Origin of the sequence: Parabacteroides sp. HGS0025 (genome assembly GCF_000969845.1) — a bacterium.
Classification (GTDB): domain Bacteria; phylum Bacteroidota; class Bacteroidia; order Bacteroidales; family Tannerellaceae; genus Parabacteroides; species Parabacteroides gordonii.
Genome location: NZ_KQ033902.1, coordinates 3,847,426 through 4,078,111, shown reverse-complemented (window position 1 = coordinate 4,078,111; position 230,686 = coordinate 3,847,426). Strand labels below are relative to the sequence as shown.

Below are 230,686 nucleotides of genomic sequence, written 5' to 3'. Positions count from 1 at the left end.
ACTTTTGTTTGCATATTCAGGCGGTTCTCTCTACTTTTGCCCCTGCACACTAGTATAGCGATACATGGTTGTGCATCTTATTGATTACGAGAAGCGTTTAAAGATATTATCCTTATAGTGAAACTTCGACACTTTCATAGATAGTGGATAATAGACAACTGAACGCTCACGTACCTTTCCTTGTTATGTACACTCATGCTAGCCATGCGTATAGACAAGATAAAAGGGCGTGGGCTGTTGTTTATATCACTATCTAGGGCAGTCGAAGGCCTCACTATAAGATATATTCAACAGTTCCTACGCCTCTTTTATTTTTATAACCATCCACTCCGGGAACTGATGGAGCCTAAATATATATAGCCGATGAAGTAAGAAAGAAAAGACTACAACAAGGTTTAATTTCACTAGTATTAAAATCAAACAATTTGAAAACAATGAAGAAAAATATACTCACATTGTTTGCCGTAATTATAGGATTAACGGCAAATATAGGGTTGCTCCATGCAGAAACAGATAATTGGAGTACCCATGCGGAAGAAGTAACGCCAAGCGGCGATACATATACTATTACTTCCGCCGGACAACTAGCCTGGATAGCCAGCCAGGTGAATGGAGAGTCCGGTAATAGCTTCGAGGGAAAAACAATCATTTTGAATAATGATATTGATTTGGCCGCTCACGAATGGACACCGATAGGTAATTCTTTCGAAAAAGGTTTCAAAGGAACATTCGATGGAAATGGTAAAACTATATCCAATATGAAGATATCGATTACTTCAAATAATGAACAAGAAAAAGTTATCGGAGGATTATTCGGTTATATATTGAATGATGCAGTTGTTAAGAATGTAACTATTGCAGGTACATCTTCAATCGAACTTAGTGGTAATAAAGAGGCCTTTGCCGGAGGTATTGTCGCTTTAGCCCAGGGAATCACTCAGGAGAATAAGAAGGCTGCTTTTGCAGGAACAATTGAGAATTGCCATTCCGCTGCTTCCATTTCCGTTAGTATTTCACCAACAACGGCGAATGCTAAAGGTTCTGAAAATTCGGCAGTTGCCGGAGGTATTGCCGGGGAAGTGTACGCCGGAGGGAAAAAATCAAGTGACCCGGATTATCCTGGTGTTATTAATTGTTCTTCTTCCGGAAATATGACTTCTACCTGTACCACTACACAAACTACCAATGGAGTATTATCCGGTGGTATTCTCGGACGTGCAGAATCGGTAAAAGTACAGAATTGCTATTCTACCGGAAATATGACATCTACCGGAGGTCAAACACCTTATACGGGGGGTATTGTAGGACATGTTTCCTATGAAGTTCAGATATTGGATTGCTACTCTACGGGTACTATTACATCCTCTTCCAACCGCACTGAAGAGGCATGGGGTATAGCAGGAGGTATTAGTGGCACTATATCACAGAACTCTGTCGTTAAAAACTGTTATGCAACCGGTGATATTTCGGTTTCTTTACCCAACACAACCAACGCAGGTAGTGAAGTATGGGCAGGAGGAATTGTTGGATATGGCATAAATAAAGCAGGTTCAAAAATAGAGAATTGTGCCGCTTTGAATGGAACTATTTCTGTTTCAGGAAATAAATCTTTTTCTAAGAAAGCCGTGCACCGTATCTTCGGAAAGAATGAAGGACAAACAACTCTCTCAGGAAATTATGCTTATGTAGGAATAGAACTTTCCATAGACAGCCAATCTACTATCGTAACAGCCGAGGGTATAGACAAAGAAGACGGTACAATCCTGGTCAGTTTCGACCTGCCGACTCTTTTCGACTCAAATAAAGGATGGACGTTAAGCGAGACAACACTTCCGACATTGACTGATTGCGGAACGGCAGTACAAACCGGCAAACCGCAATCGGATTACTTTATACCGGCCAGCGAGTTGAAAACATTGCTTTCACGGGAAAGTGTGACTGCTATTTCATTGAAGGATGGTGTAACCTATGATTTCTCAGATGAATCTTTAAATATCAATAAAGCAGTTACAATAACCTCCAATGTTTACAATAAAGCAATCATCAAGGGAAATATCTGTATTGAAGCAGAGGATGTCGCTCTGAACAATCTGAAAATTGAGACTGTAAGCACCGGTACAAAATACTGGCAAAAGAACGCAGTAAGCGTAATCGGAAAAAAAGTAACGATCACGACCTGTGATTTCGTAGGAAGCATACAGGCCGGACATGCCGAAGAGTGGGTAGTTAACGGCATTGTCCTGTTTCCTACCGCAACAGCACCCGAATATAAGCTAACCGGTAATACTTTCACGATGTTCAAAGGGACAACATCGGATAAGAAATGGACTGCTACAGCTATTATCATGGCTGACGGGTATACATTAGATAAAAAAGAAAATGGTCAAGTTGTTCTACCTGCTGTTAGCAACTTTAACGAAACGGCTATTGCCAGCGCAAACACTTACACCGATTGCTTTGCCGATTATATCCATATGACGAACAGTAAATATGTATATAGCCATACCCAAAGTGCCGATGGTGTTGCCGATGCATGGCTTTCGATGGATAAAGGGACGATCGATGCTTCGGCAGTAACTAATGAAGCTGTCTTGACAGCGTTGAACGCTACTGAAAAACCGACTCTTACCGGCAAAGCGATTGCAATAAAATGTAGCGATGCCTGGTTGGTGACGAATGAAAGCCTGGCAGGAAACGACCTTCCGGTATTGGTTATCACAAAAGCTGAAGGTGGTGATTATAAAGCAGTGAAGAAGACGTACGCTCCGACAATCGACAACTCTAAGCTGACTGCTTCTACCATCGAAGCCGGACAGACGCTTTCCGCTTCTGTTCTGAGCGGAGGTAAAGCAACGGCAGATGGAAAAGAGATTGCCGGAACTTTTGCCTGGGAAGACCCGAAAACTGTTGCTGCCGAAGGTGAGCAAACTTATTCGGTGGTCTTTACTCCTAATGACTTGTCTGGTTATTCTCCGGCAAAGACTTCTTATACTTTCTCCGGTAAGAATGCAATTAAGCAATATTATACAGTTACTACCGGTAAATGTGAGAACGGTAGTGTGGAAATAAAAGAGGCGAATGCAGCCAACCGTTATCTGAAAGGTAGTACATTGACTCTCGTTTATCATCCGGATGTAAATTATAAAACGAAAGCCGGTGCTGAAACAACCCTGAATGTCACTGAAGACAAAGTGGTTACTACTACCTTTGAAGCGATTATGCATACGGTTACGATTGCAGCCGGTGCCAACGGTAGTGTATCAGTGAATGGGACAGCTTATACCGGAAGTTCGAATACTATTTCCGTACCACAAGGCTCCGAACTGGCCGTACAGGTGATACCGGCTACCGATTATATCGGTTCACTGACTTGCTCTGACAGCAAAGTGATAAGCAATGGCGTTGTTACGGTAGACAAACCTTTTACGATTACTGGATCATTTACGGAAAAGCCAGCAGATGAGTTTGTCGTATCGGTTCCTGCTGTTCAGAATGGTAAGATCCTGTTGTATGATAAGGATGGTAATGCGATCAATGCCGGTACATCGGTTGAAACAGGTACGGTAATCAGTGTGCTGGCTGTTCCTGATCTGGGATATAAGTTGACAAGCGATGGTATAAAGAATAATGGTACTTCAATTTCCGGTGGTAAAATAACAGTAACTGCTGCTGCTTCTATCACGGCTGCTTTCGAAAAACAAACATTTGTTGTGTCAACAGAAGAGAATACGAATGCGACTATCACGATCAGCGGTACAGGTTCTGATAGTTTGGATAAGGTTCCATATGGTACAACACTTACAGCCAGCGTTAAGCCTAATGATGGTTACAAGCTGCTTTCTTTAGTCGTTAACGGCAAGGAGATAGCTGACGGTGGAAGCTTTACTGTAACAGCTAAGACAGAAGTTAAAGCCGTTATGCGTCAATTAGCAACGATCGTTATCGATAAGACGTCGCAAACATTTGTTTACGATGGAAATAAGAAAGAATTCGTTGTAAAGACAATTCCGGCAGGTATCGGTGGATTTACTGTGACATATGATGCTGTTCCCCAGGATGCAGCCGGCTATAATAAAAAAGCATACAAGGTAACCATTACCCGTGATGCTGATGATGTATATGCCGCAGTGTCGCAGGAAATCGAAGGTGGACTTGTTATCCTGGCTGCCGATATGAAAGGGGTTGCTATACCAACGGCTAGTAGTGGTAATTTAGAGAGTAATCCAAATTCGGATTTAGGAAGTTATGCTTGGGAAAATGGAAGTGTAGGAAATGACGCTCCTATTCACAATGCTATCTTTACCCCGACAAGTAAAAACTTTAAGAAGTCAACATTCTCTATCCTTACCGGCAAAGGTACGAAGCCGGCAGAAGTAACTCTTGACTGGGGTGGTTTGCAAACCCGCAGTACAAGCCCGAATGTGAAATTCACCGTAAACGGCGGTTCTTTGGCTGTCTTGAATGGTAGCGCTGTGCTTTCTTCCGGTACAACCTTGTATGCAGGACAAAAGATCCGTTTGGTAGCTACCCCGGATGCCACACATGCTGCTAAAGTAACTTGGTCTGTCACCAATGGTACGCTTAGCGACCAAACAGATACGGAAGCAACACTGACATTGGCAGAGGGAAGCACTACTGTTTCTGCTACTTTTGCAGCAAAGTCTTCTCCGGCATTCCCCGGATTGGATGGTTTAGGCAATGTAATCTATGACGGAACTATTTATGGAACCGGAGTACCTGCAATTAAAAGCGGTACGGTAACAGATAACTGGTTAATCACCTTCAAACAAGACGGTGTTGCCACTTCTACTCCGATCAATGCCGGCACATACGGTATTTATGTAAGCCGTCCGGCAGATAATCTTTATAGTGCAGTGATCGATCAGAAGGCCGGTTCCTTCACAATTGCTCAAAAACAGGTTACAGCCAGTGTTACTGCTGCAACTTCAGTCTTGAAAGGACAGTCTTTGGCACAGTCCGTTCTTTCCGGTACGGCTGATGTAGACGGTTCGTTCGTATGGATCGACCCGACTGTTCTGATGACAGAAACAGGCAACCAGAAAGCTAAGTTCGTTCCAGCCAATGCCAATTATAAGGAAAGCGGAGAGTTGACTACGAAGGTAACAGTCAACGAAGCTACCGGCGTAACTTTGCGTACTTTGAATGTCAATATAACAAATCCGGAAAAGGGAACTGTTACTATGACGTTGAATGGTAGTGAGGTTGTGGCTGGAGCCAGTGTTACTAAAGGTGATAAACTGATTGTTACCTATGTTGCGACAGCTGCTAATTATAAGCCATCGGCAACCATTGGCGGAAGTGCTTACCAGAGCGGGGCAGAATATATAGTACCAGTAGAAGGTAATGTGGAAGTTGCAGTTTCCTTTACATGGAATAATCCGGGTACCGGCACTGATCCTGAGCCAGGTCCTTCAACAGTAGATGTAACAGGTATTACTCTGGAGCCGACCAGCAAAACATTGGCCGTAAATGAAACGTTAGCCCTGAAGGCAACTGTTGCTCCTGCTGATGCAACAGATACAGGAGTTAGTTGGAGTAGCAGTGCCCCGGATATTGTTTCCGTAGATACAAAAGGAAATGTAAAAGCTCTGAAAGCCGGAACTGCAACAATTACGGCAACAACCAATGACGGCGGTTTCACTGCTACCTGCAAAATTACCGTATCTGTTCCGACAGGGGTAGAAGATATCCTGAGCGGAACCCCGCGTATATGCACAGGATGGTTCTATCGTTCTGGAACCCGCGATGACTATACAGGTTCTTGTTTCCGATATGACCGGTCGTGTGATCTGGCAGGGTAAACTGTCTGAAAAGAAACAGATGGCTGTTTCGGCAGGCGTTTATATTGTCAGATTAAGTAATGCTAACGGAGTACAAACACAAAAGGTTATCGTTCAGTAACGGTTTTTCGCTCCTTCCGAAAGGAAGCTGACTAATACGAAAGGCTGTATCAAAAGGACTTTGGTTCCGGCTGATACAGCCTTTTTCTTGATATTTAGTTCTTTTGTGATGCGGTAATCTGTTAGCTGATCTTTTTTTTGTATCTGTATGCTTTATATCCGGATAGATATATTTTATGAGGAATGACGGTTGATTTTTGTATCTTTGTTGGGACAGATCAAACTGTTTTATATAAAACAATACAATATTATGGATATGATAAATTTTGACGGTCTATTGATTGGGATCGCTACTTTTCTGATAATCGGGTTGTTCCATCCGGTAGTTGTGAAGGCTGAATATTATTGGGGAACCAAATGTTGGTGGATTTTCCTTATTCTGGGGATTGCAGGAACGGTTGCCTCTTTACTGATCGAGAGCGTTTTTGTCTCGGCGATCTGCGGTGTATTTGCCTTTTCTTCGTTCTGGACGATCAAAGAAGTGTTTGAACAGGAAGAACGCGTGCTGAAAGGTTGGTTCCCGAAAAATCCGAAAAGACAATATCCGGAAAAATAATTGTATCTTTGTAGCCGTAATTAAATAGTACAGCTATGAAGAAGAAAAAGAAAGTCTCTCCGCTGGACGAGTACATCAAGGCCAACCGTAAAGGTAGCCGCGAAGCGGAAATCGAGAATCACGGACGTCCGGTAAGTCATAACCGGGTGCATGTATCGAAAAAAGTTTACAACCGTAAAAGAGATAAGGCAGATGCCCAGGGGCGTCTGCCTTATTTGATTCTTATGGCTTGCTGATCAAACCTTATTCTTCTTTCTGATAGAGCCCTTCGCGGGATAGCTGATGATCCAGGTTGGCAACGCCCAGGCCGACAATAGCCATGACGGTAGCGGCATGTTCCTGATATTCGGGGATACTCTTGGTGTAGAGGTCGCGTTCGGTATGCCAGATCTCGTCGTAACTGAAGTTATACCCTTTTATATCCTTTTCCATAAAGCCGATAGTCGGTACACCTTCGATAGCGAAAACGGAAGCATCCGTGCCACCCGGTGTTTTGGGTTGACGGCGGGGAGCGGATTCCTTCACTTCAAACGGATATTCAGGATTGACCTTTTGGATAGGGGCACAAATCTTAACGAAATCATCATACATTGCTTTCGGTACGCTGATACCCACCGGAGGTGTTGGGCCGCCGTCGCGGTTAAAGAGGTTGGCTATCTTATCCAGTTTCTTCGGATTACCTTTCACCCAGGCTGTTGCTCCGAGCAAACCAAATTCCTCACCGGCAAAGGCACAGAATAACATGGTACGCTTGGGCTTGGCTCCGGAGGTGGTGATCAGACGGGCAGCTTCCATAACGGGAGTAATGCCTGAGCCGTCATCGACTCCGCCGGTGCCGACATCGAAAGAGTCGAGGTGCCCGCTAAGCATAACGTATTCGCCGGGATATTTGCTTCCTTTGATAGAACCGATTACATTATAATATTTCACCGGGCCCATACGGAAATGGTTGCGTATATCGAATTCAAGCATGAAGGAACGGCGCTCTTTTACCATCTGTTTGATGGTGGCGTACTGGTGTTCATCCAGTTTGATGTCGGGTACGGTCGGTAATGTCTCGATTGTCATATCCGGATTGAATACGACGCTTTTGTCGTAGAGTGCACGCAGTGGGACAGGGGCGGACTGGATGAAACCCAGCACGCCGGCTTCGCACATTTCTTTATAGAACAGGGCCGGGATATCTTCTTTTAACGGTAGCAGGGGATTGTTTGTCTTGTTTTCCCAGTTACCCGTCATGATCTCACGGTTCTTTTGGGCTGTTTCGTTGTTTTCGGCAATGATGCCTTTACGAATAGAGTCGCCAGCAGCGGAGCGGTCGATCGGCCATCCTACATTCGTTCCGTTCACCAAGACCCAGGCACCTTTCAGCTGGCCTTTGATGCGGTCGAACTCATCTTGTGTGCGGGGTTCCAGTAGTACATGTCCCCGTTGCAGGCCTTTTGTGCCGGAAGTGTAGGAAGGGGTGACGAAGTGCAGTTCCATTCCCTGCTCCCCGAGTAGCTTACCAAACCACGGGCCGCGGTTGAAACCAACCGGAAGTGTTCCGGCTTCCTGCAATTCTACTTCCAGTCCCCATTCTTTGAACTTGGAGGCTACCCATTCCGTTGCGTTATCATACGCATCGGAGCCGATAGGACGGCCACCGAAACGGTTGGTCAGGATATCCAGATGGTTCATTACACGATTATCGGTACGTCCGGTCTCAATGATTTTGTTTACAGCGGCATCCTGTGCCGGCAGCGAGGATACGGCCATACAGGCCACAGCTGCAAAAAGAAGTATAGTCCTTTTCATACAAGTGTTTGTTTAAGTCTTGCAAATTAATGGATAAAAATAATGCGCACCAAATGAAAAGCAAGAAATAATAATATAATCGTTACAGTTTTGTAAAAGTATAATCAAAATAAATAAATACCTTTGCGACAAAATCGGGAGCGTGTGAAATCTATCTGCAATGCCATAGCAAAATATCTGCTGGTAGTTCTCTTTGTGAGCTACTATGTAGGGGGCACTGCGTTCACTCATACCCATTATTTCCCGACCTATTCGATTACCCACTCCCATCCGTTCCTGCCGGGTGCGGACGGATTGCCGCATCATTCACATAGTTCGTCTGCTTTCAATACGATACAGGAACTGGACGATCTGCTGGTGGAAGCGGCCGCCTTCTTCTTTGCATTGGCGACAGCCTGGGTACTTCTCTCCGTGTTTATTCAGGAACACCGGTATATAACCTCTGTACGTCTCGTACGCAATCTCAGTCTGCGTGCCCCGCCTTTGTATTAAATAATCTATTCGTAACGAAAACAGAATTATTTAATACAATATAACAACAATATGAAACAATTACTTATGCTATTGCTCCCGGCAATGGTATTATGTTCCTGCAACTCAAACAAGCAGGACGATGAGGTTGCTATTGCCGTAACTTTGCGGGGCGACACGATACAAATAGGGGATAAATCGTCGATCTTATCCCGGTTGAAAACAGACGTAGTGAAAAAGGAAGCTTACCGTCCGGAGTTTACCACCTCGGGGGTAGTCAGGGCTATTCCTTCCGATTATGCGGAGATCGCTTCTCCGTTTGCCGGGCGTATCTCCAAATCGTTCGTGCGGTTGGGACAGAAGGTGATGCCGGGGAGTCCGGTCTTTGAGATCAGTTCCCCTTCCTTCTTTGAGACGGGGAAAGGTTATTACCAGGCTAAGCAGGAGATGGAGCTGGCTTTGAAAAGCCTGAAACGCGAAAAAGACCTGTTGCAGAACAAAGTAGGTGTACAGAAAGAGCTGGAAGAAGCCGAAGTGAATTACGAACTGAAGAAGAAGGATTACGAGAACGCTGTCGCCGCCTTGAAAGTATTTCAGATCGATCCTGAGGAACTGGTACTGGGTCAGCCGTTGATTGTCCGTTCGCCGATAGCCGGGGAGATAGTGACCGACCGTATCGTGATCGGCCAGTATATCCGCGAGGATGCCGAGCCGGTAGCCGTTATCGCTAATCTCGACAAGGTGTGGGTCGCCGCCCATGTAAAGGAAAAGGATATGGGAATGATCCAGTCGCTGGATAGTGTGGAGATACGTCTGGTGGCTATGCCCGACCGGCCCCTTCCCGGAAAGATCTACCATATCAGCGAGATGCTGGACGAAGATACCCGTTCGGTGGAAGTGCTGATCGAATGCAATAATAGCGAGCACCTGATGAAACCGGCCATGTACGGAACCGTCCGGTTGTGCGACCGTAGCGCTGAAATGATCCGTATCCCGGACTCTGCGATCCTTCAGGAAGAAGAGAGTGCTTACGTGCTGGTGTCGTTGGGTAACAATGGCTACCGGAAACAAAAGGTATCGACTTCCGTCAGTGAAGGTGGTAAGACGGTAATCCTTTCCGGCCTTACTCCCGGCGATACGATCGTGACTACCGGAGCGTTTTATTTACTTGATGCCCGGTAAACGCTATGAAAAAGATAATTTATACTGCGATACATCGGCGGGGACTGATGTTCGTGCTATTCCTGTTTCTTGCCGTAGTAGGATACTATTCATGGACGAAACTGGCGATCGACGCTTATCCGGATATCGCCGATACCACCGTACAGGTCGTAACGCAAGTGCCCGGCCTGGCAGCAGAGGAGATCGAGCAACAGATAAGCATCCCTATCGAAAGGGCGATGAACGGTATGCCGGGACTGAACGTGATGCGAAGCAAAAATACTTTCGGCCTTTCGACAGTCGTATTGGTTTTCGATGACGGCATCGACGATTACTGGGCTCGCCAGCGGGTACAGGAACGTCTGGTGGACGTAGAATTGCCTTATGATGCCGTGCCGGGACTTAACCCGTTGACTTCGCCTACCGGTGAGATCTTCCGTTATGTACTGGAAAGCGACCAACTCGATATACGCGAACTGACCGACCTGCATAAGTGGGTCGTCATTCCCCGTCTGAAGCAGGTAACAGGCGTTGCCGATGTCAGCAACTTCGGCGGTATCACCACCCAATACCAGATAGAGGTGAACCCGCATAAGATGGAACAATATAACGTTACATTGGGCGATATCACCGAAAAGATCGAAAAGAACAATGTAAACGCCGGCGGCAGTATGTTGAGCCGTGGCGACCTGAGCTATGTGATTCGCGGTATCGGCCTTGTGAAAGACCTGAAGGATCTGGGGCGCATCGTTATCAAGACCGAGAACGGCATACCTGTCTACCTCGACGATCTGGGGACGCTGAAATACGGTAACCTGGAACGGAAAGGCGTATTAGGCTTCTTCGACGGTGTGCGCGACTATTCCGACGGTGTGGAAGGTATCGTGCAGATGCTGCGCGGGGAGAATCCTTCGCAGGTGCTCGAAGGGGTACACCGGGCGGTAGACGAACTGAATAACGAGACGTTACCCAAAGGAACCCATCTGCATGTCTTTATGGATCGTACCAATCTGGTGGATACCACTTTGCATACCGTTTCCCACACCCTGTTCGAAGGAATGGTGCTGGTCGTGCTGGTGCTGATCCTGTTCCTGGGCAACTGGCGCGGTGCATTGCTGGTGGCGCTCACCATCCCGTTATCCCTGTTGATTGCTTTTATCCTGATGCAGCTGACCGATATTCCGGCTAACCTGCTTTCGCTGGGAGCGATCGACTTCGGTATTCTGGTAGACGGGGCGATCGTGATGATGGAAACTGTCCTCAAGAAGCGAGAACGGCATCCGGACGAGTTGCTGACCGAAGAGTCTATCCTGCGGCGTACAACCGAAGTGGCTCGCCCGATCTTCTTCTCTACCTTGATTATTATCACTGCCTATCTTCCCTTGTTCGCTTTCGAGCATATCGAGAAGAAACTTTTTACCCCGATGGCTTATACCGTAGGTTATGCTTTGCTGGGTGCCCTGGCCGTTGCCTTGTTCCTGATTCCGGGGTTGGCTTTCTATGCCTACCGCAAGCCGCGCAAGATTTATCACAACCGCTGGCTGGAGAAGTTGGGGGATATCTACCATAAACAGATCATTGCTCTGTTGGACAAACCTAAGCGTGTGTTGATGCCGTTGCTTGTGATCCTGGTGGCTGCCGGTGTGCTGAGTTATACGGTAGGAAAAGACTTCCTGCCGCCGCTCGACGAGGGAGCGATCTGGATACAGGTGCAGTTGCCGCCGGGTATCTCCATAGAGAAGTCGAAGGAGATGGGAGCCGAGCTGCGTAAAGCAGTGAAACAGTTTGAAGAAGTCTCCTATGTAATGACCCAGGTCGGGCGTGACGATGAGGGAGCTGAAGCTTTCTCCCTTTCCCATATCGAATGCGGAGTTGGTTTGAAACCTTACGATACTTGGAAGTTCGGTAAGACAAAGGCCGACCTGATCGAGGAAATGTCGGAAAAGCTTTCGGCTATGCCGGGTTATACCGTCAGTTTCTCGCAGCCGATCATCGACATGGTAATGGATCAGATAGCCGGTGCACACAGCGACCTGGCCATAAAGGTATATGGCGATGATATCACCGATACCCGCCATATCGCCGATAAGGTGGTGAATGTGTTGCGTACGATCCCCGGAGCTGCCGATGTCGCTATCGACCAGGAACCGCCGCTTCCGCAGTTGCAGATCATCGCCGACCGCGACCGTATCGCGCAGTATGGCCTTAACTTCTCCGATGTAGCCGATATGATCGAGTTGGCAATCGGTGGGAAGGCGATCTCGCAGATATTCGTCGGAAGTAAAAGTTATGATGTGATCTGCCGTTTCGACGACGCCAGCCGTAACTCGCCCGAAAGTATCGGTAACCTGTTGCTTACGAATGGGGCAGGAGCAAAGATACCCCTCTCGCAGGTGGCAGAGGTGAAGATGACGACCGGAGCCAGTACCATCTCCCGCGAGATGAACAGGCGCCATCTGACCATCCATATCAACCTGCGCGGCGTAGACCTGACTGAGTTTCTGAATAAGGCCAACCGGCTGATCGATAAGGAAGTGAACTATAACCATGATACCGTTCACCTGCAATGGGCGGGACAGTTCGAGAACCAGCACCGTGCCTATAACCGTCTGGCGGCAGTGGTTCCCCTGGCGTTGGGTATTATGTTGCTGCTGTTGTTTGCCGCCTGTGGTAAATTCCGTCAGGCTGCCTTGATGATGTGTGTCGTTCCGTTGGCTCTTTTCGGTGGTATGCTGGCCTTGAATGTCCGGGGTATGACGCTGAATGTGTCTTCTGCCGTCGGCTTTATTGCTTTGATCGGTGTGGCGATCCAGAACGGGGTGATCATGATCTCGCATATTAATAACCTGCGCAGTCGTGACCGCGGTTTCAAGCAGTCTATCATAACAGGCGCGAAACACCGTTTCCGCCCGATCCTGATGACGGCAACGGTGGCCGTGCTCGGTTTGCTGCCGGCCTCTTTGAGTACGGGTATTGGTTCCGATGTACAGCGTCCGCTGGCAACCGTCATTGTGTATGGCTTGCTGTTTGCGACTGTTATTACCCTGTATGTGCTTCCTGCCTTGTATTATCTGGTGGAAAAGCATTACCTGGATGAAGAGGTGGTATCTCCTGAAGCAAAAGATTAGAAAGTATAGATAAAAAGAATAGAAGATATGCGACAATATATTACAATGTGCCTGCTTTGCGGATGCCTTTCCGCCGGGGCGCAACAAATGATTCCTTTATCCTATCGCAGTTATATGCAGAAAGTGACGGAAGGTAACCTGGAATATGCGGCCGAACGCCTGAATGTGGATGTTTCGGATGCCGAAGTGGTTGCTTCGAAAGTATTCAACGATCCTAATCTCTCTGTCTCTTATTTCAATAACGAGAACAACAACCTGCAGATGGGAGAAGGGGTGGAAGTAGAGTTGAGCAAGACCTTTTCTTTCGGGAAACGTGGGGCGAATATCGCCCTGGCGCGGAGTGAAAGCGAACTGTCGAAGGCGTTGCTAGCTGATTATTTCCGTAACCTGCGTGCGGATGCAACGATCTCTTATCTGGAAGCGTTGAAACAATATGAATTATATAAGGTAAAGCAGAATGCGTACGATAATATTCGCCAGCTTGCTGAGAGCGACAGTGTCCGTTTCGCGTTGGGAAAGATCATGGAGATCGATGCCATACAAAGCCGGTTGGAAGCCGGTATTTTGAAGAACGAGCTGTTGCAGGCGGAAACGGATCTGCATAATGCGTTTTCCAACCTGAACTTGCTGACCGGGGCGGTTGCACAGGATACTTTATATGTTCCGGAAGCTTCCCTGCATTTGTCACCCCGTGATTTTGTGCTTGCCGACCTGATTTCTACTGCTTCGGTCAACCGTGCCGACCTGGTGGCTGCGCTGAAGAATAAAGAGGTGGCATCCCGTGCTTTGAAGGTGGCACGTCGGGAACGGAATACGGATGTGGATCTTTCCATCGCTGTCAGTAAGAATGCCCGGGTACATAACGAAGAGGCTCCGGCTCCTCCTTTTACCGGGGTGACGGCGGGGATTGCTGTTCCCCTGAAGTTCTCGAACTTTAATAAGGGAGCCGTTCGTGCTGCCCGTTTCCGTGAGCAACAGGCGGAGACGCAATATCAGCAGGCTTTATTGCAGGTACAAAATGAAGTGATGCAGGCCTACCGCAGTTACCGGTCGCTAACCGAACAGGTCGGCCATTACGAGAAGGGGATGCTCCATGCCGCCCGCGAAGTGATCGATGGGAAAGTGTATAGCTATAACCGTGGCGAAGTTTCCCTGCTGGAAGTGCTGGATGCCCAACGAACGTATGATGATGTACAGGCTCAGTATATAGAAACGCTGTTTAATTACAGTACGGCTCTCGTGGAGTTGGAGAAAAGTGCTGGGGTTTGGGATGTGGAGATGTAGTAATAAAAGCACAGTCCATTGTTGTCATAATTATTTGCTTTAGTTCTTCTTATCTGGCAAAGATAAGATATTAATTCTGAATTATTTTTACATTTGTGGGCTAATAAGAGATACGCGTATGATATTTTACTTTTCAGGAACCGGCAACTCCCGTTGGGTGGCAGATACGCTGGGTATTGCTTTGGGAGAGCCCGTAGTTTCGATTGCGAAGGAGTTAAAAACAGGTAAAAAGGAATTTGTCTGCCCGCTCAGGGAAGACGAGAAAGTGCTGTTCGTTTACCCGGTTCACTCCTGGGGGCCGGCTGTTCCTGTTGCCCGCTTTATCTCTCGGTTGAAGCTGACCGGCTACGATCAGCAACCGGTCTACTCCGTCTCCACCTGCGGGGATGAATGTGGCTACACCGCAGATATAATGCGGAAAGCACTGGGGAAAAGAGGTATCACACTGACCGCCAGTTACTCCGTCATTATGCCTAACAACTATATCCTGCTGCCGGGTTTCGATGTGGACAGTAAAGAGGTGGAAGAGCAAAAACTGAAAGAAGCCCCTTCGGCGGTTGCCGCTATTTCCGAAGCTATCCGGGATGGTAAAAACGTTAATTTATACAAGAAAGGAAGCCTGCCCGGACTGAAAAGCTACTGTGTATATCCGCTTTTTACTAACTTTGCGATAGGGAAGAACTCCTTTCGGGTGACAGACGACTGTATCTCTTGTGGCCTGTGCGAACGGGTTTGTCCAACCGGCACGATCACGCTGTCCGATGGGAAGCCTGTCTGGTCGGATACCTGTGTGCAATGTGTTGCCTGCATTCACCGTTGCCCGGTACGCGCCATAGAGTATGGTAAGATAAGCCTGAAGAAAGGGAGATATCATCATCCCGGTATTAAATAAAAAAACAACGTCAAATGAAACAACTGTTAATGATGGTTATGGCCGTGTTCCTGTTGGCAAGCTGCCAGGAAACGCCTAAAGGTTATGTGATAAACGGAGTCGTAGAGAATATGCCGGATGGCAAGATCTACCTGAAATCATTCCGTAATAAAATGTTCTTCGATGTAGATACCGCCGAGATCAAGGAAGGTAAGTTTACATTTAAGGGGGAAGTGGATCAGCCTCTCCTGTATGGCCTGGCCACCGAGAATATGAATTATCCGGTGCAGCTCTTTGTTGAGAATACCACTATGGATGTAACGATCGGGAATGACGGTGAGACGATTATCGTGCAGAACTCTCCCGTGAATGCCGTTTTCCAGGAAAATCAGAACAAAGTATTTGAGAATGGTTTCGATATCGACAGCCTGATCAGCAAATATCCGGACTCTCCGGCTGCGGCTTTCTATCTGTATCGTTATTTCACCTACCAGTTACCGCTGGATCAGTTGAAAGCTACCCGCGCCAAGATATCTCCGGCTTTGGCCGGTTGTCCTTATGTAAAGGATCTGGATGGTATCATCGGCCAGTTGGAGAATGTACAGATCGGTAAGACGGCTCCTGATTTCTCTTTGCCGGACACTGCCGGAGTAGCGGTTGCCCTGGCTGATTTCCGTGGTAAATATGTGTTGCTCGACTTCTGGGCGTCCTGGTGTCCTCCCTGCCGCCGCGAGAATCCGAATGTCGTGAAGGCATTCCAGGACTATAAGGATAAGAATTTCACCATCTTGGGAATCTCCCTTGATAACAATAAGGATAAATGGCTGAAAGCAATTGCCGACGACCAGCTGACCTGGACACATGTATCCGACCTGAAGTATTGGGACTCTGAAATACCTGCATTGTACGGTGTTCGTGGTATCCCCGCCAATGTCCTGCTCGATCCTAATGGTGTAATCATCGCCAAGAATATCACCGGTGAAGAATTGCACGATACATTAAAAGAAGTCATTAAATAAGTATGAAGCGAAATCTGCTTATATCCTTTCTCTGTCTTCTCTGCCTGTGGGGTTCCGCGGCGGAGAAGACAGTTACTCTCCCCGCATTACCGTATTATCAGTAAAGATATTTTTGAAGAAGAATTACAACCTTTAATACAATCGTCTCCAATCAATTAAAACAAACCACTTCTTCAGGTTGTTCTACTAGAGAAGCATAAATTGATTAAAAAGGAGATGAAGATCGCAATTAGTGGTAATTCCGGTTTTATAGGACGGCATCTGACGGATTTCTTTTCCGGCAGGGGAGATATCGTTGTCCCTCTGAAGCATTCGATGTTTCGTCTCAGGACTAATGAGAAGCTGAAAGAGGCTCTTTCCGGATGTGATGTCGTGATCAATCTGGCCGGTACAACCATTAATCAACGTTGGACTGGCCGGGCTAAACGTAAAATAAAGAACAGCCGTGTGTATACGACACGGCGACTGGTGTCGATCATTAATGAGATGCCGGTCAAGCCGCAATTGTTTATATCCGCTTCCGCAGTAGGTATTTACCCGGATGAGGGTATCTATTCGGAAACAAGTACTTCCGAAGGCACCGGCTTCCTGGCCGACGTCTGTATCCATTGGGAAGAAGAAGCCCAGAAGCTATCGAGGGATGTGCGGTTGGTTATTGCCCGTTTCGGTGTGGTACTGTCGAAAGATGGGGGAGCTCTGCCGAAGATGTTGTTGCCGTTCCGTTTCTTTGTGGGTGGGAAGATCGCTTCCGGTAAACAAGGATTTTCGTGGATACATATAGATGATGTATTGTATGCTCTTCAGTTTATTATCGACCATGACGAGCTCTCCGGAGTTATCAATCTGGTCGCCCCTCAACCGTTGACGAACCGGGCTTTCGCAAAAGCGACTGCCGAGGTGATGCACCGTCCGGCCTGGTTGACTATTCCCGGAAAAATATTTCACTATCTCTATGGAGAAGGAGAGGAGTTGCTCACCAAAGGGCAACAGGCTTATCCAGCCCGCCTGCTCTCTGCCGGCTACGTGTTCCGTTATTCGGATATACGGCTGGCTTTGTATAGTTTCATGATGTAGTAAATACGCACTTAACAGTTCTCATAATATACAAAAAGGGGATTCTGTTCATTCAGAATCCCCTTTCTTTCTTATAATATTGCTTTACTTATTTGTAGCTAAAGCCGGCTTTCTTTTGTGCACTGCCGGCATTTCCGGCGGGGATCACAGTGAAGCCCCATTTGTATTCCTGATCGGCAGGCAATGTGTATTGGGCTTCCGGACGTGAATACCAGCTGTCGTAACCGGCCAGTCCCTGTTGTTTCAGGTCAACACATACTTCCACGAAGTTACGCGGAGTGATGTCGTTGATATGGGTCTGGCGAGGTTTGTCGTACGGGCCGATGTTCGGTCGGTTGTCGATTTCTTCCTGCGTAAAGTTGTTCCATTGGTACGGACGGTTGGTTGCTTTACCTGCATCGAAGTCTTCAACGGAGTTGCGCATTGCGTTGAATTCCATTTCGTCGTCGGCAACGATCAACAGGTTTTTGCCCTTACCACCCAGTGTGATCCAACGGGTATCGCAATGGTGGCCGTTTTCCTGCGGACGAACATAGGGGAAGTATTGATCTTCCGCTGTGCTTTTGTATTGTCCGATCATGTAACCGGCCTTACGATCCCAGTAGTTTTCCAGCGGGCCACGTCCGAAGTATTCCAACTGATCCATCGTAGCAGGCAGACGGAAACGTACGCCGATACGGGGAACAACCATCTTATCGCGTTCGCTCACTTTATCACGTCCCGGTGAGAATGTTGCAGTGGCAGTCGCTTCGGAGATACCGATCTTTACGCCATCCAGATGGGCAGGAGTGAAGTGGGTAGCCACGTTCATTACACCGTCAGGATAGATCTTGTAAGTAATCAGGAACTCATTACCGGCCGGTAATTTGTATTCTACATTGACGATCGCATTTCCTTCGACGATTTCGGCAGATGCCTTTGTTACGTTGAAGTTACGGCTTGACAGTTCCCATATTTCCAGACGTTTCGGGTTACCGCTACCGTAATCATTATCGTTAGGAGCACGCCAGAAATTCGGCTGGATACCGAAGCCTTCGTTGAAGTATTCCGTGCCGCCTACCTTATAGGAGCTGACAACACCAGATTTCTTATCAAACACGAAGTTTACTTTAGAAGAAGTAACCTTCACATTGTCACCTTCTTCAGATACAGTCAGTTTAGGACCACCGGCCTTATAAGCCACCTTGTCGGCAGTGATAGGTAACAGGAACTGATCCTTTGCCACCTCGAAACCGGCAGGAACAACCCCGTTCGGTCTGGTAGAAGAAACAACGAAATTAACCAGGTAATCTACACCGGCCTGCGGTTTTAATCCGGCGACCGGAACTGTTATTTCCTGTGAAGCCTGCGGTGCCATATCGAGAGATAGTTTGTTGCTGCTGATCACCTTGTTGTTTGCTTTAACAGTATAAGTGATCATATAATCTTTCAGATTGGTGAAGTAGAAACGGTTGGTGATTTTGAATACACCATTAGCAGCGTCTACTGCTTCAAAGCCGATATTTTGATGGCTGAACTTAACCTCTTCCATTGCCGGGTGCGGAGTGCGATCCGGGTTTACGATACCGTTGCAAAGGAAGTTACCGTCGCTAGGCATGTTTACACCGAAGTCGCCGCCATAAGCATAGAATTCTTTGCCGTCTTTATCTTTAACAAGAAGTCCCTGGTCTACCCAGTCCCAGATCCAGCCACCCTGAAGGTTCGGATATTTGTAGATCGCTTTCCACTGATCCCATAGGTTGCCGGTCGAGTTACCCATTGCGTGGGCATATTCGGAAGGAGCTACCGGACGGTCGCTACCTTTACTTCCGATCTCTTCCAACCATCCGGCACTCGGGTATTGCGGTACATACATATCTGTATTCCATTCCCAAAGGGCACGTTCGTAGTTGACCGGACGGTCCATCAATTCTTTGTCTTTATTCTTCACATACAGGTAAGTCTGGTAGAAGTTGTATCCGTTACCGGCTTCGTTACCCAGCGACCAGATGGTTACAGACGGGTAGTTCTTGTTGCGTTCATACATATTCATGGTACGATCCATGTGCGGGAGCAACCATTCCGGGTTGTTACCCAGTGAACCGCCTTTGCTCAGGCTGTAATACATACCGTGCGATTCGATGTTCGCTTCGTCGTATACATACAGTCCATATTCGTCGCACAGCTCGTAGAAGCGACGGTCTTGCGGATAGTGGCACAAACGAACGGAGTTGAGGTTGTTCTTCTTCATGATCTCGAAGTCCTTACGCATCAGTTCTTCCGTTACATAATGTCCGGTTAACGGATTATGTTCGTGGATGTTCACGCCTTTGAACTTGATCGGCTGTCCGTTGAACAGCAGGACTGTGTACGGCTTACCGTTACCGGCGATCTGGTCGATCGGCTTGATCTCGATGCGGCGGAAACCAACGTTATAAGGAATGACTTCTGTCACCTTGCCGTCTTCTTTTACTGTCATCAACAATTTGTAAAGATTGGGGTGTTCAGCGTTCCAAGTAGCTACATCGTTCAGGTCTTTCTCAAAAGAGGCTGTCTGGATGCTGTTGGCACCTACCCATAGCTTATTGTCGGCTGTTGCAACGGATTGACCTTTAGCATCCAGCAGTTCGTAAGATACGGTAATGTCTTTGGCTTCTTTTGTATGGTTCTTGATGTCGACAGCCAGTTTGAAGATACCGTTTTTATACGTATCGTCGAGTGTGGAGATCACGCGGAAGTCGTTCACGGCGATCTTCGGCTGCGACCACAGGAACACATCACGTTCGATACCGCTGAGGCGCCAGAAGTCCTGGCATTCCAGATAAGAACCGGTGCTCCATCTGAATATCTTCAGGGTAAGTACGTTTTTACCCGGTTGCAGATATTTGTTGATCAGGAATTCGGCCGGATTCTTGGAGTCTTCGCTGTAACCGACTTCCTGTCCGTTTACATAAACGTAAAGGCCCGATTTGGCTCCGGCGATATGCAGATATACATCGCGTCCGTCCCAGTTGGCCGGTACTTCGAAGTCGCGGCGGTAAACACCTACCGGGTTAGCTTCCGGCAATTGCGGAGGTTGCGGATTACGTGGTTTGAACTCATACCCGTGATTGGTATAGATGGCTGTGCCATGTCCCTGAACTTCCCAGTTACCCGGAACGGTAATATCATCCCAGGAAGAAGTGTTTATTGAAGGATCAGTAATATTGGCAGGAAGATCTTTATAGGAGTCTACGAAGAAGAACTTCCATGTACCGTTCAGCAGCGAATAGTACGGACTTTTTTCAAAGCGGGAAGAAAGAGCGGTAGAACGATCCCCGTACGTCATGAACGAGGAGCGTGGCAGCTCTTTGTTTACGGCAACGACTTGAATGTCTTGCCAATACGGCTTCGTTGTCTGGGTAGTAGGCGTACCGTCAGCCAGTACAGACCCCAGAAGGAAGCAACTGAATGCTCCTGCGAGCACAGCTTTTTTAATAGAGTGTTTCATCTGTATTTATTTAGATTGGTATAGTCTGAAGAAAGGGGAACTGATAATTAAGCACCTGGATAATTATCAGTTCCCCTGATGAGTATGAATGCTATTTATTTAGCAGCATAGAAAGAGTATCCTTCAACAACCTGACGGAATGCCAGAACACCGGCCTGATTCAGCTCGACATTCATTTCCTTGCCGTCGGGAAGGAACATGACAACTTCGTCGTTGTCTTTGAACTTCAGTAATTTGGTTGCTTCGCCGTCAGCTTCAACGCTCCAGCTCTTGTCTGTTTCGTCAAATACCAGGTCGATTGCTTTTTCTTCGCCCTCTTTCTGGATATGGTATCCGTCCTTCTTTGTTTCAACGGTGTAGATACCATCTTTTCCTTCTATTGTTTTAACACTTCCCGCATCAGCTACCGGATTGTTTCCACTCCAGAATTCAATGGAGTTGAGAACCAATACGTCGGCAAGTGCAGATATTTCATAAACCGGAACGATCCAGAATGCGATAAATACCAATTCGTTTACAAATTTACTGTCGATGTTTCTGTTCCAATCCAGGAGTTTGTTCGTTAAACCGAACGATCCGATACAGGAAGAGAACAATACACTGCTGGCTAATGTGGTTGCCACTAATAATGTTAATCCTTTTTTCTTCATGAATTATTGAAATTGATGTTAGTAGTTAGTTAATTGGGGACGAAGATAATAATTATTTTGTTTTCCAACTTACTGTTCCTCTATTATTTCGGCACCCGTCGATCAGTTCTTCTCTGTATTCTATCGGTTTAGTAATCAGTTCCGGAAGGTTGAATGTCTTCGTGAAATCGAGGTAGAAATCAGGATCTTTCTGCGGAAGGACAAAGGGTTTTCCTGCCATGCCTGTCCGGTTGTCAAAGCTTGCTATATAAGGGTGTGCCCATAATCCGTCCAGCCGTTTACTGCTGAAAACGAACCACTCGCCGGTAGATGACCAGGTGTGAAAGCTTTCTACATCGTTACTGTTTACTTCCTCCATATTACGTATATTGCCAGTCTCCAGGTTGAGCAGATATAATTCGCTTTCCGGGTGCCAGATGGAGAAGTTTCCGTAATCGGAACAGGTAAACATTAGAAACTTTCCGTCCGGTGAGATACGGGGGAAAGAGATACTTTTGCCTGTTTCGGAAGCATTGAAAACACATTCGGGGGGGCCGAAACTTTCATCTGTCGCATTGAAAGGAATCCTGTACAGGTCGTAACGGATACTATCCAACGGGGTCTTTTTATTTATGGCCTTGCTGCGGCAGTAATAAAGCATGTCTCCTGACGGGTTCCAGGCAGGGAAGGTTTCCATCCACTTTTTACCGTAGACGGCAGTGTCTGTGATCAGTGTATTTGTTTCCGTATCCAGTATCACCAGGTCTGACTCGGAGTCTGATACCTCTACCGCTTTAGGGCCGGTGGAGTGGAAGTATTGCTGTATCTCGTTGACGGAGAAAGCCAAGTATCTGCCTTCGGGATGCCATGCTGCATAAGCGCCGGAGTTGTTCATCCCCGGTGCTTTTACTTCTGTTCTGTCGATATTCCCTTGCCGGCGGATCAATGTGCCTCCCGCTTTTCCACGTATGTGTATCATCATTGTCTCCGGAGAGTTTTTACAGAAGGTGTGGCAGTTCAGGCACCCTTCTTCTATGGATTGGTTTTCGATAAGCGGTGTTTCTTTATAGGAAGTCAGATCACGTTGATAAATGCCCATTTGATTCCAGAGCTCATATCCTGGGTAAAGTAGCCGGTAAACAAGATACGGGTCGATAGCAGAACGGGCAATCACATTGGTAATATCCGGATGTTGCGTCCATTTGCCGTTTTGACTGATAGATATGCGGATAAAGAATGTATTACCGGCTGTATGCTTTAGCAACTCTTTCCATTGCCCGGCGGGGATCGTTACGGATGGCTGTTTGCTTCGGATCGTAATATAGGTATTTTCCTTATTGCCGATCTCCGTGTAGAATTCGTCCCCTTCTTCCAAGATCCTGAAATTGGGGGGAGCTATGTTGGAAGGGAAAGTGACTCCGGTATAGTCGGGGAAGAGGGCGACCGCCTTGTCGGTCTGTACTTCCGGGGTTATACGGGGCTGAGTACAGCTAACGGAGATAATGAGCCAACAGGCTAGTATGCCAATGTGCCAATGAAGAGGGAAATATTTCATTTTATAGGGGGATTACTTGGTGATTACTTTGTTTCCGTAAGGACTGAGAAAGTTGAGGTAATACCAGTAGGTGTTACCGAATTGCTTCTTCAGTGCCTGCCTGTCTTTTCTCTGGTAAAGGGCGTAATAGGCTTTAAACCTTTCTTCCGTGGCCGGGCTGATGTCGAAGCCTAGTTTGTTGAAGGTATCTTCGTCTACTCCCAGTCGATAGGTGTAAAGTGCCTCCTCGTATATCCGGGGAAGTGCCGGATAGGAGAAAGAGCGTATCCGTTTCAGGTTCTCTGCAAAACGGACTAGCTGATTACTCAATAACAGGTCGCTCATCAGGTATTCGAACGCCATCCGGTTGGTAGAGTCTTTATCGCATAAATAGCTAAGCTCCGGCCCTATATTCAGAATATTGGCAAAGCGGACTTTTTCGTCTTTATCGTAAGGGATGGCCTTTAAGCCGGGGAGTTCTCCGGAAGAAAGATGTTTTTCCAGTTCCTCTGCCTGTTTCCGGTAGAAAAGAGAGTGCTTTAGCTTCCGGATAAAGCGCATGGCTACTTTCGGGCGGCGGTTGACGATATTGTAACGGATCAGGTTGATCAGGTTCGGAGCTGTTTCGCCGAAGACGGTCATCGCTTCGAAGGCCCAGCGGTGTGCTTCGTTTATATAGCCGAGTTGTTCGTAGATATAATGTCCGTATTCGGTTTGTCGGCTATCGCTTTTCCAGGGCAGATAGAGTGATTGTACTCCCATCGTTTGCGGATAGTCGAACAGGTTGTCAGGCATTTTACCCGTATGGTAAAGGGCTATATTGTTGAGATATAAGATTAACTGGTTTTGTCCACGGTATCGTCGGCAGCAGTCTATTACCTGTTCCCATTGGCCGGCCTTAAGATGTATTTCAGCTTCGATGATCAGCCGTTCACGCATATTATACGAGAAGATGAAAAAGTAGAAAGTACCTCCGGCGTAGACCAGTAAGCTGAATAGGTTGGTAGCCAGACGGTATTTATTGTTTGTTATATATCCGGTTACAGATAAGGCGGATAACATCGGGATAAGAATGATAATGAGCGTAATGACCGGATAAATCCATCCGCATATCCAATATAATATGGCAGTAGCCGGTATGAATAATATAAGTTTCAGCCGGTTCGGTTTTACGGAACTGATAGCCCAATAAACCAGCAGGCAAAGATCTAACCCGACAATATAGGCAACCGGAAAATCGACAGACAGGTATTGGATCAGGAGCCAGAGGGAAGGAACCAAAGCCAATAGAAAGAGATCGTGTTTCCTGGTTAATCTGTGGCAGATCGTGACGTTAAGAAGATAAGGTAGAGAAAGCAGCAAAGCGAACCAACCCTTTCCTGTATGCGGCAGATAAAAGAACTGTATGCAGAAATCGGTCAGGTAACCGAGCAACTGTCCCGGTGCGGAAAGATGGCTGTTCAGATAAGCTTGGGTGAAAAGGAACAGATGATGCTGTTCGTGATAATAAGGTATATAAAACATCGGCCCCTCCAATAAAAGGAGACAACAGAGAAAAAGCATAAGACCAATTATATACCGGAAATACTTCATTTGTACGATAAATATTTAATGAAAGAAGAGAGTGTTACAATCATGTTATGCAACACTCTCTTTCATATGTATTATAGATCTAACTTAAGCAAGTGTTTACTTAGAAGTTGGATAACCCGGGTTCTGGCCTAATGCCGGATTCAGGTCGAGTTCTGTTTGCGGAACCGGGAACAAATAGTTATGATCTTCGTATTTGCTACCTGTCAGCTTGATATTTTCCCCTTGATAAAGGATACATACTTTTCCTTCATCTTTCGGATCTGCATTGGCTGCATCGTCTACCAATTTGTATTTCATACCCAGGAACGGGGCATTCAATACTTCTTTAGCAATACCCCAACGACGGATATCCCATTTACGTTTGCTGCCTTCCAAAGCGAACTCTACGCGCCACTCGTTGCGGATACGCTGGCGAAGAGCATCCTGAGTACCACAATAAGTCGGTTTGGTCGGATCTGAGTTTTGCAGATCCGGCATGCCTACACGACGACGTACCTGGTTAACAGCGTCGAAGGCAGAAGCATCCAGTGCGGCAATTTCGTTTTTGGCTTCTGCATAAGTCAATAATACTTCTGCATAGCGGATTACGTGCCAGTCTTTGCCCATGTTCCAGCCGTCCGATTGCGGGTCGATACTCGGATCGAGCCATTTCTGTTGATAATAGCCGGTTGCCGTTGCGTCATTATGCTGGGCTACACCCGTACTACCGCTTGATTTCATCGGAGCTGTCTTTACTGTTACGTTATACATCGTTTCGCCGTCATGCAATACGCAAACTTCCAGACGTGGGTCGCGATCCTTAAACGGATTCGTTTCGTCATATAAAGGAGATTCAGAGATAGGAGCACCATCGATACATTCGAATGCGTCCACCAGGCTCTGTGTTGGGTTGATACCACCCCAACCAAGTGTCGGGAAGGCTTCCCAGCCAATGATATAACATTCGTCATCTTTTTTACCGGCTATGTTCTGTCTCACCAGGATCGCTTCTTTGCAGGCTTCCTGTTCTTCCCAGAATAATTTGGCATATTGTCCGCTGTTTGCAGCATCGAACAGTTCATATTCGCCGGAGTCCATTACTGCTTTCGCTGCGTCGGCTGCTGTGTCGTAATGTTTGAAATAAAGGGCAGCACGTGCTTTCATAGCGTTGGCAGCTCCTTTGGTTGCACGTCCGTAGTCGCTGCTACCCCATTGTGCTGGAAGGTGAGCGATAGCATAATCGAAATCTTCCATTACTTTGGCATATACTTCTTCAACAGGAGTACGTGTTACATTACCCATGTCATGCAGGTCGAGTGTTCCTTCCACATACGGTACATCTCCGAATGTTTGTATCAGACCGAAGTAGATATATCCACGCATGAAACGGGCTTCACCTATCGTCGCTTCCTTATCTGCCTGATCGTAATTTTCGATCAGGTCGATTTTTTCCAGTAAGACATTACATGCGCGAATGGCTTTATACTCATCTGTCCAAGCCATATCTCCCGCATCGTAAATACCTTTCGATACATTACCGGCAGCCCATTTTATACCATGTACGGCATTATCGGAATCTATATCACCGTCGATATCTCCTGTCCATTTTCCCGGTAAGATCTGCCTGTATACATCAGCAACAAACATTTTGGCATCATTCGGCGTTTTCCAGTAGCTACCGTCGGATAGTTCATCCTGTGGTATTCTGTCCAGAAAATCGCTGCAAGAAGTAAAACCCAGAAGGCTTACTGCTGAAATAGCTATATATATAAAACTCTTTTTCATATTTTCTGATTGATAAACTGTTATTTAAAATCCAACTTTAAGACCCAATGAAATCTTTCTTACATTTGAGTAGAGACCACCACGCGAACTGGTTGGCGCCGATTCCGGGTCGAGGGTATCCATACCGGTAATCGTAAAGAGGTTTTCGCCGGTGATAAATACTTTTACACGTGTCAGGTTGATTTTACTCAGCAATGCCTTTGGGACATTATAACCAAGTGTCAGGTTTTTCAGACGTACATAAGATGCATCCTCCAACCAGTATGAAGAGAACTCATAGTTGATCTGGTCGGACATCGTAATACGCGGATAAGAAGCATCGTGATTGGTCGGAGTCCAACGATCCAGATGGCGTTCCAATACTTTACCACCATTGAAGAATGCATAAGCCGCTTCACCGTTCACATAGGCATCCACATCGAATGCACCCTGGAAGAATAAGGACAGATCGAAATTCTTATAATACAAATTGACTCCTAAACCGGCTGTCCAGCTCGGGAACTCTTTACCGATAACGGTACGGTCGTTAGCCAGGTCGATCTTTCCGTCACCATTCAGGTCTTTGTATTTGATATCACCCAGTTGCTCTGTTCCGGTACGTTTCGGAAGGCTCTTTAATTCCTCTTCCGTATTGAAATAACCGTCGGCTACATATCCGTAGTAAGAGCCGATAGGATGACCTTCCAGATACCAGAACTTGTCTCTTCCTTCACCCGGATCTTTACCTTCTGTACCCTTTAAGTCCGTCAGTTCGTTATGTACATATGCCAGGTTGAACATGATATCATATTTGAAATCTTTGTTTATCACATTGTTGTGGAAGATACTCAGGTCGAAACCTTTATTCTCCACCTTTCCGGCGTTCTGGCGTGGTGCGTCCATACCGAAGATACCCTGCACTGGCAAATATAGCAACATGTCGCTGGTTGTCTTCTTATAAGCTGCCAGTTCAAAGCCTAACTTGTTATTCAAGAATGAAGCTTCGATAGCACCTTCCCAACTGGTAACTGTAGCCCATTTCAGGTCTTTGTTGGCATAGCGGCTTTCATAAGTGGTAGCATACAAATTATTACCTAATACATATTCCTGATATGCATATGAAGGAATAGTCAGATATACTTCTTCATCTTTCAACTCTTCGTTACCTGTTTGTCCCCAACCGAGACGCAACTTAAGGTTGCTTAACCAGTCGATATTGGCATTCTTCATAAACTCTTCTTCCGTGATTCTCCAACCGGCAGAGAAAGCAGGGAACGCTCCCCAGCGATTGTCGGAAGCAAAGCGGGAAGAACCGTCGATACGTACGTTAGCTTCGAACAGATATTTGTCGGCAAAACCGTATTGGCCACGGGCGAAGTATGAACGGTGAGCTACTTCATATCTTGATTCCTTATTTGTTTGTGTAGAGGCATCAAGCGTACTTAATGATTCTTGTAATTCATTATTACCGCCTCCTTTACGTTGGGCTTCCAGTTTTTTATAGGTATGTTCGATTTGTTCGAAACCACCCAGTAAACCTAAATCATGTTTACCCCAGGTTTCGTTATAGTTGACCAATACCTGTGTAGTGTACCAGTTCCACCATGTTTGTTTTTCGTATGCTTCACGAAGACCGGTGGTCGCTTCATTTTTAAGCCCGTAATTAATTTGTGTCTTAAATCCTTCTTCGCTTTTTTCATCGTTGCGAACGGAGAATAAAGCTTTTGCCGTCAGGTTATGTAAGATATTAACCTGGGCATACACTGTTCCGTTCACCTGCTGATTCATGTCTCTTCTGAAGCCGTCGCGTCCCAATAATGCAACCGGGTTATCTTTTCCATGATACAGGAAAGTTCCTTCTTCATTGCGTATGCCTTCTATCGGAGTGGCACGGTTTGTAAACTGGGTCATTCCGGAAACACGATTCCAGCTATCCATCAAAGTACCTCTGTAACCGGATAAATTCAAGCCGGCAGAGAACCATTTATTAATTTGGGAATCGATGCTGGTACGTGCGTTAAAACGTTTGTAGTTGTTGGCATCTATTAGACCGTTCTGTTGAGTATAACCGATTGATGCACTATAACTTGTTTTTTCTGAACCTCCGCTGATTCCCAGGTGGTGCATCGTTTCGATGGCATTCTTGTTCATCGTTTCTTTATACCAATCTGTATTCGGGTGTCCGTAAGGATCCGATCCGTTACGATACAATTCGATATCTTGTTCTGTGAAACGAAGCGGGTTATTTGGGTTGTCATTCAATGTTGCTTCATTATACAACATTGCATAATCGGCGGAACCCAAAAATTTAGGACGCATAGTTGGAGTAGACCAACCTACGCTACCGGAATAGTTAACACTGGCTTTTTCTCCTTTTTTACCTTTCTTGGTTGTAATCAGGATAACACCGTTAGCAGCCTGTACACCATAGATGGCTGCTGAAGAGGCGTCTTTTAAAATATTTAGGCTTTCGATATCGGATGGATCGATCGTGTTCATACTACCCGGTACACCGTCTACGATAACCAGCGGGCTAGCTGCATTTACAGAGTTCTTACCACGAATAGTAATGGTACCTGTCTGTTCACCAGGTTTTCCGGTACTTTGGATGGCAGTAACACCAGGCATTTGTCCGGCCAGGGCAGCTGATACACTCGATACTGGGCGGGATTCTATGGTTTCTGCTTTTACTGAAGCAACCGAACCGGTCAGGTTCGCTTTCTTCTGTACACCATAACCTACTACTACTACTTCATCCAGCGCCTGTGAATCTTCCTTCAAAGTGATTTTTCCTTTGGAAGCTTCAGAAGCTTTAATTTCCAGAGTTTTAAATCCGATACTGCTGATTACCAGAATGTCGTTAGGGTTGGCTTCCAATGTGAATTTTCCATCCAGATCGGTAACCGTACCGTTTGTTGTTCCTTTAACAACGACATTGGCTCCAATCAGTGGTTCATTCATTCCACCGTCGAAAACTACTCCGCTTATGGCTTTTTTCTGTTGGGTAATAGATGCTTCTGCTGTAGTGGCATACAGAGAAGATGTGGTTACAGAAACAGGAAAAGCAAGTGCGATTAAAAGCAATGATAGTTGATTTTGCTTTAAAATAGACCTGTAATTCATGTGTTTTTTGATTGATAATTAATACTAGTACTGTTGCTAACATAGTTCTTGTAGAACTATGGTTAGTCAATAACACACAATCAGCAAAGCTTCAGAATGTTAGCCACTCATTGCTTCAGAAAGTAAAGAAGAGTATTACCATCTTTAAATAATTAATAATTAACAAAGCAGGCTGTAGGCTCCGTATTTAGTGATAACTTTTAATATATTTATGCATTGATAATAAAAAATATACTATATTTGCAGCGTTGTTTTAAAATAGTTCTACAAGAACTATGTCTTTATTGATCTCTCACTTATCTAATAAATACCCCCTGTTTGTTTCTACCTAATAAGTAACTTTTCTGTAAGATTATTATGTCTTATACTGAATAGGGTTTACACCCAGTGTAACCATAAAGTGTAAAAAAATGCAAAAGCGTAAGAAATGTCATTATGAAGAAAGTTTCAAATTAGAGGTTCTAACAGACTACTATGCCAGTGGCAGCAGTGTTCGTTCAATAACATTGAAGTATGGTCTAAGCTGTACCCGTGTGCTTTTATCCTGGCTGCAACGCTATCCTATTGATGGCAAAGAGTTATCTTTGTCAGAAGAAGTAATAAGCAAGCATATGGCAAAGATTGAAGACCGATCAAATCCCCGGTCCGAAAAGGCGTTAAATCAACGTATAGCAGAGCTTGAAAAGGCTCTGTGGTATGCCAATCTCCGGGCTCGCGGCTTGGAGCTCCTCATTGATGTAGCAGAGAAGAATGAGGGCATAAGCATCAGAAAAAAGCCTGGTGCCAAACAGTAACTCTCCTGCGTGAAGAGTATCAGCAAGAAAGTGTTGAAACTCTTTGCGGATTGTTTGGTAATAGTAGGCAAGCCTACTATCAGTACAAGAAAGAACATGCTGGCCAAGAGATCGTGGAGAACATGATTTGTTCGGCTGTAAAGGAATATCGAATGGAAGATCCCGGCATAGGTGCTTTTAAACTGTATCTAATCCTTTGTGATCTCTATGGGCGTGATCAAATGATGGGACGTGATTCTTTTTACAAGCTTCTACGGCGTAAAAATCTGATGCTCAAGCCTTCCAAAGGACGTCGGACAACAAACTCCAATCATCGGTATCGCAAGCATAAGAACCTGATAAAAGGCTTCACACCGGATGCGCGTAATCAATTGTGGGTAAGCGACATAACCTACATACCATTAAAAGATACGGTTTGCTATCTGCATCTGATAACTGATGCTTATTCTCATAAAATAATTGGTTGGTGCATGGCTCCCGGGCTTCATGCCGTTTATACGTTAAGTGCTTTAAATCAGGCTATAAAACAGGTTGGTAGTGAACCTCTGTCAGGACTGATTCATCATTCGGACAGAGGCGTCCAGTATTGCTGTGACTTATATGTGCAGACATTGACTGACCATCATATAGCTATCAGTATGACAGAGGATTACAAGCCAACAGACAATGCTGTAGCCGAGCGGGTTAATGGAATAATCAAACAGGAGTGGCTTTACAAGATGGGGGTGTTTGAGAAGCTGGAAGAGATAGAAAAGAAAATGTGTCAAATCATTGATTTCTATAATACCAAGCGTCCTCATATGAGTAACAATATGCTTACTCCCGAGAAAGCCCACCAGGGCACAGGGGTATTGAAAAAGTACTGGAAAAACAAAGTTTATACACCTAAAGAGGCTATGAATCAGGATTATGTATAACTTTGCAAGACCCGGAAAGAATAGGCGATGGTTTATGCCATTGTTATTCCTAAACAAGAGGAAGGGCATCGAGCCCTCCCACTTGTTCCCCCGGAAAGAAAGAGGCTCCGGATTGTCCATTGTTGACCGTGTAAACTTTTTTAGTAAGACACGGTTAGCTACTGTAAAGAGTATCAGTATGAATAAACTTATTTTGACAAGTTTTTTAGTATTGAAGTAATTAATTTGTAAACCTATTTCAGGTAAAGTCATTATAATATATGATATATTAGTTCCATATATTGTGATACTTCAGTGCCATATATTATAATAATAGAGTGTCACAATATATGAGAATGCAATATCATAATATATGGTATTATAACTACTTGCCGGATAGTTTTTTGTATATCTGTATTTGTTTTCTTAGCTTTGTGAGTATAATATAATATTAATGTATATGCAGCATATATCTTACCGTATATTCGTCTCATTTTGTATCCTGTTTTTTAGCCTGGCAATTTCAGCCCAAATGCCTGTCCGGCTAAACGAACGTTCCATCAGTCTGAATACTTCCACCGGGCAGATCAATGGAAAGATAATTGCACCGGGAGCTTCTACCTATCCGTTGGTGCTGATTATTGCCGGTTCGGGGCCTACCGATATGGATGGTAATTCAGCCCTTGCGGGGATGAAGAATAATTCGTTGAAATATCTGGCCGAAGAGTTGGGCAGGCGAGGGATCGGATCTCTTCGTTTTGATAAGCGGGGAATAGCTTCAAGTGCGGCTGCCGGAAAAGATGAATATTCCATGCGCTTCGAAGACCTTATAAAAGATGTACGCGAGTGGATCGATCTCTTATCCCGCGACCGTCGTTTGAGTGGCATTTATATAGCCGGTCATAGTGAAGGGGCATTGATCGGAATGGTTGCAAGCCAGAATAACCCGAAAGTAAAAGGATATATATCATTGGCAGGAGCAGGCCGCCCTTTGTCGGATATACTGGAAGAGCAGATGTCGGCACAACCTGAAGTGATACGGAAAATGATTGTATCCATCAATGACTCACTGAAGGCAGGGAAGTTAGTACCGAGTGTTCCGCTGGGGTTACAAGCTTTATTCCGTTCTTCCGTCCAACCGTATCTTATTTCCTGTTATAAATATAACCCGCAGGAAGAAATAAAGAAACTGACCGTTCCTGTCCTGCTATTGCAGGGAAAAACAGATATACAGATTTCCGTAAAAGATGCAGAACTGCTGAAGCAGTCATTGCCTTCGGCAGAATTACATCTGATAGACGGTATGAACCATGTATTAAAGGATTGCGACACGATGGACAGGCAGAAACAGATGGCTGTTTACACTAATCCAGACCTTCCTGTCAACGAGAACTTGCTCTTATTCATTGAAAAGTTTGTGAAGAAGCCCTGAACAATTGTATCTTTGTGCCCGTAAAATAGAAATAATTATGATTTCGGTTGAAGGACTAACAGTTGAATTTGGCGGTTTTACGCTTTTTGATGACGTTTCGTTTGTGGTAAACAAGAAAGATCGTATCGCACTGGTCGGTAAGAACGGGGCGGGAAAATCTACGATGTTGAAGATATTTGCTGGATTGCAATCTCCGACATCCGGTACAGTCAGTGTACCCAAAGAAACGACGATCGGCTACCTGCCGCAGCAAATGCAGCTGACTGATACACGTACCGTTAAGGAAGAGGCGGAACTGGCTTTCGGTCATATCCGGGAAATGGAGAAAGAGATCGAACGGTTGAACCTGCAACTGGCTGAACGTACCGATTATGAAACTGAATCTTACCAGAAGCTGATAGACAAAGTAACCCACCTTTCCGAACATTTCCAGATGATGGGAGGGAGCAATTACCATGCTGAACTGGAACGGACATTGATCGGATTGGGATTTACCCGTACTGATTTCGATCGTCCTACTTCCGAATTCAGCGGTGGCTGGCGTATGCGTATCGAGTTGGCAAAGTTATTGCTTCGCCGTCCCGATGTCTTGTTGCTCGATGAGCCGACCAACCATTTGGATATCGAGTCTATCCAATGGCTGGAGAATTTTATCGCAACCCGTGCTAATGCCGTAATACTGGTTTCCCACGACCGGGCTTTTATCGATAATACCACTTTCCGTACTATTGAAATCGAACTGGGACAGATATACGATTATAAAGTAAAATATTCCGATTACGTGGAACTCCGCAAAGAGCGTCGCGAACAACAACTCCGTGCTTTCGAGAACCAGCAGAAGAAACTGGCCGATACGGAAGCATTCATCGAACGTTTCCGTTATAAGGCAACTAAGTCTGTGCAGGTTCAGTCGCGTATCAAACAACTGGAAAAGGTAGAACGTATCGAAGTGGATGAGGTGGATACAGCCATGTTAAGCCTGAAGTTTCCCCCGGCTCCCCGTTCCGGTTCTTACCCGGTTATCGCAGAGGAAGTTTCCAAAAGCTATGGCGATCATCTGATCTTCGAACATGTGACGCTGACTATCAACCGTGGTGATAAAGTAGCCTTTGTCGGGAAGAACGGGGAAGGTAAGTCTACCCTTGTAAAATGTATTATGGATCAGATCGACTACGAGGGAAAACTACAGTTGGGCCACAATGTAAAGATCGGCTACTTTGCACAGAACCAGGCGCAGATGCTGGATGACAACCTTACGGTTTTTGACACCATCGACTATGTCGCTGAGGGAGATATACGAACAAAGATACGTGATATACTCGGTGCCTTTATGTTCGGAGGCGAGGCTTCCGACAAGAAGGTAAAAGTCCTGTCAGGTGGTGAAAGAAGCCGGTTGGCAATGATCCGCCTGCTGCTCGAGCCGGTCAACCTGTTGATTCTCGATGAGCCTACGAATCATTTGGATATGCGTTCGAAAGATGTACTGAAAGATGCTTTGAAAGAGTTCGACGGAACCGTGATCGTGGTTTCCCATGACCGTGAATTCCTGGATGGCCTGGTGGATAAAGTCTATGAATTCGGTAACCAGCGTGTCGTTGAACATCTGGGCGGTATTTATGAATTCCTGGAAAGAAAGAAAATGGATAGCTTGCGCGAACTGGAACGTGCTACGCAAGCTGCCTCTTCTTCCAACGATATGGATGCCCAGCCCACACAGAACAAACTTTCGTATGAAGCCCGGAAGGAACAAAGCAAGGCGATCAAGAAAGTTGAAAAGGCAGTGGCCGAAGCCGAGAAGAGAATAACGGAGCTTGAAAACGCAATTGCAGCTGTCGAAGCTAAACTGGCTACGCCCGAAGGAGCTTCCGATACTTCACTATACAACGATTATTCCTCTTTGAAAAAAGAGTTGTCAGATGTCATGGATACATGGACGGAACAGACGATAGAATTAGAAGAATTAAACGAAAAAGCGTCCCGGTAATCCGGAGACGCTTTTTTTGAAAGATATTGATTGGAGAAGGGTCTCAATTAAATAAAAGTATTTACTTTTGCTCTCTCACAGACTTTATCTGTTATACTATGAATCGTAGCTAATTGATAAATAACAAACGCCTAATTTATATAGACAAAATATTATGTTAACTCAAATTATTAACGGTCGTATCCTGACACCGCAGGGCTGGATGAAAGATGGTTCTGTGCTGATCAGTGATAACAAGATCCTGGAAGTAACGAACTGTGACCTGGCCATAGTTGGTGCGAACTTAATTGACGCCAAAGGAATGTACATCGTTCCGGGCGGAGTGGAAATCCATGTTCATGGCGGTGGTGGCCGTGACTTTATGGAAGGAACGGAAGAGGCATTCCGTGGAGCAGTGGCAGCTCACATGCAACACGGTACTACCAGTATTTTCCCCACCTTGTCATCTTCAACTATTCCTATGATCCGTGAAGCGGCAGCTACTACGGAAAAACTGATGGCTGAAAAGGATAGCCCTATCCTGGGATTACATCTGGAAGGTCATTATTTCAATATGAAGATGGCCGGCGGACAGATTCCGGAAAATATCAAGAACCCTGATCCGGAAGAGTATATCCCGTTGCTGGAAGAAACCAATTGTATCAAGCGCTGGGATGCTGCCCCCGAATTACCGGGAGCAATGCAGTTCGGTAAGTATATCACTTCAAAAGGTGTTCTGGCTGCTGTCGGTCATACACAGGCTGAGTATGAAGATATCCAGACGGCTTACGAGGCCGGTTATACGCATGCAACGCATTTCTATAACGCGATGCCCGGTTTCCACAAACGTCGTGAATATAAATATGAAGGAACTGTGGAAAGTATCTATCTGATCGATGATATGACGGTTGAAGTCGTAGCTGACGGTATCCATGTCCCTGCCACGATCCTTCGTTTGGTCTATAAGGTGAAAGGAGTTGAACGCACTTGTTTGATAACGGATGCACTGGCTTGTGCCGCAAGTGACAGTCAGGTTGCTTTCGACCCCCGTGTGATCATTGAGGACGGTGTATGTAAACTGGCAGACCGTTCGGCTTTGGCGGGAAGTGTCGCTACTATGGATCGCCTGATCCGTACGGTAGTGCAGAATGCGGAGATACCTTTGGAAGATGCTATCCGGATGGCTTCGGAAACACCTGCCCGTATTATGGGTGTTTACGATCGCAAAGGATCTTTACAGCGTGGTAAGGATGCCGATATCATGGTACTGGATAAAGATTTGAACGTACGTGCTGTTTGGGCGATGGGGAAATTGGTGGAAGGAACCAATAAACTGTTTTAACAGGATAGAACACAAATAAAATAGTAGAAGTTATGTTGACACAAATAATAAACGGACAGATCCTGACACCGCAAGGATGGTTGAAGGATGGTTCCGTCCTGATCAGTGATGGTAAAATACTGGAAGTAACCAACAGCGACCTGGCTGTGATCGGTGCGACTATAATCGATGCCAAAGGAATGTATATCGTCCCGGGCTTCGTGGCAATGAATATACACGGAGGGGGAGGATACGACTTCAAAGAATGTACGGAAGAAGCATTTCATGGAGCGGTAAATGCCCATATGAAATATGGCGCTACCTGTATTTTCCCTACATTGGCTCCGCTGCCTGTTTCTGAGATCCGGAAAGGTATTGCCGTTTGCGAAAGCGTGATGGCTGAAAAGAACAGCCCTGTTCTCGGATTGCAATTGGAAGGCCCTTATCTAAACCCTAAGATGGCAGGTAGTCTTTTGACGGACGCCCTGAAAGATCCTGAATCTTCGGAATACATGTCTTTACTGGATAGTACGACTTGCATTAAACGTTGGGATGCCAGCCCCGAATTACCGGGAGCTTTGGATTTTGCCCGTTATCTGCATTCCAAAGGTATTTTGGCGGCTGTATCACATACGGAAGCTGAATTCGATGATATTAAAGCAGCTTATGAAGCCGGTTTTACGCATGCCGCTCATTTCTATAATGCGATGCCGGGTTTCCACAAGCGTCGCGAATACAAATATGAAGGGACAGTGGAAAGTGTATTCCTTGTCGATAACATGACCGTTGAGGTTATTGCCGATGGCCGTCATTTGCCTTCAACGATCCTTCGTTTGGTTTATAAGTTGAAAGGGGTGGAGAACACTTGCCTGACTACCGATGCTTTGGCGTATGCGGCCAACGAAGGGAAGCCGGTTACCGACCCTCGTATTATCATCGAAGATGGCGTTTGTAAGTTGGCTGATCATTCATCATTGGTCGGTAGTATTGCCACAATGGATGTATTGGTTCGCACGATGGCACAGAAAGCCGGTGTACCTTTGGCCGATGCGATCCGCATGGCTTCCGAAACACCTGCTCGTCTGATGGGTGTGGACGATCGTAAAGGTTCTTTACAGCGTGGTAAGGATGCGGACATCGTTATCCTGGATCGTAAACTAAACGTCCGTTCGGTTTGGTCGATGGGGCATTTGGTGGAAGGAACGAATACATTGGCCTGATGACAGACAGTACCAACTTATAGGTAAATAGATATTTTTGATTGCTTCCGTTAATCTTTATTTGCCGAAGAATTGTTATATTTGTAGTTCAAGTAAAAAAGTTGTACTAAATCGTAATTAAACATGAAGACGAACCTTAGTTCTCAAATTACCCTGACGCGTATACCGCTCAGGTATTACCGTCCGGAAAACGCTTACGAGCAATCAGTTTTAACTCGTTTTGAAAAGATTCCGACAAACATCTACGAATCGGCAAATGAAGGTTCCTTCGCGATCGCAAAGGAATTGGCTTCACAAATACGTAAAAAACAGGATGCCGGAGAAATGTTTGTTCTGGCATTATCCGGAGGACGTTCTCCCCAGAGCGTCTTTAAAGAATTGATCCGCCTGCATAAGGAAGAACAATTGAGCTTCCGCAACGTGATCGTATTTAATGTATATGAATTCTATCCCCTGAGTGCATCGACTAATAGTAACCTGACATATCTGAAAGAATCGTTCCTCGATCATGTGGATATCGATCCGAAGAATATCTATTCACCGGATGGTTCCATGCCGAAGGATGCTATCTTTGAGTTCTGCAGAAACTATGAACAGCAAATCCAGGCAGTAGGAGGCATCGATTACATCTTACTGGGCGTTGGGCATGCAAGTAATATCGGTTTCAACGGCCCGGGTTCTTCTGTCAGTGTAGGTACCCGTCTGGTGTTGCTGGATAATGATGCCCGTAAGGAAGCCGCCAGAACATTCAAGTCTATCGAGAATGTCCCGGCCAGTGTGATCACAATGGGTATATCTACTATTCTGCGTGCAAAGAACGTTATATTGATGGCCTGGGGTGAAGATAAAGCCCGTATCGTAGCCAATACGATTGAAGGTAAGGTGAGCGAAGCTGTTCCTTCTACCTATTTGCAGAATCATATGAATGCAAAGGCTGTTATCGACCTGTCTGCTGCTTACGAACTGACAAGAATCAGCCATCCCTGGTTGGTTACCAACTGCGATTGGGATAACAAATTGATCCGTCGTGCTATCGTTTGGTTGTGCCAGTTGACTGGTAAACCGATCCTGAAGCTGACTAATAAAGATTACAGCGAACATGGTCTGGGCGAACTGTTGGCCCTGTATGGTTCGGCTTACAATGTAAACATCAAGATATTTAACGATATCCAGCATACAATCACCGGATGGCCGGGTGGTAAACCGAATGCCGACGACTCCAATCGTCCCGAACGTGCCACTCCGTATCCTAAGAAAGTGATCGTATTCAGTCCGCACCCGGATGACGATGTGATCTCTATGGGTGGAACGCTGCGCCGTTTGTGCGACCAACACCATGATGTGCATGTGGCTTATGAAACTTCCGGTAATATCGCTGTAGGTGACGACGAAGTGATCCGTTATTGCGAATATCTCCGTGACGTTTGCGATAAGTATTCTCCGAACGATGCTACGGTAAAAGACAAAGCGGAAGAAATCATTAAATATCTGCGTTTCGAAAAGGTAGAAAACGGGGAACCGGAAAAGAAAGACGTACTTTTCATGAAGGGAACGATCCGTCGTGAAGAAGCCCGTCACGGCTGCCGTTATTCAGGTGTGAAGGATGAAAATGTACATTTCCTGGATCTGCCGTTCTACGAAACCGGCCTTGTTAAGAAGAACGACCTGAGTGATGCCGATGTCGCTATCGTAAAGAAACTGTTGCAGGAAATCCAACCGGATCAGATGTTTGTTGCCGGTGACCTGGCTGACCCGCACGGAACACATAAAGTTTGTCTGGATGCTGTTCTGGCCGCTATTGACGAACTGAAAACAGAAGAATGGATGAAACATTGCCGTGTATGGATGTACCGTGGTGCATGGGCAGAATGGGAAATGGACCATATTGAAATGGCCGTTCCTATCAGTCCCGAAGAATTGCGCTTCAAACGTAACGCTATCCTGAAACACCAGTCACAGGCAGAAAGTGCTCCGTTCCTGGGAGATGACGAACGTTTGTTCTGGCAACGTGCAGAAGACCGTAACCGGGCTACTGCCGAACTGTATAAAGAATTGGGTCTGGCTTCTTATGAAGCGATCGAAGCATTTGTACAGTATATGATCCCGTTCGATAAATAAGAACATTATCCTATAAAATAGAAGAAGGTATCCTTTCGGGGATACCTTTTTTTATGCTCGTAACGGAGCTGTCTGTAAAAAGAAAGAAGATGTCCTTTGCAGGGCACCTTCTTTTATTATTCCTGAGTGGATACTTTATTAATAAGTAGTACCCTGGAAAATGTTTGATTGAGAATATGGAAGTAAAGTTCCATTCATTGTCAAGTCTCTTCCTGAGAAGTTAGGGTCAACTGTAACAGTTGCTCTGTTGCTACCGTTCATAAGAACCAGGTTCACAGTGGCAGAGATGAAAATACCCTGTACACTCATAGACAGGTAAACGTTACCGTCTTTATCCTGTTTACTTTGTATGTTGGAAGCGCTACCCTGTACGGTAACACCACCTAAACCGTTAGGACCTGGATACGGAGAGTTGGAAGCGATCTGAACCATTGCCTGTCCGTCATTCAAAGAGACGAAGTTAGTGTTAGAGTTCACATAGTAAACCATTCCGTTCATCGGTTGTACGGAGTTGGCTTCCAATACAAAAGACTGGTTGTTGATAGCTTGCAGAGCTGTGTTGAATTCCTGTTCATCCATGACAGCATCTTTTGCTTCTCTGGCTTCTCTCTTTTCCTTTCTTTCTAACTTTTTCTCTGCTTTTTCTGCGGCTTTACTCTGAGCCTGTGCATGTGTCATTCCCCCCATAACTAGAGTGAAAACGACGATAAAAGATACAATTCTTTTCATACGATTTAGTTTAAAACGTTTTCAAAATGTAATAAAAAAACAAGCAAAGGGTAAAAAGGTTTCTGGCAAATAAGCGAATACAGATACTATAACATTCTATCAGGGTTATTTGGTTAATCCTCATATTTATTATTGAAACTTTAATATTATAGCCATGTTGTGGGTGCGACAGGCTAGGTATTCAGCGAATTATCCAGTACATTTGCGGTAATATCAGATGATAAAAACGAGAAGATATGAAGATAGATGTTTGTTTTTCGCCGGCTCTGTATCCGGTATATCATAATCCGGAAGCGATTGTTGTGGTAGTGGATGTGTTTCGTGCGACAACGACGATGGCGGCTGCTTTTAAGAATGGCGTACGTAGTATCCGTCCGGTGGCAACAGTGGAAGAAGCGAAAGAATATAAGGAAAAGGGCTGGCTGGTAGGAGCCGAGCGAAATGTGAAACGTTGTGATTTTGCCGATTTCGGAAACTCACCCTTCGACTATACCCCGGAGATGGTGTCCGGCAAAGATGTTGTATTCACAACAACCAATGGAACGCGGGCTATCACGATCGCAAAGTCGGCTTACCGCGTAATCACAGGTGCTTTTGTTAATTTGCAGGCGGTGGCAGACTATTGTCTGTTTCATGGACGCGATGTCGTTGTGTTATGTTCCGGCTGGCAGGACAAGGTGAATATAGAAGATACCTTGTTCGGTGGCGCTTTGGTTGAGGTGCTTGTTAAAACCGGTAAATACGAACCGGCTACAGATGCCGCCGTCATAGCCCGCGATATGTGGACGAATAACAAAGAGAACCTGACCGCTTACCTCGATCCGACCGATCACATGGCCCGCCTGAAAGCAAATCATCTGGAAGATGCCGTCCCTTACTGCCTCACACCGGATAGTGCCATTGTGGTTCCGGAGCTGACGATAGAAGGGGAAACTTTGGTTTTGAAGAAGGTTATTACGATTTGATAATACAGAAATGATAAATACAAATGGCTACAACAAATAAAATACGTTTCGGAGTAATTGGAACGAACTTTATAACAGATTGGGTGATTGCCGGTGCACGGCAGGATGAACGTTTTGAACTGGTGGCTGTCTATTCACGGACACAGGAGACGGCGGATGCTTTCGCAGCCAAACATCAGATACCCCATACTTTTACTTCATTGGAGGAAATGGCGCAGAGCCCGTTGATCGATGTGGTATATATCGCGTCACCCAACTTCCTTCATGCTTCACAGAGTATTCTTTGTATGAAGCACGGCAAGCATGTACTGTGTGAGAAACCTTTTGCCTCTAATGCAAGGGAGGTAAAGGAAATGATTGCTGCCTCCCGTCAATATAATGTAACGCTGATGGAAGCGATGAAGCCGACGCTAACCCCGAATTTCCGGACTGTACGAGAGAATCTGCATAAGTTGGGAACCATACGCCGGTATTTTTCCTGCTATTGCCAGTATTCCTCACGTTATGACAAGTTCAGGGAAGGGGTCGTACTGAATGCTTTCAAGCCGGAGCTCTCGAATGGAGCGATGATGGATATAGGTATTTATACGTTGTACCCGATGGTGGTATTGTTCGGCCGTCCGCAAAGGGTGGAGGCTACGGGCGTCGTGCTTTCTTCGGGGGCTGACGGACAGGGTGCCGTCAATTTCGTGTATGAGGGGATGAATGCCACCATACTGTATTCCAAGATCGCTAACTCTTATCTGCCTACGGAGATACAAGGGGAGGAGGGGAATATCAATCTGGATCGTATCAATATAATAGGAAAGGTTACTTATACGCCCCGTGTCCCGGCGGGTGCGGGAAAGACTGCGGTTTCTGAACCGATGGATATAAGTGCGGTGACGGATAAGAATGAATATTATTATGAGGTGGCTGAGTTTATGGATCTGATTGAGAACGGTAAACGTGAGTCGGAGATCAATAGCCATGAGAATTCATTGATTACCCTGGAGATTATCGACGAGGTACGCCGCCAGTTGGGGGTTGTTTATCCGGCTGACAGGTAGCGGATGGATTTGATAGAGATAGGTGTTTCAGTTCTTGACAGAGGTGAATGTAGAGTCGTTGGTAGGGGCGGTTCGCGAACAGCCCTTACAGGCGCCGTCATAATGGAACAGGCAGGTTCGACCGTAGGGGCGGGGTCTGCCCGCCCTTCTCCACCGGTTGTTATATTATTGTCGCAAAGGGCGGGCAAACCCCGCCCCTACAAAGCCTGTCATTTGGGTTCACATTTTTCTATAATCAAACTTCCCTAATAAAATACTTCACCAGGAACTCCCAATTATCATGAATGATAGCCTTGCCGCGTTCAGGGCTATGCAGGCTTTTGGTCTGTGCGTCGGCCAGCATACCGCGTTCTTCGAGGGCTTTCAGCAGATCCAGGCTGCAATGTTTGACGATGAAGAAGCCTAATCCTTGTTCGGATGCTTTCTTTTCGTCGTAGAAGGGGTTCTGTTCGTCTTTGATGAATTCGATGCCGTCGACTAATAGTTGAAGACCTTCTTTAGCAGAAGCGTATACGGCAAACTTATCGAACTCGATGCAATCGGCCAGAGGGGTGTATTCGCTCTCTTCCAGCTTCAATTGCCCGGAAGCAAAGTCGATGAACTCCTGTTTGCTTTTCATGTAGAACAGCAACTTACCGTCAGCCATCTCCGTAAATTTCTTGTAAATAGCCCGGTTACTTTCTTCCCGTTCCTGGATGGCCGGGTCGACAAAGCTTTCGGCACTCTCTGCACTTTCTACGAAGAAAGCATGGTTCGGATGTGTTTCGGGCAGGATCAGCGACAACCATTTCGGGGAAGTGTAAGCCAGGAAAGCTGTCCGGTCGATATACGACATCGAGTTATGGATCGCCATAAGTGCCTCGGTGTTATTCCTGTTTTCCGGGCTTTGGCTCCAATACTCCTTCAACGTTTCACTAAGGTTGTATTTTGCATCGGTAGACAAGTAAGAGTCGTAATGGAACCAGTGCAACAGCGGAACATATTGCTCCGGTGTCTCGTAGGATGTTTCCGGGGCAAAGAGCAGCTGCATCTTCGTGTTTTCGGGGGCGGTAGTCCATTCCTTGCAGAAAAGCTGGTAGATGAGGCGGGCTGTCTCTTCGGTTGTGGGGTTGTCGGGGTTGACGAACGTGCCCTTTTTCGCTCCGTGATACTGCTGGAGATAATGCCAGAGGAGGAAGCGGACATCTTCGAGGTTGGCTTCATCGTCGTAATAATGGTCGCTGACGGTATAGAAAGGAACGTAGTTGCCGGTCAGTTTCTTATATTCAGTGATGAATGCACGCCAGATATTCAGTCCCGAGATAACATCCTCGAAGTAAGCAGCCATACGCATACTAACCTGCAGGGCATCCTCTTTTTCAAAAGAGTTTACCAGATCGGTATGTTCCAGAATATCATGTATCTGGTTAGCCATACGTGTATAATAAAGGTCGATAGGGCCGGATTGTTTATAGGGATGCAGTTGCAGCCAGTCTTTCGGAAAAATCTTAGTGTTCTTCATAAGTTGTTTATCTGTTTAGAATAATAAAGGCACAAATGTAGTAAAAATAAGTTTATGCGGAGTTGATTGTCTCTCTGTCATTACAATGTAATCGAACTGTCACACACTGTGACAAAATCTAAACAACCCTGACATATTCTCCCTGTACTTTTGCTCCCGAAACAATCAAAGATGTAATAAGTATTAAGAATGAGTACTATAAGAGTTAGGGAAATAAAGAAACTGCTGATCCTGCTGGCCGGCTGTTTGCTCTCATTAACGGCCGGGGCACAGACCGGTGTGATCTGCGGAACCGTGACCGATGCCAAATTCAAAGAACCGTTGATCGGTGCGACCGTATCTATCGAAGGGACATCCACCGGAGCCATCACGGACATAGACGGTAACTTCCGTATCGAAAAGGTGCAGCCGGGAAAATACACCCTGCAAGCCTCTTACGTATCTTATAAGACCGAAACGATCAAGGACGTGGCCGTCGTAGCCCACCAGGAAACTGTGTTGCGGATCGAACTTTCCGACGCCGACCTTCAGTTGCAGAACGTAGTAGTAGTAGCCCAACGCAAACTGGGGACGGAGACGGCGGTACTGAATACCGTCCGCAAGAGCCTGCCGGTAGTTAGCGGTATCTCCGCCCAGCAGATCAGCAAGACGCAGGACAGCGATGCCGCCGAGGTGCTTCGTCGCATCCCCGGTATCACGATCGTGGACGACCGCTTCATTGTTGTCCGTGGTCTGGCGCAACGCTATAATAACGTATGGCTGAACAACGCAACGACGCCTTCGAGCGAGACCGACAGCCGTGCCTTCTCCTTCGATGTGCTGCCTTCTTCCCTGATCGATAATATGATGGTCTATAAGAGTCCGTCGGCCGAGCTGCCCGCCGATTTCTCGGGTGGGTTCGTGCGGCTGCTGACGAAGAATGTGTCGGAGGGGAACACCTTCAATATCACTTATCAATTGGGCTTCAATACGAATTCCGCTTTCCGCGACTTCCAGCTCACCAAAGGGCATGCGGTGGACTACCTGGGCTTCGGTGCCGGTAAACGCGGCCTTCCCTCTAATACCCCCGCCCACCTGAACGATGTGAACACTTCCGATGCCGCCGCCTTTACCCGCCGGGTGAATACGGGGTGGGACATCAGCCGGTTTACCGCATTGCCGGAGCAGAAGCTGACTTTCACCATGAACCGCCTGTTCAACCTCGGCGGCTGGAAGATCGGCAATATCACCAACGTGAATTACAGCACCGGATACGATTACTACGAACTGAAGAATAACAACTACCTCTCGTATAATATGACGGACGACCAATCGTCTTACCGTTACAAATACGACGATGTGCAGTATAAGAACACCACCAAGCTCGGTGTCCTGTTCAACTGGTCTTTCCTGAAAGGCAATAACAAATATGAGTTCCGCAACTTCTTCAACCAGCGCGGAACCTCTTCCCTGTCGCAACGGCAGGGGACAGACTATTATTCCGAAGAGAATATCCGCAAATGGGAGTCGCTCTACACCGGGCGCACCACCTATGCGGGTCAGCTGGCGGGCGAACACCGCTGGCGGGAGGATGCCGACAAGCTGGACTGGACAGTCGGTTATGCCTATGCCGCTTACAAGGAACCCGACCGCAAGGTCGTGAAGTCGATGGAACGCAAGCAGGAGGAGGAGCTGAAGTATTATGTCTCCGACCCGACGCGCTACTACCAGGATCTGACGGATAACAGCTTCTCGGTCGGTACGAACTACGAGCATACGTTCACCGTCTCCGAACTCTTTAAGCCGGTACTGAATGCCGGGTTGTACGGCGAATACAAAGACCGTTCGTTCAACGCCCGCCGCTTCGTCTACAACCTGCTGGGGACTGGTTACAACCGCTTTGCCGAGTGGGATTACAGCTCGATCTTCACGGATGAGAATATCTCCGCCGACCGTATCTATATGAAAGAGAGCACGAACAAGAGCGACTCGTATACTTCCGACAACCTGCTGGGTGCCGCCTATGTGGCTGCCAAGCTGAACTACGGGGAGAAGCTGAACGCGAATGTCGGTGTCCGTATGGAATACTACCGGTTGAAGCTCGACGGCTACGAGTCGGACGGCATCAAGCCGGTGCACCTCGATCAGAGCTCCACCGAATTCTTCCCCTCGCTGAATGTGGCTTACAGCCTGACGGACAAGCAGCAGGTGAGGGTGGCTTACGGACGGTCGGTGAACCGCCCCGAGTTCCGCGAGGTAGTGCCCTACGTATATTACGACTTTACGCTCGATGCCAATATCACCGGAAATGTGGATCTGAAGAATGCCTATACCAACAGCGTGGATCTGCGTTACGAGTTCTACCCTTCGCCGGGCGAGACGGTTACGGTAGGCGGTTTCTATAAATACTTTGCAGACCCGATCGAGCAGACTTACAACGAAGCTGGTTCCGGCCTGCAATATACCTATCATAACGCCGACCATGCCAGGGCTTTCGGGATAGAGGTGGATATAAAGAAGCACCTCGACTTTATCGGCCTGAAGGATCTGAGCTTTGTCTTCAACGGCGCTTATATCCATAGCAAGGTCTATTTCCCGGAAGGGGCTTTCGAGCGCGACCGGGCCATGCAGGGGCAGTCGCCTTACCTGATCAATACCGGGTTGTTCTACCAGCATGACGACAAGGGGCTGTCGGCCTCGGTGCTCTACAACCGCATCGGCAAACGTATCGAGACGGTCGGCGTGCCGGCGCAGAACCCGAACGACGACATTCCCGACATCTACGAAATGCCCCGCAACTCGCTCGACCTGAGTTTCTCGAAGAGGCTGGGTAAATATGTGGAGGTGAAAGCCGGTATCAAAGACCTGCTGAATTCGAAGATCGAATACAAACAATTCCTGGAGCTGACAGACGGTGCCGGCGCGAAACGGGAAGTGGAACAGCTGGTGCGCAGCTACCGTCCGGGCGTGACTGTCAACCTGGGGGTATCCGTCAAGTTTTAATTAGTATCACTTATATACAAACTAAATTAGTTTTATTATGAACAAGTTTTTATTGAAAGGTGTGGCCGCCATGTTGTGCATGGCCACAATGTTTGGAAGCGTAGCATGTAGCGAGGATGATCCTGTGTCCGGAGGTGAAACACCGGAAACGAAAGATGTTATACTGGAGAATGAAATAACGTCTGATATGACTTTGAAGGCAACGGACAATAACCTGCTGAGAGGTTTCGTATACGTGACCGACGGTGTGACGCTGACGATCGAACCGGGTACGGTGATCAAAGGCGAGAAAGCCACCAAAGGTTCCCTGATCGTTGAACCGGGCGGTAAGATCATTGCCCAGGGTACGGCCGAGAAGCCCATCGTCTTTACTTCCGACCAGGCTGCCGGTTCGCGTGCGTATGGCGACTGGGGTGGCTTGATCCTGTGCGGTAATGCGCCGGTGAATGCCACTTCCAAACCGCAGATCGAAGGGGGGCCGCGTACCAGATACGGTGGCGATCAGCCGGAAGACAACTCGGGTATCGTGAAGTATGTACGTATCGAGTTCGCCGGATATCCGCTGGAACCGAACAAGGAGATCAACGGTCTGACTTGCGGTGGGGTAGGTAGCGGCACGACATTGGAATATATCCAGGTGGCTTTCTGTGGCGACGACTCTTTCGAATGGTTCGGCGGCACGGTGAATGCCAAGCACCTAATCGCTTACAAAGGCTGGGATGACGAGTTCGATACGGATTATGGTTATAGTGGTAAGTTACAGTTCCTGCTGGGCGTTCGCGACCCGAAGGTGGCCGATACATCCAAGTCTAACGGCTTCGAGTCGGACAATGATGCGAATGGTTCGGGCAATGAGCCGCTCACAAACCCTATCTTCTCCAACGTGACCCTGATCGGCCCGTTCTATGGCGAGTCGGCCGGCAAAGCGGAAAGCGATATCCTGTATAATACGGAAGATGCCGCCAACGGTGCGAAGGGTGGACAGTTCCAGGCTGCCATGCATATCCGTCGCAACTCGGCACTGAATGTCTACAACTCTGTCTTCACAGGCTGGCCGTATGGCTTGTATCTTCAGACTGCGAATGCGGGAGCTACGGTTAAGAACGTGATCTTCGCCGGAATGTGGGAGAACTTCAAGGATGATGCCAGCCAAAGTTACTTCGAAACAAACGGCCTGAACAACCAGGTATATGCTTCCAGCAAAGACCTGATCGCCACGAATGCCGATTACTCTTCCGTTGTAGTAGATAAGATCGCCGGTGCCGACTTCTCCGATGCCGCCCTGACCGATGCTTACTTCGACAAGGTATCTTACAAAGGCGCTTTCGACGGAACGAACGACTGGACAAAAGGTTGGGCTAACTGGGATCCGCAGAATACAGCTTATTAATCACTATGATAAGGAAACTATTAGTCGCTTCTACACTGATTGCCGGAAGTACCCTGGCTATCCGGGCACAGGATCTGGTACTCAGTGAAGGGCAATATTATACGGATGCCACGCAGACAACCCCTTACACCGGACGCTATACCGAGTTCTACGACGACGGTATGCTGAAGATGGAGTTGTTTCTGAAAGACGGCCGCCCCGAAGGTACGTATGTCATTTATTATCCGGACGGAAAAATAGCTGAGGTTCGTTCCTATTACCAGGGAGTCTTCCACGGCGAATGGCGTACCTACAATGAAGCGGGAAGCCTGGTCGGTCTGGCCTCTTACAAGGACGGACAGAAAGATGGCCCCTGGCGTATCTGGAATGATAAAGGCGTGCTCCGCTTCGAAATGTTCTACACCCGCGGCAAGAAAAGCGGCGTTTGGCGAACATGGGATGATGAAGGGGGGTTGCTGACGGAAGAAGAACAGAAATAAGAAGATAACAGACCTCGTAGGGGCGGATTTCAAATCCGCCCTTTGGGGTCATATATTTATTCTTCCCCTTCTTCAGGCCCGAAATCGAACTCGAAATCGAATCCGTCCCCTGCACCGGGTTCGGTAAACTGCTCCAGTTCGCGGCGGTCTTTCTTCGTGGGGCGACCCATACCGCGGGCACGATCCACAAAGCCGGAGATACGGTTCATTTCCAGGATCTCGTATTGATCCGGAGTCGTTACATTCTCCATATAATCGGGAACCAGCTTGGCTCCCATGCGGCGTTCCGTCAGGGCCAGCACTTTGAAGGAGAAGGTGATCGGCGGTTTACGCACCTGTATGACATCACCTACCTTTATCATGCGCGAAGCCTTCACATTCACGCCACCGATCATTACCCGGTTCTTCTTGCAGGCTTCTACCGCAATAGTCCGGGATTTAAAGATGCGGACAGCCCACATCCATTTATCTATTCGTACTTCATTCATACTATTACTTATTTGTTATTGAACTGGTTCATGGTGATCTGTACACCCGCCAGGCAAAAACTCTTGACAATCTCTTCCGCACGTTTCAGCTTTTCGGGCATGAGTTCCAGCTCTGCGGGAGGAAATTTACCCAATACATAGTCGATCTGTCCGCCACGGGGGAAGTCGCTTCCTATGCCGAAACGCAGGCGGCAGTATTCCTGTGTGCCGAGAATTTGCTGTATATTCTTTAATCCGTTATGACCCGCATCGCTCCCTTTGGGCTTCAAGCGTAAGGTACCGAAGGGGAGAGCCAGGTCGTCTACTACAACCAGGAGGTTCTCGACGGGGATGTTTTCTTTTTGCAACCAGTAGCGTACGGCATTGCCGCTCAGGTTCATAAATGTGTTCGGCTTGAGCAGTATCAGGTCACAGTTCTTCACCCGCATCCGGGCGATCGCGCCATAGCGTTCTTCCGTAAAAGGGACGCCGGCATCTTCGGCCAATGCATTTACCACACGGAAACCGATATTATGACGCGTTCCCCAATATTCAGGGCCGATATTACCAAGTCCGGTTATCAGATATTTCATAATTCTTTATTGTTATAATGATAAAGGGAAGAACATTCAGCTGAATATCCTTCCCTTTTATTTCTTTATCAAAGCCGGATCATCCTTTAAGGAATAACCGGAAACTTTAATTGACTAATTAGTTCGCCTTAGCCTGAGCACCACGAGCGGCACGAGTCAACTGAACGGCGCAAACAACAGCGTTCTTTGCATTCATCAGTTCCAGACCTTCGAAGTGTAAAGAGCCAACCTGCATAGATTTACCTAAGCCCAGGTGATCTACGTTGATAGTCAGTTTTTCAGGGATCTGAGTATAAATAGCTTTCACTTTCAGCTTTCTCATACGTAATGTCAGCTTACCACCGGCTTTAACACCTTCAGCGTGACCAGTCAGAACAACAGGAACTTCCATTGCAACCGGCTTGCTGTCAGAAACTTCCATGAAGTCCATGTGCATGATAGCGTCAGTTACAGGCTGGAACTGGATATCTTTAACGATAGCCATTGTCTTTTTGCCGTCGATGCTTAATTCTACTGCGAAGATTTCCGGAGTATAAACCAGCTTACGTACAGAGTCTACTGTTACAACGAAGTGAGTTACTTTTTCGCCACCGTATAATACAGCAGGGATTTCCTGATTTTTACGCAAAGCTTTCAAAGCTCTTTTCTGATCGGCAGAAGTAGAAGCTACTTCTCTACCTTTTCCTTCTAATTGGAATGTTTTCATTTTCTTAATTTAATTGTGTTACTCAAAATTAGTGCTTCCTAATTTCCCATCACACGTACGGGGGTTAAAAGCGGTGCAAAGGTAAAGTTTTTATCAATACGTTCCAACAGTCTCCTGAATATTTTTTATATCCAGCAGATTACGGGAGAGGAGCAATGCTTCCGTATCGTCCCAAAGCCGGCCTTGCAGGGGGTGCCGGCGGATACGTTCCGCCAGTTTTTTCTCTTTGCAGTTGGCATAACAGCACCCGGTCTTACCGCTTACATCTGCCGACCGGGCCAGGTAAATGGCAGTGGCGGCACCCTGTTCCGGACTTTTGATGAAGGGGCGGAACAGAATATCGGTCAGCGGATCGAACCAGGCCTGCATCGTGATCATATTGGTACTGACAATTCCGGGGTCGGCCGCATTGACGGTAATGCCCCGGTCTTTCACCCGTTCGGCCAGCTCGCGGGTGAAAAGCAGTAACGCCAGCTTCGTGTTCCCGTAGACCGCTATCCGGGAGAAACGCCCGTTCTTCCCCTTACTGAAAAAGTCGGCCTCTATCTTGCCGATGGCATAAGTGCAGGACACCGTATTGACGATACGCGTACCCTCATGCATCAGGGGGAGGAGTTGCCGGGTGAGCAGGTAAGGGCCTGCATAATTCACGCTGACAATGGTTTCGAGCCCGTCTTCCGTTCGGCGTACCGGGGTGGTGAGCACGCCGGCGTTGTTCATCAGCCGGCTCACCGGGCGCCCTTCGGCCAGCAGCCTGTCTGCAAATGCCTTGACGGAAGCCAGCGAGGCGAGGTTTATCTGCCGGATCTCGATCCGGTCGTTGCCTGTATCCTTTTTGATCCGGTCGCAAAGAGGGCGGGCTTTCTCCGGTTCCTTGCAGGCCATGATCACCGGATAGCCTTCGCGGGCCAGCGCTTCCGTGATCACCTGTCCCATGCCGCCGTCTGCTCCGGTTATAATGGCTAATCCCTTTTCCATTATTTATATTCCAATTTATCTATTTCTTTAATGATACTTTTCGGTAGGTTCTGCATATGCTTGTGGCAAGCCATTTCGAGCGAATACATGCGGGCGATGCAATAATTGCTGTGTCCGCAGTCGCAACGGGCCTGCTCGTCTTCCTTCATACGGTTGACGAATGCCGGATCGTTCAACAGGGCGCGTGCCATGCTGACGAACTCGAAGCCATGCCCCAGCACCTCGTCTATCTTTTCGCGTGAGACAAGTCCGCCGACATAGACCAGCGGCATTTTTAGGGCTGCCCTGAACTTCAACGCATCTTCCAGGAAATAAGCTTCCTTGAACGGTTCGGTCGGTATCATCAGGTGCCCGGCCATCCGTACTCCGAGAGGCAGCCATCCGAAAGGCATATAATGGGTCATGGTGCGGATCGGCATGGCGCCGCGCATCACGTACATCGGGGCACGGCTCACAAATCCGCCACTGAGTATCAGGGCATGTACGCCGCATTCGTTTTGCAGGGTACGGGCTACTTCCAGCGTCTCGTCTGTCTCCATGCCGCCTTTGAAGCCGTCGCGCATATTCATCTTGACCAGGACGGCCATATCCGATCCGGCCGCTTTCATCACCTCTTCCATGCACATCTTCATGAAACGCATCCGGTTTTCGAGGCTTCCGCCGTATTCATCTTTCCTGTGGTTGGTGTAAGGGGAGAGGAACTGGCTGATCAGGTAACCATGTCCGGCATGCACTTCCACGGCATCCATGCCCGCCTCACGTGCCAGGTGGATGGCCTGCCCGAAAGCTTTGGCCATAGCGGCGATCTCCGATTGGTGCATCCCCCGGACGAAAGTAGGCGAGTAGAGGTTGAAGCCAGTGGATGCCGAGATAGGGGTGCAGCCGCATATCTTCTTATGCGACATATTCCCGCAATGGCCGATCTGGATGGAGGCCGCAGCCCCTTCCCGGTGGATGGCATCGGTAATCTTTTTCAGTCCCGGAAGGATATCGGGACGCAGCCACAACTGACGTTCGAAAGACAGTCCGCTCTGTGTGACGGCGGCATAAGCCAGGGTCGTCATGCCGACCCCTCCGGCGGCTACGGAAGTGTGATAGTCATATAACATTTCCGACGGGGCGTTACCCGGGCACATGCTCTCGAAAGCGGCCGCCCTGATCGTCCGGTTGCGGAGTGTTAGCGGGCCGATCGTGGCCGGGGTGAATAGTATAGATTCTTTGTTCATAATATATAGCCTGTAAAATTGACCGTAAAGGTAAAAAAAAACCGCAATCCGCCGTATCTCCGGAAGGAGATAAGCGGCGGACTGCGGCAAAAAACAACATGAAAACAACCTTAAGAAGCTATCTGAAGCCTACCCTAATCCGAAGGGATAGCTTCAAACAGAGGATCAGCCCCTGCCGGGCCAGCCGGCACAGGACGCGGATAAGATCTGGTAATTTCAGGCTTTTCAGCATCATCCGGTGAAGGTTTAAAGTGAAACAAAAAGTTAAGTAAAGCCAGAATGAACTCGATAATTCGCTTGAATTTGGACATGGTGGTACTATTTAATGTAAGTGATTTTACGAAAGCATCTCGATAACCGCCTGTATTGTTGCGGCGATATCGACCAGGCTTCGGCGATACGTTTCGCGGTCGTCGCCGTTCAGTTCGCTGATGTAGGGACTGTAGGCAATCTCGCGGGCGTAGGCCGTCAGGTCGTGGCTCACCTGCCAGGCAGAGCGGTAGTTGTTGCGGATCAGGCGGGCGAAGTCGAGGAACGAATTCTCGCGCGTGTCGTACCGCCGGAAATCCAGCGAGTAACCGGTGGTGCGGACGGCCGTCTTTCCACCATGCCAGTACTCGTTGCTACAGCCGTAGGCTGTCAGGCCGAAGAAGTTACGGCCGGCGGTGGCCAGGTTGCTCGTGCCCCAGCCACTCTCGAAAGCCGCCTGCGAGAGGATGGCCAGCGGGTTCATGTTGAAAGCAGCTCCCGCCGACACGGCGGCCGGCAGGGAGTCTTTGACGAAGCGGATTTGTTGAGCTGTCATGATAATTAGTAATTGATAATTAATAATTACTCGATGACGGGGCGATCGTCTTCGCCGCCACCGGGCGTTTCTTCTTTGCCGGTAGAGCCGGAGCTGATGCGCTCGAAGCTCACCTTGTCCAGTATCTCCTTCAGTGCGACGCTGGGGCGGAACACGATGCGGGGCTTACGGATCAGGGTGGCCTTGAACTCCTCTGTAGTCGGCGTTCCCCCGCTGCCTGCATTGATCTGGAAATTTCCCAACTCGCCCGCCTGCACAACCTCGCCGCGCAAAAGGGCTTCCTTCAGCACAAACAGCAGGCCATCCATCACCACATGCACGTCGCCCGGCGAAGCCGTTGAATAAGCGGCGATAGAGGTGCACATCTGTTTGTAGCTCATCATCCCGTTACTGTTTACCGAAGCGAAATACTTTTGCGCACCTTCGGGTGCGTCTTTCGACAGGTCCTTACGCAGAACCAATTTATACCTTACTGACATAACATTAAAAGATTAAGGGTTAGTGATCTGTGATTAGTATGATACAAAGATACAACCCCCTTCGCCCTTCATCCGGCCCAATGTTGCCGAAGGCAGCCCAAGTGCGGCATTTGAGGGTATATGAGGGCATTCCGGAAACAAAACGTCCCGTAAAGAGGGGCTGAATCTCCTTACGGGACGAATAAAATATATATTTTATACCTTTTACAGCAGGGCGGCGTATTGGCGTATTTTGCTTAAGCGATCCATGAATGTCTGGTCGTTGCTTGCTTCCTGCATATTATATTTCAATTGCAGGCGCATCAATGAGTCGGCAGGAATATCGAGTGCAGCTTCAAACATCATGGCTGTGGTGGTGGTAAGCGGACGACGTCCGTTCAGCAAGTCGTTGAGCACCTTGTAAGAGATACCCATTTGTTCGGCCAATTTCCGTTGTGAAATTTTCCGGTATTCTATTTCATCCTTCAACACTTCTCCCGGATGGGTCGGGGTATATCCGAATTTTACAGTTGCCATATTCCTTTGTTTATTTATAATGGTTCGACAATTCAATAATGTTACATACGGTGACTACAACCTCGGAAACCACTTTTGTCGTTTTGAATTCTATACGGTATTGATCGTTTACCCTGACCGATTCCAAGCCGGCTTTATCTCCTTCCAGTGCCTTATATTGTAGGGCTTGGTATCTGAAAAGATCTTCTATTGCTGACACCGACTCCAATATATCGATTGTCTTACGGTATTTAGCGACAATCGGGGGCTGAAAGCGGTGTTTCTTATCAGAAGCTTTACCTTCAAGATATAGTTCTTCCAAATATTTCTTATCAAACTTGATTTCCATGTTTCGATTATAATCATCTACGCAAAGGTAATATAAATATTTGAGAGTCCACGATATTTGAGGACTTTTCTCTAGGGTATAGATTTTTGTATTGACGAAATAATTGTATAAAGCTTTAAATATCAACGCCTATATATTTGTTTTTCTCCCTCTTTTTCCTTACCTTGTAAGAGTTAACGAATAGCTGAAAAGTATGGAAGAAACGAGAAATTACACCCGCGTATGGGCCTTTTACGAGCTGGCCCTGTGCTACTTCCCCGAGTCGACGCCGAAGGTGGCTTCCGAGAAGCTCAGGCGGTGGATCAATGAGTCGGGCAACCTGAAAGACAAATTGCTCGCACTCGACTGGAAACCCGGCAAGAAACTCCTTACCCCTCGCCAGTCCACCTGCATTTTTGACCATCTGGGCGAGCCATGACCCGCCCGCGATTGATTACTTAATACACCATGAATTATGGATAATGAAAACGACCAATTATTTTCCTGCTACCGGAAGCTCTACAATCTCCGGGAAGACGGAAAAATGACACTAGTACAGCTGCGCGACGTGATTGCCGGCCCGAAACTGAAGTTGAAAACCCTCGAAATCCGCCGGCTCGATGCCGCAGGGGAAGTGGATAAGACAAGGAAAAAGAAACTGTCGCTCCCGACCTTTGCCGTCTCCTTCCTCTTTCCCGACGAGCGCTACAACGACCAGGCCGCCGAACCCACCGGCTATGTGCTGGTGGATATCGACCAACTGTCGGGGCCCGTGGCCGGCTACTTCGAGCAATGCAAGTCGCTACCCTTCCTCGCCCTGGCCTACGTTAGCGCCCGGGGAAAGGGTCTGCACCTGATCTGCCGGGCCGAGACCGACGCCGCCACACACGCCGACGTCTGCCGCGCCCTCTACGACCTGCTCGAAGCCACCTTCGGAGAACCCGTCGACCGCAACTGCACCGACCTGACCCGCACCAGCCTGCTCTGCTGGGATGCCGGTTGCTACTACAACCCCCGTCCCGAAGTGTTCCGCCTCGCGCAGCCACCGGTAGCCGGCAAACAGTCCCCAACCGCCACCGGCTATCAGCCGCCTTCCGAAGCCGACCGCCTTGCGCTCTACCTCGACCGGGTGGATGCACGCGTCAGCTGGCAGAAAGGACAGCGGCATATGCAACTCGTCAGCCTGGCCTACTCGCTCAACCGGGCGGGGTTCGACCGACTCTCGGTGGCGCAGGCCTGCATCAGCCGCTATGCGCAACGCGATTTCGACGACCGCGAGATCGGCCGTGTGATCGACTCGGTCTACACGAAGTCGCAGGCCGAACACGGCGTGAACCGCCGCGAATACACCCCGCCCGCGCGACCCCTTAGTGACACAAATGCCAATCGTGCCACTAGAGAGGCTCCTTCCGGCCGTAAAACCGACCCGGCAGAGGAACGTTTTGATACTGAAGAAGATAAAAGCCTGACCCCCTTCTTCGACTATGCCCTCTTAAGCCGGGCGCCACAGCTCTTGCAGGACATGCTTCGTCCCGACCTGACCGGACGCCAGCGCGACATCGCACTGGCCGGGGCGCTGGTGGCTTTATCTACAGTAACCCCGCACGTCACCGGCCAGTATCACGGCCATACCGACGCCCCGACGCTCTATCTCTACGTCGTGGCCTCGCCCGGTTTCGGTAAGGGTATTCTCCAGGAAGTGCGCAAAGCCCTGCTTGTCTGGCAGCAGTACATACGCGACAACTCGCGCCTGCGCGTACAAAAGTATGAAGAGGAGCTCGAAGCCTATAACCATCATAACACCGCGGCACGCAAGGCCGGCAAGATCCCCATCCTGTCCCGTCCCCTGGAGGTGAAACAGATGGAGCTCGACATCCCCGGCACCATCACCCAGGCCAAGCTCACCGAGCTGCTCAAAACCAACGAGCATTATCCCGGCCTGATGTGTGAAACCGAGATCGGTATCCTGGTAGATGCCACCGGACAGGAGTACGGCAAATACATCTACCTGCTCAACCAGATCGCACAACACGAAACGATCGGGCGCGGCTCCCTGCAAAACAGTGTCCTCTCCTGCGACTTCCCCCGGATGTCGCTCCTTACCAGCGGCACCTTCGGACAGTTCACCGACCTGATACGCGGCACCGACGACGGACTTTTCTCCCGCTTCCTGGCCTACACCATCGACGAGGCTCCCGAGTGGAAAGACCTGACCGATATCGACGACGATCCCCATACGGGTAGTTACTACCCCGCCTTGGGCGAACGTATCAAACTGACTGGTATCTTCCTCGACGAACATGAGACCTTTGTCTGCTACACCGATGCACAGCGCAAACGGCTGAACCGCCGCTTCAGTGCCATGTCGAAAAAAGTGCGCTGGTTCAAGGGCGACGACGAGCTCAGTGTGATTCACCGTCTGGGGAATATGCATTTCCGCATCTGTATGCTGCTTACCGCCCTGCGCAAGGCCGAGGCTGGGAGCGAGGTGGAGAAGGTACGTGTGCTGGATGTCGATTTCGATTTGGCGATGATGTTTGTCCTCACTTTCCAGAAACATATACAGGCATTGGCTTCGTTGTTGCCATCCGGAAAGATACGGGACGAGTTTGTCGATTCCGACGATTACGAACGGTTCTACCGGTGTCTGCCCGACAGCTTCCCGACGTCGGAAGCGATCGCCGTGGGCGACTCGGCAGGCGTGAAGGAGCGGACGGTGAAACGCTTGCTAAAACGTTGGAGCAATGATGGTTTGCTGGTACGTCTCTCACGTGGCAATTACCGCAAAGGCGACTGCCGGCTCGACGATTGACCTACGTTAGTGTCTATTGGCACAAGTGGCATTAGTGTCACTAATGACCCGGAAAAGCGCAAGTTTTTCTGTCAGAAAGTGCACGGTTTCATCCGAAAAAGCGTACGGTTTTAGGAAATGACTTGCTGGAAGTGTTATTTTTGAAGTTATATAGCTTTATTGCCTAGCAAAGTGAAATGACTAGATTAAATGATCGTTTTTTCTCGCCATGAATTTGCAACAAAAGTAATCAAACCTTTTTTTCTCTCCAAATCTTATCAACAGAAAGATTTTCAATACATTGAATATCCATTTTTCTGAAAATACAGCTTTATCATGTAACCTCTTGAAAGTGACTATAAAAAACGATCGTTTTTTATAGTCATACTTATTTTGTTAAAAATAAAAATGTGCTGATATACAGTGGTATACGTTGGTTAATTGCCAATGAGGTTCACTTACTTCCTCCTGAAATGGATAGGGAGTGTGTAATATTCGAATATCTAACAATAAATTATTAATAATTATGATGAAACATCTATTATCATTACTCATTCTTTGCACCATCCTTTTACCGGCCGGAGCAGCAGAGACAACGTACACGCGAACGTACGATATTAATGCCGGGTCTGTGACTATCGATGCTGCCGGTACTTACCTGATAACAGGTACAGGGGCAAAAACAACAAACACGATCAAGGTCAACGCATCAGGCCAAACAGTGAACATCACGATCCAAAGCATACATATTGAAGCTGACTTTTCTGTCGGTTCTCTTTTTGAGATTATAGAAGGAGCGGTAAACTTAACGTTGTCCGGAACTAATATTTTAAGAGTGACGGGGGATGGAGAGTACGGGAAAGAAAAAGCAGCCTTGCATATTTCCGAAAACCAGTCGCTCACTATAACGAAAGAAAGTGACGGGGCAAGCCTGACGGTGGATATGGGAAATGTCTGGGCGAGTGCCATAGGTGTAAACTATGAAGAGTTTACTTCTCTAAACTTTTATGGAGATCTAACTATAAATGGTGGGGCAATAACTGCTATAATTCCGGCATATGTTCCGGCAATAAGCGGTTCTAATATTACTATTAACGGAGGATATATTGTGGGGGATGTAAAAGAAAGTAACTTTGACGGGCGCGCTCTCCAGAGTTCTAATAAAATAAAAATAACGGGCGGAACTGTTATTGGTAAATATGGAGATTACCCGGGTTATATCGACGGGGGCGTTCCAACTATTATCATCGGTGGAAGCGTATGGGCAAGCATGGATAATGTGTACTCTAATTTTCAAGACGAATCAAACAACAAAGTGGTTATGAAAGAGGTTGAAGCCTCCTCTACCGGAGTCAAAGTGACAGGGCTGGATGGTGCTTCCGGTTACGCGACTGATGATATGTATGCTGATGAAAACGGTAAAGTGTACGTATGGCTGCCCGAAGGTAGCGAGGCCCCTACTATTACCACTAGCGTCGACCCGTCTTCATCCAATCTGACCGTTACGAAAAACGGTACAGTCTGGAACGACTATGCGCACGAATATACAATAATAAATAAAGAAACGTCGGCTGCTCTTTCGCGGATCATTGGCGGGAAAGTCTATTGCTATGACCTGGAAGATAAAACGTATACCTTCTTCGATGGTGTTCTGATTTCGCGAACGGATATAACTGTTAGCGGCGGCGCGGCAACCGTCGGTTATTTATCTGCCACGTTCGATACGCAGGGAGGATCGGCTGCTCCGGAGGAACAACTGTTCTTCCCGGGTGCGAAGGTGAACCGCCCTGTCGATCCGACAAGAGAGTTCTATGTTTTCAAAGACTGGACGACGGAAGCCGGAAAGGCGGAAAAAGTGTGGGATTTCAATACGGTTCCAACAGGGGGGACTTCCCTTTATGCTCTTTGGGTAGCCAACAAGATCGCACTTAAAGGTGATGTGAGCCGGGAAATAAAAGGTACCTATGGTGAGGCTGTTTCCGAATATAAACTTTCTACCCTGATAGACGACTCCGACAACTCGGGAGCGAAAACATATTCCGTAAAAGAGGGGAGTGTATTGCCTGCCGGTCTGACACTTTCCGGCGATAAGATAACAGGTACTCCCACAGCCGCCTGTACCGATAAAAAGGTGACTGTCACTATCACAGCCGTCAACGGCGAAACAGCCGATGTGGAACTGACATTCAATATAGCCCGGGTAACACCGACTCTCACGTTGAATGGTAAAACGGCTTATTATACCGGCGAATATATCCGTATCGAAGCTATTCCCGGCAACGTATTGAGTGCGGATCAAGAGGCTTTCCTGAAGGCTGTGCAATATACGTATGTATTACAGCCGGGTAATGCTCCTGCCCCAAAAGCGGAAACAGCCGATAAGTGTGTGATCGAGGTTGGCGAATATAAGGTCACTGCCGTTTACCCGGAAAGCGACAACTACAGCTCTGCTTCTTCCTCCGAAGCTACTCTGACAATCAATGCCTATACTCCCGATGCCGGAATAAAAACGACCGTGGAGGCGACGGAAGGGGATAACAGCTGGTATACCGGCGAAATTAAGTTCAATGCTCCGGCCGGCCATCAGGTTTGCTTGTTGGAAGCCGAACCGTTGGTTTCCGATCCGGTGGTGTCGGCTGCCGGCCTGTTGCGTTCCGGCAAAGCGGCTTTTGCATGGGACGACCATTTCACCTGGACAAACGATGGTGAGTTCTCTATCAGTTATCTGCTGAAAAGTACGGCGGCCGATGCTACTCAAGGAGCTGTTTGTACCGATCGCCAGGCTATCACCGTGAAGCTCGATAAATCGGCTCCTGTGATTAGTGCGCCGCAGGGGTCGGGAAAAACAATTTCGGTTACTGTCACTGATAATATCAGTGGTATTGCTTCTGTCGAATGCAAACTGGACAACCTGGTTCAAGTAATATCAGGGTTGAATGCCGGTGATAAGTCGTATGTCTTGAACCTCCAGTCGGAATATGGTAATCATACGCTTTATCTCAAGGTGACTGATCGGGCCGGTCTTGTTGCGGAGCAGACTGTAACAGTGAAGCTGGAAGAGTCTCAACCGGAAACGCCGTCTATTCCGGATACTCCTTCGACGACTTACACGGTTATATTGCCGCAGGTGGAAGGAGCAGTGACTGATCCGGTAGCCGGTAGTTACGAGATCGAATCGTGGAGTGATTTCCATTTCACCTTGACACTCGATGAGGAGTATAGCCAGTCAGTCCCGGTTGTCGCTACCGACCGTGGCGAGACGATTGAGCCGCGTAGTAGTGACGGTACATACATTATCAAGCAGGTACGCCAGCCGATTGCGATCACTATCACTGGTATTGTGAAGAATCCCGACCCGGTAGCCAACGGACAGGTGGCAGCGGATGCAACGCAGGTCTGGACTTCGGGCGCTGTTCTCCATATCCATCTGCCGTCGCCCGAAGCGGTAGCGATCTATACTTTTACAGGCCGCCTGTACAAAGCATACAGCACCCTTTCCGACGACACCGCGCTCTGGTTGCCGCAAGGTAATTACATTGTCGTGACTGGCGGGGAACGGTTTAAGGTGCAGGTAGGAAGGTAATGTGAGACATAGGCAGTAACAAGAAGGGGACGTATCAGTAATGATACGTCCCCTTCTGCTTTGAAATTTACATGAACAACATCAATATCAGCTGCGTCGATATCACCCGGATAAACATGGACAACGGGTAGACAGTGGCATACGAAACGGAGGGCTCGTCGCCTTCTACCGTTGTGTTGGCGTAGGTGAGGGCCATCGGGTTGGCCATACTGCCGCAGAGCATTCCCACGTTGTGCCCATAGTCGAGCTTGAAGAACCGGGCAGCTATGAACCCGACGATCAGTACCGGAACGATGGTCAGCAGGAAGCCCAGGCCGATCCATAGCAGACCTTCGGCACGGAAGACCGTTTCGAAGAAGTGGGCACCCGAGTCGATACCCAGTCCCGCCAGGTAAATGACGATACCCAGCTGGCGCAACATCAGGTTGGCGCTCATGGTGGTATAGGTGGTCAGGTGGAAACGGGGGCCGAAAGCACCCATCAGGATACCAACGATGATCGGGCCGCCGGCGATACCCAGTTTCACGGGAGTACTCATACCCGGCAGCATGATAGGCAGCGAACCCAGCAATACCCCCAGGGAGATACCGATGAATACGGCCAGCAGGTTCGGGTTGTCGAGACGCTTGATCTCGTCGCCTAGTATTTTTCCGACATTGTTCACGGCATTCTTTTCGCCGACGATAGTCAGGCGGTCGCCGATCTGCAGGCGCAGGTTAGGGTCGGCAATCAGGTCGATACCCGCACGGTTTACGCGGGTGATATTGATGCCGTAGAGGTTACGCAGGCGCAACGAGCCCAACTTGACGCCGTTCACCCGGTTGCGGGTCACGACGATGCGGCGGGAGACGAGTTGCGAGTCGATCGCGTTCCAGTCGATATCTTCCTTGTTCCAATCCACATTCTCCTGTTCCCCGAAAAGCGTCTTGATGGCTTCCACATCCGATTTGATGGAGATAATGAGCAAGTGGTCGTCCTGTTTCAGCAATGTATCCGAAGTAGGGATGCTCACCTTGCCGTTGTGCCATACGCGGGAGATAACGAAGTGTTTCTCCGTCAGCTTCATGATGTCTTTGATGCTCTTATTGTAGATGGCAGGGTTGCTGATATGGAACTCGGCCACGTTGGTCGTGGTGTCTTTTTGTTCTTTGCTATGGTTCTCGTTCTTGTCGGCAAAGAGCTTCTTCATGATGATAATGGCGAGTATCACCCCTACCACTCCCAGAGGATAGGCAACGGCACAAGCCAGCGCCATGTCGGTCACGATCTTTGTGCTGGTAGGGTCTACCTGCAAGAGAGCTTGCTGGGCGGCACCGAGGGCAGGGGTATTAGTTACCGCACCGCACAGGAGCCCGACCATATTAGGGAGTGAGACGCCCGTCGTCCAGTGTAATACAAGGGTGAGAATCAATCCCAGCAGAATGACCCCGAGCCCCATCATATTCATCGCCACCCCCCCTTTCTTCAGGGAGGAGAAGAATCCGGGGCCTACCTGTAGCCCCAGTGAATAGACGAACAGAATCAGGCCGAAGCTCTGGGCGAAGTAAAGCATATCTTTATTTACGACAATGCCGAAGTGCCCGGCCAGAATACCGGCAAAGAAGACAAAGGTGATACCCAGCGATATACCGAATATCTTCTGCCTTCCCAAGAATAGTCCCACGGCCGAAACCAATGAGATGATTATTACTGCCTGCAACATTGTCGGCTCTAAAAAAGCTTCCTGTAACCAATCCATACAAGTGTGTTTAATAAAGGTGCAAAGATAGGAGTTTAATTTTGATGTCTGTTATTTCTATTCTAGTTATCTTTGACTACTCAAAAGAGAACGTTGATTTATGTCATTAAAAGTTATACATACCGCCGACTGGCATCTCGGCCAAACCTTCTTCGGCTACGACCGGGAGGAGGAGCACGATGCTTTCCTGTCCTGGCTGACCGATACCCTGACCGAACAGCAGACGGATGTCCTGCTCATAGCGGGGGATGTGTTCGATGTGGCCAACCCGTCCGCTTCGGCGCAACGGCGTTTCTTTCATTTCCTGAAGGAAGCGAACCGGCGCAATCCGCATTTGCAGATCGTTGTCGTTGCCGGCAACCATGACTCGGCCGCCCGGCTGGAATCCCCGATCCCTTTGCTGGAAGAGCTGAATACCTCTATTGTCGGCCTGATCCGGCGGACGGAGACAGGGGAGATCGATTTCGACTCGCTTCTTATCCCTTTATATAATAAGGAAAGGGAGCGGGAGGCCTGGTGCCTGGCAGTCCCGTATCTCCGCCAGGGGGATTATCCGGCTTCGGAAGAGGGGCACGATACTTATATCGCCGGTATAAACCGTATGTACCGGCAGTTGTACGACTATGCCGATGCCAGGCGCAAGCCCGGTGAAGCCCTCCTGGCGATGGGGCATCTGCATGCCACCGGTGCCGAATTGTCGGACGACGACCGCAGCGAACGGATCATTATGGGCGGGCTCGAGTCTGTCTCTTCTGATACATTCGACGAGGGTCTGGCCTACACCGCGCTGGGGCATATCCATAAGGCGCAGCGCATCGGAGGGAGGGAGAACCTGCGTTATTCCGGCAGTCCGCTGCCGATGTCTTTCTCGGAGAAAAACTACCGTCATCAGGTTGTAGCCGTTACGCTGGAGAACGGGTGCCTGTCGGAGATCATTCCGGTGCCTGTCCCTTTACTGACGGACTTGCACCGGATACCGCAACAGCCTGCACTGTCGGAGGAGGTGATCGCACAGTTGGCGGAACTGCCTCTTGCCGGGACGGAAGGCTACGAAGACCCGAACCGCTGGCCTTACGTGGAAGTGCGTGTCCTGATGACCGAGCCTGATCCGGGCTTTCGCCACCGGGTGGAGGAGGTGCTGGCCGATAAGGCTGTCCGCCTGACTTCAATCGTCCCGTCTTATCCGAAACGGGAGGACGACGATACGGTACGTCCGCTTACCTACGGCGACCTGCAACGTATCGATCCGCTGGATATGCTGAAGCATGCCTTTACCAATAAGTATGGCGGCGAGTTGCCGGAAGATATTGAATCATTGTTTAAAGAAGTAATGAGGGAGGTTTCCTTATGAAGATATTAGCTATACGGGGGCGTAACCTGGCTTCGCTGGAAGGAGAGTTTGAAGCTGATTTTACGTCCGAGCCGTTATTATCTGCCGGGATCTTTGCGATCTCGGGCCCTACCGGTGCCGGTAAATCAACGATACTGGATGCGATGTGCCTGGCATTATTTGCCCGTACGCCGCGTACAGACCAGGCAAAAGAGAACAATGTGAAACTGCGGGATGTGAATGAGGAGGTGCTCCCCCAGAGCGACCCCCGCTTTTTGCTGCGCAGGGGGACGGCTTCGGGGTATGCCGAGGTGGATTTCCTGGCGTTGAACGGACACCGTTACCGCTCGCGTTGGTCGGTGGGACGTGCCCGCGATAAGGAGAACGGACGTTTACAGAGTCCCCGCGTTACATTACATAATATAGATAAAGAGGAAGAGGAGCAGGGAACGCGTTCCGAACTGCAAGCCCGTGTCGTCGAACTGATCGGCCTGACCTTCGAGCAGTTTACGCGTTCGGTCTTATTGGCGCAGAATGATTTTTCCACCTTTCTGAAAGCAGAACAGGGAGAGAAAGCTTCCCTGTTGGAGAAGCTGACGGGGACAGAGCTCTATTCTGCTATCTCGCGAACGATCTTTGAAAAGAATGCCGTAGCCAAAGAGGCCTACGATAAGATACAGGCCCGTATTCAGGGAATCGAACTGCTGACGGAGGAGGTGGAACAGGAGTTGCAGGCCCGCCTGAAGGAGTCCGAAGCTTCTCTGCTGGCGTTGGAAAAGGCGAAAGCCGAACAACAGACATTGCAGGAAGCTGTTAAATCGACCGAGCAGCAGATCGCTACCCGGCAGACCCAGCAGAAAGACGCTGCCGCTAAACTGGAAAAGGCGACCGAACTGCTGAATGCCGCCCGGAAGGATTACGAACAGGGATTGGTCGAGGAGCAACGTTCCGAATCGGAGTTCAGGGCTTTGCAACAGGAGTTACAGCAGGCTCGCGGACTGGATGTCCGTCTGGACGCTGCCGCCCGTTCCGTGGCCGATACCGAAACACGTCTGCGGGAGGCATTGGCACGGAAAAAGGAGGGCGAAGATAAGTTGAAAGCCGCCCAAACCCGTCAGCAACAAAGTACGGCGGAGATCGCGCGGTTAAGCGAATGGCGCGAACGTTATCGTAGTAAGGAGAGCATCGCCGAGCAGTTAACGGCTTTGCTGTTGCATCTCGATGCTGCTTCCGCTGCCCGTCAGGCTATCGAAAAGGCCGGTAAAACGATTGCGACGACAAAACAAACGGCCGAGCGTTTGGTAGCCCAGTTGGCTACTATCCGGCAGGCAGCGGAGACGAAGCGTGCACAGCTTCAAAAGACAGAGGAGATAATCGTCCGCTCGGAAAAGGAATTGAAGGCGCTGGATATTGCAGCGCTCGATAAGCAGATAGAGTCTGTCCGCCTGGAACGTGAAAACCTGTTGATCGAACAGGCACGGCAGGCGGCCAGCGGTGATGTGCTCGAACTGCGGAAGAAGTTGCAGGAAGGTTCTCCTTGTCCGGTATGCGGTAGTACGCACCATCCAGTGGTTACGCATCCGGCAGTGACTGAAGTACCGAAAGTCATCGCAGCACTGACCTTGCAACTCGAACAACTGAATGCCCGTAAAACAGCCTATGCCGGCAGTGAAAAGCAACTGAACCAATTGCGCCAGCAACTCCTGCAACTACATAAGGAACTGACCGAAGCCGATCATACCCGTACCGATTTGCAGGGACGTCAGAAGCTGGCGGAAACCCAGATCGCCCGGGAGGAGGCGATCCGTGCCGAAAGTCAGGAAACCCTTGCCAAATCATTGTCGGCCGCCAACCGTCTTTTCGGTAACGACGACTGGCAAAGAGGCTGGCAGCAAGACCCGGACTCTTTCCGCGATACGTTGACGACCTTCGCCCGTCAGTGGCACGACAATACGGAAAAACTTCAGCAGCTGCAACGGGAGCAAAGCGCCCAAAAAGCGGAATACGAATCATACGCCTCTTTCCTGCCTTCGCTTATCAAACAGGTGGAGGAGGTAACGTTGCTTCATGAGCAGAACCGTACGGCTCTGCTGGCTTTGCAGTCGGAACGTGCCCGGCTACTCGGTGGCAAGCCGGCCGATCAGGTGGAGTCAGCCTATACCCGTCGGAAAGAGGTGCTGAAAGAACGGATGAAGCGTTTGCAGACTGTCCAGACTGAACAGTCCGGTATTGCCGACCAACTACGGGGCATTGCCGGACAGATAGCGCAGGATCTGCAAAAGGCTTCCGACGATCTCGTCGTCCGGCAAAAAGCGTTGGCCGATTGGACTGAGGCTTGGAATACTGCTCACGACAATGAGCCGCTGGAACTCCTTCTTCCCCGTATTACCCAGGAAAAGAACGAATATGCTTTCCGCCTGCGTACCCAGGCCGAGAATAAACAGAAGATTGCCAGCCAGCAGGAGGAACTGAATGCCTGTCGCCTGGAAAATGAACGCTGGGCGAAGCTGAATGAGCTGGCGGGCTCAGCCGATGGTGCCAAGTTCCGCCGGATTGCCCAGGGATATACGCTGGACGTATTACTCAGCTATGCAAATGTGCAGTTGCGTGACCTGAGCCGCCGTTACCGGTTGGAGCGGGTGCCTGAAACACTGGCTTTGCAGGTGATCGACCGGGATATGTGCGACGAGATCCGTACGGTGCATAGCTTGTCGGGCGGTGAGTCTTTCCTTGTATCGCTGGCGCTGGCACTCGGTTTGTCGTCCCTTTCTTCCAACCGGATGAAGGTGGAGAGTCTTTTCATCGACGAGGGATTTGGTTCGTTGGATGCCGATACATTGCGTATAGCTATGGATGCTTTGGAAAGCCTGCGCACACAAGGACGTAAGATCGGAGTGATCTCGCATGTACAGGAAATGACGGAACGTATTCCGGTGCAGATACGGGTGAGCCGTGCGGGGAATGGAAGAAGTTTTCTGGAGGTTGTATGAATAAAGTAAAAACAAAAAGAGAATGTGACACTAGACCACATTCTCTTTTTGTTGTAATTGTATCTGACTGTCTTAATAGACTTATTGTAAATCGAGACCTAAGTCGAATGCTTCTGTTGCATCCCAATTAGAGCTGATGGATGTCAATAGCATACCAGCCATAGCCGCTTCAGCCGGAATGATCCCTGCCGTACTCAACATATTCCATATATTTAATAGGTCGGAAGAACCGTCACGCATTTTCATGATCGGATCAAATGTAGCCTTGTCAAGATAAAGATAAGTATGACCGTTCTCTGTCTTTACATTCATCGGTATTCCATTAATAGTCCAATTCTGCAATAAAGCGATTGTTTCATCGCTGATAGGAATTTCAATTCCAAGCATAGTGCCTAATAAACCTTTTAATGTTGCAGGATCACTTGACATGATTTGATTAATGATCCCTGACATACCTTCTGCATCACTGCCCATAACCTGTGTGATGATATTGCCAAGATCCAGTTTCGTATACAACTTTCCATCCTTATGAAACCAATAAGCGAGATGCTTGGGAGCATCCAACCAACCGGAAGTTGGGAAAAGTGCTTCTGCTGTTTCTTTTGCCGGAGACTGGAATATCCAACTGGGGTCAAAGGTGATGCCTTTTCCTTTCATATATTCTGCAGTAATCGTACCGTCAGTACCTAAAGTAACGGAGTTTAATACTTGCGGAAGAAGAATACCGAAAAGACCTCTGAACATTGCTCCGTAAGAAGTTCCGTAATCCGAAGAAGAAGTGACACAAACGTAATTAACATAACCTGCACCGGCAAGTACGGCACTCGGATTTGTATATCCGTTATATTCAAGTTCTCCTGTTGTATAATCTGCCAGATTATATGTTTTAGCCCAACCATTCGGGTCATTCATAACGACCGTTAGTTTCAGCGTCATTACTTCGTCTTTTACAGAGCCGGTATATTCTACGTTTGCATTGGTGGTAGTTGCTGTTCCGGAGAATTCGCTTTTTACCACTTTGATATCAGAGATTGTCGTTGCGTTTTCACCCGGGATAACGTTTGTTAGTGCAAGAGTCCCGTTAGTGCCGCTTGATGCGGAGAATGTTACTTTTTTCCCTGTCAGAGGAGTCTCACCGTATGAGAGTACCAGCTTTTCCCCTTCATAAGTACCTGCCACCTGTTCCCAGCTGTTGTCTATTTCTTCTTCTTTTTTTTCGTCATCATCGCCACAGGCTGTAAATAGACAGATAGAACAGATCAGTGTAAGTAGATACAGTAATTTTTTGCTCATAATAAAGTCATTTAATTAATAATAAGTTTATTCCTTTTAAAACCAGGACAAATTAACTGTTTTACTCCTTACCAGGCAATATCTATTTTAAAGAATGAGTGTTCTATATTTAAGAATGTTGCTTTTTATGTTGTTCTAACTATCTATTTGTTGTTCTGTTTTTATTATTCTTCCATAATGATGCGGAAGCCGACATTGAACGGACGTTGCCACGGATAATACGCTTTGCGGATGGCCGAGGTGGAATACTTCGGACGTTCGCGCCAGGAACCTCCACGTACTACCTTTTGTTCGGAAACTGCCTGATCCGCCTTTTCTTTCAGGGGATAGGGCTCGAAACCGGAGCGAGTCCATTCTGCCACATTGCCGTTCATATCATATAATCCCCACGGATTGGGTTGCATGGAGGCTACGTCTGCCGATATTAAATGATGATCGTTCACCCCTGATTCTTTCGGCAGGAAGTCCCAGAACTTGCGCATCGGATCGTCGGGACGCATTGGCCTGGGGTTCACTCCGGTAACGGCCAGGTCGACAGTGGTACTGTCTGCCAGGTTTTCGTACGCTCCGAAATCTACCTGGCGGTCACCAAACCAGAAGTCGTTTGCCGATCCGGCACGGGCCGCCCATTCCCACTGTGTTTCGGTAGGAAGGTTGACGGTGCATTGGTTCAGTTCTCCTAGCTTCTTACAAAATGCGTTCGCATCATCCCAGCTGACACGGATAACCGGTTGTTTCGGCAGGTTGGCGGCATAACCGGGGGTGGTATGGTCTTTCCAGGTCTGACCGATATAACGGCTGTCGTGTTCGGGGAACAAGGCACCGTATTGTTCGTTGGTGATCTCGGTGGTGCTCATCCAGAAACCTTTCTTAACCTGCGCTTTGAAAGCCGGGGTAGCGGAAGGTTCGCCGTTATCGCCCATTGCAAAAGTGCCGGCCGGGATCCAGACCATATCGAGAGTGATGCCGGGGGCTATAGTCAGTTGCCGGCGATCTTTGTTTGCTTCGGTTTGCTTCTGTACCGCTTCTTCCCGGTTGAAAGGGAAACCTTTTACTTTGACTGTTCTTGCTTTCTTCTTTTCTTTTATAGTATCAGAAGAAGCGGTGGCTCCTGTTGTTCCGTCTGTTTTATTGTTTTCCTTATTCTTCAGCCAGGCTGCATAGTCTTTGATCTCCTGTTGCCAGTCTACACGCACTCCACTGTATTTCTCGGATAATTCCATGCGGCGCTCTATCTGGTTTTGAGGGGCTTCCTTTTTCAGATCCAGTTGGGTGAAAGCGCCGAAGTAAGGAGCGTTCAGGTCAATCCAGGTATATAAGGTCTGCATGTCTGTTTCCGGAACCTTCACTCCGTGGTGGCCTGCTTGCAGGATGCGGATCAGCTCACTGTTATTTGCGTAATATTCGTAAGGCTGAAGAACATAAATATCCGCTTCCGGGCCCTGACGATACACGTAAGGGTGCAGGTTCAGGTAGCTCTGGTCGTAATGCCGTTCCAGTTTGGTCAGGACTCCCCGTTTGTAAGTGACCATCTGGTCTTTGCGGAAGTCCGGCTGCGCGATCGTTCCGTTATGGCAGGATACGCAGTTGCGGTCGAGTACCGGCTGTACTTCCAGGCGGAAGGTGAACGGGCGGATACCACCTTCGGGCACTTCCAGCTTGCGGGGCGTGATGGTGGAGGCTATAGTTCGTTTCGGCATGGCGATGGTATTCTGATCCTCATGGCAACCGGTACAAGATACGATCTCGCCGGGCATGCCGGTCAGCCAGCTTCGCATCCATTGGATAGCGGCACCGTTCTTATCCAACGGCTGGATAGAGATAGGGGTGTTGGCCGGTACTTTGAACATGGCCGATCCGTCTTCTTCTACGGGGACGGTTCCGAGGATGCGCTTGATGTCCCATCCGCTCTGGATGCCCTGGGCATCGTGGTCGGAAGGAGCGAGGATATAGGCATATTCGTAAGCGAAGATACGGAGGGCTTTAATCGTTCCGCGGGGAACACCTTGTGTGCCTTCGCCTTCATAGATATCTTGTATGAATACGGTCGCTTCCTTTTCTCCCGGTTTGATCTTGGAAGGGATGACAGGAGGCGTTTCCGTTTTCTTCAATGGGATAGGGGCGGTGAGGCCTTCGCCCTCTTGTTCGGTGATCAGGGTAAGGTTGTCGAATACGTCGACCAGGTAAATACCCCAGAGTGCATCCGGCCCCGGCTTGCAGGCAACCAGAAAGTATTTTTCATTCAGCGGATAAGGCTTCATGAATTGCGGCCATACCCCTTCCACCATCTCGTCTTTGATGATCGGAACGATGGGACGCTGGCTGAACGGTAATTCCTGTATCATCCCTTTTTCCTCTTTACGGTTCTTGGCCGGATCGAAGATGACCAACCGGCCGGAACGGGCTGTTCCGTGATGGCCGGAGATAATGCCGACAAAGCGGCTGTTGTGTTTGGATAACGGTTTCATATCGAACGTACTGTTCGGGAAGTAGGAACCGCTACCGTAAAGGGCTTTATTCTCTGTCCCGTCCGGATTCATGTGCATCACGATACGGGAGAAGTAATGCGTCAGGTCGGTATATTCCCAGCGGGTGTACATCAGGCGGCCGTTGGGAATAACGATCGGAGCCCAGTTACCGTCCTGGTCGAATGTCAGGCGGCGGATGTTTTTCGTTTCCGGATCGTAGGAGACAAGGTTAGCAACGACATCATCGCCGTGTACGCAAGGTACGCCGTTATAGCCGATATTGCAGGTAGCCACGACTTTGCCATCGGGCAGGTAGTTGGCGTCGCAGAATTCCAGATCTGGTTCGTCGACAACTACTTTTTGGTGAAGACCGGTTCCGTCGGTGTTTATTTCGTAGATCTGCCAGTGGCGGTTTTCATCGAGGGAGGAGAAAAGCAGGCGGTCGGCATCCCAGTGCAGTTGGATATCCGAGAGGGGGACATCTGCTTCCGGTTTATAGATGGTGCGGCTCTCGATAGATCCCCGCAGATTGGATAGCCGGCTGATCTCTGCATCATATCCGCTGCGCCGGCTGGAGAATAAGGAATTGTAGTTGGCATTGGAGGTGCCGAGTGCCGGCCCCATCGCTGTACGCGCCTGATTACCCAGACGGTAACGTGCCACCAGGATATTATCTATATCCAGTAGCGGGTTAGCCAGCAGGATCTCCCTTTTGAGGTCAAGTAATTTTTGTGCTTCGTCGATAGTCCGGCGGGTTGTATCTGTCGATAAATGCCGGCGAACCTGAGGTAATAATGTTTCCAACTCTTCCAGTTTTTGATAGAGTTCCGGTGTTTTGTCGCCCAGCGATGACTTCGTATCGTTCAGGTAGGCACGAATGGCCTCCGGGTTTACCCAATCGACTTGTTCCTGCAATCTGTTTATTTGTAATAGCCGGAGGGAGTCAGCTTCGCCGGCAGCCATACTTAAAACAGGAAAAGCAAATAAGAGAGAAAATAAATATGCTTTATATTTCATGTTCATGATACCGTTTTAAAGTTATTCTTATTACCAACAAATGTAGGAATTCAGCGGGACGGGGAGTAATAATATCGTATCAAATGCGATCATTATTATCTCTTACGAAGAAAAAAGGGACCATCCCGGTCCAGAGGATGATCCCTTTTCGTATAAAGCAGGTATTCGATAATTATTTATCTTCCCAACCTTTGTTTTGTACCAGATTCGGGTTCATTACCAGTTCTTCTTTCGGGATAGGCCAGTAGTAGCGGTAGTCATCCCAGGGTAATGTTCCTTTCACTGTATTGGTGTACGGGCTCTTCGGATAGCAGATAATGAAGCCCTGTTCGTCGACGAATACTGTTTTGTCCAATTCCACTTTGACTGCGATCTCCGGCTTTTCAGTATGTGAACCGTCATACAGATCTTGTACAGCCAGGAAGTTCATTCCACGCAAAGGAACGGTGAACAGTTTACCGGCTTTCCAACGCATCAGGTCTATATAACGATGATTCTCGATAGCCATTTCAACGCGGCGTTCGCGGCGGATTTCACGCAATAGCGGAGGAACCTGGTATTCCAGTTTGTCTGCATAAATCTTATCCAGACGGGGGTCGGCAGGTTCGCTACCCACCGTCAGGCGGGCAGACGGGTATTTGCTGAAATCGAAACCGGCACGTTCGCGCAATGCGTTGATCGTTTTGTCTACATCCGATTGAGACAGAGTCCCGTTCAGTTCGTATTTGGCTTCAGCATATATCAGCAGTAATTCACCATAGCGGAATTCGATAGCAGCCTGAATACCTTTTGTGGTACGGTCTTCTTCTATTTTGTCGCCCATCCAGTGTTTGATCACCCGGTAACCGGTTACGGTCGAACCGCTGCCGGTATAGTTCAACCCCGGATAAGTGATACCATTCGTTTCAATATCGAGAACACCTCCCTGGTAGATCGTTACATGTTCGCCCGGGCGGCAGACTGTTTGTGTCAGACGCGGGTCGCGGTTTTCCAGTTCAGTCCATTTGCCGTAACCCAGGAAGTTCGGGTTATTCGTGTAGTTGCCCTCACTGCCTCCGGTATAGATCGGACGTCCGTCGATACAAAGATATTCGTCGATCATTCCGCGTGTGGCACCCATCGACTGGCGGTTGGAGTTATTCTGGTTGAAATAACGTTGTGCCGCGTGTCCGACTTTATTTTCCAGATAGGTACGTCCTAAAATAACTTCAGGATTGGTCGACAGGTCGATCGCGGTGAACATCTTCCAGTACGCATTTTCTCCGGAGTTGTAAAGAGAGTATTTGCCAATTAAAGCTTCACTGGCCTTAACCGCTTCTTCCAGGAATTTATTGGCTGTACTTTGAAGGTTTAGCTCAGTATGGTATTTACGGAATGTACCTTCAAACAGACAGATACGGGCTTTCAGGAAGTTTGCCTGATCCTTGTTCAGACGGTCTTTTTCCTGGTTGGCTTTTTCCGGTAACCATTCCACTGCTTTGTTGATACACATCAGAACGGAGTCCATCACCTCTGCGCGTGGAGTACGGGCGGCATACAACTCTTCCGAGTCCACATTCAGGTCGCGGGTCAACCAAGGCACATCACCGAAGTAAAGCACTTTCAGATAATAATCCCAGGCTTTGAAGAAATAAGCTTCACCGGCATAGGCGTTTTTCTTTTCCGGGGTAAGTTCAGCTTTGTCGTAATGAGTAAGGAAGAAGTTTACTTTGCGCAGGTTCCACCAATACCAGCCGGTTTGCTCTGTAGCACCGGTCGGCACAATAAATTCGCCGGCCAGACCGGTGACTTCATTACCTGTTTTGATACAGTTGTCCGAATAATAGTCACCGTACATCAGCGGACTGCCGACAACGTTCAATACCGGAGTCTTGCCGTCTGACCAACCGCTTCCGTGACCGATAATATAAAGAGGATAAAGGCTGTTCAGCATAAGCTTCAGGTCGGTTTCTGTTTTCCAGAAACTTTCGTCCGTAATCTGGTCCTGCGGGTAACGTTCCATAAAGTCGTCGTTACAGCTCGGTAATAATACCGAAGCCATTCCGAGTGCCAATATATATTTCTTAAAATTGAATTTCATAACTGATTATCTTTAATTGTTGATTATGATAAATGTATTATTTAGAAACCTACTTGCAGACCGAATGCAACGGAACGCATCATCGGATAGTCGGATGAGATCTGATCCGGGTCGTACAGATTCGGAACTTTAGTTATTTCAAACAGATTGTAGCCAGACAGGCTAAAGCGTACAGTCGACAATTTTATTTTGTTTGTCCATTCTCTAGGCAACGTATAACCTACTGCCAGCGTTTTCAGACGAAGATAGGCGGCATTGAAAATATAACCGGTCTGTGCAACCTGATTCTGTCCGCGTCCTGCATACATCGGATATTTGGCATTAGTTCGTTCCGGTGTCCATGAGTTGTTGTACATCTCCCAGTTACCTGCCGTACCGGAGCCACCCCAGAATACGTTATCGTCAATCCAAACGTCTCTTTTACCGATTCCCTGGAAGAAGATATTTAGGTCGATGTTTTTCCAGGAAATATTACCAGTGATACCATACTGGAAACGCGGGGTTGTGTTACCGATGATCTTCCTGTCTCCCGGATCATCTACCGTATTTTCTCCCTTTGATATTTCATTATCACCGTTCAGGTCAGCATATCTGACATCTCCCGGATACCAGGTTGAGGCAGTAGTCGTTACTTTGTTCTGTGACGGGCCAATTAAGGTGTACTTACCACTCTCGTCGACAGTGAAATCGCTTTCCTGTAGAATTCCTACGGTTTCATATCCCCAGATTTCACCCATTTTCATGCCGTCATACAATGTATCCAGCAACTTGTTGGGATTCCCTGTGAACTTGACAACTTCAGATTGATAATCGGAAAGAACCAGTCCGACATCGTAACGGATGCCATTGCTCAGTTGGTCTCTCCATTTCAGACTCAATTCCCAACCGTTAGTTTTTAACTCCCCGGAGTTGCGTTTTGGAACAGATGAACCCAGTACGGCAGGAAGTTTGGTTCCGCTCATCAAAATATCGGTAGTCCGGCGGGTGTACCAGTCGAAGGAAGCATCCAAACGTCCGTGCAATGCGGTTACATCCAGACCGAAGTCTAATGTCTTGGCTGTTTCCCAGGTCAGGTCGTTCGGAACGATCGCTGTCGGGTTCATACCTTTGATCTGTTCGCCGTTCATTGACCAAGAGATCAGACTGGCTGCTCCGTAGCTGGCAATGTAGGCGTAGTTGGCCACATTCTGGTTACCTAAAGAACCCCATGAACCGCGCAGTTTCAGGTTATCCAGCCAACTGCGTGTACCCGTCATGAATTTCTCTTCCGAGATTCTCCAACCGGCGGAGAAAGAAGGGAAGAACTGGAAACGTGTATCCTTCGAAAAGCGGGAAGTACCGTCGTAACGACCGCTGAACTCAAACAGATAACGTCCGTCATAATCGTAGTTGGCACGAACGAAAGCACCGCGGATAGCCCAATGCTCAAAGTTATCGCCGGTGTATTGTGCACCGTTGGTCATACCCAGTGTCGGTAGGTCGTTGGTGATGACATCCTCCGCCTTTCCCCATGTTTTACGATACTGATACCATTCCTGATTGAAACCTGCTACGGCGGAAACATTATGTTTGCCGAATGCTTTATTGAAATTGGCGTAAGCGTTTATCGTATAATAATCGGAATGTGTCGTTTCTTCTCTTACACTGGAGGGAGAAGTATGCGTATTCACCGTACCCTGCCAGGAGTCTACCACATAGTTGCGTACCGGGATAAATTGTTTCTGGAAATAATCAGTCGGACGGTAAGACAACTCGGCTTTCACATTAAACTCCGGAGTGATCGTGATGGTTGGAGTAATATTGAATACGGCATTCGTATTTCGGGTTTCTTGCGTTGCCCCATAGGCCAGCCATCCCAGGATATTATCTGTATATGTATTAGGAATCGGATCGTTCGGGCCGGTCATAATCGGCATGTTCAGGTTACGTCCCGGTTCGTTTTTCATAGCTTTCCATACCGATCCTTTCTGAACGTTCATGAAAGGCTCATTATATTTACTCGTGTTGTATGAGATCTTGGAAGCAACATCCAGCCAGTCATTAATTTTTGAATTCAGGCTCATATTGATGTTGTAACGGTTCTGTATATCCGTATTGATCTTATACATACCTTCCTGACGCTGGTACCCCAAAGAGATGTAATAACGCGTTTTGGCAGAACCACCGCTGATAGAGAGGTTGTGGCGCTGAAGCGGTGTCCAGTCTTTCACTCCCACATCGTAAGGGTTCATGTTCGCTACCCATGTCATGGCAGAGGTACTACCTTCGTTGTAAATCCATGCATTTTCCGGTCTTGGATCTTCCATGTATTTTTTCTTGGCAGCCAACAAACTTTCCATCCAGGGAGTCACTGTACCACCGGTCATTAAAGCCTGCTTGTTGGAAGCCAGCTGATGGGTGTAAGAGTCCAGAATATCCGGTATGCGGGAAGGAGTGTTCCATTGCAGGTTCAGATTGTACGTAACGGTTGCCTTGGAGTCATTCTTACCGGATTTAGTCGTGATCAACATCACCCCGTAAGTAGCACGTGCACCGTAGATTGCGGAAGCGGAAGCATCTTTCAATACAGAGATATTTTCGATGTCGCTCGGGTTCATCATGTTTAGATAATCCGCATCGACCTGGATACCGTCTACCATGATCAGCGGACTTCCGGTTTTTACTTCCCATTCGTCCGTCTTGTCCTTTTTCAGACCGATGGATGTACCACCACGCACATTGAAAGTAGGTGCTGCATTCGGTGATGAGTTGGTAGCTGCTACATTCAAGTTAGGTACAACTCCCTGCAAAGCCTGGCCTACGTTGGCAACCGGCTTGTTTTCAAGTACCTCCGAACCGATGGAAGCGACGGCACCTGTCAGGTTCACTTTCTTTTGTGTACCGAAACCGACTACGACCACTTCGTCGAGTGCCTGTAAGTCTTCTCTCATAGCTACGTTGACCACCGTTTTCCCTTTTACAGGGACGGTTTGAGTTTGATACCCCATATAAGAGAATACCAACTCGCCGTTTGCGGGCACAGACTGAAGCCTGAAATTACCGTCCATGTCGGTAATACTACCGGTGGTTGTTCCTTTCACCTGGATTGTAACCCCGATCAAAGCGTCTCCTTTTTCGTCTTTAACATTACCGGACACGCTGATGTCCTGGGCAAATAATTGATGGGCAAAAAGGAAAAAGCCCATCAAAGTGGTTAAAACTTTGTTCTTCATATAGAATAATATTAATAAATGGTTAACTCTTATTAATTAACTCGAGACAAAATTGTCGGTATTATCCAATACGAAAGGTTAATTTTATATCAATGATGGTTAGTTTTGTGTCAGCTATCGGTATTTCCGTTAGAATTAACTTTTCGGTATTCTTTTGGCGAAAGACCGTATACCTGCTTAAAGCAAGAAGCGAAATAACCGCTACTGCTGAATGCCACTTTCTCCAGGATCTCGCTTACGTTTAAATCTGTTTCACGCAACATTTGGGCGGCAGCTTCCAGGCGCAGATTTTTGATCATTTCGGCGGGAGAGAGGGCGGTCAGTGTTTTCGCTTTCCTGTAGAAGTTAGCCCGGCTCATGCCTATTTCTTTACAGATCATGTCTACATCCAGGTCGGGATTGGAGAAATTAGCCTTGACAATAGCCGTGTATTGTTTCAGGAACTCTTCGTCAAGCGGGGATGTCTTTACACCTAACTCGTTGAGATCGATCTTTTTCTCATATTTCTTACGAATCTGCTTGCGGGAAGCCAGTAGGTTGCGTACCCGGGCTTGCAGTTGCACGATGTCGAACGGCTTGATGATATAGTCGTCTGCCCCGACGTTATAGCCTTCGGTTATCTGCGAGGGCATTGTCTTGGCTGTCAGGAGGATTACTGGTATATGAGACAATTTCTGGTTTTGTTTGACCTGTCGGCACAGTTCGAGCCCGTCCATTTCCGGCATCATGATATCGCTGATGATCAGGTCGGGCACTTTTATAGCGATTTGTTTGAGCGCTTCTTGCCCGTTCTCTGCTTTTTGTACTTTATATTCGTTTTCAAACTGTTTTTCCAGATACTCCAATACATCTTTATTATCTTCCACTATAAGTAATGTCTGCGAAATGATCGGAATTTCTTTCTTATCCGAAGGAAGGAACTCCTGTGTATTCACCAGTAAAGACGGTTCCGTATGTTTCACCGGATTGCTGACCGGTTTTTGGGGAAGCGGAAGCAAAACATGCATCCGTGTACCGGCCTGCGGCATGTTTTCAGCCCAGATTATTCCACCATGTTGTTCCACGATAAAACGGGCCAGACTCAATCCGATACCTGAACCTGCAATCTGGTGGTGTAAGTCCTGCGAAGACCGGTAGAATGGTTCGAAGATTTTTTCGATATCTTCCGAAGCTATACCCTCCCCATTATCAGATACTTGTATGTGTAAATAGTAGTCTTCCGAGAGGTCTCTGTTTTGCCAGAGTTTCACACGAACTATGTCATTTTCGTTGGAAAGAGCGGATAGTTTCATTTCGATTGTCCCCCCTTCGGATGTGAACTTAAAGGCATTCGAAAGCAGGTTAAACATCACTTTCTCAATCTCTTGCCTGTCGTAATAGACGCAGAAGTCTGTCGGTAAATCATTTTTCAGGGTAAATGAGATGTTCCTGTTCCTGGCTACCGGAGCGAATAACTCATATAATTCGTTAATGAATACAGTCAGATCGAATTTCTCCTTTTGAAGAACCATTTTTTGCGAGTCGTATTTTTGCACATCCATAAGATTATTAACGAGTAGAAGCAATCGTTGCGTGTTTTTACGCATCAGTTGCAACGTGTTTTTTACCTCCATAGAGAAGGAACTATGGCGCAACATATCTTCAAGAGGATTGGTGATAAGTGTTAAAGGAGTGCGTAGTTCGTGTGAGAAGTTGGTGAAAAGGCGCATTCTTTCCTCGTGTAATTCTTTCATTTTTTCCTGTTCCAACTGTTTGAAACGAATGCTGCTTTCCAGCTCATGACGTACTTTCTGATGATAAATAAACCGCCAGATGATGGTGCCAATAATGATGATATACAAGGTGTAAGCCCACCAGGTTTTGAATGGGGGAGGGCTTACGATGATGCTCATGGAGGCCTCTTGCGGATTCCACAGATTTTCGCTGTTGGCAACCTTTACTTTGAAATTGTAAGTACCCGGGGCCAAATTACTATAATAAGCGACCCTTCTTCCCCTCACATGGTTCCACTCTTTTTCTACTCCTTCCATCCGGTAGGCGTATTGGTTCTGCTTCGGAGAAATAAAGTCCGGAGCAGTATATCCGATGGCAATGTTGGTTTCATTGGCCTTTAACCGGAGTGGTTGCGTGTTCTTAAATTCTACCGGATTATTATTGATAGATAAGGTGGTCAGATAGACAGGCGGAATATATGTGTTTTTGTTCATTTGGGAAGGGTTGAAGCATAGTATTCCCTTATTTCCGGGAAAATAGAGAATGCCTTGTTTATCGGTCGTTCCTGCGTGAATTGTAGGTTCCAGCACCAGCTGGCTGTCGTTCCAGACAGGCGAAAAGCGGTCTTCGGCCGGATCGAAACAGTACAGGTCATTGCCGGATAGAACCCATAAAAGCTGGTTACGGTCGTACACCATCGTATAGATATAACCATCCGTGATCCCCTCTTTTCCGGTATACTGTTTGACCAGGTTCAACTCCTTATCGAAGCGGAATATGCTGTTCCCGTAGAATGAAACCCATATATTTTGCATGGAGTCGGTCTGTATGCCGCTCACTATTCCGGGTTTTATATTATCCGGCAAGTTGAGTTCCGGTGAAGAGACCGTCTTAAGTGTCTCCTTTTTCATATCATATTTGTAGATGCCCTGTCCGAGTGTCCCCATGACAAACACATCCGGCTCTACTTCCTTTATGGTGGTAACGAAATAAAACTTTTTGGTTGTCCCGTCCACTGGGAACTGGTTGATCTGTTTGCCATTCTCTATCATGACCAACCCTGTGCTGGAGTTTGTCGGTATCCATAACCTGCCCTTGCTGTCGTTTAGCAACGTATAGATATCGCCCCGCTGGAAATCGTAAAGCAGGCGGTAATCTTTCCGTTTGCGGGAGAACAGGTAGACAGCCCCCTGGTTGGTGGCACAAATGATGCTGTCTCCTTTTATCAGCAACGATTTGAATATGTTTGAGCTGTAATTGCTTTTGTAAGGTGACTTCTTGGGATAGAATTGCTGGCTTTGCGTTTGCGGGTTGTAGCAGAACAGTCCGGCTCCTTCCGTTGCGAACCAGATGTTACCTTCGTCATCCTCTTCCCCTTTTCCCAGCAGTCCGGTAAATTCGTTGGGGGTGATCTGGTAAAATTGCTTGCGGGCCGGACTGTAGTAATTCAGTCCTTTCCATGTTCCGGCCCATAAGGCTCCGGTGTTATCTTTCAGCAGGCTGTGCACGGAGTAATAGCTCAATGCCCCCGGTTCGTCGGGGTTGAATTTGTAGGGAGTTACTTCCAGCGTTTGCCCGTCTACCTTATTCAGTCCGGAGAAGGTACCGAGCAGCAAGGTTCCCGGTACCGGTTCGGCGATGGCCCGGACTACGTTGCTGCTTAGCTTTGAGTTGGCGGTATTCAGGTGGACGAACTTATTATTCTTTTTGTCCAGATAGCAGATACCGGAAGTTTCCGAAAGGATCCACAACCGTTTACTGCTGTCCGTAAACATTCTGCGGATGGCCCCTTTGACCAGCGAAGACGGATCATCCGGATCGTGTTGGAAATAGTGGACGACTTCCCTCTCTTTGTTCAGTACAGCCATCCCGGCCAATGTACTGGCGATATACAGATTGCCTTCGTCATCTTCCTGAATGCTTTTAATATTGGATGCGATGGGAGTCGACGATAACCAGTCTTTGTAAACGAGCGAGTCGCCCTGTTCGTCATACTGATACAGGAATTTCTCGCCGCCCATCAGGAAATCACCGTTGCGGCTTAACATGCAGCAGTGCATGAACCGTGTCTCTTTTACCCGATAGCGTTTGATGTTGCCCGTCTGTCGTGTGATCTTATGGATACCGTGATCCGTTATTACCCAAATGTTTTTGTTCCTGTCTTCTCCGATATCCAGAATATTGTTATCCGTCAGCGAACAGGAGTCGGTCGGGTTATTCTTGTAAACGGTAAATTCATATCCGTCGTACCGGTGTAGTCCGCCCCGGGTACCTAGCCATAGGAAGCCGTCGGTATCCTGGTAGATATGCGAGACAGAACCCTGCGACAACCCGTCTTCCACCCCTATCTGTGTAAAAAAGTATGGAGAGGTTTCCATACCAGCCAAATGTTGGAATACAAGGAAAAAGACAGGCAAAAATAATTTAGTGGTTATTCTTGTCATACTAATAGTTTGTTCGGTTTTTACTCTTGCTTAAGCAATAATTCAATAGTGATTTTCCGTAAAGATATAAGTTTTCTCTTAATAATCTATACTTTGTTAAAGTAAATAAAACGGAGACAGACCGGCCGGCCTTGAAACAAAAGTAGGAGGGAAACGAAACGGTTGCGCTGTTACTGATTGCAAAAGCACAATCATTGCTTCCGGTTTTCTGAATATTTATCTTGTTTAGGGTAATCATATGCGTACCTCTGGAAACAGTGATCGTATTTCCAGTTGTCTGTCCATTATCCGTCTGTGTAATGATAAAACTCCCACCACTACCAGACAGACTACCAGACCCACCGCCTGTTTGTGTATAACCGTTATTTGTAATGGTGATATTTCCTGTGGAAATGCTAAGGGTTATATTTTCAGTATGAAGCGAAGAGGAGAATAAAAGTGAGAGTAGAACGAGTAGAGTAGAAATTTTATGCATAAAGAGAGTTAATTTGCAGTTAGTTTTTAATGCTTACCCTATTCCGCTCGTAATTGAGTGTCGATTGCGACCGTAATTGGGTGCCGATTGCGACCGGAATAGTCCCCCGATTGCGATTGCAGCCGGGGGTGTTCCGGAAATGAGAGGAGTCTTGTTATTCTATAACGGGGCGGTCATCTTCGCCGCCGCCACTGGATTTGCCACCCATCCAAAGGGTGATGCTGCTACTGCGCGGTGCTTTCAAAACGGCTCCGGTGGAGTATTGTGTAGTCACCGTTAGCGTGTATTCGCCATCGGCAAGGCCGGAAGGGATCAAAAGCATCAGTTCCGACGGCTTGTTGGAAGCAATCATGTCGGCATCGAGCTTTGTAACGACACCTTCGCCGTTGGTCAGCGTTACGCCTACTGTCTCATTGTCGCCTATCACTTTCAGTGCGGCACCGCGAACCACGAGATTGCGTCCCGAAGTAGCCGTCCCGTCTTTAAGTCCGGTCTTGCGGTCTTCCGTTTCGAGGATGTACATTACGTTCGATTTCGTTCCTAGAATGCTGACCGATGTTTTAGCGATTTCTTCGCGTAAAGCCTTGTCTTGTGTGACAGCTACATAAATAGAGTTTTTTTCCTTGTTCCAAACGCCGCCTTCCACAATGCCGAGGAACTTCGCCACGGCGCGGAAGATTCCGGTGTTCACGCTATATCCGCTGAGGATAAGGCGGGCAACGACCCGATTGTAGAGCGAAACGGAATGCCGGAGCGTTTCGATACGCAGTCCGGTATCTTCCTTCAACATTTCGCTGATGATGTCGTCGAAGTCTGCACTACCTGCCGATTCTAGCTGTAAGATCTTGTCATTCAGATCATCGGTGGTCACCGTGTTGTCGACGAGCCACCCTTTTAATACGTTTTGCATAAGCTTGAATGGATTAAGTCCTATTAGGACTCTGTCCCTCACTTGCTTATCTCCGTTAAATAATGTGAATATCCTTCCTTTTAGAAGGATTAGGGGAGAGCGAATATTTCGATAGTTATCCGTTTTGGATGTTTCAGTTATTGACAGTTTTGAACTATCCCATATCAAAGTGACTTGGCTATTACAGGTTTATTTGCCGTCTGCTTCAGCTGACGGATCAGTAGATGGTCTATCTCTTTGGACTTTAGTCCCATTTTTAAATCTCTCTCTATTAAAGAGAAATGTGGCTAAAGCCAAAAGAGAGAAACAGCTTGCAAACCGTCAGCTGAAGCAGACGGCAAATAAACCTGTAACTAGGCTTGCCTTATTGATACAGATAGCCTATGGACAGATTGACTCAAATCTTTCTAGTTCCGAGCCTCATCTTCTTCCAGTTCTCATTTCAATGGATGTACAAACTTTTATAGCTAATTATTTTGTTCTATTTATTAGCCAACGTATAGATAAGCGATAGCCGATCGTCTTTCAATGCAATATGTACTACATGATCGTCGAACGTATATACCGTATTTAGCGTTTCCCCGTCTACATCTATCTCATCGCCGGAGGCATCGGCTTCCTGTTGCGAAGCCTGTTCCAGCAGGGTAGAAGCCCAGTAGCGGTGGGCGGGTAGCAGGCGTTCGTAGGAGGTGCATACATTTTCTTTCAGGTCGAAGCGGTAGGTGACGTCGAACAGGCGACCCAGCTCATCCTCCTCCTGACAGGTCATGGTAAAGAGGGAGGGCGTTTGCCGGCTGTCTTGAATGCGTTCTTTATGTTCTTCTACATATTGAAGGATGTCCTTGTCCGTTTTGTTCAGCCATGTCTGGCCGAAGCCCCCCTGGCTGCAAAGGAGCAGCAGGAGGGGTATCAGTAATTTATTCCACATAAAATTCAGCGTTTAACGGGGTTGATTTGGATGAGTTGCCGGCATACAACAGGAACTTGCCCGGTTCTACCACAAACTCATTCTTATCGTTATACATGCCGTAAGCACGGCGGTTGACCCGGAAGATGACGGTCTTTTCTTCGCCCGGATCGAGGGTGACGCGCTCGAAACCGCATAATTCCCTTTCGTAACGGGAGATGGAAGACGTTTCGTCTACCAGGTAGAGTTGTACGACTTCATCGCCTTTCACTGTTCCGGTGTTTTTCACCCGGCAGGTGACGGCCAGCGTGTCGCCGTCGGCAATACGGGTTTGCTCCGGTTGGAGGTCGCTCAGTTCGAAGGTGGTGTAGCTCAGTCCGTAGCCGAAAGGATAAAGTTCGCCGTCTACACGGGCAAAGCCTTTACCGTTGGCATTGGGTTTGAACGGGAAAGCCCAGGGGATCTGGCCGACCGACTTCGGGAAGGTGGTCGACAGCTTGCCGCCGGGGTTATAGTCGCCGAACAACACTTCGGCTACCGCCTGTCCGGAGAATTCGCCCGGATACCAGGCTTCGACGATGGCAGGCACGTTCGCATTCTCCCAGTTGAGGGTGGCGGGACGGCCGTTGAACAGTACCAGTACGACCGGTGTTCCGGTGGCTTGCACGGCGCGTACCAGCTCTTTCTGGCGGCCTGACAGGTCGAGGTTGACGCGGCTGCGCGATTCGCCGATCGTACGGAAGTCGTCGCCCACGTAGATGATGGCGACCTCCGCTTTCCGGGCTATTTCGACGGCTTTGTCGATTTCTTCCTGTTCCTTGTCGCTCATCTCGAAGAACATCACGTCGCTTTGGGGGAAGTTCTTGTCGCGGACGTTACAGCCTTTGGCATACATCAGGTTGACCTTTTCGCCGAGCAGGTTCTTCAAGCCTTGTAGACCGGTGATTACATTCGGGTTGTGCGAGCCGTAACGGGAGGTGAGCGATTTGTACTCGTCGGCCTGCGGGCCGATCACGGCAATGTTTTTGATCCCTTTCGAGAGCGGGAGTGTATTGTTTTCATTCTTCAGAAGGACGATCGATTCGCGGGCGGCGCGGAGCGATACTTCCCGGTTCCTGTCGCTGCTGACTACCCGGTCGGCCAGCTTGGTGTCTTTTACGTACGGTTGGTCGAAAAGTCCCAGCCAGAATTTGACGTAAAGCACTTCGCGGACACGCTGGTCGAGGGTGCTTTCCGTTACCAGCCCTTTCTTCAAGGCGTTTCTCAGCGTTTCGATAAAGACTTCCGACTCCTCAAAGAAGGTGCGGATATTCAGTCCGGCGTTGAGTTCGCTGGCGACGGCTTCTTCGGGAGTCGATACGATATGGTAGAAGTCGACGTTCTTACTGATCGACCAGCTGTCGGAAACTATATATCCTTTGAAGCCCCACTGGTTGCGCATCAGTTCCGTCATCAGGTAATGGCTGGCGCTGACGGGCGTACCGTTGTAGTCGTTGTGTGCACACATGGTTCCGAGTGCGCCTGCTTCCTGGAAGGCGATGCGGAAAGGTTCGAGGTGCAGCTCATGTACTTCCTGCGGGGTGGCGTGCGGATCGGTTCGCGACTCGCAATCGCGTCCACCGGCCGGAACGCCGTAGATGGCAAAGTGTTTCGGGGTGGAGACAACACGGTTGCTCTGGATGCCGAGCACCTGCTGGCGTCCCAGTTCGCCGACCAGGTACGGGTCTTCGCCATAGCTTTCTACCGTGCGACCCCAGCGCGGATCGCGTGCCACGTCGAGGATCGGGGAGTAGACGTTGGTGTATCCCAGTGCCCGGGCTTCTTCTCCTGTGATACGTCCGATCTCCCGGATCAGGTCTTTATCCCAGGTACAGCCCTGGCCGATCTGGGCGGGGAAGAAGGTCGATTTCTCGTGCTTCAGTCCGCGAATGCCTTCGTTGGTCAGGTCGGCGGGGATTCCCAGGCGGGTTTCTTCCACGAAGAAGGCTTGTACCTTGTTCATGGCTTCGGCGTGACGGGAGTAGGGGAAGTCGAGCGAGGTGCGTTTCCATTCCCCGTTCAGGTGTTCGTCTATATTTCCGATACCGTCTTTCCAGATACGGGTTTTCCATTCGGCGGTGGGCAGGGTGTCTTTCAGGACGGCGCCGTATCCGTAGATGGTGCCGAGCTGGCAGGTCTTTTCTTCCACGGTCATCTGCCGGAGCAGGTCGTCTATTCGTTTGTCGATGGGCTGGGAAGGATCTTCGTAGATGTCTTTCTTTCCATTCTTATTGAAGTCGATCCAACCTTTCTGATAAATCTTCTTCTGGCCTTTTTGAGCATGGGGCTGTGAAGCCTGTAAACTGCTGTTGTCTGCGTTCAGCAGAGGAAGAACCCCGAACGACAGGCACAGGATCAGCCGCTTGGCCGGTGTTTTATTTATATTCATGATCATTATATTATATGGTTATACAAATCTGTTTATTCGATGACGTACCAGTTATATCCTTTCGCCGGAATATCGATAGGGATGGTGACGGAGTAGTCGCGCTCTAACACGTATACCTTACTGTTCTGATCCTGCTCTTTGACGGTGACTTTGTCGGTCAGCCCGGTATAATAAAGAGGTATCCTGATCTCTTTCCGGATCGGGACGTCGAGCGGGTTGTAGACGGAGATAAATCCTTTTTGCTTCAAAGCCGGGTTGACGTGCATGATACCGTCCCAGTCCCGGCCGTCGGGACGGCGAAGGTGGATGATGTCGGAGTCGAGTATCCGGCGATACTTTTTATAGAAGGAAACCCATTTGTTGACCAGTTCTTTAGTGGCGTCGGTATCATACAGACGGGGACCGCGGTAGCAGGCTTGCACTCCGGCACCGAACAGGTTGCGCAGGCGGGTTTCGTAATGATCCAAGTGCTCGTTCAACGGTTCGATCGTGGCCGCTTCACCTCCTCCGTGATACTGGGTGAGAGGGACGAACATGAAGCCCATGCTGGGTGTTTTCTGCCAGGTTCCGTCGTAGATGTTCTGGCGTTCGATGATCTCCTGGTAGGCGCGGGGCAGCGACCAGTTGGTTTCGACATATCCCATCGGTGTTTTATTGGAGCCGCTCAGGAAATACCAGTCGGGCACATTCAGGTAGACTCCGTTGGCACGGCACCAGCGATAAAACCGGTTAATCTTTTTCCATTGCTGCCATTGCGAGTCGAGATACCCTTTATGGCCGCTGTGTGACGTGGAAGCACAAGGGTCGCCGGGGTATGAACCGTCGTTTTCAAAAACATTCATCCCTGTTGTGGTGAAGAAGTTTTGCAGTTTACGGAAGTAGGTATCTCCCCAATCGGAAGCGATACAAGGAGATACGCCGAAACGGCTACCTTCTTCGCGTGTGTTGGCCGGTTTCCCGGTTTTATGACTAATGGCGGCGTCTATGTCTTTGGCTCCACGGCTTGCCAGCAGAGAGTAACCACCGATGGCAATGCCTTTCCGGGTAGCGTAATCGCTCAGTTCTTTCATCCGTTGCAGGTAGGAGACGGAATCGTTCTCTATCTTGAAGCCGCTGCCGAATGTCATGATCACCATCTCGAAGCCGACGGCGGCGCATTGGTCGATGGCTTGTTTCACGGCTTCATTATCTGATTCGCGAACATGCATGAAGATCGGGTTCTCCTGTGTCCAGGGAGCCATCATACGCCAGAACTTGCATTCTGCCAGGCCACGCCGTTCCTGGTCGGTGGCGTCGCGCAGCATTTCAAAGGCGGTGCACGATTCGAAACTGTCGCCTGCCTCGATGTCGAGACCGGGGCCTAGCAGCGGAGTGACTTCCAAACGGGCCGGTTTGTATTGACCGTAATAGCGTATGCCGGTAAATTCATATTCCGGATGGTCGAACACCCAACGGACAGCCGGGTTATCTTTCATCGCTTCCATATCGCCTCCCATCGCGTAGTCAGTGACGACGAACAGCTGGGTGAAACGGTCGATATAGTCGCGGGGGGCATCTGTCTGCACGGGTTGCCGGCGGAAGTCTTTCGTGTAAGCGCCCGGTTCCTGTGCCATCATGCGTACTTCATGGGGTTCACCGTAATGCACTTTCGGGGCGGTTTCCACCAACGCCAGTATTTCGGATTTGAAAGAGTCGAGTGTGACGGTTTCCGTCCCTTTGTTATCGATTTCGATCCATTTGGTCAGGATAGGGGCACCGTCGTATAGTTCGTAGATGACGCGTACTTTCAGGTCTTTGCATTCCCGGGGAGCTGTTGCCGGAGCCTGGTAGTTGAAGGTGATCCGTTTGCCGGGGGCAGGCCAGGGGTACAGGTTGGATATCCACCGGCTATTCGGTTTCCAGGGGAAGCGTTCCTTGCTTTCGCTGACCTGGTAGTCAACCAGGGTAAAAGCGGAGTCGCAGGCCTGCATGTTGTTGATAAATTCATCTGTCAGGAAGTTGTTGACGGGCTGCCCGGTCAATCCTCCGACAGGATATTCTTTTCCGTTAATAACGAGCAAGGCTTCGGGACGGACTGCCCGCAGTTCGTTTTGTCCGGTCATCAGGTTGTCGAGGGCGATAGTGGCTGCGTTGGGAGCAAGCAGGAAGGTACGGCGCAGGAGGCCGTTGGTTAGTTCGAGACGTTTCCCTTCGTGTGTTGTCTGTACTTTCGATTTATACGAAGAGCCGTCGATCAGCCAGTCCTGGGCGGATGAGCTGAGGGTTGAGGAGATGTATAAGCTTATTATTAGGAGTAGGTATCTCATGATATGATGTTTTCTTGGTATGTGAAAGGAGAGAAAGAAGGGGCAAATACGTTGCCTGTAGATGCCCCTTACCATGTAGTATAATTAATAACCCGGATTCTGCGGGAAGTCAGCACCTGTGTTAGAGTCGATGATAGATTGCGGGATAGGCCACAAAATATGATCGTTGTCTATTTTGCTGCTGCGAGAGTTGTACTTTTTGGTACGTTCTACTAACTTGCCTGTACGAACCAATGTAAAGCGACGCAATTCTTCGCCAACCAATTCACGGATACGTTCATCCAGCAGGAAGTCTATCGTTGCCTGTGATGCTGTAATTTCCGGTGCACCGGCACGTTTACGTACAACGTTGATTGCTTCGGCTGCGCCTTGTGCATTACCTTGTTGTAAACGAGCTTCTGCCAACAACAGATAAGTTTCTGCCAGACGGAACTTCATACGGTCTTTGTTATTACCTGTGTAAGCAGGATCGTCGTCCGTTTTACCATAGTTGAACTTGGTGATAGTTGGGAAAACAGAGCATTTGGCCCATGTGTCTTCTGTTACCTCACATTTTTTACCAAACAGTTCCGGTGTTGCAGGATTGTTGTAATACCAGTCTCTCTTGATACTATATTTAGAGTTACGCATATCCGTAGGAGCGTAGAAGTCTTCACTTTCGATCCACCATTTGAACGGAACGATTTGAGCCAGACCACGGCCACCCAGAGAGTCGCACAATACAAAACCTGTTTCATTCCAGTATTTGGGAACCCATGCACGTTTAGTCCAGTCTTCGCTGTCGCCACCGCCACCAGGAGTGTTATATTCTAGCTGCATTGCCCAAATAGTTTCCATATTACCTGCTGTACGGTTCTGATTGTATTCAAGGAACATGTCAGAGAATACGTCGCCTGCTCCCGATTTATTTACACCGAAACGTTCTGTCATCAGGTGGAAATAACCACAATCAATTACTTGCTTGGCTGCAGCTTCAGCCTTATCATATTGTCCGGCCATTAAGTATACTTCGGATAACAGTTGGATTGCTGCCCACTTGGTCAACTTACCCACCTCGTTTACATTATCCGGGTTTTCCGGTAGATTATCAGCAGCAAATGTCAGGTCTTCGATCATGTGATTCAGCACTTCCGCTTTCGGTGTACGAGTGAAGTCTATGCGGAAGTCGCTTTCGATTTTATCTACATAAGGAACATCTCCATAGAGATAAACCAGGTAGCGGTAAGCATAGGCACGGAAGAAACGTGCTTCGGCTTGGAAACCGATTTTATCTGTCGGTGCATCCCAGTTTTCGTTCTTATCGGCATAGGTCAATAGTTCATTGACAGATGCGATCAGTCCGTAAGACCATTTCCAATAGTTTTCGACGAATGTCAGAGAAGGAGTGATAGCCAGTGTTTCGAAAGGAACCAGTGAGCCGTCGCCATGACCCGTATATACAATGTCTGTTGCTACCTGGAATGATTCGTAAGGACAAGCCTGTCCTAATGTTGTCGGTGATGTTCCCCAGGTATTGAATTCAGAACGTGCCCAGGCATACAATCCGTTTACACCAACCTGGAAGCCGTATGTGCTGGTATAGGTATTATCAGGAGCCAATTCCTTTTTCAGATCTTCATCCAGGAAATCGGAGCAGCCTGTCGTTGTGATCAGTAAAAATGCTGCGGCTGCAGCGGCTAATATATTTTTCATATTCTGTATTTGTTTATGAGATTAGAAAATAAGATTTAAGCCCAGCATAAAGGAACGTGCTGTCGGGTAACAGGAAACAATATTGGCATTGTAGTCTGTTCCGTCGAAGTTTAACGCATTCTTTACATTGCTGAATGTATACAGGTTGTTAACGCTCAGGTTAACGTTCAGAGCAGAGATTCCAACCGGGGTGAGGATTGCCTTCGGAATATTATAGCCTAATGTGATATTCTTGATACGTACATAATTCATCTTTTTGTAGAATGAATGTTTGTCGTAAGGAACATAACCCGGAGAGGTCATAGCGTTTGTCGGATTTTCCGGAGTCCAGTAATCCATGCCGCTGATGTAGTTGTATTTGGAGCTCCAACGGTCGAAGTTGTAATCGATCATTTCCTTCCATGCACCGAATACTCCGTTCAACAGGAATGAGAATGTGAAATCCTTATATGTAAATGTATTGCCTAATGACATGGTGAAGCTCGGTAATTTGGAACCGATGATTTTTTTATCTTTGGCTGTGATTGTACCGTCACCGTCAACATCTTCCAGTTTGGCATGTCCGGGTTTTGCGCCCTTCTGTATTTCTTTTCCGTCTGCGTTCAGGAAATTATCATCTTCCTGCCAGGTTCCTACTACATTATAGTCATAGTAAACCTTTACCGGTTCGCCGATAAACCATTTGTTTGTGATATCGTCTTTACCGTCTCCGCGAAGTTCGATGATCTTATCACGGTTCAGGGAGAAGTTATAGCTGGTGCTCCAACGGAAGTCTTTGTTTTCCATGTTTACAGAATTCAAGGCCAGTTCGATACCTGTGTTGCGTGTTTCACCTACGTTGTCCATGATAGAGTTGTAACCGTTCATGATAGGAACCGTACGGCTCATCAACAGGTCAGAAGTATTTGAGACATAGAAATCGACGCTACCTGACAGGCGGCTGTTGAAGAAGCTGAAGTCGACACCGGCATTGACTGTGCGGGTAGTTTCCCATTTCAGGTTAGGGTTACCGATCGAGTTGTATGACAAGATCACGCCGTTCACGGTTGTTCCTTTATCTCCCCAGATGTAGTTTGTCAGTTTCAAGCGGTCAAGTGTCTGGTAAGCCTTGATAGCCTGGTTACCGTTAGAACCCCATGACAAACGGATCTTTAACATATCCATCCAGCTGTTTGTGCTTTCCATGAACTCTTCGGAAGAGATATTCCATGCAGCGGCAAGAGACGGGAAGAATGCATATTTATTGTTTGTACCGAATGCAGAGTAACCGTCCGAACGACCTGTTGCAGTAAACAAATATCTGTTTGCATAATTGTAGTTCAAACGTAACATATAAGATAACATAGCTGTTTCAGTCAGTTCGGAAGTAACGGTTTTGTTTTCTTCCGCACCTGCCATGTTGTGATATTCAGAATCGTCATTTACGAAGCTGGTACCCTTTTGTTCGGATATTTCCTGCGATGTCTGCTGCATACTGAACAAACCGGTTGCATCGAATTTGTGCTTGCCCAACTGAAGTTCATACTTTAATACATTTTCCCATGTATAATCCCAGTCGTGTTGGTTCTTGATAGCGGCAGAACCGTTCTTCGCTTTACCTGTCACGGTGTTACGTCCGTAGTAAGAACCTTCGAATTTGCTGCGGTAGTTATAACCGAAGTTAGTACGGAAGCTCAATCCTTTTATCGGAAGCTTTGCATCTGCATAAGTAGAAATAAAGATGTTACGATCTGTTTTATCGCTTGTTGCTTCCAAGTCAGCCAGCGGGTTGGCATGCAAAGTCTGATCCATCGGATAGAAGTTCAATGAACCGTCGCTGTTGTACGGCTGACCGTAAGGAGATTGACAAAGAGCATCGGAGATACCGGCCTGTATGCCACCGTATTCTTTCTGAACGGCTTGTGTTGCCATACCGATCGTCAACCAGTTACCTAATTGCTGTGTAATATTCAAGGCGATATTTGTACGTTTCATACCGGTGTCTTTCACTACACCTTCCTGATTCAAACGAGAGATAGAAGCCATGTAAGTAGTCTTTTCCGTACCGCCGGATACACTGAGCTGGTGGCTGTTGGTCAAAGCAGTTCTGAAGATCTGATCCTGCCAGTCTGTTTCAATACCGTTTCTCCAGTTTTCAATTTCACTTACGTTCAGAATGTCTTCCGGATTTTTGATCACACCGTTATAGTTCATATAAGCCCATTGATCCTGTAGGAACTTTACGTATTCCGGGCCCTTCATTACATCGACACGGCGTTCCGGCTGAGAGAAACCTACCTGTCCTTTATAGCTGACTGTTGCTGTTCCCTTTTTCCCTTTTTTAGTCTGGATCAGGATAACACCGTTTGCACCACGTGAACCGTAGATAGCAGCAGAAGAAGCATCCTTTAATACAGACAGGTTTTCGATATTATCCGGATCGATGTCACCCAGTGAACCACTGTAAGGAATACCGTCCAGAACGATCAGCGGAGAGTTGTCGGCCGTCAGTGAGTTTTCACCACGAACGCGTAATACCTGGTCTTCCGAAGGGTTGGCTTTTTCCATTGTGATGTTCAAGCCCGGAACCTGGCCGGCCAGTTTATCCATCAGGTTGTTGGTCGAAACCATCTGAAGTTTTTCATTACCGACGGCAACGATACCGCCTGTCATGTCCGACTTTTTCTGTGAACCGTAACCGATAACGATTACTTCGTCCAGCTTTTCAGAGTCTTCGGATAAAACAATTTTAATCGGTGCGTTTCCGCTTACCTGCATTTCCTGTGATTGGTAACCAATGTAAGATACAACTAATGTAGAACCTTTGGGAGCCTCGAATGAGAAATTACCGTCTACATCTGTAATGGTTCCGATGGTAGTACCTTTTACAAGAATGTTTGCTCCGATGATCGGGTAATTGTCGGATCCGGAAATAACTGTTCCGGAGATTTTGATGTCTTGCGCATATACCTGTACAGATATAAACGCCATAAAGAAGAATAATAAAGAAAGAATCCTGTTCTTTCGTTCTGCTGCCTTTTTACAGGGAGGCAGGTTCCCGTCCAGTAGTCTGCTCATGCTTTTCATAATTTATTTGCGCATTAAACAATTTAAGTAATTAACCAGATGGCTATTTTGATTTTTTGTGTCAAAAGAATGAAATACGCGTTATGTGTGCGGACAAAATCGTCTCAAAAGGATGTATTATCGTCCCAATACGCTAAAAAACATGTAATTTCTATAAAATTATTCCGATAGCTTGTAGATTTCCACTGCTGCCATTAGGAGTGCCCCGGTGCCGTAAAGTTCCGTCATATCCCGGGTTACTTTTTTAGGATCGGCTCCGACCGGTTGTACCCAACCCAGCTTTCCGTCCGGTTCGACGGCGGAGACAAGCGCCTTCCATCCTTTTTCGATTACGGGGAGATATTTGTCTGCCGGGAGATAACCCTGGTTGACACCGTAGGCCAGTCCGTAGACGATAAATCCGGTGGCACTGGTTTCAGGAGAGGGATAGCTGTCGGGATCTAAAAGGCTGGCATGCCAGAAGCCGTCTTTGTTTTGAAGTCCGGCCAGGCGTTCGCTCAGTTCGCAGAACAGTTGTTGGTAGAAAGGGCGGTATTCGGTGTCGTTCTCCGGCAGTGTTTTCAGTATTTCTGCCAGTCCGCCGATCACCCAGCCGTTGCCTCGTCCCCAGAACACTTTCTTACCGTTCGCTTCCTTCTGGTTGAAATAGCGGCTGTCACGGAAGAAGAGGTGTTCTTCTTTATCATATAAGTGGTTATAGGTGGCTTTGAATTCGGCATCGGAGAAAATCATATACTTTTTATTTCCGGTGAGCGTGTACAGGCGGGTGTACACTCCCGGAGCCATAAAGAGCGCATCGCACCACGACCATCGTTCGTAGGAGAGCGGTTTGCTGTAATCTATATCCAGGCCGCCTTTGGAAGGGTTGTTGATAACCCAGTCGATACGTGCCAGGGTGGGAAGCAACATTTTCTCTTCCTTATATTTATTGTACATATCGATATAGGTCTGCGAGACACACACGTCGTCGGCATGGTACATACGGTCGGCTGCCTGCCAGTACTGGCGGTTGAACACTTTCTTCAGCCAGTTGAAGTATCCTTCCTCTCCGCTGAGTTCGGCCCAGTCGTACATCCCCAGGTAAAGCGCTCCGGCTATCCAGCCTTTGGGTTCCTTGACTGCATATGGGTTGTTGGGAAATTCCTTGACCTGCCAGTCTGCGACCTTACGGGCTACGGAAAGTACTTCTGCCCGGTCGAGGCCGGATGGTTTTTCGGCCGGTACAGGTGCGGCCCATGAAGAGATTGTTACGAAACCAAGCATCATTGCTGCGGCAATGTGTTTAAGCGGCATTAATTTAAAATCCATAAATCTGTTCTTTTATATTAGATTAATAAGCATAATCAAATGAATAAAAGAACAGACTCATGGAAAAACACGATCATCCCAAATGCGAGTACAAACGTCTCATTTCTCCTGATACTCTGTGGGCGACATGCCGTAAACCGCTTTAAAGCTGCGCGCGAAGTAAGACCTGCTGCTGAAACCGATGTGTTGGGCGATCTCGGAGACGTTCATATTCGACTCTTTCAGCAATTTAGCTCCTGCTTCCAGACGGATATTCTTGATCAGTTCGATGGGGGAGAGCCCGGTAACCGCTTTCACTTTCCGGTAGAAGTTCGCACGGCTCATGCCCAACGCCTGGTAGATGACCGAGACATCCAGCTCCTGGTTCGAGATATTTGCCTTCACGATATCTATATATTGCGTCAGGAAGTCGTTGTCTTCTTCCGGCTCCTCTACACCCAGGTTACGGAGGGTCAGTGATTCGCCGTAAATGATTTTCATCTTCTCCCGCAGCGAGAGCAGGTTTCTGATGCGTGCTTTCAGCAGAGATACCTGGAACGGTTTCACGATGTAATCGTCCGCTCCGGCTTCCAGCCCCTCTTCAATCTGCGACACCATCGACTTGGCTGTTAGCAAGATAACCGGTATATGGCAGAAATCCTGGCTTTCCTTGATCCGTTTGCATAGCTCGAGCCCGTTCATTTCCGGCATCATCACGTCGCTGATCACGATATTCGGGAAGGTTCCTTCCAGCTGTTCCAGCGCATCTTTGCCGTTGATGGCTTTCATGACGATGTAGTCGGGTTGTAGTTGCTGTTCCAGGTATTGCAGCACTTCCTGGTTATCGTCTACAAGCAGGACGGTTTGTTTGTTGCGGGCTTCCGTTTCTTCCACCAGGAGGGCAACCTTTTTGCTGATCTCGGACGAATGCGGGTTCACGGTTTCCTCTTCCTTCTTTATATCCTGCTTTTCTGTGTCCGGGAGAAGGATCAGGAAGTCGGTGCCTTTTTCTTCGGAGCTATCCGTCCAGATGCATCCCTGGTGTTGCAGGACGATAGAGCGGGTCAGGCTGAGGCCGATCCCCGTACCTGCCACCTGTTTGTGTATATCTTCCTCGGCCCGGTAGAAGGGTTCGAATATCTTTTCGGCTTCCTCTTTGTTCAGCCCTTTGCCCGTGTCGACGATCTCTATCAACAGATACGACGACTCGATCAGGGTCGAGGCTTGCTGTTCGGGGAACATCGGCAACATTTCGCACTGACTCTGGGAGATCCGTTTGATACGGATCGTGACACTGCCATTCGCCGGAGTGAATTTGAAGGCATTGGATAGCAGATTGAAAAAGACTTTCTCTATCTCCGCCTCATCATAGCACGTGAAGTAAAGCTCGGGCAATTCATTTTCCAAAGTGAACCGGATATCCCGGTTATGAGCCACGCTTTCGAACGAGTGGTACATTTCACGGATGAATGAGGAGAAGTTGAACCGCGTCTTTTGCAGGATCGATTTCCCGGCCTCATACCGCTGGATATCCATCAGGTTGTTGACCAGCAGTAACATCCGTCCGGTATTCTTTTTGATCATCTGCAAGGCCTCTTTCACTTCCGGTGAGAAGGTGACACGCTGGAGGAGATCATTCAGCGGGTTGATGATTAATGTAAGCGGTGTCCGCAGCTCATGGGAGAAGTTCGTGAACATGCGCATCCGTTCTTCATGCAATTCATTCATCTTATCCTGTTCCAGCTGTTTGTATTTCTCTTCCCGTTCCCGTTCATGCTTGCGGTGCTGTTGCTGCACGATGCGCATGATGATCAACGAAATGATAACCAGGTAGGTGAGGTATGCCCACCAGGTCTGGTAGAACGGAGGGTCGACGGTGATATGCAAGGTCGCTTCCTGCGGGTTCCAGACTCCGTCGTTATTGGAGGCCTTTACCCGGAAAATATATTTGCCGGGGCGGAGGTTACTGTAGTAGGCTTCCCGGCGGTTTCCGATCTGGTGCCAGCTCTGGTCGGCTCCTTCTAGCATGTATGCGTAGGAGTTCTCCTCGGAATGCACGTAATTAATGGCGGTATACCGTATCGTTATGCTGCCCTGGTCGGCGTCCAACGTGATTTTATCTTCGTATTCCGAAGGGTATAATATTGTATTCTGTTCATTCTTGTCGGACGAGTTCCCCGGGTTGTTTACTACTAAAGAAGTAATATAAATAGGTGGGGAATTTGGGTTCGTAGTCATCTTCTGCGGGTTTATCGACAAGATGCCCCGGTTGCCGGGAAAATAGAGCGTACCGTCCGACGAGATACAGTCGCCGGCATAAAGCGTGAACTCCTGGGTGGGTGAATCGACCGGTTTGACTTGATTAAACTTGTCGTAGAAGCGGTTTAACTTATATAACTCGTTTCCGGTGACAACCCATATATCCCCTTTCCGGTCGATTGAGATGGAAGTGATATAACTGGCGGATAAGCCGTCTTCTTTCTGGTAATTCTTCACCAGCTCGAGGTTCTTGTCCAACCGGAACAAGCCGCCTTTTGTGGTAGCGATCCAAAGCTCGTCCTCGTAATCCTTGAGGATATAGGCGATTGTTCCCAGCCGTTGGTTCTTATCTTTACTGCGAAGCCGTACGCTGATGTTCTGCATCGCCTGCTTATTCATGTCGTACAGATAGAGACTGTCGTTGTAACCGCCGAGCAGGAAGACGTTCGGTTCTATCTCGTTGATGGCGTTGATACCTTTCAACTGCTGCTGCTCGCCGTTGATGTCGAACATGTTTATATAATTCTTCCCATCTACCAGAACCGTTTGATACGGAGTAAAAGTCGGTATCCACAGGCGTTGCCTGCTATCCAGGTATAAGGTCATGATGTCATTATGCTTGAAATCATACAACAGCCTGAACTGCTTGCTTTTGATAGAGAACAGGTAGACGGAGCCGAAATGAGTGGAACAAAAGATGGAGTCCCCTTTAATCAGGATCGATTTGATAATATTGATCTCATAGTTCCCTTCATGCAACGGCTTGATCGGGTATAGTTGCTGTTTACCGTTTAGCGGGTCGTAGAACAGGAGGCCGCCTCCTTCGGTGGCAAACCACATCTTCCCGTTCTCATCTTCACCGCCTTTACCGATAATTCCGGTGAAGGCTTCCGGAGTGATGAAAGACACCGGCTTATAGAAAGGGCTGTGGTAATTGACTCCGGCGGAATAAGTGCCGACCCATAAGGTCTGATCCCGGTCGATCAGCATGCTGTGGATCGAATAATGGCTCAGGCTTCCCTCTTCGTCCATATTCATCTCGATGGGAGAGATATGCATGTCGGTTGTGTTGAGGATGTTCAGGCCTCTGAATGTCCCGATCAGGATGGAGTCTTTATTGAGGGGGAGCATTGTGCGTACCGAGTTGTTGTTTAACCCGGAGTTGCTGGTGTTGAGGCGTTTGAATGACTGCTTTTCTTTATTATACACACAAACGCCGTTTTCATCGGTACCGATGAAAGTATTATTGGCAGACGCCAATAATACAGTAATTGTACTAGTCGGAAGTGTTTCCCGGTTGCTGCTACTGTCAGCCGGGAAATGATGTTTCAGTTTCCAGTCGGACGAGAATATATAAAGCCCGCTTTCTTCCGTTCCGATGTAGATGTCTTCCTGCTCATCCTGCACGATTGCGTAGATGGGCGATTCCACCTCGGTGAGATAAGGCATGTATTCCACTGTCTTATCCGGAGAACATTTCAGCATGCTTCGTGTCGTGAATGCGTATAAGTGGCCGTCCGAATGCTTGAAGAAGCGGTGTACCGCATTCGTACTTATGTCGGGGTTGATGATCTGCGGATAGAACCGGGTGATCTTTTTGGTCTTGTAATCGATGCAGTTCATGCCGTTGGACGTCCCCACCCAGATATTCTTTTGGCTATCCTCGTTGATGGAACGGATGTAATTGTCGCTGATCGACGCCTGGTTGTTCACCTCGTTCTGATAGATCTTAAACTCGTAACCGTCATACCGGTTAGCCCCGTTTCGCGTCCCGAACCAAATATATCCCTCCGAGTCCTGGAAGATATTGAGAACGGAAACTTGCGAAAGACCGTCTTCCACTCCGAGATGCGAGAAAAAGAAAGGCCTTTCATTCCTGCCGGATACAGAAACGAAGAATAAGGATAGTGTAAGGAATAAAACCAGCCTGCCAATGAATCTCATACTCATTCCCCCTTCTCTTGCAGGCCGTATTGCGCATTGGAACGGTAGCCCAAACGAATGATTTTCCCTTCGGTTAGTAAAGTCCGGAGATCTTTCAACGCGATGTATTTCGAGCAACCGTTGATGGAGCGGCACGTAAAGCTGGAGATCGTCTTATTCTGTTTCAGGTAATTCAATATATTGGCTTTCCGCTTCTCTTCCGTGTATCCTTTCAGGCGGCTGGGCTCGTTTGCCCGTTCCAGCTTCATCTGTCGCAACTCATTTTTCAACTCCTTGGAGCAGCGAAAGACTACTTTGCTGAATTTCACCAGATGAGGGGTGATTTGCTTCTCACTGGATAAGGGCGGGCACTTCAATGAGGCGTTGAACGTTCCCAGTCCTTCCAGTTCGACGATAGCCCCGTATTTGAGATGGGAGGCGATGCGGTTCTTCAACGCTTCCAGCATTCCCTTCACATCCGAAGAGGAGAAAGCGCTGATTTCGGAGATCTCGTCGCAAAGCTCGTCGATGCGTATGGTATATTGGTTTACCTGGCGGGCATGGAGGTTGTCTCCCTTCCCCGGATTCTTAAATAGGTTATAAGTGGCTGACATAGGCTGTATTGTTTAAGTGGGATATCCCGGTTATATTCTTCATCATCCCGAGCTGATCTTCAACAGTAGCCGAACTAATCTTCAACGATAGACGAGGTAATCTTGCCTACCTCGGCACAAAATGTTTGTCCGACCCCTGTGGGACAGCTGTCTGACGGAGGTCGAACAGCTGTCTGACAAGGGTCGAACAGCTGTTCGACACCCGTCGGACAATCTTACTCTCGGCACCAAAGATACTTACTCTCGGCACATATTGTATCTCTGTCGGGCACCTTTTTTATTTTTTCTTTCCTTCCGCCGGTTGCATCCCGGATAGGTGCCGACTGGCATTTAACGGCTTGTTTCGCCTCTTATAGTTGTTTTTTACCGGTGAATAGAGACAATCCTGATCGGTATTGAGATGATTTTATTAATAGGGTAAGTAAGACTGGCGTATATTTGCAGCATAATAATTAACATATCATGAATAAACGAGTATTGAGTTTAACCTTATTATTTGCCTGCCTGAGTCTGGTTACCATGCGGGCGGAAGGCCGGAGCGTAGAGTCCTTCAACTCCGGTTGGTCATTTAAAAAGGCCCCGGCGGAAAAAGAACTGGCCGTTAATGCCCGTAAGTGGGACAGCGGTTGGTCGGAAGTTGAAATCCCTCATACCTGGAATGCAAAAGATATGCAGGTGCAGGCTGACAACTTTTACGAAGGGGCAGCCTATTATAAGAAACAATATTTCTTCCCGACCGAACTGAAGGGTAAGCGTGTCTTCCTGCGTTTCGAAGGAGTCGGCTCCTGCGCAGAAGTGTTTGTGAACGGGATGTTGGCGACCTCTCATAAAGGTGGCTACTCCGCCTTTGCCTGCGAGATCAGCCCGTTGCTGAAAGCGGGGGAGGAGAACGAAATCATCGTGAAGGCGGATAATAAATCGCGTCCGGATGTTATCCCTATCAATCATAACTTGTTTGGTGTATATGGTGGTATCTATCGTCCGGTATGGCTGATCGTTACCGAGCCTTATAATATATCTGTAACCGATTGTGCCTCTCCGGGTGTTTATGTGACCCAGAAGAATGTATCTAAGAAACAGGCCGATGTCAACGTGAAGGTGAAGCTGGATAACGGAACGTTGCAGCCTGCCCCTGTCACTTTGCAGAATACTATTTATAATCAGGAAGGGAAGCAGATCGCGACGCAAAGCCGGTCTTTCGAACTGAGCGCGCAGGGTGAGCAGGCTTATGAGTCTTCCTTCACGATCAAAAATCCTACCTTGTGGCAGGGACGCGAGAATCCTTATCTGTATAAGGTGGTCAGCCGCCTGATTAAAGACGGGAGAGTGATCGACGAAATGGTGCAGCCGCTGGGATTGCGCAAGTACGAGATCGTTGCCGGGAAAGGTTTCTATCTGAACGGGGAGAAATACCCGATGTATGGCGTTACCCGCCATCAGGATTGGTGGGGGCTGGGCAGTGCCTTGAAGAATGAGAACCATGATTTCGATTTGGCGACCATTATGGATGTCGGTGCAACTACCGTCCGTTTTGCCCATTACCAGCAGTCCGACTATCTGTACTCTCGTTGCGATAGCCTGGGATTGATCATCTGGGCGGAAATACCCTTTGTCAACCGTGTCAGCGGAGAGGAAGCGGAGAATTGCCGTAACCAGTTGCGCGAAATGATCCGCCAGAGCTTTAATCATCCTTCCATCTATGTATGGGGATTGCATAACGAAGTATATCAGCCGCACCAGTATACCAGAGAGCTGACACAGTCTTTGCACGACCTGGCCAAGACGGAAGATCCGGATCGTTATACCGTTTCGGTCAACGGCTACGGGCATATGGAGCATCCGGTGAATCTGGTTGCCGATATCCAGGGAATGAACCGTTACTTCGGCTGGTACGAAAAGAAGATACAGGACATTAAACCCTGGGTGGAGAATCTGGAGAAAGAATATCCTCACCAGAAACTTATGCTTACCGAATACGGTGCAGATGCTAACCTGAACCATCAGACGGAGTATCTGGGTGAAGCGCTGAACTGGACGAAGGAGTTCTATCCCGAGGCATTCCAGACCAAGACGCACGAATACCAGTGGAGCGTGATTGCGGCACATCCGTATATTATCGCCTCTTACCTTTGGAATACGTTCGATTTCTGTGCTCCGTTGTGGGTACGTGGAGGTGTTCCGGCCCGTAACATGAAAGGGCTGGTTACTTTCGACCGTAAGGTGAAGAAGGATTCTTATTTCTGGTATAAAGCCAACTGGAGCAAAGATCCGGTTCTTTTCCTGACGCAACGCCGTAACTGGGATCGTGAGAAGAAAGAGACATCCGTAACTGTCTATTCAAATATCGGAACGCCGAAGGTGTATCTGAACGGTAAGGAGCTGTCCGGCATCCGCGAAGGATATACTCCCGTACATTATATAATAGATCATGTTACCCTGGAGAACGGAAAGAATATAGTAAAGACTGTCGTGGTGAAAGACGGTAAGACTTACGAAGACGAGATAGAGTGGATGTATAGCGGTGAGAAGAAACGCGACTCAGACCAGTCGGTCAACAAGGAGGAACATGCGGGATTCTGATTTCTCCCGGAACTAAAGGATGAATAAAAAGCAGGTGTTGTAAGACTCGTTCTTGCAACACCTGTTCTGTTTTTACCAGCCGTTATAATGTATCTGTTTCTTGTTGTACTTATCTTTCGGCTTCTCGATGCCCGTAGGATAGCCGAGCGGGATCACCGTGAGCGGAAGGATATGCTCTGGTAGTTGTAAAGCATCCTGGATTATCTTCATTCGTTCGGGGTATGGATAAGCTGCCGTCCATACGGCACCCAGTCCCATCGATTCGGCGGCCAGCAATATGTTTTGGGCTGCGGCGGAGCAGTCCAGTTGCCAGGCGTTCTCCGACTTAACGGTATCTCCGCAAACGATAATAGCTTGCTTGGTTTCTTTCAGCATGCGTGCCAGTGGCAATCCATCTCCCATTTTATCCAGCAAATCCCGATCCGTGATAATAACGAATTCCCAGGGACGGCGGTCTCTGGAGGAGGGTGCAGCCATGCCGGCGCGAACCAGCGTTTCCAGTTTCTCTTTCTCTACCGGACGTTCCGTGTATTTACGTACACTTTTCCGGTTGAAGATTGTTTCCAATGTCTGGTTAGAGCCATCGCTTTCTTTGGTTTCCGTACCGTTGCAGGCAACCAGGGCTGATAATAATACAATAAAAGAATATTTCCATTTCATACTGCAAACATACAAATTGATCCGGACAAATATGATATCGAGTAATATTATTTCTATCTTTGTGAGGTCACGTTAATACTTAAGCATTATGTCAATCAATTCAATAAACAGACGCCGGGAAGACCTTATTAAACAGATCAGCCAAATAGAGGATGAGGAACTGCTGATTACACTCGAAGATCAGTTGTTCTCTTATCAGCAGGGGCAACGGATGCAGTTCTCATCTCCTGAAAGTTTAAAGATCCATTCGGTAGAGCATTTTCGTAGTCTGATCGATCAGGTTCTGGAGGATGATAGGAACGGGAGGATGATTGATGGAGATGAGTTTTTTGCAGAAATGGATAAAGAATTTGAGTTGGATCGATGAAAAGACTGAAATTAATAGTTTCTCCTCTGGCTAAAGGACAAACCCAAGAGTTGAAAACTTATTATAAAACAATGTATGGTTTGTCTGTAGCTCAAAAGGTTTATCTTTCGATTAAAGATAACCTTAAGACTATAACCTGTTATCCTGGTATAGGGTATATAGAGCCGACTGTTACGGATTATCCCCAGTGCTTTCGAACGTTTGTTCAGCATCCGAATCTTAAGATCGTTTACTGGATTGAAGATGGTGCAGTTAAAATCGCTATGTTCTTTGATACTCGTCAGGAACCCGAAAAATTACGTTATACCATCGAACACAGCTCCGACTGGGTATGTGAAGACATGGAGCCTTACGGCTAAATCTGTTTCTGACATTCAAAACAGTAATATATACTACCTCCCATATAGTTTTCCTTCCGGATCGCTTCTCCGCAGACCGGGCAAGGTTTGCCGCCTGTGTCTTTCGATAGGACAGGGATGTAGCGCCCTTTATTCCCGAACAGGTCTGTCTCGGTGTTACGGCCACCGGCCCGGTATATATCCTGCAAGGTACTCTTTACGCAATCAAACAACGTCTCTTTTTGTTTCTCTGTCAAGGCGTTGATACGTGTCTTGGGATGAATGCGGGCATGGAACAGGATGTCTTGCAAGACTCCGTTCCCTAATCCCGGGATTGTTTGCTCGGTGGCGAGGAACGCTTTGGCCGTTTTCTTCTGCTTCTCCTCACTGTTGATAAGGCTGAAAAAATAAGCCTTATCGAATGCTTCGGACAGAACCTGCGGTTTCGTACGGGCTCCTTCCCTGTAGGAACTGAAGTTGCATTCGAAGTTGTTCTCCGGAAAACACATGACTGCTCCGTACATGCGCACCGATCCCATGATGCAGCTTTCATCTTCAAAGGCGATAAGCAGCTGATGCTTCTCCGGTATCTTTTCCCCCGGAGCGTAATAGCGGATATTCATCCCGTCTCCGAAAAGAAGCCTTACGTCTTCTATATCGATCTCTATCAATCCCCCGTAGGCATGTGCTTCTCCGATAGTCTTATTCAGGAGCTTATCCGGATAGCCGGCCGGATCACCATAATACCAGGTAAACTTGTGCGGAGTATATCCCGCACTGACGAAAGTGATCTTTTTCCCTTTGATCGTCTGATTCATTTGTTCCGAGATATACAGGGCTTCCGGTGCTTCTATCATAATATAATGTATTTAGTTACTGGATAAAACGACTTGTTTGAAGCACAAATGTGGGAATAAAAAATGAAACGGGAAAAAGTATTATACCGAATAGGCCGGCATTTCGTAAATAGTTTTATATCTTTGGCTACGTTCAGTTAATGATATTCAATAACGGTAACAACAAGTGTTATTATTGGAACTCTACTTTAAACGATAGTCTTATATGGAAGAAAACAACAAACTCTATTCGCAGAATGCGATAGCTGTAGCGACCTTTTTCGGTGGCCCTTTTGCCGCCGGTATTCTGATACGGAAGAACTGTATAACCCTGGGGCATGAGCGGCAGGGATTTAACGCACTGGTAATCGGTATTATTACTACATTTCTCCTTTTCGGATGTATTTTCGTGATACCGGAGTCCGATTTGGATAAAGTTCCGAATGCCTTGTTCCCGACTATCTATACCGCTATCATTTATTATATCGTAGAAAAGTTGCAGGGAAAGGAACTGAAGGCTCATAAAGCGGGGAACGGAGCTTTCTATTCAAACTGGCGCGCTACCGGGATAGGGGCTGTTTGCTGTTTGATCTCTGTTGCCGTACTGATAGGTGGCCTTTGGCTCGGTGAAAAAGACTGGGATATGGATCAATATAATGCGAAGATGGAACAGTTCGACCGGAACGATGCTTTAGGTCTCCATGTCTATGATATACTGGATGATAAGCCGAAGAAGCAAGTAATAGAGTATATTGAAACGGTCAGCATACCTAAGTTACAGGAAAATATGGATTTATTGAAAACAGTGGTTGCGATAGAAGATATCCCTTCCGAATATGTAAAGTACTCCAACTTATTGCTGGACTATTGCCGGGTTCGTCTTGATATGTATAAGGTGACAGCAAAGATCGTAGAAGAGGAAACGGATGCGTACGACCAGGAGATAGAGCGGTTGGGGCAGCAGCTGGATGAAATCATAAAACAGATAAATGAATAAAAAAGGTTGGCAGATCCTTTCTGCCAACCTTTTTATATATAAGTTGAATTGTAAGCTTATTGCATACCTTCCGTTGTCATTTCCTTATTGATCTTCTTAACCAGTCCCTGAAGTACGGCACCCGGGCCTAATTCGATGAAATGATCGGCACCGTCGGCAATCATGTTCTGAACGCTCTGAGTCCAACGAACTGGAGCAGTCAGCTGGGCGATCAGGTTTGCCTTGATTGTATCGGGATCAGTTTCGCCTTTTGTGCTTACATTCTGGTAAACAGGGCAAGCAGGTTTGTGGATCGGAGTTGCTTCGATGGCAGCAGCCAGTTCGGCACGGGCCGGTTCCATCAACGGAGAGTGGAATGCACCACCAACCTTCAGCTTTAGTGCACGTTTAGCACCGGCAGCCAGCAACTTTTCGCAAGCCGCATCGATTCCAGGGATCGAACCGGAGATAACCAGCTGACCCGGGCAGTTATAGTTTGCACAAACAACAACTTCGTCAGTAATGCTTGCACAAATTTCTTCAACTGTTGCATCCGGCAAAGCCAGAACGGCAGCCATTGTAGAAGGAGTCGCTTCGCAGGCTTTCTGCATAGCCATAGCACGTTTGGAAACCAGTACCAGACCATCTTCAAAAGACAGTGCTCCTGCTGCAACGAGTGCAGAGAACTCACCCAGGGAATGACCTGCTGTCATATCCGGTTTGAACTGGTCGCCTAGAGTTTTAGCGAGAATAACCGAGTGTAAGAATATAGCAGGCTGCGTAACTTTCGTCTGTCTCAGATCTTCGTCTGTTCCTGCGAACATCAGGTCTGTGATGCGGAAACCAAGAATATCATTTGCTTTCTCAAACAACTCTTTTGCAAGGGGATTGTTATCGTAAAGGTCTTTTCCCATTCCGACAAACTGTGCACCCTGACCGGGAAATACATAAGCTTTCATCTTTCTAATCTTTTTCTAATTTCAGTTTTTTAAGACGGTGCAAAGGTAATAAAATTAGAATAATGGAGTGACTATTCGTTACAAATAGTATCTTTGCCCCTATTAAAAGGCGAATATTAACGACTAATTATTATAATATCATGAACGAATTACTATTCTTAGGAAACTTAGGTACTGGCGAAATTGTTATCATCGCCATTGTTGTGTTGTTACTTTTCGGTGGAAAGAAAATCCCTGAACTGATGAAAGGTATCGGTAAAGGTGTGAAGAACTTTAAAGACGGTGTAAAAGGATTAGAAGACGATATTAAGCTCGACGACAACGATAAGAAGTAAAAAATGGAAGAATTGGAACAAGATGAAATGTCCTTTTGGGATCACCTGGAAGAACTTCGTTGGACTTTATTCCGTTCTATTTTAGCACTCTTTGTCTTTGCTATCGGTAGTTTTGCCTTTATGCGTGATATTTTCGATCACGTTATCATGGCTCCCTGCTACGCCGATTTTGTTCTTTATAAATGGTTGTGTGAGTTAAATATATGGCTTATCAGTATAAGCTCCTGGTTCGATGTTCTGCCTGACTTTTGTAATGACGGCTTCCACGTAGATATAGTCAACATCAAGTTGGCTTCCCAGTTCTTTACTCACATGTCGACCTCATTCTGGCTGGCCCTCGTGCTTACTTTTCCCTACTTGATGTATGAGATCTGGAAGTTTGTAAGTCCGGCTTTATACGAGAATGAAAAGAAGAACATCCGGTGGGTATTCTTTTTCGGAACGATTATGTTTTTCCTGGGTTGCGCCGTAGGTTATTTTATGGTATTCCCGATGACACTTCGTTTCCTGGCAACGTATCAATTGAGTGCTAACATTACCGAACAGGTCTCTCTGGATTCGTATATGGATAACTTCCTTATGCTGATCTTTGTGATGGGAATTGTCTTCGAGATGCCGTTGGTATCCTGGCTGCTTTCAAAGCTGGGGCTGTTGCACAGAGGATTTTTCCACAAATACAGACGACACGCTATCGTCGGATTATTGGTTGCTGCGGCATTCATTACCCCAAGTAGCGATCCGTTTACATTGAGCGTTGTATTCTTCCCGTTATACGGATTGTACGAATTAAGTGCATTCTTTGTCAGAAAAGCTCCGGTAGAAGAGCCTGACGACGACGATGAAGAAGAAAATGAAGCTTAATAGGCCGTAGACATTAGAAATGAATTTATTCAGGCATGGATTTCGCAGATAAAACTGTGGGGTTCATGCCTGATTTATTATATAGCCTAAAATTTGCTTCTTATCTTAAATCATCCTATTTTTGTGAAAGTTAAATTCATTTCCTATGCTGAAAAAAGAAGATTATATACGTCAGTTGACAGCCTGTAAGCAACAGCTTATGCAGAAGTTCGGGTTACGTTCTATCCGTCTTTTCGGCTCTGTTGCACGGGGAGATAACCATGAGGGTAGTGATCTGGATGTTTGTGTGGAAACAGAAACTCCCAACCCTTTTCTACTGATGGATTTGAAAGAAGAACTGGAAAATATGTTTAAGCACTCTGTCGATATCGTTCGTTATCGTGAACGTATGAACCCTTATTTACGTCAACAGATAGAAAAAGAAGGTATCTATGTATAACAAAGAGTTAGTCACATCCATGCTGATTCAAATAGAAGAAGCTTTATTGCGATTGAAGCACCGAACGGTTGATATCCATTGTGCCAATGACTTTTTATTATCTCCTGAACGGGTTGAAAAGCTGGATGCTGTTTGTATGCTCTTTATTGCGATCGGTGAAAGTCTGAAAAGCCTGGATAAAGTGACGAATAAGGAGTTGTTGCCGCTTTATCCGGATATACCTTGGAAAAAGGTGATGGGTTTTCGGGATGTAATAGCACACCATTATTTCGATATAGATGCGGAAGAAGTGTGGTGGGTATTGGAAAATGAGCTGGATCCATTGATCGTAGTAATCAAAAAAATGAAAGAGGATATTTAAATTATATAGATTTGATACTGGATTTGTATGTTCTCTTTCGGATCATTCTTATCTTTGTAAACGTCTGAACAAAATTATAAACAAATGAGGCACATATCATTATTGGCGGTCTCCCTGCTGGCTCTGGTAGCCTGCACGCCTGAGGAACCAAAGGAGGCAGATTATACACAGTATGTTAACCCTATGATCGGTACCGATTTCACCGGAAATACCTATCCGGGAGCACAGGCTCCTTATGGTATGGTGCAGCTTAGTCCTGACAACGGATTGCCGGGGTGGGATCGTATCTCCGGGTATTTCTATCCCGATACGACGATTGCCGGTTTCAGCCATACCCATCTTTCCGGTACAGGGGCAGGAGATCTGTATGATATCTCCTTTATGCCTGTCACCCGTCCTTATAAAGAAGCTCCGGCTCCTCTGGGCATTTATTCTACCTTCTCGCATAATGAAGAAGCAGCTTCGGCCGGTTATTACCGCGTCTTGCTGCAGGACTATAATATTAATGTAGAGCTGACGGCTACCGAACGTTGCGGTATCCAGCGTTATACCTTCCCGAAAGCCGAAGCTTCGGTATTCCTGAACCTGAAGAAAGCGATGAATTGGGACTTTACCCTCGACTCCTATATTGAGGTGATCGACTCGGTGACTATCCGCGGATACCGTTTCTCGCAGGGATGGTCGCCTAACCAGCACGTTTATTTCCAGACACGTTTCTCCAAACCGTTTGTCGCCTATCATATGGATACGACTGCTATCGTGACAAAAGATAAGGGACAGATCGGAACCGCTTACATCGCCCGTTTCGATTTTAATACAGAGAAAGACGAAGAGATCCTGGTCAATACGGCTATCTCGGGTGTCAGCATGGAAGGCGCAGCGAAGAATCTCCAGGCGGAAGTTCCTTTGAATGATTTCGACAAGTACCATAAAGAAGCAGTTGCCCGTTGGAACAAAGAACTGTCCAAGATCGAGGTGAACGGAAATAATACGGATGACCTCGTGAAGTTCTATACCGCTATTTATCACACGATGATCGCCCCGACCATCTTCAGCGATGTGGACGGCTCTTATTACGGCCCCGACAATCAGATCCATAAGGCGGACGGATGGAATAACTATTCCACTTTCTCTTTGTGGGATACCTTCCGTGCAGCTCATCCGTTGTACACTTATACGGATCCGAAGCGTGTAAACGACATGATCCAGGGCTTCCTGAAATTCTACGAACAGAATGGCGCGCTTCCTTTGTGGAACCTTTACGGCCATGAAACCAATATGATGATCGGTTACCATGCTGTTCCGGTCATTGTGGATGCTTACCTGAAAGGTATCGCGACATTCAATCCGGAACTTGCTTTGCAGGCATGTGTCGCCACAGCCAACCGCGATGACTACCGGGGAATCGGAGAGTATAAGAAGTTAGGATATGTACCGGCTAACAGCGATCCGGCTAAATGGGAAAACTGGTCGTTGTCTAAAACAATGGAATATGCTTACGACGACTATTGTATTGCGCGTATGGCAGAGAAGATGGGCAAGAAAGAGATTGCGGATGAATTCTACAAACGCTCACAGAACTTCCGGAATGTGTACAACCCCGAAACAACCTTCATGCAGCCGCGTAATGAAAAAGGACAGTTCGTTACTCCGTTCAATGCAAAAGATTATACCGAAGATATCTGTGAAAGTAATGCCTGGCAGTATTTCTGGTATGTACCGCAGGATCTGGACGGCCTGATCGGACTGTTAGGCAGCAAGGAACGTTTCACGGAGAAACTGGACAGCATGTTCACCTATGCTCCGGATGCGAAAGAGGATCTGCCGATTTTCAGTACAGGTATGATCGGACAGTATGCACATGGCAACGAGCCCAGCCATCATGTGATCTATCTGTATAATAAGGTAGACCAACCCTGGAAGACGCAGAAATATGTAGCACAGGTATTACATGACCTGTATCTGAATGCTCCCGACGGTATCTGCGGTAACGAAGACTGCGGACAGATGTCAGCCTGGTTCGTGTTCAGTGCGATGGGCTTCTATCCGGTCGATCCGGTAAGCGGGCAGTACGAAATCGGTACGCCTCTGTTCCCCGAAGTAAAAATGCATCTGGCAGACGGTAAGGCATTTACTATCCTGGCTGCGGGTGTCAATGCAGAAAATATTTATATCCAGTCGGTTAAATTGAACGGCCAGCCGTATGATAAGAGCTATATTACCCACGAACAGATTATGAGCGGTGCAACGCTTGAGTTTGAAATGGGGAATCAACCGGGGCCGGTTTGGTATAAGAAATAACGTGGTTGTATCTAATTAAAACATATATGAACCAATTATGAAGTTTCACCTCATAATTGGTTCATTCTTGTATTTCATTTTCTATTACAGACTTAATTCTATTGCATTATGATAAGAAATTTAATCTTTACTGTAGCCTTGTCTTGTGGCTTTCTGGCGCAGGCGCAAGATCGTGAATATGTAATCGTTGTACATGGTGGGGCGGGCGATGTCGCTAAAGTGGAAAGCGATCCGGTGCGTTCGGCCCAGTATTATGCAGCTCTCGACTCTGCCCTGACGATCGGCGACCGTATTCTTGCCGCCGGTGGCGAAGGTCCCCAGGCTGTCATGGCTGTGATCAATTATTTTGAGAACAATCCGTTATTCAATGCCGGAAAGGGTGCCACCTGCACGGCCGACGGTACTTTCGAACTGGATGCCTCTATCATGGAAGGGAAAGACCTCTCTGCCGGAGCGGTTGCCGGGGTCAAGACGATAAAGAACCCGATCAATGCCGCTTATGCCGTCAAGACAAAGAGCCGCCATGTGATGCTGAGTGGCACAGGGGCGGACGATTTCGCTGCCGAACAGGGGTTGGAGTTGGTCGATGATAATATGTATTTCGCCACTCCCAAGACGATGGAGTGGATCGATAAGCTGAAGCAGGAAAGCCGGAAGAACGGGACAGTCGGTTGTGTTATCCTCGATAAACAGGGAAACCTGACGGCCGGAACCAGTACCGGCGGTACGTTTAAAAAGAAATGGGGACGTATCGGCGATTCTCCGGTGATCGGTGCCGGAACGTATGCCGATAATCAGAGTTGTGCCGTTTCCTGTACCGGTCATGGCGAATATTTCATCCGTCACGCCGTAGCCTTTAACCTGTGCGCCCGGTATAAATACCTGAAGGAACAGGTAGAACAGGCAGCCGGTTATATTATCCATACGGAACTGAATGTCAATGCTGGCGAAGGCGGTCTGATCGCTGTCGATAAGGATGGAAATATCGCCCTGCCTTTCAATACCACCGGTATGTTCCGGGGGTATCTGTATAAGGAAAAAGGCCGTTCCGGGATAGAAAAGAAGGTAGGGATCGGTCAAGCGATGATCCCCTTTGCCGAATAGGTCATTTCAGTTTGTACCCTTTTCGTACCATCCATGCTACGAGCCGATCCGGAAGCCAGCCTTTACAGCGTGCGAAGAGCACCTGTTCGATAGGGCCGGTTTTGGTACGGAACGGAGGGTGTCGCTTTTTTATCAGGCGGCTGATCGTAAGTGCCAGTTTATCCGGATGCGTACCTTTCCGTTCCATCTCTTCGATCGCGGCTATCGTTTGTGTGAAGGCCGCCCGGTAATCCGGGTGGGCGAGGGTGGCATCCGAAATGCATCGGTTGGCCGTGAAGTTGGTGCAGAAATCGCCCGGTTCGACCAGGCAGACGCGAATACCGAACGGACGTACTTCATATTGTAATGCTTCACTGAAACCTTCTACGGCAAATTTGGAGGCGGAGTAATAGCCCTGGAAAGGGACGGCGATCAGCCCGCCTATCGAGCTGATATTGATAATCGTGCCTTGACCGGCTTTCCGCATGACCGGCAATATGGCTTTGCATGTTTGTACGACTCCCAGGAAATTCGTATTCATTTGCCGGTCTATCTCTACGCCGGTAGCCAGTTCGAGTGCCCCGCTGATACCCAGGCCGGCATTGTTTATCAGGATATCGATATGTCCCTGTTCTGCCAGGATACGGTCGATACCTCGTTGGATAGACTCCGGACGGGTGACATCCATTTCCAGCATTTTTATCCCGTCTGTCTCTTCTATCGCCTTCCGGCTCGTTCCATATACGATATATCCTTCGTCGACTAAAGATGTTGCTGTGGTTTTCCCAAAACCGGAAGAGGCTCCGGTAATCAATATGACCTGTCCTCTCCCGGCTATTGTGTTTCTTTTCATTCGTTGATTTGTTATTGTTGGTTTCTGCGGAATGCCCCGCTGACGAAACTGAGTACTTCCGGAAGGGCGGTACGCCAATATAACCAGGTATGTCCGCCGCCACGTACACGGAACTCATGTTTCATCCCTTTTTCCTGCATGATCTTATGGGCCTGGAAATTGCCTTCCAGCAGGCCGTCTTTATCTCCGCAGTCGATATAATACCGGATGCGGGGCAGGTTGTCCTTATCCAGTTCGGATAGCATTTTCAATACGCTGTTCTGATGCCAGTAGTCGAGCCCGGGGCCGAACAGGCGGCTGAACAGATCTTTGTGAGATTGGGCCTGACGTTTTTCCATTACGCTGTCGTCGAAAACTGCAGCGCTGAGCGGTGCGCAGGCGGCGAACATTTCCGGGTGATGCAGCGAGTAAAGGAACGAACCGTAGCCACCCATCGAAAGCCCGGCAATGGCGCGGAACTCCTGACGGCTGCGGGCGCGGTAGGTCTTTTCGATATAGGGGATCAGTTCTTCAAAGAACATATCTTCGTAAGGGGCTTTGCCGTCGTATTGGTTGATGTACCAGGTATCCCAGGCATTGGGCATCACGATGATCATTTGTGAAGCGTCGCCGCTGCCGATCGCTTTGTCGGCAATTTCTTTTACTTCGCCGGTCTGTATCCACATGGTTTCATCGTCGGTGTAGCCGTGCAGCAGATAGAGTACCGGGTAATTACGTTGCGAGGTGTTGTAATCGGACGGCAGGTAGATCGAGTAGGACACCTCTTTACCTAGTTTCTTACTATCGAATTTCAGCGACTCGAAGACGGCGCTCTGAGCTATTCCGTTTAAATTAAACAGGATGCACAGAACAAGACTGAGGAATAATCTGTTTTTCATATACTGACAAGTATTAAATTAATAGTTCTTTGCTTGTAAACTGCTTATAATTACGGAAGGCAAAGTTAGAAAAAACGGGGAGCTATGCTTGATAAAACGTCAGAAAATGTTATTTTTGTTTACGAAACTTACTAATCAATAATTACATATGTCGCATTTACCCGATTTGATTTCCGATCTGGCTTTGATCCTTATATCCGCAGGTGTGATAACCTTATTATTTAAATGGCTGAAACAACCGCTCGTGCTGGGGTATATCGTGGCCGGGTTATTGGCCGGGCCCTATATCCATATCTTTCCGACGGTTGTCGATGTAGAAAATATTAATCTCTGGGCGGAGATGGGAGTCGTCTTCCTACTCTTTGCCCTCGGGCTCGAGTTTAGCTTTAAAAAGTTGATGAATGTAGGGTCTACCGCCTTTATCACAGCAATGACGGAGGTGATAACGATGCTGATCGTGGGGTATCTGATCGGGCATCTGCTGGGATGGTCTACGATGAATTCCATATTCCTGGGAGGGATGTTGTCGATGTCGTCGACTACTATTATCATAAAAGCGTTTGATGACTTGGGATTACGGAACCAGCGTTTTACGGGGATTGTATTCGGTACGTTGGTGGTGGAAGACCTGGTGGCTATTATCATGATGGTGTTGCTTTCGACGATGGCTGTCAGCCAGGAGTTTGCCGGAGAGGAGATGATCGGCAGTATCCTGAAGGTCGCCTTCTTCCTGATCCTCTGGTTCCTGGTGGGTATCTTCGTTATTCCGGCTTTGCTGAAAAAGGTCAGGAAGCTGATGAATGATGAGACGTTGCTGGTAATTGCCCTCGGCTTATGTCTGGGGATGGTGGTTGTGGCTACAAAGACCGGTTTCTCGGCAGCCCTGGGGGCTTTCATCATGGGGTCGATCCTGGCGGAGACGATCGAGGCGGAGCGTATCGAGCATATTATCAAGCCGGTGAAGGACTTGTTCGGCGCTATCTTCTTCGTGTCGGTGGGTATGCTGGTCGATCCGGCTGTCCTGGTTGAATATGCATGGCCTGTCATTCTTATCACGCTGGTTACGATTGTAGGGAAGGCGTTCTTTTCTTCTTTTGGTGTCCTGTTGTCGGGGCAACCGCTTAAAACGTCCATACAATCGGGGTTCAGTCTGGCACAGATCGGGGAGTTTGCCTTTATCATTGCAGCCTTGGGTGTGTCGCTCAAAGTGCTAGACGATTATGTGTACCCGATTATCGTGGCGGTGTCGGTGATAACGACGTTTACTACTCCTTACTTTATCCGTTTGTCGGGGCCGTTTGCAGAATGGCTCTATAAGATACTGCCGGATAAGGCGCGTGACTTCCTGGATCGCTATTCGTCGGGATCGAAAACGATCAACCATGAGAGCGACTGGCGGAAACTGCTGAAGATTTATGCCGGAAAGATATTGATCCATTCCGTTTTGCTGACGGCTATCCTGTTGTTGTCTACCCAGGTTATCCATCCGCTGCTAGTGGAGAAGTTCCCGGCGATGGAGATGTGGGGAAGCATTATCATGAGTGTGCTGACACTTCTCCTGATGACTCCTTTCTTGTCGGGGTTGGTAGCCAATAAGAATAATTCGCCTGAATTGTTTATGAGCTTGTGGAAGGATAACAAATATAATCATGGTAAATTGGTGGCGCTGGTTCTGTTCAGGGTCTTTGTCGCCATCCTGTTCGTTTCGATCGTGTTGATCAAGTATTATCATGTGCAGTATGGGGTCGGTGCGATTATAGCCGTGGGGGTTATGATCCTGATCATTTTGTTCCGCCGCGACCTGAACCAGTATTCCAGGCTGGAAGCCCATTTCCTGACTAACCTGAATCGCCGGGAGGAAGTCGACCGGAAGCGGAATCCGTTGAAAGCGAGCTTTAACAACCAATTGAGCGATAAGGATATCCATCTGGCGATCGTGCCGGTTTCGCCCTGTTCTCCCTATGCCGGGAAGGCGTTGGCGGAATTGCCTCTCAGGAAGGATTTCGGAGTGAGTATTGTAGAGATTATCCGGGACGATTATAAGATTTATATCCCCGGAGGTTCCGACCATATTTACCCGCAGGATAAGGTAGTCGTGGTGGGAACCGATGAGCAGCTGAAAGCTTTTCAGGCCAAGCTGGAAGATCAGGAAAACGGATCTGCATGTTCGGACGGGCAGCCTAAAGATGTTACGGTCAATTCGTTTGTCGTCGATGAGAGTTTCCCTTTCCTCGGACAGAGTATCATGCAGTCGAATGTCGGCCGCCGCTACAATTGCCTGATCGTCGCCCTCGAACGCAACGGCGACTCCCTGATGACCCCCGATAACGATACGGTCTTTGAATTGGATGATCTGGTCTGGGTTGTAGGCGACAAGGGTAAGATACAGGAGTTGATAAAAGGAGAGTGAGAGCGTTTTATGAAATTTTAGAGATCACTTAAAATTGGTTACATCAGCCTTTATTTCTCCAAATGTTCTAATTTTGTCGTGTTGAATTATAAAAACGAAAGAGATGAAAAAGTATACATTCTTATTGGTGATAATGGCTCTGGGGCTGTTATCCTGCGGAGATGATGATAAACCGGTTGTTCCTGAGTTAGACAAATTGACGCAAGTAATTTGTACCAAAGAGGCAGACGTAGTGTTTTTTGCATATATCAATTATACGAATGATGATAAGATTGCTTCTATCGATTTTGTTGATGGGAAAAACATTCCTTTTATATATGTAGACAAGAAGATCACGATGATGAATCCTGAAGAAGGAGTCGAACGCATTGAATATATTCTTGGCGGGTTGGTTGTCACTGACAAGTCTGTTATGAAGAAAAATGCTTTTGACGGAAAGATCTACACAAGCGATAACTATAAATATCAGTATAGTGGCTCGAGCCTGACCGGGGCTTCACGAACCATGACCTGGCCGAAAGAGGGAGAAGAAGGCTACGAATCGCAGACATTTGAAAAGGAGGAGACCTATGCATGGGAAAACAGCAATGTAGTCCTTTTCACCCAAGACAAGAAGAGAATTGAATATAAATACGGCACGGCTTTAACTCCGTCCAACTTCCCCTGGCGTGTAATACCATCTTTCAATCCGGTGGGTTTCGATGCTTTTTCCCCGATTAACCTACTCTATGGAAACCGGAGCAGGAACTTGCCTGAATCGGCTACTTACTATAGTCTTTCCGGAGAGGATGACACAACAGCTAAGTATACATATCATTTTACGACAACCGGCGATTATATAACCGGCATGACTATCCAGGAGCAGACCAACTCTACGGACAAAATAGCGAAGCAGACTACCTATGAGTACAAGTTTATCTATTCGAAGTAACAGATACATCATAATAAGATAATTGCATCCTCAATATCGGATGCGATTATCTGTCGCTATTGTACAATTATCTCTCAATTTGTTGTATTTGCAATAAATCTACAAGCTTTTGCGATAATATTAAAAATCGGGGTGTGCCTAATATTGTATTTTTGGTCGAGAAATAATCGATATATACCATGAATACAAAGTTACTCTTTTTAATATCCGTCATAGGGCTTGCCTTTGTCAGCTGCTCCGGAGAAGGGCAGCTGAAGAAACGGGTTTCCGGTCTGTTGCATGCCGAAATCATTACCCGGGGAAATACTGCATTAACACAGGATCCTCTTACCATCACATCTTTTATAGCCGAACGAAGTACCGGCAATATGCACGACTTCTATTCCGAAGGCGATTATTGGTGGCCGAACCCCATAAGTCCGGACAGCGCCTACATCCGGCGTGACGGAGAAACCAATCCCGATAACTTTGTTGCCCATCGCCATGCCATGATCCGTTTCAGTACGCTTGTCGGTGACCTGACATCTGCCTGGATTATTACCGGAGATAAGAAGTATGCAGTGCAGGCTCTGGAACATATCCATGCCTGGTTTATCGATCCCGAAACACGGATGAACCCCAATCTTCAATATGCGCAAGCTATAAAAGGGATAGCAACAGGGCGGGGGATAGGTATTATCGATACAATTCATTTACTGGAAGTCGTTCAATCGTTGATCCTGCTGGAAGATGCGAACTTACTCTCTGAAGAATACTTAACAGGGACGAAAAAATGGTTTGCAGACTATCTCCACTGGTTGACAAACCATCCTTACGGCCTGGATGAAATGAATGCTAAAAACAATCACGGGACTTGCTGGGTAATGCAGGTGGCCCAGTTTGCGAAGTATACAGGCAATAAGGAGCTGACGGACTTCTGCCGTGACCGTTATCAGACAGTCTTATTGCCCGGCCAGATGGATGCTGATGGCAGTTTTCCGCTGGAGTTAAACCGTACCAAGCCTTATGGCTATTCCTTGTTTAACCTCGACGCAATGGCGACAATTTGCCATATCCTTTCCGATGATACTCACAACCTATGGCAATATACAACCGGTGATGGACGGAATATGCAGAAAGGAGTAGCCTGGCTATTCCCTTATATAAAGGATAAGTCTGCCTGGCCTTTTGAAGAAGATGTAATGTATTGGGAGCAATGGCCTGTAGCACAACCCGCTTTACTATTCAGCGCTTATGATACACCGAACGAAGAATATGTATCGGTTTGGTCTGCACTGGAGCATTATCCGGAAAATGACGAAGTGATACGCAATCTTCCTATTCGCCATCCTCTTTTATGGTTGTAAAGACATAAGAAAAATAATTAGTTTACTTTATAGTTGATGAACATGAAATTCAAAACACCTCTCTTACTTTTATTAGCTGCTCTTGCGTCCTGTGGATCGGATAAGAGCGATTTAGTACGTGATAACTTTACATTTGCAGGAACACAACTGAAGCAGGCTTTTGTTGAAATGGATTTAGTCCGTTCTTCCGAACTGCCGGAAAAACAAGCATTACGTGATAAACTGAATCAGGGGCCATTGGCCAGCCCGCGAAATATAGAGTCTGACGGAACGCTGCACATGGTAGTCTCACGCGATTGGACAAGCGGATTCTTTCCCGGTGAACTTTGGTATATGTACGAATACACCGGAGATGATTTCTGGAAAGACAAAGCACGTCAGCAAACGGCACTGATTGAACGCGAAAAACTGAATGGCGGTACGCATGATATGGGTTTTAAAGTCTATTGTTCTTTTGGAAATGGTTACCGCCTGACCGGAGACGCTAACTACAAAGAAGTCCTACTGCAATCGGCCTATACACTGACTACCCGCTACAAAGAAAAAATAGGAGCTATCCGTTCCTGGGATCATAGCCGTGATAAATGGGAGTGCCCCGTTATCATCGACAACATGATGAATCTGGAGTTGCTTTTCTGGGCATTCAGAGCCAGCGGCGATTCTTTATTTTATAATGTAGCCGTTAACCACGCCCGTACAACTATGAAAAATCATTACCGTGACGATTATAGCTCTTATCATGTAGTGGATTATGACACTATAACCGGAGCTGTAATAAACAGGCATACCCATCAGGGATATGCACACGAATCAGCCTGGTCGCGCGGACAAGCATGGGGACTTTATGGCTATACGATGTGTTACCGGGAAACCGGCTTACCGGAGTTTCTTGAACAGGCCGGACATATCGCCGATTATATCTTTTCCAGTCCGGATTTACCGGAAGATTTAATTCCTTACTGGGACTTTAACGCGCCCGGAATACCGGACGAACCCCGCGATGCTTCCGCTGCAACCGTTACGGCTTCTGCCTTGTACGAATTAAGCATGTACGTCCCGGAGAAACAGAATGATTACGTATCGAAAGCAAATACAATACTGAATAACCTGTCGAAGAACTACCGTACGACAGCAGGCAAAGACAGAGGCTTTTTGTTGCTACACAGTACAGGATCGAAAATGCACAATGTAGAAGTCGACGTCCCTATTGTATATGCCGATTATTATTATCTGGAAGCCTTACTCCGGAAACAGAAACTGGAGAAAGAGGGCACAGCCATATTATGAATATATAAATATTAAATAGATAGCTGTTTAATAAACTAATATAAAACGAATAGATAATGAAAAACATTTTCTTCTCTTGCCTTTTCCTGCTCTGTTGCTTTTCGATTGCAGGGAAGGTTCCATCGAAACAAAAAATAAGATTAACAGACAATTGGGAATACCTGAAAGGGGATCTGGGCGGAATCTGGGAAGCAGTGCGCCCCTTCTCACCGGGAAATCCCGAAACGGTTCCTATCTGGCAGAAAGTTACGCTGCCGCATTGCTTCAATGCAGAAGATGCAGTCGACCCCGATCTCAATTATTACCAGGGGCCTGGATGGTACAAGACAGGGCTGTCGATCGATAATCCTTATCCTGACGGCCGCATTGTCCTTGATTTCGAAGGAGCAGGACAGAAGACGGACGTTTATGTCTACACCACTCTTGTCGGCCGGCATGTCGGCGGATATGATGAATGGAGCGTGGATATAACGGAAGCAGTAGATTCCTTCCTTAAAAATGATAAACTGGTAAAACGTTTCGGAGGAAAAGTTCCTTTATCCATCCGTTGCGATAACTCGCGCGACCTGGAAATGATACCATCCGACCTTTCGGACTTCAATCTTTACGGCGGCCTTTACCGTTATCTGAATCTGGTTTATCTACCGAAAGCTTCTTTCAAACAGATCCGTCTCGAACCGGAACTTTCTGCTGACAGGAAAGAAGGAATATTGAAGGTAAAAACAACTTTCTATAACCCCGAAGATATAAAGGAAGCAGATGTAACAGTCTCTGTCTATGACAATAACCGCAAACAAATATTCACACAGACGATAACCGGTATATTACCTTTAGGCGACCAGTTCCTGACCGAAGTAAAGGTAAAGAACCCGGCCTTATGGCATGTCGACAATCCCGCTTTATACACTTGCGAACTGATAATCAACGCCGCCGGACAATCTCTGTCCGCAGAAGAACATTTCGGCTTCCGCCAGGCGGAATTTAAAGAGAAAGGCCCTTTCTTCCTGAATGGCAAACGCCTTTTGCTTCGCGGAACGCACCGCCATGAAGACCATGCCGGAGTTGCTCAGGCAATGACCGAAGATATGATGCGCACTGAAATGCAAATGATGAAAGACATGGGTGTCAATTTCATCCGTCTCGGCCATTACCAGCAATCGGAAATCATCCTTCGGCTTTGTGACGAATTAGGGATCCTTGTCTGGGAAGAAATACCCTGGTGCCGTGGTGGTTTAGGGGGTGAGATATACAAAGAACAGGCACGCCGTATGCTGACCAATATGATCGGCCAGCATCACAATCACCCATCAGTAATCATCTGGGGACTTGGCAACGAAAACGACTGGCCTAACGATTTCAGTACCTTCGACAAAGGGGCTATCCGTGCCTTTATGAAGGAACTGCATGACTTGGCCCATCGACTGGATGATACCCGCATGACGGCTATCCGGCGCTGTGAGTTTTGCAGCGATATAGTAGATGTATATTCCCCATCCATTTGGGCAGGATGGTATCGCGGAGTCTTTACCGATTATAAAAACGTCTCGGAGCAGGAAATGCAAAAGGTAAAACGTTTCCTGCATGTAGAATGGGGGGGTGACAGCCATGCCCGCCGTCACTCGGAAAATGTATTCGCTAATCTGAAAGGACTGGAATCCGGCCAGGGAGCCGATGAACGCGCCGGCGACGCTTCCTTATACGGAGGAACCGCCCGTGCCTCGAAAGATGGCGACTGGTCGGAAAGCTATATCGTCCGCCTGATCGACTGGCATTTGAAGGAACAGGAAACAATGCCCTGGCTGACAGGCACTGCCTATTGGCCGTTCAAAGACTTCTCAACTCCCGTACGTCCCGAAAATCCGGTTCCCTATGTCAACCAGAAAGGCGTGATTGAACGTGATTTCACACCGAAGGAAAGCTATTATGTTTTCCAATCCTACTGGACGACAGCCCCGATGGTTCATATCTACGGCCATAGTTGGCCGGTGCGTTGGGGAAACAAAGGCGACCGGAAAGAGGTGCTGGTTTACTCCAACTGTGATGAAGTCGAACTATTCGTCAACGGCATCAGCCAGGGCGTAAAAAAACGCAATAGCCAGGATTATCCGGCAGCCGGACTGCGTTGGAACTGTGTCTATGAAGAAGGCCAGAATGAAATCCGTGCTGTCGCCAAAAAAGGAAAAACAGAAATAGCAGATACGATCATCCAGGAGTACCAATCTGAAAAGTGGGGTGAGGAAGCATCTATGTCGTTGTCGGTTGTTTCACGTGAAGGCGATACCGTTTTATTGGAAGCCCAACTTTTCGACAAAAATAATATTCGCTGCCTTGATTCAAAGAAGTATGTCGAGTTTGAAATTATAGGAAATGGTTCATTGATACAGAATCAGGGGACTTCAACCGGAAGTAGAAAGCTTCAAACCTACAACGGAAGGGCTCGCATTAAGGTAAATCTTAAAAAAGAGAAGAATATTGTCGCTGTCAAGTCGAGTGGACTGCCTACCACATTCCTTGAAGTCGAATAATTCCTTATTTTTCTACTATAATCCGTCTTTTTTTAGGATAAAAACAGTTGCAAATATCCTTCGTAGACGGATTATAGTAGAAAACAAAAGAGAAAACTACGGCCGTAGATCGTTTTTATAAGTAATAACTGCTTATTAATGATGTCGAATCAGTTTTACAAAGTCTTTAATCGATGCAAACAACTACATTCCGTAGTTTATGTTAATAAAAATACGTTATTGCATACAAAAACCACGATTATTCGCATTGATAATTGTTTTCTACTCCCATCGTACGTCTATTTTATCAATAAATAGCATATTTAATTTGCGAAATAGATATATTTGTCTATTTTTATCTCCCAGTTAATGACAAAATATAGCTTTAATCTAATAAAAATACTACTATGCAATCATTCTACGACCGTATTCAAGACATCGCAACATATTATAATATTAAACCTTCAGTAATATTAAGATGTAGCCATATTCCTTATAGCACCTATCACTCTCTGAGTTATCGCGGTGCATGCCCAAGTATTGAAACAGTACAAAAGATTATAAATTGTTATCCGGAAGTCAGCTTCGAATGGCTCGCTGTCGGTAAAGGAAATATGCTTATTCCAAAAAATACCACTCCGGATGATGAAGATAGTCCGAAAATCATCGCGTTGAAACGGAAAGTTGAAATACTTAGCGACCGTTTGATCGATAAAGAGCGATATATACTAAAGCTCGAATTAGAGCTTGCCACCTGCAAAGAAAACGAATAATACTCCTGATATGAGATATCTATTTACACTTGCTATTATATGCTTTTCCTTCATTTTACAGGCTGAAAAGACAAGATATCCCTATATCTTTAATTCAGATTTAAACGAAGGTATTTCACAGCTGTCTGTCATGGATATTTTCCAGGATTCAAAAGGCTATTTATGGTTTGCCACCAAGAACGGATTAAACCGTTTTAACGGGAAAGAATACATAATCTACCGCCGTGAAGATGGAAACGAACAGAGCTTATCCAATAACTCTATCACTTCGATAGCTGAAGACCGGAATGGAAACCTATGGATAGGAACAGGCAACGGATTAAACCGTATAGACCTGAACACGAACCGGATAAAACGTTACAGCGTCGAGATAAACGGAGCGATAACAAACAGTATTGCAGCGATATATACGGATCATTCCGGCCATCTCTGGATTGGAACCTGGAATGGCTTAAGCCGTTACAACAGTGATAACGACTCTTTTGAATCCTTTTCCCTGGACGGAGAACTGGATAACACAGCAGTGGCAACTATATTTGAAGACAGCACCGGTAAGTTCTGGATAGGGACAAGAAACAAAGGAGTCTTTCTATGTGACAACCAGATGAATCTTATCAGCCATTTTTCGACCGAAACGAAAAATATGCGCATAAACAATAACGATATCACCTCTATTTATGAAGATGCAAAGAAACAGATATGGATCGGCAGCAAATATGGACTTAACAAGGTAGACCTGCGCAATAATGAAATCCTAGCTTTTACGAGTGAAAACAGCAAGCTCGCCAATAACTCTGTCCGTTGCCTGATCGAATGGCAAAACAAACTTCTGATCGGTACTTTCGATGGTATATATTCTTTAGATCCGACGACCGAACGGATCGTGAAAATGGCCGGATACGATGACATAAATAAATCATTGAGCCATTATTCTGTCTATGCCTTTTGTGTAGACCGGGACGAAACATTATGGGTCGGTACGTTTGCCGGCGGTGTGAACTACCTGAACAAATTTACCAGCCGCTTTGTCTTCCATAAGCCGGAAGAGGAACTGAACATCAGAACCGGTATTTACGGCGCCATAACCTACGAATCCCCATCGAAACTCTGGATCGCAACAGAAGGATACGGATTGTTGAGCTATAATTATCAGACGGATGAGTCGCATTATTATCTGGTAGACCCTTCTTCCCGTTTTGCCTTTAACACAAACATTATCAAATCAGTTTTCTATGAAGACGGAACCGTCTGGTGTGGAACCACGAAAGGGGAAATTTACAAGTTCGACATCAAGACCGGTAAATTCTCCCTTTATCACAGATATCCGGTTGAGTACTCGATCTACTCCATCATCCGCGACCATAAAGGCATTTTGTGGGTAGGCGGCGCATCGACCGAATACGGATTGACTTGTTTCGTAGATGACAAGCTCGTTAAGCCATTAACCAACAATGTGGATGAACCGTTCTACATCTCGAATATCCGTTGTATGTTGGAGAATGAAGACGGCACGCTTTTATTGGGCAGTACCGTAGATGGATTGCTTCACCTCGACACGAATAAAAAGCAATTGACGAAATATACGAATGAAGCCTCTGTAGAAAAGTACAGGATCCCGAACAATTATATTTCAGCCATCACCCGCACGGAATCAGGAGACATATGGGTTTCAACTTACGGCGGCGGTCTCTTTCAGTTCGATCCCTCGCAAGGAATCCGGCGCGTCATGACGGCTAAAGAAGGCTTGCTGGATAATAACATCTGCTCCCTGGTAGAAAGCAGCGACCGGAAACTATGGATGAGTACTGTCAATGGATTAACGATGTTTGATCCTGCCGGCAACGAAGTGCGTAACTACCACCGCCACAACGGAATCGACATCCGCGAATTTACCTTACACAGCGGAATCGCTTTGCCGGATGGAAACCTCTGCTTTGCCGGAAGTAACGGGTTCGTGACACTCCAGGTAGAGGCGATGGATAAGAATGAAAATATCCCGGCAGTGGTGCTCGAACAACTATCCGTTAATAATCAGCCGGTAATGGTCGGCGACGAATCCGCCATTCTGGATAAAACGCTGGACGGCATGGAAACGATCCGGCTCCATTACAACGAAAATAACTTTTCAATCACCTATCAGGCTTTGAATTATATCTATTCGACCCAAAACCAATACGCTTATAAGCTCGAAGGATATGATACCGGCTGGAACTATGTTGGCGAACGCAATTCCGCATTTTATACCAACCTGAGCCCCGGCAAATATGTATTCCGTGTGAAAGCTTCTAATAATGACGATGTGTGGAACGAAACAGGACGTTCGCTCGTAATCATCGTGCAGCCGCCTTTGTGGAGAACCTGGTATGCTTACCTGTTCTATGTCATCGTTTTTGCCGCCATTATCTACGGAATCCTCTATTATGTGAGTATCAAACGCAACCTGGAAGCCGGTTTGAAATTAAAGCAACTGGAGAAACAGAAGCAGGAAGAATTTCACCAGGCAAAGATACGCTTGTTTACCAACTTCTCCCATGAATTACGTACGCCTTTGATGTTGATTATCACCCCGTTTGAGGAATTAGTCAAACGGATAGACATACCGGTGGAATTGCATGACAAACTGTCCATCATCTATAAGAATGCACAAAAACTGCTGCTGCTGGTCAATCAGTTGATGGATCTGCATAAAAATCAGGCGGGCAGCATGGATCTGAAGGTGAGCGAAGGGGACATTTGTGAATATATAAAGGAAATATATTATGCCTTTAACCAGATTGCTTTGACGAATGAGGTCAAATTCACCTTGAACTGTACCCCTAAAACGATCGATGCCTGGTTTGACAAGTCCCTTTTGGAGAAAGTAGTCTTCAATCTGCTATCGAATGCCTTCAAATATACCAGTCCCGGTGAATCGATTGTCATGGAAGTTTCGGAAGTCTCTCTAAAAGAGCTTGAACCGGAGCGGACAGAGGGATTATATACAGGTGAAAATATAAATTATGTCCGGCTGAAAGTAAAAGACTCCGGAAAAGGGATTGCAGAAGAGGAAGCGGATAAGATATTTACCCCGTTCTACCAGATCCCGGAGACGTCGGGTATCAATTTATCCGGGACAGGCATCGGTTTAAGCCTGGTCTATACGATCGTACAGCTCCATCGCGGAGTAATCTATGTGGATAATACCGTGTCTCAGGGAGCTTGCTTTGTTGTCATCCTTCCGATTTCCCGTGCGGCCTTTTCCGAGGAACAGATAGAAAGCCGGGAGATAGATAAGATCGCGGAAATAACGAATACCGAGGATATCTCCGTCTCCCTGCCGGTTGTAGATAAAGGAGACCAGCCGAAATATAAGATTCTGCTGGTCGAGGATGACAAGGATGTCCGCGATTATCTGCGGAAAAGCCTGGAAGCTGAATATACGGTAATCGAAGCCGCCGACGGGGTAAGAGCCTATGAAAAAGTAGTGCAGGACTTCCCGGATCTGGTACTCAGCGACATCATGATGCCGAAACGCGATGGGCTGGAACTCTGTACGATGATCAAGAATGACATACGGGTGGGGCATATTCCGGTTATTCTGATGACCGCCCGCTCGATGGTCGTCCATATCAAAGAAGGGTTCCAGGCGGGTGCAGACGATTATATCGTCAAACCGTTCAATATGGACGTGTTGCAAACACGCATCCGCAGCCTATTGACTTTAAGGGAGCAATTGAAGAAACTGTATGGGAAACGTTTCTCACCGGAAGTGATGGGAATCGAGGTAAAGTCGGCCGACGAACGTTTCTCCCAGAAACTGTTTGATGTGATCGAGAAAAACATCTCCAATGAAAAACTGGATGTCGAGTTGTTGTGTTCGGAGATCGGTATCAGCCGGGCAAACCTCTATCGAAAGCTAAAATCCATCACCGAACTTTCCCCGATGGAATTGATTCGTAACAAACGTCTGGAAGTAGCAGCGAAATTGTTGAAAGAATCTGAAATGAATGTATCGGAAATAGCTTCTCATCTCGGTTTTAATAGCCATTCTTACTTCTCGAATTCATTTAAAGCTTTTTACGGGTGCACTCCGACCGAGTTTGTGCAGATGAATAACAGCCAGGAATAGGAGAACTTGTAAAATCATTTCACATTCCTGTCACTTTTGTATCAATCTATTCATATAGAATAATTTAATACTAAATTGGGAGCGTATTCTCTTTGGAAAGCGGGGAGAATACGTTTCTTTGTGTTATTGAATTTGTTTAAATTTTAAGTCTAATTAAATCCATGATTAAATGAAAAAAGAAATCAAGAGTGCCACTCAATCGTTTTGGCGATTATTATTTTTATTGGTGGCGTTTAATTCAAGTCTAAGTTTGTTTGCGCAAACACCGACTGTCTCCGGCATCGTTCTGGATGAGTTTGGAGAGCCGATGATCGGTGTATCGGTACTAGTGAAGGGAACAACCACAGGTATTATTACGGATGTAGAAGGGAATTTTATTGTTCCGGCTAAAACCGGGGATGTTATATTGGTAAAGTATCTTGGTTACAAAGACCAGGAAATAAAAGTAACAAGTAATGCCCGCTTGAAAATAACTCTTCAGGAAGATACTCAGAATCTGGATGAAGTAGTAGTGGTTGGTTATGGTACGCAGAAGAAAGTGAACCTGACCGGTGCTGTTTCCGCCGTTACCGGTGAAGAAATAGCCAAGCGTCCGGTAGCCAATACATCGACCATGTTGCAAGGCCAGATGCCGGGTTTGCGTATTACTTCCGACAAAGGCCAGCCGGGTAACGAATCGGTTCAGATCCGTGTACGTGGCCAAGGTACTTATTCCGGTACCGGCTCTGACCCGTTAATCCTGATTAACGGAGTAGAGGGGGATCTCGCTTCCCTCGACCCGAACATCATTGAAAGTGTTTCCGTCTTGAAGGATGCAGCTTCGGCTTCCATCTATGGTTCGCGCGCAGCAAATGGTGTGATTCTGATTACAACGAAGAATGGTTCGGAAACAAAAGACCGCATCTCCGTTCGTTATAATGGCAACTTTGCCGTACACAATCCGACAAACCTGCTGGATGTGATTTGGGATTCTCCTACCTATATGAAATATTTCAATATGGCGAAGGATAATTCCGGAGCTCCGGCAACTGACCGTTATTCGGCAGAGATGATTGCAAACTACACCAATCCGTCCGACCCGACCAAATACCCCAGCTTCAACTGGTTGGATTATATGTTTGATCCTGCTTTCGTTCAGCAGCACAACCTGAGTGTAGCCGGTACTACCGGTAAAACTTCTTACAACGCTTCTTTAAGTATGATCAACCAGCCCGGTACCATGAAAGGGCAGGAATTCAAGCGTTACAATGCAACGTTGGATCTGACTTCACAAGTAAACGATTGGATACGCTTCGGAATGTATTTTACCGGCAGCCGCAGCAATCGCCAGGAAACACGCCAGGGGGATACCGACGCTTATCTGTCAACTATTTCTCAGGCGCCGACTTACATGCCCTGGCTGCCGGATGATGGCACAGGCATTAAGCGTTACACGATGAAAGCGTTTACCTTTGAAAGTAATAATAAAAACATGGTTGCCATTACTGAAACGGAAAACTTCAAGAACTATGTGAATACGGATGTAAACACTCAGGCTTGGTTGGAAGTAAGTCCGATCAAAGGCTTAAGCTGGTATACCAAAGGTGCTATGCGCTACAAGCAACAGCATACAAAGAACTGGGGAGCGCTTCCGACACCGGTTTACTACTATCATGACGGTGTACAGAATGGTACATTGAATACAAACGGAACAGGTTTGACAAGTACAATGGAAAATAGTTCTTACTATAACTTATATACGTATTTGAAATACGACTGGGCTACTCCTAATAAAGAACATGACTTCTCTTTTATGGCAGGTTACAATCTGGAATATTATAAAATGGATAATCTGGAAGGTTACCGTCAGAATTATGACTTCCCCTTGCATGAACTGAATACAGGTATTTCTTCTGTACAGACTAACAAAGGTGAATCTGAAGAATGGGGCATTATGTCTGCTTTCTTCCGTGCCAACTATGCTTTCAAACAGCGTTATTTATTGGAGGTGAATGCCCGTTACGACGGTTCTTCCCGCATTTCATCCGATTCCCGCTGGGGTATATTCCCTTCCTTCTCTGTGGGATGGCGTATGACTGAAGAAGAATGGATGAAGGATCTCAACTGGGAATGGCTGAACAGCATGAAGTTGCGTGGATCCTGGGGGATCCTGGGTAACCAGAATATCGATCTTTATTCTTACTATGCTTTGGTTACAACAGGTAAGGATTATAGTTTCGACAACTCGAATCTGGGAGCCGGTGTTGCACAGACCGCCCTTACCAACCGTGATCTGAAATGGGAATCTACGGCTATCGGTGACTTCGGTATCGATATCACTGCTTTCAACGGTTTCAATATTACTTTCGACTGGTATAAGAAAAGAACATACGATATTCTTCGTGAGGCACAGAGCAATTCATTACTGGGCTTGAAAGCTCCGTATGTCAATGCTGGTGAAATGGTAAACAAAGGTATTGAAATATCGTTGGCTTATAACGGATATATAAAAGAAGGAGTATTCAAAGGCTTAAATTACAATGCCGGTGTATTCTTTGATCGTACGAGAAATGAGTTGACGAAATATGGTGCCGATTATATAGACTCTTCTAAAGGTTTAATCTATAAGGAAGGTATACCTTATGAGTCATTCTATGGTTATGAAGCAATCGGTATCTTTAGGGATGAAGCTGATGTAAGCAATTCCCCCAAGCAATTTAATGATAAGACATTGCCAGGTGATATTAAATATGCCGATATCAGTGGCCCTAATGGAGTACCCGATGGCATTGTCGATGAAAACGACCGTAAAGTACTTGATGGCCGCTTCCCTGATTTTGAGTATTCCGTGAACCTGGGTGCCAGTTGGAAAGGTTTCGACCTCTCTTTGATGGGACAAGGTGTACAAGGTGCTAAACATTATGCCAGCGGCTGGGGATTACGTCCGTTCTATCAGGGAACGCCTATCTCACAAGACTATATCGATAATATGTGGACGGAAGATCATAGAGACGCCAAATATCCGCGTCTGTATTTCGCTGATTTAGGTGGTGCAAAGAACCAGCGTGAAAGTACCTACTGGTTATACAATGCTTCTTATTTCCGTCTGAAGAACCTGACATTCGGTTACACATTGCCGAAAGCACTGACAAGCAAAGCGAAGATCGAACGTCTGCGTTTCTACTTCTCTGGTGACAACCTGCTGACGATAACTAAATTCCCACAGGGTGGTGACCCGGAACGTAACTATAATTCCACAAAGGGTACACGTTTGGTTTATTATCCGCAGAACCGTATCATTTCATTCGGTGTAAATCTTGAATTCTAATTTAATTGTAAAGTAATTATGAAAATGAATAAACTATCATATATTTCACTATTGGTTGCCGGTATGATGGCTGTATCATCCTGTTCTGATATTTTGGATACGCCACCGACAACTTCTCCGTCAGAAAGCATTTTCTGGCAATCAAAATCTGATTTTGATTCCGCGTTGACCGGCTGTTATCAAGGTATGCAGGCTAAAACATTATCCTATGGGATGGTTGTTTACGACTGTCTGACAGATAATGGTTACGGTAGTTCCGGTTCCAGCTATGTGTATAAAACAGACCTGATCCAGGCGGATAATATAGATCCGTCAATGACAGGATTCGTTCCGGAACTTTATAAAGAAGCTTATGAAGCTATTACCCGTCTGAATATCTTCTTATATCAGCTGAAGAATTATCAGGGAGGAGATATGAATACTGTCCGTAACCAGTATGAAGGAGAGGCGCTTTTCTTACGTTCTTACTGCTATTACCTGCTTTATCTGTGTTACGGTGAAGTTCCCTATCCAACGGAACCGCTGGATCTTACAACTCAGAATATGCCGAAAGAATCTCTGGAAACAGTTTATAATAATCTGATCACAGATTTACAGACTGCGATCGATAAAATGGATGACAAGACATTCAAGGGTGCCGGCGGACATGCTACAAAAGGAGCTGCCCAGGGATTAAAAGCACGTCTCCTGATGTTCCATGCTTTTGGTGAAGACGGAAAAGTAGCCAATCGTAACGAAGTACAGGAAGCATACAATTTGTTGAATGAAATAAAAGGCTATTCTTTAGCCGGTCGTTATGCGGACAACTTTACTTATGATACACAGGAAACCAGTCCGGAGATTGTCTTCTCAATCAAGTTTCTGGCTCCGAACAATTATAATAATTTCGACCATATATATGGAAACTATTCCGGAGTACGTCCGGTCGCTAATCTGACAAATGAGTATGAGGAAGGTGATAACCGGTTGGGACAGATTGTCGCTTTTGATGATAAATATCAGTGGCCGGGAGGTGAAGTCGTATCTCTGAATAGAAGCGATTTGAAAAAGGCAATGGTAAAATGGCTGACCCCATTGATGAAAGATGGTGATATGTGGCAGGCAAGTACCCGTAGCGAACAGGACTGGGTATTCCTTCGTTGGGGTGAATTGCTGCTCTTGAAAGCTGAAGCAGCCAATGAACTGGGTATTTCCGGTGCTGCCGACATGGTAAATCTGGTTCGTCAACGTGCCGGTCTAGCTGATTTGGCCGCCAGCTTGAATCAAGATCAGTTGCGTGAAGCAATCCGCCACGAACGTCGTGTGGAAACTCCGTTCGAATTGATCCGCTATTATGATATGAAACGTTGGAAGATCATGGATAGACTGAATAGTGTGGAACTAGATCCGCTATTGTCCGGACACGTATCAGCCTGGTCGAAAGCGCACGAATACTTCCCCTTACCGCAGGATCAGATCGACTTCTCCAACGGTGTATTGATACAGAATCCGAATTATTGATCATTCGATAATAATTTAAGTATGGGTAAGAAGCCCCGTCGTTATTGGCGAGGCTTTCTTTCCTTCTCTGGTGAGATGGTGTCACTAGCGTTAGTGGGGCACTGTCACCAACGTTAGTGAGGCACTGTCACCAACGTTAGTGAGGCACTGTCACTAGCGTTAGTGACACACTGTCACCAGTAACAGCCGGAAATTATATTAAACCGATAGTGCGGCAAATAGTAAAATATAAGAGATAGAATCATGGAAAAGAAGTTAATTATTTTGTCAGCCTGTCTGGCCTTGTCGCTTTTCGCCTTTCCTCAAAAGCCAGGAAAGAAGGGGACTACATTCGCTTCCTGGTCGGAGAAAATTGCTGCTGCCAAGCAGAATGCTTACGAGCAGATGAAGAAAAACAGTCTGCCGGTTTCATCGAAAGTCGTAAAAGCAAAACAGGCTGCCGAAAGGTTCACCGCCGATGTGACCGGACTGGATGAAATGGTGCTTTACACCTGGGGAACTGTCGACGGAACAACCGACGACCAGGCTGTATGGGCAAACGCCCGCTTAATTGCTGCCGACGGCTCTTCCGTCTGGCTGAATGACCTGAAAGATACTTTCAAAGATACCGGCACGGGACGCCTGGTCTTTAATGCCAACGCCAAAGACGTTCCGGTCGTTATGAAAGGAGTAACATACGAACGGACAATCATGGCGAATGCCAATGCCCAGATCGTTGTTCCTCTGGATAAGAAATATGTCCGTTTCGAAGCGGAAATCGGACTGGAAAACCGTTCTTCTGCAGGAACAGTTATATTCCGCTTGCAAGGGATAACCGGCAGAGAGTTATCCGAAGATATTATAGCCAGTTTTCCGGCTGAGTCGGCGCAGTTCCTTCCGTTTGCCGGAAGCGACATGAAAGCGTTAGTCACCACTTATGATGCAGATATAGAGAAACATATCGCCAGGTCGGTTGTAGACCTGCTGGCGGACAAGAATTATTTTACAACCCGTATTACTGCTGCCGGTCAGGAAAAGGAACTGGCAAAACAAGTAATCGCTTATCTGAACATAGCGCAGGATGCGATGAAGGTATACGAGTTGCAGGAGTCTTTGAGCTGGCTTAACATACAGGCTATCGAAGAGGCTTTCAATGATATGAAACGGAATAAATCGTTTGACCAGGCCGTTAACCAATCCAAACTTTCTGCATTAAAAGGATTGGCCGGTAAAGGTTTCTCCGGTATCTATTCAAACGATGAAAATACAATAAAGGAAGCACAACAGGCTTTACGTTTAAAAAGGGAGATACTCTTGGCTAATCCCGAACTGGATATGGATAAACTGATCGTAGGCCGTTACCGTATCGGGACGTCTGCCCGCCAGATCAATCCCCGATCGTTGGGAACGCAAAACAATAACTGGTCGAACCAGACCTCTGCCGCCCGTGGCGGATTTGATGCGGAGATCGTCGAACTCTCCAATCTTCGCGGGGATATCCGGTCGCGCACTGTCTTCAAACCGGATAACGGATCATCCGTTCCCGACCTGAAGCTGCATTGGGATGCCGACCGTATCCTATTTTCTATGGTCGATACGGATAAGCGCTGGCAGGTTTTTGAAATAGGCCTGGATGGGAAAGGTTTAAAGAAACTGATCGACTCACCGGAAAAGGATCTGGAGTTCTTTGATGCAACCTGGCTGCCTTCGGGCAAGATCATGGCTATATCCAATATCGGTTACAATGGTGTTCCCTGTGTGAACGGAAATGATGAAGTCGGCAATATGGTGCTTTATAACCCGGAAGACCGATCGTTGCGTCGCCTGACGTTCGATCAGGATGCCAACTGGTCGCCCGTACTTATGAATAACGGAAAAGTAATGTACACCCGTTGGGAATATACCGACCTGACGCACTACTTCTCCCGTTTCGTGATGCACATGAATCCAGACGGGACGGAACAGAAAGCGCTCTATGGCAGTGGCTCTTATTTTCCGAACAGTACGTTCGATGCCAAGCCTATTCCCGGCCAGGCTTCAGGTTTCATTGGAATTATTTCCGGCCATCACGGAGTGACCCGTTCCGGTCGTCTGATCTTGTTCGATCCCTCAAAAGGACGTAAGTCCGTACAGGGAATGGTGCAGGAATTGCCTTTCCGTAACCGGAAGATCGAACCGATCGTAAAAGATCGTCTGGTGGATGGCGTATGGCCGCAGTTTATCAAACCTTATCCGTTGAATGATAAATATTTCCTGGTAACGGCCAAACTGAATGAGAATGCCCTGTGGGGGATTTACCTGGTCGATGTTTATGATAACCTGACCTTGATTGCTGAATACGAAGGGGAAGGATTGATCCATCCGATACCGGTAAAGAAAACTCCTGTCCCGCCGGTCGTTCCCGATCGAACCAAACCGGATACGAAAGAAGCTACGGTCTTTATCCAGGATATTTACGAGGGTGAAGGATTAAAAGGCGTACCTCGTGGTACGGTAAAAGCTTTTCGTGTACTGTCTTACGAATATGCTTATAATAAAACTCCGTCAGACCATTGGGCGCAGGGCGTTCAGAGCGGATGGGATATTAAACGCCTGTTGGGGACGGTTCCTGTGGAAGAGGATGGCTCGGCTTTATTTACTATCCCGGCAAATACACCGATCTCACTACAACCGCTCGACTCATGCGGACGGGCTGTGCAATGGATGCGAAGCTGGCTGACCGGTATGCCGGGAGAAACAGTATCCTGTATCGGTTGCCACGAAGACCAGAATCAGTTACCTATCCCGAAGCGGGTAGTGGCTTCAACGATTAAACCGCACGCAATCGCGTTACCGGAAGGCGGACAACGTCCCTTCACATTCGAACTGGAAATACAACCCATTCTCGACCGTGCCTGTATCGCTTGCCATGACGGATCAAATAAATTGGCTGATTTTACAGGCGGTCGTATCGATAGCTTCTCCGGTTTCGGTGAAAGTTATCTGAACCTGCATCCGTATATTCACCGTCAGGGGCCGGAAGCAGAGATCGAAGTGCTGAATCCGTATGAATACCATGCATCGGCCAGTGATTTAATCAAGATACTGAAAACCGGGCATCATGGTGTGGCGTTAACAGATAAGGAATGGAAGACCCTTTATAACTGGATCGACTTTAATGCTCCTTATCATAGTAAGTTTAAAGCGAACATCTTCAAAGGTGTGGAGCAGATCAGCCGCAGAACCGAGCTGACGAATAAATATGCCTCTTCCGGGGTTGACTGGCAAGAGGAAATCCGTTCGTATGCCGACTACCTGAGTAAGCAGCCGAAGCCGTCTCCGGTAAAACCGGAACGGAAAGAGTATAAGGATAAAGAAGTCAAAATAAAAGGTTGGCCGTTCGATGCATCAATCGCTTCCAATATGCAGGCGAAAGAGCAGGAGACAAAGAAAAGCATTGAACTGGCACCGGATATTGTTATGAATTTTGTCCGTATTCCGGCCGGAACGTTTGTGATGGGAAGCAACAAAGGGCATTCCGATTATTCCCCGGCTAATAAACAGGAGGTGAAGAAAGCTTTCTGGATGGCAGAGATCGAAGTGAGCAATGAACAGTTCCGTACAATTTATCCGGATCATAACAGCCGCTTTATCAACCAGCTATGGAAAGACCATGTGCACGAAGGTTATCCGGCCAATAAACCGGAACAACCCGCTATTCGCGTAAGCTGGGAGGAAGCGATGGCTTTCTGTGAAGAGCTAAGCCGGAAGACTGGCCTGAAAGTTACTTTGCCGACAGAAGTACAGTGGGAATGGGCTTGCCGTGCCGGAAGTGATTCCGATTTCTGGTTCGGAGCATTGAATACCGATTTTTCAGCCTATGAGAATATGGCGGATAAGCAATTGAACAAACTGGCTGTAAGAGGTGTAGACCCGCAACCGATGAGTCCTACGGATCCGTGGTACAAATATTACACCTATCAACCGAAAGATAATCAGGTAGACGATGGCAATATGCTGATGGTCAAAGGGGGTGGTTACCGTTCCAATCCGTGGGGCTTGTATGATATGCAGGGGAATGTGGCGGAATGGACTCGTTCAGACTATCTGCCTTATCCTTATAATGAGAAAGTACAGGGAAGCGGACTCGAAAAGGTGGTACGTGGCGGTTCATGGATTGACCATCCGAAGACGGCAACGGCTTACTATCGCCGGTCTTATCTTCCCTGGCAGAAAGTGCATAATGTAGGTTTCCGTGTCATTATCGAAGATTGATTATATAGATGAGCGCTTTTAAATAAATAGTAGTAGGATTGGTAGCCGGGGTAACAGTTGTTTGTTCTCATGCACAAACAAAGTTATCTCCGGCTTGGCAATCCGATCTGGTAAAGATCAGTAATGAGGGAATATTAACTTATATGCCGGATGAGGAAGGTAACACAATTCCTGATTTCAGCCGGGTCGGTTATCATCATGGCAATAGGAGTATTCCCTGTTATCCGGCAGTATGCAGGAAGTACAAGGCACAAGGACAAAGATAACGGACGACTTCGTGCCCGTAGGGACACATTCGACTTCGGGAAAGAACTATAATATAGGAATGAAAGGAGAAAAATATCCCGGTCATTTTACCGATCGTCCGGAAGGAGTCTGGGAAGGACAGAACGAGATCAATATCTTTCCCCGTTCCCTGTATATCACCCAGCTAATGGCCAGACAGAAAAAAGAGAATTTGTGTATTTTGATAAAATAGGTAGTTAGCAGAGTAAAAGGCTGAATTCCGAGAGAATTCAGCCTTTTCAATGAAACTCAATATAATTAATAATTATCGTTCTGAGTTAAAGCGCCACCTACATAATCGATCTCATTTTGCGGGATAGGATAGGGCCAGGTTTTATCTGTTACGTGTGTTCCGGCTCCGGAATATTTACCTTCGGCTGTTTGACCGAAAGCCTGCATGGTAGGAACGAATATTCCCCAACGGAGTAAATCGTACAAGCGTAACCCTTCGCATCCTAATTCTACCCGCCGTTCATGGCGGATCGCTTTCTTCAGATCGTCGGATACTTTTACCTTATACTTTGAATTAAATACCTCTTCCGTTATCCTGTTTTCTTCCGGAATATTGAATTTACGATACTGGGCATAACTGTCTGTCGTTGTACTGGAGACGAAGGCACGATGGCGAACCTGATTGATCAGGTCTACCGCTTTTTGCTTATCGTCTCCCGTTTCGATCAGGCATTCGGCATACATCAATAGAACATCGGCATAGCGGATATGATAGAATGTCCAGTCTGTATTCTGTAAATCCCCGATCGGTCTTCTTGACCAGTCCGGATATTGTTTACGGCTATGTTGCAGCGAGAAGTTATCGTATCCGGAATAATCATGGACTTCCTCTGTTCCGTCTGATTTTATAAAAATATCACCGGAAGAAAGAATCGTATGAACCAGGCGGGGATCGCCGACTTCATATTCACTGACCAGATCGTTCGTGGGGCACTCACCGCCCCAACCGCCAACGCCTGCACGCCCGGTATTCATCTGCGGACAAACACTACCGTTGGTATAATTAGGAATATAAGAGCGTAAAGTGATAAATACAGCTTCTTTAGACATATAACCTTTCTCCGCACTATTAAACAAAGTCTCATAGTTATCGATCAGTTCATAACAACCGGATTCTACAACCGCTTTCAGATCAGCTTTTGCGGCTTCATAATTACCGTAAAACAGATAAACTCGTGCCCGGAATGCTAATGCCGCTTCTTTGGTGATACGTCCCAGTTCGCTTGCCGGCAATACACTTGCTCCCGGCAGATTGGGTTCATTTATTGCTGCTTCCAGGTCAGCGAGTATGAACTTCATTACTTCTTCCCTGTTTGCTTTTGTGATGTTTTCTTTCTCGCTTACATTTAACGGTTTATCGATAATCGGCACATTTTCAAACAGCATTGCCAGATCGAAATAGTAGAATGCACGCATAAAATGTGCTTCAGCTATCCAGCGCTTCTTTGTTTCGGTGGAAACTAAAGCGCCTCCGGCCTGTATAAGCTGCACTTCAGGAGTTATTAATGACAGGAAAACGTTGCAGGGGGAAATAGCTTGTTTATACCGGTGATCCCAGAGTTGTGTCAGCATACTACTGGTGGCAGCAGGGTTCCCACGGGTTACTTCTGTAATAACGGAGCGGTCGCCTGCATCCGATCCTCCCTTCGAACAATCATCTGTCAACTGATCGCCGATATCGAATTTCATTGTTTGAAAATCCCATTGGTTCAATATGGGTTGATAACAGTTTACCAGCATTTTGTATCCTGCATCTTCGGTACTGAGATAAGTCGTTTCATCAAGAGTTCCTAATGTCGGCCTGTCCAGAAAATCGGAGCTACAACTAACTGTCAGGGAGCTAATGCATACTATCGATAAAAATAGCTTTCCTTTATTTATTATTGATTTCATAATATCTTCTTTTTAAGATTAGAGTTTGAAACTTACACCGAACATAAATGTTCTTGCCTGTGGATAAAAGCCCATATCACAACCTTTATATTGAGGGTTGCTGTTGATTTCACCGACTTCAGGATCAAGACCGGAGTACCCTGTTATTGTGAATAAATTCTGGGTGGCAACAAACACTCGTAGGTTGTCGATCGTAATCTTTCTGGTTAAAGAAGACGGTAATGTATAACCTATTTGCAGGTTTTTCAGGCGGACATAAGAGCCGTTTTCTACATACCAGTCTGACATTTCCAGATTCATGCGGCTATCTGCATCGATGCCGAAGTTTTTGTTGGTACTTCCCGGCCCGTTCCAGTAAGTCGTTAGGATATCTTTAGGGGCATTATACCATCCGGTTCCGGAATAGATGTCATACTTCAATACATTTAATAGATCGTTACCTACTGATCCCTGGAAGAAAGCCGATATGTCGAAACCTTTATATTCGGCAGATAATGTCAGACCGAATGTGAAGTCCGGATGTGGATTCCCTGTCATTGTCCGGTCTTCGTCATCTAATTTACCGTCTCCGTTCAGGTCTTTAAACTTCAGGTCGCCCGGTTTGGCTCCCGGCATAACGACTTGTCCATTGTTTTTATAATTATCGATCTCTTCCTGGGTCTGGAATACACCGTCTGTCTTATACCCGTAGAAATAGCCGATAGGCATGCCCGGTTCGGTCATTGTATAAGTATAATATCCCAGATGGATTCCTTTTCCCGGTATATTAGCTCCGCTGCCCAGGCTTTCCACCTTGTTACGGTAAGTCGAGATATTACCGTCGATCGCATATTTAAAATCACTACCGATCTTGCCATTGTATCCTATGGTTAATTCGATGCCTTTGTTGCTGACACTACCTGCATTCACCCAGGGTACATTCGGATATCCAAGGCTGGTCGGGACAGGTACCTGTACAAGCATGTCCTGTGTCTTGCGATTGAAATAATCGAAACTGGCTCGTAAGGAACCGTTGAAGAATGCCATGTCTAAACCAAGGTCGAGCTGGCGGGTCGTTTCCCATTTTAAGTCGGGATTACCAACCTGTGCACGTCCTCCGTATAAACTGGTCGTGTAAGGATTTCCAAAGATATAGTAACTACCGTTTCCGAAAGTATTCAGATAGGCACCGTCTGAGATAGTCTGATTACCGATCTCACCCCAGCCGATCCTTAACTTACTCTGGGATAACCAGTCGAAGTTTTTCATGAATGCTTCTTCCGAAAAATTCCATCCGGCAGAGATAGAAGGGAAACATCCCCATCTGTTTCCGTCAGCAAAGCGGGAAGAACCGTCCCAACGGATATTGGCTGTAAGCATATAACGATTATCGAACGAATAGAATATACGGCCAAAGTATGAATTCAAAGAGTTTGTTACAACATATCCGCTAGCTCCCGGGTTGAGGGTTCCGGCATTTATAATTTGCTGGCTTGGATCATTATTGACCATACCCTGCTTGGATGCACCGATATATTCATAACGTTTCTTTTCGGCTGAGGTACCGGCCATAGCACTTACGGAATGTTTGTTGAATTTCTGATTATAAGTAAGGTAGTTATCGAAGACCCAATAGTCTGTGTTGGAAACTCCCCGGCTTACTGTCGCATAGGTACTGTATTCATCTCCATCCAGATAATATTTAGGTGTAAATCCGTCGCTTTGATTACGGTTCAGGTCTAAAGCGATGCTAGACTTGAATGTTAGGAACGGGAATAACTTGAATTCTCCTGAAATGTTTGATTTTGTAGCTATTCCATGCCATTTATTCTGAGCCATGCGGTCTACCTGTGCCACTGTATTCGGCTTATTCGAGTAAATAACACCTGTATATCTCGACCAGGGATTGGTAGGTTCATATCCTCCCATGATGCGGGCTTGAAGGAAATCCGGAATATCGGTAAGGTTATCTCTGTACACGGGCGTAATCGGGTCGGCACTGATCGTACTGAATACGGTTGCCGTATATGAATTATTCTCATCGAGGTTCCTTCTGGATTCATAAATTACATTCACATTGGCTGATAAATTCAACCATTTGGTTACTTCGGAGTCCATGTTTAAACGTCCGGACAGACGTTCATAGTCGGAGCCTCTCAGTATACCGTCCTGCTTCATGTATCCAAAGCTGCTGCGGTATCTAAGCTTGTTAAGACCTCCGGAAAATGCCAGGTTGTAATTCTGATTAATTGCTTCAGAGGGTTTTCTTGTCGTCTCTTTCCACCAATCCGTTCCTTCACGTCCTCCGTTTTTGTCGAGGAAGGAGAGGATCTGTTCCCGTTTTTCAGGAGTGGAGAAGTCATCGATCAATGCCTTACCGGCAGCTGTATAGGCTCTGTTCTTATACTCCATAAAACCTTCGGCATCCAATACATCGTATCGTTTGGGGATATTCTGGAAACCAATATTCATATCAAACTCGATATTGCTCCGGTAACTTTCTCCCGAGTCACCGCGTTTAGTGGAGACAAGGATCACACCGTTGGCTGCACGAGCACCGTAAATAGCCTGGGCTGATGCATCTTTCAACACTTCGATACTTTCGATATCGCGTGCGTTTAGCCAACCTATATCGTCTTGAGGTAAGCCATCCACTACATATAAAGGATTATTGTTGTTGATCGTTCCTACACCACGGATACGTACATCGCCCAAAGAACCTGGGCTACCGGAGCTGGCAGTGATTGTAACACCTGCGGCTTTTCCCTGTAAAGCATCTGCTGCACTGCGAAGTGGCAGGTTGGCAATCTCATCCCCTTTAACCTGGGTGATAGCTCCTGTTAAGTCCCTTTTCTTGAAAGAACCGTAGCCAACAATAACTACCTCATCCAGCTTTTGGGTATCTTCTGATAAAATAATGTCCAACCTGTTCCGGTTCCCAATATTTACGCTTTGTTGAACATAGCCTATATATGAGAATTCAACGGTTGCATTAGTCGGAACATTCTCCAGTCTGTATATACCGTCAATATCGGTCATAGCTCCTGTTGTCGTTCCTTTTACAACCACATTTACTCCGATAAGAGGCTCTCCGTTTTGGTCTGTAACTTTACCGGATACCGATTTCTTATCCTGATTTACTGACTCTGATTGAGTTTCTTCAATTCTTTTATTCGTGAGAACGACATGGTTTTTTACAATCTTATAAGTAATATCTGTTCCTTTGAAGATATTATCTAAAACGCTCTCTATGGAACTGTCATGAACTTTGATATCTATTTCATCGTTGATATTGACTTGTTTATTGTTATAAAAGAATTTATAATCACTTTGGTCTTCTATCGCTTTAAAAACATCGGAAATGGTACCTTTCGTGATACTTAACGAAATCATTTGGGCTGCTGCTGCAACCACATTTAATTGAAAAATAATCAGGCACAAACCTATAATCGTATATCTTTTAAGGGTGCCCAAATTAGCTCTTCCGGAGCTCCCTGAATGATTTGCCATAATTTGTAAATTTAAGATTAGTAATAAATTTTACCTTTGACGGAATGAACCGCCATTAAACAGAAAAGATATTTTTCAGTCTTATTTCATAAGCAATTTAATTTTAAAGGTTAATACTGTGTATTATTTGATTACTATAGTATCCTGTTTTATCTGGTACTGAATGCCAGTGTTTGTTTTGATCACATTCAGAATTTGGGTAAGGTCTTCACTGTTACGGAAACTTCCACTGAATTTTAATTTCTTGATCTTTTGATTGTTGTAACGAAATACTACGTTATAATTCCGTTCCAACAGTTTGGTGATGTCTTGCAGATACATCATTTCAAAAGATAAATACCCGCCTCGCCACTGGGCAAATAATTTTTTATCATAAGGGGTTACTTCTATCTTATTCCCGCTTTTATGATAAATAGCAACCTGATTGGGGGTAAGCATAACCTGTTGTTTGGTAAGTGTGGGCTGAACGGCTACTTTTCCGCTGAAGAGTGTGGTTATCAGTTGAGGGTCTTCCGCATAGGCAGATATATTGAAAGCCGTCCCGACTGCTTTTACATTAATCCCATTGGTTTTCACGATGAATGGTGTTTCCTTATTGGGAGCAACTTCGAAATAGGCTTCTCCGTTCAGGTGGATATCACGGTTTGAATGGCCGTAATCTTCTGCATATTGAATAGTCGTGCAGGAGTTTAACCATACTTTGGTACCATCAGGAAGTTGCAGGTAGCTTTTTTCTCCTTTCAAGGTCACTAATTTGTAGTTCCCTATTATTGCGGGTGCTTTTTGATTTATAATATAGAAAGTGGCAAAAGATAGTCCGGCTCCAATGAAAATAGCCGCAACATACCTCATGATCTGATGAAGTGCTTTTTTTTGGGTGATAAAAAAGGATGGCTTTCCCTTGTTCGTGTTAATGGACGATAGCAAGCGTTCCCATTCTTTATCGACTTCTACTTCATTGATCAAACTTTCTTCAATTATATTTTTTATATACTCCTTCATTTTTCTATTTTACTTTTCCCTTTCTCTAAGTATGACACATTTACGGGATGGACTACTTACAAGATTGTTTTATTTTTTTATGTGATAAATTTGTTAAGAAGCCAAATAATCTTTCAGCCTGTTTTTTAGAATCTTAAGTGCCCTGTAAATTTGTGTTTCTACTGTTCGTATTGAGATATCGAGCGAATCGGCAATCTCCTGATTTCTCAATCCGTTTACACGGCTAAGTTTAAAAATGGATTTACATTGATCTGGTAATTCTTCTATTGTGTTTTCTGTTATTTGTTCAATTTCAAGAACTGTTAGTTCAGAAAAAGGATTTGTATTCTCTATTATTTTATCCTTGTTTACATCAGAGTCTTTATTTTCTGTTGTATAGATCGTTTTGAGAGTACGTAAATGGTTTAAGCATTCATTCTGTACCGATTTATATAAATAAGCATTTAAAGAAGTATGAATATCAATAGAGTCCCTTTTCTCCCAGAAATGAAGAAAGACATTTTGCAGAAGGTCTTTAGCCTCCTCCGGATCGGATATGAATTTCCGGCAATGAATGTATAACTGGATATAAACTGAATTAAACAAAGAGTTGAAAGTGGATACATCCCCTAATTTAATCTGTGTGATTATTTGCTCATCAGATGTCATTTTCTTGTCGAATGTTTTTATTATGAAGATAGATGCACAGGCCTGGTATTATTCAGACCTATGCATACTACCTGTAAACTATGACCTATCTTATAAGATATCTTCAGTTACTTTATCGAAATATCTGATACATTCTTTAATATCGGGAACTGAATTTTCCCAATTATATTCATATTCAATAGAGAACACACCTTTGAAATTCTGGGATTTTAGTTCTTTCAGCATGCCTTTTACATCTAATATGCCAGTGCCCCAAATTACATCATGCTGTTCTTTTTCTCCCTCCTTTTTAGGGGCTATATCTTTAAAATGTAAAGAGATAAGACGTCCTTTCAGCTTTTTCAGACAATCGATCTGGTTTAGATTTTCTCTTCTCCAATGACCTACGTCTGCACAGGAGCCTAAAGATGTGCTGCGTTTGGATATTGCATTCAATAGATTTTCCGGTTTCCAGTAATCAGAAGGTTGGGGGTGATTATGGACTGAGATTTTAATATTGTACTGTTTGGAAAGTGTCTCTACTAAATCCCAATCGCCCAATGCCGGTTCACATGTGATAAATTCCATATCCATGTCTTTTGCAAACTGGAACATCTTTTCCCAATCAGAGGATTTTTCCGCAACATAAACGCCTGTTCCTACAATTTTTATATTTTTCGTTGCAGCCAGTTCCTTTAGTTCCTTTTGAGTCTTTTTATCCAGATTGAAATCAAATATTTTGTCTCCCCATTTGCCTCCCAGTTTATGGCCCGGATAGACTTCAATATATTTCAATCCCAGTTGCTGTGTCTTATCGAGAGCTTCAGTTAAAGTGAATAAATGAAAGCTATACGACTGCATTCCCAGGCGCCATCCGTTCTTTTCAGCTTTGGTCTGCCCCTGTGACGAAAATGTAAACAGGCTGCAAACCAGGACTATAAAAGCCTTGAGTAGTTGTTTTGTCATAACTGATTTACTGTTTTAATGATTATTTGGGCATTTCTGGCAAGGAGAATCCGTTATTGTATGTATGTTTGATCCATTCATTTGCCATCTCTGCCGCATTGAATTCAGCGAAGCGGCGATCGAAACGGGGATCTCCGTCGATAACCTTGAAATCGTCTACCGTTACAATTTTTATTTTATCTGTCGGAGAGATATTGGTAAACCTCATGTTTTCCCCATCCCATTGTAACTCCCGGTGCAATCCCTGTAGACCCGAAAGGCGAACGGCTAAAACGCCCATTACGACCATTTCATTGAAAGGCCCTGAGAACTGGAAGTTGGAAGATGCTTCTGTCCGGTTTTCCGGTGACTCCTTACAAGCCCTGATCCAGTCCTGTTCGTGTGCATTGGTAGACCATATATCACCGTTTCCCCCTTTTATTCGGGCTATCGTTGGCTTGGGCTGATTGAAATGTTCCATATCCGAGATTGGTAATAATGTCGGATTCATACCGTAGCATCCGGTCATGATCTTCCCTTTTGTTCCGATGAAGATGATACCTCCGTTTTCGTCACCCATCATCTGACCGTCTTTCAGCTCTTCCGGACGTGGAGGCATAAGGCCGCCATCGTACCAGTAAACTTTTACTTCCGGCATTTTGACATTCCCTTTAGAAGGACGTTCCGGAAATGTGTAAGTCACAATTTGAGCATGTGGGGGTGAATACAGGTTACTCAAGGTTGAGCTACCGATTACACTGCTCGGATATTTCAAGTCCAGTGCCCAATAAAGCGGATCCATAATATGACAGGCCATATCACCGAGAGCCCCGGTACCGAAATCCCACCATCCGCGCCAGTTCCACGGAGTATAGACTGGATTGTACGGACGTTTTTGTGCCGGGCCGATGAATAGATCCCAATCCAATGTCTTCGGACATTTCGGTGCATCTTTCGGTTGCATCAAACCTTGTGGCCAGATAGGGCGGTCTGTCCAGCAATGTACCTCATATACATCACCGATGATACCAGCCTGTATCCATTCGGCAATTTGACGGCACCAATCAAAGGAATTACCCTGATTCCCCATCTGTGTAGCAACTTTGTACTTTTTAGCCAGCTTTGTCAGTAGACGTGATTCATATACGGAATGGGTCAGGGGTTTCTGTGTGTAGCAATGTTTTCCCAGTGTAATTGCATGGGCGGTAACACCTGCATGAGTATGATCCGGTGTGGCGACCATGATTGCATCGATCGATTTCCCCATTTCATCAAACATGACGCGCCAGTCTTTAAACCGTTTGGCCTGCGGGTAATCTTTAAATGTTTTATCGGCATATCCCCAATCCACATCGCATAAGGCAACAATATTTTCTGTATTCATATTTGCCAGGTTACGACGCCCCATACCACCAACACCAATACCTGCAATATTCAATTTATCACTGGGTGCCGTATGTCCAAAAGACTTTCCTAATACAGAACCGGGAACGATAGTCAGACCTGCCGCCGCTATGGCTCCTGTCTTTAAAAAGTTTCTTCTTGAAATGTTTTTCATAACTATTAAAAATTAAAGAAAACTATATTTGTTTTATTTATAAAGTAACTAAACGAAGGTTACGCCAGAGAACCTTAATACCACCTCCATCATGTATCTGTAAAGCGATACGTCCTTGTCCGGCACCGATCTTTTCATCATTGATATTGACCATTTTCTCACCGTTCAGCCAGGTTTGTACATTCTCACCTTGTACTCTGATGCGCATAGTATTCCAGTCACCATATTTTAAAATAGACTCTTTTTCGTCAGGTATCTGGATTAACCAGCCACGGCCGTAAGATTCATAAATACCTCCTGTATCGAAACCGGTGGGAGCAACTTCCACCTGCCAGCCGTTTATCTTGACATCATCTTCGACAAAGGAGCGGATGAATATTCCGGAGTTTCCGTCAGACTCTTGTTTAAATTCAACGGTAAGGTCGAAATCATCGTAATATTTGCGTGTAGCCAGGTATCCATACTGTTTGTCCGGGCCACTTTCACATATTAAAAGGCTGTCTTTTACGTACCATAATTCTGTTCCGTATTTCTCCCATCCCTGAAGATCTACGCCATTAAATAAATTAACTTCTTCTGCTTTTCGGGGTAATTCTTTGATCTTAATATTACGGAACCATGCCGGGTAACCATGATCTTGCAGGCAAATCAATCCTTTACGGGCTAATCCGTATTCAGGTGCATGCCCCCATTTTCCGCTGTTTTTGCGGTTAAACCAGTCGTCAGACCAGGCATCAAACTCGATGGTCTTTTTACCGTTCATAAAATAGGTCACATGTCCGTTATCAAAAATGATCTTCGAGTTGTTCCATTGTCCTGCCGGGTTGATTGTGATTTTTGAGAAGTCGGGTAGATGCATTGCATAATCAACTCCACAACGTTGCCAGTTTTCTAACGGTTCGGCGAAATTGTCATCGTCGATTAACTGATATTCCGGGCCGGTAATATAAGGAACTGCAAATTGCGGACGTTCCAGAACATGGTATAATAGCCCGCTATTTCCTCCTTTTGATATTTTCCAGTCCCACGTGATTTCGAAATTCTCATACATTTTGTCGGTTACAATATAACCGCTGGCATCGCTACCATGACCATTTGCCTGAATAGTCCCGTCTACTACTTCCCAGGGTCCGGTAAGGGCTATGCCATTATAATCACGCCAACCATTTAAAGTCTCGCCGTCGAACAGGAGTTGCCACCCTTCTGCCTTTTCCTGATCTGTCAGTGTATTGTGTTCCGTATTATTACAAGATGTAAATCCGAACATAATCATAATTACCACTGATAAGTAAAGTCTGCTTGAATATTTTTCTGTAATCATCATTTAAATTTTATGATATATAACTTTACTAGAGTGACAAGAATTGGGAGGAGGGTACTTACAATGGATTCGGTTTTTTATCTATTTTAACTAATGGGGAGTGTGGAAATGTGGTTTAAACAAAAAGCCGGATCAATTTAAATTGATCCGGCTTCTGTAGAGTTTATTTATCTTTCAACAAATCAGGCCGTAACCTAGCTGTCCGTTCCTGCGACTGTTGTAACCGCCATTCTTCAATTTTACGTTGATGGCCGGAAAGAAGGACATCCGGTACTTTCCATCCTTTATATTCGGCCGGGCGTGTATAAACCGGAGGAGCCAGCAAGTCGTCCTGGAAAGAGTCGGAGAGGGCACTCTGCTCATCGCCGATTACACCTGGGATTAATCGAACGACGGCATCCGTTATGATTGCCGCTGCTAGTTCGCCACCGGTCAGCACATAATCGCCAACGGATATTTCTTTGGTGATCAGATGCTCCCGGACACGGTAGTCAATCCCTTTATAATGACCGCATAAGATGATCACATTGTTGAGCATCGACATACTGTTCGCCATCGGCTGGTTGAATGTTTCCCCATCCGGAGAAGTGTAAATAACTTCGTCATAGTCGCGTTCGCTTTTTAATGCAGATATAGCCCGGTCGATCGGTTCGATCTGCATGACCATTCCGGCTTCACCGCCAAAAGGATAGTCATCCACGCGCCGCCACTTGTCGGTCGTGTAATCACGTAGATTATGTAAATGTATTTCGGCCAGGTTTTTATCCTGTGCTCTTTTTACGATGGAACAGTTTATCATTCCATCGATCATTTCCGGCAGTACGGTTAGTATGTCAATACGCATAGAAGTTCATTTATTTATGGTGCAAAAATACGTCATTATTTTATAGTTATCAAAATTCTGTTGGAGCTTAATTTCTTTTTACTACATTTGTAATCTGATAAAAACAGCAGAAAAATCAATGGCTTTTGCATTTTAGAAGCAGGAGTTTGATACAAGCAATAATATATCATGAAGAAAACACTTGGTGTAGGGCATTTTACGGTGTTACTGATAGTAATTGCGATAGCCATTTTAATTGTGACTACCGGATATTCTTATGTTAATAAGGGAAAGATCACATTTGTTGATGAGGTGGACAACAGAGATATAGAGGCTAGTCTCCAATCCGATGAATTGAATTTATCCAACTCCAGTGAATATAAAAGCTGGAAGAACACATCAGATACTACTTTCAAAAGTTTGTATAACGGGAACCAGGCGGAAGATATTCTGGCTATGCGACCTGCGATGGTTATTTTGTGGGCAGGCTACGGTTTTTCCAAAAGTTATTATTCTCCAAGGGGACACATGTATGCTATCGATGATCTTCATCATAGTCTGCGTACGGGTTCTCCCCGAAAGGCAAATGACGGTCCGCAACCGGCTTCCTGCTGGTCATGTAAAAGCCTGGACGTTTCCCGGTTGGTGGATGAGATCGGTTTGCAGGGGTTCTACAAAAAGAAATGGTATGATTGGGGATCAGAAGTAGTCAATCCTGTCGGTTGTGCAGATTGTCATGATCCGGAAAGCATGGATCTGAGAGTTTCCCGTTCCTTTCTGACCGATGCTTTGAAACGGGGGAATAATCCAATAGAGAATGCCTCTAACCAAAAGATGCGTTCACTTATTTGTGCCCAGTGCCATGCAGAATATTATCTGAAAGGAGAAAATCAAGAAGTCGTTTTGCCGTGGGATAACGGATATACGGTTGAAGAGATTGAAAACTACTATGATCAGATCGGCTTTACGGATTTTACCCATAAATTAAGCAGAGCACCCATATTGAAAGCCCAGCATCCGGATTATGAACTGGCACAGATGGGAATTCATGCCCGTAGAGGCGTTTCCTGCGGCGAGTGTCATATGCCCTATATGGAAGAAGAACTGAGAGCGTATAATAACCATCATATACAAAGTCCGTTGGCTATGGTCGAAAAAACTTGCCAGTCTTGTCACCGTCAAAGTGCGGATGTACTTCGTCAGGATGTATATACCCGGCAGAACAAGGTGATGGAGATACGAACCCACCTGGAAAAGGAACTGGTGAAAGCACATATCGAAGCGAAGTTTGCCTGGGATAGGGGAGCCACGGAGAAACAGATGGAGCCCGTTCTTAAGTTATTGCGGCAGGCTCAATGGCGTTGGGACTTTTGTATAGCTTCACATGGTGCCGCATTTCACGCTCCCCAGGAAGTGGAACGTATATTGGGAGACGGCCTTTATAAAACAATGCAAGCCAGGTTGGAAGTAAAGGAAGTATTGAGTAAACATGGTTACAACGATGATGTTCCTCTGCCGGATATCTCAACAAAAGAGAAAGCACAGAAATACATCGGGCTGGATATCCAATCGGAAATGACAGCCAAAGAAGAATTCCTTAAAATAGTTGTACCTCAATGGATTGAGGAAGCTAAAGCCAATAAACGCTTTATAGAGGAGTATAAGGTAGCGAAATAGTAAATTTGCTTCCTTTCCCTTAAGAGAGTCAAAGAAGCAGAAGCAGGGCTATCGTCAGCGAAATAGTAAATTTGCTTCCTTTCCCTTCTTCTGAATCCAGGAGAATAGTCCCTTTGAATGTCTTTATTATACTCAGGCTGATTGCCAGTCCGAGGCCTGTTCCTTTAGCAAACTCATCCAGTTTTTGGAAGCGTTCGAACACCTGTTTTATCTTATCCCGGGGAATACCTTTTCCTGTATCCTCAACTGAAAGTAAGATGTGTTCAGCATCGTACTCGTATCTGACTTTGATATATCCCTGGGTGGTAAACTTGGTCGCATTATTAATAAAATTCGTAACTACTTGTGTCAATCTGAAACGGTCTGTATAGATAATAGCCGGAACCACCGGAACTTCTTTGATCAGCTCTACGCCTTCGGGCATAAGTAGCCGGTGTGTATTAAATATATCTTCCACCAGCTGGTTCAGATCGCAGTCGGCATAAGTGAAAGAGATCTGTCCGGATTCGATACGTGATAAATCGAGAATGTCGCTGATCAGTTTAAGAAGCAAATCATTATTTGTATTGATCAGGTTGATAAACTCATTCTTCTCCTCCTGTTCCAGCTCCATATCCGAACTGAGCAACTGGGAGAATCCGACGATGGCATTGAGCAGTGTGCGTATCTCGTGGCTCATATTGGCTAGAAACGCAGATTTCATCTTATCGGACTCTTCCGCTTTTTTCAACGCTTTGGTCAGACTTATCTCCGATTCTTTAATTTGCTGTATATTCAGGCAGAGACCGTTTACTTCGACAGAATAGTCGTTGTTTGCAGTATTAATGTTCGTGTTTTGTGCATACCGGAATTCCCACCACTGATGGCCTTTTTTGTTGAAGTCGTATCTCCTCCTCGTAATCTGCCGGGAAGGGAAGCCGTGATCCAGTTTATACCTGTTCAGCTGGAAGTCTGCCTGTTCATCCGAATGAATGGCATTGCTGAACTCTTCTGCACTGATCGGTTTTTCCGGCATATCCAGATAATGGTAAAACTCTTTATCAAAATAAAAGATACCATTTTTGTAACGGAACGTAAATATATTACCGCTTTCCAGGGCAAAGGAAAGAAATTCCTTTTCCCGTTTCAAATTTTCCTGTACTTCCTTTTTATGTGCTGTCTCTCTTTTATATAATGTCCTTTGATAAATGATAATGACTATCAGTACAATTCCCAATAAAATGGCTAAACATATTATATATAACTGATAGCGTATATAGAAAGGAATGTTTATGATCTCGCTTCCGGCCGGGAGTTTGTTAAGGCTGATATCCCATTGATCCAGTATCTTATAATCGAAGACATACTTTTTGTCTGTTTCTGTAATTTGCGGAAAACTATTGGCCGGCACTCCGTTCAATATGTCGGCTATACGGTTGGCAGCCTGGATAGTTTGCTCTTCTTGTGTCGTCACATAGCCTCCGACCACACCATAATTATAACCGATCATCTCGTTGATGACAGAAAAGCCGGGGAAAGAACTGAAGCGCCCCAACGAAAGGGTCAGATAATCCCTCTTGATTGCCAGATAAGCTTTGTTATAATAGTTTTCACCCAGCCCTTTTACCAGTGACCGGGTTGCTTTTCCGTTGATGGTACTTATATACATTGCATCCGGTATTATCTTTTTGTCTTTGGATATCGATATGCCATTTTTTCCGGACAACCGTATTCCCTGGGTTGAAAGAATATTGTTATTTTTACAGATATCCTTGACTTGTTGATCCATATCTGCCAGGATTACTTTATCAGTCTCAAAATCATCCGTAACACGTACTACAATACATTTTCCGATGAGTCGTTCTATCAGTTCAACATTTGTTTTATAATCCGGCTTGTTATGAAAACCGGTCATATTGGGAAATCTTTGGATAAAAGCCTTATTCGGATAATTCACTCCGGTAAAGACAACCGGAATCGTTTTAACAGAAGGATGGTCGCAGGTAAGTAAGGCATTCAGGGCCTGATCGTCACAAGTCAGAATTATGTCCGGACTCCACGACGACAAAGCATTCAGTTTCTCATATACAACTAACCGTTGTTGTTTTTCTGTCTTTTTAGTACAGTCCAGATAAAGCGAGTGAACTTCTGCTTTTATGTCCCTTTCCTGCAATTGTTCGGCAAATATCTTTTTAATCTCTTTATATCCCGGAAATCCGTTTTCATAAGATTGTATGATTAATATATGTTTTTGATGAGTCGTCTGGTTGCAGGAACTATTTAAAAATAAAAATAGAAAGAGCATACATATATATTGTATGGGTACTAGCTTGCTTAGCATATATTTTTGATAGAATAAAAGTCTTATCCCTAGTGTTTTATGTGTTTTAATATCTCGAAAATGATCCCTATGAAGTCTCCGGGTCTATCTCTTTGGCCGAAAACATGCCTCTAAATTAGACTGAATTTTTATATTGAACAAAGATTTTAGATGTGAAATGCTTAAAAACCGTTGATTTATAAGTTTTTTAGAATGACGTGAGAATAAAGTCTGCACACACGTTGAATAATTATTCTATTATTTGTACTTTTGTCGGTCAAATTGCCCTTTGTAGTTAACCCTGCAAAAGGATATTTGTTTGATTGAATAAATTTTAAAACAATGAATATATCTTACAACTGGCTGAAAGAGTATCTTGATTTCGATTTACAGCCTGAAGAAGTATCAGCAGCACTAACCTCTATCGGTTTGGAAACCGGCGGAGTAGACGAAGTTCAAACTATCAAAGGTGGACTGGAAGGATTGGTTATCGGTGAAGTTCTGACTTGTGAAGAACATCCGAATTCCGATCACCTGCATATTACGACCGTAAATGTAGGTGGCGAAGAACCTTTACAGATCGTTTGCGGTGCCCCGAATGTTGCAGCCGGCCAGAAAGTGGTTGTTGCTGTCAACGGTACGAAACTGTATGATGGTGACGAAGTCTTTACAATCAAAAGATCAAAGATCCGTGGCGTCGAGTCGAACGGTATGATCTGTGCGGAAGATGAGATCGGTATCGGAACAGACCATGCCGGTATTATTGTTCTCCCGGCTGATGCGGTTGTAGGAACTCCTGCAAAGGAATATTATAATGTAAAGAGCGACTATGTGCTGGAAGTGGATATTACTCCCAACCGTGTAGACGGTACTTCCCACTTCGGTGTGGCTCGCGACCTGGCTGCTTATCTGAAACAAAACGGTAAGCCGACAGCGTTGAAACGTCCTTCTGTCGATGCTTTCAAAATAGACGACGAAACTCCGGCTATCGAAGTGATCGTTGAAAATACGGAAGCCTGTCCCCGTTACTCCGGTGTGACGATCAAGGGCGTGACAGTAAAAGAAAGTCCGGAATGGTTGAAGAACCGTCTGAATATAATCGGCTTGCGTCCTATCAATAATGTAGTGGACGTAACGAACTTTGTTTTGCATGAAATGGGACAACCTTTGCACTCATTCGATGCAGGCAAGGTAAAGGGCAATAAAGTGATCGTCAAGACACAACCGGAAGGAACGAAGTTCGTGACGCTGGATGGCGTAGAACGTACGTTGACCGACCGCGACCTGATGATCTGCAACACGGAGGAAGCCATGTGTATCGGTGGTGTGTTCGGCGGCCTGGACTCAGGTGTAACGGAACAGACTACGGATGTATTCTTGGAATCGGCTTGCTTCCATCCGACCTGGATCCGTAAGACAGCCCGTCGTTTCGGTTTGAATACGGATGCCTCTTTCCGCTTCGAACGTGGATTGGATGCAAACAATACGATCTATGTATTGAAACGTGCCGCCCTGCTGATACAGGAAGTGGCCGGAGGTAAGATCACCGGAGCTATCCAGGATGTTTATCCTAATCCGGTACAGCCTTATACGGTTGAACTGACCTATGATAAGATCAACAGCCTGATCGGTAAAGATATTCCGGTAGAGACGGTTAAGAGTATCCTGGCCAGCCTGGAAATGGAGATCGTTTCGGAAACTGCCGAAGGATTGACGATCCATGTTCCGGTTTACCGTATCGATGTACAGCGTGATGTAGACGTGATCGAAGATATCCTTCGTATCTACGGATATAACAATATTGAGTTCAGCGACAGTGTGAAGTCGAACCTGAGCTACAAGACCGCTACCGACCGTAGCTACGAATTGCAGAACCTGATCTCCGAACAGCTTTGCGGTTCCGGTTTCAATGAAATCATGAACAACTCGCTGACACGTTCCGCTTATTACGACGAGCTGACTACTTATCCGGTATCTCATTGCGTTATGCTGATGAACCCGTTGAGTGCAGACCTGAACGGCATGCGTCAGACACTTTTGTTCGGCGGTCTGGAAAGTATCGAACATAATGCGAAACGTAAGAACGGCAATATCCGTTTCTTCGAGTTCGGTAACTGCTACAATTATAATGTAGAAAAGAAAAGAGAAGACGCTACGTTGGCCGAATATTCGGAAGACTATCGTCTGGGTATGTGGGTATGCGGTAACCGTGTAGAGAACAGTTGGGCTCATGCAGACGAAAAGTCTAGCGTTTACGAACTCAAAGCCTATGTTGAAAATATCCTTGTCCGCCTGGGTGTGAATATGAAGAAGGTCATCTTCGGAAACCTGAGCAACGATATCTACTCCACGGGTGTAAGTATCACGACTGCTAACGGTCGCGAACTGGGTACTTTCGGTATCGTAAACCGTAAGATCTGCAAAGCAATGGATATCGACTTCGATGTTTATTATGCGGAACTGTCCTGGACATTGCTGATGAAGGATACTAAGAAGAATAAGGTTACTTTCTCGGAAATCTCCAAGTTCCCGGCAGTAAAACGCGACCTGGCACTGTTGCTCGATAAATCCGTACAGTTTGCTGAAATCGAAAAGATTGCTGAAGAAAGCGAACGCAAGCTGTTGAAGGAAGTTTCTCTGTTCGACGTTTACGAAGGCAAGAACCTGCCGGCAGGAAAGAAATCGTATGCCGTAAGCTTCTTCCTGCAGGACGAAACAAAGACATTGAACGATAAACAGATCGACGCAATCATGCAGAAGATCCGTAAGAATCTGGAAAGCAAGTTGGGTGCATCATTGAGATAAGACAAAAGTTTATAATAATATAATATAGATATAATATGGGAAGAGCGTTTGAGTTCCGTAAAGCAAGAAAATTTAAACGTTGGGGTAACATGGCCCGCGTATTCACAAAACTGGGTAAGGAAATCACTATTGCAGCGAAAGCCGGTGGCCCTGATCCGGAAAACAATCCCCATTTGCGTGCATTGATGCAGAATGCAAAGAAGGAGAATATGCCGAAGGACAATGTGGAACGTGCCATCAAGCGTGCTGTAGAAAAAGACTTTACCGGTTATAAGGAAATGAACTATGAAGGATACGGCCCGTTCGGTATCGCTATCTTCGTGGAAACAGCTACTGACAACACAACCCGTACGGTTGCCAATGTGCGCAGTTACTTCAACAAACATGGTGGTTCATTGGGTACAAGCGGTAGCCTCGAATTCCTGTTCGACCATAAGTGCGTATTCCATATTGCGAAGAAGGAAGGCATTTCACTGGAAGACCTGGAACTCGAATTGATCGACTATGGTGTGGATGAAGTGGATGAGGATGAAGACGAAGTCGTTATCTACGGCGAATTCTCCCAGAACTCTGCTATCCAGAAATATCTTGAAGAGAACGGTTACGAAATCACAAGCAGCGAGTTTGTACGTATCCCGAACGACCTGAAAGAAGTTACAGCCGAACAACGTGAAACATTGGATAAGCTGATCGAAAAACTGGAAGAGGACGACGACGTTCAAAATGTATTCCATAATATCAAGGAAGACGACAGCGAGGAAGAATAAAGTCCTATTCAATATGTTAAAAGGAAGTGATGCCGGAGTAATTCCCGCATCACTTTTTTTATATCGTTTGATTTTTATGTATTTTCGCGGCTGATAAATACATCTTATTAATTTCTGAACTAGTATATAATATTAAACTCTATCAAGTATGAAAAAGATCATTTTTCTTTGGGCAATCTTGTCCATTGCTATGATGTGTAGTCCTGTTTCTGCTCAAAAAGAGCTGGGTATTTTCAATTCTCTTTCGGTGGGTGTAAGTGCGGGTACAACAGGTATCGGCATTGATGTGGCAACCCCCGTCACTCCCCATTTCGCTATCCGTGGAGGTGTTTCTTTTATGCCGGGTATCAGTTTTGATACGGATGTGGATGTGGATTTGAAAAATCCGGAGTTAGGAGAACAAACCTCTTCCCTCGATCTTACAGGTAACATGAAACGTGCATCCGGTGAGTTGCTGGTAAATTATTATCCGTTCCTGAGTTCTTCTTTCTTTGTTACTGCCGGTGCTTATTTCGGTGGCAACAAGTTGCTGAAGGTCAAAGGGCATAGCGATGAATTGGCCGAGTATGTGCAAGAAGGTGGCCAGGCCGGTATTATTATCGGCGATCAAGTAATCCCGGTCGATAAGAACGGTAATGTATCCGGTGGTTTTAAGGTATCGGGATTCCGCCCTTATATCGGTGTAGGCTTCGGACGCGCTGTTCCTAAAAAGCGTATAGGCGTACAGTTTGAACTGGGAGTACAATTCCACGGATCACCGAAACTTTACTCAAGTGCCGGAGATTTGAGTGGTGCATTAGCAGACAGTGACGATGATTTCACAAAGGTCATGGATAAGCTGACCGTTTATCCGGTGATGAAGGTTCGTTTCTGCGGCCGGTTATTCTGATCCTGTAAATAGTTTATCCGGACATTTGCCTTCAGCATTCATTTCTTGAAGGAAATGTCTGGATATTTGTTTTTTAATAGATGGAGCAGTGATGGTAGAGCCTTCATTTAGCTTTCATTCTCCCTTCATTATGCCTTCATCCGGACGATAAATAAGACCGGATTATCCTCTTCCGTACGATCCGGGAAAGCATTCTTCACCTCTTCTCCCGAACGGCAATAGCAGAAAGAATTGTTATAGGCATCCAGCGATTTCAGGTCGGGGACTTTTCCTGTGTGATAGAAATTATCTTCAAAACCCCCCGTCACATTGTACGCATAATTTTCCCGGCGGTCGTAGCAGAACGTATAATTCAACTCTTCATCGGCGGCATTCGAGTAGGTGGAAACCAGATAGCGTCCGGCTATGCATAGCGGCAGGATCGATGAATAATCTTCATGGATGTTCAGTTTGTTCCGGTTGATCAGATAGAGCGTGTCCGCCAGTAACTCGTCCGGCTGGGTGGAAGGCGAGTAGGCATATACATTCCCGTCGGCAACAGATAGTTCGGCTGGGAAGCAGGCTCCGAGATAGAAACGTCCCAGGTCGGCAGCTGTCAGTTTACGTGCATCCTGCAGATTAAGCGTCGTATCGAATTTATAGAGCCACTGGTTGACGCATTGTTTACCGGGCTCATTTGCGGAAGGCGACAACGATTGTGCCGTCATCCAGATATGGCGGTTGTGATACATCAGCCGGGTAGGAGTATTCAGGGGATTGATCCCGGCAAGGCTTTTTCTTTCCAGCAACGTCCCGTCGTAATCATAATAATAGACATTTTCCTTGTCGTCCATAATGATCAATTGTCTTTCGACCGGATCGATCACATAATCGGTAACCAGGAAGTGCTGATTGTTGGTAACCCGGCTCAGGAACTTGCCGGAACAGTCGAAATGGAAAAGCTGTCCGTTGCTTACCAGGAACAGTTCATTCCTGTCGCGCTTGATCTGCGTGGCATGTTTCAACCGGCAGTCGGAAGTCGTTTCCAACGGGATGGCGATCACCTCTTCGGCAATGTCGGACAGGGAACCTTTGGTGGTACTTTTCACCGGCATATCTTCGCTTATAATCTTATAACCTTCGTTTATATAGATTATCCCAACGAGCAAAAGCAATAGTAAACAGGTCTTTTTCATTTCATCATTCATTTAAAAAGGAACGTAAATATAACGTTTTTATCTTCCGATTATTGAGCGAAAGGCTGATTTCTTTTCACCTAGCTTTGCAGGAACACCCAGTTGTCGCCATTCGACAGGCTCGCATCCCAGGCGAAACCTTCCCACGAGAAGTTTTTCAGTTCTTCCGGGTCGGTGATCCGGTTTTTAAGTATGTGGCGGGTCATTTGTCCGCGTGCCATCTTCGTATAGATCACGATGGTTTTCGCGTTACCGTCTTTCCAGACTTTAAATTCGGGTGTGATGATGCGGACTGCTTTGCCTAGCTTTTTCCAATCGAATGCCCCTTGTATCTCATGACTGGCCAGATTCATCAGGATGTTATCGTTCTTCTTTACCTCGTCGATCAGCAGTTCCGTCTGCCGCGGACGCCAGAAATTGTACATATTCCCTTCGCCCAGCTCCGGCAGTTTCACTTCATATTCCATCCGGTAAGGCTTGATCTGGTCGAGCGGGCGCAACAATCCGTAGCAGATGGAGGCGATCCGCAGATGGTCGTTGGCATACAAGAAATCTTCTTCCGTAAAATCTTTGGGGTTGATATTCTTGAAAACCACTCCGGTATAAGCCAGCAATGCCTGGAGAGAGCGAACCTCTTCGGTATGGAACTCCTGGAACCGGTTGTAATTCTCCAGTGCCAGTTTCGGGTTCAGCTTCAATATCTTTTTCAGTTCGTCGGTAGAGAACTGCGCCATATTCAGGGCTATTTCATTCGCTTCCTGTGCGAAACGGGGCGTCGATCCCGCAGGAGCCTTTATTTTAGAGGTGCCGGTCATTGTCTTGGCCGACGTGAGGATGATTAGCATATTTACTTGTTGTTTCTGGTTTATCGGGTAAATTTAATGCTTTCTTCCTTATATCCTAACTCAAAACATACGAATAACTATTATTTTTCTCCTATATTATTTTGCTTTTGAGCATGCTCGAAATTAATTTTTAGCATGGCCGAATTTAATTTTGAGCTAGCTCAAAATTGATTTTATGCTTGCACAAAAGAATAATTATTCGTATATTTCGAACTAAATAATAAGGACTTAAAACTTAAATCTATTGCTTATGTGTGCTAAATATACGTTCTATAAGAATCCGCCGAACCGTGAGACGGGAGAAACAGGTTCATTATATGCGAAAGTGGTCTCCGGTGGAAAGGTTACAACCGACAATCTGGCTGATGAGATAGCTGATATCTGTTCCTTCAGTTCCGCAGATGTAAAGGGGGTGATCCGTGCTTTGTCGGACAGGTTGGCCTTTCATTTGAAATATGGAGAAACCGTTGATCTGGATGGTATAGGTAATTTCTCCGTTACCTTAAAAACACCGAAAGACATCACCAGTCCGAAACAGATCCGTGCCGAGTCGATCAGCTTCAACAATGTTGTTTACCGTTCTTCTCCCCAACTCAAGCATCAACTAAGAGCAATGCCGTTGGAACGCGCCGTCCTTCCCAAACGCAAGGAGCAGGCCGAAGAGGATCGTCTGCAACGCATCCTCACCAAACTGGAAACTAACCACCTCATTTCCTCGTCCGACTGTATGTGTTTTAACCAATGCAGCCGCTATCAGGCTTTGAAAGATCTGAAGAAGCTTCACGAACAGGGTAAATTACTCCGGCTGGGAAGGGGCAAGCAGAAGTATTATGTGCTGGCGGAAAACTGGCAGAAAGGGATGCGGAAAGAGGGGGAAATAAATGAGGAATAGAATGAAATGAAAATAAGAGAAGGTCATTTTTAAATCGTCAGCCAACGACTGGCGATTTAAAAATGAATGGGAAATTACTTATTTAGTTACTGTAGATATAAAGTTTTGTAAATTCTGCTCTTCTTAAAATCCCATAGCTCTTTTTATTACTGCTGTGTCTTCTTCCGAGGTTAGCATCTTTAATAATTCAAATGCTACATTGGGAGCTGTCTCGGGGCAATAAGACGTAATAATATTACCATCAACTACTATTGGTTCGTTTACAACATTCACTCCAAATTCTTTCAGTTTATTTTGCCAATGGCCGTCTCTTAAGTGATAAGTAGTAGCTCTCCGGTTCTTAAGGATTCCACTTTTTCCTAGCGGGAATGCTCCGGAACAAACTGTCGCAATAATTTTACCTTTTGCATTGAATTCCCTGATTAAGTCAAGGAATCTTTCGTCATATACTTCTTCATAAAAACCGAATTCCTCAAATCCACCGGGGATTGCCAAAGCATCATATTCGTCAATGTTTATTTCATTTATGGTTTTATCTACTATTACAGGAACATTGAAAGTGCTTATGACCTTTTCTGTAAAACCACAAGTATCTACAAATAAATTATGACCATAATCAACTCTGGCCCAACCTAGAACATCTATAAAAGCACTAAATTCCATTGTCTCAAATGCCTTTGCCAGAAACAGCAATACTTTCTTCTTTTGCATACTTTTCAACATTATTAATTTGTTAAATTTACTATCTGTTTTACTCTTATCGCTAATGTATTCATATAGTGGTATAGGGTATTGTAATTTAAGTGGCTTCCGTGGACTGTAAAGGTATAGGTGAATATTCAACCTTAAACTTTGTCTCCATATAAACCTCAATCTGTAATCCTATTTTGTATTTTCCGGGAGCTAGTATTCCTGCTTTGAAACTCTCTTTATCATGGCGTGATTGTAAACCATTGGTGTCCCACGATATCGGAATACTGAATAGCATGGCTTCCCCGCCTTTCAATAGGGCATGGCTTTTCATCCATTGAGATTCTCCGACCCAGCCTGAACGGGCATACGGATGGACATTGTACAATTCGTCTGTTCCGACACTGGGTAGGAATATGGGTTGTACTGACAGGTTGGTGTGATTTTCAAACAGAATGCGAAGTGAATCGTTCTTTGAGTTCAATACACGGAAATTGAAAGCACCTTTCATTTCGCTGTTTTTTACGGATTGAATACTATTGTCCGTTACGGTACAATAGGTGTAGATATTGGCAAAGACATAGAAATGGATTTTGTATTTATTAGGTTCTAAAAGATATTTAAACTCTGACATGCTGATATGTTCCGGCAATGTGTCTCCTTTGGACAGAGTTCTGCCTCCTCCGGCAAACCCAAGATTGTCGATGAATGGGAATTCAATCCATTCCCCGTTTTCCCATTGTTCCATTCTGTGGTATTCAAGTTCGGCGGAAGGAGCATCGACGTTGACCACGTCTAATATGATTTCGTTCGTTTTAGTCGTATAAACTGGCTTTTGGGTTTTTATCTTGTAAGCATCCGGGTGGGTGATCGTTACATTAGGTATACGTTTCAAGGTCACTCGTTTGTTATATTGTTCTATCTCTGACAAAGGGATAGGGGCATCTATGTCGTATTGTTGTGTGTCGGTATCGGCAATGGTGATTTCGGTTGTGCCGCTTGCACCGCCAATAATTGTCGGTTGCTTTTGTTTGTTGGTGCATCCGGTAAGAAGAATGCAAAGTAACAGATTGTATAAAATGACTGATCTCATAGGTATACGTTTTATGATTCAACGTTCATTCTTCCGTATCCGGTAGAATGGCCGGAATGTCTTTCTTTGGGTATGTCTGTAAAAGTATGAAATTAATCTGAGAACCGATAGAAAGTGCGATTTTTATTTCTTATCGCTCGCTTAATAATTGTCGGAATGGAATTTATCCTATATATTTGAATAACCGTATAGTATGACACCAGGGTTTCATCAGAGAAATTATTATTTATGCTCCGATACATCAAAAACGAAGAACATTACTCTTTCCTTATCGAAGCGATCCGGCAGGCCAAACGAACAGTCTGGATCGGGACTGCCGATATTAAAGACCTGTATATTAAGGAAGGAAAAGAGGCTGTCCCCTTGCTGAAGCTTTTGGAACAGAAGGTGAAGGAAGGGGTGGAGATCCGTTTGATCCATGCCAAGGAGCCGGGACAGAACTTTCGGGATGACTTCGATAAGTACCCGTTGCTTTGGAGCCGGATGGAACGTGTACTTTGCCCGCGTGTCCATTTTAAGTTGTTGATATTCGATCTGAAGCAAGTCTATATCGGATCAGCTAACCTGACAGGTGCCGCTTTAGGCATGAAAGGAAAAGACAACCGGAATTTCGAAGCGGGAGTGTTTACTTCGGTAGAGGAGCTGGTTAAAGAAGCGGTCGAACAGTTCGATTGCTTATGGATGGGCATTCCGTGCAAGAGTTGTAAGCGGAAGAAGTTTTGTTCGGACAGGATTGCCTGATAAATATCGGTGGTCAAAAATAGTTTAAATATAAATAGATTATGACAGGTGCAATAGCAGGAGACATTATCGGCTCCGTTTACGAATTCGATAATATCAAGACGACGGACTTTCCGCTGTTTACGAACGAAAGTGATTATACGGACGATACGATCATGACGGTTGCCGTAGCCGACTGGTTGCTGAATGGGGGAGACCTGGCGAAAGTCATGCAACGATACGGACGTGAATATCCGTATCCTACAGGTGGTTATGGCGGACGTTTCAGCGGCTGGCTTCGTGAAAAAGATCCGCTGCCTTATAATAGTTGGGGCAATGGATCGGCGATGCGGGTAAGTGCTGTCGGATGGATGTTCGACTCGTTGGAAAAGACGTTGGAGGTAGCAAAGGAAACAGCCGTCGTTACTCATAATCATCCCGAAGGAATAAAAGGTGCACAAGCTACCGCCGCCGCTATTTATCTGGCTCGGACAGGGAAAAGCAAACAGGATATTAAGCAATATATCGAAACGGCTTTCTCCTACGATCTGGGTCGTACCTGCGACGAGATACGACCCTTCTATCGCTTTAATGAAAGTTGCCAGGGAACCGTCCCCGAAGCAATCATTGCTTTCCTGGATAGCTCTGATTTTGAGGATGCTATCCGCTTAGCTGTCTCTTTAGGAGGCGACAGCGATACGTTGGCTTGTATTACCGGTGGGATCGCTGAGGCTTTTTATGGTATTCCGGAAGATATAAAGCTGGAAGTTAAGAAACGAATTCCTGAGAAGTTTAATGAAATTATCAGTCAATTGTTGTTACTAAGATAATTTCTTGTTAGCTTTGCATAACTAAAATATTAATATTATGGCACGACAAATTAAACCAACACCTGTCCTGAAGGGCGAAGATGCTGTCAATTTTCTTAGTAAAATAGAACAGCGTAAAAAAGCCAGTAAAGAAGAACTGGAACGAATGAACGCCGGATTTCAACGAATAAATAAAATGATAACATTTAAATTTTAGGAATATGAGATCCGATTTCCGAATAATTAAATTATCGGAAGATTATCAGCTAAAACCTTTTGACTGTGGAGATAATGATCTGAATAATTTTCTGGTAGATGATGCGCTATCCTATAAACAGCGCTTGCTTTCTGTTACTTATCTAATGGTTTCAGATAATGATGTTGTAGCTTATTTTAGTTTATCTAATGATAAAATCTCTATCCCGGAGAGTGATAAAGCTACCTGGCGCAGAATAAAAAAGCGTTTTCCTCATGCAAAGCATAGGAATGATTATCCAGCTGTGAAAATTGGTAGACTTGCTGTTAGTAAAAAGTATCAACATGAACATTTAGGCTCTGATATACTTTTCTTTATTAAGAAAATGTTTGTTACTGATAATAGAACAGGATGTGGTTTTATAACTGTTGATGCATTACGGATAGCTCTTCCTTTTTATTTGAAAAATGGTTTTGAATATCTAAGAAAAGAGGATGTCTTGGACGAAGTGGATAAAACTGTACTTCTGTTTTATGACCTATATCCGTTGACAAAGTAAATTCGATCTATCCCATAAAGACAAGTACTTCAATTATGTCTTTATGGGATGGATTTATTATAACTCTTCTATCTCTTTAATCTTTTTTATCTCCGCATTCAGCTTTTTGAATTGTGCAGGTAAGATATACTTCAGATTAATAAAGATCGAGGCAGCCATGACGAGCATGATGAGAAGCAGCATGATAGCGCCTTCGGTGGTCGTAAATATAGGGGCATTGATGATTAAAAAGATACCGGCTATGCCGACTGGACTGCTGCAATAATTCCGCTTTGTTACCTTTAGCTTGTATAATTCGAGTTCGCGGACTTGCTTCCTGTTTTCAAGATAGGATGCAGTCAGATCCAGTTTCCTGACTTTCATATAATAATTGATCAGTCCCCGGATGGTGAAGCAGGCGAAAGCCAGGAACAACGCCATTCCGATATAGAAGTTAAAGATATTCCGTATCTGAAGATGCGTTAAGATGATACTGAATATCACGATAGGAAAAGGTATCCTGAACAGTAAAAGCAACAAGTTTTTCCTTTTCATACGGTTTGTTTCCCTGGTGATCTTCTCCATTAAGGAGTCTTTGTTCAATTGTACATTTGCTGCTATTTGCAGGTTTTCCTGTCTCCAGCTGTTTTTTATATTATCGAGTTCCATAGTAATTCATTTTTGAGGATTCATTTGTTTTCTTAGTTGCTCTTTTATCCGGTTCAAACGGGTGCTAATGTTTGTCTTGGATAGGCCGAGGATTTGAGAGATCTCTTCGTACGATTTGTCGTCCAGGTAAAGCAGGATAATGGCTTTGTTCGGTTCCGACAGAAGTTCGATACATTGATAGAGCAGTCCGATCTCCGATGAGTTGTCGTTGGGGACATCGAGGATGTCGCTACCGTCCAGTACTTTCAGTTCATCGAAAAACAATACCTTGTTATTATCCCGCTTTCGTTTGGTGTTCAATGCCACATTCAGCGAGACACGATAGATCCAGGTCGATATTTTGGAGTCGCCTTTGAATTTGGGGTACGACTTCCACAATTCGAGGATGATATCGTTGGTCAGGTCTTTCCTGTCCTGGGTGGTATAAGCATACACCCGGGCAATCTTGATGAGGATGCTTATATTCGACTCCAGGATGGAAAGGAAGTCTGTTTCACGTTTTATCATATTCTTTTCTCTTTTAGTTTGTATAGGATTAGTACCCCGGCAAATGAAAAAGTCACACATCTTCTGCAAAAGTAAACCTTTTTTGCTTCCCTGTTGTTTTCTTACCGAAAGTGCAAAATGTGTAGTAATAATACTGACAAAATGACTTGTTTTCGATGTGGTATTTATTTTGTAGAGTTATCAATGGAAATTTGAAATAAGAAAGATAACAAGAAAAGAATATAAGGTATGAATTTAAACAATTTTACAATCAAGTCACAGGAAGCTGTTCAGCAGGCCGTTCAGTTGGTTCAGAAGAATAACCAGCAGGTGATCGAGCCGGTTCATTTGCTTAAGGCTGTCATTATGACGGGCGAAAGCGTGACCAACTTCCTCTTTCAGAAACTGGGTGTGAATATCCAGAATCTGAACATGGTGCTGGATCGTCAGATAGAATCCTATCCGAAAGTATCCGGTGGTGAACCTTATTTGTCCAGTGAATCGAATGCCGTTCTGCAGAAGGCAATCGACTATTCAGGCAAGATGGGAGATCAGTATGTTTCTCTGGAACATATCATCCTCGCTCTGTTGACAGTAAAAAGTACTGCTTCACAGATATTGAAAGATGCAGGTGTTACGGAAAATGAACTAAGTAAGGCTATTGAAGAATTACGTAAAGGTAATAAAGTAACCAGCCAGTCGGCTGAAGATACGTACGACTCATTGAGTAAATACGCTATCAACCTGAACGAACGTGCCCGAAGCGGCAAGCTCGATCCCGTGATCGGTCGTGATGACGAGATCCGTCGTGTCTTGCAGATCCTGAGCCGTCGTACAAAGAACAATCCGATCCTGATCGGTGAACCGGGGGTGGGTAAGACTGCGATCGCTGAAGGTCTGGCTCATCGTATCGTACGTGGAGACGTTCCGGAGAATCTGAAGTCGAAACAGATCTTCTCTTTGGATATGGGTGCCCTGATTGCCGGAGCCAAATACAAAGGGGAGTTTGAGGAGCGGTTAAAATCCGTAGTCAATGAAGTTACGAAGTCGGATGGTGAGATCATCCTCTTCATTGATGAAATACATACCTTGGTAGGAGCAGGTAAAAGCGACGGCGCAATGGATGCCGCCAATATCCTGAAACCTGCCCTAGCACGTGGTGAACTGCGTTCCATCGGTGCAACTACTTTGGATGAGTATCAGAAATACTTTGAAAAGGATAAAGCGCTGGAACGTCGTTTCCAGGTGGTGATGGTGGAAGAACCGGATGAGCTGGATACTATTTCCATCCTTCGCGGTCTGAAGGAAAAGTACGAGAATCACCATAAGGTACGTATCAAAGATGATGCTATCATTTCGGCCGTTCAGCTTTCGAGCCGTTATATTACAGACCGTTTCCTTCCGGATAAAGCGATCGACTTGATGGATGAGGCTGCTGCCCGTCTGCGTTTGCAGGTAGACTCGGTGCCGGAATCGTTGGATGAAGTTTCCCGTCGTATCAAACAGCTGGAAATTGAACGCGAAGCAATCAAACGTGAAAATGATAAGCCGAAACTGGAACAGTTGAACAAAGAGATCGCGAACCTGAAGGAAGAAGAAAAGAAACAGAAAGCCCAGTGGGAAAGCGAAAAAGAACAGATCAACAAGATCCAGCAGAATAAGATAGATATCGAAAACCTGAAGTTTGAAGCCGATAAGGCCGAGCGTGAAGGTGATTACGGTAAAGTGGCCGAAATCCGTTACGGCAAACTCCAGGCGAAGGAAGAAGAGATCAAGGAAATACAGGCGAAACTGCATACGATGCAGGGTGCTGCCGCTATGATCAAGGAAGAAGTGGATAGTGAAGATATCGCGGACGTGGTATCCCGTTGGACAGGTATTCCTGTCAACAAGATGATGCAGAGTGAAAAAGATAAGCTGCTTCGTCTGGAAGACGAACTGCATACCCGTGTGATCGGCCAAGAGGAAGCTATCAGTGCTATTGCTGATGCTGTACGCCGTAGCCGTGCCGGATTGCAGGATCCGAAACGTCCGATCGGTTCTTTTATCTTCCTCGGTACAACCGGTGTCGGTAAGACAGAGCTTGCCAAAGCGTTGGCAGAATATCTGTTTGACGATGAAAACATGATGACCCGTATCGATATGAGTGAGTATCAGGAGAAATTCAGTGCGACCCGTTTGATCGGAGCACCTCCGGGATATGTCGGTTATGATGAAGGTGGCCAGTTGACGGAAGCGATCCGTCGTAAACCTTATTCCGTAGTCCTTTTCGATGAAATAGAGAAGGCGCATCCGGACGTATTCAATATCTTGTTGCAGGTATTGGACGACGGTCGTCTGACGGATAATAAGGGGCGTGTTGTAAACTTCAAGAATACGATTATCATCATGACCAGTAACATGGGCTCGTCGTTGATCCGTGACAGTTTCGAAAAGATCACTCCCGACAACCGTGAGCAGGTGATCGATGAAACTCGTATACAGGTACTGGAATTACTGAAAAAGACGATCCGTCCGGAATTCCTGAACCGTATCGACGAAATCATCATGTTCACCCCGCTGAATGAAGAAGAGATCCGCAAGATCGTTACTTTGCAGCTGAACAGTGTGAAGAAGATGCTGGCTAATAACGGTGTGGCTTTGAACTTCACAGAGCCTGCCATCGACTTCCTGTCGGATGCCGGATATGATTCCCAATTCGGTGCCCGTCCTGTGAAACGTGCTATCCAGAAGTATGTCCTCAATGAATTGTCGAAGGAAATACTCGGTATGAAGATCGACCGTAACCGCCCGATCCTGATTGATAGGGAAGGAGACGGATTAGTGTTTAAGAATTAATCATATATTAATAATGTATAAAGAACAAGGCTTCTCCCGTATCAGGGAGAGGCCTTTTCTCTTTTTATTGTATATTACGGCAACTAAATTGAATACCTTATGAAACACAATTCTCTTTCTTTACTTTGCTGGTTTATTATGGCTTGCGGATTATTTCCGCTTTCTGCGCAGCAAAAGAACCTGTTGACAATCCCCGAACCGGGGGAGAAGACCCTGGTCAATTCCGGATGGCTGGCACGCAAGGCTAATGAGATGAAAACGGACGGAAATACCCTGAGCACCGCCCCTTTGGATAAAGCCGGTTGGATGCCCGCCCGTGTACCCGGAACCGTCCTGACAACCCTTCTCGAAAACAATCTCTATCCTGCTCCCGAATTCGGCATGAACAATAACCTGATCCCCGATATCTATGAAGCAGGCAATGATTTCTACACCTACTGGTTTGTCTGCCAATTTGAAACACCTACCCTGCAGGAAGGACGGACTGTCTGGCTGAACTTCCGTGGTATCAACTACAAAGCCGAACTGTTTATGAACGGTAAACGGCTCAATAATACGACCCACGAAGGAATGTTCCTGCGGAAATCATTCGATATAACAGATCATCTTCGGAAAGAAGGAACGAACATCCTGGCCGTCCTCGTCTATCCCCCCACTTATCCGGGAGATCCGAATGGCGGACAAGGCGGCGACGGACTCATCGCCCGCAACAACACCATGCAATATACCCCCGGTTGGGACTGGGTACAACCGATCAGGGATCGTAATACCGGTATCTGGGATGAAGTATCGATCACTACCACCGGTGCTGTTACCGTCCGGTCACCTTATGTTGTAACGAAGGTTCCGGGTGTCCGTTCACCGGAGAAAAAAACACAGGAAGATGCCTTTGTAAAGACTTCGGTAGAGGTTGAGAATATAACAGAAACGCCGCGTAAAGGCGTATTGATTTGTGAAACGAATGGAATGCGTCTGACCGAGCAACTTACCTTGTCTCCCTATGAAAAGAAAGAAGTACAATTCAACCCGTTGAAAATAAAAAATCCACGCCTTTGGTGGCCGAACGGAATAGGAGAGCAACCCCTTTACGACATGCATATCTATTTCGAGTCGGATAACCGGATCAGCGATAGCGAACATTTAAAATACGGTATCCGTGAAATCACAAGCGATAAATGCCCCGACAATGGCGGCCGTCGTTTCTTCGTCAACGGACAGAAGATCTATATGACAGGGGGAAATTATATCTCCTCCGACTGGCTTCTCCGTCTTTCCCCCGAACGCTACCGCGATGAAGTCCGTTTCCATGCCGAAATGAACCTGCGCATGATCCGTGTCTGGGGTGGTGCCCTGCTCGAACGTCCCGAATTCTATGCCGCCTGTGATGAGTTTGGAATATTGGTATTCCAGGATCTCTGGGGAAGCGGCGATTGCAACGGTGCCTGGGAAGACCCGATGAAAACCGACTCACGCCAGCGTCGCTGGGAATACCCCGATAATCACGATCTCTTTATCGCCTCGGTAGAAGACCAGGTAAAAATGATACGCAACCACCCGAGCCTTTGCCTGTGGTGTGGAGCCAACGAATGGCCTTTGGCAAAGAACATCGACAAACAGTTGAAAGAAAAAGTATTCCCCCAGCTCGATCCCGAACGCCTTTTCGTCAGCTATTCGACCGACTCCCTCTTTACCCGCAACCTCTTGGGCGATAATGGCGACGGCCCTTACGGTATCCAGGAGCCGGAATGGTTCTTTACGTTCCGTTCACATCCGTTCAATCCCGAAGCCGGCTCGGTCGGTTCGCCCGAAGTAGAGAGCATGCGGGAGATGATGAAGGAAAGAGATCTGGCAGGCTTTCCTCGGAAAGGTTTTACCCGTAATGCCACCTGGCGTTATCATCGTGACCTGGGTTATCAGGATCATTTGGAGCGTTACGGTGAAGTGAAGGACATCGAAACCTATTGCAAATACGCCCAGGTTGTGAACTATGACCAATACCGCAGTTTCATGGAAGGCTGGGGGTCTCACCTGTGGGACTGGTACACCGGCATACTGATCTGGAAAACCCAGAATCCGTGGACTTCCCTTCGTGGCCAGATGTACGACTGGTTCCTCGACGTCAACGCTTCCCTTTATGGTACACGTAAAGGATGCGAACCCCTGCATCCCTTCTATAATCCCGTCACCCGGCAGGTAGAGTTGTTGAATACCACCTTGTCCGATTACCCTGATTTGATTGTAAATGCCCGTATCTACAACACCGGCGGTAAACTTTGTTGGGAAAAGGAAATAAATCCGAAGGCAAAAGCCAATACGGTAGAGCCCTTGTTTGATGTTTCTGTCCCGGAAGAGATACAAGGTGTTTATTTTCTCCGCCTGTCTATGCAAACGGCCGAGCCCACTCTGCCTTCCAATGCAGACGCTGTATTACCGGAAACACCGAATATCTATTGGCTGACTACGCTCCCGAAAGATTATTCCGGCTTGACCCGTTTGCCTGAAGCAAAGCCTGAAGTAAAAGTCTCCCTGCAACGCGAAGGAACAACCTATTCCGGTGTCATATCGCTCCATTCGGAAACAAATATCTCTTTTTTCAACCGCATCAAAGTGTTGGATAAAGAAACCGGAAAGCGCATCCTTCCCGTTCATTATTCGGATAATTACGTCACGCTGATGCCGGGTGACTATTCTACTTTTAAGATCAGCTTCACCACCTCTTTGCCCGAAGACCGGATACAGGTAGTCGTTGATAGTTGGACGTCAGAGCGGATTGTGACTACGGTAAGTTACCTCTAAACGACAGTTTCGCTCTGCCGGACAAGGCAGATCCTCTTTTTTTGTTTACTTTTGTTGCAATTAATCTAAAAAGGAAAAGATATGAAAAGGTTTTTAATGGTAATGGTCGCTGTGATAACGCTCTTCACGTTCAGCAGTTGCAGCGAGACGAAAGAGTCGTATGTGAAGGACTTCACGAAGTTTATCGAGAAGGTGAAGAAAGAAGCTGACAACTATAAGGCTGCCGACTGGGAGAAGGTAGAAAAGACATTCACTGAATTTGCCGTTACCAAATACGACAAATACAGCCCCGAACTGACTACCGACGAGATGTTCGAGCTCACCAAGCTGAAAGCGGAGTATATCACCATCCAGGCAAAGCATGGCATTAACAATGCCATCAAAGAGGGGCAAAAGGCACTCGATAGTTTAGTGAAATAACGGATAAAGATAATTCCAATCCAAAAAAAGAATATCTTTGCATAAGTATGTAACCAATTAAACTGAAAAAGTTATGAGCGAGAAAGACGATTTGATTTACGACGAAGACGAATCTGTAAAATTTATTCAGAACTATCTTCCGCAGGAGTTGAAAGGAAAATTCAGTAACGACGATATCAATTATATTGTAGACCTGATCTACGATTTCTACGAATCACGCGGTTATCTGAACGATGATGCCGACGATAACACCGATATCGAAATCGACGAAGACGAATTGATCGAATATGTAATCAAAAACGCACAGAAGGATGGCGTAGGCAAATTCGATGCCGAAGCGATCAGCTTTATCGTGCAGGGCGAACTTGAATATTGCGATTCTATCAACATGTTCGATTGATAAACTGTTATATTCATATAAGGTTTATAAAAGAGTAAAAAAATCATGAAGAGTTTTAAGTTATTATCAATACTGCTATGTATGGCAGTAGTATTTACAAGTTGCGGGACATGGACAAATACAGGTAAGGGAACAGCCATCGGTGTAGGTGGCGGCGCTGCTGCCGGAGCCGGGATCGGTGCATTGGCCGGTAATACGGCCTTAGGTGCTGTTATCGGTGCTGCCGTAGGTGGTACGGCCGGAGCCCTGATCGGTAAGAAGATGGACAAACAGAAGAAGGAACTCGAAGCGACTTTGCCACCCGAAACCACTGTGGAGACAATCAACAATGGCGAGGCTTTGAAGGTGACTTTCGACTCTGGTATTCTATTTGCAACCAACTCGAGTACGTTGAGCGACGCTTCACGCAGCGCACTGCGTAAACTGGCTGTCAGCCTGAATGAGAACCCGGATACCGACATCAAGATCGTTGGTTATACCGACAACACCGGTAAGGTAGATTATAATCAGACATTATCTGAAAAACGTGCCAAAAGCGTTTACGATTATCTGATGGTCGACCAGGGCGTAAGCGGCCGCCGTATGGAGTATGAAGGTAAAGGCGTTCACGACCCTGTTGCCAGCAACGACACTCCCGAAGGACGTTCACTGAACCGCCGTGTGGAAATCCTGATCTTAGCGAACGAAAAGATGGTACAGGATGCACAGCAAGGTACCTTGAAGTAAACATAGCGAATACGCTAAATAGTGACGCAGGCTCACGCAGAGATATCCTAAATGGATGATCTGCAGGAGTCTGCGTTTTTTTGTGCGGTCTCGTTTAACTATCGTTTAGAAGCGTTTTGAAGTCTTACTACAAGTTAATTAACACAGCCAAAATAACATCAAAGAGAACCTTTTTTAATTTTTTGTTGTTTCATGGATAACTTATATATAAGCACAAATAATAGTATAAACTGTTTTAAACGTTAAAATGAGATGAAAAAGATTATTCCTTTTTTCTTGTTGATCCTTTTACTGGCATCCTGTCAGAAAGATCCGGATATGTCTAAACTGGACAATGATTTTGTGGTGTACACGGATCACGATAGCAAGGCGGACTTTAAGTCCTTCACTACATTCTATGTACCCGATAGCGTGCTGTTAATCGGCAGTAGCGAAAAACCTCAGTACTGGACAGCCACCGAAGCCGACGATATCATCACAACATTGATCGGTAATATGGAAAGCCGTGGTTACACCCGTACGATGGATAAAGAAAGCGCCGACCTGGGTTTGCAGGTATCTTTTGTAGAAAATGTAAATTATTTTACAAACTGGTATAATGATTATAACAACAACTACTGGTGGTGGGGTTACCCAGGTTATTGGACACCGAATTACTGGAGACCGGGATGGGGCCCAAGCTGGGGTTATGACTGGCACGATTGGTATTATCCGTATGCAACTGTCTACAGCTATAGCGTTGGTTCACTGCTTGCTGAAATGGTAGACCTGAAATCGCCGACTCCAAAAGCAGATACTAAACTGCCGGTTATCTGGACGGCTTATATGTCCGGCTTATTGTCAGGTTCTGACAAGGTAGATACTCAGTTATGCATCCGTGCCCTTGATCAGGCATTTGTTCAGTCTTCTTATATCAGGAAATAATTAAACGCGAATCAGTAAAATTTGAGTCTTATGAAAAAGATAAATAAATCAATAAAATTAGTCGCTTTACTTATCGCCTGTTTAGCGATGCCTTCCCTGGCTGGCGCCCAGGTTGTAAACAATATGTATTTCAATATCGACTGGGATATTAACACTCCGTTCGGCAATGATTTTGCAGATAAGACAAGCGGCTGGGGTGCTCATGGTGAAGCCGGTTATTATGTAGTTCCTAACTTTGCAGTAGGTGCCTTTATTTCTTATCACACGAATAATAAATATATCGATCGCCAGACTCTTTCTGTAGGTGAAACATCAGCTATCACATCCGATCAGCAACACTCTTTGTTCCAGTTGCCTTTCGGTGCGGCTTTCCGCTATAGCTTTACCCGCGAAGGTCTGTTCGAACCTTATGTATCAGCAAAATTAGGTACCGAGTACAGCGAAATGTCGACTTATATGAATGTAATGAAAGTATACGACCGTCAGTGGGGATTTTATGTAGCTCCCGAAGTCGGTATGAATATTTTCTTTACTCCGGAAAAGAAATTCGGTTTGCACGTAGCTGCTTACTATAATTATGCAACAAATAAAAGTAAAGTCCTGACTTATTCTATGGATGGAATAAATAACTGGGGCGTACGCTTCGGTGTTGCATTCTAAACCAGAAGTTTGTTCTTTTAAGTGTTTTATGTAGTTTATTAAAGAAAACGGGAAGACTGCAGCGGCAGCTTCCCGTTCTTTTTTTTCATAGATGATCCCAAACGGCTCCCGGCCTGTCCAGATTTTCCGATACATGACGTAGTTGTTCCCGTCGGTCGGCAATACGGACAAGATGGGATAAGCGTTTTTCTTTATTTCCGGAAGGAGTTTTTAATAACCGGGTAACCTCTTTTTGTATATCCCTGAGGATACGGTTTTCGGAGTAGAGGAATAACAAACGGGTCAGATAGATATCCTGTACATTGGACGCTCCCGGGTAAAGTAACCCGAATGCCGCTTCTTCCTCCTGGAATATCCGGTCATATTCCGTATGCAGTTCGCCGGCTATCCTTTTTAATGCCGGTGACAGGTTAGACTCCAAATGTCCTTCTGCCTTCGCCCTCAAAATCAGTTACAGCAAATACATCAGCGAAGTCAACGGCGACAACCGCGAAGCGTATCGGCGAATGCTGGTTTCGATTTGCCGGTCGATCGGAAAATTAATTCATTCTGTATACAAATAGCTATGACAAGCGTCATGAACATAAACATAAAACTCATCATTTTCATCCTGATAGATCTGAAAAGCGAAATGAAAGTTCTCAATGACACATTCTTTGTAACCATTTTGTTTCCATTTCAATTTCAGACGAGCTGTATTGCAAGAAGTTGCATATTTCCCAAGATCGTTTACCTTGTCGTAAATACGCACCATCTTCCTGACTACAGTTTGTTCATCAAGAGTTATATGCAAATGTTTAGACGCTTCATAAAAGTCCATGATAATCTCATGAACCTGATCGCTAATCATTACGTCCATATCGCTTATTTTGGGAAATCTCTATGAATCCGTTCTAAGATAAGTCTTTTGGATTCTTCTAAAGGCATCCCGTGTTTTAGGGCTTCAGCTCTTGACATATAAGGATAAGATGTTTGGTATGTAGCTTCCGGTTCTTTTACCGAAGAAGCGTCATTCTCTGCAATGGGATATTCATTCAATTTTTTCATAAGACAATATTTTTACTTGGTTATTATACAAAGATAAGATAATTCTATTAATCCGTAATCATTTTTCAATCATTAATTTTCAATCAATCATGAATGTTCTTGAAACGATTCTTGCCTTCTTCACCAGTCTTGCCCGGATCATCTTTCCCCGCAAGCGAAAGCCGGCAGCCGGCGACTGCCCTTGTCCCCATCCCTATCCTCGTCCTCTTCCTGATGGCGATCACCCTGCTGTCTCTCCTGATGGAACAAACGGAAGTGACCCTGACAGCGATCGGAGCGATACTCTCGCTCTCCGGCAAGGCGACTGGGGACTCCGTTCCGATATCCAACCTATAGACATAGCCGGTTATTGCCTGATGGCTGCTGGGGGCATCGGGTGTTTGTATAAACTGTTTATCATATGAGTTGGGTAGATAATTACCCTCTATGTTTCATCATCCTAGAAAACTTATGGAAGCATGGACTCTATAATATTTGGAACTTCAGCCCGAACGACAGGCTCAGGTAATCTTTCGGTTTGAGGTATTTGTTTCCGAATTTGCTGAGGAGATACAAATCGCAGGTACTGAGTTCGTAAAAGAGGGTGACGGATTTATGCCATCGCCCAGGATTGTTGAATTTGAAGGTGACGCGTTCGCCCAGGAAGATGTGGGTACGTATCCGTGTCGGGAAGAAGTAATATCCGTCGGGGTATTTGCCGGGGCTATGTACCCAGTAATCCCGGTCGAGCAGGGTGCTGATATACAAACCTGTTGTCAATGGTTCAAAATCGATGCTTTTATGTAAAGGAACCCTCCAGGGGATATAATTCTGCTTCAGCGTAAAGGTTGCCATTGCATGGCGTCTTTTGGCACTTTCCGCACTCAGATTACGGGTCGATTTGGGTACGAACCCGAATAACAGGTCTGTCTCCCAGTGATGGCGGTAATAATCCCATCCCAATCCGAAAGAGAACATACCTATGGAGCCTGCAAATTGTATTTTGCTGTATCGTGGGATCAGATTCTCCCAGAACGAGGTATATCTTTCCACATGCCTTTCATACAAGGTGGGAACAGGAATGCTATCTTGCGCATTGATGCAAAATGAGAGGGACAAGAATAGAAACAGTAGGAGATATTTAGTATTTAATGATTTCATATGAATAGCCATCCGGTGTTATAGTGTAGATAAGATAAGTTCGTTTCCCGATATTGTCACAGCCATAATAGATAATCCCGTCATCGAACAGGTCGCGTGCTTTAAAACTATGTTCATGCGCATGTAAGCAGAAAAGGGGAGAGGGAAACTCCCTGATCTTTTCCTGGAATATATCCGATACATTGTTGTTAAACTGGTCGCTTCCCGGTGGAACGTGCATGACGAAGACAGTACGTTTATCCTCTTCCGTCGTCTCTTTGAGCTGTTCCTTGATAAAGGTAAAGTTGGGTACCGGTGTAGAGTAGTCGTATTCAAGCGCATTCGTATTCAGGCAGATGAAACGGATATTTCCTCCATTTGAAGGGGAGCCACCTGCACGGAAGGAGAAATTCTCGTCACCATATAAATCCTCATATACCAGGTCGCCTTTACCGATAATGTCATGGTTGCCGATCAGGGCTACGTAAGGAACATTCAGTTTGGACAGGATAGAATGTTGGAGAAGATATTCCTTTTTGATACCGAAATCAGTCAGGTCTCCGCCGTGAATAACGAAATCGATGGAGTCCTGTTGGTTGACGTGTTTCACGAAGTCGTCAGTTTCATCGTACCAGCGTTGTGTATCTCCGGTAAAGACGAAACGGATCGTATCTTTATTCATGCAGGCATTTTCTATCCTGGCAATATTTGTTGCATTGATGTCTTTGTCTTCTTTATCTGATACTCTTCCGTCATACGGGTGATAATCGATCAGATCACACGAGGTAAGTGTGATAAGCAGCAGTAAAGCGTATTTTTTTATCATAATAAAGCCCTATCTTTTTTCTTACAAAGATAGGGCGACTTTTATTTTTGGAAAGGTCTCTATTGAACTTTTGATGGTCGAAATGCCTATAGGCCGAACGTTTGTTCCAACTCTGCGAAGTCGGTGATCACGAGGTCTGCCGTTTCATTCCCTTCGTATTCGCTCCAACCGATACTTTTCAGCCAGATCGTTTTACAGCCGATGGAAGTGGCAGGAACGATGTCTTTGTCGTAAGAATCACCGATCACGACAATCTCTTCTGCCGGTAGTAATAAGTCTTTTACACCTAACCGGAATATCGCCGGATCGGGTTTACGGATGCCGACTACAGCCGATTCGACGATCGATTGGAAATAACAATCCAGATGAAAGTCTTTCAATACAGCTTCGACATTCCCGTAGAAATTAGATACCAGTACCAGCGGGTATTTTCGGGATAGAGCGGCGAGTATGTGACGGGCTGAGTCTATCGATTTACGGGCATAGGCGTAGCACCAGTCTGCCAGCCGTTGTTTTAATCCGGGAGTGGCCAGTTCTTCCGGAAGAAAATCACCGGCTTTAAGCCATTCGATTTGCAAGTCCGTTTTCAGGCGCAGCATATCGAGGAAGGTGTGATGCGGTTGTACGATCGGATTTTTGCCCAGAGTACGCTCGCCATGCACATAGGCTTCGCGGAAGGTTTCTTTGCTTACCGGCACTTCTTCCGCCTGGTAAGCCATCCAGATCACTTCAGCCCAATGCATGCCGTTGCTGTCGATGGTACCGCCGTAATCGAAAATGATCCCTTTGATCTTGTCTGATTCGAACATATTAATTATGATTTTGATTCAAGTTCTTTCGTAAATACCGTGCAAAAATGCTCGTGCGTATATATCATATATACCAGCATTATATTCAGAACAGTTATTTCAAATGCGAAATACAACCAGGGCATATCGATAAACAAGCTGATGAATAATGCGATTACGCGTGTGTTGAATGACAGCATATTCGTATATTTCATCATCGGAAGGCTCTTCTTGCGGAAGGCCTGACGGAACCATTCCGGTGCCTCGTCATGATATTTGGTACGGATGATGTTCATCATCTTCTGAAACTTAGGACTCAAAGCTTCCTGCCCGACTGTATAGTTAATATAGAACGTTTCGAAAAGCTTGTAGATAAAATCCTTTTTCCAGCTCATAGTCTTGTATTTCTCTTTTAGAATAGGAGAGTAGGACAGTTCGCTTCCGGCTTTCCCCTTGAGGAATAGCAAATGAATGTTCCGGTAGTAATCGGCCATAGCCGCCTGTTTACTATGGAAAAAACCGGTGATAGCGGCAAATATCCATATCCAGATTCCCCATTCCGGAGTAAGGCGGAGGCAGATAGCGGCATAGATAGCTATGAACCAGCAGTCGCCGGCAGCACCGTCCAGGATACGTCCCAGTGGGGTTTTTTTACCGGTCATACGGGCCAGCTGTCCGTCTGCACTGTCGTAGGAGTTTGCCCATACAAGCAGCAGCATACCTATTACATTGATCGTTAGGCTCTGGAAATAGAAGCAGACACCTGCCGCAATCCCAATGAATATGCTGGCGACGGTGATGGCATTGGGCGATACTCCCAGTTTGTTGAAGAACAAAGCCCAACGATAACCTATCGGGCGATAGAAATGAATATCGATAAACTCTTCCGTATCTAATGACTTGAGAGTCGATTCTATATTGGGTTTCTGTTTTGCTCCTTCCATTATTTGTTGATTAAGTTATAGATGCGGCGGGCTATCCGGGGAGCAGCTTCGTCTCTGCAAGGGGCAAAGCTTGGCCAGTCGTTGAAATCGATCAACCGGATCGAACCGTCTTCGGATATGATGCAGTCGCCACCATAAATATGTATATTCAGTACTTCCGCAGCCTGACTGCAAAGCTGCAGCAGCTTTGGCTCGTCGAACGGAATGCCTTTGGCCGTTCCGTTTATTTGTTCTAAACCGAATTTACTGTGATGCTGGTTGGATGGATAGAACCAGTAAAAGAAATCGGTTCCGGTCACTCCGTAGAACTTGACCAGATCGCCTACCAGATGTTCATTGATCACAGCTGTTTTTATTCCGCGGATAGCGTATTCTTTCAGAATTGTTTTGGCTTCTTCCGGGTTCCTTACGTACGTGACATCTTCCCGGTGGATCGCATGGAAATCACCGCGTTTGATCCAGCTTGTATAGAAACCTGCTTCTTCGAGCGCAGCGGTCGGATCTTCATCGGTAGGAAGGATCAGGCTGGCAGGATGTGAGATGTTGTTCGACATTAACAGGCGGGTCATTTTCTCGCGTGTACAGTTTTCAATCCCATAACCGGAGTTGATAACGGTGTATCCCTCGTCTTCCATTTGCTGAAGCTTATGGATGGAAGTCCAGTTACGTACCATATTGAAGATGGCTGTTTCCTCAAAGTTACGTATAATCAGGTCTGATTCTATGTATTCGTTTACTTCACATCCCAGATCGCGCAAATGCTGAACGGTCAGCGAAAAGATGGCGGCATCGTTTCCAATATGATTGGGGGAGAATTGATTTTCCCGGCGGATACCTGCTATTGTTAGTTTACTCATTGTTTAATCTTTTAAAAACTCTTCGGCCTTTTTGATATCTTCTGCGTGGTCGACATCTACGATTTTGCTGAATGGGTAGGCTTTCAGCCTTAAGCCTTCGGCTATAAGCTGACGCTGATAGTTGCGCATGCGCGACATACCCTGTTCGATAGCGTTGTTCAGAACGGTAAGTCCGGAACGTCTCAGGCAGTAGATCCCGCCGGATATGTAAGTACATGCGGGCTCTCCCTGTTTGTCTAAAAAGCCGCGGATCATTAAATCGTTGTCTGTATCTACGTATAAAGGTTTTTCGTCATCGATAAAATCGGTTACGGCCATTAGACCGTCCAACCGGCTTTCTTTCAGGAATTCTTGTATATATCCACTGAATTCATCTTCCTTGAAAATGGTATCGACAGTTGTCAGGCAGATATTGTCGCTGTCCAGGTAATGGCTGAGCTCGTGAAAACTGTGCATCGAACTGGGGGTGGACTTTACCAGCAGGTAGAAGGGAACCGGAAGTTCCAGCTTCTGCAGGTGCTCCTGTACTTCTGTCATTTCCTCATTTACAATAATACTAATAGAAGACGCATCATTTTTCAGGAAGACATTGATCAGACGGTCTATCAGAGTTATCCCATTTAGCTGTACTAAAGGTTTGGGCCATTTAACACCTTCTTGCACCAACCGGGAACCCTCGCCTGCTGCAATGATTGCATAATCCATATTCAGAATTTGTTTGAATTAAAAAGAGTGATATACGAAAAGAATTTCTTCTTTCTGTGAGAAGGCAAGCTTTTCACGGAAAGAAGAAACCTTTATTTCTGTATGTGTTTTATTAATCCAGATAACTGGGCGCTTTTTCACCGATCATATCACGCAGCGTCTGTTTAACCATTCTCCATTGCTGGAACAGGTCATGAACAGGCTGGTGTTCGAAATCATGCATCGGGCTTTTGCAGAAGAATGACAACCAGGTCTGGATACCTGACATACCGGCACGCATGGCAAGGTCACTGAACAGCACCAGGTCGAGCGCGATAGGAGCGGCAAGGATAGAGTCGCGGCAAAGGAAGTTTACCTTGATCTCCATCGGATATCCCATCCATCCGAAGATGTCGATGTTATCCCATGCTTCCTTATTGTCTTTACGCGGCGGATAGTAGTTGATGCGTACCTTATGATATACGTCTCCATAAAGATCCGGGTATTTTTCAGGTTCGAAGATGTTGTCGATTACCGACAGCTTGCTCACTTCTTTTGTTTTGAAGTTTGCAGGATCGTCGAGTACTTCGCCGTCGCGGTTTCCTAAGATGTTGGTAGAGAACCAACCGCTTACACCCAGCATACGTGTCTTGAACATCGGAGCGAGTACGGTTTTCATCAATGTCTGTCCACTCTTGAAGTCCTTACCGGAAATAGGCACATTCATCTGTTTGGAGAATTCCCACATGGCAGGCGTATCTACGCACAGGTTAGGAGCACCCATGATGAACGGAGCGCCTTCTGCGATGGCTGCATAAGCGTAGCACATACTAGGAGAGATTGCTTCCGTGTTGTTTTCTTTCATTGCCTTTTCCAGAGCAGCAAGCGACATATGTTCTTCTGACAGAGGAATGTAAATTTCAGTACTTGCAGCCCATAGTACAGCCATACGTTCGCAGTTGTTGGCAGCTTTGAAATCGCGGATGTCCTGGCGGATCTGCTCTACCATATCCCAACGGGAAGTGGTTTGTTTGATATGTGTACCGTTTAAGCGTTTGGCCCAATTGTGATCGAAGGCAGCCGGCATTGGTTTGATAGCTTCCAGCTCGTCTTTTACAGTGTTCAGGTCTTTCTCTTTCAATACTTCAGCATACATGGCAGCTTCGTATGCGTTATCGGAGAATATATCCCATCCGCCGAATACGATATCGTTCAGGTCTGCCAAAGGAACAATGTCCTTGATTGCTTTCTCTTCTCCATTTTCCAAACGCATGGTCGCCATTTCAGCGATCGATCCGATTGGTTTGGCTAACCCTTTACGGGCGGCTAATGTTCCTGTTATCATAGTGGTAGAGACTGCACCACCTACACCCACAACGAGAATGCCAAGTTTACCCTTGGCATCTTTTACTTCGATTTTTTCCATGTCAATTCAAGTTCAAAAATAATTGTGCAAATTTAGCCCTTCTTATTTGGATTAAAAAGGATAAATATGCGATATAATTGGTCAAAAATACTATAATTTCCATTAACTTGTCCGGATATATCTGTTAAAGTATGACTTCGTAGAAATCTGTTTTATCCGGACGTATTGTAATATGGCAGTTCGGCTATATGCTTCATGCCCTGTTTTTTATGTTACAAAATTATAAAATGTAAATTAGGTGGCAAATAAATTCGTGATTATGATGATTTATCAAATAAAAATACTTTTCTTTGTCCCAAGTGAACAACATAGTTTTCAGAAATAGCTCTTTTATCTCCGATGTAATATTCAAAAATGAATTTATTTTGTAGTAATCGACCTTTCCAAGATTATTTGTTTCCCTTTTTTATTAATTATTTTATATCATTTTTGTATGAATATTTACATTGGTAACCTGAATTACCGGGTTAGAGAATCTGATTTACAGCAGGTTCTGGAAGAGTATGGAGTTGTAGAATCAGTAAAGTTAATCATTGATCGCGACACTAACAGATCTAAAGGTTTTGCATTCGCTGAGTTCACTAATGAAAGCGAAGCAAGAAATGCGATCAAAGAATTGGACGGTGCTGAATACGAAGGTCGTCAGATGGTTGTTAAAGAAGCTACTCCGAGACGTTGAGCTAGTTTTAACAAATAGGATATTAAAAGGGATATGGAAGGTAAAACTTCCGTATCCCTTTTTATTTATGCCGATAATTTCTTACGTTTGCTGCAAATTTAGAAAACAAATGAAAATGATAACTCTTGTGCTTATGGGTTTGTTAGCCATACAAACTGTCTCTGCACAAATCCCCGAACGTGTATTTAAATCGGATCATCGGATTGATCCGGGTAAGAAAGGGCAATTATCCGTAGAACTGGATAATATAAGTTTCTTTAAGGACAATGAATATTCAGGCTCTATCATGAAGGGGTATTCCTTGCCCGGGTTATGGGTTCAGCCTAAAGTGGTATTTTATCCGTTAAGTAATATCAAGCTTGAGGTCGGTGCACATATGTTGCGCTACTGGGGAGCTACAAAATATCCGAGCCTGGCTTATCAGGACATAGCGGCCTGGAAGGGGAACCAGTATCAGCATGGCTTTCATGTGCTTCCTTTTTTTCGTGCGCAGATGGCATTGTCGGATCATGTAAATATCGTATTGGGAGATATTTATGGGGGAGCGAATCATAACCTTATCGAACCCTTGTATAATCCTGAGCTGAACCTGACCGCCGATCCTGAAGCCGGCTTGCAACTGCTGTATGATTCCCGCCGGTTCGACCTGGATGTGTGGGTGAACTGGGAAAGCTTTATATTTCATGGCGATACGCATCAGGAAGCGTTTACTGTCGGACTATCGGCCCGATATAAGTTGAATGATCCGGAGTCGCGTTTTCATTTCTATATGCCGTTGCAGGGGCTTGCTCAACATAGAGGAGGGGAGATCGATACGATCTACACCAATTCCGTCCAGACCCTGATGAACGGGGCTATTGGTGCCGGGGCTGTCTGGAATACCGGTAATCCGATCGTAAAGAATGTGAACCTGGAGTTTGACGTGGCCGGTTATTACCAGCAAGCCGGCGACTTATGGCCTTATGGTAGCGGGTCCGGTTTTTATGTCCGGGCTTCTGCCGATATTTATGATTTCCGTGTGAAGACCTCTTATTGGAACAGTAATAAATTCATCTCGATGTTTGGCAGTCCTTTTTATGGTGCAGTGTCAACGTCAATGGATGGTGTAACGTTCGACGGGCAAAATTTGGTATATCTGGGATTGGAATACTCCCGGAGTTTTGGAAAAGGCTTTTCCGTGGGCGTAGATGTTGATGTCTATCAACATCTGTCTGTCAACATGTATGAGCAGGGAGTTGACGGAATCCGTAAATCCGGTAGTGCTACCAGTTTCTCTGCCGGGATTTATTTCCGGATAAATCCGTCATTCCTGATCAAAAGCTTTTAATTAAGCTTCGTCTTTGCTTCTTTCTGATAGGATTCAAGCAGGTAGATCGTCTTAGCTAATGAAGGGAAGATCGGGAGGATTACCGGTCTTTCCGGATTCCATTCGGGATCTTCCGTGATCATCGCTGATAAGCTTCCTGCATGCATTAACACTGTTTTTGCATCTGTAACGGCCGTAATGAGATAACGATTCTCTGCTGGTAGCAATACAAAATGTCCTTCGTTTAGTTCTATGGCCGGTGTCGATGTCGTTGAGCTGATAAGAAGTTTTCCGACTGTAACAAAAAGTAATACATTACCAATCGACTCCGTGTCGTATGCTACTTCTTTTGCTTTGACTTCTTTACATTCGAACTGATTAAAAAAATTCTTCATAAAAAAATATTACTCGTTCAGTATTGCTTCAGACTGCCTGTCGGGTAGATATTGAAGCATACCTTTGGAGTATTCTATCTGATGTTTACCATTTTCATCGGAGTAGATAACATAATATTCAATACCGGGAATGTTTTTGGCTGCCTGGCGTGCTTTTTCAAGTCCCATCGCCATGAAAGCAGTTGCATAGGCATCTGCCGTGATGCAGTCGTCTGCAACGATTGTTGCGCTTAAAATATTTTGTTCAGACGGATATCCTGTACGCGGATCGATTGTATGCGCGTATTTTTTGCCGTCTTTTACATAATAATTCCTGTAATTACCGGAGGTGGCAACGCCTCCTTTTTTGCATAGCTGAACTACTTCGTCTATCTCATTTTTTATTCCGGTGGAATCGTCTTCCGGTTTGTTGATACCGATGAGCCAGCAGTCTCCGTTCTGATTGACTCCTTTCATTGCTACTTCTCCGCCGATTTCAACCATGTAATTCTTAACGCCTTCGCGTTCGAGCAGACGGGCGATTATGTCGCTGGCGTATCCTTTAGCGATGGCAGAGCAGTTCAGTAAGATACGCGGATCGTCTTTAACAACCTGTCGTCCGTTTAGTTTTACTTTCTGATAACCGACAAACTGTTTGATACTGTCGATCATTAGCGGAGTTACACTGTCCATCTTGCTGAAGCCGAATCCCCAAAGATTAATCAGCGGGGCACAGGTGATGTCGAACAGGCCTTCGGAGTTATTGGAGACTTCTGTAGCCTTGTTGAATACCTCGATAAACCAGTCGTCTGCTTCTACAGGTTCGTTCCGGTTCACTTTGGCTATGATAGAGTTCGGGTTGAACGGGTTCAATGAAAGATTAAATTTCTGGAATTCAGCGTCAATCTTTTCTGTCAGTAACTCAGGGGCCTCGTACTTGATATGGTAGAGCGTATGAAATACGGAACCACTCTCTTCAAAATATTGTTTCTGGTTTGTACAAGCAGTGAAAACAAGTATCCATAGACTTGCCAGAAAGCCGATTTTCTTATACATCTCTTTTAAATTTTAGGTCGGCAAAGATACTAAAATTTATTGTATTTCAACTAATATCAAATGTTTAAGCGTTTCTGTTCTCCATATAAGCCCCTTTCATGGGCGAAGCGCTGTTGTGCGTAAATATATCGAGAATGCCACGCGTATGGCGGGAAGCGGGTTTACTCCATAGCGTACGGCGTTCCGAAAGTATACGGTCTACCTCTTCCGGAGTCTGTTGTACACCGTTCGTTCCTGTTATCTCCAGCTTGCGTGCCGGAATATCGATATGGATCAGATCGCCGTCTTCAACCAGGGCAATAGGGCCACCTTCGTGTGCTTCCGGTGAGACATGGCCGATAGCCGGGCCACGGGTTGCACCGGAAAAACGTCCGTCGGTAATAAGGGCAATGCTTTCCGCCAGTTCCGGATCGGATGCGATCGCTTCCGTTGTATAGAACATTTCGGGCATACCGCTTCCTTTCGGGCCTTCATAGCGGATAAAGACGGCATCGCCCGGATGGATATCTTTTTGCAATACGGCTTGTAATGCCTCTTCTTCGCTGTCGAATACACGTGCTGTCAACGTGGCTTGCATCAGGTTGGGGGAGATGGCGGCGTGTTTTACTACGGCTCCTTCCGGGGCAAGGTTCCCTTTTAATATGGCAATCGCTCCTTGTTTGCGGATCGGATTATCGAAAGGCTTGATAATATCGCCGACCTTCACTCCGAGTGCCGGCAGATATTTACGGCATCCTTCATAAAAGCCGTTCTGACGGAGAGTTTCCAGGTTTTCTCCCAGACATTTACCTGTAACGGTCCGTACATCCAGGTTCAGGACATCTTTCAGCTCTTCCATGATAGCCGGGACACCCCCTGCATACCAGAAATATTCGCCCGGCCAGAATCCGCTTGGACGTATATTCAGCAGAAAAGGTATTTTCCGGTGTATTTCATCGAATAGTTCGGGGGGAAGCTGGATGCCCAGTTCGTGTGCGATAGCCGGTAAATGTAGCAGGCTGTTACTCGATCCGGCTATGGCGGCATGTACCATGATCGCATTTTTAAAGGCGTCGATAGTAAGAATGTCGGAAGGAAGTAATTCTTCTGATCCCAGTTCGACGGCACGTTGGCCGGCACGGCGGGAAGTCTCTTTTAAATAATGTATATGGGTAGGGATCAGAGCCGAGCCGGGCAAAGCGATACCTAATGCTTCGGCCATCACTTGCATGGTGGAAGCTGTTCCCATAAACGAACAAGCACCGCAGGACGGACAAGCATCCTTTTTATAAGCCAGGAATTGCTCTTCGCTGATCTCCTTACGCTCGTATTGTGCGTTGTATTTGCCTATCTGTTCCAATGTCAGGAGATTGGGACCGGCTTTCATGATTCCGCCGGGCACAAGTATAGCCGGCATATTCAGGCGGGCAATAGCCATCAGGTGAGCCGGTACGGATTTATCGCAGCTGGTGATGAATACCCCGGCATCGAACGGAGTCGCTTTTACATGTATCTCCATCATGGCGGCCATGATGTCGCGTGATACCAGCGAGTAATTCATTCCATCGTGTCCCTGTGCTTCGCCGTCGCAGATGTCGGTTACATAATAATTGGCTGCCCGTCCTCCGGCGTCGCCAACGCCTTTTCCGGCTTCTTCTACCAGTGTGTTCAAGTGGGCACTGCCGGGATGGCTGTGTCCGTAACTGCTTTCAACGATGATCTGGGGCTTGCTGAGGTCACCGATGCTCCATCCGCTACCAAGGCGGAGTGAGTCGATTTCCGGGGCTAGTCTGCGTAACTCCTGGCTTTTCATAATGGTATCTCTTAACTGAAGAACAAATGTTCTATTAATATTTTAGCTCCGATGCCGATCAGTATCAATCCTCCGATTAGGTCGAGCTTTAAGTCGACCTTGCGTCCGAAACGGCTTCCGAAATAAACACCGGAAACGGACATCAGGAAAGTGACGATACCGATCAGGGACGCTTGTATGACAATATCCGATTTAAGAATTGCCAGTGATATGCCGATTGCCATCGCATCGATGCTCGTAGCAATGGCTAACCCGAACAATGTCTTGTTGCAAAGCGGATTGGCTTTACATTCTTCATCCTCTTCCTGTGTACTGTCGTAAATCATTTTACTTCCCAGGTACAATAAAAGAATGAAAGCGATCCAGTGGTCGAAAGCCGTAATGTATCTCTGGAACCCGATCCCTGCCAGATAACCCAGAACTGTCATTACCGCTTGTGTGATCCCCATAAAAGAGCCTATCTTAACCATATTGCATACGGTGCATGTACGTATCATTGCACCGCCGGTCACAGACACGGCTAAACTATCCATCGATAAACCGATAGCTAGTAACACTATTTCTATAATTGACATAACTTAAAAGTTTCCCTTTTGCTAACCTTTAGCGTCGCCTTCCTTTTCTTTCGGAGTCCGGGCGAATAACTCCGGAATACGTATTTATATTTCCGTTTCTATCTTGTAATTATTCCGGTTAGGTGCATTTCTGGATATCAGCTCGCCGATAAATCCGGCAAGGAACATCTGTGTTCCCAATATCATTGCGGTAAGCGAGATATAGAAGAAAGGTGAGTTCGTCACAAGCGGACGCAAATCACCGGAGAACATCGAGACCAGTTTCATGCTCAGCACGATCACCAGCGCTATAAAACCGATAAAGAACATAACGCTTCCCCACAAACCAAAGAAATGCATCGGTTTCTTTCCGAACTTGGAAGTAAACCACAGTGTAATTAAATCGAGGTAACCGTTCACGAAGCGGTTCAACCCGAACTTAGTAGTACCGTATTTGCGTGCCTGGTGTTGCACGACCTTTTCGCCGATCTTATGAAAACCTGCGATCTTAGCCAGATAAGGAATATACCGGTGCATATCGTTATACACTTCTATATTCTTTATTACAATATTCTTATATGCTTTCAGTCCGCAGTTGAAGTCATGCAGGTTGTTTATCCCCGAGAACTTACGGGCTGTTGCGTTGAACAGCTTGGTTGGTATTGTTTTCGATAATGGATCGTAGCGTTTCTTTTTCCATCCGGAAACGAGGTCGTAACCGTCTTCCTTGATCATACGGTACAGTTCGGGGATCTCGTCCGGACTGTCTTGCAAGTCGGCATCCATCGTTATGATCACATCCCCTTTGGCACGTTGGAAACCGCAGTGCAACCCGGGTGACTTACCATAATTACGACGGAACTTAACGCCTCTGACGCATGCGTTCTTTTGTTGTAACTCTTCGATTACTTCCCATGAGTTGTCCGTACTCCCGTCATTTATAAATATAACTTCGTAAGTAAAGTTATTTTCTTTCATTACCCGCTCAATCCATGTTTCCAGCTCGGGAAGTGATTCAGCTTCGTTATACAACGGAATAACTACTGATATGTCCATTATTTGTCTTGTTTCTCCTTGTTATGCTTGTCCGACATTTCCGGTTTCATTATTTCTGCATAAAATGGCAGCTACCGGGATAGAAAGTATGATGCCGTAAAATATATTGTTAAAGATACCTTGAATAGCCATATGGATAGGAGTGAAGTTCGTTTTTCCGACAGCCTCCATTACTTCGGTACTTACCTGTGAATCTTTCAGTACATCTATCATTTGGTTGATCGAGTTCGACAGGAAGTCGGCAGGTGCGATGAATTGGAAAAACACAAAGTGTTCCAGTGCAACGATCAAGGCTGCGAAGAAATACAGCATCGTACCGAAACGCCAGGCGTGGAAGAAGCTGATTGTTCCTCCGATATCTTGTTTATATCGTTTGGTCAGATAGTAGGCGATAAACGGAACGAGCAGTGTCAACCCCAGATAAACAATATTAAGAGAGGGCACTGTATTACTGAAAATAAAGAACAGATACTTTATCACCCAGAAAATACCCATGACCAGGCCATAAGTCATCGCGCTTTTTAATAGTAAACCTTTATTTTCTTCCATGTATATTGCTGTTTTAATGTTTACATCAGCAAAATTAATCCTTTTGCAAGAATATGCAATTATGATAATAAAAAAAAGAGGAAGTTTACATAAATAAACTTCCTCTTTTGGAGAGCCTCTTGTCGGATTCGAACCAACGACCCCGAGATTACAAATCACGTGCTCTGGCCAACTGAGCTAAAGAGGCAGGTGGGTAAGCTTACTACATCGCGCCGCTACAACCAAGTACCCTTGCTGCGGTCAAGCCCTGGGGGATTCCGAGGGAGCATGCCGTGTAGGACTTACCCGGGTGCAAAAGTAGATATTATTTTTTACAATGCAAGCGTTTTCTTTCACCGGGAGTGATATTTGTTTCTAAATGGCTGGAAACCTTTTGTTTTTGGTGTAGTTAAAAAATGTTTACTGCGTATCGGTGCTCTTTGTTTACCGTAGTTTTAGTCGAAAGTCTATTTCTTTCCGATATGAAACACTCTTTAGAAAAAGTGTTTCACTTAGATGGAACAGTTGTTTCTCCTAGGTGAAACACTTGTTTCACTACTATGAAACAGTTTAGGTAATACTGTTTCCATAAGCAGCATTCAGAGGTTGTTTATATACACTACGCCGAATGCTTACGGATATATATTAAGGTTTGAGATGTTTCCATTATAATTTTTAGATAGAATACTATCAGGTTTGGTATATGTCTAAATATTCTTGTACATTTGTGTCCTAATTCAAAAATCAAAAATAGTAAGAACAATGGGTGGTTTTTTCGGAACTATTTCTAACTCGGCTTGTGCTACCGACTTATTCTACGGCACAGATTACAATTCTCACTTGGGAACCCGCAGAGGCGGTATGGCAACTCTCCACAATGGCGTATTTAAACGTTCTATCCATAATCTGGAAAATTCTTATTTCCGTACACGTTTTGAAAGTGAACTGGATAAATTTCAGGGAAATTCAGGTATAGGTATCATCAGCGATACAGATCCGCAGCCGATCTTCTTTAATTCTCATTTGGGTAAATATGCCGTAGTAACGGTTGCAAAGGTGAATAATCTGGACGAGCTGGAGAAAGAATTGTTGGATAAAGGTTGTCACTTCTCCGAACTTAGTTCCGGACAAACCAATCAAACCGAATTGATCTCATTGCTTATCTCTCAGGGTAAGACTTTTCTGGAAGGAATAGAAATCGTACACGAAAAGGTAAAAGGCTCCTGCTCGATGCTGATCCTTACCGAAGACGGTATTATTGCCGCCCGCGACAAATGGGGACGTACACCTATATTAATAGGTAAGAAGGAAGGTGCTTATGCCGCTACCAGCGAACCTTGCAGTTTCCCGAACCTGGGATATGAAGTGGAATATAATGTAGGCCCCGGCGAAATAGTACATCTTACTGCTGATAAGATGACACAATTGCGTAAACCGAATAAGAAGATGCAGGTTTGCTCTTTCCTTTGGGTGTACTACGGATATCCGGTGTCTGAATATGAAGGAGTGAATGTGGACGCTTCCCGTTATGCCAGCGGTGTTTCGATGGCTAAGAAGGATGAGGTGGAAGCCGACTTCGTTTCCGGTATTCCCGATTCGGGTATCGGTATGGCTCTGGGTTATGCCGAAGGAAAAGGTATTCCTTACCGCCGTGCCATTGTAAAATATACGCCGACATGGCCGCGCAGCTTTACTCCGGCTAACCAGGCTGTGCGCGACCTGGTGGCTAAAATGAAACTGATCCCTAATCGTGAACTGCTGCGTGGCAAGCGGGTGATCTTCTGTGATGACTCGATCGTGCGCGGAACACAGCTTCGCGATAATGTAAATATACTGTATGGATACGGGGCAAAAGAGGTACATATGCGTATCGGATGTCCGCCTATCCTGCATGCATGCCCGTTTGTAGGCTTCTCTGCATCCAAATCTCATCTCGAACTTATTGCCCGCCGGATTGTTAAAGAAATAGAGGGTGATGATGCAAAAGATCTGGATAAGTATTCCACAACGGGTACCGAACAATATAATAACCTTGTTGAGCGTATCCGTGAACAGTTGAACATCACCACGCTCAAATTTAACACCGTAGAAGATTTAATTCAATCGATCGGCTTGCCTAAGGAATGTGTTTGTACGCATTGCTACGACGGGTCAAGCTGTTTCTAAAAAACACAGCCTTATGAATCTGACAGAGAGATTTTTGAAGTACGTTACGTTCGACACGCAGTCGGACGAAGAGAGGGGCACAACGCCCAGTTCTCCCGGACAACTGGTGCTTGCCCTTGAATTGGAAAAGGAACTGGAAGCAATCGGTCTGGAAGATATTACCCTGGATGACAATTGTTATCTCATGGCTACGCTTCCCGCCAATACGGCAAAGAAGGTACCTACCATCGGTTTTATTGCGCATCTGGATACCAGTCCGGATATGTCCGGTAAGAACGTAACACCCCGTATCGTATCCTATAAAGGCGGCGATATCGTGTTGTGCGCAGAAGAGAATGTCGTACTTTCTCCCGTGATGTTCCCTGAACTGAACGACTATAAAGGCCAGGATATTATCGTGACCAACGGTAAGACCTTGCTGGGTGCCGACGATAAAGCTGGCGTAGCAGCTATCATTTCGGCTGTTCAGTATCTGAAAGACCATCCGGAAATCGAACATGGAAAGATTCGTATCGGCTTTACTCCTGATGAAGAGATCGGACAGGGTGCCGATCATTTCGACGTGGAGAAGTTCGGTTGCGAATGGGCTTATACCATCGACGGCGGACAGATTGGCGAACTGGAGTATGAGAACTTCAATGCGGCCGGTGCAAAAGTAACTTTCAAGGGACTGAACGTGCATCCGGGTTATGCAAAGAATAAGATGCTGAATGCTTCGCTGCTGGCTATTGAGTTTGCTTCTTGGTTGCCTGTCTCACAGCGCCCGGAACATACGGCCGGTTATGAAGGTTTTTATCATCTGACCAATATGTCCGGAACGGTTGAAGAGGCTTCCTTGTCTTATATCATCCGCGACCATGTACGTACTTTGTTTGAAGAGAAGAAAGAACAGTTGCGCCTGCTGGTAAAACGTATGAATGAGATTCATCCGGGCAGCACAACGCTCGAACTTCGCGATCAGTATTATAATATGCGTGAAGTGGTCGAACCGAAGAAATATATCGTAGACCTGGCGTTCGAAGCGATGGAAGCTGTCGGCGTTAAGCCGTTGGTTAAGCCGATCCGTGGCGGTACGGACGGAGCCCGTCTGTCGTTCATGGGATTGCCCTGCCCGAATATCTTTGCAGGCGGGCTGAACTTCCACGGACGTTACGAGTTCCTACCGGTCAACTCACTGGAAAAAAGTATGCAAACCATAATAAAAATAACCGAGCTGCTAGCTCAGAAATCTTAAACGAATAATAACATGAAAACAACTCCGTTTACCGATGTGCATATCGCATTGGGAGCAAAAATGCACGAATTTGCCGGCTATAACATGCCAATCGAATATACCGGCATCATTGACGAACATATGACCGTTGTGAACGGTGTAGGTGTATTTGATGTATCTCACATGGGTGAGTTCTGGGTAAAAGGCCCGAACGCACTGGCTTTCATCCAGGGTATCACATCCAATGATGCTTCTGTTTTACCTTTGGGTAAGGCACAATACACTTGCTTCCCGAATGATAAGGGCGGTATTGTGGACGACCTGCTGGTTTATCATTACGAACCGGAAAAATATCTGCTGGTTGTAAATGCCGGTAACATTGCGAAAGACTGGGATTGGTGTGTAAGCCATAACACAGTGGGGGCAGAGCTCGAAAACTCTTCCGACCGTACAGCCCAGCTGGCTATCCAGGGGCCGAAAGCGACTGAAGTGCTGCAACGCCTTACTCCGGTCGATCTTTCTTCTATTCCTTATTATTCATTTGTAACAGGTGAATTTGCCGGATGCAGGAACGTCATTATCTCTAACACGGGTTATACCGGTGCCGGAGGTTTTGAGCTCTATTTCTATCTGGATGATGCTATGACGATCTGGAATGCCATCTTCGAAGCCGGAAAGCCGGAAGGTATCAAGCCTGTCGGTTTGGGTGCCCGCGATACGCTTCGTCTGGAAATGGGCTTCTGCCTGTATGGTAACGATCTCGATGATACGACTTCTCCGATTGAAGCCGGTCTGGGTTGGATCACCAAGTTTGCCGAAGGAAAAGAATTTACCAACCGTGCAGAGCTGGAACGTCAGAAGAAAGAGGGCGTAAGCCGTAAGTTATGTGCATTCGAGCTGATAGACAAGGGTATACCCCGTCATGGTTACGAGATCGTCGATGCCGAAGACCAGGTGATCGGTGTGGTGACTTCCGGAACGATGTCTCCTGTATTGAAGAAAGGTATCGGTATGGGATATGTGAAACCTGAGTATGCTAAGGCCGGTACGGAAATCTTTGTGAAAGTACGTAACAGGAACCTGAAAGCCCAGGTGGTGAAAGCGCCGTTCAGAAAATAAGATTCCCGATCTGAAGATAAATAAAAAAGAGAGCCTCATTCCATGACGAATGAGGCTCTTCGTTTAAGTATTATACCTATCTTTGTCCCGAAAATCTAAAGATAGGTGCTATGTTGAATTTTCTGAAAAACTGGACGTTGCCTATTGCAATGCTGGCCGGTGCACTGGGATATTTTATTTTTGCCAACTTTACATTTCTGGAGCCGACAAAACCGTTTGTAAATACGCTTGTTTCGTATCTAACCCCGCTTTTAATCTTTGGTCAGCTGTTGCTTACTTTTTGTAAAGTAGATTGGAGGGAGTTGATGCCGTCTCCGTGGCATGGTTGGTTGTTGCTGTTTCAGATCGTTTCATCATGTTTGCTGGCTACACTGTTGATCTTTGTCCCTATGGGAGGTTCTTACCGGGAAGTCTTTGAAGCAGCAATGGTCTGCCTGATCTGTCCGACGGCAACGGCGGCAGCTGTGATTACAGGAAAGTTGGGTGGGAGTGCGTCGAGTCTGACTACTTATACCTTATTATCGAATATCCTGGCTGCGGTAGCTGTGCCATTGATATTTCCTTTGGTTGAACCTCATGCGGATGTCACTTTCTTTACTGCCTTTCTGAAGATATTGAGTAAGGTATTTCCGTTGTTACTTTTCCCGTTCTTTCTGGCCTTGTTCTTCCGGTATTGCCTTCCGAAGATACATCACTTCCTGTTAGGTTTTCATGACCTGGCTTTTTATATGTGGGGAATGGCTTTGGCTATCGTCACGGCTCAAACTGTAAAATCGCTGGCGCATAGTACTATTCCGGTGGAAGTGGAGATCTTGATCGCGCTTGCCGGTTTTATAACCTGTGCCCTGCAATTCTTTCTCGGAAAACGAATTGGTACTATTTATAAAGACTGTATCAGTGCCGGACAGGCTTTGGGACAAAAGAATACGGTGCTCGCAATCTGGATGTCTTATACTTATCTCGATCCGGTTTCTTCAGTAGGGCCGGGATCGTATGTATTGTGGCAGAATATTTTTAATAGTTACCAATTGTGGAAAAAAAGGAAGAAAGAGACTGAAAGATTCGATTAAATTTATGGATATGTTTATTGAATATTAATCAGCAGAAGTTTCTGGAAATTGATGAATAGATGTCTGCTATGTCTATTCTAAATGATAATAATAAGGATAATTTACGGGGAAAATTAAAATAAACTGTTTAATAACATGTAATTACATCTTTGATTAATCGTTTAACTTAACTATGTTTGCAACTGTAAAAGGAGATATTTTTTTAATTCTTAAAGTTAATCGTTTAATTATATGCGGAAATTAGTTGTTTAGAGAATTAAAATTGTTGTGTTTTCTTGAGTTAATCGTTTAATATAATTCTAATTTATGAAATCATGAAAAACTGTTATCCTAAAATTGGTATTCGTCCTATTATTGATGGGCGACGTCGTGGTATTCGGGAGTCATTGGAAGAAATGACAATGGGGTTAGCTATTCGGGTTGCAAAGCTGTATAGTGAGACATTGTGTTATCCGGATGGTTCTCCGGTAGAGTGTGTTATTGCCGATACCTGTATCGGTGGAGTAAAAGAAGCAGCTAATTGTGCTGAAAAATTTGAAAGAGAAGGAGTTGGACTCTCATTATCTGTTACGCCTTGTTGGTGTTATGGTTCTGAAACGATTGACATGAATCCTTTGATCCCGAAAGCTATCTGGGGATTTAATGCAACAGAACGCCCGGGGGCTGTTTATTTGGCAGCGGCATTGGCTGCTCATAATCAGAAGGGATTACCTGCATTTGGTATTTATGGTAAAGATGTTCAGGATGTGACAGATACTGAAATACCTTCGGATGTAAAGGAGAAATTATTGCGTTTTGCTAAAGCTGGATTGGCTGTTGCCATGATGCGTGGAAAGTCGTATCTGGCCATAGGTTCTGTTTCTATGGGTATTGCCGGCTCTATTGTGAATCCTGATTTTTTGCAGGAATATTTGGGCATGCGTACGGAGTATGTCGATTGTTCGGAATTGCTTAGACGTATTCAATTGAATATTTATGATAAGGATGAATATGAAAAAGCACTGGAATGGACAAAGACTAATTGTATGCCTCGGGAAGGAGAAGATTACAATCCGGAATCTATTCGTAAAACGCGTGAACAAAAGGATGCAGATTGGGAGTTTGTTGTTAAAATGACGATCATCATGCGTGACCTGATGTTTGGAAATTCCAAATTGTGGGATATGGGATATGAAGAAGAGGCAATGGGGCATAATGCAATTGTCGGAGGGTTTCAAGGACAGCGGCAATGGACGGATTTCTTACCGAATGGGGATTTCTCAGAGGCTATTTTAAATTCATCATTCGACTGGAATGGAAAGAGAGCACCTATTCCTTTTGCAACAGAGGATGATCATTTGAATGGTATTTCTATGTTGTTTGGTTATTTATTGACAAACCGTGCGCAGATATTTTCTGATGTTAGAACTTATTGGAGTCCGGAAGCAATAGAGCGTGTGAGTGGTTGGAAACCGGATGGGCTTCTGGCGGATGGAGCTATCCACTTGATAAATTCAGGCTCGACCACATTGGATGGGACAGGACAACAAGAAGATGGAAATGGTTTACCTATAATGAAACCTTATTGGGAAATCACGGATGAGGACGTGGATAAAATGTTACAAGCTACGACATGGTATCCGGCTTCGCTTGAATATTTTCGTGGCAATGGCTATTCTTCAAATTTTCTGACCCGTTCCGGAATGCCGGTAACTATGTGTCGTTTGAACTTGGTTAAGGGATTGGGACCTGTATTGCAGATCGCCGAAGGATGGACTGCTACATTCCCTGATCATGTTTTTAATATCATAAATAAACGGACTGATAAAACCTGGCCATCTACTTTCTTCGTTCCCAGAGTCACAGGCGAAGGTCATTTTAAAAATGTGTATTCTGTGATGAACTATTGGGGAGCAAATCACGGAGCTATTAGTTATGGACATATAGGGGGGGATCTGATCTCACTGGCTTCTATGTTATCTATTCCTGTTTGTATGCATAATGTAGAGGATGATAAGGTTTTCCGTCCTTCTGCCTGGAATGCATTCGGATCTAACCTGGAAGGAGCAGATTATCGTGCATGTAAAAATTTTGGACCATTATATAAATAATCATCTATGCTTACTAAACCGTTAAGAGGAATTATTCCTCCAGCTATTACTCCAATGATAGATAATGATACGTTGGATATCATTGGATTGGAAAAACTTCTGAATCGTATGATCCAAGGAGGTGTTTCCGGTGTTTTCATTTTGGGTACCAGTGGTGAAGCCCAGAATATCAGTTATAATGTAAGAAAAGAACTGATCAAAGAAACATGCCGTATTGTGGCAAGACGCGTTCCCGTTCTGGTTGGGATTACGGACACTAGTTTTTCTGAATCTTTATCTTTAGCAGCAAGTGCTGCTCATTATGGTGCAGATGCTCTGGTGGCAGCTCCTCCTTATTATTTTGCTCCCGGCCAAGCAGAATTGATTCAATATTATAACGATCTGGCCAATCAACTTCCTTTGCCGTTGTTCCTTTACAATATGCCTTCCCATGTAAAGGTGATGATCGAACCGGAAACAGTACTGTCTCTATCTAAAAATCCGAATATCATAGGATTGAAAGATAGTTCTGCGAATGGGGTTTATTTCCAGAAGTTAATCTATTTACTTAAAGACGATCCGGAATTTACATTATTATGTGGCCCGGAAGAAATGACAGCCGAAGTCGTTTTGATGGGAGGGCATGGCGGTGTGAACGGTGGAGCGAATCTATTCCCGGATTTATATGTTGCTCTTTACAATGCTGCAGCCTGTAAAGATTTTGAGAAACTGGCAGAACTGCAATCCCAGGTTTTAAAAATCAGCCTTTCTTTATATAATATCGGAAAATATGCTTCCAGTTATATAAAAGGGGTAAAAACTGCTTTAAACCTGATGGGGGTCTGCAGTGATTATATGGGAGAACCGTTCCATAAATTTAAAGATGCGGAACGTGAAATCATAAGAAAAAACCTAATGGATTTGAATATAAAATCTGATGACTTATGAGGCAAGTATTTTATTATCTAATCATTATCATTCTTTTTTTTATAATGGGATGTAAATCTGAAAAGAAAAAAACTTCTGAATTGTCGACACAATATATAAATGAATGGATTTCTAAATCGGCTTGGTATAAAGAGTTGGCGATGAAACCAGACAAGAGTATTAATCAGGAGTTGTTCGTTTTACAAAATGAACGAAATGGAAAAGCATGGCAGGTTGCATTTGATTTTCTGAAAAAAAATAATCTGAATGAATTAGCCCTTGGACGGTATGATTTATCGGATGACGGAATATATGCAACAGTGTCTGAATATGAAACAAAAAAACATGAGACAGCCAGATATGAGGCGCATAGGAAATATATCGATATTCAATATGTTTCAAAAGGAGAGGAGTATATTGATTTATTACCTATGAATGAAGTAACAGAAAATCCGGATTATGATGAACAAGCTGATATAATGTTTTTAGAAGGGAAACCCGGGACACGTTTGCATGCAGATAAAGAACATTTTTTTGTCTTTTTCCCCGATGATGTGCACAAACCATGCCTGGAAATAGGAAAGACGGCTATGGTTCGGAAAATTGTAGTGAAAATACCTTGGAATGATTGAGAGGCAATCTCCTTAAATCTCATACTTTATACTTAATTCTTTATATAGTAACCTATTCAAAATGTATTATGAAAACTGATTTTTACAAGAAAAATAATGCGTTTATCGCCTTGTTTTTTATGTTAGCGAGTCCTGCTATAATTTTAGCAGAGAATCCTGTTAAGACACAGGATATTAGTGATATGGCGATCGAAGTTGCGCAACAGCAAAAGAAAGTGGTTGGAATTGTCGTTGATAAAAGCGGACAACCTGTTATCGGAGCTAATGTGGTAGAAAAAGGAACCACAAACGGGACTATAACGGATGTTGACGGTAGTTTTTCTTTCGAAGTTTCCCCTAATGCTGTTTTACAAATTTCTTTTATCGGATATAATTCTCAAAACATGCCGGTGGGTGACGGTAAAAATCTCCGAGTTGTGTTAGTGGAAGATACTCAAAAGATCGATGAAGTTGTAGTTGTTGCCTATGGTGCACAAAAGAAAGTGAATTTGACCGGTGCCGTAGCTTCTGTTAATTCAGAAGAAATTCAGAACAGATCTTATACGAATGTACAACAGGCTATTCAGGGACAAATACCGGGGTTAACTGTTACTCAGACAGGTGGGCAACCCGGTAATGAAGCAATGAATATGAGTATTCGCGGAAAAAGTACATTTAGTTCGAATGATCCGTTAGTTATCGTAGACGGACAAGCTATTTCGATGGCTAATTTGAATCCACAGGATATCGAGAGTGTTACGGTTTTGAAAGATGCGGCAGCAGCAGCTATTTATGGAGCGAGGGCATCTGGCGGTGTTATTCTGGTTACAACCAAAAAAGGAAAGGCGGGCAAAATACGTGTTTCCTATGATGGCTATGTCGGTGTACAGGATGCAACTACCTATCCTAAAATGGTAAATGCTTATGATCATGCCCGGTTATTCAGGGAAGCTGAGTATAATGACAATCCGAATACAACGACTTATACCTGGTCGGAGGAGCAAGTGGAAGAATTCCGTACGGGTAAGAAACCTAGTGCGAACAGACCTGATTATTTGTTTGATCCGTCTATTCAAACTCAACATAACGTAACTGTGTCCGGAGGTAGTGAAAAGAATACTTTTTTATTCTCATTCGGATATTTGTATCAAGATGGTATTATGAAAAATACCAGTTTCAATCGTTTGAACTTCAGGGTAAACGATCAGTATAAAATAACTGAGAAATTAACAGCTGAAGTTATATTAAATTTTATGCCATCGACTCGGCATGCTCCATCTACTGCGACATATCCTAGTGGGCCTACCCGTAATTTAGGTGACATTATTTCTTCTGCTTACAGGCGTCCTTCAGCATTGCCTATTTTCACAGAAGACGGACAATGGGCTTCTGTTACAGCCTGGGCCAACCGTTTTGGTCTGGCCTCGGAAGATGGTGGTTTCCAGAATAGGAAATTCAATCGTATTAATGGATCATTATCTTTAACCTGGAATATTTTGGATGGCTTGAATCTGAAAGGAACTTATTTTGGTAAATATGACCCTACACGTGAAGTCAACTTTAGTAAGCGTATGCAGTTTATTAGTCCGGAAGATTGTAAAACTGTTGATTTTGATTATAGTACAAACTCAATGACTGTATTTAATCAATCCAATTACGAACATAACCTGCAGGCTCTTCTTACGTATGACAAAGTATTTGCCAAAGATCATGATTTAAAGGTTATGGCGGGTTCATCTATTGAATGGAATAAAGATTACCAGGAAACAGTAGGCAGACGTGATTTTTTAACTGATGATATCTATGTAATAAATGCCGGTAGTGCGGATCCTAATGTCTGGACAACTTCCGGAACAGCTTCCGATTGGGCTATCGCTTCTTTCTTTGGACGTATAAATTATTCATGGAAAGGTCGTTATCTTGCAGAAGCGAACTTGCGTTATGATGGATCTTCACGTTTCTCTTCAAAGGTGAGATGGGGTTTGTTCCCGGCTTTCTCTGCCGGATGGCGTATTTCGGAAGAACCGTTTTTCCGTGCAAAAGACTATATTTCAAATCTTAAATTGAGAGTATCGTGGGGACAGGCCGGTAACCAGAATACATCTGCTTTATATCAACATTATTCCACTATCTCCACTTCTGCATATTATTTTGGTGGTATGTCGCATACAAGTGCATATTATACAAAGTCTATTAACGATCAGTTGACATGGGAAACAAAAACAACAACCAATATAGGGGTGGATGTTTCTTTCTTGAATGATAAATTCTCTTTGTCATTGGATGGCTTTAAAGACCGTACTTCCGATATTTTAATGACTCCGGTTGTTCCTGACACTTATGGCATGAGTGCTCCGATTATGAATGTAGGAGTGGTTGATAATATTGGTTGGGAGGCTATGTTCTCTTATCGTGACCAGAAAAATGACTTTAGATGGGGAGTAACATTACAGGTTTCGGACGCAAAGAATAAAGTGAAAGAGATGATCGGTAGTCCGGTAATTAGCGGTAATTATATTACAGAAGTAGGACATGAAATGAATGAATGGTATGGCTGGAAATGTGAAGGTATTTTTGCCAGTGACGAAGAAGTAAAAAATCATGCATTCCAAAATATAAAAACAGGTATTGGTGATTTGAAATATCAGGATACAGATGAAAACGAGACTGTTAATGCAAACGACCGCGTTCGCTTAGGTAGTTCCCGCCCTAGATTCCCATTTGGTATTAATCTTGATTTTGGATGGAAAGGTATTGATTTGAATATATTCTTACAAGGTGTAGCGTCTCAGAAAACATATATTAATAGCTATGGTGGCCTTCCGTTACCGGAGAGTTTGGGCTCACTTCAGGAACATCACATGGATCGTTGGCATCAGGATGACAATGGAAGCTGGATAGCCGGAAAATATCCTAAACTGAGGATCGGCGGTATCAATGTCGGTAGTTTCTCTTCTTTCTGGTTACAGAATTCAGCTTATCTGAGAGCTAAGAATATCCAGATCGGATATACTCTTCCTGAAGGTTTTGTAAAGAAATTGTCAATGGAGCGCATTCGCTTTTATCTGAATGCAGAGAACCTGTTTACATTTACCAAAATGAAAGGTGTTGACCCTGAGTCACCAGTTGGTAATGGTAATATGTATCCGTTAACTAAAGTATGTTCTTTTGGTGTTAATGTGTCGTTTTAATAGTATAACCTAAATATAATACAGATATGAAACTTTTGAATAAAATATATTTGCTGGGTATCGGATTGAGCTTGATGTCTTGTTCTGATTTTCTGGAAACGCCACCTTTGGCGAATCCATCCGATGCAACATTCTGGACTTCGTATGACCGGGCTGAGATGTGGGTCAATAATGCTTATAAGGATTTGCCTGGTTGGCAGGATTATTCTTTTGAGCCTATGAGTGATAATTCTGCTGGCCCGGGACGTGGAAATTGTAACCTGGTAGCTAATGGAACTTTTGAGTCAACAACGAATATTGTTTCCTATAAATGGGGATATACTTATATCCGTCATTGCCTGGAATTATTGAATAAGCTTGAAATCATACCTAATTTGACAGCGGAGGAGAAAAATAATTTAGCGGGTCAGGCTCGCTTTATTATAGCGATGCGTTATTTTGAGATGATTACTTTATACCGGGATGTACCATTGGTGACCAGTGTCTTGTCTATGGATGAAAGTGATATTGAAAAATCTCCGAAAGAAGAAGTCTTGAAATATTTACTTGAGCAGTTGAATTTGGCAATAGATGAGTTACCGGTTTCCTGGCCTGCCTCAGATGCTGGTCGGGCTACTAAGGGGGCAGCTCTCGCTTTAAAAGCTCGAGTATTATTATACAACGAGCGCTGGAGTGAAGCTGCTGAAGCTGCAAAAGGTGTAATGGATTTGAATGCTTATGAATTACATCCTAATTATGATGAGTTATTTTTGACAGCATTTAATAATCAAACAAAAGAAGTTATTCTAGCTCGTCAATATGCTGAAAATCTGGAGACACATACCATGTGTTTTGCTCATGGATTCTATACAATTGGTGGCTCCAGTTTATCTATGCCGTTACCGGATTTGGTCAATTCTTATGAATGCTCTGATGGTTTACCTATTACAGAATCTTCTCTGTTCGATCCTCAGAATCCCTGGGAAAACAGAGATCCTCGTTTTAAGATGAACTTTATTGTCCCTTTCGAAACATTTGCAGGTGTGACTTATGACCCCATCAATAACCAACATGACGGGCTTGCTGCAAAGACTTATGTCTATTTTAGAAAATATATAGGCGATATGTATACTCAGCAGCGTTCTATGTGGGTGAATTGGATCATTTTCCGTTATGCCGATGTCTTATTAATGTATGCGGAAGCTAAAAATGAGGCTTCAGGGCCTGATGCCTCTATTTATGATGCATTGGATCAGGTCAGAAAGAGAGCTGGTATGCCGGTTGTGGATAGAAATAGGTATAATACTCAGGACAAATTACGGGAATTTATCAGAAACGAGCGTCGTGTTGAATTAGCAGGAGAGGGCTTACGATATTATGATATTTTACGTTGGAGAATTGCAGAGAAAGTATTGAATAAAGAGATTGTAAGTTATGAAATCCCAGGGGTTCTTCCTCTTAAAATCATTGAAACGAGAGTGTTTAATCCTAATAAGCATTATGTATGGCCGTTGCCTCAGTCGGCTATTGATAAAGCGAAGAATCTAGTTCAGCATTCTGAGTGGCTGAAATAAGTTAATATGTACATTAAAAGAGCAGTTGAACAAACTGGTGAAAACTGCTCTTTTCTCTAAACCATAAAAACATTGTATATGAAACATCTTAAATATTATGCTTTCTTCTTTTTTGTCTGTTTGAATTGTGTTTGTTTTGCTCAGAACAATCCTCCGGGAGTAGTCGTGAGCCATATTTCAAAGGAAACAGGGAAGTATATCGGATCACCGGGTATGTGTGTCTTACCGGATGGAAGTTATTTAGCCTCGCATGATGAGTTCGGCCCTAAGTCATCAGAATTTCGATCTGCGCAAACTCGCATATTTTTATCGAAAGACAGAGGGGGGAGTTGGATACAGATTGCGACTATTGATGGGCAGTTCTGGTCAAATTTATTTGTGCATAATGGTATAGTTTATGTTATGGGCCCAAATAAACATCATGGAAATTTTAATATACGTCGTTCGGATGATGGCGGTTATACATGGACAATCCCTTATCATTCGAAAAACGGATTGATCTTACCGGGAGAGTATCATACAGCGCCAATGCCTATGGTAATTCATAACGGACGGATATGGAGAGCTTTAGAATATGCAACGGCACCTACAACGAAGTGGGGACAGAGATATAGCGCAATGATGATCTCTGCTCCGGTTAATTCTGATTTATTGAATGCAGATAATTGGAGTAAGACGAATTATTTAATGTATGATTCTACATATCTGAATGGAGCTTTTAATGCATGGTTGGAAGGAAATGCCGTCGTTGGTCCTAAAGGTGAAATGTTTGATATATTGAGAGTGGATGCTCCCAGTAGAGAAGACGAGTATGCGGCCATTGTCAAGATCAGCAAAAATGGGAAAAAAGCAACATTTGATCCGGAAACAGGATTTATAAAACTCCCTGGTGGTAGTAAGAAATTTACCATTCGTTATGATGAGAAATCACAACGGTATTGGATGTTGAGTAATTACGTTAAACCGGAATTCCGAGGCAAAGGTAATCCTGCCGGAGTTCGTAATACGCAAGCTCTGTGTAGTTCAATAGATTTACAGAACTGGACGGTTCACAAGATCGTTTTAGAACATCCGGATGTCAAATATCATGGTTTCCAATATGTAGAATGGCTATTTGAAGGGGATGATATCATATTCCTTTCCCGTACTGCATTTGATGATGAAACAGGTGGAGCACGTAATAATCACGATGCTAATTTTTTGACATTCCATCGGATAAAAGATTTTAGAAAGCTCTCTGAAGTGAGTATTGATTAATATAAAATAGTGTGGTATGAAATGCATAAGTATCCTTTTCTTATTCTTATTTACTGGAATTACATTATATGGAGAGAGTAAAGATTTCTCGATCATAAAATATAATAATCCGGATTTGACTGTCGATTTGGAAGTCGGATTATGGCCTGTTCCCATCCCGGTGGATTATGATGATGACGGGTTATTGGATATATTGGTATCCTGTACTTCTGCTCCAAATAAAGGACTCTATTTTTATAAAAACATCGGAACAAAGAACGAGCCGTTGTTTGATAAACCTGTATGGATTGCAGAAGGTACAAATGCTATTTATCCGTCTTATAAAGGGAATAAATTGCATGTGTTGAAGCCTGGTGGTGAATATAGAGACTTTGGAAAGAATTTGTTTTCTGAATTGGTTGATATAAATGTAGACGTGAATCCGGCTACTGATATAAAGAAGACCCGAAGCAATAAATGGGGTTATGTTGATTACGACAATGATGGTGACTGGGATATTTTGGTCGGTATCGATGAGTGGAGCGATTATGGTTGGGATAATGCTTTTGATGCGAACGGGAATTGGAAGAACGGCCCATTGCACGGATATGTTTATCTATTGGAAAATCAAAATGGAAAATACATCAATAAAGGTCGGTTGAATGCGGATGGCAGACCGATAGACAGCTATGGATATCCTTGTCCGATGATGTTCGATTTTGATGGAGACGGTGATCTGGATATCATATGTGGAGAGTTTGTTGATAAACTAACCTGGTATGAAAATATAGGAACCCGTGAAAAGCCGGTCTTTAGAGAGGGGCGTTATTTAGAGAACGAAAAAGGACTGATAAAGATAACGTTGGAGATGTTTATTCCGGTTGCTATTGATTTTGATGGAGATGGCCATGTTGATATTCTTGCAGGTGAAGAAGATGGGAGAATTGCGTTCATAAAAAATACAGGAAAGGTCAAAGATAACATGCCTGTTTTTGAATCTCTGGTTTATTTAAAACAAAAAGCAGATAACGTGAAATTCGGTGCGTTAGTGACACCTTATAGCGTTGACTGGGATGGAGATGGAGACGAAGATCTGATCGTAGGAAATTCTGCAGGAGATTTGGCATTTATCGAAAATCTTTCAGGTGGTGAAAATCCGGTATGGGCAGCCCCGATTTTTTTACTGGCAAATAATGAGCCGATCAGAATATTGGCTGGTGAAAATGGCTCAATACAAGGTCCCTGTGAGGCAAAATGGGGATATACGGTACCAACTGTGGCTGATTGGGATCATGATGGTCGAGCAGATATAATTATTAATTCTATTTTTGGGGAAATTCTTTGGTATAAAAACACAGGAGATCCTATCAATCTTCAGGGACCATTTAAAATGAAGGTGGATTGGGGAGGAACTCCTCAGAAACCAGCATGGAACTGGTGGAATCCGGGGCCAACAGATCTGGTTACTCAATGGCGTACGTCTGCTTTTGCTATTGACTGGAATAAGGATGGATTGACCGATCTTGTCATGCTGGATAATGAAGGTTATTTATGCTTTTATGAACGATTCAAGCAAGGTGACGAATTTTGGTTAAAGCCGGGTAAACGTATATTCCACCGGATACAATCGGATAAAACGGAACTTTTAAGATTGAACGATAAGCAGGCTGGAGCATCAGGGAGGAGGAAGTTTTGCTTTGTAGACTGGGATGGTGACGGTGATTTGGATATTATCATAAACAGCAAGAATGTTGCCTATCTGGAAAATCTCAAAGAAGATAATGGACAGGTCTATTATATCGATAGGGGAGATATGGGAGAAAAGAAACTGGCAGGACATACCACTTGTCCGACGGTTTCGGATTGGAATAAAGATGGAGTAAAAGATATCTTGGTTGGAGCAGAAGATGGTCATCTTTATTTATTTACAAACCCAAATAAGAAAAAGTAAGTAGTTATGAATAAATATGTAATTGGTATTGACTTCGGTACTGACTCCTGCCGGGCATTATTGGTTGATGTAATTACAGGAGAGGAGTTGGCTTCAGATGTAGAATTTTATCCTCGTTGGAAGAAAGGACTCTATTGTGATCCTGCAATAAACCAGTATCGCCAGCATCCGTTAGATTATATGGAAAGTATGGAGTTGGCTGTCAGGCGGACATTAAGCCAATGTCCGGAAGGAACAGCGGAGAAAGTTGTCGGTATAGCAATCGATACAACCGGGTCTACCCCTGTTTTATTGGATAAAAGCGGAATGCCATTATCATTATTACCCGAATACTCGGATAATCCAAATGCCATGTTTGTCTTATGGAAAGACCATACGGCAGTGAAGGAGGCGGGTGAGATAAATGATTTGTCTAAACGATGGGAAACAGATTTTACAGCATATAGTGGAAGTATTTATTCTGCAGAATGGGTGTGGGCTAAGATGTTGCATCTGCTTCGTGTCGATCCGTCAATCCGGAAATCTGCATATAGCTGGGTGGAGCATTGTGATTGGATGCCTGCTTTGTTAACTGGAAATATTCTTCCGGAAAATATCCGTCGGAGCCGCTGTGCTGCCGGACATAAGGCAATGTGGTGTGAGAAATGGGGCGGCCTGCCTTCTTCTGATTTTCTTACGACACTGGATCCCTTATTGGATATCTTTAAAGGTCACCTTTATCAATCTACTTATACAAGTGATGCTTGTGCCGGATATTTATCGGAAGAATGGGCGGTACGTTTGGGGCTCCCCATCCAGGTTGCCGTAGGTGTCGGTGCCCTCGACTGCCATATGGGGGCAGTAGGGGCCGGGATCTCTGAGAAAACATTCGTTCGTGTGATGGGCACATCTACTTGCGACGTTATGGTGGCTTCTTATGATGAGATAAAGAATTCTCAGATATCCGGAATATGCGGACAGGTTGATGGTTCTGTAATACCCGGGATGGTCGGACTGGAAGCCGGACAATCAGCTTTTGGTGATGTATATGCCTGGTTTAAAGATATGTTGTTATGGCCTTTGAAAAACATTTTGCCGTCGGTTTATAATGAAGAGGAAGCAGAAAACATTGTCCGGTTGCTGGATCGTAGGATATTACCCTCACTGACGGAAGAAGCCAGGAAAATACCGGTTAGTGAAAGCATACCGGTTTCTGTCGATTGGCTGAACGGAAGGCGTACCCCCGATGCAAACCAAAATGTGACCGGGCTTATTTCTGGTTTGACTTTGGGGACTTCTGCCCCGTTACTTTTTAAGTCATTGGTAGAAGCTACCGCTTTCGGCTCAAAATCGATTGTCGATTGTTTCCTGAAACAACAGGTAAAGATAGAGAGTATAACTGCGATCGGGGGCATTTCTTTAAAATCACCTTTTGTGATGCAGACGCTTGCCAATGTATTGAATATGCCTATTAAAGTAGCCCGTTCAGAACAAGCCTGCGCTTTAGGTGCAGCCATGTTCGCGGCTGTGGCTGCCGGAGTTTATTCCAGGATAGAAGAAGCGCAACAGATAATGGGAAAAGGTTTTGCCACCCAATATGATCCGGATGAGGATATACACCATCAATACCTGCCACTTTATCAAAAATATCTGGACTTAGGCCATTTTATTGAAACAAGATTGTGATATAATTTATATTAGAAGAATACTTATGGAACTATCAATACTCGACTTTATCGTCTTTTTTGCCTTTATGGCAGGAACTTTATTGTTTGGATGTTCTTTTTTCTCGAAAAACAGAAATTCAAACGAATATACCTCTGCCGGAGGAAGATTGCCGGCCTGGGTGGTGGGGATGTCTATATTTGCAACTTATGTCAGTAGCATCAGTTTTCTAGCATTGCCGGGAAACGCTTATATGGGAAACTGGAACCCGTTTGTATTCAGTTTGTCTATACCGATCGCCTCCTGGATCGCAGCTAAATATTTTGTCCCTTTTTACAGGAATATCAATAGTATTTCTGCTTATAGTTATCTGGAAGAAAGGTTCGGGTATTGGGCCAGGGTGTATGCTTCCTGTTGTTATTTGCTGACACAAGTAGCCCGGATCGGGTCTGTCCTGTATTTGATGGCGTTACCGTTACACTCCATGTTGGGGTGGAGCATTCCTGTTATTATTATGGTTTCCGGGCTTTGCGTAGTTATTTACTCCGTCCTGGGGGGAATAACTGCCGTTATCTGGACAGATGCGATACAGGGTATTGTGTTGATCGCCGGAGCATTGGCTTGTGTCATAGTTCTGCTGTTCTCCATGCCGGAGGGTCCTTCACAGTTGTTTTCGATCGCAAAGGAGTATGACAAATTCTCTTTAGGTAGTTTCGGACCTGACCTGGGGACTACCACATTCTGGGTCACTCTGGTATATGGACTTTTTATTAATCTGCAAAATTATGGCATCGACCAGAATTATGTACAGCGGTATAAAACGGCGAAAGACGATAAAGGTGCACGTTCTGCAGCCTTGTTCGGAGGGCTTCTGTATGTTCCGGTAAGTATGTTTTTCTTCTTTATCGGGACAGCCCTGTTTGCTTACTATGCCGCGTCTCCCGAGTTGCTTCCGGAAGGGACGGCGAACGATGCTGTTTTCCCTTATTTTATTGTTCATGGTTTGCCAACGGGTATTACCGGGTTGCTGATTGCGGCGATTTGTGCAGCGGGAATGAGCACGGTTTCTACCAGTATCAATAGTTCGGCTACGATTATCCTGACAGACTTCTTCCAGCATAAACGAAAGATGACGGATAAGCAAAATATGTATGTTCTGTATGTAACTTCTTTCATCCTGGGAGTTCTGGGCATGGGGTTAGGCCTGGCAATGATGTCTGTACAAAGTGCTCTTGAAGCTTGGTGGAGTCTGGCTGCCATATTCAGCGGAGGTATGTTAGGGCTTTTCCTGCTAGGGTATATGGTGAAGAGGGTCAAAAGTATCCATGCAATGATCGGAGTCGTTTGTGGCGTTATCCTGATTGCCTGGATGAGCTTTGGCAATAATACGGTATTCCATAGTTATCTGACAATCGTATTTGGAACGATCCTTATATTTTTAGTAGGCTTCTTATTATCTCTATTCGCTGTAAAACAACGTAATAAATAGAGCATTTTTTTGTTACTTTGCGGAGGATTTATGATGGAACGTATGAAAAGAGTATCAATAAAAGATATAGCATTGGCTGTAGGTGTTTCTACAGCCACTGTATCTCTAGTCTTGACTGGAAAAAATAAAAACGGTCGTGTCAGTAAGGAAATGTCTGAAAAGATAAAAAAGGTGGCTCACGAAATGAACTATCAGCCGAATCGATTGGCTATGAGTTTGCAAAGTGGTCGTTCGCAGACAATAGGCCTTCTGGTTGCCGATATATCCAACCCCTTCTTCGGTACATTAGCTTTTTATGTACAGGAAGAAATGGAAAAGGCCGGATATGCAGTAATAATAATGAATACTGACGAAAGTGACGTTCAGATGGAAAGGATGATCAGTTTGTTGCGGAGTCGACAGGTCGACGGTTTCATTATCGTTCCAACTGAATTTGGTGAGAAAAGTATTGCACAACTGGTAGATAACCGTATACCTTTGGTTCTGATAGACCGTTATTACCCTTCGTTGCAGGTGAATGGTGTTTTGATCGACAACTACCAGGCGGCTTACGAAGCGACCCGTTATCTGATAGATACTCATTGTGAAAGAGTTGCGTTGCTCATTTACGAGAACAGCCAGCCGCATATGATCGAACGTGAAAGAGGGTATACCAATGCTTTGAAAGATGCCGGCCTGTATGATGAAGAACTTATAAAGAGAGTTAGGTATAAATACATGGATGAGGATATAATCGGAGCAATTACCTGGTTAGCTCAGAAAAGAAAGGATATGGATGGCATTCTCTTTGCGACGAATACGATTGCCATGACCGGTATCAAGCAACTATTGAACCTGGGCTTTCGGATAGGGGAAGACGTACACGTTGTCTGCTTTGATAAGAGTGACGCATTTGACTTTATGCCTGTTTTTATTCCCTATATCCATCAACCGATAGCCAATATGGGACGGTTAGCTTCCCAGCTATTGATCAAACAGATTGAAGATGTAGAGTTGGGAGAAGAACTCATACACAAATTAACCGCCAGACTAGTCAAAAAATAGAACATAAGTATTTGTTGCCGGATCGGTATAAATCCCATATTTTTATCTAAGTTTGTACTCGTTAAAAGATGAAAGCGCTGTCTTTTATTCGGATGATATCGCTTAGAATAATAAAGAAAATAATTATATGAAATTAAGCAATGAATGGTTTACTGCCTTGTCGGAAGACGAATCCGGAAATCTGGTAGCTGTATCTGGTCGTGACGAACTGACCGAGTTTGTTCAGTCGGGCAAGTTTAAAGAGCGTGTGGAAATCACCTGGAAATATGAGGGGGATGAAAAAGGAATGCCCAGTGAGGAGCTCGCCGAACAAATGGAAAACGTGCAGGAGACTTTGAAGAAGGCCATGGAGAAAGATAAACTGTCTATCCTTACAGGTGTTTATACCGGAGGAGGAGAGAAGGTCTGGGTTTTCTATACCCGTACGGTTCGTGTTTTTGGCGAACGGTTGAATGAAGCTTTAGCCTCTTTCGAGTTGCTTCCTATTTCTATCTATACGGAAGTAGATCCTGAATGGGAGGAGTATCTTGATATGTATGAAATGAAACAGTGGGCTGTCGATTGATCTGTTTTGTAAGTGATATTAATTATATGAAAAAGGTTATCCCGTTTTTGGAGATAACCTTTTTCTATATAAACTTAAAATGACAGTTGTATCGGTCTGCGGATTATTGCAGTCTGACCAATCTGTAAACCAATTGTTGAATAGCTTCCTGGTAGTCATCGATAATTGATTGTGAAAATGCTTCCGGGAACAAGTCTCTGTGTTTTTCTACATAGTTGTAGAAATCGGTGGCATGCTTAACGATATCCTTTGGTGTTTTTGTTTCGGGGATTGAGATATTCATGTCGCCAACCATAGCGAATGTTGTTTCTGTAATTCTGTCGATCACATCCAGTAAAGAAGCGATGGCTTCGTCCAAAGCCATGTGTTTGGCGTAACTACCGGTTCCGGTAACGCTCCAATGGAAAAGTTTCAAACTGCTGTTGAATGAGAAAAGCTCTCCGATAAATGCTGCGATCTCTTTGTTTGATGTACGGGCAGCTTCTTTTTTCTGTTCTGTTTTTACGGTTGTTGTACTCATAACTTTATATGTTTATGTTTTGCATTTATCTAACAACTCGGATTAAAAGAAAGTTTATGGAAAAGATAGAAAACAAGTTATGAAGATTGATTGCAACAATCGGTTTATCGACCTTGTTTATACCTAAAATGATGTAAATAAAAAGGATATGACACGGATAAAGATTAAACGAGTGTACGAAGATCCCGAAAGCTCGGATGGTTACAGAGTGTTTGTTGATCGTTTGTGGCCCCGAGGGATGAAAAAGGAAGCTATGCATTATGATCTATGGGCGAAAGACATTACCCCTTCGCCGGAGATACGCCAGTGGTTTCATCAGGATCCCGATGCTAGATGGCATGAGTTTGCCGGGTTGTATCGTAAGGAACTGAACGGTTCGGATGCTGCAAAGGTTTTTGTGGAGAAGGTCAGGCAATATCCGGTTGTCACGTTACTTTATGCTTCCAAGAGCCCGGATCATAATCATGCGCTAATCCTGAAAGACTTTTTGGTTGAGAAGATGAACTCACAAAGCTAAGATGAAGAACTCAACTCTGAAAGATGAAGAAGTAAGCTTTGCAAGATGAAGAAGTCGGTTTCGTGAGATGAAGAACTCAGCTTTGTGAGATGAAGAAGTCACCGCGGTGAGATGAAGAGGTCGCCGCGGTGACTTCAAGAAGTGGGTTATTGTTTCATTAAATAGGCTTTGAATGTATCGAAATCTTTGCTTAGTTCGATGCTTTGCTTGGTCCCCTGCATAAAGGCTTTGAGCTTGGCCGGTATTTCGATATTCGCTTCCAGAATGCGGTCGACAGTATCTTTGAACTTGGCCGGATGGGCGGTTTCCAGGAAGAGCCCGGTTTCATCCGCTTCAAGTGCGTCTTGTATCAATGCCTGATAGCCGCAGGCACCGTGTGGGTCGAGCAGATAGCCGTCGTTTTTATATACGTATCTGATTGTATACTCGATATCTTCGTCGGTGAAGCGGTAGCCGTGTATCCACTGGCATATCTCCTCATGTTTATCTCCGTAGCCTTCGAACAGATCCATGATGCGGGCGAAGTTGCTCGGATCGCCTACATCCATTGCATTGGCGATGGTGGCAACGGAAGGACGCGGCGTATAAACACCCGTATTTAGATATTCCAGGAATACGTCGTTGCGATTATTGGCTGCAATGAAGTGCTTGACAGGCAATCCCATCCAACTGGCGAAAAGGCCGGCGGTGATATTTCCGAAGTTACCGCTGGGGACGGAGATCACCAGGTTGTCGGCTTTACCTATCTTGTCTAATTGGGCATACGCATTGAAGTAATAGAAAGACTGCGGAAGGAAACGGGCTACGTTGATGGAGTTGGCAGAGGTCAGTTTCATGTGACGGTTCAGTTCATCGTCCATGAAAGCCGATTTAACCAGCGCCTGGCAATCATCGAAGGTGCCGTCTATTTCCAAAGCGGTAATGTTCTGTCCCAATGTCGTGAACTGGCATTCCTGGATAGGGCTTACTTTTCCTTTCGGGTAAAGCACATATACATGAATGCCCGGTACGCCCAGGAAGCCGTTGGCTACGGCGCTTCCGGTATCTCCCGAAGTGGCAACCAACACATTTACCTGTTTAAGACCTTCTTTTTTGATGAAATATCCCAGCACACGTGCCATGAAACGGCCGCCTACGTCTTTAAATGCCAGTGTAGGGCCGTGGAACAATTCAAGGCTGTATATATTATCGTTGACATGAACCACCGGAGTGTCGAACGACAACGTGTCTTTTACGATCTCGTCCAGTGTTTCCGTATCAATATCTTCACCGAAGAAAGCTTGTGCTACCGTGCAGGCTATTTCGTGGAAAGACTGGTTCTTCATATTGTTGATCGTGCCCTCGTCCAGACGGACAATGTGCTCGGGCATATATAATCCTTTGTCACCGGCAAGGCCTTTTACAACGGCTTCCTCGAGTGTGGCCAGGGGAGCCTTTTTGTTTGTGCTGTAATATTTCATAATAACTCTTTTATAAATTCATCTTTTTCTAATACACCGTATTTGCCGTTGAGGACGCTGAATTCATCGAAGCAGGTCACTGCGTCCGGTTCCTGTCCGGGTTTGTAGATCAGGAAGGGGATCGGTGTATTGGTATGGGTACGGATCGAGCAGGGGGTAGGATGGTCGGGCAGGACGGCGATCGCAACCGGTTCGTCCCATTTCTGCAACTCCTCGTAAATGATACGGATAGCCCGTTTATCCAGATACTCGATTGTTTTTATCTTCAGATCCACGTCACCTTCGTGTCCGGCTTCGTCGCTGGCTTCCACATGAAGGTAAACGAAATCGTTTGTCTTGAGGGCTTCGAGGGCGGCATAAGCCTTGCCTTCGTAGTTGGTATCGTAAAGCCCGGTAGCACCTTCCACGTTGATGATTTCAAGGCCGGCATATACACCGATACCGCGTATCAGATCGACCGCCGAGATAACGGAGCCTTTCTTTATGCCGTACATTTCGTGCATGGTCTGCATGGCCGGACGGTAGCCGGGCGACCAGGGCCAGATACTGTTGGCCGCGTCTTTCCCTGCCGCCATACGTTTCAGGTTGACCGGGTGATCTTTCAGTATTTCCTGCGATTTCAGGATCAGGTCGTTCAACAAGTCGGCTGTCTCCTGTGCTTCGGGTACTTCCGGCTTTATCAGCAAAGGGCGGAAGGGGTGGAGAGGCACATCGTGAGGCGGCGTGCAATCCAGCCTTTTGTCGCCCCCTCTGATTACCAGCAGGTGACGATAAGAGACGCCGGTATAGAATTTGATCCGGTCGGATCCCAGTTTCTCGTTGAGATATTGGATCAGTTGATCGGCTTCCTCGGTGGAGATATGTCCGGCCGAATGGTTTTTCAGGATTTCTCCTTCTACGCAGATCAGGTTGCAACGCATCGCCATTTCGCCCGGTTGGAGCGTGACGCCGATGCTTGCAGCTTCCAGTACGCCACGTCCTTCGTATACTTTCGGTAAGTCGTATCCTAATACGGCCATGTTGGCAACTTCGCTGCCCGGATGGAAACCGTCGGCAACTGTTTTCAATTGTCCGGTAACCCCCAGTGCAGCCAGCTTATCCATATAAGGAGTATCTGCATATTGCATAGGGGTCTTACCTCCAAGTGCCTCGATGGGTTCGTCGGCCATGCCGTCTCCCAGAATAATTATACTTTTCATTTTATCGAATGTTTGCAATGGAGATAATATCGGCGAATACGCCTGCTGCCGTTACGTCGGCTCCGGCTCCATATCCTTTTATTATCATGGGATACTCGTGGTATCTTTCGGTAGAGATCATGATGATGTTGTTGCTGCCTTCCAACTCGTAGAACGGGTGGTGGCTGTCAACTTCCTGCAATCCTATTTCGCAAGCACCGTTTTCCATTTTGGCAACGAAGCGGAAACGTTTGTTTTCTGCTTCCAGTTGCTGGCGTTTGCTTTCGAATTCGGTATCTACTTCTTTGATCTTGCACCAGAACTCATCCAACGATCCTTCAAAGAACTTTTCAGGGATGAATAACTTACGCTGAACGTCCTGCTGCTCTACCTTATATCCGGCTTCACGTGCTAGGATTACGAGCTTGCGAAGAACATCCTTTCCGCTCAGGTCGATGCGGGGATCGGGTTCGGAATATCCTTCCTCTTTAGCCATCAGGATGGCTTTGCTGAAGGGGATGTCTGCGCTCAGTGTATTGAAGATATAGTTCAATGTACCCGACAGAACAGCTTCCAGCTTCAGGATATGATCGCCACTGTTTCTCAGGTCGTTCATCGTATTGATGATAGGAAGTCCGGCACCTACGTTTGTCTCAAACAGGAACTTAACGCCGCGATGGCGGGCTGTTTCCTTCAGTTTGATATAATTGCTGTAGGAAGAAGAGGCGGCTACCTTATTGGCTGCCACTACCGATACGTTATTATTGAGCAGTGTTTCGTATAAGTCGGAAACAGCCGGATTAGCTGTACAATCCACGAACACGGAATTAAAGATATTCATTTTCAGGATCTCTTCCACCAGATGTTCGGGAGAGCTTGCTTCACCGTTCTTTTTTAATTCTTCGATGCAGTTTTCCAGGTTCAGTCCTTCGCGGAGGAAGAGGGCACGCCTGCTATTGGCGATACCGACTACATTCAGCTTCAGGCCGTTTTGTTCCATCAGCTTGGGTTGCTGGATACGTATCTGTTCCAGTAAGTTACCACCGACAGTACCTACACCGGCAATGAAGAGGTTGAGTACCTTATATTGTGACAGAAAAAAGGAATCATGGATAGAGTTCAACGCCTTACGCAGGTATTTGAGCTTGATAACAAACGAGATATTTGTTTCGGAAGCTCCCTGTGCACAAGCAATCACACTGATACCGGCACTACCCAGCGTACCGAACAGCTTACCGGCAATGCCCGGCGTACGTTTCATGTTTTCACCGACGATCGCTACGGTAGCCAGGTCTTTTTCAGCAACTGTATCGTTCATATCGCCTTGCGCACGTTCCAGAGCAAACTCCTCGTCCAGCACCTGCACAGCCAGATCGGCATCCGCATTACGGACGGCGAAAGTGGTGTTGTTTTCAGAGCTGGCCTGTGATACCATAAATACGCTGATGCCGCTTTTTGCCAATGTCTTGAAGATGCGGTAGTTGACACCGATCACACCGACCATGCCCAAACCCTGTACGGTGATCAGGCAAGTATCGTTAATAGAAGAGATACCTTTGATAATGGCTTTACCCTCTTCCTTTACTTTCTCTTTCGAGATATAAGTACCCGGAGCGGTCGGGTTAAACGTATTCAGGATACGGATCGGGATATTCTTATGATATACCGGATAGATCGTCGGCGGATAGATCACTTTGGCACCGAAGTTACACAATTCCATTGCTTCGGTAAATGTCAGCCGGTCGATCACGTAAGCAGAACTGATCACGCGCGGGTCGGCAGTCATAAAACCATCCACGTCTGTCCATATTTCCAAGACGTTAGCATCGAGGGCGGTTGCCAGGATAGAGGCGGTATAGTCGGAACCACCGCGTCCGAGGTTCGTCACTTCCCCGTTCTCCGTACTCGACGAGATGAAACCGGGTACCAGCGAAACTTTAGGCAGCGGGTTGAATGTCTCTTTGATCAACTGGTTGGTCTGTTCGAAATCGACGATGTGTTTGTTGAACTGCTTGATCGTCTTGATAAACTTGCGTGAGTCGAACAGTTGCGCATCCTCGATCACGTTTGAAACAATCAGGGAAGAGATACGTTCCCCATAACTTACGATCGTGTCGGAAGTCTTGGCCGACAGGTCGTTGATCAGGTACACACCTTTGAAGATATTTCCCAGTTCATCCAGCAGGCTCATGACCTTTTTCTGCACTTCGATCCGCTGCATCTTGCCAGGTATAACGCCTTCAATCACATCCAGGTGACGTGTTATGATTTCAGAAAACTCTCTTTCGTATCCGACATCCCCTTTGGAAGCCATGACGGAAGTTGCCAACAGCTTGTCGGTTATGCCGCCCAGGGCCGATACGACAACGATTACAGGCTCTTCAATAGCCTCTACTATCTTCTTAACACTCAGAATACTATTCACGGAACCTACGGACGTTCCGCCGAATTTCAATACTTTCATCGGTATGTATTATTTTAATTGACAGCTGACGGTTGACAACTGACAATATATTTGTACTAAATTAATTGATAAAAAGAACCGGAAAGAACCGGCATAAAGGATGCAATACAAATGATTGCAACAATGCAGGACGTGGCCGCTGCGCTTGTTTATTTGTAAATTCTAACCCCCCAAGGGGTCATCAATGCCCATGTATAATATGCTATACCTGCAATCATTCTTTTACTTTTCTAGTTTTCATATCTTATTGCAGGGGCAATATTACACATTATTTTTCAAATGCAAGCATTTTTTCAGTAGAAAGTGATAAAATAGTGGAAACTTGACAGGAAAAGGGGGCAGATTATAGTCTATTGTATAAATTATTATCGTGTTTGCCTGAACGGAAATCAGCAATGATGTTATCAGACATAGATCGCATCTCGTTCTACATTTTGACGAAAAGCAGGGAACTGATTTTCGTGTAAGGTTATTAAATCTACTTTTCTTCTAAAGAGTTTTTCGAGTTCTTCTCGAATATCGAAACGTGTAAAATAACTCGGCGTTTTCATCTTGATTACCACATCGATGTCACTTCGGTCGTCTTGTTCGCCACGGGCACAACTACCGAACAGGCCGAGACGTTCGATCCCGTATTTCTCTGCAAAAGCGGCTTTATAGTCGCGTAGTTTGTTGAGGATTTCCTGAGTTGTTTCCATTTAGACAATCTATTTGCTTTTATGGAAACAAAGATATGATTTAGTTTGGATAAAAGCAAGATAAGTCATTTGGTTTTTCTCACCCTGCGAAGCCAGAACACCGGAAGGATACAAAGCAAGGTGACTATGAACGCGATGTAGAAATCATCGTTGATGCCGCCTATATATGCTTCCAGTTCAAGCCGTTTGATGATTAACTGTTCGGCCAGCGATTGTGCCGTATGGCCGGTTGCCCCGGCGGTCTGTTGGGCGAAGGAACTTAAGCGGTCGATGGTCTGTTGGTAGGCTTCGCCCGTATAATTCAATGCTTCGCTATAACGTTGCGTGTGATAGCTGGTGCGCTGTGTAAGCATATGGCTGAAGATCGCTACCCCGAAACTGCCACCCATCTGGCGGACGATGTTGGTAATACTCGAAGCCTGCGCCATCTTGTCGACACCGATACGAGCCAGCGATAAAGTCAGTAGCGGCGTGAAAAGTATCCCCATTCCCACACCACGCAGGTAAAGGCTCATCATGATATACCTCTTTTCCGTGAGAAAAGAGAGGAAGAAGTTAAGATAGAAACTGAGCGACATCAGGAGCAATCCGGCCGCTATCAATATCTTCGGATTGATTTTCTGCCCTAAAGCACCCGCGGTGGGAGAGCAGAAACCCTGGATAATCCCTACCGGAATAAAGAACATACCGGCCTGGAACGCCGAATACCCCAGATTGTTTTGCAGGTAAAGCGGTATCAGGAACGTACTGCCGAACATCCCTATCCCGAATATGAACATCATCAGGTTGGATAACGCGAAGTTACGGTCTTTGAATATCCTGAGGTCGATCAGCGGATGTTTCACCGTCAGCTCGAAATAGATAAAAAGGATGAACACGACGGCCGATATCCACATCGAACCCAGTACCACCGGACTGTTCCACCCCTGTGTGTTGGTCGACGAATTTACTTCCGACAAACCATACATGAACAAAGGAAGAAAGATACCCGAAGTAATGAACCCCGGAATATCGAACGGCTGTACCGTTTCTGCCTTATATTCTTTTTGCAGGATTGCCGTAAAGAACAAGGCCAGCACACCGACCGGAACGTTGACATAGAAGATATAGTTCCAGTTCAGGTTATCCACCAGATAGCCCCCTATCGACGGGCCGAAAGAGACGGAAGCGGCTGAGGCAATCGCCCAGAAACCGAGCGCCATCCCCCGTTGTTCCGGCGGGAAAACATTACTTACTATCGCCATACCGACCGGCATGATAGCCCCGCATCCCAATCCTTCTATCACCCGCCAGAAGATCAGCTCCTCGATCGAGGTGGAGTTGCCGCACATAAACGAGCCGAAGGTAAACACCAGCAGGGAGAGGAAATAAATCTTTTTGTACCCGAAGCGGTCGGAGAGCCAGGCGGCAGCCGGAAGGATACTGGCGATGGCCAGCATATAACCCGTCAACACCCATTCCGCCGTATTGATACTCGCACCGAGCGTCCCCATGATAGCAGGCAGCCCGGTGTTGACAACGGTAGAGTCGAGCACGGCCATGAACGTACCGATCATGATGTTTCCCAGCACCAGCCATTTGTATGCGCTATTATCTGTATTACCGGTCGTACCCATTATTTCTCCTTGATGATCTTAACGGTTGCGGACATTCCCGACACTAACCGGGGCATTGCCACCTTCTCTTTTTCTTCATCGCCTTCTCGACGGATATTTTCAGCGGGATGCGTTGCGCCACTTTGGTGTAATTACCCGAAGCATTGCTGGGCGGGATAAGCGAAAACTCGGAAGCGGTATTCGTTCCTATATAGAATATCTTTCCCGAGAACATAAGGTCGGGGAAAGCGTCGAGTGTGAAGTCTGCCGGTTGTCCCAGCCGGATATTACGGTATTTAGTCTCTTCCAGATAGACAGCCACCCAGAGATCTTTCCCTTCGTTGATGGTGAAAAGTGTCTGTCCCGGTTGGATGATATCCCCCGGAAGCGACCAGCGTTTGGCGATCACCCCGTCGACCGGCGCGATGACACGGTAATACCCCAGAGAGACACGGGTAGATTCGATGGCTGCATTTGCTGAAGCGATGGCCGCTTCTCCGGCGGCAATCTGCGCTTGTGACACCTTGATCTGGTCTTTGGCAACTTCCACCTTTATGCGCGTACTTTTATATATATCCTCGGTATTCTGGAAAGTCTCCTGCGAAATAGCGTCTTTACCGTACAGTTTCTTGTCGCGCTCAAAATTCACTTCTGCCTGATGGTAACTGATTTCCGCCAGGCTCAGGTTCTTGATAGCCGTGTTGAGGTTTTCCTTATCCAGCTTCAGGTTGGCAATCATTTGTTCCCGTCGTGCAACGGCTTCTTGCAACTCTGCCACGATAGTACTGCTGTCCAGTTCGGCCAGCACCTTGCCTGCTTTCACCGTATCGCCTTCCCAGACATACTGTTTCAGCATGGGGGCCATGACCTGCGCAGCGACACTTACCCGGAAGCTGTCGAGGTTCGCATCATCCGTTGTTATATATTTGCGGTAGTTCCACCACCACAGGAAAGCAATGACAACTGCGACAACCAGGATGGCGATCAGCCATACCATACCTTTGCCCGATGCTTTTTTAGAGGGACTTACTGTATCCATAGTTTTGACGTATATTTATTGCATAAAACAAATAAGATATGCAAAGGTTCATATTTACCAGCCTGATACAGATCCTATTTTGTATATTTGCAGGGGTACAGAATAAGTATGGAAAAAGAGATCCTATATCAGAAAATAGCGAAAACAATCGCCTGGCAGATAAAGAACGGCGTGTGGAAAACAGGAGAGAAGCTGCCTTCCCTGCGCACTATCAGCCATGAAAACGGTGTCAGCCTGAATACGGCAATCCAGGCCTATTATGAACTGGAGAAGGACGGGTTCATTATCTCGCGTCCGAAGTCGGGATATGTTGTCAACTATAAACCGCTGCGTCTCTCGGCTCCTGCGACCACACAACCTCCGGTGCAGTTTGCCGGAAAAGAGGACGAAGACCTGATTGCCGAGGTCTATCATTCCATCGAAGACGTCTCCATCACCCGCTTTTCCCTCGGGATACCGGAAGATGTACTGTTACCTATCGCTAAACTCAATAAGGAACTTACCCGGGCGATGTACTCCCTTCCGGGTAACGGCACCCGCTACGAAGACCCGCAAGGCAACATCCGGTTGAGGAAAGACATAGCCCGCTTCACTTATAACTGGAACGGGAATCTAACCGAAGACGACATCGTTACGACAACGGGCGTGACCAACGGCATCTCACTCGCCCTGTCCGTCACGACACAAAGAGGCGACACCATCGCCGTCGAAAGCCCTGTCTATTTCGGCATACTGCAACTGGCTATCAGCATGGGGCTCCGTGTGCTGGAACTGCCGACAAACCCTGTTACCGGGATCGACCCCGAGGCATTAAGGAAGGTACTGCCCCAAATAAATGTTTGCCTGCTTATCAGCAACTTCAGTAACCCGATGGGAAGCTGCATGCCTGACGAACATAAGAAAGCGATCGTGCAGATGTTGTCGGAGCGGGATATACCATTGATCGAAGACGACCTCTACGGAGATGTCTTTTTCGGCCAATCGCGCCCCCGCCCGTGCAAGGCTTTCGATGAAGCGGGTGGTGTGCTATGGTGCGGTTCCGTGTCGAAAACGCTGGCACCCGGTTACCGGGTAGGCTGGATTGCCCCCGGTCGGTTCAAAGAGGCCGTTATCCGGCGGAAGCATATCCATCAGATATCCACGCCGACCCTTAATCAGGAAGCTATCGCTAACTTTATGGAAAACGACCGTTACGAGAACCATTTACGCAAACTACGCCATGAGCTGCATGGCAATAGCCTGCGTTTCATACAAGCGATTATGGATTATTTTCCCGATGATACCCGGTGCATCACCCCGCAAGGAGGCTTTATGCTCTGGGTGGAGTTGGACAAAAGGATCGATACCGCGAACCTCTACCGCAGGGCTATGCAGGAGAAAATCAGTATCGCCCCCGGGCGCATGTTCACGTTGCAGGATCAGTTCAGGAACTGTATGCGCCTGAGTTACGGGCAACGTTGGAGCCCCCTTATCGAAGAACGCCTGAAGATGTTGGGAGACATCATCCGGAAATCACTGTAACCGGGCAATGTATTCCTTCACGACTTCGCCGATTACCTTGAGCCCTTTCTCTATCCTCTCTTCAGGCATGTTGGAATAATTGATCCTGAACGTATTCTCCCTGTTCCCGTTCGGGAAAAAAGAGCCGCCGGGTACGAAGGCTATTTTCCTTTCGAGGCAGCTCTCCAGTATTTCACGTGCCGGAATACCTTCGGGAAGTTCTATCCAGGTAAATAAACCGCCTTCGGGATGCGTAAACTTTATATTCGCCGGGAAGTAAAGCTCTATGCATCTGAGAGCTATGTCCCTGCGCTTTTTGTAAACCTCTACGATCCGTCCGATATGCTTGTCGATGTCGTACCGTTTCAGATATTCGGCGATGGTCATCTGGGCGATCGTGTTGCATTGCAGGTCTGTGCCCTGCTTGACCAGCACATATTTGCGGATAATATCCTTATCTCCGGCAATCCATCCGATCCGGAAGCCGGGACAGAAAATCTTGGAGAAACTACCTGTACATAAAATATTTCCGTCCGTATCGAAAGACTTGACGGACGGCAGATGCTCCCCTTCAAACCTTAACTCGCCATAGGGATTGTCTTCTATGACCGCGACGCTGTATTTCGACGATACTTCAGCCAGCTTCCTGCGTCTTTCCAGGCTCCATGTTTTTCCTGTGGGGTTCTGGAAAGTGGGGATCACATAGATCAGTTTTATGTTGGGAGTGCTGCTTAACACCTCTTCGAGTGCCCCCATATCCATACCTTCTTCGTCCGTCGGGATCTCGATGAAATTACATCCGTAAGCCTTGAAGGCACTGATGGCGGCCAGGTAGGTCGGGCTTTCGCACAAGACGATGTCGCCCTCATCTAAAAAGACTTTTCCTGACAGGTCGAGGCCTTGCTGCGATCCGTGGGTTATGAGGATGTTATCTTTGTCGAAAGCCGTCCCCAAGCGTTCGTTCATCCGGGCGGCGATCCATTCCCTCAGCGGGGGATACCCCTCGGTGGTCGTATATTGAAGCGCTTTGGTACCCGCTTCTCTTAAAACGATCCGGTTTACTTCGTCGATCTCATTTATCGGGAAAAGTTCGGGAGCAGGTAAACCTCCTGCAAACGAAATGACCTCTTCGTGTTCCGTCACCTTCAGTATCTCTCTGATTTCCGATGCTTTTATATAAGACATCCTTTTTGCAAAACCTAACTTCATCATCCTATTAAGTATTGTTGAGTATTAAATTGTTGCAAAGTAAAACAGAAAAAGGGGATGGAAACAGATATAAATTTTAATATATAAACGGGTACAGATCAGTTGGCGTGTACCCGTATGGCTGTCAGGCGGCTTTCTCTTTCTCCATATCTGCCCGGCTCTTACTCTGGGTCACCAGGTAAACGCCGACAAAGACAAGGGCGGCTGACAATACTTTTTGCAGCGAAAAGGTATCTTGTCCGACCATCACCGCAATCAATGACGCAATGATCGGTTGTATGTAGTTGTACATGCTAACCGTTGTAGGGCGGATGCGTTTTAAGGACATCGGTATCAGCAGATAAGGGATGAACGTTGCGCCGATCAGGACGAAGCAGATCGCACCTATCTCTTTCATATCAAATGCCTCCCGGTGAAAGGCGGGTGTTCCGGGTACATGTTGCCAGGTAAAGGGCAATAGCACAAGCGTAGAAAAGAGGAACATCCATTTCATCATCGTTACGGCCGAATAGCGCAAACTTAATGGCTTGGATAATACGAGGTAAATAGAGTAGACGAAGCCGCTAACGATGATCATCAGGTTACCTTCCAGGCTGCTCGCCTGTCCCGTTGCATGGGTGGAAGCAAGGATCAGCGAGATACCTCCGCAACATCCGAGCAATACCCCGAAAGCCTTCATCTTTGTGATCGGCTCTTTCAGGATTACGGCCGCCAGCAACATGACGAAGATAGGAACCCCCGTTGCGATAATGGATACATCGACGGGCGAAGTACGGTTCAGTCCGACGATAAACAATCCCTGGTTGATCCCGACACCGCAAAGAGCACATATAAAGAGCAAGCCGAGGTCTTTCATCGTCACCTTCTCCCGTTTTATAAAGAGCGAAGTGAGCCAGAATAACAGGCAGGCGGAGCTCATTCGCATGATCGTAAGTGCTTCAGGCTGTACATGGGAAGGCAACAGGTATTTGGAGATGGGCATATTGATGGCGAACAATATGTTTGCGATCAGAATTAATATATGACCCTTTAATTTTTCTGTGTTCATCGTCTTGCTGTTTTAATCCGGTACAAATGTAGCGATAATACTCACATATCCTTCTCTTTTCCCCGCCAGCTTGTCCGGAAAAGCATACCCCTTCTGAAACGGAAGCATGTGCCCTCTTTCCGGAAAGGATGCGCCCTTTCTGAAAAAAGCATGTATGCTTTTCCATTTCGGTAGGCTGTCATATGAAAATATCGTATCTTTGTATTGCGAACATTATAAAATAGAATGTCTATGAAATCAACCCGTATAATCGAGATCTGTGCCAACTCGGCACAAAGTTGTGTGGAGGCTGAAGCTGGAGGGGCTAAACGTGTGGAACTTTGCGCCGGGATACCGGAAGGTGGAACCACCCCCAGTTATGGAGAAATCAAGACAGCCCAGGCACTGACCTCGTCGATCGATATAAATGTGATTATCCGTCCGCGTGGCGGTGACTTTTTGTACACACCGGCGGAAATAGACGCCATGCTGCTGGATATTGAACTGTGCAAGCAGCTGAAAGTACACGGTGTCGTGTTCGGATGCCTGACCAAAGAGGGCGATATAGACGTACCTCTGATGCGGAAGTTGATCGACGCGGCGAAACCTTTGTCCGTGACCTGCCATCGTGCCTTTGATGTCTGCCGCGATCCCTTCGCTGCCCTGGAGCAGTTGATAGAGCTGGGTTGCGACCGTATCCTGACATCCGGTCAGCAGTCGGATGCCGTGAAAGGTATTCCCCTGATCGCCGAACTGGTGAAACGTGCCGACGGACGTATCATCATCATGCCGGGCTGTGGCGTACGCGAAAACAACGTTGCGCAGATTGAGGCGGAGACAGGTGCGAAGGAGTTCCATACCTCGGCACGCAGCATCGTATATAGTAAGATGGAATACCGCAACGAGAACGTCCCGATGGGTAGCAGCATCGTCTCGTCCGAGTTCGAGACTGTGGAGACGGACAGGAATAAAGTATCGGCTTACCTGTAATGTGAAATGAAAAACCGGTCGCCCTTTGTTGCCTTATTGTTGCTGTGCACTGCCTTTTGTCATGCACAGCAGGACTCTATCGTCCCCTTCGAAGATGCTTACAAACGTACCTATACCATAACGAAGGTGGCGGGGGAGAGACCGGTCATGGACGGCCGTCTGGACGAAGACTTCTGGACGAAGCAGGGGGAATGGTCTGACCGTTTCGTCCAGATCATCCCTTATGAACGGCAATTCACCAATTCTCCTACCTATGTGAAGCTATTCTACGATAATAAATATATCTATGTCGGTGTCTATTGCAAGGACATAAGGCCGGAGAAGATGAACCGTTTCATCGGGAACCGCGACGACAACAGCATGGGCGACCTGATCAGTGTGGCGTTCGATACCTACCATGATTACAGGGCGGCGCCCGAATTCAATATCAACCTGGGAGGAAACAAGACCGACCTGGTAGTCACCGACAAACTCAATGTCAACCTGAGCTGGAATGCCGTATGGGAAGGCAAGACACACATCGACCTGGCCGACTCGAGCTGGACGGCCGAATTGCGTATCCCGTTCAGCCAACTCCGGTATAACCAACTTTCCGCCGATGGGATCTGGGGGCTGCATGTCCGCCGCATCATCCGCCGTAACAACGAAGTGCAGAACTGGAGTATGATCCCTCTGAAGAACAACGGACACGTTTTCTCTTTCGGGGAGATGCACGGGATGACGGACTTGCCCAAACCAAGAGGTATCGAGTTCCTTCCTTATGTGATGGGGAAATACCGGAACGAACCGAAGATACCTGGAAGCCCTTACCAGAAAGGGCATAGCTGGGGAGGCAATGTCGGGCTGGACGCCAAATTCGCTTTGTCCGATTTTACGCTCGACCTGACGATCAACCCGGATTACGGGCAGGTGGAGCTCGACCCCTCGGTGATGAACCTGACCGCCTACGAGACTTTTTACGACGAGAAACGTCCTTTCTTCCTCGAAGGGAAACATATCCTGGACTTCGCCAACGGCAGCGATATGATGTTTTATACCCGCCGCATCGGAGCAGCCCCTTCGTATAGCCCCGAGGGGATAGACAATATAAACAGCTTTGCCGACAGCAAGGAGAATGTGCCTATCATCGGCGCCCTGAAGCTGACAGGAACGAACCGGCAGGGGGTGACGGTGGGAGTGGTACAAAGCGTAACCGCCCGTTCGTCTGCCAAAGTGACCCGCAACGGTGCGGAAGATGTGGAAGTAGTTGAACCCCTGACGAATTACACGGTTGCCCGTGTGCAGAAAAACTGGAAAGGGAACAGCCTGCTGGGGGGAATGGTTACGTCCGTCAACCGTGCCCTGGATCAGCCTTACCTCGAAGATTTCATGGTACGCAACGCCTTTACCGCCGGGATCGACTTCACGCAGTATTTCAAGAACCGGCTTTATTATATCGATATGAAAGGGATGTTCAGTTCCCTTAGTGGCAGCAAAGAAGCGATTGCCCTGCGGCAGATGAGTCCGGTTCATTATTACCAGCGGGCGTCTGCTTCCGATTATCTGGGTGTCGACCCGGATCGCCGTGCCCTGAACGGGACAGGCGGATATGTGAAAGCCGGACGGAAAGGAAACGCGAAATGGGCTTTCTCCGAAACATTCAGTTGGTCGTCTCCCGGCTTCGACCTCAACGATATGGGATATATGAAAGAGGCGGACAACCGGACGAATGAGTCGGAAGTGGCTTATCGCCAGACCGATATCTGGAAGATGTTCCGTTATAATGCTTTCACGCTGACGCAGAAAAACCAGTGGGATTACGGAGGCAATCCGTTCAGCAACGACCTGGCTCTCCGCTGGCAGAGCATGACGATGAACCGGTATGAAATGGATATGAAGGAGACGTTCGTATGGAACCGCCTCGACAGCCGTATGCTTCGCGGAGGCCCTGATATGCGTCTCGATCCTTACTTCCAGACTTCCGTCAAAGTCAATACGGATAAGGCCAGACGGGTGATGTTCATGCTTAAATATGAAGGCAATCACAATCTCGACGGTTATAACCGTTTCAACACGCTGATGCCGAGCCTGACTTTCCGCCTGGGCAACCATGTCTATCTGTCGGGGCAGGTGGATTATGCCTGGAACACGGACAATATGCAGTATGTCGGGACGCTGAAGTCGTCGAAAGGCCTGTTTACCCAAAATGACCCGTCCCTGCTTTACCTGATGGGGCATATGGAGCAGAAAACGTATGGGCTGACTATGAAGTTGCAGGTGAATGTGACTCCTGATATCTCCATCCAGTTCTACGGCTCTCCGTTTACCTCTACAGCGAAGTTCAGCGACTTTAAGGAAGCGGCCGATACCCGGTCGCATACGTACGACAAGCGCTTCCATGTCTTTACCCCGGATGAGATCAGCTATGCGGATGGCGTCTATGCGATAAAGAATGGCAACCGGGAGGCTTCGTTTGCGAACCCGGATTTCAGTTTCAATGAGTTTCGTTCCAACCTGGTGGCACGCTGGGAGTATCTGCCGGGTTCCACTCTTTACTTTGTGTGGGAACACCGGATGTCGAATCAGGACAACCGGATGGTAAGCGGCTGGGGGAACAACCTCGACCGGATGTTCGGCCTTCCGGCAACCAACACTTTTATGCTGAAGATGAATTACTGGTTCAATTTATAACCCCATATCTTCTTCCTTATATATATTATCCTTATCTTTACGAAACTAAAAAGACAAATCATGGAAGAAGAACCTAAAAAACTGACCCGTTCGAATAACGGTATGATTGCCGGTGTATGCGCCGGCATAGCGGATTACTTCGATTTAGACCCAACGCTGGTTCGTGTCGGATATATCCTGTTGAGTCTGTTTACGATGTTTTCCGGAGTGATAGCCTATTTTATCCTTTGGTTGGTAATACCTAAAAAGACTTTTTATTAAGAATGAACTTTGAATTATCATCACCATTCAGCCCTACGGGAGATCAGCCGGAAGCAATAGCGGCACTGACCGAGGGCATTGAGAGTGGTGTGCCTTTCCAGACGCTCCTTGGGGTGACAGGTTCCGGAAAGACATTTACTATTGCCAATGTGATCAAGGAGGTGCAACGGCCTACTTTGATACTAAGTCATAATAAAACACTTGCTGCACAGTTGTATAGCGAGTTTAAAGCTTTCTTCCCCAACAATGCGGTAGAATATTTCGTTTCCTACTACGATTATTATCAGCCGGAGGCTTATCTGCCTTCTTCCGATACCTATATCGAGAAGGATTTGCAGATCAATGAAGAGATAGATAAGCTCCGTCTCCGTACCACGGCTTCTTTGTTGTCGGGGAGAAAGGATGTGATCGTGGTGTCTTCCGTCTCCTGTTTGTATGGTATGGCGGATCCGACTGCCTTTGCCGAGAAGGTGACCCATCTGGAAAAAGGGATGCAGATCGACCGCGACAGGTTATTGCGGCGGTTTGTCGATGCACTGTATGTAAACAACAAACTGGAGTTCAATAGCGGCTGCTTCCGTGTGAACGGCGATACGGTCGATATATTCCCGGCTATCGAAACATTCGACGGCGTGGCTTACCGGATAGAATTCTGGGGCGATGAGATCGACCGCCTGTCTTCCTTCGATCCGAAAACGGGGCAGGAGATAGACGAACAGGACGAACTGAATATCTATCCGACCAACCTGTTCGTCACTACCCAGGAACGTATCAACGCTGCTATCGGTCAGATCGACGTTGATCTCGGCACACAGGTGAACTTCCTGAAAGAGATAGGCAAACATTACGAAGCGAAGCGCTTGTACGAACGTGTCACTTTCGACTTGGAAATGATCCGTGAGCTGGGGCATTGTTCGGGTATCGAGAACTATTCCCGTTACTTCGACGGGCGTGGAGCGGGCGATCGTCCTTACTGCCTGCTCGATTATTTCCCGAAGGATTTCCTGTTGGTGGTCGATGAAAGCCATGTAACGATCCCTCAGATACGTGCTATGTACGGTGGCGACTATTCACGAAAGAAGAACCTGGTGGAATATGGTTTCCGTCTGCCTGCCGCGATGGATAACCGTCCGCTGATGTTCGATGAGTTCGAGTCGCTTACCCCGCTGGCCATTTATGTGAGTGCGACGCCTGCCGATTACGAGTTGGAGAAGAGCGAGGGGATCGTGGTAGACCAGGTGATCCGCCCGACCGGACTTCTCGACCCGATTATCGAAGTGCGCCCGACCCTGAACCAGATCGACGACCTGATGGAAGAGATCACCCAACGCTCGGCAGTCGACGAGCGTGTGCTGGTGACAACCCTTACCAAACGCATGGCGGAGGAACTGACTTCTTACCTGACCCGTATGGGAATACGTTGTAACTATATCCATAGCGATGTCGATACCCTGGAACGTATCCAGATCATGGATGACTTGCGCAAGGGGCTTTTTGATGTCCTGATCGGCGTCAACCTGCTTCGTGAGGGACTCGACTTGCCGGAAGTTTCGTTGGTCGCTATCCTCGATGCCGACAAAGAGGGCTTCCTTCGTTCGCACCGTTCGCTGACACAGACCGCCGGACGTGCCGCCCGTAACGTGAACGGGAAGGTAATCTTCTACGGCGATAAGATAACCGATAGTATGCGCCTGACGATGGACGAAACGACCCGTCGCCGTGAAAAGCAGCTGGCCTACAACGAACTGCATGGCATCACGCCTAAGCAGGTGATTAAGAATAGTGTCTCTCTGCTGGGTGAAAAGCAGGCTACCGCCGAACCGTATGCTTATATCGAACCGGAACCAAGCTTGGTGGCCGATCCTGTTGTTAAGTATATGAGCCGTCCGCAACTTGAAAAAGCCATCGAGCGTACGAAGAAACAAATGACCGAAGCAGCCAAAAAGCTCGACTTCCTCGAAGCCGCCCAGTTCAGGGATGAGTTGATCAAATTGGAAGATCAGTTGAAAACAAAAGCGTAGAAAGAAATGAACCTATGAAGACAATCTTATTATTCATCTTTACCTTCTTTTTCTTTTGTGGCCAGGCAGCCGACAAAGTCTACTATACCGAAGCAGACCGGGCTGTTTTTGACCGCTATCTCTCAACCATGCTGCCCGACAAATCCTTGCCCACCGGCGAGTTGATGGTTAAGACCGCCCGTTTCTTCCTGGGCGTTCCCTATGTGGCTGCCACGTTGGAGAAGGAGCCGGAAGGACTGGTGATCAACCTGCGGGAAATGGATTGTATGACCCTGGTGGAAAATACGGTAGCCCTGACAAGAACCCTGCAAAGTGCTTCTCCTTCCTTCGATATGTTCTGTAAGACGCTGCAATCCCTTCGCTATCGCAACGGAGAGATCGACGACTATACGAGCCGCCTGCATTATACGACCGACTGGATATTCGAGAACGAACAAAGAGGTTTCCTGAAAGATGTAACCCACGGGATCGGAGGGGTATCCCTTCCGGTGTCAGTCTCCTTCATGTCTACCCACCCGGATAGTTACAAACCGTTGAAGGAGAATCCGTCGTTGGTAGCAAAGATCGCTTCGAAAGAAAAGGAGATCAGCGCCCGTCCTTATTATTATATTCCCGAATCAGAAATCGACAAGCTGGCATCCGGCATAAAAGAAGGCGATATCGTCTGCTTTGTCACCACGATAAAAGGCTTGGATATATCGCATGTCGGTGTGATTTGCCGGGTAGGAGAGAAGCTGACCTTCGTTCACGCTTCCACGACACAGAAGAAAGTGATCGTCAATGAGGCGCCTTTGCAGGAATATGTCGAAGGCATCAAACGGAACAGCGGGATAATGGTTGTCCGTCCGCAGGCAAATCATTGAAACAATTCGAAGGCGAACTTGATACCGATATTCTGGTATTTCCACCTGTCGAACCCGGCAAAGGCGGCAACGTTGAAGATATGGTTACCGAAACCATATCCGACTTCCGTGTAGCTGGGTAACACCGGTGTCCACAACTGGCTGAAGTAAAATCGTTCGGACAGGATATATTTGGATGTCTTTTTCTTGAACAACTGCGACAGGATAAAAGGACTTTCGTACATCAGATGCCCTTGCACGTACTTGTCGGAGGCATTGAACCAGAAACTTCTCAGCTGGTTGAATACCCCGCCGAACTCATCTCCCCACGATTCCGGGAATTGCCTGCGGGAGAAATAGCGGAAGTCCGCAAAGTAAATAGACTTCGGATTCAGGTACACCCCGCCGCTGAGGTGATAATTCAGTTTCCGAGACAATCCCAGCGGGATGCTTTGATGGATGTCGGCTTCTATACGCGCATAGTCACCCGTACTTTTGCCTACTCCGGGGATGGCACGGGCAAACTCTACGGATATGGTCGGATAGTGGGAATAGAGGTACTCCTTCCGGTATCCGTCCATCCAGTAATACTGGCGGGGCGTATAGGATATTCCGATCACAGGGGTAAAATCGTGGTAATTCTCGTTGATCAGTTCTTCCACTCCCTCTCCCGGATCGGGTATTTCACTTTTTTTCTTTACCGGAATGCGGCGGTGATAAGTGACGCCTGCCCACAACTGAAAGCCGTTGAACAACTCTATATTATTTCGTATTTCCGCATAGTAATGTTTAAAATACTCCAGGTTAAGGTCGTCGAAGTTGAAGGATGAATCCTTTAACTGCTCGTTGATATCCTTCATGATGGCGGACGAGTAGCTCTCGTTGCCGTTACCGAAAGAGATGCTGAGTATTCCCTTCTTCTCCGGTTGGTATTCCCAGTCGCCGTTTACGCTGAAAAATATTTCCTTTCTTTTGAATACGAAACCGACATCCGGACGGAAACGGATCTGGCGGTCTTTGTCGAATGTCTTACTGATGCGCAGACGTTGCCTGTAAGTGATACCGTTGTGTCCCGAATATCCTAACTGGAACGGGTTGAAGATTCCCGAATATTTGAGACGGGTCGTTTTATAATCCATGCTCATCGTATTGGTGAACTTTTCCGTCAGCTTCAGATATTTGGTGATATTGGCGGTGTCTGTCTCCTGCTGGGTTTCCTTGTCGACTATCTCGTACAGTTTATTTTCTTCCGGGGTCAGCGGAAGGTCGCGTTCCTTATTCCAGAAAGCCGTATCGCGGATAATAGGTACGGTGTCTGAGGATAGTTTATAGTATCCGGTGAGGTCTAACGATCTCCATTTCTTACTTTCGTTATCTTCTTCTACCCATTCGACGGCGTTGTATTTGAAAGATGAGTGATAGCTGGTCGCGATCACGTTCCCCAGCACATGGTAGCGGAGGAACAGGCTGGCTTTGTCCGGGAGGATGAAGCGGCGGTAGT

At 46.1% G+C, this 230,686-nt stretch carries 171 protein-coding genes, 1 tRNA gene and 1 pseudogene (1 of these 173 cut by a window edge); 92 read left to right on the top strand and 81 right to left on the bottom strand.

Annotated elements, in window-relative coordinates; all coding sequences use genetic code 11:
* Window positions 1–434: 434 nt before the first annotated feature.
* From HMPREF1212_RS15840 to HMPREF1212_RS15830, 4 genes are all read left to right on the top strand, one after another.
* Window positions 435–5,822 (top strand): Ig-like domain-containing protein, encoded by a 5,388-nt coding sequence (locus HMPREF1212_RS15840; protein WP_046149998.1) that lies wholly within the window; start codon window positions 435–437, stop codon window positions 5,820–5,822.
* Window positions 5,767–5,922 (top strand): T9SS type A sorting domain-containing protein, encoded by a 156-nt coding sequence (locus tag HMPREF1212_RS27575; protein WP_082099899.1) that lies wholly within the window; start codon window positions 5,767–5,769, stop codon window positions 5,920–5,922. Before HMPREF1212_RS15840 ends, HMPREF1212_RS27575 begins: the two co-directional genes overlap by 56 nt.
* Window positions 5,923–6,171: 249 nt before the next feature.
* Window positions 6,172–6,477 (top strand): DUF4491 family protein, encoded by a 306-nt coding sequence (locus tag HMPREF1212_RS15835; RefSeq protein ID WP_028730566.1) that lies wholly within the window; start codon window positions 6,172–6,174, stop codon window positions 6,475–6,477.
* A gap of 35 nt (window positions 6,478–6,512) precedes the next feature.
* Window positions 6,513–6,713, top strand: a complete 201-nt coding sequence (locus HMPREF1212_RS15830; protein ID WP_028730567.1) for a hypothetical protein — start codon at window positions 6,513–6,515, stop codon at window positions 6,711–6,713.
* Between the two features lie 7 nt (window positions 6,714–6,720).
* Here the strand turns inward: HMPREF1212_RS15830 and HMPREF1212_RS15825 are convergent, their stop codons facing one another.
* Window positions 6,721–8,274: a M28 family metallopeptidase gene (locus HMPREF1212_RS15825; RefSeq protein ID WP_046149997.1), complete on the bottom strand. Its 1,554-nt coding sequence runs from the start codon at window positions 8,272–8,274 to the stop codon at window positions 6,721–6,723.
* 144 nt (window positions 8,275–8,418) lie between these two features.
* Here HMPREF1212_RS15825 and HMPREF1212_RS15820 point away from each other — a divergent pair, with 144 nt between their 5' ends.
* From HMPREF1212_RS15820 to HMPREF1212_RS15790, 7 genes are all read left to right on the top strand, one after another.
* The gene (locus tag HMPREF1212_RS15820; RefSeq protein ID WP_028730569.1) at window positions 8,419–8,766 is read left to right on the top strand and encodes a hypothetical protein; all 348 of its coding nucleotides are present in this window, start codon (window positions 8,419–8,421) and stop codon (window positions 8,764–8,766) included.
* 51 nt (window positions 8,767–8,817) lie between these two features.
* A complete protein-coding gene (locus HMPREF1212_RS15815) occupies window positions 8,818–9,927 on the top strand; it encodes an efflux RND transporter periplasmic adaptor subunit (protein ID WP_046149996.1) in 1,110 nt (369 codons plus the stop codon).
* A 5-nt stretch (window positions 9,928–9,932) separates the two neighbouring features.
* The gene (locus HMPREF1212_RS15810; protein ID WP_046149995.1) at window positions 9,933–13,034 is read left to right on the top strand and encodes an efflux RND transporter permease subunit; all 3,102 of its coding nucleotides are present in this window, start codon (window positions 9,933–9,935) and stop codon (window positions 13,032–13,034) included.
* Between the two features lie 27 nt (window positions 13,035–13,061).
* A complete protein-coding gene (locus tag HMPREF1212_RS15805; protein ID WP_052725016.1) occupies window positions 13,062–14,318 on the top strand; it encodes a TolC family protein in 1,257 nt (418 codons plus the stop codon).
* 118 nt (window positions 14,319–14,436) lie between these two features.
* On the top strand, window positions 14,437–15,210 hold the full coding sequence (locus HMPREF1212_RS15800; protein WP_046149993.1) for an EFR1 family ferrodoxin: 774 nt from the start codon (window positions 14,437–14,439) through the stop codon (window positions 15,208–15,210).
* Window positions 15,211–15,224: 14 nt separating this feature from the next.
* The gene (locus HMPREF1212_RS15795) at window positions 15,225–16,208 is read left to right on the top strand and encodes a TlpA disulfide reductase family protein (RefSeq protein ID WP_046149992.1); all 984 of its coding nucleotides are present in this window, start codon (window positions 15,225–15,227) and stop codon (window positions 16,206–16,208) included.
* Window positions 16,209–16,424: 216 nt separating this feature from the next.
* The gene (locus HMPREF1212_RS15790; RefSeq protein WP_046149991.1) at window positions 16,425–17,282 is read left to right on the top strand and encodes a TIGR01777 family oxidoreductase; all 858 of its coding nucleotides are present in this window, start codon (window positions 16,425–16,427) and stop codon (window positions 17,280–17,282) included.
* An 88-nt stretch (window positions 17,283–17,370) separates the two neighbouring features.
* Here the strand turns inward: HMPREF1212_RS15790 and HMPREF1212_RS15785 are convergent, their stop codons facing one another.
* The 6 genes from HMPREF1212_RS15785 to HMPREF1212_RS15760 form a co-directional block, all read right to left on the bottom strand.
* Window positions 17,371–20,751 (bottom strand): glycoside hydrolase family 2 TIM barrel-domain containing protein, encoded by a 3,381-nt coding sequence (locus HMPREF1212_RS15785; RefSeq protein WP_046149990.1) that lies wholly within the window; start codon window positions 20,749–20,751, stop codon window positions 17,371–17,373.
* A gap of 95 nt (window positions 20,752–20,846) precedes the next feature.
* The gene (locus HMPREF1212_RS15780; RefSeq protein ID WP_028730580.1) at window positions 20,847–21,401 is read right to left on the bottom strand and encodes a DUF3332 domain-containing protein; all 555 of its coding nucleotides are present in this window, start codon (window positions 21,399–21,401) and stop codon (window positions 20,847–20,849) included.
* 52 nt (window positions 21,402–21,453) lie between these two features.
* Window positions 21,454–22,935: a TolB family protein gene (locus HMPREF1212_RS15775; protein WP_046149989.1), complete on the bottom strand. Its 1,482-nt coding sequence runs from the start codon at window positions 22,933–22,935 to the stop codon at window positions 21,454–21,456.
* A gap of 12 nt (window positions 22,936–22,947) precedes the next feature.
* Window positions 22,948–24,507, bottom strand: coding sequence for a DUF6057 family protein (locus HMPREF1212_RS15770; RefSeq protein ID WP_046149988.1), 1,560 nt, complete (start codon window positions 24,505–24,507; stop codon window positions 22,948–22,950).
* A gap of 96 nt (window positions 24,508–24,603) precedes the next feature.
* Complete coding sequence (locus HMPREF1212_RS15765) at window positions 24,604–26,271, bottom strand: RagB/SusD family nutrient uptake outer membrane protein (protein ID WP_046149987.1); 1,668 nt, start codon at window positions 26,269–26,271, stop codon at window positions 24,604–24,606.
* Window positions 26,272–26,295: 24 nt separating this feature from the next.
* Window positions 26,296–29,373, bottom strand: a complete 3,078-nt coding sequence (locus HMPREF1212_RS15760; protein ID WP_046149986.1) for a SusC/RagA family TonB-linked outer membrane protein — start codon at window positions 29,371–29,373, stop codon at window positions 26,296–26,298.
* Between the two features lie 410 nt (window positions 29,374–29,783).
* On the opposite strand from HMPREF1212_RS15760, the gene HMPREF1212_RS15755 reads away from it, so the two are divergent.
* The 7 genes from HMPREF1212_RS15755 (at window position 29,784) to HMPREF1212_RS15720 (ending at window position 39,117) form a co-directional block, all read left to right on the top strand.
* Complete coding sequence (locus HMPREF1212_RS15755) at window positions 29,784–30,167, top strand: hypothetical protein (RefSeq protein WP_046149985.1); 384 nt, start codon at window positions 29,784–29,786, stop codon at window positions 30,165–30,167.
* 50 nt (window positions 30,168–30,217) lie between these two features.
* Entirely contained in the window at window positions 30,218–31,084 is an 867-nt protein-coding gene (locus HMPREF1212_RS15750) for an IS3 family transposase (RefSeq protein ID WP_232430114.1), read from the top strand.
* Window positions 31,085–31,523: 439 nt separating this feature from the next.
* Window positions 31,524–32,495: an alpha/beta hydrolase gene (locus tag HMPREF1212_RS15740; protein ID WP_046150437.1), complete on the top strand. Its 972-nt coding sequence runs from the start codon at window positions 31,524–31,526 to the stop codon at window positions 32,493–32,495.
* 37 nt (window positions 32,496–32,532) lie between these two features.
* Window positions 32,533–34,479 (top strand): ABC-F family ATP-binding cassette domain-containing protein, encoded by a 1,947-nt coding sequence (locus HMPREF1212_RS15735; RefSeq protein WP_046149982.1) that lies wholly within the window; start codon window positions 32,533–32,535, stop codon window positions 34,477–34,479.
* A 154-nt stretch (window positions 34,480–34,633) separates the two neighbouring features.
* Complete coding sequence (gene nagA / locus HMPREF1212_RS15730) at window positions 34,634–35,800, top strand: N-acetylglucosamine-6-phosphate deacetylase (protein ID WP_028727684.1); 1,167 nt, start codon at window positions 34,634–34,636, stop codon at window positions 35,798–35,800.
* A 32-nt stretch (window positions 35,801–35,832) separates the two neighbouring features.
* Window positions 35,833–36,999: an N-acetylglucosamine-6-phosphate deacetylase gene (nagA, locus tag HMPREF1212_RS15725; protein WP_046149981.1), complete on the top strand. Its 1,167-nt coding sequence runs from the start codon at window positions 35,833–35,835 to the stop codon at window positions 36,997–36,999.
* 123 nt (window positions 37,000–37,122) lie between these two features.
* Window positions 37,123–39,117: a glucosamine-6-phosphate deaminase gene (locus HMPREF1212_RS15720; protein WP_046149980.1), complete on the top strand. Its 1,995-nt coding sequence runs from the start codon at window positions 37,123–37,125 to the stop codon at window positions 39,115–39,117.
* 138 nt (window positions 39,118–39,255) lie between these two features.
* Here HMPREF1212_RS15720 and HMPREF1212_RS15715 read toward each other — a convergent pair whose 3' ends face one another.
* Complete coding sequence (locus HMPREF1212_RS15715; RefSeq protein WP_046149979.1) at window positions 39,256–39,846, bottom strand: DUF4251 domain-containing protein; 591 nt, start codon at window positions 39,844–39,846, stop codon at window positions 39,256–39,258.
* 236 nt (window positions 39,847–40,082) lie between these two features.
* Between HMPREF1212_RS15715 and HMPREF1212_RS15710 the strand changes: the two genes are divergently transcribed.
* Both HMPREF1212_RS15710 and HMPREF1212_RS15705 read left to right on the top strand, forming a co-directional pair.
* On the top strand, window positions 40,083–40,811 hold the full coding sequence (locus tag HMPREF1212_RS15710) for a 2-phosphosulfolactate phosphatase (RefSeq protein ID WP_046149978.1): 729 nt from the start codon (window positions 40,083–40,085) through the stop codon (window positions 40,809–40,811).
* Between the two features lie 23 nt (window positions 40,812–40,834).
* Complete coding sequence (locus tag HMPREF1212_RS15705) at window positions 40,835–41,860, top strand: Gfo/Idh/MocA family protein (protein ID WP_046149977.1); 1,026 nt, start codon at window positions 40,835–40,837, stop codon at window positions 41,858–41,860.
* A 235-nt stretch (window positions 41,861–42,095) separates the two neighbouring features.
* Here HMPREF1212_RS15705 and HMPREF1212_RS15700 read toward each other — a convergent pair whose 3' ends face one another.
* Window positions 42,096–43,361, bottom strand: a complete 1,266-nt coding sequence (locus HMPREF1212_RS15700; RefSeq protein WP_046149976.1) for a DUF3843 family protein — start codon at window positions 43,359–43,361, stop codon at window positions 42,096–42,098.
* Window positions 43,362–43,550: 189 nt separating this feature from the next.
* On the opposite strand from HMPREF1212_RS15700, the gene HMPREF1212_RS15695 reads away from it, so the two are divergent.
* Genes HMPREF1212_RS15695 through HMPREF1212_RS15685 form a run of 3 tightly spaced genes read left to right on the top strand, consistent with a single transcriptional unit; the run spans window position 43,551 to window position 48,212 of the window.
* Window positions 43,551–46,343, top strand: coding sequence for a TonB-dependent receptor (locus HMPREF1212_RS15695; protein ID WP_046149975.1), 2,793 nt, complete (start codon window positions 43,551–43,553; stop codon window positions 46,341–46,343).
* 37 nt (window positions 46,344–46,380) lie between these two features.
* Complete coding sequence (locus tag HMPREF1212_RS15690; RefSeq protein ID WP_046149974.1) at window positions 46,381–47,733, top strand: hypothetical protein; 1,353 nt, start codon at window positions 46,381–46,383, stop codon at window positions 47,731–47,733.
* A gap of 5 nt (window positions 47,734–47,738) precedes the next feature.
* Window positions 47,739–48,212 carry a toxin-antitoxin system YwqK family antitoxin gene (locus HMPREF1212_RS15685; protein WP_046149973.1) on the top strand — a complete coding sequence of 158 codons (474 nt, stop codon included), beginning with the start codon at window positions 47,739–47,741 and terminating at the stop codon, window positions 48,210–48,212.
* A gap of 56 nt (window positions 48,213–48,268) precedes the next feature.
* On the opposite strand, the gene HMPREF1212_RS15680 is transcribed toward HMPREF1212_RS15685, so the two are convergent.
* The 10 genes from HMPREF1212_RS15680 to HMPREF1212_RS15640 all read right to left on the bottom strand — a co-directional run bounded on the left by HMPREF1212_RS15680 (window position 48,269) and on the right by HMPREF1212_RS15640 (window position 54,310).
* Window positions 48,269–48,700 carry an RNA-binding S4 domain-containing protein gene (locus tag HMPREF1212_RS15680; RefSeq protein WP_028727674.1) on the bottom strand — a complete coding sequence of 144 codons (432 nt, stop codon included), beginning with the start codon at window positions 48,698–48,700 and terminating at the stop codon, window positions 48,269–48,271.
* 8 nt (window positions 48,701–48,708) lie between these two features.
* Window positions 48,709–49,272: an aminoacyl-tRNA hydrolase gene (gene pth / locus HMPREF1212_RS15675; protein ID WP_046149972.1), complete on the bottom strand. Its 564-nt coding sequence runs from the start codon at window positions 49,270–49,272 to the stop codon at window positions 48,709–48,711.
* 118 nt (window positions 49,273–49,390) lie between these two features.
* Window positions 49,391–49,978, bottom strand: a complete 588-nt coding sequence (locus HMPREF1212_RS15670; RefSeq protein WP_046149971.1) for a 50S ribosomal protein L25/general stress protein Ctc — start codon at window positions 49,976–49,978, stop codon at window positions 49,391–49,393.
* A 93-nt stretch (window positions 49,979–50,071) separates the two neighbouring features.
* A complete protein-coding gene (locus tag HMPREF1212_RS15665) occupies window positions 50,072–50,956 on the bottom strand; it encodes an SDR family oxidoreductase (protein WP_028727671.1) in 885 nt (294 codons plus the stop codon).
* The gene (locus HMPREF1212_RS15660; protein ID WP_046149970.1) at window positions 50,956–52,182 is read right to left on the bottom strand and encodes an NADH:flavin oxidoreductase; all 1,227 of its coding nucleotides are present in this window, start codon (window positions 52,180–52,182) and stop codon (window positions 50,956–50,958) included. The genes HMPREF1212_RS15665 and HMPREF1212_RS15660 overlap by 1 nt, the downstream gene beginning before the upstream one ends.
* A 134-nt stretch (window positions 52,183–52,316) precedes the next feature.
* Window positions 52,317–52,493: a hypothetical protein gene (locus tag HMPREF1212_RS27195; RefSeq protein ID WP_167331500.1), complete on the bottom strand. Its 177-nt coding sequence runs from the start codon at window positions 52,491–52,493 to the stop codon at window positions 52,317–52,319.
* A 26-nt stretch (window positions 52,494–52,519) separates the two neighbouring features.
* Window positions 52,520–52,987 carry a glucosaminidase domain-containing protein gene (locus HMPREF1212_RS15655; RefSeq protein ID WP_046149969.1) on the bottom strand — a complete coding sequence of 156 codons (468 nt, stop codon included), beginning with the start codon at window positions 52,985–52,987 and terminating at the stop codon, window positions 52,520–52,522.
* 26 nt (window positions 52,988–53,013) lie between these two features.
* Window positions 53,014–53,466, bottom strand: a complete 453-nt coding sequence (locus HMPREF1212_RS15650) for an HU family DNA-binding protein (RefSeq protein ID WP_046149968.1) — start codon at window positions 53,464–53,466, stop codon at window positions 53,014–53,016.
* A 204-nt stretch (window positions 53,467–53,670) separates the two neighbouring features.
* Entirely contained in the window at window positions 53,671–53,982 is a 312-nt protein-coding gene (locus HMPREF1212_RS15645) for a HigA family addiction module antitoxin (RefSeq protein WP_046149967.1), read from the bottom strand.
* 10 nt (window positions 53,983–53,992) lie between these two features.
* Window positions 53,993–54,310: a type II toxin-antitoxin system RelE/ParE family toxin gene (locus tag HMPREF1212_RS15640; RefSeq protein WP_046150436.1), complete on the bottom strand. Its 318-nt coding sequence runs from the start codon at window positions 54,308–54,310 to the stop codon at window positions 53,993–53,995.
* 193 nt (window positions 54,311–54,503) lie between these two features.
* Between HMPREF1212_RS15640 and HMPREF1212_RS26730 the strand changes: the two genes are divergently transcribed.
* From HMPREF1212_RS26730 to HMPREF1212_RS15625, 3 genes are all read left to right on the top strand, one after another.
* The gene (locus HMPREF1212_RS26730) at window positions 54,504–54,728 is read left to right on the top strand and encodes a DUF4248 domain-containing protein (protein ID WP_081693314.1); all 225 of its coding nucleotides are present in this window, start codon (window positions 54,504–54,506) and stop codon (window positions 54,726–54,728) included.
* Window positions 54,729–54,764: 36 nt separating this feature from the next.
* Complete coding sequence (locus tag HMPREF1212_RS15630) at window positions 54,765–57,101, top strand: DUF3987 domain-containing protein (protein WP_046149965.1); 2,337 nt, start codon at window positions 54,765–54,767, stop codon at window positions 57,099–57,101.
* Window positions 57,102–57,606: 505 nt separating this feature from the next.
* Window positions 57,607–60,663 carry an InlB B-repeat-containing protein gene (locus tag HMPREF1212_RS15625; protein ID WP_046149964.1) on the top strand — a complete coding sequence of 1,019 codons (3,057 nt, stop codon included), beginning with the start codon at window positions 57,607–57,609 and terminating at the stop codon, window positions 60,661–60,663.
* Window positions 60,664–60,730: 67 nt separating this feature from the next.
* Here the strand turns inward: HMPREF1212_RS15625 and HMPREF1212_RS15620 are convergent, their stop codons facing one another.
* A complete protein-coding gene (locus HMPREF1212_RS15620; protein ID WP_046149963.1) occupies window positions 60,731–62,401 on the bottom strand; it encodes a putative transporter in 1,671 nt (556 codons plus the stop codon).
* 100 nt (window positions 62,402–62,501) lie between these two features.
* Here HMPREF1212_RS15620 and HMPREF1212_RS15615 point away from each other — a divergent pair, with 100 nt between their 5' ends.
* The gene (locus tag HMPREF1212_RS15615) at window positions 62,502–63,752 is read left to right on the top strand and encodes an exonuclease SbcCD subunit D (protein WP_046149962.1); all 1,251 of its coding nucleotides are present in this window, start codon (window positions 62,502–62,504) and stop codon (window positions 63,750–63,752) included.
* A complete protein-coding gene (locus HMPREF1212_RS15610) occupies window positions 63,749–66,721 on the top strand; it encodes an AAA family ATPase (protein WP_046149961.1) in 2,973 nt (990 codons plus the stop codon). The genes HMPREF1212_RS15615 and HMPREF1212_RS15610 overlap by 4 nt, the downstream gene beginning before the upstream one ends.
* Before the next feature lie 81 nt (window positions 66,722–66,802).
* Here the strand turns inward: HMPREF1212_RS15610 and HMPREF1212_RS15605 are convergent, their stop codons facing one another.
* The 14 genes from HMPREF1212_RS15605 to HMPREF1212_RS15540 form a co-directional block, all read right to left on the bottom strand.
* Window positions 66,803–68,014, bottom strand: a complete 1,212-nt coding sequence (locus HMPREF1212_RS15605) for a DUF4925 domain-containing protein (RefSeq protein WP_046149960.1) — start codon at window positions 68,012–68,014, stop codon at window positions 66,803–66,805.
* Window positions 68,015–68,178: 164 nt separating this feature from the next.
* A complete protein-coding gene (locus HMPREF1212_RS15600; RefSeq protein WP_082099898.1) occupies window positions 68,179–71,505 on the bottom strand; it encodes an SUMF1/EgtB/PvdO family nonheme iron enzyme in 3,327 nt (1,108 codons plus the stop codon).
* 166 nt (window positions 71,506–71,671) lie between these two features.
* Window positions 71,672–73,579 (bottom strand): RagB/SusD family nutrient uptake outer membrane protein, encoded by a 1,908-nt coding sequence (locus tag HMPREF1212_RS15595; protein ID WP_028727659.1) that lies wholly within the window; start codon window positions 73,577–73,579, stop codon window positions 71,672–71,674.
* A gap of 41 nt (window positions 73,580–73,620) precedes the next feature.
* Window positions 73,621–76,791: a SusC/RagA family TonB-linked outer membrane protein gene (locus HMPREF1212_RS15590; RefSeq protein ID WP_052725015.1), complete on the bottom strand. Its 3,171-nt coding sequence runs from the start codon at window positions 76,789–76,791 to the stop codon at window positions 73,621–73,623.
* Window positions 76,792–76,901: 110 nt separating this feature from the next.
* Window positions 76,902–80,948: a hybrid sensor histidine kinase/response regulator transcription factor gene (locus HMPREF1212_RS15585; RefSeq protein WP_052725014.1), complete on the bottom strand. Its 4,047-nt coding sequence runs from the start codon at window positions 80,946–80,948 to the stop codon at window positions 76,902–76,904.
* 629 nt (window positions 80,949–81,577) lie between these two features.
* Entirely contained in the window at window positions 81,578–82,333 is a 756-nt protein-coding gene (locus HMPREF1212_RS15580) for a DNA-binding domain-containing protein (RefSeq protein WP_046149958.1), read from the bottom strand.
* 481 nt (window positions 82,334–82,814) lie between these two features.
* Entirely contained in the window at window positions 82,815–83,261 is a 447-nt protein-coding gene (locus tag HMPREF1212_RS15575; RefSeq protein ID WP_046149957.1) for a hypothetical protein, read from the bottom strand.
* A complete protein-coding gene (locus HMPREF1212_RS15570; protein ID WP_046150433.1) occupies window positions 83,251–85,668 on the bottom strand; it encodes a glycoside hydrolase family 3 N-terminal domain-containing protein in 2,418 nt (805 codons plus the stop codon). The genes HMPREF1212_RS15575 and HMPREF1212_RS15570 overlap by 11 nt, the downstream gene beginning before the upstream one ends.
* 32 nt (window positions 85,669–85,700) lie before the next feature.
* A complete protein-coding gene (locus HMPREF1212_RS15565) occupies window positions 85,701–87,974 on the bottom strand; it encodes a hypothetical protein (RefSeq protein WP_046149956.1) in 2,274 nt (757 codons plus the stop codon).
* 84 nt (window positions 87,975–88,058) lie between these two features.
* On the bottom strand, window positions 88,059–89,666 hold the full coding sequence (locus HMPREF1212_RS15560) for a RagB/SusD family nutrient uptake outer membrane protein (RefSeq protein WP_046149955.1): 1,608 nt from the start codon (window positions 89,664–89,666) through the stop codon (window positions 88,059–88,061).
* 21 nt (window positions 89,667–89,687) lie between these two features.
* Window positions 89,688–92,723, bottom strand: coding sequence for a SusC/RagA family TonB-linked outer membrane protein (locus HMPREF1212_RS15555; RefSeq protein ID WP_046150432.1), 3,036 nt, complete (start codon window positions 92,721–92,723; stop codon window positions 89,688–89,690).
* Between the two features lie 168 nt (window positions 92,724–92,891).
* Complete coding sequence (locus HMPREF1212_RS15550) at window positions 92,892–94,040, bottom strand: glycoside hydrolase family 88/105 protein (protein ID WP_082099897.1); 1,149 nt, start codon at window positions 94,038–94,040, stop codon at window positions 92,892–92,894.
* 99 nt (window positions 94,041–94,139) lie between these two features.
* The gene (locus tag HMPREF1212_RS15545; protein WP_232430113.1) at window positions 94,140–98,228 is read right to left on the bottom strand and encodes a hybrid sensor histidine kinase/response regulator transcription factor; all 4,089 of its coding nucleotides are present in this window, start codon (window positions 98,226–98,228) and stop codon (window positions 94,140–94,142) included.
* Window positions 98,225–98,815 (bottom strand): HU family DNA-binding protein, encoded by a 591-nt coding sequence (locus HMPREF1212_RS15540; protein WP_046149954.1) that lies wholly within the window; start codon window positions 98,813–98,815, stop codon window positions 98,225–98,227. Before HMPREF1212_RS15540 ends, HMPREF1212_RS15545 begins: the two co-directional genes overlap by 4 nt.
* A 519-nt stretch (window positions 98,816–99,334) precedes the next feature.
* Between HMPREF1212_RS15540 and HMPREF1212_RS15535 the strand changes: the two genes are divergently transcribed.
* Window positions 99,335–101,395, top strand: coding sequence for a glycoside hydrolase family 2 protein (locus HMPREF1212_RS15535; RefSeq protein WP_232430150.1), 2,061 nt, complete (start codon window positions 99,335–99,337; stop codon window positions 101,393–101,395).
* A 72-nt stretch (window positions 101,396–101,467) separates the two neighbouring features.
* Here the strand turns inward: HMPREF1212_RS15535 and HMPREF1212_RS15530 are convergent, their stop codons facing one another.
* On the bottom strand, window positions 101,468–102,055 hold the full coding sequence (locus HMPREF1212_RS15530) for a nitroreductase family protein (RefSeq protein WP_046150429.1): 588 nt from the start codon (window positions 102,053–102,055) through the stop codon (window positions 101,468–101,470).
* Window positions 102,056–102,143: 88 nt separating this feature from the next.
* Between HMPREF1212_RS15530 and HMPREF1212_RS15525 the strand changes: the two genes are divergently transcribed.
* Window positions 102,144–102,422, top strand: a complete 279-nt coding sequence (locus HMPREF1212_RS15525) for a hypothetical protein (RefSeq protein WP_046149952.1) — start codon at window positions 102,144–102,146, stop codon at window positions 102,420–102,422.
* Complete coding sequence (locus HMPREF1212_RS27190) at window positions 102,419–102,781, top strand: type II toxin-antitoxin system RelE/ParE family toxin (protein ID WP_198293271.1); 363 nt, start codon at window positions 102,419–102,421, stop codon at window positions 102,779–102,781. Before HMPREF1212_RS15525 ends, HMPREF1212_RS27190 begins: the two co-directional genes overlap by 4 nt.
* Here the strand turns inward: HMPREF1212_RS27190 and HMPREF1212_RS15515 are convergent.
* Window positions 102,778–103,617, bottom strand: coding sequence for a formamidopyrimidine-DNA glycosylase (locus HMPREF1212_RS15515; RefSeq protein ID WP_046149951.1), 840 nt, complete (start codon window positions 103,615–103,617; stop codon window positions 102,778–102,780). The genes HMPREF1212_RS27190 and HMPREF1212_RS15515 overlap by 4 nt on opposite strands.
* Window positions 103,618–103,822: 205 nt before the next feature.
* Between HMPREF1212_RS15515 and HMPREF1212_RS26360 the strand changes: the two genes are divergently transcribed.
* Window positions 103,823–104,593, top strand: coding sequence for a hypothetical protein (locus HMPREF1212_RS26360; protein ID WP_052349823.1), 771 nt, complete (start codon window positions 103,823–103,825; stop codon window positions 104,591–104,593).
* Between the two features lie 56 nt (window positions 104,594–104,649).
* Here the strand turns inward: HMPREF1212_RS26360 and fabD are convergent, their stop codons facing one another.
* Window positions 104,650–105,531: an ACP S-malonyltransferase gene (gene fabD, locus HMPREF1212_RS15505; protein WP_028727644.1), complete on the bottom strand. Its 882-nt coding sequence runs from the start codon at window positions 105,529–105,531 to the stop codon at window positions 104,650–104,652.
* Between the two features lie 140 nt (window positions 105,532–105,671).
* Between fabD and HMPREF1212_RS15500 the strand changes: the two genes are divergently transcribed.
* The 6 genes from HMPREF1212_RS15500 (at window position 105,672) to HMPREF1212_RS15475 (ending at window position 110,932) form a co-directional block, all read left to right on the top strand.
* Window positions 105,672–105,866 carry a Sec-independent protein translocase subunit TatA/TatB gene (locus tag HMPREF1212_RS15500; protein WP_007652767.1) on the top strand — a complete coding sequence of 65 codons (195 nt, stop codon included), beginning with the start codon at window positions 105,672–105,674 and terminating at the stop codon, window positions 105,864–105,866.
* 3 nt (window positions 105,867–105,869) lie between these two features.
* A complete protein-coding gene (gene tatC / locus HMPREF1212_RS15495; protein ID WP_028727643.1) occupies window positions 105,870–106,727 on the top strand; it encodes a twin-arginine translocase subunit TatC in 858 nt (285 codons plus the stop codon).
* Between the two features lie 145 nt (window positions 106,728–106,872).
* The gene (locus HMPREF1212_RS15490) at window positions 106,873–107,166 is read left to right on the top strand and encodes a nucleotidyltransferase family protein (RefSeq protein WP_028727642.1); all 294 of its coding nucleotides are present in this window, start codon (window positions 106,873–106,875) and stop codon (window positions 107,164–107,166) included.
* Window positions 107,159–107,527: a HepT-like ribonuclease domain-containing protein gene (locus tag HMPREF1212_RS15485; RefSeq protein ID WP_046149950.1), complete on the top strand. Its 369-nt coding sequence runs from the start codon at window positions 107,159–107,161 to the stop codon at window positions 107,525–107,527. Before HMPREF1212_RS15490 ends, HMPREF1212_RS15485 begins: the two co-directional genes overlap by 8 nt.
* An 84-nt stretch (window positions 107,528–107,611) precedes the next feature.
* Window positions 107,612–109,828: a GH92 family glycosyl hydrolase gene (locus tag HMPREF1212_RS15480; protein WP_046149949.1), complete on the top strand. Its 2,217-nt coding sequence runs from the start codon at window positions 107,612–107,614 to the stop codon at window positions 109,826–109,828.
* Window positions 109,829–109,936: 108 nt separating this feature from the next.
* Entirely contained in the window at window positions 109,937–110,932 is a 996-nt protein-coding gene (locus tag HMPREF1212_RS15475) for an isoaspartyl peptidase/L-asparaginase family protein (RefSeq protein ID WP_046149948.1), read from the top strand.
* Between the two features lies 1 nt (window position 110,933).
* Here HMPREF1212_RS15475 and HMPREF1212_RS15470 read toward each other — a convergent pair whose 3' ends face one another.
* Both HMPREF1212_RS15470 and HMPREF1212_RS15465 read right to left on the bottom strand, forming a co-directional pair.
* On the bottom strand, window positions 110,934–111,764 hold the full coding sequence (locus tag HMPREF1212_RS15470; protein WP_046149947.1) for a 3-ketodihydrosphingosine reductase: 831 nt from the start codon (window positions 111,762–111,764) through the stop codon (window positions 110,934–110,936).
* A gap of 11 nt (window positions 111,765–111,775) precedes the next feature.
* Complete coding sequence (locus HMPREF1212_RS15465; protein ID WP_046149946.1) at window positions 111,776–112,642, bottom strand: alpha/beta hydrolase; 867 nt, start codon at window positions 112,640–112,642, stop codon at window positions 111,776–111,778.
* 148 nt (window positions 112,643–112,790) lie between these two features.
* On the opposite strand from HMPREF1212_RS15465, the gene HMPREF1212_RS15460 reads away from it, so the two are divergent.
* The 12 genes from HMPREF1212_RS15460 (at window position 112,791) to HMPREF1212_RS27355 (ending at window position 135,519) form a co-directional block, all read left to right on the top strand.
* A complete protein-coding gene (locus HMPREF1212_RS15460; RefSeq protein ID WP_046149945.1) occupies window positions 112,791–115,052 on the top strand; it encodes a monovalent cation:proton antiporter family protein in 2,262 nt (753 codons plus the stop codon).
* Between the two features lie 103 nt (window positions 115,053–115,155).
* Window positions 115,156–115,983 carry a DUF5032 domain-containing protein gene (locus tag HMPREF1212_RS15455; protein WP_046149944.1) on the top strand — a complete coding sequence of 276 codons (828 nt, stop codon included), beginning with the start codon at window positions 115,156–115,158 and terminating at the stop codon, window positions 115,981–115,983.
* Between the two features lie 179 nt (window positions 115,984–116,162).
* Entirely contained in the window at window positions 116,163–117,329 is a 1,167-nt protein-coding gene (locus HMPREF1212_RS15450; RefSeq protein ID WP_046149943.1) for an alginate lyase family protein, read from the top strand.
* A 42-nt stretch (window positions 117,330–117,371) separates the two neighbouring features.
* Window positions 117,372–118,616 carry a glycoside hydrolase family 88 protein gene (locus tag HMPREF1212_RS15445; protein WP_046150427.1) on the top strand — a complete coding sequence of 415 codons (1,245 nt, stop codon included), beginning with the start codon at window positions 117,372–117,374 and terminating at the stop codon, window positions 118,614–118,616.
* A 56-nt stretch (window positions 118,617–118,672) separates the two neighbouring features.
* Complete coding sequence (locus HMPREF1212_RS15440) at window positions 118,673–121,141, top strand: glycoside hydrolase family 2 protein (RefSeq protein WP_046149942.1); 2,469 nt, start codon at window positions 118,673–118,675, stop codon at window positions 121,139–121,141.
* 386 nt (window positions 121,142–121,527) lie between these two features.
* Entirely contained in the window at window positions 121,528–121,893 is a 366-nt protein-coding gene (locus HMPREF1212_RS15435) for a hypothetical protein (RefSeq protein ID WP_046149941.1), read from the top strand.
* Between the two features lie 10 nt (window positions 121,894–121,903).
* The gene (locus HMPREF1212_RS15430; protein WP_046149940.1) at window positions 121,904–126,001 is read left to right on the top strand and encodes a hybrid sensor histidine kinase/response regulator transcription factor; all 4,098 of its coding nucleotides are present in this window, start codon (window positions 121,904–121,906) and stop codon (window positions 125,999–126,001) included.
* A 169-nt stretch (window positions 126,002–126,170) separates the two neighbouring features.
* Window positions 126,171–129,308 carry a SusC/RagA family TonB-linked outer membrane protein gene (locus tag HMPREF1212_RS15425; RefSeq protein ID WP_046149939.1) on the top strand — a complete coding sequence of 1,046 codons (3,138 nt, stop codon included), beginning with the start codon at window positions 126,171–126,173 and terminating at the stop codon, window positions 129,306–129,308.
* A gap of 24 nt (window positions 129,309–129,332) precedes the next feature.
* On the top strand, window positions 129,333–130,808 hold the full coding sequence (locus tag HMPREF1212_RS15420) for a RagB/SusD family nutrient uptake outer membrane protein (protein ID WP_046150426.1): 1,476 nt from the start codon (window positions 129,333–129,335) through the stop codon (window positions 130,806–130,808).
* A 243-nt stretch (window positions 130,809–131,051) separates the two neighbouring features.
* A complete protein-coding gene (locus HMPREF1212_RS15415) occupies window positions 131,052–135,041 on the top strand; it encodes an SUMF1/EgtB/PvdO family nonheme iron enzyme (protein WP_046149938.1) in 3,990 nt (1,329 codons plus the stop codon).
* A 150-nt stretch (window positions 135,042–135,191) separates the two neighbouring features.
* The gene (locus HMPREF1212_RS27360; protein ID WP_232430112.1) at window positions 135,192–135,359 is read left to right on the top strand and encodes a hypothetical protein; all 168 of its coding nucleotides are present in this window, start codon (window positions 135,192–135,194) and stop codon (window positions 135,357–135,359) included.
* Window positions 135,360–135,366: 7 nt separating this feature from the next.
* Window positions 135,367–135,519, top strand: a complete 153-nt coding sequence (locus HMPREF1212_RS27355) for a hypothetical protein (protein WP_232430111.1) — start codon at window positions 135,367–135,369, stop codon at window positions 135,517–135,519.
* Between the two features lie 65 nt (window positions 135,520–135,584).
* Here HMPREF1212_RS27355 and HMPREF1212_RS15405 read toward each other — a convergent pair whose 3' ends face one another.
* The 8 genes from HMPREF1212_RS15405 to trmD all read right to left on the bottom strand — a co-directional run bounded on the left by HMPREF1212_RS15405 (window position 135,585) and on the right by trmD (window position 147,017).
* Window positions 135,585–137,231, bottom strand: coding sequence for a RagB/SusD family nutrient uptake outer membrane protein (locus tag HMPREF1212_RS15405; protein ID WP_046149936.1), 1,647 nt, complete (start codon window positions 137,229–137,231; stop codon window positions 135,585–135,587).
* Between the two features lie 18 nt (window positions 137,232–137,249).
* Window positions 137,250–140,603 carry a TonB-dependent receptor gene (locus tag HMPREF1212_RS15400; RefSeq protein ID WP_369800840.1) on the bottom strand — a complete coding sequence of 1,118 codons (3,354 nt, stop codon included), beginning with the start codon at window positions 140,601–140,603 and terminating at the stop codon, window positions 137,250–137,252.
* A 240-nt stretch (window positions 140,604–140,843) separates the two neighbouring features.
* The gene (locus tag HMPREF1212_RS15395; protein WP_046149935.1) at window positions 140,844–141,722 is read right to left on the bottom strand and encodes a FecR family protein; all 879 of its coding nucleotides are present in this window, start codon (window positions 141,720–141,722) and stop codon (window positions 140,844–140,846) included.
* 93 nt (window positions 141,723–141,815) lie between these two features.
* Complete coding sequence (locus HMPREF1212_RS26720; protein ID WP_082099895.1) at window positions 141,816–142,370, bottom strand: RNA polymerase sigma-70 factor; 555 nt, start codon at window positions 142,368–142,370, stop codon at window positions 141,816–141,818.
* A gap of 90 nt (window positions 142,371–142,460) precedes the next feature.
* Entirely contained in the window at window positions 142,461–143,315 is an 855-nt protein-coding gene (locus HMPREF1212_RS15380; protein WP_028730390.1) for a sugar phosphate isomerase/epimerase family protein, read from the bottom strand.
* Between the two features lie 22 nt (window positions 143,316–143,337).
* Window positions 143,338–144,852: a Gfo/Idh/MocA family oxidoreductase gene (locus HMPREF1212_RS15375; RefSeq protein WP_046149934.1), complete on the bottom strand. Its 1,515-nt coding sequence runs from the start codon at window positions 144,850–144,852 to the stop codon at window positions 143,338–143,340.
* A gap of 37 nt (window positions 144,853–144,889) precedes the next feature.
* Complete coding sequence (locus HMPREF1212_RS15370) at window positions 144,890–146,125, bottom strand: 3-keto-disaccharide hydrolase (protein WP_232430109.1); 1,236 nt, start codon at window positions 146,123–146,125, stop codon at window positions 144,890–144,892.
* Between the two features lie 211 nt (window positions 146,126–146,336).
* Window positions 146,337–147,017, bottom strand: coding sequence for a tRNA (guanosine(37)-N1)-methyltransferase TrmD (gene trmD, locus HMPREF1212_RS15365; RefSeq protein ID WP_028730393.1), 681 nt, complete (start codon window positions 147,015–147,017; stop codon window positions 146,337–146,339).
* Window positions 147,018–147,185: 168 nt separating this feature from the next.
* Here trmD and nrfA point away from each other — a divergent pair, with 168 nt between their 5' ends.
* Complete coding sequence (gene nrfA, locus HMPREF1212_RS15360) at window positions 147,186–148,673, top strand: ammonia-forming cytochrome c nitrite reductase (protein ID WP_046149932.1); 1,488 nt, start codon at window positions 147,186–147,188, stop codon at window positions 148,671–148,673.
* A 28-nt stretch (window positions 148,674–148,701) separates the two neighbouring features.
* Here nrfA and HMPREF1212_RS15355 read toward each other — a convergent pair whose 3' ends face one another.
* The gene (locus HMPREF1212_RS15355; protein WP_046149931.1) at window positions 148,702–150,957 is read right to left on the bottom strand and encodes a sensor histidine kinase; all 2,256 of its coding nucleotides are present in this window, start codon (window positions 150,955–150,957) and stop codon (window positions 148,702–148,704) included.
* A 357-nt stretch (window positions 150,958–151,314) separates the two neighbouring features.
* Between HMPREF1212_RS15355 and pheT the strand changes: the two genes are divergently transcribed.
* The 3 genes from pheT (at window position 151,315) to HMPREF1212_RS15340 (ending at window position 155,433) form a co-directional block, all read left to right on the top strand.
* The gene (pheT, locus tag HMPREF1212_RS15350) at window positions 151,315–153,777 is read left to right on the top strand and encodes a phenylalanine--tRNA ligase subunit beta (RefSeq protein ID WP_046149930.1); all 2,463 of its coding nucleotides are present in this window, start codon (window positions 151,315–151,317) and stop codon (window positions 153,775–153,777) included.
* Between the two features lie 35 nt (window positions 153,778–153,812).
* Window positions 153,813–154,544 carry a YebC/PmpR family DNA-binding transcriptional regulator gene (locus HMPREF1212_RS15345; RefSeq protein WP_028730397.1) on the top strand — a complete coding sequence of 244 codons (732 nt, stop codon included), beginning with the start codon at window positions 153,813–153,815 and terminating at the stop codon, window positions 154,542–154,544.
* 148 nt (window positions 154,545–154,692) lie between these two features.
* Window positions 154,693–155,433 (top strand): hypothetical protein, encoded by a 741-nt coding sequence (locus tag HMPREF1212_RS15340; RefSeq protein WP_046149929.1) that lies wholly within the window; start codon window positions 154,693–154,695, stop codon window positions 155,431–155,433.
* Between the two features lie 128 nt (window positions 155,434–155,561).
* On the opposite strand, the gene HMPREF1212_RS15335 is transcribed toward HMPREF1212_RS15340, so the two are convergent.
* Together HMPREF1212_RS15335 and yaaA are read right to left on the bottom strand one after the other, a co-directional pair.
* Entirely contained in the window at window positions 155,562–156,608 is a 1,047-nt protein-coding gene (locus HMPREF1212_RS15335; protein WP_046150423.1) for a 6-bladed beta-propeller, read from the bottom strand.
* A gap of 80 nt (window positions 156,609–156,688) precedes the next feature.
* Window positions 156,689–157,453 carry a peroxide stress protein YaaA gene (gene yaaA / locus HMPREF1212_RS15330; protein WP_046149928.1) on the bottom strand — a complete coding sequence of 255 codons (765 nt, stop codon included), beginning with the start codon at window positions 157,451–157,453 and terminating at the stop codon, window positions 156,689–156,691.
* A gap of 250 nt (window positions 157,454–157,703) precedes the next feature.
* Between yaaA and HMPREF1212_RS15325 the strand changes: the two genes are divergently transcribed.
* The gene (locus HMPREF1212_RS15325; protein WP_052725012.1) at window positions 157,704–158,345 is read left to right on the top strand and encodes an HU family DNA-binding protein; all 642 of its coding nucleotides are present in this window, start codon (window positions 157,704–157,706) and stop codon (window positions 158,343–158,345) included.
* 123 nt (window positions 158,346–158,468) lie between these two features.
* On the opposite strand, the gene HMPREF1212_RS15320 is transcribed toward HMPREF1212_RS15325, so the two are convergent.
* Window positions 158,469–159,056 (bottom strand): DJ-1/PfpI family protein, encoded by a 588-nt coding sequence (locus tag HMPREF1212_RS15320; protein ID WP_028730401.1) that lies wholly within the window; start codon window positions 159,054–159,056, stop codon window positions 158,469–158,471.
* Between the two features lie 88 nt (window positions 159,057–159,144).
* Window positions 159,145–160,128 carry an immunoglobulin-like domain-containing protein gene (locus HMPREF1212_RS15315; RefSeq protein ID WP_087880901.1) on the bottom strand — a complete coding sequence of 328 codons (984 nt, stop codon included), beginning with the start codon at window positions 160,126–160,128 and terminating at the stop codon, window positions 159,145–159,147.
* 228 nt (window positions 160,129–160,356) lie between these two features.
* Between HMPREF1212_RS15315 and HMPREF1212_RS15310 the strand changes: the two genes are divergently transcribed.
* From HMPREF1212_RS15310 to HMPREF1212_RS15300, 4 genes are read left to right on the top strand one after another with little or no spacing between them, the layout of a single operon-like run.
* On the top strand, window positions 160,357–160,869 hold the full coding sequence (locus HMPREF1212_RS15310; RefSeq protein WP_028730402.1) for a phospholipase D-like domain-containing protein: 513 nt from the start codon (window positions 160,357–160,359) through the stop codon (window positions 160,867–160,869).
* A 41-nt stretch (window positions 160,870–160,910) separates the two neighbouring features.
* Complete coding sequence (locus HMPREF1212_RS15305; RefSeq protein ID WP_046149927.1) at window positions 160,911–161,678, top strand: ADP-ribosylglycohydrolase family protein; 768 nt, start codon at window positions 160,911–160,913, stop codon at window positions 161,676–161,678.
* Between the two features lie 37 nt (window positions 161,679–161,715).
* Entirely contained in the window at window positions 161,716–161,874 is a 159-nt protein-coding gene (locus tag HMPREF1212_RS27185; RefSeq protein WP_198293270.1) for a hypothetical protein, read from the top strand.
* 4 nt (window positions 161,875–161,878) lie between these two features.
* Window positions 161,879–162,412 (top strand): GNAT family N-acetyltransferase, encoded by a 534-nt coding sequence (locus tag HMPREF1212_RS15300; protein WP_046149926.1) that lies wholly within the window; start codon window positions 161,879–161,881, stop codon window positions 162,410–162,412.
* A gap of 57 nt (window positions 162,413–162,469) precedes the next feature.
* Here HMPREF1212_RS15300 and HMPREF1212_RS27180 read toward each other — a convergent pair whose 3' ends face one another.
* Both HMPREF1212_RS27180 and HMPREF1212_RS15290 read right to left on the bottom strand, forming a co-directional pair.
* Window positions 162,470–163,060, bottom strand: coding sequence for a hypothetical protein (locus HMPREF1212_RS27180; RefSeq protein ID WP_046149925.1), 591 nt, complete (start codon window positions 163,058–163,060; stop codon window positions 162,470–162,472).
* Between the two features lie 6 nt (window positions 163,061–163,066).
* A complete protein-coding gene (locus HMPREF1212_RS15290; protein WP_046149924.1) occupies window positions 163,067–163,567 on the bottom strand; it encodes an RNA polymerase sigma factor in 501 nt (166 codons plus the stop codon).
* 228 nt (window positions 163,568–163,795) lie between these two features.
* On the opposite strand from HMPREF1212_RS15290, the gene clpB reads away from it, so the two are divergent.
* From clpB to HMPREF1212_RS15255, 7 genes are all read left to right on the top strand, one after another.
* Window positions 163,796–166,384, top strand: coding sequence for an ATP-dependent chaperone ClpB (gene clpB / locus HMPREF1212_RS15285; protein ID WP_028730406.1), 2,589 nt, complete (start codon window positions 163,796–163,798; stop codon window positions 166,382–166,384).
* A gap of 99 nt (window positions 166,385–166,483) precedes the next feature.
* On the top strand, window positions 166,484–169,180 hold the full coding sequence (locus HMPREF1212_RS15280) for a glycoside hydrolase family 2 protein (protein WP_046149923.1): 2,697 nt from the start codon (window positions 166,484–166,486) through the stop codon (window positions 169,178–169,180).
* 81 nt (window positions 169,181–169,261) lie between these two features.
* On the top strand, window positions 169,262–169,600 hold the full coding sequence (locus tag HMPREF1212_RS15275) for a DUF6565 domain-containing protein (RefSeq protein ID WP_028730408.1): 339 nt from the start codon (window positions 169,262–169,264) through the stop codon (window positions 169,598–169,600).
* Window positions 169,601–169,673: 73 nt separating this feature from the next.
* Window positions 169,674–170,000: a hypothetical protein gene (locus tag HMPREF1212_RS15270; protein WP_028730409.1), complete on the top strand. Its 327-nt coding sequence runs from the start codon at window positions 169,674–169,676 to the stop codon at window positions 169,998–170,000.
* Between the two features lie 45 nt (window positions 170,001–170,045).
* On the top strand, window positions 170,046–170,726 hold the full coding sequence (locus HMPREF1212_RS15265; protein WP_028730410.1) for a YiaD family glycine zipper/OmpA-like lipoprotein: 681 nt from the start codon (window positions 170,046–170,048) through the stop codon (window positions 170,724–170,726).
* 252 nt (window positions 170,727–170,978) lie between these two features.
* Window positions 170,979–171,650 carry a DUF4136 domain-containing protein gene (locus HMPREF1212_RS15260; protein ID WP_046149922.1) on the top strand — a complete coding sequence of 224 codons (672 nt, stop codon included), beginning with the start codon at window positions 170,979–170,981 and terminating at the stop codon, window positions 171,648–171,650.
* Between the two features lie 30 nt (window positions 171,651–171,680).
* A complete protein-coding gene (locus HMPREF1212_RS15255; RefSeq protein ID WP_028730412.1) occupies window positions 171,681–172,310 on the top strand; it encodes an outer membrane beta-barrel protein in 630 nt (209 codons plus the stop codon).
* A gap of 85 nt (window positions 172,311–172,395) precedes the next feature.
* Here the strand turns inward: HMPREF1212_RS15255 and HMPREF1212_RS15250 are convergent, their stop codons facing one another.
* On the bottom strand, window positions 172,396–172,755 hold the full coding sequence (locus HMPREF1212_RS15250; protein WP_157317029.1) for a hypothetical protein: 360 nt from the start codon (window positions 172,753–172,755) through the stop codon (window positions 172,396–172,398).
* Between HMPREF1212_RS15250 and HMPREF1212_RS27350 the strand changes: the two are divergent.
* A pseudogene (locus tag HMPREF1212_RS27350) lies at window positions 172,736–172,873 on the top strand (glucosaminidase); the annotation flags it as partial. The gene HMPREF1212_RS15250 and the pseudogene HMPREF1212_RS27350 overlap by 20 nt on opposite strands.
* On the opposite strand, the gene HMPREF1212_RS15245 reads toward HMPREF1212_RS27350, so the two are convergent.
* Entirely contained in the window at window positions 172,855–173,169 is a 315-nt protein-coding gene (locus HMPREF1212_RS15245; RefSeq protein ID WP_046149920.1) for a hypothetical protein, read from the bottom strand. The pseudogene HMPREF1212_RS27350 and the gene HMPREF1212_RS15245 sit on opposite strands and share 19 nt — an antisense overlap.
* Before the next feature lie 5 nt (window positions 173,170–173,174).
* Window positions 173,175–173,357, bottom strand: a complete 183-nt coding sequence (locus HMPREF1212_RS15240; RefSeq protein ID WP_046149919.1) for a hypothetical protein — start codon at window positions 173,355–173,357, stop codon at window positions 173,175–173,177.
* Window positions 173,358–173,446: 89 nt separating this feature from the next.
* On the opposite strand from HMPREF1212_RS15240, the gene HMPREF1212_RS15235 reads away from it, so the two are divergent.
* A complete protein-coding gene (locus HMPREF1212_RS15235) occupies window positions 173,447–173,761 on the top strand; it encodes a hypothetical protein (RefSeq protein ID WP_046149918.1) in 315 nt (104 codons plus the stop codon).
* A 61-nt stretch (window positions 173,762–173,822) separates the two neighbouring features.
* On the opposite strand, the gene HMPREF1212_RS15230 is transcribed toward HMPREF1212_RS15235, so the two are convergent.
* The 7 genes from HMPREF1212_RS15230 to HMPREF1212_RS15200 all read right to left on the bottom strand — a co-directional run bounded on the left by HMPREF1212_RS15230 (window position 173,823) and on the right by HMPREF1212_RS15200 (window position 180,001).
* The gene (locus tag HMPREF1212_RS15230; RefSeq protein ID WP_046149917.1) at window positions 173,823–174,509 is read right to left on the bottom strand and encodes a hypothetical protein; all 687 of its coding nucleotides are present in this window, start codon (window positions 174,507–174,509) and stop codon (window positions 173,823–173,825) included.
* A complete protein-coding gene (locus HMPREF1212_RS15225; RefSeq protein WP_046149916.1) occupies window positions 174,478–175,302 on the bottom strand; it encodes a metallophosphoesterase family protein in 825 nt (274 codons plus the stop codon). The genes HMPREF1212_RS15230 and HMPREF1212_RS15225 overlap by 32 nt, the downstream gene beginning before the upstream one ends.
* Window positions 175,303–175,388: 86 nt before the next feature.
* Entirely contained in the window at window positions 175,389–176,111 is a 723-nt protein-coding gene (locus HMPREF1212_RS15220) for an HAD family hydrolase (RefSeq protein WP_028730418.1), read from the bottom strand.
* A 5-nt stretch (window positions 176,112–176,116) separates the two neighbouring features.
* Window positions 176,117–177,034, bottom strand: a complete 918-nt coding sequence (locus HMPREF1212_RS15215) for a CDP-alcohol phosphatidyltransferase family protein (RefSeq protein WP_046149915.1) — start codon at window positions 177,032–177,034, stop codon at window positions 176,117–176,119.
* A complete protein-coding gene (locus HMPREF1212_RS15210) occupies window positions 177,034–177,891 on the bottom strand; it encodes a hypothetical protein (RefSeq protein ID WP_028730420.1) in 858 nt (285 codons plus the stop codon). Before HMPREF1212_RS15210 ends, HMPREF1212_RS15215 begins: the two co-directional genes overlap by 1 nt.
* Window positions 177,892–177,894: 3 nt before the next feature.
* A complete protein-coding gene (locus tag HMPREF1212_RS15205) occupies window positions 177,895–178,596 on the bottom strand; it encodes a nucleotidyltransferase family protein (RefSeq protein ID WP_028730421.1) in 702 nt (233 codons plus the stop codon).
* Between the two features lie 112 nt (window positions 178,597–178,708).
* Window positions 178,709–180,001: an inositol-3-phosphate synthase gene (locus tag HMPREF1212_RS15200; protein ID WP_028730422.1), complete on the bottom strand. Its 1,293-nt coding sequence runs from the start codon at window positions 179,999–180,001 to the stop codon at window positions 178,709–178,711.
* A gap of 433 nt (window positions 180,002–180,434) precedes the next feature.
* Here HMPREF1212_RS15200 and HMPREF1212_RS15195 point away from each other — a divergent pair, with 433 nt between their 5' ends.
* Both HMPREF1212_RS15195 and HMPREF1212_RS15190 read left to right on the top strand, forming a co-directional pair.
* Entirely contained in the window at window positions 180,435–180,680 is a 246-nt protein-coding gene (locus HMPREF1212_RS15195; RefSeq protein WP_028730423.1) for an RNA recognition motif domain-containing protein, read from the top strand.
* Window positions 180,681–180,789: 109 nt separating this feature from the next.
* On the top strand, window positions 180,790–182,007 hold the full coding sequence (locus tag HMPREF1212_RS15190) for an LpxZ family protein (RefSeq protein WP_046149914.1): 1,218 nt from the start codon (window positions 180,790–180,792) through the stop codon (window positions 182,005–182,007).
* Here the strand turns inward: HMPREF1212_RS15190 and HMPREF1212_RS15185 are convergent.
* From HMPREF1212_RS15185 to HMPREF1212_RS15155, 7 genes are all read right to left on the bottom strand, one after another.
* Window positions 182,004–182,381, bottom strand: coding sequence for a hypothetical protein (locus HMPREF1212_RS15185; RefSeq protein ID WP_046149913.1), 378 nt, complete (start codon window positions 182,379–182,381; stop codon window positions 182,004–182,006). The two genes, HMPREF1212_RS15190 and HMPREF1212_RS15185, sit on opposite strands and share 4 nt — an antisense overlap.
* Before the next feature lie 9 nt (window positions 182,382–182,390).
* Window positions 182,391–183,416 (bottom strand): FAD:protein FMN transferase, encoded by a 1,026-nt coding sequence (locus HMPREF1212_RS15180; protein WP_028730426.1) that lies wholly within the window; start codon window positions 183,414–183,416, stop codon window positions 182,391–182,393.
* A 64-nt stretch (window positions 183,417–183,480) separates the two neighbouring features.
* Window positions 183,481–185,208, bottom strand: a complete 1,728-nt coding sequence (gene ilvD, locus HMPREF1212_RS15175; RefSeq protein WP_082099894.1) for a dihydroxy-acid dehydratase — start codon at window positions 185,206–185,208, stop codon at window positions 183,481–183,483.
* 11 nt (window positions 185,209–185,219) lie between these two features.
* Window positions 185,220–185,783: a manganese efflux pump MntP gene (locus HMPREF1212_RS15170; protein WP_028730428.1), complete on the bottom strand. Its 564-nt coding sequence runs from the start codon at window positions 185,781–185,783 to the stop codon at window positions 185,220–185,222.
* A gap of 84 nt (window positions 185,784–185,867) precedes the next feature.
* Window positions 185,868–186,818, bottom strand: coding sequence for a glycosyltransferase family 2 protein (locus HMPREF1212_RS15165; protein WP_046149911.1), 951 nt, complete (start codon window positions 186,816–186,818; stop codon window positions 185,868–185,870).
* Between the two features lie 21 nt (window positions 186,819–186,839).
* The gene (locus HMPREF1212_RS15160; protein ID WP_028730430.1) at window positions 186,840–187,367 is read right to left on the bottom strand and encodes a DUF4199 domain-containing protein; all 528 of its coding nucleotides are present in this window, start codon (window positions 187,365–187,367) and stop codon (window positions 186,840–186,842) included.
* A gap of 113 nt (window positions 187,368–187,480) precedes the next feature.
* A tRNA-Thr gene (locus HMPREF1212_RS15155) sits at window positions 187,481–187,554 on the bottom strand.
* A 554-nt stretch (window positions 187,555–188,108) separates the two neighbouring features.
* Between HMPREF1212_RS15155 and HMPREF1212_RS15150 the strand changes: the two genes are divergently transcribed.
* The 15 genes from HMPREF1212_RS15150 to HMPREF1212_RS15080 all read left to right on the top strand — a co-directional run bounded on the left by HMPREF1212_RS15150 (window position 188,109) and on the right by HMPREF1212_RS15080 (window position 209,194).
* Complete coding sequence (locus HMPREF1212_RS15150; RefSeq protein ID WP_046149910.1) at window positions 188,109–189,512, top strand: amidophosphoribosyltransferase; 1,404 nt, start codon at window positions 188,109–188,111, stop codon at window positions 189,510–189,512.
* Between the two features lie 13 nt (window positions 189,513–189,525).
* Entirely contained in the window at window positions 189,526–190,746 is a 1,221-nt protein-coding gene (pepT, locus tag HMPREF1212_RS15145) for a peptidase T (protein ID WP_046149909.1), read from the top strand.
* Window positions 190,747–190,758: 12 nt separating this feature from the next.
* The gene (gcvT, locus tag HMPREF1212_RS15140) at window positions 190,759–191,844 is read left to right on the top strand and encodes a glycine cleavage system aminomethyltransferase GcvT (protein ID WP_046149908.1); all 1,086 of its coding nucleotides are present in this window, start codon (window positions 190,759–190,761) and stop codon (window positions 191,842–191,844) included.
* A gap of 110 nt (window positions 191,845–191,954) precedes the next feature.
* Window positions 191,955–192,914, top strand: a complete 960-nt coding sequence (locus HMPREF1212_RS15135) for a transporter (protein ID WP_046149907.1) — start codon at window positions 191,955–191,957, stop codon at window positions 192,912–192,914.
* A 314-nt stretch (window positions 192,915–193,228) separates the two neighbouring features.
* On the top strand, window positions 193,229–195,004 hold the full coding sequence (locus HMPREF1212_RS15130; RefSeq protein WP_046149906.1) for an L-fucose isomerase: 1,776 nt from the start codon (window positions 193,229–193,231) through the stop codon (window positions 195,002–195,004).
* A gap of 6 nt (window positions 195,005–195,010) precedes the next feature.
* On the top strand, window positions 195,011–195,931 hold the full coding sequence (locus tag HMPREF1212_RS15125; RefSeq protein ID WP_028730436.1) for a dihydrodipicolinate synthase family protein: 921 nt from the start codon (window positions 195,011–195,013) through the stop codon (window positions 195,929–195,931).
* On the top strand, window positions 195,928–196,542 hold the full coding sequence (locus HMPREF1212_RS15120; protein WP_052349955.1) for a NanQ anomerase/TabA/YiaL family protein: 615 nt from the start codon (window positions 195,928–195,930) through the stop codon (window positions 196,540–196,542). The genes HMPREF1212_RS15125 and HMPREF1212_RS15120 overlap by 4 nt, the downstream gene beginning before the upstream one ends.
* A gap of 68 nt (window positions 196,543–196,610) precedes the next feature.
* A complete protein-coding gene (locus HMPREF1212_RS15115) occupies window positions 196,611–199,712 on the top strand; it encodes a SusC/RagA family TonB-linked outer membrane protein (protein WP_028730438.1) in 3,102 nt (1,033 codons plus the stop codon).
* A 26-nt stretch (window positions 199,713–199,738) separates the two neighbouring features.
* Window positions 199,739–201,265 carry a RagB/SusD family nutrient uptake outer membrane protein gene (locus HMPREF1212_RS15110; RefSeq protein WP_052349956.1) on the top strand — a complete coding sequence of 509 codons (1,527 nt, stop codon included), beginning with the start codon at window positions 199,739–199,741 and terminating at the stop codon, window positions 201,263–201,265.
* A 78-nt stretch (window positions 201,266–201,343) separates the two neighbouring features.
* On the top strand, window positions 201,344–202,522 hold the full coding sequence (locus HMPREF1212_RS15105; RefSeq protein WP_028730439.1) for a glycoside hydrolase family protein: 1,179 nt from the start codon (window positions 201,344–201,346) through the stop codon (window positions 202,520–202,522).
* 16 nt (window positions 202,523–202,538) lie between these two features.
* Complete coding sequence (locus tag HMPREF1212_RS15100) at window positions 202,539–204,452, top strand: FG-GAP repeat domain-containing protein (RefSeq protein ID WP_046149904.1); 1,914 nt, start codon at window positions 202,539–202,541, stop codon at window positions 204,450–204,452.
* A gap of 6 nt (window positions 204,453–204,458) precedes the next feature.
* Complete coding sequence (locus HMPREF1212_RS15095; RefSeq protein ID WP_028730441.1) at window positions 204,459–206,117, top strand: ribulokinase; 1,659 nt, start codon at window positions 204,459–204,461, stop codon at window positions 206,115–206,117.
* Between the two features lie 25 nt (window positions 206,118–206,142).
* Window positions 206,143–207,585, top strand: a complete 1,443-nt coding sequence (locus HMPREF1212_RS15090) for a sodium:solute symporter family protein (protein WP_028730442.1) — start codon at window positions 206,143–206,145, stop codon at window positions 207,583–207,585.
* Window positions 207,586–207,627: 42 nt separating this feature from the next.
* On the top strand, window positions 207,628–208,629 hold the full coding sequence (locus HMPREF1212_RS15085; protein ID WP_044193763.1) for a LacI family DNA-binding transcriptional regulator: 1,002 nt from the start codon (window positions 207,628–207,630) through the stop codon (window positions 208,627–208,629).
* 127 nt (window positions 208,630–208,756) lie between these two features.
* On the top strand, window positions 208,757–209,194 hold the full coding sequence (locus HMPREF1212_RS15080) for a DUF695 domain-containing protein (RefSeq protein WP_028730443.1): 438 nt from the start codon (window positions 208,757–208,759) through the stop codon (window positions 209,192–209,194).
* Window positions 209,195–209,297: 103 nt separating this feature from the next.
* Here HMPREF1212_RS15080 and HMPREF1212_RS15075 read toward each other — a convergent pair whose 3' ends face one another.
* On the bottom strand, window positions 209,298–209,714 hold the full coding sequence (locus HMPREF1212_RS15075) for a DUF5856 family protein (protein ID WP_028730444.1): 417 nt from the start codon (window positions 209,712–209,714) through the stop codon (window positions 209,298–209,300).
* 148 nt (window positions 209,715–209,862) lie between these two features.
* Between HMPREF1212_RS15075 and HMPREF1212_RS15070 the strand changes: the two genes are divergently transcribed.
* Window positions 209,863–210,231 (top strand): DUF488 domain-containing protein, encoded by a 369-nt coding sequence (locus tag HMPREF1212_RS15070; protein ID WP_046149903.1) that lies wholly within the window; start codon window positions 209,863–209,865, stop codon window positions 210,229–210,231.
* 146 nt (window positions 210,232–210,377) lie between these two features.
* Here the strand turns inward: HMPREF1212_RS15070 and thrC are convergent, their stop codons facing one another.
* The 6 genes from thrC to HMPREF1212_RS15040 all read right to left on the bottom strand — a co-directional run bounded on the left by thrC (window position 210,378) and on the right by HMPREF1212_RS15040 (window position 218,665).
* A complete protein-coding gene (gene thrC / locus HMPREF1212_RS15065; protein ID WP_046149902.1) occupies window positions 210,378–211,691 on the bottom strand; it encodes a threonine synthase in 1,314 nt (437 codons plus the stop codon).
* Window positions 211,688–212,890, bottom strand: a complete 1,203-nt coding sequence (locus HMPREF1212_RS15060) for a cofactor-independent phosphoglycerate mutase (protein WP_046149901.1) — start codon at window positions 212,888–212,890, stop codon at window positions 211,688–211,690. Before HMPREF1212_RS15060 ends, thrC begins: the two co-directional genes overlap by 4 nt.
* Window position 212,891: 1 nt before the next feature.
* Window positions 212,892–215,333 carry a bifunctional aspartate kinase/homoserine dehydrogenase I gene (gene thrA / locus HMPREF1212_RS15055; protein WP_028730448.1) on the bottom strand — a complete coding sequence of 814 codons (2,442 nt, stop codon included), beginning with the start codon at window positions 215,331–215,333 and terminating at the stop codon, window positions 212,892–212,894.
* A 404-nt stretch (window positions 215,334–215,737) separates the two neighbouring features.
* Complete coding sequence (locus HMPREF1212_RS15050; RefSeq protein WP_028730450.1) at window positions 215,738–216,031, bottom strand: nucleotidyltransferase family protein; 294 nt, start codon at window positions 216,029–216,031, stop codon at window positions 215,738–215,740.
* A gap of 65 nt (window positions 216,032–216,096) precedes the next feature.
* On the bottom strand, window positions 216,097–217,647 hold the full coding sequence (locus HMPREF1212_RS15045) for a DHA2 family efflux MFS transporter permease subunit (RefSeq protein WP_046149900.1): 1,551 nt from the start codon (window positions 217,645–217,647) through the stop codon (window positions 216,097–216,099).
* A gap of 43 nt (window positions 217,648–217,690) precedes the next feature.
* Window positions 217,691–218,665: an HlyD family secretion protein gene (locus HMPREF1212_RS15040; RefSeq protein WP_232430108.1), complete on the bottom strand. Its 975-nt coding sequence runs from the start codon at window positions 218,663–218,665 to the stop codon at window positions 217,691–217,693.
* 108 nt (window positions 218,666–218,773) lie between these two features.
* Between HMPREF1212_RS15040 and HMPREF1212_RS15035 the strand changes: the two genes are divergently transcribed.
* The gene (locus HMPREF1212_RS15035; RefSeq protein ID WP_046149899.1) at window positions 218,774–220,186 is read left to right on the top strand and encodes an aminotransferase-like domain-containing protein; all 1,413 of its coding nucleotides are present in this window, start codon (window positions 218,774–218,776) and stop codon (window positions 220,184–220,186) included.
* On the opposite strand, the gene HMPREF1212_RS15030 is transcribed toward HMPREF1212_RS15035, so the two are convergent.
* On the bottom strand, window positions 220,178–221,374 hold the full coding sequence (locus HMPREF1212_RS15030; protein ID WP_046150420.1) for an aminotransferase-like domain-containing protein: 1,197 nt from the start codon (window positions 221,372–221,374) through the stop codon (window positions 220,178–220,180). The genes HMPREF1212_RS15035 and HMPREF1212_RS15030 overlap by 9 nt on opposite strands.
* 124 nt (window positions 221,375–221,498) lie before the next feature.
* Entirely contained in the window at window positions 221,499–222,422 is a 924-nt protein-coding gene (locus tag HMPREF1212_RS15025) for a DMT family transporter (protein ID WP_046149898.1), read from the bottom strand.
* 231 nt (window positions 222,423–222,653) lie between these two features.
* On the opposite strand from HMPREF1212_RS15025, the gene HMPREF1212_RS15020 reads away from it, so the two are divergent.
* Genes HMPREF1212_RS15020 through HMPREF1212_RS15000 form a run of 5 tightly spaced genes read left to right on the top strand, consistent with a single transcriptional unit; the run spans window position 222,654 to window position 229,206 of the window.
* The gene (locus tag HMPREF1212_RS15020; RefSeq protein ID WP_028730456.1) at window positions 222,654–223,391 is read left to right on the top strand and encodes a copper homeostasis protein CutC; all 738 of its coding nucleotides are present in this window, start codon (window positions 222,654–222,656) and stop codon (window positions 223,389–223,391) included.
* Between the two features lie 6 nt (window positions 223,392–223,397).
* On the top strand, window positions 223,398–226,061 hold the full coding sequence (locus HMPREF1212_RS15015) for a DUF5916 domain-containing protein (protein ID WP_046149897.1): 2,664 nt from the start codon (window positions 223,398–223,400) through the stop codon (window positions 226,059–226,061).
* A 60-nt stretch (window positions 226,062–226,121) separates the two neighbouring features.
* Window positions 226,122–226,322 carry a PspC domain-containing protein gene (locus HMPREF1212_RS15010; RefSeq protein ID WP_046149896.1) on the top strand — a complete coding sequence of 67 codons (201 nt, stop codon included), beginning with the start codon at window positions 226,122–226,124 and terminating at the stop codon, window positions 226,320–226,322.
* Window positions 226,323–226,324: 2 nt separating this feature from the next.
* The gene (gene uvrB, locus HMPREF1212_RS15005; RefSeq protein ID WP_028730459.1) at window positions 226,325–228,343 is read left to right on the top strand and encodes an excinuclease ABC subunit UvrB; all 2,019 of its coding nucleotides are present in this window, start codon (window positions 226,325–226,327) and stop codon (window positions 228,341–228,343) included.
* 14 nt (window positions 228,344–228,357) lie between these two features.
* Window positions 228,358–229,206 (top strand): N-acetylmuramoyl-L-alanine amidase-like domain-containing protein, encoded by an 849-nt coding sequence (locus tag HMPREF1212_RS15000; RefSeq protein ID WP_046149895.1) that lies wholly within the window; start codon window positions 228,358–228,360, stop codon window positions 229,204–229,206.
* On the opposite strand, the gene HMPREF1212_RS14995 is transcribed toward HMPREF1212_RS15000, so the two are convergent.
* On the bottom strand, window positions 229,200–230,686 hold the 3' portion of the coding sequence (locus HMPREF1212_RS14995) for a DUF5686 family protein (RefSeq protein ID WP_081693451.1). Its footprint extends 796 nt past the window's final position; the window shows 1,487 of its 2,283 coding nt (coding positions 797–2,283); its start codon lies off the right edge, out of view; the stop codon is at window positions 229,200–229,202. The genes HMPREF1212_RS15000 and HMPREF1212_RS14995 overlap by 7 nt on opposite strands.

Coding starts and splice junctions, on each gene's coding strand:
- gcvT (WP_046149908.1), top strand. CDS start 190,759: ATGAAAACAACTCCGTTTACCGATGTGCATATCGCATTGGGAGCAAAA.
- HMPREF1212_RS15255 (WP_028730412.1), top strand. CDS start 171,681: ATGAAAAAGATAAATAAATCAATAAAATTAGTCGCTTTACTTATCGCC.
- tatC (WP_028727643.1), top strand. CDS start 105,870: ATGGAAGAATTGGAACAAGATGAAATGTCCTTTTGGGATCACCTGGAA.
- HMPREF1212_RS27185 (WP_198293270.1), top strand. CDS start 161,716: ATGGCACGACAAATTAAACCAACACCTGTCCTGAAGGGCGAAGATGCT.
- HMPREF1212_RS15340 (WP_046149929.1), top strand. CDS start 154,693: ATGAAAAAGATCATTTTTCTTTGGGCAATCTTGTCCATTGCTATGATG.
- HMPREF1212_RS15020 (WP_028730456.1), top strand. CDS start 222,654: ATGAAATCAACCCGTATAATCGAGATCTGTGCCAACTCGGCACAAAGT.
- HMPREF1212_RS15525 (WP_046149952.1), top strand. CDS start 102,144: ATGTCAATCAATTCAATAAACAGACGCCGGGAAGACCTTATTAAACAG.
- HMPREF1212_RS15595 (WP_028727659.1), bottom strand. CDS start 73,579: ATGAAATTCAATTTTAAGAAATATATATTGGCACTCGGAATGGCTTCG.
- HMPREF1212_RS15105 (WP_028730439.1), top strand. CDS start 201,344: ATGAAACATCTTAAATATTATGCTTTCTTCTTTTTTGTCTGTTTGAAT.
- HMPREF1212_RS15035 (WP_046149899.1), top strand. CDS start 218,774: ATGGAAAAAGAGATCCTATATCAGAAAATAGCGAAAACAATCGCCTGG.
- HMPREF1212_RS27190 (WP_198293271.1), top strand. CDS start 102,419: ATGAAAAGACTGAAATTAATAGTTTCTCCTCTGGCTAAAGGACAAACC.
- HMPREF1212_RS15770 (WP_046149988.1), bottom strand. CDS start 24,507: ATGAAGTATTTCCGGTATATAATTGGTCTTATGCTTTTTCTCTGTTGT.
- HMPREF1212_RS15405 (WP_046149936.1), bottom strand. CDS start 137,231: ATGAAATCAATAATAAATAAAGGAAAGCTATTTTTATCGATAGTATGC.
- HMPREF1212_RS15160 (WP_028730430.1), bottom strand. CDS start 187,367: ATGGAAGAAAATAAAGGTTTACTATTAAAAAGCGCGATGACTTATGGC.
- HMPREF1212_RS15460 (WP_046149945.1), top strand. CDS start 112,791: ATGTCGCATTTACCCGATTTGATTTCCGATCTGGCTTTGATCCTTATA.
- HMPREF1212_RS15425 (WP_046149939.1), top strand. CDS start 126,171: ATGAAAAAAGAAATCAAGAGTGCCACTCAATCGTTTTGGCGATTATTA.
- HMPREF1212_RS15215 (WP_046149915.1), bottom strand. CDS start 177,034: ATGGAAGGAGCAAAACAGAAACCCAATATAGAATCGACTCTCAAGTCA.
- HMPREF1212_RS15050 (WP_028730450.1), bottom strand. CDS start 216,031: ATGGAAACAACTCAGGAAATCCTCAACAAACTACGCGACTATAAAGCC.
- HMPREF1212_RS15790 (WP_046149991.1), top strand. CDS start 16,425: ATGAAGATCGCAATTAGTGGTAATTCCGGTTTTATAGGACGGCATCTG.
- HMPREF1212_RS15310 (WP_028730402.1), top strand. CDS start 160,357: ATGCTCCGATACATCAAAAACGAAGAACATTACTCTTTCCTTATCGAA.
- HMPREF1212_RS15345 (WP_028730397.1), top strand. CDS start 153,813: ATGGGAAGAGCGTTTGAGTTCCGTAAAGCAAGAAAATTTAAACGTTGG.
- trmD (WP_028730393.1), bottom strand. CDS start 147,017: ATGCGTATTGACATACTAACCGTACTGCCGGAAATGATCGATGGAATG.
- HMPREF1212_RS15185 (WP_046149913.1), bottom strand. CDS start 182,381: ATGAAGAATTTTTTTAATCAGTTCGAATGTAAAGAAGTCAAAGCAAAA.
- HMPREF1212_RS27360 (WP_232430112.1), top strand. CDS start 135,192: ATGAGGAAGGTAACACAATTCCTGATTTCAGCCGGGTCGGTTATCATC.
- HMPREF1212_RS15355 (WP_046149931.1), bottom strand. CDS start 150,957: ATGCTCTTTCTATTTTTATTTTTAAATAGTTCCTGCAACCAGACGACT.
- HMPREF1212_RS15805 (WP_052725016.1), top strand. CDS start 13,062: ATGCGACAATATATTACAATGTGCCTGCTTTGCGGATGCCTTTCCGCC.
- HMPREF1212_RS15760 (WP_046149986.1), bottom strand. CDS start 29,373: ATGAATTACAGGTCTATTTTAAAGCAAAATCAACTATCATTGCTTTTA.
- HMPREF1212_RS15045 (WP_046149900.1), bottom strand. CDS start 217,647: ATGGGTACGACCGGTAATACAGATAATAGCGCATACAAATGGCTGGTG.
- HMPREF1212_RS15115 (WP_028730438.1), top strand. CDS start 196,611: ATGAAAACTGATTTTTACAAGAAAAATAATGCGTTTATCGCCTTGTTT.
- HMPREF1212_RS15465 (WP_046149946.1), bottom strand. CDS start 112,642: ATGAAAAACAGATTATTCCTCAGTCTTGTTCTGTGCATCCTGTTTAAT.
- HMPREF1212_RS15165 (WP_046149911.1), bottom strand. CDS start 186,818: ATGGACATATCAGTAGTTATTCCGTTGTATAACGAAGCTGAATCACTT.
- HMPREF1212_RS15280 (WP_046149923.1), top strand. CDS start 166,484: ATGAAACACAATTCTCTTTCTTTACTTTGCTGGTTTATTATGGCTTGC.
- HMPREF1212_RS15170 (WP_028730428.1), bottom strand. CDS start 185,783: ATGTCAATTATAGAAATAGTGTTACTAGCTATCGGTTTATCGATGGAT.
- HMPREF1212_RS15630 (WP_046149965.1), top strand. CDS start 54,765: ATGGATAATGAAAACGACCAATTATTTTCCTGCTACCGGAAGCTCTAC.
- HMPREF1212_RS15825 (WP_046149997.1), bottom strand. CDS start 8,274: ATGAAAAGGACTATACTTCTTTTTGCAGCTGTGGCCTGTATGGCCGTA.
- HMPREF1212_RS15470 (WP_046149947.1), bottom strand. CDS start 111,764: ATGAAAAGAAACACAATAGCCGGGAGAGGACAGGTCATATTGATTACC.
- HMPREF1212_RS15370 (WP_232430109.1), bottom strand. CDS start 146,125: ATGATTATGTTCGGATTTACATCTTGTAATAATACGGAACACAATACA.
- HMPREF1212_RS15260 (WP_046149922.1), top strand. CDS start 170,979: ATGAAAAAGATTATTCCTTTTTTCTTGTTGATCCTTTTACTGGCATCC.
- HMPREF1212_RS15795 (WP_046149992.1), top strand. CDS start 15,225: ATGAAACAACTGTTAATGATGGTTATGGCCGTGTTCCTGTTGGCAAGC.
- HMPREF1212_RS15690 (WP_046149974.1), top strand. CDS start 46,381: ATGAACAAGTTTTTATTGAAAGGTGTGGCCGCCATGTTGTGCATGGCC.
- HMPREF1212_RS15320 (WP_028730401.1), bottom strand. CDS start 159,056: ATGCAAAAGAAGAAAGTATTGCTGTTTCTGGCAAAGGCATTTGAGACA.
- HMPREF1212_RS15290 (WP_046149924.1), bottom strand. CDS start 163,567: ATGATAAAACGTGAAACAGACTTCCTTTCCATCCTGGAGTCGAATATA.
- HMPREF1212_RS15220 (WP_028730418.1), bottom strand. CDS start 176,111: ATGTTCGAATCAGACAAGATCAAAGGGATCATTTTCGATTACGGCGGT.
- HMPREF1212_RS15680 (WP_028727674.1), bottom strand. CDS start 48,700: ATGAATGAAGTACGAATAGATAAATGGATGTGGGCTGTCCGCATCTTT.
- HMPREF1212_RS15230 (WP_046149917.1), bottom strand. CDS start 174,509: ATGGCTATTCATATGAAATCATTAAATACTAAATATCTCCTACTGTTT.
- HMPREF1212_RS15545 (WP_232430113.1), bottom strand. CDS start 98,228: ATGAGTATGAGATTCATTGGCAGGCTGGTTTTATTCCTTACACTATCC.
- HMPREF1212_RS15305 (WP_046149927.1), top strand. CDS start 160,911: ATGACAGGTGCAATAGCAGGAGACATTATCGGCTCCGTTTACGAATTC.
- HMPREF1212_RS15130 (WP_046149906.1), top strand. CDS start 193,229: ATGAAAAACTGTTATCCTAAAATTGGTATTCGTCCTATTATTGATGGG.
- HMPREF1212_RS15685 (WP_046149973.1), top strand. CDS start 47,739: ATGATAAGGAAACTATTAGTCGCTTCTACACTGATTGCCGGAAGTACC.
- HMPREF1212_RS15715 (WP_046149979.1), bottom strand. CDS start 39,846: ATGAAAAGAATTGTATCTTTTATCGTCGTTTTCACTCTAGTTATGGGG.
- HMPREF1212_RS15665 (WP_028727671.1), bottom strand. CDS start 50,956: ATGGAAAAGGGATTAGCCATTATAACCGGAGCAGACGGCGGCATGGGA.
- HMPREF1212_RS15710 (WP_046149978.1), top strand. CDS start 40,083: ATGAAGATAGATGTTTGTTTTTCGCCGGCTCTGTATCCGGTATATCAT.
- HMPREF1212_RS15585 (WP_052725014.1), bottom strand. CDS start 80,948: ATGACAAGAATAACCACTAAATTATTTTTGCCTGTCTTTTTCCTTGTA.
- HMPREF1212_RS15395 (WP_046149935.1), bottom strand. CDS start 141,722: ATGAAGGAGTATATAAAAAATATAATTGAAGAAAGTTTGATCAATGAA.
- HMPREF1212_RS15480 (WP_046149949.1), top strand. CDS start 107,612: ATGAGGCACATATCATTATTGGCGGTCTCCCTGCTGGCTCTGGTAGCC.
- HMPREF1212_RS15455 (WP_046149944.1), top strand. CDS start 115,156: ATGAAAAAGTATACATTCTTATTGGTGATAATGGCTCTGGGGCTGTTA.
- HMPREF1212_RS15270 (WP_028730409.1), top strand. CDS start 169,674: ATGAGCGAGAAAGACGATTTGATTTACGACGAAGACGAATCTGTAAAA.
- HMPREF1212_RS15275 (WP_028730408.1), top strand. CDS start 169,262: ATGAAAAGGTTTTTAATGGTAATGGTCGCTGTGATAACGCTCTTCACG.
- HMPREF1212_RS15555 (WP_046150432.1), bottom strand. CDS start 92,723: ATGAGCAGACTACTGGACGGGAACCTGCCTCCCTGTAAAAAGGCAGCA.
- HMPREF1212_RS15640 (WP_046150436.1), bottom strand. CDS start 54,310: ATGGAAATCAAGTTTGATAAGAAATATTTGGAAGAACTATATCTTGAA.
- HMPREF1212_RS15695 (WP_046149975.1), top strand. CDS start 43,551: ATGAGTACTATAAGAGTTAGGGAAATAAAGAAACTGCTGATCCTGCTG.
- HMPREF1212_RS15700 (WP_046149976.1), bottom strand. CDS start 43,361: ATGAAGAACACTAAGATTTTTCCGAAAGACTGGCTGCAACTGCATCCC.
- HMPREF1212_RS15645 (WP_046149967.1), bottom strand. CDS start 53,982: ATGGCAACTGTAAAATTCGGATATACCCCGACCCATCCGGGAGAAGTG.
- HMPREF1212_RS27195 (WP_167331500.1), bottom strand. CDS start 52,493: ATGTCCAAATTCAAGCGAATTATCGAGTTCATTCTGGCTTTACTTAAC.
- thrC (WP_046149902.1), bottom strand. CDS start 211,691: ATGAAATATTACAGCACAAACAAAAAGGCTCCCCTGGCCACACTCGAG.
- HMPREF1212_RS15205 (WP_028730421.1), bottom strand. CDS start 178,596: ATGGATTATGCAATCATTGCAGCAGGCGAGGGTTCCCGGTTGGTGCAA.
- HMPREF1212_RS15620 (WP_046149963.1), bottom strand. CDS start 62,401: ATGGATTGGTTACAGGAAGCTTTTTTAGAGCCGACAATGTTGCAGGCA.
- nagA (WP_046149981.1), top strand. CDS start 35,833: ATGTTGACACAAATAATAAACGGACAGATCCTGACACCGCAAGGATGG.
- pheT (WP_046149930.1), top strand. CDS start 151,315: ATGAATATATCTTACAACTGGCTGAAAGAGTATCTTGATTTCGATTTA.
- HMPREF1212_RS15550 (WP_082099897.1), bottom strand. CDS start 94,040: ATGGATTTTAAATTAATGCCGCTTAAACACATTGCCGCAGCAATGATG.
- HMPREF1212_RS15120 (WP_052349955.1), top strand. CDS start 195,928: ATGAGGCAAGTATTTTATTATCTAATCATTATCATTCTTTTTTTTATA.
- HMPREF1212_RS15810 (WP_046149995.1), top strand. CDS start 9,933: ATGAAAAAGATAATTTATACTGCGATACATCGGCGGGGACTGATGTTC.
- HMPREF1212_RS27575 (WP_082099899.1), top strand. CDS start 5,767: ATGACTATACAGGTTCTTGTTTCCGATATGACCGGTCGTGTGATCTGG.
- HMPREF1212_RS15720 (WP_046149980.1), top strand. CDS start 37,123: ATGAAGACGAACCTTAGTTCTCAAATTACCCTGACGCGTATACCGCTC.
- HMPREF1212_RS15600 (WP_082099898.1), bottom strand. CDS start 71,505: ATGAACATGAAATATAAAGCATATTTATTTTCTCTCTTATTTGCTTTT.
- HMPREF1212_RS15090 (WP_028730442.1), top strand. CDS start 206,143: ATGGAACTATCAATACTCGACTTTATCGTCTTTTTTGCCTTTATGGCA.
- HMPREF1212_RS15740 (WP_046150437.1), top strand. CDS start 31,524: ATGCAGCATATATCTTACCGTATATTCGTCTCATTTTGTATCCTGTTT.
- HMPREF1212_RS15075 (WP_028730444.1), bottom strand. CDS start 209,714: ATGAGTACAACAACCGTAAAAACAGAACAGAAAAAAGAAGCTGCCCGT.
- HMPREF1212_RS15085 (WP_044193763.1), top strand. CDS start 207,628: ATGAAAAGAGTATCAATAAAAGATATAGCATTGGCTGTAGGTGTTTCT.
- HMPREF1212_RS15835 (WP_028730566.1), top strand. CDS start 6,172: ATGGATATGATAAATTTTGACGGTCTATTGATTGGGATCGCTACTTTT.
- HMPREF1212_RS15570 (WP_046150433.1), bottom strand. CDS start 85,668: ATGAATATAAATAAAACACCGGCCAAGCGGCTGATCCTGTGCCTGTCG.
- HMPREF1212_RS15135 (WP_046149907.1), top strand. CDS start 191,955: ATGTTGAATTTTCTGAAAAACTGGACGTTGCCTATTGCAATGCTGGCC.
- HMPREF1212_RS15605 (WP_046149960.1), bottom strand. CDS start 68,014: ATGAGCAAAAAATTACTGTATCTACTTACACTGATCTGTTCTATCTGT.
- HMPREF1212_RS15735 (WP_046149982.1), top strand. CDS start 32,533: ATGATTTCGGTTGAAGGACTAACAGTTGAATTTGGCGGTTTTACGCTT.
- HMPREF1212_RS15540 (WP_046149954.1), bottom strand. CDS start 98,815: ATGTCAGCCACTTATAACCTATTTAAGAATCCGGGGAAGGGAGACAAC.
- uvrB (WP_028730459.1), top strand. CDS start 226,325: ATGAACTTTGAATTATCATCACCATTCAGCCCTACGGGAGATCAGCCG.
- yaaA (WP_046149928.1), bottom strand. CDS start 157,453: ATGCTAATCATCCTCACGTCGGCCAAGACAATGACCGGCACCTCTAAA.
- HMPREF1212_RS15095 (WP_028730441.1), top strand. CDS start 204,459: ATGAATAAATATGTAATTGGTATTGACTTCGGTACTGACTCCTGCCGG.
- HMPREF1212_RS15420 (WP_046150426.1), top strand. CDS start 129,333: ATGAATAAACTATCATATATTTCACTATTGGTTGCCGGTATGATGGCT.
- HMPREF1212_RS15500 (WP_007652767.1), top strand. CDS start 105,672: ATGAACGAATTACTATTCTTAGGAAACTTAGGTACTGGCGAAATTGTT.
- clpB (WP_028730406.1), top strand. CDS start 163,796: ATGAATTTAAACAATTTTACAATCAAGTCACAGGAAGCTGTTCAGCAG.
- HMPREF1212_RS15785 (WP_046149990.1), bottom strand. CDS start 20,751: ATGAAACACTCTATTAAAAAAGCTGTGCTCGCAGGAGCATTCAGTTGC.
- HMPREF1212_RS15590 (WP_052725015.1), bottom strand. CDS start 76,791: ATGAAGAACAAAGTTTTAACCACTTTGATGGGCTTTTTCCTTTTTGCC.
- HMPREF1212_RS15445 (WP_046150427.1), top strand. CDS start 117,372: ATGAAATTCAAAACACCTCTCTTACTTTTATTAGCTGCTCTTGCGTCC.
- HMPREF1212_RS15080 (WP_028730443.1), top strand. CDS start 208,757: ATGAAATTAAGCAATGAATGGTTTACTGCCTTGTCGGAAGACGAATCC.
- HMPREF1212_RS15235 (WP_046149918.1), top strand. CDS start 173,447: ATGAATGTTCTTGAAACGATTCTTGCCTTCTTCACCAGTCTTGCCCGG.
- HMPREF1212_RS15800 (WP_046149993.1), top strand. CDS start 14,437: ATGATATTTTACTTTTCAGGAACCGGCAACTCCCGTTGGGTGGCAGAT.
- HMPREF1212_RS15625 (WP_046149964.1), top strand. CDS start 57,607: ATGATGAAACATCTATTATCATTACTCATTCTTTGCACCATCCTTTTA.
- HMPREF1212_RS27180 (WP_046149925.1), bottom strand. CDS start 163,060: ATGGAACTCGATAATATAAAAAACAGCTGGAGACAGGAAAACCTGCAA.
- HMPREF1212_RS15195 (WP_028730423.1), top strand. CDS start 180,435: ATGAATATTTACATTGGTAACCTGAATTACCGGGTTAGAGAATCTGAT.
- HMPREF1212_RS15475 (WP_046149948.1), top strand. CDS start 109,937: ATGATAAGAAATTTAATCTTTACTGTAGCCTTGTCTTGTGGCTTTCTG.
- HMPREF1212_RS15025 (WP_046149898.1), bottom strand. CDS start 222,422: ATGAACACAGAAAAATTAAAGGGTCATATATTAATTCTGATCGCAAAC.
- HMPREF1212_RS15705 (WP_046149977.1), top strand. CDS start 40,835: ATGGCTACAACAAATAAAATACGTTTCGGAGTAATTGGAACGAACTTT.
- HMPREF1212_RS15650 (WP_046149968.1), bottom strand. CDS start 53,466: ATGTCAGTAAGGTATAAATTGGTTCTGCGTAAGGACCTGTCGAAAGAC.
- HMPREF1212_RS15450 (WP_046149943.1), top strand. CDS start 116,163: ATGAATACAAAGTTACTCTTTTTAATATCCGTCATAGGGCTTGCCTTT.
- HMPREF1212_RS15560 (WP_046149955.1), bottom strand. CDS start 89,666: ATGAAAAATATATTAGCCGCTGCAGCCGCAGCATTTTTACTGATCACA.
- HMPREF1212_RS15840 (WP_046149998.1), top strand. CDS start 435: ATGAAGAAAAATATACTCACATTGTTTGCCGTAATTATAGGATTAACG.
- HMPREF1212_RS26720 (WP_082099895.1), bottom strand. CDS start 142,370: ATGACATCTGATGAGCAAATAATCACACAGATTAAATTAGGGGATGTA.
- HMPREF1212_RS15765 (WP_046149987.1), bottom strand. CDS start 26,271: ATGAAAAAGAGTTTTATATATATAGCTATTTCAGCAGTAAGCCTTCTG.
- HMPREF1212_RS15225 (WP_046149916.1), bottom strand. CDS start 175,302: ATGATAAAAAAATACGCTTTACTGCTGCTTATCACACTTACCTCGTGT.
- HMPREF1212_RS15530 (WP_046150429.1), bottom strand. CDS start 102,055: ATGAAATGGAAATATTCTTTTATTGTATTATTATCAGCCCTGGTTGCC.
- HMPREF1212_RS15060 (WP_046149901.1), bottom strand. CDS start 212,890: ATGAAAAGTATAATTATTCTGGGAGACGGCATGGCCGACGAACCCATC.
- HMPREF1212_RS15000 (WP_046149895.1), top strand. CDS start 228,358: ATGAAGACAATCTTATTATTCATCTTTACCTTCTTTTTCTTTTGTGGC.
- HMPREF1212_RS15515 (WP_046149951.1), bottom strand. CDS start 103,617: ATGATAGAAGCACCGGAAGCCCTGTATATCTCGGAACAAATGAATCAG.
- HMPREF1212_RS15375 (WP_046149934.1), bottom strand. CDS start 144,852: ATGAAAAACATTTCAAGAAGAAACTTTTTAAAGACAGGAGCCATAGCG.
- HMPREF1212_RS15125 (WP_028730436.1), top strand. CDS start 195,011: ATGCTTACTAAACCGTTAAGAGGAATTATTCCTCCAGCTATTACTCCA.
- nagA (WP_028727684.1), top strand. CDS start 34,634: ATGTTAACTCAAATTATTAACGGTCGTATCCTGACACCGCAGGGCTGG.
- HMPREF1212_RS15580 (WP_046149958.1), bottom strand. CDS start 82,333: ATGCAAAACGTATTAAAAGGGTGGCTCGTCGACAACACGGTGACCACC.
- HMPREF1212_RS15440 (WP_046149942.1), top strand. CDS start 118,673: ATGAAAAACATTTTCTTCTCTTGCCTTTTCCTGCTCTGTTGCTTTTCG.
- HMPREF1212_RS15610 (WP_046149961.1), top strand. CDS start 63,749: ATGAAGATATTAGCTATACGGGGGCGTAACCTGGCTTCGCTGGAAGGA.
- HMPREF1212_RS15615 (WP_046149962.1), top strand. CDS start 62,502: ATGTCATTAAAAGTTATACATACCGCCGACTGGCATCTCGGCCAAACC.
- HMPREF1212_RS15655 (WP_046149969.1), bottom strand. CDS start 52,987: ATGACAGCTCAACAAATCCGCTTCGTCAAAGACTCCCTGCCGGCCGCC.
- HMPREF1212_RS15070 (WP_046149903.1), top strand. CDS start 209,863: ATGACACGGATAAAGATTAAACGAGTGTACGAAGATCCCGAAAGCTCG.
- HMPREF1212_RS15180 (WP_028730426.1), bottom strand. CDS start 183,416: ATGTATAAGAAAATCGGCTTTCTGGCAAGTCTATGGATACTTGTTTTC.
- HMPREF1212_RS26360 (WP_052349823.1), top strand. CDS start 103,823: ATGGAAGAAAACAACAAACTCTATTCGCAGAATGCGATAGCTGTAGCG.
- HMPREF1212_RS15830 (WP_028730567.1), top strand. CDS start 6,513: ATGAAGAAGAAAAAGAAAGTCTCTCCGCTGGACGAGTACATCAAGGCC.
- HMPREF1212_RS15315 (WP_087880901.1), bottom strand. CDS start 160,128: ATGAGATCAGTCATTTTATACAATCTGTTACTTTGCATTCTTCTTACC.
- HMPREF1212_RS15010 (WP_046149896.1), top strand. CDS start 226,122: ATGGAAGAAGAACCTAAAAAACTGACCCGTTCGAATAACGGTATGATT.
- HMPREF1212_RS15775 (WP_046149989.1), bottom strand. CDS start 22,935: ATGAAATATTTCCCTCTTCATTGGCACATTGGCATACTAGCCTGTTGG.
- pepT (WP_046149909.1), top strand. CDS start 189,526: ATGAATCTGACAGAGAGATTTTTGAAGTACGTTACGTTCGACACGCAG.
- HMPREF1212_RS15325 (WP_052725012.1), top strand. CDS start 157,704: ATGTGTGCTAAATATACGTTCTATAAGAATCCGCCGAACCGTGAGACG.
- HMPREF1212_RS15575 (WP_046149957.1), bottom strand. CDS start 83,261: ATGTGGAATAAATTACTGATACCCCTCCTGCTGCTCCTTTGCAGCCAG.
- HMPREF1212_RS15245 (WP_046149920.1), bottom strand. CDS start 173,169: ATGGACGTAATGATTAGCGATCAGGTTCATGAGATTATCATGGACTTT.
- HMPREF1212_RS15150 (WP_046149910.1), top strand. CDS start 188,109: ATGGGTGGTTTTTTCGGAACTATTTCTAACTCGGCTTGTGCTACCGAC.
- HMPREF1212_RS15200 (WP_028730422.1), bottom strand. CDS start 180,001: ATGGAAAAAATCGAAGTAAAAGATGCCAAGGGTAAACTTGGCATTCTC.
- HMPREF1212_RS15485 (WP_046149950.1), top strand. CDS start 107,159: ATGTATAACAAAGAGTTAGTCACATCCATGCTGATTCAAATAGAAGAA.
- HMPREF1212_RS15815 (WP_046149996.1), top strand. CDS start 8,818: ATGAAACAATTACTTATGCTATTGCTCCCGGCAATGGTATTATGTTCC.
- ilvD (WP_082099894.1), bottom strand. CDS start 185,208: ATGAAAAGCCAGGAGTTACGCAGACTAGCCCCGGAAATCGACTCACTC.
- HMPREF1212_RS15400 (WP_369800840.1), bottom strand. CDS start 140,603: ATGATTTCGTTAAGTATCACGAAAGGTACCATTTCCGATGTTTTTAAA.
- nrfA (WP_046149932.1), top strand. CDS start 147,186: ATGAAGAAAACACTTGGTGTAGGGCATTTTACGGTGTTACTGATAGTA.
- HMPREF1212_RS15100 (WP_046149904.1), top strand. CDS start 202,539: ATGAAATGCATAAGTATCCTTTTCTTATTCTTATTTACTGGAATTACA.
- HMPREF1212_RS15300 (WP_046149926.1), top strand. CDS start 161,879: ATGAGATCCGATTTCCGAATAATTAAATTATCGGAAGATTATCAGCTA.
- HMPREF1212_RS15535 (WP_232430150.1), top strand. CDS start 99,335: ATGCGGGCGGAAGGCCGGAGCGTAGAGTCCTTCAACTCCGGTTGGTCA.
- HMPREF1212_RS15240 (WP_046149919.1), bottom strand. CDS start 173,357: ATGAAAAAATTGAATGAATATCCCATTGCAGAGAATGACGCTTCTTCG.
- HMPREF1212_RS15040 (WP_232430108.1), bottom strand. CDS start 218,665: ATGGATACAGTAAGTCCCTCTAAAAAAGCATCGGGCAAAGGTATGGTA.
- HMPREF1212_RS15660 (WP_046149970.1), bottom strand. CDS start 52,182: ATGAACAAAGAATCTATACTATTCACCCCGGCCACGATCGGCCCGCTA.
- thrA (WP_028730448.1), bottom strand. CDS start 215,333: ATGAAAGTATTGAAATTCGGCGGAACGTCCGTAGGTTCCGTGAATAGT.
- HMPREF1212_RS15015 (WP_046149897.1), top strand. CDS start 223,398: ATGAAAAACCGGTCGCCCTTTGTTGCCTTATTGTTGCTGTGCACTGCC.
- HMPREF1212_RS15335 (WP_046150423.1), bottom strand. CDS start 156,608: ATGAAAAAGACCTGTTTACTATTGCTTTTGCTCGTTGGGATAATCTAT.
- HMPREF1212_RS15415 (WP_046149938.1), top strand. CDS start 131,052: ATGGAAAAGAAGTTAATTATTTTGTCAGCCTGTCTGGCCTTGTCGCTT.
- HMPREF1212_RS15565 (WP_046149956.1), bottom strand. CDS start 87,974: ATGAGATACCTACTCCTAATAATAAGCTTATACATCTCCTCAACCCTC.
- HMPREF1212_RS15210 (WP_028730420.1), bottom strand. CDS start 177,891: ATGAGTAAACTAACAATAGCAGGTATCCGCCGGGAAAATCAATTCTCC.
- HMPREF1212_RS15380 (WP_028730390.1), bottom strand. CDS start 143,315: ATGACAAAACAACTACTCAAGGCTTTTATAGTCCTGGTTTGCAGCCTG.
- fabD (WP_028727644.1), bottom strand. CDS start 105,531: ATGAAAGCTTATGTATTTCCCGGTCAGGGTGCACAGTTTGTCGGAATG.
- HMPREF1212_RS15435 (WP_046149941.1), top strand. CDS start 121,528: ATGCAATCATTCTACGACCGTATTCAAGACATCGCAACATATTATAAT.
- HMPREF1212_RS27355 (WP_232430111.1), top strand. CDS start 135,367: ATGAAAGGAGAAAAATATCCCGGTCATTTTACCGATCGTCCGGAAGGA.
- HMPREF1212_RS15110 (WP_052349956.1), top strand. CDS start 199,739: ATGAAACTTTTGAATAAAATATATTTGCTGGGTATCGGATTGAGCTTG.
- HMPREF1212_RS15265 (WP_028730410.1), top strand. CDS start 170,046: ATGAAGAGTTTTAAGTTATTATCAATACTGCTATGTATGGCAGTAGTA.
- pth (WP_046149972.1), bottom strand. CDS start 49,272: ATGAAATATCTGATAACCGGACTTGGTAATATCGGCCCTGAATATTGG.
- HMPREF1212_RS15430 (WP_046149940.1), top strand. CDS start 121,904: ATGAGATATCTATTTACACTTGCTATTATATGCTTTTCCTTCATTTTA.
- HMPREF1212_RS15030 (WP_046150420.1), bottom strand. CDS start 221,374: ATGAAGTTAGGTTTTGCAAAAAGGATGTCTTATATAAAAGCATCGGAA.
- HMPREF1212_RS15190 (WP_046149914.1), top strand. CDS start 180,790: ATGAAAATGATAACTCTTGTGCTTATGGGTTTGTTAGCCATACAAACT.
- HMPREF1212_RS15780 (WP_028730580.1), bottom strand. CDS start 21,401: ATGAAGAAAAAAGGATTAACATTATTAGTGGCAACCACATTAGCCAGC.
- HMPREF1212_RS26730 (WP_081693314.1), top strand. CDS start 54,504: ATGGAAGAAACGAGAAATTACACCCGCGTATGGGCCTTTTACGAGCTG.
- HMPREF1212_RS15755 (WP_046149985.1), top strand. CDS start 29,784: ATGCAAAAGCGTAAGAAATGTCATTATGAAGAAAGTTTCAAATTAGAG.
- HMPREF1212_RS15670 (WP_046149971.1), bottom strand. CDS start 49,978: ATGAAAACATTCCAATTAGAAGGAAAAGGTAGAGAAGTAGCTTCTACT.
- HMPREF1212_RS15490 (WP_028727642.1), top strand. CDS start 106,873: ATGCTGAAAAAAGAAGATTATATACGTCAGTTGACAGCCTGTAAGCAA.